We start from the raw sequence: 230686 nt of genomic DNA, 5'->3' as shown, positions 1-230686 counted from the left end.
TGCTGTTCAAAATGGTATTCCAGTACCATGTTTCGCTTCTGCATTAGCTTACTATGATAGCTACAGAACAGAAACTTTACCAGCGAATCTTTTACAGGCTCAACGTGATTATTTTGGTGCGCATACGTATCAACGTGTTGATAAAGAAGGTACATTCCATACAGAATGGTTAGAAGATTAATCTAATGTTAAAAAGGCAGTTCGAAATGATTTTCGAGCTGCTTTTTTGCGTTCATTTTTAAAATTGTAACTTTTTAAAAATTAGGATATAATCATCAAAAAAACTAGGTTGTGAAAATATGGTAATAAAAATACTAGAATCAGAGTTTGCTGAACAGTATCGAGAGGTTCGTTTAGCAGCATTGCAAACGAATCCGGAAAGCTTTAGTGCCAGTTATGAAGAAGAGCGACTTTACCCATTAGAAAGATTTATTAGTAGGCTGGAAAATTTTCATGCTTTCACATTTGGAGCATTGATAGAAGACAAATTAGTTGGCGTAGTTACACTAGTATTAGAGCAGTCTGAAAAAATGAAACATCGTGCCAATATTTACGGGATGTATGTTCTACCAGACTATCGCTCGCACGGAATTGGCAAGGGCCTAATGGAGCAAGCGATTGAAAAAGTGAAGGAAATTGTTTATATCGAACAAATCTATTTAACGGTAGTTGCAACGAATGCCCCTGCAAAAAAACTTTATCAGTCTTTAGGCTTTGAAGTTTTCGGACTCGATAAACGGGCATTAAGAGTTGAGGATACATATTTTGATGAAGAATTGATGGTTTTACACGTAAAGAGGTGCTGTTTCATTTAGCACCTCTTTTTCATGTTTTTGGACTGTTGGATTAATTTGACCGTATGGTTTCTTGAATTCTTTCCATTACCCGCTGTAAAACTAGAATCGATTCAGTTGCTTCAAATTCTCCAATATCTAACGAGTGGTCTGCATTTTGGATAACATCAATATCAAAATTCGTTTCACTTAACTGTTCAATTCGACCTGGATTGAAATGCAGGTCATTGTCACCAATCACTAAAAGTCCCTGATGTTGACTGTTCAAAATGGAGTTGAAAATAGAATCAAACTTTATGAGCGGTGTAAGCAAAATCATCTTTGATGCAAAAAATTCGTCTCTTTTCATGAGGTCATTCGCGATGGGAATGGTCCCGTTAGATTTCCCTAAAAAAATAGTGTCGTTATATTGACCATTTTTCAAAACATCGTCTATTACAGGATTAATATCATCCATCATTATTTTCGTTATTTCTGATTTCTTCATGGTTTGTTGATCGTACGAATAATGGATGTGGACGACATCGATGTTGTTTCTGAGCATTACCCTCGTTGAATAATAAAACAAAGGCCTATCGTAACTATAGCCGCCTCCTCTAAACATAAAGCAAATCTTGTTGCCTCCTTTTTCATAAGGGGTATAACTGATAACACCATTATTAGCCTGTATCTCTTTTTTATTGACTTTCATCCTCTTTCCCCTCCGAGAAAACTATTTGTAATATTCTAACATATTATATTGGAAATTTCATTTCATTATTAAGAACATTTGGTATTGTTTGACTAGTAAAATTGTATTATACTAAACGAAAGTGTTCTTTTTATAGAACGAAAGGAGTGAATACATGGTTAAGAAAATCTATACTCTCTTAGGAAATTTGTTGTTGCTGCTCGTTATCGTCGTTTTACTAATCTCACTCTATTCCTTATTTCAATCAAAAAGAAACCCTGACGTCCTACCATCAGTATTAGGATTTAATGTGTTGACCGTACAATCTGGTAGCATGGAACCGTCAATAAAGCGTGGAGACTTAATCATCGTTCGTCCTTCTGAAAATAGAGAACTAAATGACGTAGTAACGTATCGGAATAAAGCTGGGACATTAGTCACTCATAGGATTGTGAACATCGTGAATGAGAATGAAACAAAACTCTACCAGACAAAAGGGGACGCCAATAATGTCGTCGACAATGATTTAGTATCTATGGATCAATTAATCGGAACAGTAGTTTTAAAGATTCCGAAACTCGGAACAGTGCTCGGTTTTTTTAGAGGTTTTTGGGGAATGACAATTTTAATCTTGATTCCATTTTTTTTCGTGATCATAGGGATCGTCAAGAAAATGATAACAAAAGATCAAGTCCAAGAATGCGCTCAAAACTTTAGGGGGTGATATATAGAACTTTTTTTACTTAAAACGTTCGTTATTGTGGTCTATTTTGAATTCTATTAAGTTGATTTTGGAAAAATACTAGAGATGGGAGAAATGAATATGAACTTTCTTAAGAAACATAAGCTGTTTATTAGTTTACTAGGAGTTATTTTATTAGCAATTGCAAGTATTGGTACTCTCGCGTATTTTAGTAAGAGTTTTACGAGTGACGGAAATGCTGCAGCCGCAGCGAAGTTTAATGTGGAAGCTATAAATGCTAAGGGTGAACTTATTGGAGATGGGCAATTCGACCTTGGAGAAGATTTTTACCCTGGTATGAAAACCCTAGAGGCCTATAGTTTTCAAATTAATAAAAACAAAACTGAGGTACCTGTAGAGTATAGCGTACAGTTAACACCAAGCGGAAAATTGTTTTCGAAAAATACCCCAATTAAGCTGAGTTTACAAAGATCAGTTAATAATGAGTGGGTTAATGTGGATTACTCTACAACATTCCGACCTGAAAGTGATACGGAAAGCTATCGAGTTTTAGTGGATTGGCCACATAGTGACAATGATATAGATTTCCAAGGGAAAAAAGGAAACATTAAGCTAGAGGTTTTAGCTACACAAGTAGACGAAGATGAACCTGCTGGACCTCCTTACATTTCAGGGGCCATTTCATTTAAGGCAACACCAAATGGTTCAACATTTACAACCTCTAATAAGACAGTAAATGTTTATAAAAACGAGCAGGGAAAAAAAGTCATTGAAGTAACAATGGGAGAAGGTTCAGGGACTTTTGAACAAAAAGTAGGAAACTTTAAAATTATTGAGTCTGTTGAAGGTAATACAACATGGTACCGGGTCTATACTGACAAAGAATATTATGCAAGTGAAACTCAAATTTGGCGAGTTGGTGAGGTTGATACCTCTGTTAAGGGAGTTATCAGATTAAATAAAGTTCTTGGACCATACCTATCTATTGAATCACAAGAACTTTATAACTGGTTTACAGGCAAGTAATTTGCAGTTTAACAGCATAGGTACAAGCTAGTGTCTATGCTGTTAAAAAATTTTATTAAATACATATTGTGTTTTTAAGAGGAGGTTGCTAGATGAGATTTGTAAAAACAGGTTTTAAGAGTATTGTCTTTTTAGTGATCGTGTTGTTACTGTTGATGACGGCGAACCAAGATTCTTATGCGCTGTTTTTTACAAAGTATCAGGAACAGCTAGGTGTATCTTCAGCCTCCGCAGAGAATTTAATTAAATACGTTCAAATTATTGAACAAGAGGATAAAAGCTTAGTCATTGAAATCATGAGAGATAGTGAGTATGGATACAGGCCAGATGTTGGGTTCGCGATTGAAGGGGACATTAGTGAATATGTTTTACATATCAATCCTGTAAAAGTAGACCAGAATGGCATCTATCAGATTCCGATTGTCCCAAACATTAACTTTCATCAGTATTGGGAGTTATTGTTTATGAAGATTTCACAGGATAAGAATACTGTATCTGGTTCTGTAGCAGTGAAAAATTTTGACGGAAAAGTGATTGATCAAAAGCCTATTGAGATTAATATTGACTACTTACTTAGCAGAATTGATGAAGACATAAAAAATAGTGAAGCTGAGATAAAGAAAATGATGAATGAGGATGTAGCAAAAATGGAAGTGGCTTCTCTCATCAACAGGATGGCTTCAACTATGAATTGGGAGGAACAAATGAAGGGGATGAATTCTTCCACATCCAACTACACACTATCATCCTATCAGGATAGTATGATTCGTGCCATTGCCCCCAATTTAATGGGACATTTAAAAAAGCTGACAGAGGATAATAATGAACTGGTGAGTTTAAAAAGTAAGAATGCTTCTTTACAAGGGGACATGGAACGACTGGAAGAAGAAAATCAGAAACTAAGAAAAAGACTAGAAGAGCTTGAAAAAACGGAAGCTAATACACCATCTCAGAAGGCAAGTGAGGAAGAACTAAGTCAAACTGAAAATGAACATTAAAAGGCGCATGAGCGTCTTTTTCTGTTTAAATAATGTATCCGCCTCTAGACTGAAGTGAAAACAGTCAATTGATGGTTTATTTAGTTAAGAATTTTCGGTAAATTATAGATGGATGGAATTGAGGTCAGTAAAGATAAAGGGGATACTTATGGTAAATGGCGGATTTAAGATATTTCTAATTATTTGGGTGGGACAATTATTTTCGGTCGTTGGTTCTGGATTAACTTCATTTGCATTGGGTGTGTGGGTATTAAGAGATACTGGTTCGGTTACTTTGTTTTCTCTTATTCTCTTATTTTCTTCCCTACCAGCGATCCTTTTTTCTCCTTTTGCTGGGGTCATTGCTGATCGGTATAACAGACGAACAGTAATGATGGTAAGTGACTCGATTGCTGGGCTCGGTACTTTGACTATGTTCTTTTTATACTTAACTGGAGTGATGGAAATCTGGCATTTATTTATTATTTTGTCCATATCTTCAGTAGCGAGCTCGATGCAATTTCCGGCTTATCAAGCAGCGATAGCTACACTTGTGAAAAAAGAGCATCTAGGTAGAGCAAGTGGGTTGGTTCAAGTGGCAGAATCCATTTCAATTATTGTGGCACCATTACTTGCAGGATTTCTTTTAAGCGCTATTGATTTACAGGGAATTGTCCTTGTTGATTTTGCTACTTTCTTAGTTGCGATGCTGACGTTGTTCTTTGTTAAATTCCCTAATGTTCGAGAGGAAACGGAAGAAAAAACAAAAAAATCGATTTGGAAGGAAGCAGCATTTGGGTGGAGATATATAGTTGAACGTCCCGGACTAAAATGGTTACTAGTTTTCTTTGCTGTCTCAAACTTTCTGCTTGGATTCTTTAACATTCTACTGCAGCCATATATTTTGTCGTTCTCAAATGAAACAGTATTAGGAATGGTTCTTTCTTGTTTTGGGATAGGTTTATTAGCTGGTGGTATCCTCATGGGAATATGGGGAGGTCCAAAGCAGAAAATCAAAGGACTTTTAGGCTTTGGTTTATTATCAGGGCTCGCCCTGACTTTTGGTGGACTTAAGTCAGACCCTATTTTAGTCGCTTTTTCGATAGCAATCATTGGTCTTTTCTTGCCGATCACGAATGGATGTAGTCAGGCCATTTGGCAAAGTAAGGTAGCTCTTGAAATTCAAGGTCGAGTATTTGCTTTAAGAAGGATGATTGCCATGTCATTAAGCCCTGTCGCTTATGTTTTGGCAGGTCCATTGATTGATTACGTTTTTGAACCAGCCATGCAGGAAAATGGAATCTTCGCGGGGACCTTGGGAATTCTTTTTGGCGTAGGAGAAGGAAGAGGAATGGGGTTATTAAATTCTATTGTTGGAATAGGCTGGGCTCTAATGGCAATTATCATCTATTTGAATCCAAGGGTTCGGAACTTAGAGACAGAACTACCGGATTATGATGCAAAATCAATTGTTATTGCTCAGGTGAGCAAATAAAAATAGGACGCTCAATTTGAGCGTCCTATTCTTTAGCAGTTATCTACATCTAAATTCGTTACTGGCCACCAGAAGAAGCCGTCTTGTTCTAATAGTTCATCAGCAGCTTTTGGTCCCATTGTGCCTGATGCATAGTTCGGGAAGCTTTTATCCTTCGTATTCTCCCAAACGGCTGAAATCTTATCAGTGAAGCTCCATGAAAGTGCAACTTCATCCCAGTGAGTGAAGTTTGTTGCATCTCCACGCATGCAATCATACAATAGTTTTTCATATGCTTCTGGGGTATTTAAACCGTCAATTCCTTTGTTTGCATAATTCAATTTGATTGGAGTTGCTTCCATTCCTGTGCCAGCTTTTTTGGCATTCAAATGAAGCGTAATTCCTTCTTCAGGTTGAATATGAATAACAAGTAAATTTGGCTTTAATTGTTGTTCTGTTTGGTAATAAAGATTCATCGGAATATCTTTAAATTGAATGACAATCTTAGTGGATTTCGTTTCCATTCTTTTTCCTGTTCGAATATAGAATGGAACACCTGCCCAGCGGAAGTTATCAATCATAAGCTTTCCAGCAACAAAAGTTTCCGTGTTTGAGTTCGGGTCGACCATAGTTTCTTGGCGGTAAGCTGGTAAGGATTGATTGTTAATTGTTCCTTCACCATACTGACCACGAGCAAAATACTTATGAATTTCTTCTCCTTCAACAGGTCTTAAAGCTCTAAGCACCTTTACCTTTTCAGAGCGAATTTCTTCTGTATTTAAGCGAATTGGTGGTTCCATTGCAAGTAAAGCTACCATTTGAATCATATGGTTTTGAACCATATCTCGTAAGGCGCCGCTTTTCTCGTAGTATCTTCCTCTCTCTTCAACCCCAAGCGTTTCACTTGATGTTACTTGGATGTTGGAGATAAAACGGTTGTTCCATAGCGGTTCAAAAATCGCATTGGCAAATCGAATTACTTCAATATTTTGAACCATTTCTTTTCCAAGATAATGGTCAATACGGTAAACTTCATCTTCAGAAAAAGCAGTTCTAATTTGATTATTTAGTTCTTTTGCAGATTCAAGATCATGACCAAATGGTTTTTCGATCACAAGGCGCTTGAAGCCGGTCACATCAGTAAGTCCATCAGACTTTAAATGGAGGGCAATTGGTCCGAAAAATTCAGGAGCCATCGCTAAATAGAAGATGCGATTTCCGTTTAATTCGTAACTATTGTCCAATTCGTTGGCCATATTTTTTAAAGTCGCATAAGAATCTGAATCAGTGACATCATGGGAATGATAGTAGAAGTGAGAGGCGAATTCTTCGATTCGATCTTCATTTTCACTCGCGGATTTCACAGAATCCTTAATAGACTGTTGAAATTCTTCGTTCGTTAGAGGTCTTCTTGCAACCCCAATAACAGCAAATTTATTTGAGAGCTTATTTTTCTCAAATAATCTATATAGAGAAGGAAATAGCTTGCGTTTCGCAAGATCTCCAGTAGCTCCAAATATCATAATCAGTGCAGTTTGATTATCGTTTTGATTCACGATTCTAGACCTCTTTTCGCATTATGTATTCTCAGAGTACGTATAAATGAATATTTGACGCTGAAAAAAAGTTACCCAGATATGAATTTTATCGGTTTTACTACTAATGCGCAAATAATTTGTTGCGAGCATGCAATTATTTTTTGTCTATCATGTATGTTCTATCCATTTATGCCCAGATCTGCTTAACTCTTTGTGATATAGTATTGATATTATGTATATAAAGAAAGGGGATTTGAAGTGGAAGTTTTTTTTCTTGGGACGGGAGCAGGGATTCCAGCGAAACTTCGGAATGTCACGTCCATTGCCTTAAAATTGCTTGAAGAAAGAGGTTCTGTTTGGCTCTTTGACTGTGGTGAAGCGACCCAACATCAAATTTTACATACATCTTTGAAGCCTAGAAGAGTGGAAAAGATTTTTATAACTCATTTACATGGTGACCATATTTACGGACTACCAGGCTTTTTATCGAGTCGTTCCTTTCAAGGTGGGGAGTCGGATGTAACGATTTATGGCCCAAAAGGGATTCAAACCTTTGTCGAGACGAATCTATCTGTTAGTCAAACTTACTTGAAATATCGTATTCATTTTGTTGAAGTGAGTGAGGGAATCGTTTTTGAGGATGAGCAATTTAGGGTAGAGGCTCGATTGATCGAACACGGTATTGCTTCTTTTGGTTATCGAATTGTTGAAAAGGATCGTCCTGGCGTTTTGCTAGTAGATAAATTGAAGGAAGCTGGGGTTCCGCCTGGTCCTCTTTATAAGAAAATCAAAAATGGCGAGGATGTTACCTTAGAGGATGGAACGGTCATTACGGGAAGTCAGTTTACAGGTCCAGATATCAAGGGTCGAGTGGTGACAATCTTAGGTGATACGCGTTTTTGTGAAGCATCAAAGGAATTAGCTAGGGATGCTGATTTACTGATTCATGAGGCGACGTTTGCAGCAGGTGAAGAAGCGCTAGCTCATGAGTATTATCATTCGACGACGACTCAAGCTGCCACAGTTGCGAAGGATGCCAATGCAAAAATGCTTTGTTTAACCCATATTAGTTCAAGATATGATCGTGATGCTTGGAGAACGCTAGTAGGGGAAGCAAAAGATATTTTCCCAATGACTGAAATTGCAGAGGATTTTAAGGAAATCATCATTCCGTTAGATAAAGAGGCGTAATAGAAAAAAGCTGCCCTCGTGGAGGTCGTATTAGTTCGAGACCTTCAGTGGGGCAGCTTTTTTTATATCGTTTATGTTTGTTCTCCAACTCAAGCTGAATTACGGAAAACATGACGGACAAATCAAGACTGCAGTCTGACAGAATTCCCGCGCTTCAGTAGAATTTTGTCATTGAAATCACTTTTGCAAGCCAGCTTAGGCAGAGTAAAGAAAACGTGACCGACAAAATTTTTCAACTCTCGTTAATTACCATCCACGATCATATTGCTTCGGTGGTTCAATCGTTACGCCCAAATTTTTAGCAGCTGTTCTTGGGAAATAAGGATCACGCAATAACTCACGAGCAATAAAAATCAGATCAGAACGATCATTTTGCAAAATTTCTTCAGCTTGTTTTCCTGTCGTGATAAGGCCAACGGCTCCTGTTGCAATATCTGCACCATGCTTGATTGCCTCTGCAAAAGGAACCTGGTAGCCAGGATATGCATGAATTCGGGCAGGGACGACAGCACCTGAACTTACATCGATTAGGTCAACGCCTTGCTCCTTCATCCAACGAGCGAAGACTACATAGTCTTCAGGGTGCAATCCTTCTGCCTGATAATCAGAAGCGGATACTCTGACAAATAACGGTCCTTCCCAAACTTCTTTCACTGCATTTATGACTTCTCGTAAAAAACGATAGCGGTTTTCTGGAGTTCCACCATATTCATCGTCTCGTTTATTGGAAAGTGGTGATAAAAACTCATTAATTAAGTATCCATGTGCTGCATGAATCTCGATGACATCGTAACCAGACTTCTTAACTCTTACTGCTGCTTCTTTAAAAGCTTCTACTGTTTCAAGAATGTCCGCAATCGTCATTTCCTTTGGTGTTTTCATTTCGTCGTTAAATGGAATCGCGGTAGGTGCGATGATTTCACCATCTAGCATGGCTTTTCGACCTGCATGTGCTAGCTGAATTCCAGTTTTTGCCCCATAGCTCTTAATGAGGCTCGTTAATTGTGACAAGCCTTCAATATGGTCATCACTCCAAATACCGAGATCCTTTGAAGAGATCCTTCCTTGAGGTGTCACAGCGGTTGCTTCTTGTATGATCAAACCAACCTGGCCAATTGCTCGGCTTACATAATGAGTAATGTGGAAATCCTCTACTTTTCCATCCTCATTTTCGCTAGAATACATGCACATAGGGGCCATGACAATCCGATTTTTTAAGGTCAAATCTTTAATCGTATAGCTAGAAAAAAGCTTTGTCTCCATCTGTGAATCCTCCTTCTGACTGAATCTAATTACCTTTAAAATTATATCAGTCTAGAAAAGAATTCTAAAAGTATCTGCTTACTGTAGCTTCAGCTTCTCTTCCTCTAGAGCTTGTGCTAATGCGCCACCCATTCGTTCAGATTGTGCTGTGGCTTCTTTGATACATTGAATAAATGCTTCTTGCACTTGTTTTTCTTTTAAAACCTTTAAACCAGCTTCAGTTGTTCCTCCTGGACTCGTTACTTCTTTCCTTAGTTGCTTTGGAGGTTTTGTTGATTTTGCAACCATTCCAGCTGCGCCAATGAGCGTTTGAACAATAAGCTTTTGTGCCAACTCACCTTCGAGGCCAATTTCAGCAGCGCTTTTTTCCATTGCTTCGATTAGGTAATAAATATAGGCTGGTCCGCTTCCAGATAAACCAGTAACAGCATCTAACTGTTTTTCTTTCACATTTACGGTTAAACCGACTGTATCAAACATTGTCTTGATTAATGCCAACTGTTCATCTGATACTATGGAGTTCGCTGCTAGAGCAGTAGCTGATTGGCCAATGGCAGCAGAAGTATTTGGCATCGCCCTAATAATCGGAATAGACATACCTGCTAGCATTTCAATGCTGTTCATCGATACACCGGCTAACAATGAAACAATCAGCATATCAGCTGATAAATACGGCTTAATTTGTTCCACAGCTGAGGCGACGTCCTTTGGCTTCATTGCTAAAATGACGATTGTAGCACCTGTAAGAATTTGTTCCAAATTATAGCTAGTTTGGACTCCGTATTGATGTTGTAGGCTATTCAATTTTTCTTGATTGCTACGATTGGTGACCCAAATTTGATCACCTATTATTAATTGCTTTTCGATAATGCCAGAAATCAACGCTTCTGCCATAGAACCTGCTCCGATAATCGCTATCTTTTTCATCGTCATCCTCCTTCGAAAAATAAAAAAGACCCTTCATCCTGTAAAGGACGAAAGGTCTTGCTTCCGTGGTACCACCTTTTTTCACCTATTAAAACAGACATAGGTGATCTCAATATCCGTTAACGCAGGCCTGCGGTTAGATTTGGCTAACAGCTCGTAAGGTAGGTTCAATGGTCAAGTGGATGGTGAAGCCTTTCAGCCGGTGAGCCTCACTCTCTATCATCATTTTCCATTTACTAGTCCTAGTCATCGCTTTTTTATGAAATATTAATAGTGATTATGCAAGAGGAACAGCTTGTCTGTCAAGTGCAACAAGACTATTTGTTTTAATTTTCAAACATTAAGTTATGTGAAAATAATGACAATTAAACTGAATAAGAGTAAACTAATTCATATATAAGAATTATTGACAAGTGAACGTACATAAATATTTATAGAAAAATAATGTTGAAGGAGAATGAAAATGACCGATTGGAAGAACGGAATCGCAAAAATCATCCTTCCAACTCCTTTTGCGGTTGGAGATGTGAATGTATATGTTGTTAAAGGGGAGCGCTTAACCTTAGTTGATGTAGGACCGAAAACAGATGAGGCTTGGCAGTCTTTATCCACTCAATTAAATGAACTTGGTTTGAAGCCTTCAGATATTGAACAAGTGATTTTAACCCATCATCATCCGGATCATGCTGGTTTACTAGATTATTTTCCGGCTTCCTTGCCGGTATATGGGCATCCTTTAAATAATAGATGGCTTAATCCGACAGAAGCATTTTTGGAAGAGAATAAGCAGTACTTTATGAAAGCTTTTCGTGAATTTGGTATTCCAGAGTTCTACCTGTCACCTGCAGCGGGAGCTCTTAAGAAGGATTTGAAGTATTCTTGTAGTCGAACTTTGACAGACCTATTAGTGGAAGGTGATTCTCCACTAGGATTATCAGACTGGAAAGTGATTGAGACGCCAGGTCATGCCCAAAGCCATATTGGTTTATATCGGGAAGAGGATGGCTACTACATTGCGGGAGATCATTTAATCGCCCATGTTTCGCCCAATCCAATTTTAGAGCCTCCGCTTCCAGGTGAACTAGATAGACCAAAACCGCTGCTTCAATACAATGCATCCTTGAAAAAGCTGTTAGACATTCCGATGCAACTGGTCTTTTCAGGTCATGGAGAAGAAATATATAATAAAAATGAATTGATTCATAAGAGATTAGCTAGTCAGGATGAAAGAGCGCAAAAGGTCAAGAATTTCTTAGTAGAGGATGCATTGACGATTTTTGAAACATGCCAGCTGCTTTTTCCAAAGGTGTACGAGCGTCAGTTGTCACTCACAATGTCAGAGACAGTTGGACAATTTGACTATTTAATCGATTTAGGGGAAATTAAGAAGTACGATGAAAATGGAGTATTTCGTTATACTGTAGTTTGAGGTGTTGAAATGAATTTGCAAGATAAGAATATATTTATTACGGGGGCTTCAGGGGGGATTGGAGCGGAAGTAGCACGACTTTGTGCGAAAAGAGGTGCGAATCTCTACCTTTTTGCTCGAAGTCTTGATAAGCTTGAGGCATTAAAAGAAGAATTAGAACAGAAATTTTCTGGAGAGGTTCATGTGTTTCGGCTGGATGTTTCGAATACAGATGAAATTCTTCGTGTGTTTAAGGAAGCGTTCGATGAAGCAGGTCGTATTGATGTGCTCGTTAACAATGCTGGTTTCGGTGTGTTCCGGGCAGTCCATGAAGCAACGATTGAAGAGATCAAAGGAATGTTTGATGTCAATGTTGTCGGTTTGATGACTTGTACCTCTGTGGTGCTTCCTAAAATGAAGGCCCAGGGAAGCGGACATATCATCAATGTGGCTTCTCAAGCAGGGAAAATTGCTACCCCGAAATCGAGTATATATTCGGCCACAAAGCATGCGGTTCTTGGGTATACAAATAGCCTGAGAATGGAAGTAGCTGACTCTAATATTTTTGTGACGGCTGTGAATCCAGGTCCGATTGCGACGAACTTTTTTGAAATTGCTGATGAAAAGGGCACATACGTGAAAAGTGTACAGCGAATTATGCTCAAGCCTGATTATGTGGCCGAAAAGATCGTGGGTGTGATGCTAACGAAAAGACGAGAAATTAATCTTCCGCGTTGGATGAATGCCGGTAGTGTCTTCTATGCACTTTTTCCAAATTTGTTTGAGCGACTTGGAAAAAGGGCATTTAATAAGAAATAGCGATTGAATCACCTTCTAGGAGGTGATTTTTTTAATTTCCATAAAATGCCCATTGAAATCGAACGTATATTCGCTTAGAATTAGGATAAAATAGAACAAGTGTTCGAATTTATGTTTTTCTTGTGAGGTGGAAGGGGAATGGTCGATTACAGCATGATGCCCCGAAACAATATCTTATGTGTCGACATGAAGAGTTTCTATGCAAGCTGTACAGCGGTTATAGAAGGCTGGGATCCTCTTGAATGCTATCTTGCAGTAGTTGGTGCGAAGGACCAGAAGGGCAGTGTTGTTCTTGCTTCCTCGCCGAAATTAAAAAAGGAATTTGGAATCAAAACAGGCTCAAGACTTTATGAAATCCCCGATGATCCACGTATCCATGTTGAGGAGCCGAAGATGGGTATGTATATGCGGGTTTCGTTAGAGATTACCCGTGTATTCCATCGCTATGTTCCGAAGGAAGCGATTCATACGTATAGCGTAGACGAGAGTTTTATTCAAGTGGATGGGGCGTTGAAACTTTGGGGAGATGCTAAAACGATTGCAGAGAAAATTAGGATTGATATTGATAGGGAATTTCAGCTTCCCTGTGCCATCGGTATTGGTCCAAACATGCTCCTGGCTAAGCTCTGCCTTGATTTGGATGCCAAGAAAAAAGGAATCGCTGAATGGACATATGAAGATGTTCCCGAGAAACTTTGGCCAGTCTCCCCATTAAGAGAAATGTGGGGAATCGGTAGAAGAGTGGAGAAAACGTTAAACAGCATGGGCATTTTTACAGTCGGACAGTTGGCTCGCTATGACTTAGAACAGCTGGAGAAGAAATTCGGTGTGATGGGGAATCAGCTTTATTATCATGCCTGGGGAGTGGACCTTTCTGAGGTTGGCGCTCCGATCATGGAAGGGCAGGTGAGTTTTGGAAAAAGCCAAATTCTGCTTCGTGATTATAAGGATAAAGAAGATGTAAAGCATGTTGTTCTTGAAATGTGTGAAGAAGTAGCAAGACGTGCACGTCTTCAACGGAAGGCGGGGCGAACGATTAGCTTTGGTCTTGGCTATAGCAAAAATGAATTTGGCGGGGGATTTTATCGTTCCCGATCGATTGAGCAGCCGACCAATGTGACAATGGAGATTTATGAGGTGTGCCTTGAACTTTTAGAGGAGCATTACACTGGAAAAACAGTCAGACAAATTATGATTTCCTTAGGGAATATTGTGGATGACAACGAGTTTCAGTTAAATCTGTTTGACTTAGGAGCTTGGAAAAAACGAGAGCTTGGGTATGTAGTGGATCGGATTCGAGGTAGGTATGGACCAGGTTCATTGCTAAGAGCAATATCTTACACGGATGCCGGAACTGCAAGAGCACGAGCGAAACTAGTCGGCGGTCATAAAATGTAGGGAGGTGACGAGCGTGATTCGTGACCGTGGAAAAATGAAATGGACCTCGATGATGCTCCCAGAGCATGTGAAGCTTTTGCGCGATTGGGCGAAAGAGGATGCCTATGAAAAAATCAAGGAAGTCGATGAACAGTATTTAGAGGTAATGAACGAAACGATTTCGGAAGCAATGGGATTTGGTGAAAGTGTTACGATTACCCACCATCAAAATCACAAATATGAGGTGGTCGTTGGGCATATTCATTATTGGGATGAACTGAACGGAAAGCTCCATGTTCTTGACCGATTTGAGGAAGTACATCGAATTTCCCTTTCTTCGATTGTTGATGTGCGGTTAACCGAGGCGTAGAAGCGTGGAAGAAAAGGTGGATTATGCTACAATAACAGTAGTAGAGGGGGATGACAGATGGAAATTACCATTACAGATATAGCAGCACAAAAAATCGCGGAAAAAAAGGGGCAACAAGAAGGATTCCTTAAGCTGAAATACGATACAGAAGGCTGTGGCTGTGTAGTAAGTGGTGTAACAGCACTATGGCTTGTCGATCGACTTCATGAGGAGGATCGAGCAATCGAAACGAGCATTGGTCCGATTTACGTAGAAAAATCAAAGGAAGTCTTTTTAAACGATAACCTTAAAATTGATTTTTCTCCAAGCACAAACAGCTTCCAGCTAAAGAGCCCAGGCGAGTATTTAAATCCGAGAATGAGTTTTTTGAATAAAATCAATTAAACAGGTCGAGAGAGGCCTGTGTTTGCTTTTTGTATGAATCAGTATTGCTTGATAATATGAGGTTAAGTATTAGCTGAGGGGATGGTTTAATGGCCAATGAGAAAGAGAAATACTCGTATGCTGATTATCAAGGATGGGATGAAGGAGAGCGACTTGAGTTAATTGATGGTGAAATTTTCGTCATGTCACCAGCGCCTTCACGCAAGCATCAACAGGTTCTTAGAGAGTTATCGACAGCTTTTTCAATTTTTTCGAGAGGCAAGGATTGTGAAGCTTTTTTTGCCCCTTTTGATGTGAGACTTTTAACAGACGACAAAGAAGAAGATGACATAACAAACGTTGTACAACCAGATTTAGCGATTGTCTGTGATCCAGAAAAGCTTGATGAGAAAGGCTGCAATGGGGCTCCGGACATGATCATTGAAATCCTGTCACCTTCATCAGTAAGTTGGATCGCTGGAAGAAGTATCAGCTTTACGAGAAAGCAGGAGTAAAAGAGTACTGGATCGTTGATCCGAAAAATGAATCTGTTGAAGTACATCTCTTAACGGGTGAACAATATAAATTTCAGGGAGTTTTTACAAAAGGGGATACGATATCCGTTGATATTTTAGCTGGGTTGAACTTAGATTTAAATCAGATATTTATTTGAAACCTTCTAAAAAACAAAGCAGACATACCATATAGACAGCCATGGTATGTCTGCTTTGTTTTTACATAAATCCATATTCCTCCAAAAATTCATCCACTACCTTCTCGTAATCTTCCTTGTTTTCATTCAACGACTGGGCATGAACACCATTTTCGGCTATAAAGAGTTTTTTCGGTCCCTGCTTTTGTTCATAGAGGGCTTCTGTCATTGTGGGTAAAATAAAATCGTCTTTTTTGCTATGGATGAAAAGAATCGGTTTTTCGATATTTTCAATAACTGAAATGGGAGCGACATCCTTTAGTGAATATCGTTGCCGCATTTTGATAAAGAGGTCTGCAACAGGTAACAACAGTCTTGGAGGTAGTTTCATTTCCGTTTTTAAGCGATAGGCGAGCTGCTCTTTAAAGTCAGAGTATGGACAGTCTGCGATATAAAAATCTGCTCTATCCTCAATCATTCCAGCATAAAGAAGCATCGTTGCAGCACCCATTGATTCCCCGTGAATCCCGAGTTGTAAATCAGATCCGCGGTCAAGCTTTAGCCAGTCCACAATGGTTTTTAAATCAAATTTTTCATAGTAGCCATAGCTTGTTGTTTTGCCACCAGATTCTCCATGTCTTCGATGATCATAGATCAACCCATTAAATCCCCTCTCTAAAAACAGATTCATATACTTAATGGAGTTCATTTTATTCTCGGTCACACCATGGCAAAAAATCATGTATTTATTGGTGTTATGAGGTTCTACAACAAGTGCTTTTAAGTTATAGCCGAAATGGGAGGGAATCAGAATTTCTCGTTTAGGAAGACGATCAAAAACATTCGAATCCAGCCTTCCTGCGGATTTCTCACGATCAAGGATAAAACCATCATCCTTCTTTTTCATATACATAATGCGGTTGGAAAAATAAATACCTACAGTCACAAAGGCCAATAGAAATGACACAATGAAGCGGAACGCTCTCTTCAAGCTGATCCCTCCAAGAAGTAGTTTTTACTTAATTTTACCATTTTAGAAGCAATTGAAACATGAAAACGACTTGAATGTTTCAAATTGATGAAAGGATTTAGAGGAGACTCTGTCTAATTTTAAAGAAGAGGAAAATATTTCTAGGAGAGGTAGCTAAAAAGATGCGGAAAACAATCTTATTTCAAATTGTGGTCGTTTGTTTAGTGTTACTGGGATGTCAAAAAGAAAATGTCACCGCCCGCCAGTCACAAGAAAATAAAGAAATTGAAAATCTGGTGATTCAAGTTCAAGAATTGCAGAACGAGATTAAGGGGTTAAAAGAATCAGACAATGTTGAAGAGGCGACTATAGTAAAAGAGCAAATAATTACGACAGATGAATTTCCAGCACTCTCTCAGGCAGAACTTACGAATCTAGGGTTTACCGGCAAGGTTGATGATATAAAAGAGGATTTAATTAGACATGAAGATATCATTCCATACAAAGGTGTATTAGGTGGCGAAATGCATTTTCTTAACGACGAAATTATTGTGTTGTCACATGAATGGGTATTTGCTCCATTTGATGATGGTCATACAGGTGGATATCTTTTGCTAAACTTCGAAATAGAAGGCGGGAAAGTTACTCAGTGGAAGGTGCTTGATTCGTATTTATATGGGGAAAACGAATAAGATTAAAAGACAGATTGCCTATTCTAACAAGAGAATTATAATAAATATAAAAGAATTCTAAATTATCCCAAGAGTGGAGGAAACCCACATTGTTTTTCATCGGCTTAACACTTTCGCAAACGATATTAATGACAGGAGTCGTCCTTCTTTTCCTCCAATCGTATTTGGTAGGAGGACCGGTTGCTGTACTCGGAGCTTGTGCGTCCTATGTGTTGTTTAGGTTTTATGAAAAAAGAAAAAAAGCTCGTGAGAAGAAAAAGAAAAGTGATTGGATCAGCGATTGCTGTGATCCGCTTGAATGTATCGACATTCCATCTCCTAAACGATTCGATTGTGATTGTACTCCAGATTGCTGGAATTAGGAAAGGGTGGCATAAATGAAAGAGATTTTGATGGTTATTCCTTGTCACCGAATCCCTGAACGTTGCTTACATATTAAAGGGAAGCCAATGCTACTTTGCACGAGATGCTTGGCCATGTTGCTAGGTTATTTATTTGCTCCTGTTGCCGTAATGGCAACACTCGTCGTTCCTTTGTGGGTTCCGTTTGTAATGGCAGTACCTCTACTCGTAGATGGCTTCACCCAATTATGGAAGTGGAGAAAAAGTACGAATACCTTGCGTTTTATAACAGGCTTAACCTTTGGGGTAGGACAAGCATTATTGATATCTACCATTGTGTGGACGTTCGTCCAATGGATTGAAGGTTAAAAAAGCAAAGACCCGGGATTAACCAAGTCTTTGCTCTTTTTCATTGCTTAGAATTTTGTCTCTTTGTTGGATGGGTTGCTTGTTCAAGTTCTTCAGCGGCAATCGTCTGCTTAACATTTTGAGCATTAGAACGGCCTTTTTGACTATATCCTTTTTCTCGCTTTTGACTCATAATTATAGCTCCCTTCAAATAACATCATAAATAGATTGAGTAAAAACTGTAGGGGTTATACAAAAATGAAAGGGTTTTCTTGAATCGTGTCGAATTTTAGATTTTAAGAAGATAAAAGGGGATGAGAGAATGTCAACAGAGGTAGTGATAGTTAGTGCAGTACGTACGCCAATTGGAAGCTTTAATGGAAGTCTTGCAAAGTTTTCTGCACCTGAGCTTGGTGCCATTGCGATAAAAGGAGCTCTTGAAAAAGCGGGCGTAACGCCAGAACAGGTTGATGAAGTAATCCTTGGAAATGTGTTGCAGGCAGGCCTAGGTCAAAATCCTGCACGTCAAGCCGCGCTAAAGGCAGGACTACCTGACTCTGTATCAGCATTGACCATTAATAAAGTATGTGGTTCGGGTTTGAAAGCGGTGCATCTAGCAACACAAGCAATCATCGCAGGAGATGCAGATATTGTTGTAGCAGGCGGTATGGAAAATATGAGCCAAGCACCCTACCTGTTAAGAAATGCGCGCGATGGTTTTCGTATGGGTGATCAAAAGCTAATCGACAGTATGATTTCAGATGGCTTATGGTGTGCTTTTAACGACTACCATATGGGCATTACGGCAGAAAATTTAGCTGCTCAATATGAAATTACGAGAGTAGAACAAGATAAATTTTCAGCTTGGAGCCAGGAAAAAACGGAAGCAGCAATCGACCAAGGAAGATTTCAGGATGAGATTGTTTCTGTTTCTATTCCGCAGCGTAAGGGTGAGCCAATTGTTTTTGACACAGATGAATATCCGAAAAAAGGGACAACTGCTGAAAAACTTGCGACGCTTAGACCAGCTTTTAAAAAGGATGGGACTGTGACAGCAGGGAATGCTTCAGGGATCAATGATGGAGCTGCTGTACTAGTTGTCATGAGTAAAGCAAAGGCAGAAGAGCTGATCATCACTCCGCTTGTGACAATTAGAGGGAATGGAAGCGCAGGAGTAGATCCAAGTATCATGGGCATCGGTCCAGTAAAAGCTGTGAAGAAGGCACTTGAAAAAGCACAAGTATCCCTTGAGGACATCGAGCTTGTTGAAGCAAATGAAGCATTTGCTGCACAAAGTATCGCTGTTGACAGAGAGCTACATTTTAAAAAGGAAATCCTAAATGTGAACGGAGGAGCAATTGCACTTGGACATCCAATTGGTGCGAGTGGAGCACGTATCCTTGTAACATTGATTCATGAAATGGTGAGAAGAGAAGCGAGAACGGGCCTTGCTACGCTTTGTATTGGCGGTGGCCAAGGAGTCGCGACAGTGGTCGAATTATCATAAAATGTTATAATAGATTTCACTAAGATTTAGTGAGGGGTTCACATGAAGAAAAAGAAACAAAATCATTCTCCAAAAAGAAATGAAGAAAAGCCAGTCACACTTGGTGATATGCTAAATGCAGATTTACTGAAGCAGTTAAAGGAGCAAAAACAACAGTTAAAGGCTGTGGAAGAGCAGAAGCAGATTGAGGAAGAAGAACGTAAAAAAGAAGAGCGCCGTCAGCGTGAAAAAAATAAATCCTTTGAAGAGCTATTAAACGAAAGCTCGATGGACTGGAAGAGTTTCAAATGAAAAGAAGGAAGCGAGTGTGCTTCCTTCTTTTTTAACGATGAGCAGGGTATGTATGAGCTTTAGCGATTTCTTGAATAAGTGAGATTTCTGCAGTCGTTAACGGCGTGGAGTTAACAGCCTTTGCATTTGCCTGTATTTGCTCGACAGAACTTGCGCCAACGATTACAGATGCCACGGCTGGATGGGCAAGATTGTAGCGAAGTGCTACCTCTGTTAACGAACGAGAATAATCTACTTTTTCCTGCAAACCTTGAATTATTTCTTTTAGTTCTTCAGAGCTGTGCTCCAAATAACCTTTTGATAATTTTTCAAGCGCTCTGTCACTTAGCAATCCTTTTGCAACACTACCTCGGGTTACAACACTAATGTTGTTGTCATGTAGAAGGGGAAGTGCCTCTTCCTCTGGCTTGCGATCCAAAATACTGTATTGCATCATCACCGAAACGATATTAGATTTTTCGACATATTCACGAATAACATTTGGGCGGATAGAAGAAATACCGTAATAACGGATGAATCCTTCTTCCCGCAATTCTTCAAAGGCCTCAATCGTTTCATCTATATTGTCCTCGATAGTTCCACCATGTAGCTGATACAAATCAATATAATCCGTATCAAGTCTCTTTAGACTTTGTTTTACGGCTTCCTTAATATATGCTTTGGAAGGATCCCAGCTCCAACCGTCTTTTTGCTTATTCCAACGATTGCCCACTTTCGTCGCAATAATCACTTGATCACGAACGGATTTTAAAGCCTGGCCAACGATCTCTTCATTCACACCAAAATCATACAAATCAGCTGTATCAAAGTAATTGATTCCTTCATCTAGGGTTGCCTCAATGATTTTTTGTGCATGATTTTTGTCTGTTCCGAGCGACATGCAGCCAAGACCTAACTCAGTCACTTGTAGATCTGATTTTCCTAATCTTCTTTTCTTCATTTTGTTTCACCTCTAAAGCCTATTTTATAGAAAAAAGAAAAGAAAAAACAATTTAAGAGTTTTCTTGTTTTTGTACGTTTTGAACCCAATCATAAAGTAAATCATAATGCTGATTGTATTCTTTTAATTTCGCACGTATTTCCCAAGCCTTCCCGACTAACACGATTCCTTTTTCATGCACATACATCTTCATACCTTCTCCTCCAATTCAAGTATGCTAAACTATATGTACAATCAAATTAGGAATAGAACTGGAGTGACAAATAAATGAGTAACCTCGCAGAAAAAACGCTTAAAACGGAACCTATTTTTTCAGGAAGAGTCATTAGCCTGCAAGTTGATGAAGTAGAATTACCAAATGGAAAAACGTCTACACGTGAAATCGTCAAGCATCCTGGAGCAGTGGCGATTCTACCAATAACGGATGACAATAAAATCGTCATGGTTGAGCAATATCGCAAGCCGATGGATAGGGTATTGATAGAGATTCCAGCTGGAAAGCTTGAAAAAGGTGAGGAACCTGCACATACTGCAGTAAGAGAGTTGGAAGAAGAAACTGGCTACGAATGTGAATCACTAGAGTGGCTCATTTCTTTCTACACTTCTCCAGGATTTGCCGATGAAATTGTCCATGTGTATGTAGCCAAGGGATTATCGAAGAAAAAGGATGCGGCAAGCTTAGATGAGGATGAATTTGTGAACGTGATAGAAGTAACGCTAGAAGAGGCTTTAGAGTTAGTAAAAGAACAAAAGGTATATGATGCGAAAACCGCTTATGCAATTCAATATCTTAAGCTTCAAGAGGCGTTAAAAAAGTGAACCGATACTTTGTAGATTTGCATATTCATATTGGACGAACAGAAACAGGAAAGCCGGTCAAGATTACTGGCTCGCGCACACTTACTTTTACCAATATTATTGAACATGCAAGAGACCTGAAAGGGTTACATATGGTTGGAATCATCGATTGTCATTCTCCTGAAGTGATCATCGAAATGGAGAGACTATTAAGTGAAGGAAAGTTGATCGAGCTTGAAAAAGGTGGACTTTTTTACGAAGGATTAACAATCATTCCTGGTTCTGAGCTTGAGATTTATGATGAGGGAACGAACGGACCGATTCATGTACTTTGTTATTTCCCAACTTTGAATATAATGAAGGAATTTTCGAATTGGCTCTCTCGGTATTTAAAAAACATTCAGTTAAGCTCACAGCGTGTCTACGTTACAGGACGATCGCTACAGGAAAAAACGAAGGAACTTGGTGGGTTATTTATCCCGGCCCATGTATTCACACCGTTTAAGAGTCTTTACGGAAAAGGAGTTAAGAGCTCTTTAGAAGAAGTATTTCATCCGCATTTAATTGATGGGATTGAAATAGGATTAAGCGCGAATACAGATATGGCCGACAAGTTAGCAGAGCTACATGGATATCCGTTATTAACGAATTCTGATGCGCATTCTCTTGCCAAAATTGCTCGCGAATATCAACTGATTCAAATGCTAGAACCGACTTTTACAAATTTAGAAGAAGCATTACGAGGGGAAAAGAATCAACGGATTCTAGCGAATTACGGACTTGATCCCATGCTCGGAAAATACCATCAAACGGTATGTGCCAAATGTTCTGCCAAAGCTAATTTTGAAATGGAAGAATGCATTGAATGTGGTCATAAGAAATTCATAAAGGGCGTGGCAGAACGGATTCTTGAATTAAAAACGGCGGAAAAAGGTCCTTCAAATAGACCTCCTTATATCCATCAGGTGCCATTGCAATTTATTCCGGGACTTGGACCGAAATTACTAGACAAGCTATTGCAGCATTTTGGAACGGAAATGGCAATTCTTCATGACGTGCCAGAAGAGGCATTAGCAAAAGTGGTTCCAGCAAAAGTTGCCAAGCTTATCATTCGTGCCCGTATAGGTACACTATCAGTTGATGCTGGTGGCGGAGGTATCTACGGGAAAATATCTGAAAAAAGCTAGCTCAAATCGAAGGGGCTAGTCTTTTTGATAGATTTGCGAAAATTAATAGATTCTCATGTCATAGAGAGGAATAGACGAGCATACATTTTAATGTAAGTTGTTCGGAAATAATCTCTAGGAGGCTCGAAGCACATGAAAAAAAGAATGTACCAGGATATCGTCGCAAATCATTTCCGAGAGCACTCGTCCATATATTTGTTTGTGATTGTGTTGTTTTTAATGGGTGTTATTTTTGGAGCAATCGTTGTTAATAGTTTAAGTTTTAATCAGAAGGAAGATTTGTTCTATTATTTGTCACAATTTTTTGGGCAGGTGTCGACCGGAAAAGTTGCTGCCTCTAATGATATACTGCTTCAAAGCTTCTTTCACAACATTAAGTTTATAGGATTAATGTGGATATTGGGGATTTCAATTATTGGTCTACCGGTTATACTCGTATTACTGTTTATAAAGGGAATGGTTGTTGGTTTTACAGTAGGCTTTCTCGTAAATCAAATGCAATGGGACGGTTTCCTCCTTTCATTTGTGTCCATTCTGCCACAAAATCTTATTATCATTCCGATTTTTATCTTCGGCGCTACACTTTCTGTCGCTTTTTCGTTAAAAATGATACGGAAGCAATTTATGAAAAAACTAGGACAGCCCATTTTTCCATTACTAGGGCGCTATGCACTTGCCTTCTTAGGAGCTCTCTTTTTACTCGTTGCAGCAGCAAGTATCGAAGCTTATGTTTCTCCAGCTCTCATGAAGCTAGTAGTGAACGCCGTACAGTGATAGGACGAATTGCACAATATAGAAAAATAGGATATGATACTCAGGCGCGCTAAGTATTTTTTGTATCATTCTAGTATTCTTTTTAAAAGATAATATCATCTAATAATAATTATTATTTTATAATCGTTATTGTTGCTTATTTATAATAATTTTCAATTTGAAATCGAAGAAGCATCTGTTATAATAAGTAAGTGACAGTGGCGAGGAGGACTATCGTAATGGAAACAAGAATTGAGAGAATAAAGAAGCATTTACATTCATCGAGCTATAAATTGACACCGCAGCGTGAAGCTACCGTACGTGTTTTATTAGAACATGAAGAGGATCATTTAAGCGCTGAAGATGTGTACCTCCTTGTGAAAGAGAAGTCGCCTGAAATCGGATTAGCAACAGTTTATAGAACACTAGAGTTGTTAACTGAATTAAAAATAGTAGATAAAATTAACTTTGGAGATGGAGTCTCTCGTTATGATTTGAGACAGGAAGGTGCTGCTCACTTCCACCACCATCTAGTTTGTATAGAATGTGGAGCGGTTGATGAAATTCAAGAGGATTTATTAGAAGATGTAGAAGCGATTGTTGAACGTAGATGGAACTTCAAAATTAAAGACCATCGTTTAACATTTCATGGGATCTGCTATCGTTGCTCCGATAATGACGAAGAGCAAGCGGAAGAAACAACAGAAGAATAGAAGTAAAGCCTTTTTCGATGGGAAAAAGGCTTTTTTGATCCACAGGTATATTTCTTGTCCTACTTGGCATACCTTTACTATAAAGGCTGCTTTTGGAGGAAAGAACAAATGAGATCGTGGTTAAAGTTAGTATTTAATACATTGAAGGTATTTTTACTTTTCACTACATGCACAATTCTCTTTTACTATGGTATCATGTGGGTAAATGAAGAATATCAAAATTATCACCGCTACGATGAGCCGAATGGGACGGCAGTAAAGGTGTCTGCGAGCGGGACTCAAGAGGAGCCAACATGGCTCGATCGGTTAATTTTGTTTTATTTAAACGGGGAGTAATGAAAATGGAGCTTCAACTAAAGGATTTTACACATTTTTTAATCGTAGAAAAAGGACTAGCTCAAAATACAATTATTTCTTATGAACGAGATTTGAAAAGCTACATTGACTTTCTCCTAAAGGTTGAAAAAATCACAAATTTACAAGATGTTCAAAGGCTACAGATTGTTCATTTTTTAGGTCATTTAAAGGAACAGGGAAAATCATCGAAAACCTTGGCACGACATGTAGCGTCTGTCCGTGCATTTCATCAGTTTTTATTTAGAGAAAAGGTTGTAGACCAAGACCCTTCTGTTCACATTGATACACCAAGGCTTGAGCGAACGTTGCCGAAGGTCTTGAACTTAAAAGAAGTAGAACGATTGCTAGATTCTCCAAAAAGTAATGACCACTATGGGTTAAGAGACAAGGCAATGCTTGAGCTTTTGTATGCGACAGGCATTCGTGTTAGTGAACTCATCGGCTTAAATACAGGGGATGCTCATTTATCGATGGGATTTGTTCGTTGTATTGGAAAAGGAAATAAAGAGAGAATTATTCCCCTTGGAAAAACCGCAACAGAATCGATCCAGAAATACTTAGATGAGGGACGTCCTCAATTTGTATCGAAAAAGCATAAAGACGATGCATTGTTTTTGAATCATCATGGAAAAAGACTGACAAGACAAGGGTTTTGGAAAATCCTAAAGCGTCTTACAGCTGAAGCTGGCATACAAAAAGAACTTACGCCGCATACGTTGCGCCATTCTTTTGCAACCCATTTATTAGAAAATGGGGCAGACTTAAGAGCTGTACAAGAAATGCTTGGTCATGCTGATATTTCAACAACGCAAATTTACACACATGTCACGAAAACGAGACTTAAGGATGTCTACAGTCAATTTCATCCTCGTGCTTAATAGTTTAATAGAATAGACACAGAAAAGTTACCGATGTTGGTAGCTTTTTCTTATATTTTTTAGTAAAATACAGATGTCAGACTTCTGACGAATAGAATTTGTTCGATTATTATAAGAAGAAGCAGGAGAAAATAAGATTGGTGTAAAAGTCTTATTTTAGAAAACGCTTTATATTTAATTGGGATTTTTGAGCTAGGAGGAAAATAGATGACTTTTCAATTCAAACGCATTTTTTTAGTTGTAATGGATTCTGTGGGGATTGGTGAAGCTCCAGACGCAGAAAAATTTGGTGATTTAGGCTCAGATACATTAGGTCATATTGCTGAAAAAATGAACGGGCTGAACATGCCGAATATGGGGAAATTAGGCTTAAGCAATATTCGTGAAATTAAAGGAATTGCGAAAGCAGAGAAACCACTAGCATATTTTACAAAAATGCAGGAAGCTTCAAGTGGTAAGGATACAATGACTGGACATTGGGAGATCATGGGGTTGAATATCAGTACTCCATTTCAAGTGTTTCCAGATGGGTTCCCTGATGAACTAATTTCAGAGTTAGAAGCTAGAACTGGACGTAAAATCATTGGGAACAAACCTGCAAGTGGAACAGAAATTCTTGATGAACTTGGAGAAGAACATGTGAAAACAGGGGCACTTATCGTGTATACCTCTGCTGATTCCGTTCTTCAAATTGCAGCACACGAAGACATCGTTCCAATAGAAGAGCAATATAAGATTTGTAAAATCGCTCGTGAATTAACGCTTGATGAGAAATATATGGTGGGCCGCGTTATTGCAAGACCATTTATCGGTGAGCCAGGTGCGTTCAAAAGAACGGCAAACCGTCATGATTACGCACTTAAGCCATTTGATCGAACGGTAATGAACGAAATGAAAGATGCTGGACTAGACGTCATTGCCATCGGGAAAATCTCCGATATTTACGATGGAGAGGGTGTAACCGAATCCTTAAGAACTGTTTCTAATATGGATGGAATGGATAAGCTTGTACAAACTTTTGATATGGACTTCACCGGCTTAAGCTTCTTAAACTTAGTAGACTTTGATGCCCTTTTTGGTCATAGAAGAGATCCAGAAGGTTATGGAAAAGCGCTTGAAGAGTACGATGCAAGACTTCCAGAAGTATTTGCAAAAATGAAGGACGATGATTTGCTCATCATTACAGCTGACCATGGAAATGATCCAGTCCATCCTGGAACAGACCATACTCGTGAATACGTACCTTTATTAGTTTATTCGAAGCAATTGGAAGGCAAGGAATTACCATTACGTGAGACATTCGCTGATATCGGAGCAACTGTCGCTGAGAACTTCTCAGTTAAAATGCCAAACTACGGCAAAAGCTTCCTTGGCGAACTAAAATAAAAAACTCTAAGTAGGCATTTACTTCATTAAAGCGGTGCCTACTAACTTCTATTGATTTGGAGGGGAATAAAATGGATTATGCAAAAATCCAGCAAGCTGCAAATTATTTAAAGGAACAAGCAAAAGTCCAACCGAAAATTGGTCTCATTCTTGGGTCAGGGCTAGGTGTCCTAGCTGAGGAAATTGAAGATGCTGTGCGCACACCTTATGATCAAATCCCTGATTTTCCAGTTTCAACGGTAGAGGGACATGCTGGTCAGTTAGTATTTGGAACAATCCACGGTATACCAGTAGTCGCGATGCAAGGAAGATTCCACTACTATGAAGGCTATAGCTTTGAGCAAGTGACTTTCCCTGTGCGTGTAATGAAAGAACTTGGTGTGGAATCACTTATCGTGACAAATGCTGCTGGTGGAGTGAATAAAGATTTTGAACCAGGTGACTTGATGCTCATTACTGATCATATTAACAATATGGGTTCCAATCCACTAATCGGTAAGAATGATTCAAGATTAGGTGTTCGATTCCCAGATATGTCTGAAGCGTATTCGAAGGAATTAGTTAATAAAGCAAAAACAGTAGCAAATAATATACATATCAAGCTCCAAGAAGGAGTCTATGTTGGAAATACTGGACCAACATACGAAACTCCGGCTGAGATTCGCATGTTTAGAACGCTGGGTGGAGATGCAGTCGGAATGTCAACTGTTCCTGAAGTGATTGTGGCTCGTCATAGTGGACTTCAAGTATTAGGGATTTCCTGTATTTCAAATATGGCTGCTGGTATTTTGGATCAACCGTTAAACCATGAAGAAGTTATTGAAACTACAGAGAGAGTAAAAGAAAACTTCCTTCGTTTTGTAAAAGAAATGGTTAAAGAGATGGGCGCGTAAACATCTATATTAGATAAAGTGGTGAATGATATGAGAATGGTCGACTTAATAGAGAAAAAGAGAGACGGACTTGAGCTTTCTACAGAGGAAATTGGTTTTATTATTAAAGGTTACACAGATGGCACGATCCCTGATTATCAAGTGAGCGCATTAACAATGGCGATTTACTTTAAAGGGATGACGGAAAAAGAAAGAGCTGATTTAACGATGGCTATGGTTGAATCAGGTGAGCAAATTGACCTTTCTGCTATTGAAGGCATTAAAGTTGATAAGCACTCTACTGGTGGTGTAGGTGATACAACAACACTCGTTCTAGGTCCACTTGTTGCAGCCCTTGGTGTCCCTGTTGCAAAAATGTCCGGACGTGGTCTTGGACATACAGGGGGAACAATTGATAAGCTTGAAGCGATTGAAGGCTTCCACGTTGAGATAAGCAAGGAAGAATTTATTGACCTAGTGAACAAAAACAAAATTGCTGTAATTGGTCAAACTGGAAACCTTACACCAGCTGATAAAAAGCTATATGCACTTCGTGACGTAACAGCAACAGTTGATAGTATTCCGTTAATTGCAAGCTCGATTATGAGTAAAAAAATTGCAGCAGGCGCTGACGCAATCGTTTTAGATGTTAAAACAGGTGCAGGCGCATTTATGAAAACAATTGACGATTCGAGAGAACTTGCTAAAGCAATGGTTCGCATTGGGAATAATGTCGGAAGAAAAACAATGGCGATAATCTCTGATATGAGCCAGCCACTTGGATTTGCTATCGGAAATGCGTTAGAAGTAAAGGAAGCAATCGATACCCTAAAAGGTGAAGGTCCAGAGGATTTAACAGAACTTTGCTTAGCATTAGGTAGTCATATGGTTCTTCTAGCGAACAAAGCGGCAACTCTTGAAGAGGCGCGAGCAAAACTTCAGGAAGTTATGAAAAATGGAGCTGCGCTTGAATCGTTTAAAGTCTTCTTAGAATCACAAGGTGGAGACCCAACAGTTGTTGATGATCCGACAAAGCTGCCGCAGGCTAAATTCATCTATGAACTAGCAGCAAAAGAAGATGGATATGTTTCCGATATGGTCGCAGATGAAATCGGAACAGCTGCAATGCTACTTGGCGCTGGTCGAGCTACGAAAGAATCGGAGATTGATTTAGCAGTAGGCTTCATGCTCAATAAGAAAATTGGTGACACGGTTCAAAAAGGAGATTCTCTCGTTACTATTTATAGTAACTCGGAAAATATTGAAGAAGTTAAAAACAAACTTTATGACAATATCACGATTTCTGCTGAAAAAGCTGCTGCACCAACACTGATTTACGAGGAAATTACTGAATAATTTATTCTTAAGAAATAATTAATCCCAAGGAGATAACTCCTTGGGATTTTTTTGTATATTTTTCTCTGTGTTGGTGAAAAATGGATTTATAAAGAATGGAGGGTTATGTCGTGAAAAGATTTCTATCATTATTCATCGTTCTATTAATTGTTACCTCAATGAGTGCACCAGCAGTTTTTGCAGAAGAAAAGAATGGTATTAATCTAGCTGATGAAGCAAAATCAGCCATATTGATCGAAAGAGATACAGGCACAATTCTTTACGATAAAAATAGCAATGAAAAATTACCTCCTGCAAGCATGACAAAAATAATGACCATGCTTTTAATTATGGAGGCAATAGATACTGGAAAGCTAAAAATGGATGAAAAAATCCGCACAAGTGAATATGCGGCATCTATGGGAGGATCTCAGATTTTTCTTGAACCAGGTGAGGAAATGACGACCGAACAAATGCTACGTGGGATTGCCATTGGTTCTGCAAATGATGCTTCCGTTGCTGTTGCAGAACGAGTTGCTGGTTCAGAAGAAGCATTTGTAGAAATGATGAATAACAAGGTGAAGGAGTTAGGACTTAAAAATACACAGTTTCGAAATACGACGGGATTACCTGCAGAAAATCATTTTAGTACCGCACATGATATGGCAATTATCGCAAAAGAATTATTAAAATATGACAAAATCACAAAATTCACTGGAACATATGAATCTTTTTTACGGGAAAATACTGATAAAAAATTTTGGCTCGTGAATACAAACCGTCTCGTGAAATTTTATCCCGGTGTGGACGGATTAAAGACTGGTTATACAGGCGAAGCAAAGTACTGTTTGACAGCTACCGCAGAGAAAAACAATATGCGTGTCATCGCTGTTGTCTTTGGAGCGCCTACTTCTAAATCGAGAAACGCACAGGTAACGAAGATGCTAGATTATGCATTTAGTCAATATGAAACACATCCAATGTATGAACGGAATGTCTCAATAGAAAAAGCAAGAATCAGTAAGGGAGACAAAAAGAATATTGAGGCTGTAACAAGTGAACCGATCTCCATTTTAACGAAAAAAGGAGGAAGTGTAGAAAAGGTGCAGCAAGAAATAGTCCTGAAAAAAGATCTGAAGGCTCCCCTCAAAAAAGGAGATGAGATTGGACAATTAAGGCTCACCCTTGATGGGAAAACGATTGTTGAAAGTCCTTTAGTAGCAAGTGTTGACGTGAAAAATGCAACTTGGTGGGAACTATATAAGCGCTCCTTTGGATTGTTTACAAAATCAGGCGAATAACGGGTAAATTGCTGTTGCTATTCATGTTAGTGTCGAAACGACTCTTATTCCAACTTTTTTTAGCGAATTGTTACTAGTTTTGTCCATAAGAAGGAATTGGAGTATCAAAAATCGAATTGACTCACTATGAAAGACTAAGGAGGGCTATGGATAGTGAGTCTAAACATTGAAATGGAGATCAAACAAGATGTTTTATGCATTCGTCTGAGTGGTGAGTTGGATCATCATGCAGCAGATGATTTGCGTGAAAGAGCAACAAATGCAATTGAGGAGCACAGCATCCGTCACATTGTCCTGAATTTAAAATCTCTTACCTTTATGGATAGTTCGGGTCTCGGTGTGATCCTTGGAAGATATAAACAGATTAAACAGAGACATGGTGAAATGGTTGTTTGCGCTATTTCCCCAAACATTCAGAGGTTATTTGATATGTCTGGCTTGTTTAAAATCATTCGTTTGGAGCCGACAGAACAATTTGCTTTGAAAAGATTGGGGGTTGCGTAATGAAAAATGAGATGCATTTGCAATTTAATGCGTTAAGTCAAAACGAGTCATTTGCAAGGGTTACAGTTGCTGCCTTTATCGCTCAACTAGACCCGACGATGGATGAATTAACAGAAATTAAGACGGTTGTTTCAGAAGCTGTTACCAATGCCATTATTCATGGGTACGATAATAATCCTGAAGGTATTGTGTATATTTCGGTAAAAATTGAGGACGATTTGATTGATATGACGATCAAGGATAACGGACAGGGAATTACTGATATTGAGGAAGCACGTCAACCGTTGTTCACAACGAAACCTGAATTAGAGCGTTCAGGAATGGGATTTACGATTATGGAAAATTTCATGGATGAAATTGAAGTTAACTCGATTATTGGAGAAGGCACAGAAGTTCGATTAAGAAAACACGTAGCGAAAAGCAAATTGCTATGCAATTAAGGGAGTCTTGCCTATGGATGTGGAGGTAAAGTCAGAGAAAAATGAAACCTATTTAAAGGATCGTGAAGTCAAAGAACTCATTAAGAGAAGTCAAAATGGGGATGGCGACGCAAGAGACCTAATTGTGCAGAAAAACATGAGACTTGTGTGGTCCGTTGTTCAGCGTTTTCTTAATCGAGGTTATGAACCAGATGATCTTTTTCAAATTGGCTGCATAGGCTTATTGAAGTCTGTGGATAAATTTGATTTATCCTATGATGTTAAATTTTCCACCTATGCGGTGCCGATGATTATTGGAGAAATTCAAAGGTTCATTCGTGATGACGGAACGGTTAAGGTAAGCCGCTCTCTCAAAGAGCTTAGCAATAAGATTCGAAAAGCGAAGGATGAGCTTTCAAAGAGTCTTGGGCGTATTCCGACAATTAATGAATTATCCGAGTATCTGGATATTTCATCTGAGGATATCATTTTAGCCCAAGATGCAAACCGTACACCTTCTTCCATTCATGAAACCGTGTATGAAAATGACGGGGATCCGATTACGTTATTGGATCAAATTGATGATGGGAATGAAGGCAAGTGGTTTGATAAAATTGCTCTAAAGGAAGCGATTCGTGAGCTGGATGAAAGGGAACGACTTATCGTGTATTTGAGGTACTACAAAGACCAAACCCAATCAGAGGTGGCCGAACGACTGGGAATATCCCAGGTTCAAGTATCTCGATTGGAAAAAAAGATATTGCAGCAAATGAAGGACCGTATGGATGTCTAAATCTATACGGTTCTTTTCTTGTGACAAGTTGGTCGGTTTCTCTAGTTTGTGTGCTTATGAAAGCTCCATGCGGACAGGTTTCAGCGGATTCAGGCAATAGTTGTCTTTATGAAAGCTTCATGCGGACAGATTTCAGCGGATTCAGGCAATAGTTGTCTTTATGAAAGCTTCATGCGGACAGATTTCAGCGGATTCAGGCAATAGTTGTCTTCATGAAAGCTTCATGCGGACAGGTTTCAGCGGATTCTAGCAATAGTTGTCTTTATGAAAGGTTCATGCGTACACTGTTCTCAGGTTTTCCCCAAATAGTGTCTTCATGAAAGCTCCATGCGGACACTGTTCTCAGGTTTTCCCCAAATAGTGTCTTCATGAAAGCTCCATGCGTACACTGTTCTCAGGTTTTCCCCAAATAGTGTCTTCATGAAAGCTCCATGCGGACACTGTTCTCAGGTTTTCCGCAAATAGTGTCTTCATGAACGCTCCATGCGGACACTGTTCTTAGGTTTTCTCCAATTAGTGTCTTCATGAACGCTCCAGCTATTCAAGAACCAAATTTGGTACTTTTTGGTGTTCATGAAGGAAATAGTTGTTACTCATACTAAGTTATACGAGGAAATCAATGTTTGGGGTGTGAAAGTGATGGAAGAAACAATCTATATTCGAATGCGGCACAGTGTCCAAACTCGTCCACAAGAAACAGTCTATTTAAAGGATTTGGCACAAATTATCGCTGATGAGAATATTCTCACCGCTTTGAAAAACCTCCCTATTCATAAGGTTTCTGACGAGGATAACAACATTATTGTGATCGATGTAATGAAGGTTATAGAGCGGATTACACGGGAGCTCCATAGCATTGAAGTACAAACAATTGGTCCCTCACAAACAATTGTTGAAGTGATTTACAAGAAAAAAGGTGTGTCTATTCCATTCTTTATTTTAATTTGGTGTCTCCTCTTTTTAGGTTCAGCGTTAGCTATTATGTATTTTCATGAAGACGTTAGTATGCAGCAAACCCAACAACGCATTTATGCGATCATCACTGGTAAAGTTGAGAAAAAACCATTGCTGTTTCAGGTTCCATACTCTATCGGACTTGGTGTGGGGATGGTGTTGTTTTTCAATCATGTTTTTCGCAAGCGACTTAATGATGAGCCTAGCCCCCTTGAAGTTGAAATGTTTAACTACCAACAAGACTTAGATCGCTATGTAAGCCTAACGGAAAATAAGGAAAGTATGAAACGTATCGATGGTCATTAAAATCGCTTTTGTGATTTTTCTAGGTCTAGCAGGTGGGTTAGCGGTAGGCTCAGGATTTGTTGCTTTCTTAACTGTACTCGGAATTATTCCTCGTTTGACACAATTAACAAAAACGATGAAGATGATCGTTTGGTATCAGTGGGCTGTCGTACTCGGTGCGTTAATAGGCGGCTTCGCAAGTTTAAGAGACCCTGCTCTTTATCTTTCTTCATTTATATTAATCCCGTTAGGAGCTGCGGGAGGAGTTTTTGTGGGGATGATGGCTGCAGCACTAACTGAAGTATTAAATGTTTTCCCGATTTTGGCCAAAAGAATAGGTTTAGAAGAAAAGATTGTGATTTTAATGATGGCGTTTGTTTTTGGAAAAATCTTTGGTTCCTTGTATCAGTGGATCTATTATGTAGCAGATTGAATGTTCAAATCGAAAAGTTAAATAGAGGAGCGAGAAAGGAAACGATCTATGGGTGAACGAAAGCGCATTATTATCATTACTGATGGGGATGAATATGCAAGAAAAGCAGTTGAACACGTAGCGCAGGAAATCGGCGGACGCTGCATTTCTATGTCTCATGGCAACCCAACTGTTTTATCAGGATCAGAAATTGTTGCTCTAATCAAGAAAGCACAACAAGAACCAATCCTCGTCATGTTTGATGATAGTGGCTTAGTAGGAGAAGGCTACGGAGAGAGGGCGCTAGTGCATGTTGCGAAACACCCGGAGATTGAAGTGTTGGGGGTTCTGGCCGTAGCTGCGAAAACAAAGCAGGCTGAGTGGACAAAAATTGATGTAAGTGTAGATCGAAATGGGGAATTGACACCTTACGGAGTGGATAAATATGGGGAACCTGAATTGGATATTGGAAGACTGAATGGAGACACTGTGTATTCTCTCGATCAGTTAGATGTACCAGTAATTGTAGGGATTGGGGATGTTGGAAAAATGTCAGGCAAGGATTCCTTTGAAATTGGTGCCCCCATAACAAAGAAAGCAATTGAAATAATCCTTGAAAGGAGTGGATTTTATGACAAATAAGTCTTCTGTGGAAAAGCTACCTATTCCTTCTGACCCAAGTGAAGTAGAACAATTTATGAAAGATCGGGTTGGTTTAGGTGAAAGCTTTGATCTTGGGATTCGAAAAATTAAAATCCATAAGAAGGATGTTCATATTTATTCGGTGAACGGTCTATGTGACACGAATTTTATTATACAAATCATCAAAGAATTGGTTGAATTGAATGATAATGAAAATTCCCATCAGGATCTTTATGACCTCATCCAAAATCGCCTCCTACATCAGTCCGTTCAGCCTGTAAAATTAATGGATGAACTCGTGGATCAATTGCTTTCAGGCTTGATTGTTATTGTAATGGAAGGGGAAACAGAAGCTTTTGCTGTAGACGTCAGAAGCTACCCAGGGAGACAACCAGATGAACCTGTAACGGAAAAGGTTGTTCGAGGTTCAAGAGATGGATTTGTTGAAAATATTATTTTAAATACAGGATTGACTCGATTAAGAATTAGAGATGAACGATTAAGATTTGAGATTCTAAAAGTTGGAGAACGCTCGAAAACAGACATTGCAATCGGATATGTGAAAGATGTTGCGAATACAGACTTAATTCAAATTATCCGAGAAGAACTGGAAGCGATCAATGTAGATGGGTTAACGATGGCTGACAAAGCTGTTGAAGAATACCTAGTTAAGCAAGGATATAATCCATATCCTTTAGTTCGGTATACGGAAAGAGCGGACGTAGCTGCTACCCACTTATTAGAGGGGCATGTATTGATTTATGTAAGTACATCTCCGAGTGTCATTATCACACCAACTACATACTTTCATCATTTGCAACATGCCGAAGAATATCGACAATCACCAGCGGTCGGAACTTTCATTCGCTGGTGCAGATTTTTGGGTGTATTTGGATCGCTATTTTTGTTACCACTTTGGTTGTTATTTGTATTAGAGCCATCGCTTTTACCGGAGGAATTAAAATTTATCGGTCCCAATGAGAAATCACATATCCCAATTATTTTGCAAATATTTCTATCAGAATTAGGGTTGATGTTCCTACGTTTAGCAGCGATTCACACACCAACCCCATTAGCGACGGCAATGGGGTTGATTGCAGCTGTATTAATCGGGCAAATTGCGATTGATGTGGGAGTATTTGTACCAGAAGTTATCCTTTATGTAGCCGTTTCAGCAATGGGTACATTCTCAACGCCAAGCTATGAATTAGGAATTGCGAATACCCTCGTGAAGCTCGTTTTGCTCATACTCGTATCGATTTTCAAAGTACCTGGACTTGTTATAGGATTCACACTTTATTTATTGTTCTTAGCAAATCTCCGCTCCTTTAACAGCCCATATTTCTGGCCGTTTTTACCGTTTAGTCCAAGGGCATGTTTGGAAATACTATTTCGGAAGTCTGCCCCTGGCTCTAAAATTAGACCAAGCATTGTACAACCCAAAAAACGACAAAAACAATCTTCAAGTAGTTAGTAAAACTTCAATCCCAAGTATGGAAATAGGAATTGAAGTTTCCCCTCGAATATGGTAAAGTAATTTTTATTCAAATTGTTTAAACTAATATAAAAATTTCGTATAACAATAGACAGTCTCTAATAGATTCTGTCTATTTATTTAACCTGAAGTGAGGGGATAGAGAATGTTTTTGCATGGTACCTCCAATGTAAATGATAAAGGCCATTTAGAAATTGGTGGAGTGGATACACTTGAAATCGTTAAGGAGTTTGGTACGCCAGTCTACGTATACGATGTTGCTCTTATTAGAGAAAGAGCTCGAGGTTTTAAAGAAACCTTTGATAAATTAGGGGTGAAAGCACAAGTTGCTTATGCAAGTAAGGCATTCTCAACATTAGCTATGATTCAGCTAGTCGAGCAGGAAGGGTTATCCCTTGATGTAGTATCTGGTGGTGAGTTATACACTGCGCTTGCAGCTGAGTTTCCAGTCGGAAAGATTCATTTTCACGGGAATAATAAAAGTCGAGAAGAATTATCTATGGCACTAGAACATGAAATCGGTTGTATTGTTGTCGATAATTTTCATGAATTAAAAATGCTCGAGGAGCTTTGTAGAGAGAAGGAAGTAAAAGCAAATATCCTCCTTCGTGTTACACCGGGAATCGAAGCACATACTCATGATTATATATTAACTGGGCAGGAAGATTCGAAGTTTGGTTTTGACTTGCAAAATGGACAGGCTGAGTCGGCCGTAAAAATCGGGATGCATTCCGACTTCTTAAACTTACTAGGTATTCATTGTCATATTGGCTCGCAAATATTTGAAACGACCGGTTTTATACTTGCTGCAAGGAAGATTTTTGAAAAATTGAATCACTGGAAAGAAACGTATTCCTATGAAGTAAAGGTTCTGAATCTAGGTGGTGGATTTGGAATTCGTTATACGAATGAAGACGCCCCAATCCCAGCTTCCCAGTATGTTGAAGAAATCATTCTAGAGGTTAAGGAACAGGCAAGAATTTTTGGTATGACTATTCCGGAAATTTGGATTGAACCTGGCCGTTCTTTAGTTGGAGATGCCGGAACGACTCTTTATCAAGTTGGTTCTAGGAAGGAAGTTCCGAACGTCAGAAACTATTTGGCGGTAGACGGGGGAATGAGTGATAATATCCGCCCAGCTTTGTATGAAGCAAAGTATGAAGCGGTATTGGCTAATCGTCCTCTAGATGAAGTAGAAGAAACAGTATCGATCGCAGGGAAATGCTGTGAATCTGGAGACATGTTGATTTGGGATTTACCATTGCCTAAAGCGGGGAAGGAAGACGTACTAGCTGTCTTCTGTACAGGGGCTTACGGGTACTCAATGGCCAATAACTACAATCGAATCCCGAAACCACCAGTTGTGTTCGTAGAAAACGGACAGGTAACGCTCGTTGTGAGAAGAGAAACATATGCTGACCTTGTCCGACATGACCTACCATTAAAAGTGAAAGCACAAAATAAATAAGCTGCCCAATCGGGCAGCTTATTTATTTACTTTGAAAAAAGTGCTTTAATCGCATCAATTAAACTAACGAAAAACTCTTTTAGCTTTTCTAGGAATCCTTGACCTTCTTCACTCTCAAGGAATTTAGAAATTTTATCCTTAGCTTGGTTTAATTGATCACCAACTTGATTCCAGTCGATATCTAAATTCTTAATTTTATTGAACAAATCAATCAAGCTTTGAATTTGCTCTTCGGTTAATGTAATGCCTAGCTCTTTCGCTGCTTGTTCGATAATGGCACGAAGATCGGCATCTGTTTCCGGTTTGTTTTTAGCAATCTCTTCTTTAATCTTAGCAATTAGGGCAGCAGCATTTTCTTGTCCAACAGTCTCACCTAGCTCTGCGGTTTCAACCATTTCTTCATTGGCAGCTTGTTTAACATCCTCAGGAATTGTGGTATCTGCTGAAATTTCATAAGCTTTAATAATTCCCGTTAAAGCTGCTGTTCCAGAAACGGATGTTGGCGCAGTAATATAAATACTCGCATCTTTAACTCCAGCTGTAATTAGAGCATTGATGTACATCTCATCTGTAACCCAGTTAATATTCTTGGTTTCAACTTCAAGTCCTGAACCTTCTTTCCCAACCGTAATAGCGGAAGAAGAAATCGCTTTTGTTCCAATTAAAGATTTGGCGATGTAGTTGCCAAGATATTGATGCTCTTCAGCATTGGAAACCGTAATAATTTGGGCATCCTCAGGTGCTTTCATTTCTGCGAGAAGTAAATTTTTCTGGTCGTCCGTTAAATTTTCTCCTAACGTAATAATCATATCTCCTTCAGCCATGTCAGCGAATGCTTGTACCGGCAAAAGGAATAACATAAATATTAGAGCTATAATAATTAATTTTTTCATCTGAATAGCCTCCTAGCTACAAATAGCTGTTTCTCTTTTTCATAGACGATATCAGGTTATAGAAAGTTTCAATTATTATTATAGACTAGGTGTTAATGAATGAAAACTTTCTTTCCTACAATTTGGAGATTGAAGAAATTCTATAAATCTTGTATGATAATAACGATCGGTGTGCATCTAAAGAACCATTTTCACAAGAACAACATACTATACATAAAGGGGTCAAGAGCTAATAGCATAATAGTGCATGAGTAGTTTAAAAAGAGAAGAAAATGGAAAAAATAGATTCTAAATGTTTATTCCATTAATGAGGGATCTTAAATGTTAATTCGTTATAAAAAGCCGTTTGAAAAAATAGCGATGGGTCTATTATCTTTTATGCCGAATGAAAAGGATTTGAAAAAACTGCAAACGACAATGAAGCAGTATGAAAATTCAGATCAGTGGCATCTTTTCCTATGGAAAGAAGAAGATATTATCGGACTTATTGGCGTTTCCTTAATTGATGAGAACCAAATTGAAATCCAGCATATTTCAGTAAACCCATCCCATCGACAACAAGGGATTGGGAAAAATATGGTCCAAGCATTAAAGGAAGTATTCCCGGGAAAATTAATTAAGGCATCTTCTGAGACAGCAGAATTTATTGATAAATGTAAAATGGAAGGCAGCGAATAGTTTTTATTCACTGCCTTTTTTGCGTTTTAATTGGATTGCCTGATTACGCTCTGCAATTACGTCACTACGGTCTCTTAGTGCATGACGGTGAACAAGCTCCTTGTTGCTAAGATCGCTCACTTCACACCAGTTGAATTTCTTTTTATCAGATGCTTTCTTGCATAGCTCAATTAGTTTCTGATCCTGTATAGGTAAGTTCATACTAGTGTAGGCTCGCTGACTTTGAATAACAGAGAGTCTGTCTTGTAAAAAAATGATAAACTCATTTGCTTCGAAACCGAATTGAACTAACTGAGTTCTTTGTTCCTGAAAAATGTTTAATGCTTTACTTAAGGTACGGTGAGCTCCACTGAAATTTTCTCGTCTGTGATGGTAGCAAGAAACAGCGAGCAAAATAAAGCCAACTAAAATAGAATTTTTATTGTTTTTATCAACTTGTTTCCAATACTCTTCTAGAATTTCATGGCATTCAAAATAATCACGATCCCCATGAAAGTGGATCAAGTATTCGATATATTCTTCTGGATACATTCGCTGCCTCCTAGCCCTCTTTTTCTTTAATTTTACCGTAGATCGCTGTCTTGGTCGACCAAAAGAAAATACCCAGAGAATGTCTGGGTATTTCATAAACGTTATAACTTTTGCTATATTTCTTCGAGTTTTCCCGAATATTGTTCTAGAACCAAGAAGCACCGACGATAATTAAAAGAATGAACAGTACTACGATTAGGGCAAAGCCTGAGCCAAATCCATGACCTGCTGACATTTATATTACCTCCTACTTAATATTCTTTTTTGTACAGTAACATCCTATGTAATCATTTGTCTTCTTGTATAGGCAAATACCCTAATCATTTTAGAGAGAATTTGGTATATCGTGGAAAGAACAATGCAGTAATGAAATTTTTATTGGATATACCATCTGAATCCTCTATACTATTAGTATGTTTGAATGAATTTATGAGAAGTTTTGGTGGAAAATATGATGCACTATAATGTAAAAATTGATGCTTTTGAAGGACCTCTAGATTTACTCCTTCATTTGATCAATCGACTTGAAATTGATATTTATGATATACCTGTTTCGGAAATTACGGAGCAGTATCTTTTCTATATACATACAATGAAAAAGCTTGAGCTTGATGTGGCGAGTGAATTTTTAGTCATGGCCGCAACGTTGTTAGCGATTAAAAGTAAAATGTTACTGCCGAAGCATGAAGAATCATTAGAAGATGATTTTGAGTTTGAAATTGAAGAAGACCCGAGAGACGAGTTGGTCGAAAGGTTAATTGAATATAGAAAGTATAAAGAAGCGGCTTCGGATTTGAAAAGTCTAGAGGGTGAGAGGGGCTTGATGTTTACCAAACCACCAAGCGACCTAGCTGAATATGTTAGTGAAGAAAGCACAGAAAGAAAAGATTTGGATGTGTCACTTTATGATATGCTCGGTGCTTTACAGAAGCTGTTAAGAAGGAAAAAGTTGCAAAGACCTCTGCCTACAAAGATTCAGCGACAAGAAATACCAATCGAGCAGAGAATGGAAGAGATCGTTAATGAGTTGAGATCTCATAAAGGTCGGAGAAGCTTCTTTGACCTATTTCCAGTTCCAGAAAAGGAACATATCGTCATTACATTCCTAGCCGTGTTGGAATTAATGAAACGAAGAGAAATCATTGTTGAGCAAGAAAGCAATTTTACGGAAATATTTGTGATGGGGAAGGAGTAACATTTTTGGAAATTGTTAATTGGAAAGGAATTGTGGAAAGTCTATTGTTTGCAGCAGGTGATGAAGGCTTATCCATTAAACAGATTTCACAAGTTCTTGAAATCGAGGAGGCATATACGCAGGAAATTCTCCTTCAATTGACTGAGGACTATTCGAATGACCTCGATCGTGGGATTACGATTGTTCAGTTTGCGGGAAGTTACCAGCTCGCAACGAAAAAAGAGAACTCCGCCTACTTAAAAAAGCTTGTAGATTCTCCTACAACAACTACATTATCTCAGGCAGCACTTGAAACATTAGCGATTATTTCTTATAAGCAGCCAATAACAAGGGCTGAAATTGAGGAAATTAGAGGTGTCAAAACAGAACGACCAATTCATACATTAGCAGCAAAAGCTCTTATTAAAGAGGTAGGTCGAGCTGAAGGTACCGGAAGAGCCATTTTATACGGAACAACAAAGGAATTTCTTGATTATTTTGGCTTGAGAAGTCTAGATGAGCTTCCTCCTCTTCCAGAGAAGGTTGACGAAGACTATATTCAAGAAGAGGCTGATTTATTCTTTGAAAAGTTCCAAGAAACAATTGATTCTTGATTTTTCTGACACATTAAACTAAGAGTATGTTAGAATGAAAGTGAAAAATGAGGCAAAATTATTCAATCTTTCATTCTAATTAAACTAAAGGAATGGTCATATGTTTATCAAGAATTGTAGCGGGTATGAATTAGAGAAGGAAAAGCCAAATACATCTGAAGACTTTTTTAATCGAAGCGAAGTTACCTTTCAAGAGGATGGGATCGAGAAGACATTTCAGGTCTTATATTTACGTTATTTTGATGAGGTGATGGGAGAATTTACTCCATTTCAGCAAGCTCCTCTATTTCAGATTGGCGAACGTACGGTCTTTTTCAAAGATATTGTAGCCATTGTATGCCTTATTAAAAATCCAGGATTCCGCCACAGAAAGCGGGTCTATTTTAATTCACAAAACGAATTCGCATCCTTTTTTAAAGATCTCGATTATGAAAAAATCAAAACGATATTTGAAGGTTTAGAACAGCAAAATGGATATGAACTCCGTTCGCCTTTGGAGTTTATCCAGCAAACGCAATAATATTCTAATGCTTAATTATGGCTCTTTTCTCAAAGATTGTTGCATGTAGATAAAAATTGATTAAATGACTAGCGATATTGCCTCTTAAAAACAATAAAAGGTAGCGAAAAGTGCCGTACAAAAATGATATGTTGCACTGAACTGCGTAGGAGGTGTAAATGTCGGCTTTAGATTTTTTTCAAAGAAAAAAATTAGGACATTTACGAAAAAAACAACAAGTTTTTTTCGCTAGAAAATAAACAATCAATAAGAAAACAGCGTTAATTATATTCATAGGGGTGTATGAATTGGCTAATACCATGGTTAAATCACAAATTGAGGATGTTAAGAATTTCCTTGAAACGACAGTCCATACTTTTGAGGATTTTCTTAATGATACAACTTTGGCATCGATGCTTGCAGAAGAGCAAGGTGACGAGAGCTATTACAAGACCATTTTATCAAATGTTCGCAAGCTATTAGTCTACTGTGAAGAAGGGTTAGAAGCTTGTGCGATTATCCTTCAATCAGAATCATTCCCTAAAGGGGCAGCAGAGAAAACTCTTTATCGCATTTACCATCAATGTGTAGAGGAATTTTTTCAGCCAAAGAGCGATGCGTGGTTTGAAGATAGCCGTGCAGCTTATACAGGCAAAAATTCAATCAAGTTCCAAGAAACAGTACCATCTAGCGTAAAAGAACTGTTAAAAGGGCTTGAAGGTAGTTTCCAAAATATTCGTGAAGAGCTTGAGTATTATGAAACTGACTATCGAACAAAAATGATTCAATCGAAATAAAACGCGGAAGAGTCCTGCTAATTGCAGGGCTCTTTTTGTGCGTTTTGTTGCATTTGGACAAGGATTTAAGTGGTGTTCAGGATTGACTAAAGTCCTTCCTGCATGAAACATACGTGAAGCCAACTATTGCGAGAATCCAGTGAAAGCTGTCCGCATGAAAGGTTCATGAAGCCACTAAGGAGAGAAATTCATGGGATAGAGTCCGCATGAAAGGTTCATGAAGCCACTAAGGAGAGAAATCCATGGGATAGAGTCCGCATGAAAGGTTCATGAAGCCACTAAGGAGAGAAATCCATGGGATAGAGTCCGCATGAAAGGTTCATGAGGACACTATGTAGAGAAACCCATGGGATAGAGTCCGCATGAAAGGTTCATGAAGACACTATGTAGAGAAATCCATGGGATAGAGTCTGCATGAAAGGTTTATGAAGACACTAAGGAGAGAAATCCATGGAATAGAGTCCGCATGAAAGGTTATGAAGCCACTACGGAAAGAAATCCATGGGATAGAGTCCGCATGAAAGGTTCATGAAGCCAACTATTACGAGAATCCGATGAAAGCTGTCCGCATGACCGAACATGGAATTACCAAATAAACCACCTCGCTCTTTTTTTGCACACTCAAACATCCAATTCATACCATATGTTGAATGACTACTTTCTCAAGCATCCAAAAAGCAGAAAAATCGCAAATGGAATGAGGGTGAAAAATGGGCAAGTTTGAGGACTATGTTCAAGAGGTTATGGGTTGGAATCAAGAGTGGAAGAAGTTTCTCGAATCAGAACAGGTAGACAGAGATGATGATATTTGGAAAAAACTAGATGGACTGACAGAGGTCTTAGAAACGGTGGGGCAACCAGGGAATTTAAATGATCAACAGTTGTGGGGCCTCCAATCAAAGGTAGAAGAGCTTCATCATAATATGGAGGAATATTTTATTAAACGACAAGAAATTGGAACGATCTTTATGAGAGATCCTTTTGTAGAGGTTGGAAAGCATACATTGCCTCCATTGCCATATGCATACAATGCGCTGGAACCCGTTATTTCAGAAGAAATCATGAGGATCCACCATACAAAACATCATCAATCATATGTAGACGGGTTAAATAAGGCGGAGAAAAAATTAGAGGATGCTAGAAAATCCGGTGATTTCTCGCTCGTTAAACATTGGTCGAGGGAGCTTGCTTTTCATGGTTCGGGCCATTACCTTCACACGATCTTTTGGAATAATATGACCCCGAACGGAGGGGGGAAACCTTCTGGCAAGCTAATAAAAGAAATAGAGAAATACTTTGGTAGTTTTGAAGCCTTTAAAAAGCAATTTACGGAGGCAGCGAAAGCTGTAGAAGGCGTTGGCTGGGCCATTTTAGTTTGGTCTCCGCGATCACGTCGTTTAGAAATTCTTCAATCAGAACGCCATATGATCTTAACGCAATGGGATACGATCCCGCTTTTAGTGTTAGACGTCTGGGAGCATGCGTATTATTTGCAATATAAAAATGAGCGTGCGCAATATGTAGATAAATGGTGGAATATTGTTAATTGGAATGATGTGGAACAAAGATTCCTAAAGGCAAAACAATTAACTTGGAAGCCATATTAGTTACTAATAAAGGAAAGTGAGTCAGAGGAATTCTTCTAAACTCACTTTCCTATTTTCGTTGAAATAGCTTCTAGTTTTGAGAAAAGAACCTTGTTTTTGTCATATCATACCTTGTCCCGCATAAACTTGTACAAACAAAACAGGGCGAGGTAATCAGAATGAAAAAACAGTGGAAGCTAATTATTTTTTACATAAGCCTTACTCTTCTTATAACGAATCTTCCACAGAAGGCAAAAGCTTCTGTTTCGGTTTCAGTGAGTGCTCGAAATGCTATCTTAATGGAACAGGGTTCGGGAAGAGTTTTATTCGAAAAAGGTGCCCATGAAAAGAGGAAGATTGCTAGTATTACAAAAATTATGACTGCGATATTAGCTATTGAATCAGGCAAGCTTGACGAAATGGTCACTGTCAGTGATCGGGCGGAAGGAACAGAGGGTTCATCTTTGTATTTAAAACAGGGTGAGAAGATTAAACTAGAGGACTTAGTCTATGGGCTTATGCTTAGATCTGGAAACGATGCAGCTGTAGCTATTGCAGAGCACGTAGGGGGAAGCTTAGAGGGCTTTGTTTTCTTAATGAATCAAAAAGCAGAAGAAATTGGAATGACGAACAGTCATTTTGCGAATCCACACGGGCTGGATGATTCGGATGAGCATTACTCAACAGCTTATGACATGGCACTCTTAACCAGGTATGCAATGGCAAATGATACATACAAAAAAATAGCCGTCACGAAAGAGCATCATGCTCCGAATCCAACTGAAAATTGGGAAAGAGAGTGGAAAAATAAAAACAAGCTTCTAACAAGGCTTTATAAATATAGTACTGGTGGGAAAACGGGTTACACGAAGCTTGCGAAAAGAACACTCGTAAGTACAGCTACAAAAGGGGATATGGATTTAATCGCCGTCACTCTAAATGCTTCAGATGATTGGAATGACCACATTGCGATGTTTGAGTCGGCTTTTAAAAATTACGATATCGCTCAAATTATAAAGCCTGGGAATATCAACAAAATAGAAAACGATTTTTATAAACAAAAGATCTATATTAAAAATGAATATACGTATCCTGTAACTGAAGACGAAAAGGATAAATTCCAAATTGACATTCAACTTGTCAATCCAAAGGAAGAATGGGAAGACAGTAGAAATGCACCAGATGTTGTTGGTAAAGCTATTGTTCGTTTTGAAGATCAACCAATTAAAGAGATTCCGATTTATTATCGACATGAGGAAGAAGAAGATCCCCCGTGGTTTGAGCAAATTAAAGACTTGTTTGCTGCATTAACTGGTGTGAAGACAAATGGTTAATTTAATCTGGGTTTTTATGTTTGTGATCGGAATTGTCTTTGCCATTTTCAATGGCACAATTGGAGCGGTCAACGAAGCTATTTTTACAGGTGCGAAGGAAGCTGTGACTCTATGTATTGGTTTAATCAGTATTCTTGTTTTTTGGCTTGGGATGATGAAAATTGCAGAGGATGCAGGCATGCTGAAAATTTTGGCAAAATTATTTGAGCCGATTGTAAAAAAGTTATTTCCTGAAATCCCAAACGAGCATCCAGCTATGGGGTATGTGCTTTCAAATATGATCGCAAATATGTTTGGGCTCGGAAACGCGGCGACCCCGTTGGGGATTAAAGCGATGGAGGAAATGAAAAAATTGAACAATGGCTCCAATGAGGCGAGTCGTTCTATGATCACGTTTCTGGCCATTAATACGTCCAGCCTTACATTAATACCGACAACGGTGATTGCCATCCGGATGAATTATAATTCGGCTAATCCGACCGATATTGTAGGAACGACTTTACTTGCCACGATGTGCTCGACAATTGGAGCAATCATTATTGACCGTTATTTTCATTATCGAAGAAGTCGAAAAAAGGATGAATGATAAATGGGTATCGTTTCCGTAATATCTATGTGGTTTATACCGGTTTTAATTGGATTAATATTAATATATGGCACGTTCAAGAAAGTTCCAACATACGAAAGCTTTACAGAAGGAGGAAAGGAAGGCATTAAAATTGCCGTGTCCATTATTCCTTTTCTTGTAGGAATGTTAGTTGCCATATCTGTTTTTCGAGCATCGGGAGCCCTTGATTTTTTGATGGGATTCATCCGACCTGTTCTTGAAGCAATTGGCGTACCAGCGGAAATCGCACCTCTAGCTTTTATTCGACCGATTTCAGGTACAGCCGCCCTTGGTTTAACAAGTGATCTAATGGCTACACATGGACCTGATTCCTTTATTGGTCGACTAGCGGCAACAATTCAAGGTAGTACAGATACGACCTTCTATGTATTAACGGTTTATTTTGGAGCAGTAGGAATCAAAAAAATGGGTGATGCCTTAAAAGTCGGCCTCTTAGCAGATTTGGTAGGAATCTCCGCGGCGATTATTGTAGTGACGTTAGTTTTTGGAAAATAGATGAACTGAGAAGATATCCTTAATGCGATATCTTTTTCTTTTGCTTTAAATGCAGGTCAACACTTTGAAAATGACATGACTTATGTCATAATTCAGTAGGAAAGTATTATACTGACAAGAATTTACTGAGGTGACATACATGGAAAGATTGCAAAAAGTGATTGCTCATGCCGGCTTCGCTTCCCGAAGAAAGGCAGAACAGCTCATTATAGATGGACAGGTAAAAGTAAACGGCAAAGTAGTCAAAGAACTAGGGTTAAAGGTTTCACCAACAGATAGAGTAGAAGTAAATGGAATCCCTGTTGAAAAAGAGGAACCAATTTATTTTCTATTTTATAAGCCCCGCGGTGTTATCTCTAGTGTAATGGATGATAAGGGTCGGAAGGTTGTAACGGATTTCTTACCTGAATTAAAGCAACGAGTGTACCCTGTTGGACGCTTGGATTATGATACGTCAGGCTTGATCTTACTAACAAACGACGGGGAATTTGCGAACATTTTAATGCATCCGAAAAATGAGATTCAAAAGGTATACGTAGCAAAAATAAAAGGAATTCCTTCAAGGGAAAAAATGAGAAGTCTAGAACGCGGCGTTCAATTAGAGGATGGAAAAACTGCGCCTGCTAGAGTGAAGGTTATTAGTATTGATAAGAAGAAGCAAACAGCGATTGTTGAATTAGCCATACATGAAGGAAGAAATCGACAAGTTCGTAGAATGTTTGAAGCAATTGGACATCCGGTCATGAAGTTGAAGAGGGAAAGCTATGGTTTTCTAACGTTAAAAGGGCTCAGTGTAGGGGATATGCGAGAATTGACGCCTCATGAAGTGAAGCAACTTCGTGCTTTAGCGACCACGAAACCGAATAAATAGAGAATTTGTGAATCAATTCACGAAATTAAGAAAAATTCATAGAAGTGTCACACATAGTAATAAAGATAACAATGTGTACATGTTGAAAAATGATATAATGGTGGTAACTTACGTTTATTTTTAGGCAAATCGGAGGGAGTTTTTACATATGAAAAAGCAGCGGTTAATCATTCGAACCGTGATCTTGCTAGTATTGGGAGCTGCTGTGATTTATACGTTGTATGCCAATTTTACAAAGGATGATAATCCGGAAATTGAAGTAGGCAAAAAAGCACCTGATTTTGTTCTTACTGACCTGAATGGTGAAAAATACCGCCTCTCAGATTTTGAAGGGAAGGGTGTACTCTTAAATTTCTGGGCAACATGGTGTCCACCATGTGAGCGGGAAATGCCATACTTGGAACAGCAGTATCAGAAATATAATGACGAAGGTATTCAAGTATTAACAATAAATGTTGGAGAAGCTACTGTCACTATAAGAGAGTTTATTGAGCGACATAATTTAACTTTCCCAGTGCTCAATGATAAAAATCAGGAAGTATTAACTGCTTATGGAGTTGAACCTCTTCCGATTACATTTTTAATAGATAAAGACGGAATCATCAAGAAGATTCATAAGGGAGAAATCATTAACGAAGCTGTAATTGCAGATATGGCAAAAGAGATAAAACCATAAGGGTACGAGGAGTTTTTAAAATGAAGGAAGTAAAATGTGAATGCGGACATGTGAACCCTCACGGAACTGTACTTTGTGAGTCTTGTGGTATTACATTAATAGAAGAGAAAGCACAAGGAAAGCTCCATGATATGCGTTATGAGGGAAGTGCCCGCCGTTCGCAAACTTATAATAAAACAATTATAGATAAAATTTGGAACTTTTTCTCTTCTGTAAAGGTTGGAGTTTGGCTGATTGTAGTTACTTTAATTGCATCTGCACTTGGAACTATTTTGCCACAGGAAATGTATATTCCAACGATTATGACTCCAGCTGAATATTATGAGGATCAATATGGCTGGTTCGGAAAACTTTATTACCAACTTGGGTTTCACAATTTGTACAGCTCGTGGTGGTATCTTGTCTTTATCGCTTCAATTGGTGTGTCACTTGTCATTTGTAGTATTGATAGAGTAGTACCACTCTATCGCGCTTTGAAGACACAAAGAGTGACTAGACATGATAGCTTTCTTAAACGTCAACGTTTATTTGGGATTACTCACGCTGAAAATATTGATGAAACCTTTGAAAAGGTAAAGGGAAATTTAAGGGCAAAGCGCTATTCGATTAGGGAAGAAGATGGAAATATCCTTGCGGAAAAAGGAAGATTTTCTCGCTGGGGTCCATACGTCAATCATTGTGGTCTAATCATTTTCTTAATCGGTGGAATGCTTCGCTTTGTTCCTGGAATGTACATAGATGACATAGTATGGATTCGTGAAGGTGAAACGAAGCTTATACCAGAAACAGATGGTCAATACTACCTTGAAAATAAAGGGTTTACTTTAGAAGTGTATGACAAAGACAAAGATAACCAAGCTTTTAGTGAAGCGATTGAAAATGCAGGAATGGTCGCGAAAAATTATCAATCTGACGTCATTCTTTACAAAAAGATTGGTGATAGTGTTGCTGGTGAAGAGGCTAAGTTAGAAAAGGTTAAGGAATATGACATTCGAGTTAATGAACCTCTAAAGTTTGAAGGATTTGCCTTATATCAAACAGAATATAAATTAGACGAGTTATCTTCAATGTCTTTTAATCTTGTTAATAAGAGTGAAAATGAGCCACTTGGCAACCTGAAGATTGACTTAAATGAACCGGAAACGAAATACGATTTAGGAAATGGCTATTCGGTTGAAATTATGAGTTATTTTCCTGATTTTGAATTTAATGATGATGGAGAGCCTAGGACAAAATCAAGGGTCCCAAATAACCCAGCCTTTGTCTTTAAAATGTTAACTCCGGATAAACCGGATGGGGAAATCAGCTTTGTGGCGATTCAACAAACAGTGGAACCTTTTGGGGATAATGAATACCAAATGAAATTTGCTGGGATTGAAACGAAAGATGTATCTGGATTAACGGTCCGTAAAGACCTAACGCTATGGCTCTTTGCTGTGGGTGGCTTTATCTTTATGGTTGGAGTTGCACAAGGTGCGTATTGGAATCATCGTAGAATCTGGATTAGAAGAAAAGATAATGAAATTTGGGTGTCAGGTCATACGAACAAAAACTGGCATGGTTTGAAGAGAGAAATAGGAATGATATTAGACGGTTCTGGAATCCATGAACCAGAGGATCAATTGCAGGATGAGTAAAGTAACACGATAACAAAATCTGTCACTTTCTCACAGTTAGGAGGAAATAGGTTGGCTAATTTGAGTTCGAACCTTTTATTAGTAGCATTTATTCTATACTTAGTTGCCATACCGTTTTTTGGCGGAGCCATTAGACAAAAGAAAGGTCTACAGAAAGAGAAGTCATTCGAAAAGTGGGCGAAAATTGGAATAACAATTACGATACTCGGTTTTCTTTCACAGCTTGGTTTCTTCATAACAAGATGGATTGTAGGGGGACATGCGCCTCTTAGTAACATGTTTGAGTACACTGCATTCTTCGGAATGTGTTTAGTTTTGGCGTTTATTTTGATTTATTTTCTCTATAAAACTTCTGTACTTGGTTTGTTTGTATTGCCAATTGCACTTCTTGTTATTGCCTATGCAAGTATGTTTCCTAGAGAAATATCGCCATTAATACCTGCATTGCAAAGCTATTGGTTGCAAATACACGTTTCTACTGTTGCTTTAGGTGAAGCAATTTTAGCAGTTAGCTTTGGTTCAGGACTTATTTATTTAGTAAAAGCGATTGATCAATCAAAACGAAGCAAGAGTACAACTTGGTTAGAAGTTATTATGTATTCCTTTGTTGCAATTATCGGTTTTGTCGTGATTACTTCAGGGTTTGCAATTTCAGATTATAAGGCAACATATAACTATATCGATAAAAATGATGCGGCAGCCACAATGGAATATTCAATGCCTGCATTATTCGGTCCGCATGAGTGGGAGATCGTTAATAAAGGGGACTTCGAGCCGTTACTAGAAGTACCTGCTATTATTAATGCGAAGAAATTGAATACTGTTATTTGGTCACTTGGAGCAGGTCTTATACTCTATATTTTAATAAGACTTATCATTCGAAAACGAATTGGAGCGCTTCTTCAGCCGCTAACAAAGAATATTAATCTAGATTTAGTCGATGAAATCAGTTACCGCTCCGTATTAATTGGTTTCCCAGTTTTTACATTAGGTGGACTTGTTTTTGCTATGATTTGGGCGCAAATAGCTTGGACTCGCTTCTGGGGTTGGGATCCGAAAGAAGTATGGGCACTTATCACATGGTTGTTCTATGCGGCGTTCCTACATTTACGCTTAGCAAAGGGCTGGCATGGTGAAAAATCAGCTTGGTTGGCCGTACTAGGTTTTGCAATTATCATGTTTAACTTAATCGCTGTAAACTTGGTGTTAGCTGGATTGCATTCCTACGCTGGTTCTTAATCGATATTTGCCGGTTTGAAATGACTTTAAAATATGCCTTCACTTTTGTGAAGGCTTTTTTGGAAAAATTCAAGGGATAAACTACTACAAAGCAATAATCAATCTTAGGGGGATTGTTATATGGAAAAGGAAGTAAGAATTTTAGTTGTTGACGATGAGGAAAGAATTAGACGTTTATTAAAAATGTATTTAGAAAGAGAAGAATACACGATTGATGAGGCAGAAGATGGGAACGAAGCTTTAGCTAAAGCACTCGCATATGATTATGATGTTATTCTTCTTGATTTAATGATGCCAGGTAAAGACGGGATCGAAGTATGTCGTGAACTAAGAGAAAAGAAAGCAACTCCCGTTATTATGCTGACAGCAAAAGGGGAAGAAGTAAACCGCGTCCAAGGCTTTGAAGTTGGTACGGATGACTATATTGTAAAGCCGTTTAGTCCAAGGGAAGTGGTTCTCCGTGTAAAAGCGATGCTAAGAAGATCATCAAATACTTCTTACTTCCAAACGGAAACTACAGCTAAGGATGTTATTGTCTTTCAGCATTTAACTATCGATAATGATGCTCATCGCGTGTTAGCTGATGGGAAAGAAGTTAGCTTAACACCGAAAGAATATGAACTCCTGTATTTCTTAGCAAAAGCTCCGGATAAAGTGTTTGACCGGGAACAACTTTTAAAAGAGGTTTGGCATTATGAATTTTTTGGAGATTTGAGAACAGTCGATACTCATGTTAAACGTCTTCGCGAAAAGCTTAATAAGGTTTCTGAAGATGCAGCGCGCATGATTGTAACAGTATGGGGAGTTGGCTATAAGTTTGAGGTTATCAATGAATGATGTTCTGGCGTAGTGTTGTTGGAAAACTTTGGTTTACCATTCTATTCCTCGTTTCGTTTGTATTATTCATTTTAACAGTGATGTTACTGGAGTACTTTGAAAACGATCGAATAAATGAAGCCGAAAATAATCTAGAAAAAACAGCGACGCGAATTTCTCATTTTCTTGAGGAACAGGAAGAGAGTGTTGGCCTGCAAATAGCTTGGGAACTCCTTGATGATGCTACAGAAGCGATGATCATATATGATCAAAACGAGTATTTTGTTTCACCAACAATGGAAGAATCCTTTGATTTGTCAGTCGATTACTTTATGAATGACCCTGAATTAAACAAGGTGTTTACGGAAGAGAAATCAACAATGAAAATCGCTAGCTTCCCGGTAGAGAATTATGATGAAGATTCTCGATTATTGATTATAGGTGTTCCGATCCATCTTGAGGATAACAAAAACGGTGCTGTGTTTATTATGCAGTCATTACAAGTACTGAAACAAACTTCTGAAGATACGAAAAAGTTCATTCTCTTGGCTGCAGGAGTGGCTATTATACTTACGACTATTTTCGCCTTCTTCTTAGCAACCAGAATCAATGCTCCTTTACGAAAGATGAAGGAAGCAGCTACTGAAATTGCACGTGGAAAGTTTGATACAAAGGTGCCGATTTTAACCCACGATGAGATTGGTGAATTAGCTACTGCATTTAATCAAATGGGTAGACAGTTAAAGTTTAACTTAAATGCTCTAAGTCAGGAAAAAGAACAGCTTTCAAGTATTTTAAGTAGTATGGTTGATGGAGTAATCACTTTTAATCGAGATGGTACAATTCTCATCACCAATCCACCTGCCGAACGATTTTTACAAGATTGGTATTTTGAGCAGGATGGGGGAGCGAAAAGTACGGAAGAAGTGCCTACCAAGGTCATGGAGTTGTTCCAGCTCGCTGTAAACACAGAGCAGGAACAAGTTGGAGAGATTCAAGTCCAAGGCCGATTTTGGGTGATTATTGTCAGTCCTCTTTATAATAACAAGTTTATTCGAGGAGCAGTTGCTGTAGTCAGAGATATGACGGAGGAGCGTCAATTGGACAAGCTCCGTCAGGACTTCATCGCAAATGTTTCTCATGAATTGAGAACGCCTATTTCTATGCTTCAAGGGTATAGTGAAGCAATTGTTGATGGAATTGCAGCAACTGAAGATGAGAAGATCGAAATGGCTAGAGTGATCTATGATGAATCATTAAGAATGGGTCGACTCGTAAATGAGTTATTGGATCTTGCTCGTATGGAAGCTGGTCATATTCAGTTAACGATTGGAGAAATAGAAGTTAAGCCATATCTTGAGCGAATTGTTCGTAAATTCCAAGGTCTAGCAAAAGAAAAAGAAATCCACCTTCAGGGAAACTATGATCATTTAGAATCGTATTTTTATTTTGATGGGGATCGAATTGAACAAGTATTGACGAACTTAATTGATAACGCGATGAGATATACCGAGGATCACGGTACAATTAATGTTACGGCCAATACGGATGAAAAAGGGCTTCATATAGAAGTGTTTAATACGGGGACAGGAATTCCAGAAGAAGATCTGCCGTTTGTATTTGAACGCTTTTATAAAATTGACAAGGCAAGAACGAGAGGAAGCTCTGGAACAGGTCTTGGACTTGCCATTGCTAAAAATATTATCGAGGGACATAAAGGGTATATTACGGTCCAAAGTAAAGCAGGACATGGAACGACATTTTACTTCCTTATTCCTCGAAATATCCAATAACAACAAGAAATCTGCCGACTTATCTTGATTCACAAGGAACATCGAAAAGCGCAGGTGGCTCGCCCAGACCCGACAAGCGCTGGAAGGGCAGGGGATGAAGTCTGAACTTTGACTTCAGTCACTGACCTGAAGCGACTCGAGGGGCTAGCCACCGGAGCTAGACAGAGCGAAAAGCGCAGGTGGCTCGCCCAGACCCGACAAGCGCTGGAAGGGCAGGGGATGAAGTCTGAACTTTGACTTCAGTCACTGACCTGAAGCGACTCGAGGGGCTAGCCACCGGAGCTAGACAAAACGAAAAGCGGAGAGCGCTCGTTCATCGGCGACAAGCTCTAGAAAAGTATTTTCCACAGACAAACAAGTGTGAATAAGCACATGTGATTTTTTCTAAAAAGGATGGAGTTTTTCAAAACTTCTTCCTTTTTTTTATAAAAAATACTATAGTTATTATGTGCGTCAATGTAAAAATATAGAAAAATGTGAAAATGTAACTTTTTAAATACAAAATACGACTAATTGGTTGAACGGGGAGGGAAACCAATGGACTCCGTTTTTGATGAACTCTATGAGAAATATCATCACGACGTCTTTCAATTCATCTTTTATATGGTGAAAAATAGAGAACAAGCAGAAGATCTTGTTCAAGAGGTATATATAAGAGTATTAAAATCATACGAGCGCTTCGAGGGGAAAAGTAGTGAAAAAACGTGGCTATTCTCCATTGCTAGAAATGTAGCCATTGACCATTTCCGAAAACAAAAAGGTTGGAAACAAAAAATAGCCGAAAAGTTTGATTGGACTACTGGTCAGGTGAAGGATGAGAGTCCTATTCCCGAAGAGATTGCTTTACAAAAAGAAGAAGTGGGTAAGATATATCAATGTCTAGACCGTTGTACGGTTGACCAAAGAATGGTTATTGTCATGCGGTATATTCAAGAATTGACTATTGCTGAAACAGCTGAGGCTCTAGGGTGGACCGAAAGCAAAGTGAAAACGACTCAGCATCGTGCATTAAAAGTGCTAAAAAAGGAAATGGAAGAAAGAATGGCAAAGGAGGAGACAGCTAGTGAAAAGATCAGAGTGGAACGATAAGCAACTAGAAGAATTATTAAGCAACATGCCGAAAATACAAGACCACCGCGATCCACGTGATATATATCAAAATATCACGATCAAAATGAGTAAAAAGAAACAACGTAGCTGGGTGGTACCATCTGTTGCGACTGCTGCAGCCATTCTCCTCTTTGTTATTCTTGTTCCGAACGTGATGAATTGGAATGAATCTACGTCTAATTCAATGGAAGAAAGAAGTACCGCATCTGACTCAGCCGAACAGCCTGAAATGGCGAAAATGACTGAGAATAGTGAAGACTCAGCAGGCGGAAAAGAAGAGGCGAAAATTTTTACAGACAAAAAAAATGATGAGAATATGCAAATGACTTCCATCGAAGAGGAAGAAACATACACAGCTTTGTATAAGGAAGACCTAACTGACGGGAATGTATTCACATATGCTATTCCTGATACGCAAGGACAAAATATTGTTCCGATTAGTATAGTTGTTCCTAAAGAGGATGGCAAAGAGTTATTTGAGCAGTATAAAGAAATAATGACAAGCTTAAAAGAAGAAGAGTGGGGACTCAGTGAATTTTATCCACTAAAAGCAGAACTAAGTATAAGTAATGAAAGTGTCTTAAATGTTAGTGTACCTACTGATCATCCGTATATGTATGGAGTTCCTGGTCAAGAAGCTTTTACGGAAACGCTAAGAGAGTTAGCGAAAACTTTAGGATTGAATGAGGTTGACCTATTCACAGAAGAGAAAAAAGGGATTGAATTTGAACTTTATGGAAACTTACCAACTTTAGACCTTTCAAATGACAGCAATCATGCCTATTATTTTCATTATCCAGAGAAGAAACCAAAGCAACTTTATTTAGTTCCATATAGTCAACCATATAAGTCGATTGAAGAAGCTTTTAACGCTATGAAGGAAAATATCTCATTAGGATTGAGTGCTTCCATTCCACAAGATATTAATATAGAAGAAATCAAATCTGCAGGCGAAGATATTCTTAATTTAAAGTTCGATGACGATTCGAAAATAGCTAATGAGCCTTCATTTATTCATACAATCGAAGCGATTCTATTAACGGCAAAAGACTTTGATTTTGAAAAAGTAATCATTCAATATAATAAACTAGATAAAATTGGAAAATTCAATATGAACGAAGAAATAGAGGTTCCTGTGGCTCCTAACAAAATGGAAATATTAAATTAAGATCAGCATTATTGCTGGTCTTTTTCATTTATTAAATTTTGATTTCAATTAGATGTCAAAAGATGTTGAAAAAAGGTTAGGTATAACAGCCCCAAAAAGTAGCTCAAAAGCACGATTTACTTGAAAAAGAGTAACTTTTTGTATAAAAAATCAAATGTAATCCAAATAATAACAAATGTGTCTTTAAAAGACATAAAAAAACAAAGAAACCCTGATAAGACAAGAAATGATAAAGGTTTTGACAGGTTTTTCATTTTACTCCGCCTAATTCGTGGTTCTAACAAAGTACAGGCTGTCATATCGTGTAACAGAAAGCTCAAATTAAGGAGGATTCTTATGAGAGACTTTATAAAACGTTTATTGATTGCGGGTATAATGGCATTGTTTATTAGCCTACTTTTTATAGGAGTAAAATATCCACAAGCTGCTTCGAATGATTTGCAAGCAGCAGCTGACCACTGGATGTGGCCGGCAGACGGTGTAATCACGGATACGTTTGGAACGCGAGGCGGAAAGCATTACGGTATTGATATAGCCGCAGGACTTGGAACACCTATTTATGCAGTTGACGAAGGCGTCGTGACAAGATCGTATCATTCTAGTTCATACGGTAATGTAGTTTTTGTAAAACACCCCAATCGTTTTGAGACTGTATACGCACACTTAAATACAAGGAATGTAAAAGAAGGGCAAACCCTGAAACAGGGAGATATCATAGGTGAGATGGGGAGCACTGGAAGATCAACAGGTGTTCATCTACATTTTGAAGTACATAAAAATGAATGGACTGTAGGCAAGGAAAATGCACTTAACCCTGTAGTTGTCCTAGGGAATGTCGGCAAAGGGGCACGTGTCACAGCAATGAAAGAAGTAACAGATAAAGCTCAGGTTGCGGGTGTTATGGATAATGGTCAGGTAGCAGGTGTTACGGAGACGGTTAAAGAATCAAAAGTAGCAACTGTAGAAACTGAAGTAGAAAAAACTGTAACCGTAGACACGCTTGTAAAATACTTACCTAATAGCGATTACTTACTAGTAATGGGTGAAAGTGAAAAAACGATTATGACTCTGCAAACCGATAATGATTCAGAGACTGAAGATATAACGTATAAGGTAGAAAAAGGCGATACTTTATGGGACATTGCAGAAGAATTTGAAACGTCAGTTGGGCTGATCATGGTTTCAAATCAGTTAGAGGATGACCTCATCATGCCAGACCAAGAATTAGTCATAAAACCTTTATCTACGGATAATTATATTGTTCATGATGGTGATTCTTTATCTACCATAGCGAAACATTTAAATACTACGGTTCAAGATTTGATGGAATTAAATGATCTAAAGTCAGATATTATCCAGCCTCAACAGGTGTTAATCATTAATGTGAATCAATAGAAAAATCGGAGGAATATTTCCTCCGACCCTGTAGGCTTTATAAATGAATTCGATTCAACAACACAATATCATCAAGTTTTTGCAGAAGATCCAGTGATGCATCGTCAAGTGATTTGTCAAAAGAAAGCACCATGATTGCCTCTCCACCAGCACGTTTACGTCCAACCTGCATCGTAGCAATATTGATTGATTGGTCACCTAAAATTTTTCCGACACGACCAATTACACCTGGGCGATCCATGTGTTGAACATAGAGGAGATTGCCTTCAGGAAGAAAATCGATATTGAATCCGTTCATAAAGACGATTCGTGGACCGTAATGATCGATATAAGTCCCTCTAATTGTAAATTGTCTATCTTCAACTTTTGCTGTTACGGTAATGCTGTTTGCATATCCAAAGGCATTGGTAGAAATTTTTTCACCAACTGTAATGGCCCGTTCCTTAGCAGTTAAAAGAGCATTAACTTCATTGACATGGACATCGATCCGGTTTTTGAAAAAGCCTGATAATAATGCCTTAGTTAAGTAAGATGTTTCAAGTTCAGTAACACTTCCTGCGTAATTGATGGAAAGTTCATGAACTCCTTCTTTTACGCATTGTGATAAAATCGCGCCAATTTGTTTAGATAAGTTATGAAATGGACGGATCTTTTCATAAATATCTGTAGAAATCGCTGGGAGATTAATAGAATTAGATACAGGCTTATCCTCGAAATAAGTTCTGACCTCTTTTGCTACTTGTGTTGCCACATTTAATTGAGCTTCTTTTGTAGAAGCTCCTAAGTGTGGAGTTACAATGACGTTATCATATTTAAAAAGAGGATGTTCACCTGGTGGTTCTACTTCAAAAACATCTATCGCTGCGCCACCGATATGACCATTGCCGATGTACGTTGCTAATGCTTGTTCATCAAGTATACCTCCACGCGCACAATTTAAGAAAAAGACACCTTTTTTCGTTTTCTTTATTGCTTCTGCATTTATTAATCCTTTTGTTTCTGCGGTTAAAGGAGTATGAACTGTAATGATATCTGCTTGTTCCAGTATTTGATCGAGGGTACAGCTTTGGACGTTCAGATTCTTTGCTCTTTCCTTTGTGAGAAATGGATCAAATACAAGAACATTCATCCCAAAAACCTTCGCACGTTTGGCAATTTCAGAACCAATTCTTCCTAATCCTACTATTCCTAATGCCTTTCCGTACAACTCTTGACCTACAAATGAATTTCTTTTCCATTCTAAATTTTTTACAGAACCGTGTGCTTGGGGGATGTTTCTCATAAGCGCTGCCATCATGGCAAAAGTATGTTCTGCTGTTGAGATTGTATTTCCGTCTGGAGCGTTTACAACAACGATGCCTCGCTTAGTTGCCGCAGCAACGTCTATATTATCAACGCCAACGCCAGCTCTTGCGATGATTTTGAGTTGAGGCATTTTTTCTAGGAGCTCTTCTGTCACAGTAGTGGCACTTCTGACGAGAATGGCATCAATTTTTTCTAAAGCAACGTCTGGGTCGGTTACTTTTTTCTCAATAAGAACTGCATCTGGGTATTCTAAAAGAGGTTGGAGGCCTTCCGCGTTTATCGCATCGGCTACTAGAACTCGATACATTTGAACATCTCCCAATTAAGAAGTAATTTTCTGATTATTGTACAAAAGGAATATTCTTCTGTCAATTATCTTTACACAAAAATATTCAAAGATTCACTAAAATAACGAACATTTTTTAAATTTTCATTTAAAATATACGATAAATTACTAAATATTAAATTGAATATACCATTGAAACGTTCGCTTTTTAGGGAAGTGGACGTACCAATTTCAATCCTGCAAATAAAATAAAAAAACGTAGGCCATTTTGACCTACGTTTTACGTGCTGTTTATCTATTGTTGAAAATGTTTGTTAATACAGGAACGATTTGTTTCTTACGTGATACAACACCTTTTAGAAGGGCAGTGTTATTTTCAAGCTTTACGTTATAAGCTTCTTCAACAGCGTCTGTTGCACGTCCAAGAGCAAGGGCAGTAGAGTCACTGTTTAAAATATCTGTTACAACAAATACGAATAAATCGAGGTTTTTCTCATCAATTACTTTTTGCAGAGCTCCCTCTAATTCACCTTGTCTAGAAAGAACGTCTTGAATGTCAACAGCGTTTACTTGAGCTACTTCAACTTTGCTGTTCCCCATTTGGAATTCTTTTGCGTCAAGTGAGATAAGTTGTTCGATTGACTTATCACGTAAATCAGCTCCAGCTTTAAGCATTTCTAGTCCATAGCTATCTGCATCCACACCAGCGATTTCTGCAAGCTCACGAGCTGCTTCAACGTCTTCATTTGTGCATGTTGGAGATTTAAATAGTAAAGAGTCAGAAATAATAGCAGAAAGCATTAATCCAGCAATATTCTTTTCAATCTCAATCCCATTTTCCTTATAAATCTTCTTTAGAATAGTTGCCGTACAACCAACTGGTTCAGCACGATAATATAAAGGGTCGCTTGTTTCAAAGTTCGCGATGCGGTGATGGTCGATTACCTCTAATACCTTCACTTGGTCAATATCGTCAGCACTTTGTTGACGTTCGTTATGGTCTACTAAAATAACTTCTTTCGCTTCAGCAGCAACTGCTTGAACTAAGCGGGGAGCTTCGGCATTAAATGTTTTTAAAGCATATTCTGTTTCTCCGTTTAAATCACCTAAACGAATTGGCTCAGCATTCCAACCAAGCTTATTCTTAAGGTCTGCATAGGCAATCGCAGAACAAATTGTGTCTGTGTCAGGATTTTTATGTCCGAATACAAGTACTTTTTCCATTTTCTCACCTTCTAAAAATAATTGAATAACTTACATTCTATGATAAATTTTACTATATTAATTTACCATAAAACCGACCTAGAAAACAAAAAAATATAGGAGCCGAAACGTATTTCTTCACAAAAAAATATTCGTGAGGTATAATTGAAACTGTAATTAAATATTGATCTATCTTCGGGGCAGGGTGTAATTCCCGACCGGCGGTGATGAGAGTCATTCTCTAAGCCCGCGAGCCAGTTATGAGCGGATAATGTGGATTCACAGGATAGTTGTACTATTCAAGTGAAATACTATTATCGCTTTGGCAGGATTTGGTGAAATTCCAAAGCCGACAGTATAGTCTGGATGGGAGAAGATGGAGGTTCTGCAGACGTTCAAAAGAATAGTAATTTGAATGTTTATTAAGCGTGCCTGAATTTATTCTCCCTCAAGTTTACTTGGGGGAGTTTGTCGTCTACAGGATCTTTTCTTGTGCGACAATTTACAGGTTCCTTAAGCTTGCTGAACCTTTCTTCTTTAGGAGAGATGGATCCTAAAAAGGAGAGAGGAAAATGAAAAGTTTCAACGTCAAGGCTTTAGTTTCAATTGGAATGTTAAGCAGCATTGGGTTTGTATTAATGCTCTTAAACTTTCCGCTTCCGCCATTTCCAAAATTCTTAATGGTGGATTTTAGTGACATCCCTGCATTAATTGCAGCGCTAATTTTTGGTCCAGTAGCAGGAATTTTAGTCGAATTGTTTAAGAATATACTGGATTATGTTATTACAAGTAGTGAGACGGGCATCCCAGTAGGACATATCTCGAATTTTATTGCAGGGATTCTGTTTGTTGTACCAACCTACTATATTTATGAGAAGTTGAAAACAAAAAAAGGAATGACGTATGCTTTAGTGGCAGGTACAGTCATCATGGCAATTGTGATGAGTGTATTAAATTACTTTGTATTCCTACCTGCGTACACACTATTTATGGGCTTCCCAGCGATGTCAGGAGATGAAACACGACAAATGATTGTGGCGGGGATCCTTCCTTTTAATATCGTAAAAGGAATCATCATCTCCATCGTATTCATACTCTTATTTAGCCGAATGAGCACATGGATAGGAAAACAAAGAGCATACAGAGTTTAAATAAAATGAAAGCAACGAGATTTTTGTCTCGTTGCTTTCTTAATTGTATAGGAAATTATAGATTTCGCTGTTGTGGATAACTATGTTATAAAATGTATCTACGTTTAGCTCCAGCGCCTAGCCCCTCTTTTGAAAAATAAAATTCAATTTTTCATTGGTCGCTTCATCACCTGTTCTTCCAGCGCTTGTCGGGGCTGAGTAAGGCGCTTGCGCTTTTGTTCTTTAATTTCAAATAAAAAACTCCTCTCAAAAATGAGAGGAGTTTCCTTATGAATAGACTATTCAAATTTTAAAGCGTCACCTTCGAATGGCTCATCAGCAACCTTAATAGAATCAGTTGGGCAGCCTTCGAATGCGTCCATCATATCATCTATTAGAACATCCGGAATTTCAACGATTCCTTCGTTGTCATCAAGTGTTACGAATGCGATACCTTCATCATCATAATCGTAAATATCTGGTGCAGCAGCTCCACAAGCGCCACATGCGATGCATGTTTCTTTGTCAACAATTGTGTACTTTGCCATGTAATTACCTCCCAATGAATTATACATATACATTTCATAAAATTTTCTGAAACGTATCCCTCATACCTTATTGTAAAACTGTATCAACAACATTTCAATAAAAAAGTATATTGAGAATGCTTATCATATGGGGATTTCGCGCACGATGAGATACAGAATTTTTATTTCGTGGTAGAATAAAAGAGAAATACGTCGAAATTTCGTCAATTTATGTGAAAGTCCTTGATATTGACTAATGATACGATTGATAATCGTAAAATAATAGGGTGGTAGAATGTCAACTCCTTTCTTGGAATATGTTGTACTTCATTGTTTACATAAATTAAACGGAGAAAGAACGATTTACTCTATTTATCATCTCCTTAGTGGGAAAAAATCTTCCCAAACGATTCAAGATGCACATCTTTTCCAACTTACAAAATTTTTTAAAACATATAGCTCCATTACAAGAAACCAGTTTGATGAAATTGTGAATTCTTTAGTTGAACAAAGCATGATTTTCGAAACAGGTGAACAATATTATGTCGTGTCAGAATCAGGTTTTGAAGCGCTGAAAACAACCTATCCATTCTTATCTTTTCTTGATGGTTGGCATTTTCAAGAAGGAGATCTGTTTTGGGAGAGGCTTTCCCTCCTTGTCCAGGTTGCATCCCATTTATCTGAACATGAAGTAAAGTATGTACCGATCCAACGTAATCGTCATGTTCAAGCCTGGATTAAGAGCTTTTTGAGACAGTGTAATGTGCCTCGAGCGAAATTAAGCCGATCTCTTTATGAAGAATTAATCGCTTGTTTTACCCACGTGAGTGAAATTGATCCAGCAGTAGTAGTTATTCGACTTACAGGGTTTCAAACAATTGGGTTAACTGAAAAACAAGCAAGTGATACATTAATGCTTGAACCAACCTTATATCATTATCAATTTTACGCGCTTATTCACGATATGATGAACAAAATTCAATCGAATCGAACACGATTTCCACTCTTAGCTATCGTATTAAGTGATTTGCAAACAAACGTGCCACTGACCGAGTCGACTAAAAAGACATATGATTTATTAAACAAAGGGTTTTCCCTTGAGGAAATCGGTAAAATTAGAAATTTAAAAGTAAATACGATTCAAGACCATATCGTTGAACTTGCGCTTCAAATTGATTCATTTGATATTACACCATTTATTGAAGGTGAAAAAATAAAACATATCATAGCTGCAAAGAATAAGACGACTTCTAAACAATTGCGATATATTAAGGAGCTTGTACCGGATACCACTTATTTTGAAATTCGTTTAGTAATGACAAAGTATGGTGATGAACGATGAGGAACAAATTAGAAAAAATGTTAGAAATGTATTTTGGCTTTTCGACCTTTAAGCAAGGACAGAAAGAGGTCATTGATTCCGTATTAAAGGGCAACAATACAGTGGCAGTGTTGCCTACAGGAACGGGGAAGTCGCTATGCTATCAACTTCCTGCTTATGATCTTCCTGGAGTCGTTATTATTGTCTCACCGCTATTATCATTAATGCAGGATCAAGTGGAACAGATTCAAATGCGCGGAGAAAAAAGGGTCGTTGCAATCAATTCCTTTAATACTGGTGAAAATAGAAGAGCTATTTTTAATCAATTGGACCAATACAAATTTATCTTTATCTCTCCAGAAATGCTAGGTATGCCAAGCGTGATTAAGAGACTTCAAAGGCTAGCCATCTCTCTTTTTGTCATCGATGAGGCGCACTGTATTTCTCAATGGGGATATGATTTTCGTCCTGATTACATGAAGTTGGGTAAGGTGCGAGAACAATTAGGAAATCCTCGAACCCTAGCGCTTACTGCAACGGCAACAAAGGAAGTTGTGAACGATATTGTGACCTCATTACAATTGAAAAACTGGGAGGAGTTTTTGTTTTCAGTTGATCGCCCAAATATTGCGATGAAGGTGGAAGAGGTAGCTGATTTAAGAGAAAAAGACCAGCGGTTACATGAGCTTGTTTCCTATTTGAACGGTCCGGGAATTATTTATTTTTCTAGTCGAAAAAAAGCAGAGGCAATTGTCCAATTGCTAAAAGAACATGGGATTTCACGTGTGATGGCTTATCATGGAGGAATGGATCAGGAAAGCCGCATACTGATTCAGCAGCAATTTATTTATGGCCAACTGGATATCGTGTGTGCAACAAGCGCTTTTGGAATGGGGATTAATAAAGAAAATGTTCGTTATGTTATCCATTATCATATGCCATTGCAGCTGGAATCCTATATACAAGAAATTGGCCGTGCGGGCAGAGATGGTAATAAAAGTATTGCAGTGTTGCTCTATTCACCAGGTGATGAGAACCTATCCTATCATCTTGTCGAGAATGAATTGCCAAATGAGATCCAAATCAGCAGAGTATTTGCATGGGTAAAAGAAAAATCGATTGATTCCTTTGGTGAATATGAAGATGAAATTAGAGCGGATGCTGGCTTAAATGACGTACAGTGGCGTATCCTATCAGATTTCTTCGCGAGTGTTGAGACAAGTGTGAATGAATTAGAGTCTATTCTTAATGAATTTCAAGAATTTATTAAGAAACGGATTCAAGTTAAGAGAGAAAAAATCGAACAGCTAAAAAATTGGACCCAGTCCAACCAATGTCGGCGAGAAAAGATCTTGAATTATTTTTCAGAAGATAAGAAAATTGGTATTGAACCTTGTTGTGATATTTGCGGTTTGGAAATGGAATCGTATCAAAAAGAAGAAGAAAAAGAAGCAATAGCAGAGTTTCCGTTTAATTGGCAGGATTATTTATCTACTATTCTATGTAAAGAGTGAGCGAATGAATGATGAAAAATAAATATACAGAAATAGTAAATGAGTTAACTGACCGAGAAATCATGTTTCATCTTGTTGCTACTCAAGTCTTATTAATGGTGATTTCACTTATTTTAGGATTTTTTCTATTTGATGATTTATCATCCTTTTGGGAACTCTTGAAATGGGAGGATTCAAAAATATGGACAGTAGGAGTAGTGTCTGGACTAGTAATTGTCAACGTAGATATGCTCTTGATGAAAATTCTTCCAGCTTCATTCTATGATGATGGAGGACTAAATCATAGGCTTTTTCAAAATAGAGCAGTTTGGCAAATTGCTGCGATTGCTGCACTTGTTGCGATTGGAGAAGAAGTGTTATTTAGAGGAGTTCTACAAACCCATTTTGGCTTAGTTATCACAAGTATTATTTTTGCGCTTATCCATTATCGTTATTTATTCAATCCATTTCTTTTTATCAATATTGTTGTATTAAGCTTTTTTATTGGTTATATATACGAAATCACAGACAATCTTCTTGTCACAATAGTTTTACATTTTATTGTGGATTTCTTGTTAGGTGTAATGATTCGTTTTTCTAGGAAGAGGTCTAATCAAAGAGGAGGGAAAATCAACTATGAATAAAGAAGAACCACTACGCGATCAAGCTCAACGGCTTAGGAAGCGAATATCGAAAAAATCAGAAGTTCAAGAAGAACTGGTTACTACTTCTTCTACTTCTACGTTGCCACCAAGAAGTAGAGTACATCAGCAAGAGCAAAAGAGGAAAAAAACAAGGGTAAAGCTAAAGTATCCAATTATAAGATTACTGGCATTATTTTTTATTCTATTACCGATTGTTAGCTTTAGTATCTATACAATCAACCATAACAAAGAAAAGGCTGCAACGGAGTCAGTTGATAATAATGAACGAGGTAATATTGAATCTGTAAATGTTACAGATGAGGACGAAGGTGCTTCGATTTCGGATTCGACAGTTGTTGAAGAGAATGTAGAAAATGTTAATGAAGAAGTTGTTGCTGAGTCAGTGACAGATCAAGAGGCTGAAATAGTGGAACCAGAAGAAGCGGAGAATCTATCTTCTACTGAGACTACTGTGAATGATAAGAGCACAACACCGCCGGTTACAGCGACTGAAACAAGTACAGATAAAGGATCTATTCAAAGCCATACCGTACAACCTGGCGAGACTTTATATAGAATCGCGATGAAGTACTATGGTTCGCAAACAGGAATTGAGAAAATAAAACAAGCAAACAACATCCAAGGAAATGAAATTCAAGTAGGACAAACAATTAAGATTCCACAATAGTTGAAGAAGCCGCTCTTGCTAAAAGCAGGACGGCTTTTTTGTATTCAACAAACATATATTACTGGACAAGTACATATATTTTGATAGGACCTTGCAAATTGAAACGGTTGGAAGGGGAAGTAGAAAGTGGAGTCTTCAATTTTAATGCTTGATGATAGAACCGATAAAGCGACAAAACAAATGCTTCAGAAGGTTGTGGAGAGAAAAAGGAAGTTCGATGCATTCAAATTTCGGCACTTAACTGTATTATGGCTAACAGTCTTTCTTGGTTTTTCTTATATTTATTTTCTCTATAAAACGATCGCGATTCCATACTCCTACTCGTTTGCTGCGATGTTTTCAGCCTTTGTGGATCAATCTCTAAATTTATACGCATTTGTCGTTATTGGAGGACTATTTGGGTTGATGAACCTTCTAAAACAAAAGAAGGATAAAGCGGAAAAAGAATTCCATGCCCTTCGTTGCGAAATTATTGATAAAAGTAAGGACTTATGGAAGCCAAAAGATGCTTGGAAAAACAGACATCTCGTTTTTGAAATGATGAAAAAGAATTATGATATTAATCTTTACCATGAAAATAAATAAGCACATTTACAATAAAAGAGGCAGAATTTTTGGATCTGCCTCCTTAAACATACTAGAAAATTCTCTTTTTATCTTTTTCTTCTTTAAGTATTTCAACAGCTTCTCTGAACCTCAAGGAGTGTACAATTTCTCGTTCACGTAAAAATCGTAAGGCGTCATTTAGATCCGGATCATCGCTCATATTGATAATCCATTGATAGGTTGCTCTTGCTTTTTCTTCTGCGGCAATATCTTCATATAAGTCAGCAATTGGATCACCTTTTGCTTGAATGTAAGTCGCCGTCCAAGGTGCACCAGCAGCATTGTGGTAAAACAGACCATTATCATGATTCACGTAGTGATCACCTAGTCCAGCAGCTTTCATTTGCTCCGGTGTGGCATCTTTCGTAAGTTTATAGATCATTGTGGCGATCATTTCTAAATGAGCGAATTCTTCTGTTCCAATATCAGTTAGTAATCCAATGACTCTGTCAGGAATAGAATAACGTTGGTTTAAATAGCGTAACGCTGCAGATAACTCCCCGTCAGCTCCACCATATTGTTCGATCAAGAATTTAGCTAACATCGGGTTACATGTACTGACCTTAACAGGATACTGAAGCTTTTTTTCGTATATCCACATGTGTTTCCATCCCTCCTAGTATTGTTACTACACTTGCCATGGCCAAGGAGCGTCAATCCAGTTCCATGGGTCACCTGAATAACTGTGACCGAAATGCATTAATGGCCCGTAAATACTTTCAACAGCATTCCGTAATTTTTTCCTTTCTTTCACATAATGGTTGAATTGTCTGATCGCTTCTGAATCATTAGGATGGTTATCTAAATATAGATTTAGCTCCACAAGGACAAAATCGACTGCTTGTAACTGCTCCATTAACTCATAAAACTCTGGTGGTAATTGTTTTGTCATAAAGGGTTTCCTCCCTTTGCTAACTCACGTGAATTGTAATAGGGGTCATATAGTGGCTTCCAAAGTGTACCGGCTCTTAATGCTTCCATTGGGGTAAATTGAGGAAAATTATTAGGTTGAAATCCTATATATAAATTTGGTGGTGTCGAAAAGCTTTTAACCCTAATTGGTGGACACGGATCAAAAGGACCAACGAAAGGTCGATAGGTCTTATACAGTGTAAACATAGTTGCCCTCCTTTTATTTATATATCATTCAATTTTATGAAAAAATATCTCATGCATGACATAATTATGAAAAATTAAAGGATTTTACCATGGAAATGTGGAATTTTTCACATGAACGCTTATAATATCCCCGAGGTGATAAATATGTTTGTTAAAAACATAATGATTCCAAAACACAAGACACACACCGTTCAAAATGATGATTCATTAAAAACGGCTCTCGAAAAATTAGAGGAGCATCAAATTGATGGCTTGCCAGTTCTAAATGGAACCCAGTATGTAGGCATTGTGACAAGGTACAACTTGTATGAGAACTTTTTTACTTCCAATCAGTCAAGGGAAGAATATTTACAAAACACTAAATGTGCAAACATTGCCACATATCAAGAAAAATTCTTAAAGGGGCAAGAGTTATTTGAACATACTCTACTTGATTTAAAAGACTTTCCTATCCTTGCTGTAGTGGATGATAAAAAAGAATATCTAGGAATCGTCACACGATTTGATGTACTTGAGCAATTTCAATCTGCCTTTGGAGTGAATAAAAAAGGGATACGAATCGCTTTTACTTCGATTGAAACAGAAGGAAGGCTTGCGAGATTTGCTGAAATTGCCCGGCAATTCCATGAGCATATCATTTCATTGGTTACGTTTGATGAAACAGACAAGCTTGTCCGACGAATCGTTGTGAAGATTGAAAAGAAGGATAATGTTGATAAATTCACGAAAAAACTAGAGGATTCAGGTTTTCGTATTTTAGACATTCATGAGGAAGAATGATTTTTCTATTTTTAAAGCTATAAACTAAATCTCTCTCATAGATTTTTATGGGAGGGATTTTTTATGTGGAAAAAGAGTACTCGATTAATACTAGGATTTGGATGTGGCTATCTATTTATTTTATTGTTTCCAATTGATTCACCCTTTGAATTTTCCGAGTTTCTACTAAAATTTGTTGTCGATCCTTTTGCGTTTTTTTCGGCTTCAATCGTATTTATTATTGGTTTTATAACAAATGCACTGATTATAAAAGAAGGAGTAGAAGAAACGTTTTTGTTTTATAATCGAAAAGAATCGAATCTAGTGGAAATTTTGTTGGCACTGCTGCTTCTGGTTAGTTTTTATATTTTATTCCAAACAGGTTTTTGGCAAACGATGGTTTTTTTCAGTTTTTCTATTCTGTATGGTATTATTTCATTAGATTTTAGCCGGTTTAAAATGATCGAAGAGTAGTGGTCTAGGGGAGGATTTATGATCTTTATATTTGTGATAGGAATTGTATTGGCAGTAAGTTTACTTGTGTATATGTATAAATTGGCTTATATGGATAATATCATTTATCAAGAAGTATCATTTGCGGAATTTCCGAAAAGCTTAGGGGAAGTAAAGATTTTCTTTATATCTGATCTTCACTGCAGAATTGTTTCGGACGAGCTTTTAAATAAAGTAAAGGGAAAAGTAGATTTGGTCATAATCGGCGGAGACCTACTTGATAAACGGGTAACAATTGAACAAGTTGAACAAAACATTCAAAAATTAAAAGAAGTAGGTCCGGTCTATTTTGTTTGGGGAAATAACGATTATGAAATTGATCCGCATCTACTCGATGGACTCTTATTAAAATATGGTGTGAAAATTTTAGATAACACAGCTGTCTCTTTTGAGTCAGAGGTTGGAGAACGTTTAATTTTATTGGGTATTGATGACATGTCTACAGAAAGAGATAGGCTGGATCTAGCTCTGCAGGATGGCGGAGAAGATGGGTTCAGAATTTTAGTATGCCATGATCCACGAATCGTGAACAGGTTAACAAAAGAGGAGGGCATTTCCCTCGTCTTAAGTGGACATACTCATGGTGGACAGATTCGTATATTTGGAATCGGCCCATATGAAATAGGGAAGCTCAAAAAGTACCCTCAGACAACCTTGTTGGTGAGTAATGGATATGGGACAACGTCTATTCCTTTAAGGCTAGGTGCTAAACCAGAAACCCATGTAATTACATTAAAATCAAAAGCGTAAAAACCCTAGATAGACGACTCACCATCCCTCTAATTTTACATAAACTAAACCAACAGTTGTCACAGCAGGGGGCAAATACTATGCGCATTGAGCGATTAACTTATAATAAAATCAAAATCTTCCTCACGACCGATGATTTAACGGAACGTGGATTAACAAAAGAAGATATTTGGAAGGATTCATTAAAGTGGCATCAGCTTTTTCATGATATGATTGAAGAAGCAAGTGATGAATTTGGAGTAAGTATTGAGGGCTCGGTTGCTGTGGAAATTTTTTCAATGCATGCTCAGGGAATGATTATGATTGTCACGATGGAAGAAGAAGACGAAGAATCACTCCATGATGGCTTTATTGATATGGAAGTTACCACGAAAAATAGTGAGGATATTCTTTTTGAATTTCAGGAGATTGAGCATGTCATCGGCTTAGCAAAGCAACTCTTATCGATAGATTTTTGTGGCGGCAGTTTATATGCGTTGGAAGATAAATATTTCTTATCATTTCAGGAAGATATACGAAGGGATTCAGCTGACATAATTGCAGTTATGGCTGAATTTGGAAATCCTTCTCTTATGAGTATTCATTGGCTGAAGGAATATGGAAACAAAATTATTCACGAACATGCAGTTGAGACGCTAGTGGAGTATTTTTGAGGGGGAGATCTCATTCTCCCTAACCGTCTCTTTTTTTTGAAAAAAATTATTTCAGTATTAATAAAAATGGTAATAAATAATCATAAATAGTGGTTTTCTTCCTTCTAAAATAGGGAAAATTAATAGTGGTATTTCACTTGTTAATTCCTTAAATTTCAATATTGGTAACGTTTACAAAAAATATAGAAATAGGCTGAAAAATTATCTTTTTCATCTTGCATAAATTATCCAAAGGTGTATACTTGTGACTGAAAGATGACAATTTTGTAAGCGATTTTAGGAGGTCTATTTTAGATGGTAGCCGAGAAAAGTACAGAAAATATAAATCAAGAAGACAAGCTCGATGTGTTAAAATCCACTCAAACGGTCATTCATAATGCACTTGAAAGACTTGGATACCCTGAAGAAGTCTATGAGCTTTTAAAAGAACCTTTGCGATTAATGACAGTCAAAATTCCAGTAAGAATGGATGATGGCTCTGTAAAAATCTTTACTGGCTACCGCGCTCAGCACAATGATGCTGTGGGCCCGACAAAAGGTGGAATTCGTTTTCATCCTAATGTTACTGAAAAAGAAGTAAAAGCACTCTCCATTTGGATGAGTTTGAAATGTGGAATTGTTGATTTACCATATGGTGGAGGAAAAGGCGGAATTGTTTGTGATCCAAGGGATATGTCGTTTCGTGAATTAGAACGATTGAGCCGCGGATATGTTCGTGCGATTAGCCAAATCGTAGGTCCAACAAAGGATATTCCAGCTCCTGATGTATTTACCAATTCTCAAATAATGGCTTGGATGATGGACGAGTATAGTCGAATCGATGAATTTAACTCACCAGGATTCATTACTGGGAAGCCTCTCGTATTAGGTGGTTCTCATGGTCGTGAATCAGCAACAGCAAGAGGAGTAACAATCTGTATTGAAGAAGCAGCAAAGAGAAAAGGCATTGAACTTAAAGGTGCTCGTGTTGTTGTACAAGGATTTGGTAATGCGGGAAGCTTCTTATCAAAATTCATGCATGATGCAGGAGCTAAAGTAGTTGGGATTTCAGATGCTTACGGTGGCTTGTATGATCCAGATGGTTTAGATATTGATTATTTACTTGATCGTCGTGATAGCTTTGGAACTGTGACAAAGTTATTCAATAATACGATTACCAATAAAGAACTATTAGAATTAGATTGTGACATTCTTGTTCCAGCAGCGATTGAAAATCAAATCACAGAAGAAAATGCTCATAATATTAGAGCAAAAATTGTGGTAGAAGCGGCAAATGGGCCAACAACGTTAGACGCTACACAAATTTTAACGGATCGTGGAATTCTTTTAGTACCAGATGTACTTGCTTCGGCAGGTGGAGTAACTGTATCGTATTTTGAATGGGTTCAAAATAATCAAGGTTACTATTGGACTGAAGAAGAAGTAGATGATAAGCTAAGAGCAGTAATGGTGAAATCCTTCGAAAATATTTATAATACTGCCCAAACACGTCGAGTAGATATGCGACTTGCTGCCTATATGGTTGGAGTAAGAAAAATGGCAGAAGCATCAAGATTTAGAGGTTGGATATAAACAAATGTATCCCCTTTGAAAATATATGAGCGAATCTTTTAGGAGGACTTGTCGTTGTGGCGAGTTCTTCTTTCGTTTTATGGAAAAGGAGTGTGTTACAACTATGAAACAGGAAGAAGTCATTATTGTTGGTGGGGGTCCATGTGGCTTAGCTGCGGCTATTGCATTGAAGAATATTGGCAAAAGTGCGTTAGTAATTGAAAAAGGAAATATTGTGAATGCGATTTACAATTATCCGACCCACCAAACATTTTTTAGTACAAGTGAAAAATTAGAAATTGGTAACACTCCTTTTGTAACAGAGGAATACAAGCCCAAAAGAAACCAAGCATTAGTTTATTATCGTGAGGTAGTTAAAAGAGCGGCTATTCGTGTAAATGCCTTTGAGAAGGTCTTATCAGTGGAAAAGCAAGCCTCCGGAGATTTTATTATTAGGACCGATAAAGAGGAATATGCTTGTGCAAATGTCGTTATTGCAACAGGCTATTATGACAATCCAAATTATATGGATGTACCTGGGGAAGACTTGCCAAAGGTGCATCACTATTTCAAAGAAGCACATCCGTTTTTTGATAAGGATGTCGTCGTGGTGGGAGGAAAGAATTCAAGTGTCGATGCGACGATTGAGCTCGTAAAAGCAGGAGCGCGGGTAACGGTTATTTACCGTGGTTCTGAATATTCTCCAAGCATCAAGCCGTGGATTTTACCAGAGTTTGAATCACTTGTTCGTCATGGTATCGTAACAATGGAATTTAATTCGAATATGAAGGAAATAACCCCAGAGCATGTTATTTATGAAAAAGAAGGGGAAGTCGTGCAAATCAAGAATGATTTTGTATTTGCGATGACTGGTTATCATCCTGACCATCACTTTTTGCGAAAAATGGGTGTACAGATTGATGAAGAGACAGGTAGGCCGATTTTTGATCCAGAAACAATGGAAACTAATGTTGAGGGCATCTTTATTGCAGGTGTGATTGCAGCTGGAAATAATGCTAATGAAATTTTCATCGAGAATGGACGTTTTCATGGGGAACAGATCGCAAATGCAATAGTTGCTAAGGAATAAATAAAAACGAAGCTGTCACTTGCAGACAGCTTCGTTTTTTATCTAATAAGCATTGGATTTTCGTAAAGTTGGAAATGCACGCCAAGATGGGGAGAAAAGAGCCCAACTTGACCGACAAACAAGAAATGCACGCCAAGATTAGCAGGAAATTGCTCTGTTTGACAAATAGCAAATCTCTCTTATTAAATCGAAAAGGCATCTTCTATTTTCTTAAACTCATTCGTTGTATCCAACATAATCAAAAGTTTTAAACGAGCTTTCTGGCCATTTAATCCATTGGAAAAAATTACGCCTAACTCTTTTAGCTGCTTCCCTCCACCCTCATATGCATACGTGTCTTGGGCAATTCCATTAAAGCAACGCGATACGAAGACAACAGGAATATTATTTTTAATCAAAGCTTGAATACCTGGAATTGTAGCAGGTGGAAGATTTCCTTGACCAAGTGCTTCGATGACAATGCCATCACATGGTAATTCATTGATAGCAAAAAGAAGAGTTGAGTCCATTCCAGCATGAGCTTTTATAAGAACCACTTTCTTTGAAGCGTCTTGAATAGGGTAATGTTCAGAGCCTGTCGGGCAGTGATGAAATAATACTCCCCTTTTTGTCACAACACCAATAGGTCCATATTGGGGACTCTGGAAGGTTGAAATATTGCTCGTATGTGTTTTCGTGACGTTTTTTGCTGTATGAATTTCATCGTTGAGAACAACAAGAACCCCTTTGTTAATAGCTTCATCACTAGCTGCAACCTTAATCGAAGTAATTAAATTATATAGTCCGTCAGAGCCGATTTCGTTACTAGAGCGCATGGCGCCAGTTACAACAATTGGAATTTTTGTATCCATGGTTAAGTCTAAAAAGTACGCAGTTTCTTCAAGCGTATCGGTACCATGCGTGATGACTACTCCAGCGATCGCATCCGCCTTGCTCTTGGATTCTATCAAATTCTTTAGCTGAAGCATTTCCTTTGGAGTTACATGAGGAGATGGTAAGTTAAAAGGTTCTTCTATAATTAAATCGGCAAAGTCAACTAAGCCTTGAGTTTTATCTGTCATCGGATTTATTTCACTTGGTTTGACTGCACCTGTTGTTTCATCCTCACTCATCGAGATTGTGCCACCTGTATGAATGACGAGTATTTTTTTCTTCATGAAAATAAGCCTCCGTAAATAATTCAACATTTTCTTTATCTTTATTCCATGATACGATTATGTAAAAGATTTGAAAAGAGGACAAATTTCATGCTTGGGATACTATCGGCGGCGATTGCCCCGGGATTAGCATTGTTAAGTTATTTTTATTTGAAGGATGAATATGATTCTGAACCGATTTCAGTTGTGTTTAGAGCCTTTATGATTGGTGCTCTTCTCGTGTTCCCAATTATGTTTATTCAATATGTTCTTGATGTGGAACATATCGTCCACTCGGATTTGATCCATGCCTTCTTTTCAATCAGCTTTCTTGAAGAATTTTTTAAATGGTTTATTTTAATTTATACCGTTTACCAACACGTAGAATTCGATGAACCATATGATGGAATTGTATACGGAGTTGCTGTTTCCTTAGGATTTGCGACCGTTGAGAATATATTTTATTTAATTGCCAATGGTTTAGAATATGCGTTAAGCCGTGCGTTATTGCCTGTATCCAGTCATGCTCTGTTTGGTGTTATAATGGGCTTTTATTTAGGGAAAGGAAAGTTTAGTAAAAGCCATAAATCAAGGTGGATCATCTTTTCTTTAATGTTTCCGTTCCTTTTTCATGGCGTCTATGATTATATACTGATCACCTTTGAAAATTGGTTAATATACATGCTGCCGTTCATGATTTTTCTATGGTGGTTAGCTTTAAGAAAAGTAAAGCATGCCCGGATTCTTACATCTCAACATAATAGAGAATTAAACAAAAGCCTTCCAATGTAAATATTGGAGGCTTTTTTTATTTGTGATTAGCGAATTGTAAACATCTAAAATGAACCCTAATATTTGAGAAATTAAATTATGCGTAAATAGATTTGAATAAAAACCCACTCATTACAAAAAATAGGTTCAATGGAGTACATTGTATAAATCAAACAGTTCATCTCAGGAATCAAATTCAATTGGGGGTGCATTCATTTTGACCAAAAGATTTATTAAAATCTTACTAATAATATCAGTTTGCATAATTTGTGTTCCATTAAGTATGAACGAGAGAACGGTAGATGCTTTTTCAAATCAGGTCATTCAGCATGGTGCAGTAGGTGATGATGTTATTGAATTACAGTCAAGACTGCAATATTTAGGTTTTTATACTGGAAAAATTGATGGTGTGTTTGGTTGGAGAACGTACTGGGCACTAAGAAATTTTCAATATGAGTTTGGATTACCGATCGATGGCTTGGCAGGTACAACAACCAAAAATAAGTTAGCGAAGGCATCGAAATATAATGAGCAGTATGTGAAAGAACAAATCAATAAAGGAAACAAATTTACACATTACGGTGGGATGGATTTAAATAAGCAAAGTGCTCCTAAAAAAACGGGCAGTGGAGGTGCTGCGAATAAAGGTGGAACCAATGGTGGAAATGCTGGTAAAGCAGGAAATACTGGTCAAAGTGGCAATGCGGCGAAAGCACCTGCACAGCAGCAAGCTGCACCTCAAGCACCGGCAAATCCGCCGAAACAACCTACAGCAGCGAATGTACCAAGTGGGTTTTCACAAAACGACATTCAACTTATGGCTAATGCAGTTTATGGGGAGTCTCGAGGTGAACCATATATCGGTCAGGTAGCGGTAGCGGCTGTTATATTAAATCGTGTTGACAGCGCTAGCTTTCCAAATACAGTTTCGGGAGTAATTTTTGAACCTCGTGCATTTACAGCAGTGGCAGATGGACAGATATGGTTAACACCTAATGAACAAGCAAAGGAAGCTGTCTTGGATGCGATAAATGGATACGATCCTACTGGAAATGCTATTTATTATTTTAATCCAGATACGGCTACGAGTGGTTGGATATGGACTAGACCACAGATAAAGCAAATTGGAAAACATATATTCTGTAAATAAAGAGGTGAGGCACAATTGATTAGAGGAATTCTTATTGGAGTGTTGGCTTTAGGTGTAGCAGGCACGGCCTTTTGGGGTTATCAGGAACATAGAGAGAAAAACGCCATTCTTATCAATGCTGAAAACAATTATCAAAGGGCATTTCATGATTTGACCTATCAAATTGATTTGTTGAATGACAAAATTGGCACTACCTTAGCGATGAATTCTCGTACATCTCTTTCCCCAGCTCTTGCGGAAGTATGGAAAATCACATCAGAAGCCCATAGCGACGTGGGGCAACTGCCATTAACTTTACTTCCGTTTAATAAAACAGAGGAATTTTTAGCGAAAATTGGTGATTTTAGTTATCAAGCGGCGATTCGGGATTTAGACAAGGAACCGTTATCTGATAAAGAGTATAATGCTTTAAAAGAATTATATGGACAATCTGCAGATATTCAGAAGGAATTAAGAAATGTTCAACATACGGTTTTAAATAACAATCTAAGATGGATGGATGTAGAGCTTGCTTTAGCAACAGAAGAACAGCCAAACGATAATACGATTATTGATGGTTTCAAAACAGTCGAGAAAACAGTTGATGGATATGGAGAAACTGATTTTGGTCCGACCTTTGTTAATATGAAAAAACAAGATGATGGATACAAATACTTAGAAGGAAAAGATATTACAAAGGAAGAGGCAAAGAAAATCGCGCTAAAATATAGTGGATTCGGAAATAACGCTAATATTCAAGTTACCGAAAATGGAAAGGGCTCAGATGTTGGCTTCTTTAGTGTCTCTGTACAAGATAAGAAGTCAAAGCAAGAAGCGAATATGGATATTACCAAAAAGGGTGGTTATCCAATCTGGTTTATTCTTTCCAGAGAGGTTAAAGATGCGAAAATTAGCTTGAATGATGCAAGCAATAAAGCAGTCAAGTTTCTGAAAGATAATGACTTTGAAAATCTAGATCTATTTGAAAGTAGTCAATATGACAAAATGGGGGTATTTACGTTTGTAACCAATGAAAATGGTGTACGTATTTACCCGGATGCAATTACTGTGAAGGTTGCTCTTGATACTGGAAATATTATTGGATTTACTGCAGAAGAATATTTACGTTCTCATCATACGAGAGAAATTCCAAAACCAAAGATCACTGCTGCAGAAGCTAGGAAAGAAATTAATCCAAACGTCAAAATAATGGATGAAAGCCTAGCAATTATTGTCAATGATCTTAATGAAGAAGTATTGTGCCATGAATTTTATGGAACACTTGGCGATGACACTTATAGAATTTATATTAATGCGGAGACTAAGGTTGAAGAAAAGATTGAAAAACTCCAAAATGCAGAACCTATATATGAAGATGTAGTCTAAAAAAGGAAAAGCACTCGCTTTTCCTTTTTTTTACCTTTCATCCATTTTTATCAAGGTAAACTTTTATACTCTTGCGCATGAATGGATTATCGTGTCATAATGAACAATAATAAGTCAATCATATTTGGTAAACAGAAAGTGTGATTATGATGATGAAAATCGGAGACCCGTTAACCCTTGAATTACAATACAGTGATAGAGTCGAAAAATACAAATGTAAGCTTGTAGAAAGAAAAGGCCAACAATTATATATTGATTATCCAATTAATGTGGAAACGAAAAGAACAGCCTTCTTTTTAGATGGAACACAATTAAAGTGTTCTTTTATAATGCGTGATGGTACCGTTTATTTGTTTGAATCAGAAGTTGTTGGACGAGTTAAACAAAAGATTCCGATGATTATGTTGACATATCCAGGCGATGATCAACTTATTAAAATTCAACGTCGTCAATATGTTCGTGTTGAAACAGCTGTAGATGTAGCTGTACATCCAACCAATTCTGAATTTCATCCATTTGTTACGGTTACTGATGATATAAGTGCTGGTGGTGCAGCCATTATCGTATCGAAACAACAGAAACTAGAATCAGGAACCCTTATTGATTCATGGTTCGTTCTGCCGATGCAAAACGGAGATTTTCATTATTTTAAATTCGAAGCAAAAGTTGTGAGGAACATTCCTCTCGATCAAAATAGATTTAAAACTTCTCTTGAATTTGTGAATGTTGAAGCACTTGAGCGTCAAGTTTTACTTCGATTCTGCTTCGATCGCCAATTGGCGATGAGAAGAAAAGGTATAAAAGATGAATAAGTTTTCTATTTATCTTCCATAATGCTAATAAAGCATTCATAGGAGATAGGTGGAGAGAAAGTGAAAACAATTGAAAGAATTATGATTAAGCTCATCATCATTCAATTGCTTTTCTTAGTTGTAGCGCAAATAGTATTACATAAATGGAATGTCTTCCCAGAATTAAAAGAAATAACCCAATACGAAGGAGTAACCGAAAACAACTTCTCCGAACTATTAGAAGCTTTTAATGGGAACAAGTAAAGCTGGATCGAATGGTCGTTTAAACTACGACAATTTGGTCACAGCTTTTTTTCTTTGTTGTGTTTAATTTGGAAATGGATTTAAACATCATAAATCATGATGTGCAAAGAAAAAATAAAAAAAGGCTATTATTTTTGTAAGAGGAATAAGAGGACATATGTTAAAATAGATTATGAAAATAATGGAGAGATTTGGCGTATCATACTAAACAGAGCATATGACAGCAATCTTTTTTAACAACTAGGAGGACATATGAAGAAAATTTCAATAGCTATAGATGGACCTGCTGCTGCAGGGAAAAGTACAGTTGCAAAAATTGTGGCAAAAAATCTAAATTACATATATGTAGATACAGGTGCAATGTACAGAAGTTTAACTTTTCAAGCAATAAAAAATGGGGTTGATCTTCAAAATGAAGAACAGCTAATGGAACTTCTTGACAAAACAGAAATCACTCTCGAAGCAACAGAAAATGGACAAATTGTTCGTGTAAATGGAAATGAAGTTACATCAGAAATAAGAAATTCTGAAGTTACAAATAATGTTTCTTATGTTGCTAAGCATAAGCTTGTACGAGAAGAAATGGTGAGAAGACAGCAACAGTTTGCAACTCAAGGTGGAGTAGTCATGGATGGAAGAGACATCGGTACTCATGTTATTCCACATGCGGAGGTAAAAGTTTTCCTTCTTGCGAGCGTTGACGAACGAGCACAAAGAAGACATGCGGAGAATATGGAAAAAGGTTTCCCTTCCGATCTTGAAAAATTGAAGGAAGAAATAGCTGCGCGTGATAAGCTCGATTCTGAGAGAGAAGTAGCACCTTTGAAAAAAGCAGAGGGCGCAGTGGAGATTGATACTACCTCAAAATCAATAGAAGAGGTTGTTGAGCTCATTATGAGCTTAGCTAGCGAAAGGATTAGATAAGATGTCATTTTATACATTTGCAAGATCAGTTGTGGCTTTGATTTTAAAACCAATATACCGAATTGAAGCAATCGGGAAAGAAAACATTCCTAAAGAAGGAGGGGTTCTTTTATGTACCAATCATATACATAATTTTGATCCTCCTATCGTGGGGATTATGGCGCCGAGACCAATTTCTTTTATGGCAAAGGAAGAGTTGTTCAACGTTCCTGTTTTAGGGAAGATTCTTCCTCATGTAAATGCCTTTCCGGTAAAGCGCGGGATGAGTGACCGTGAAGCATTACGGACAGGGTTAAAAGTGTTAAAAGAGGGAAAAGTTTTAGGCCTGTTTCCTGAAGGAACACGTAGTAAGACTGGTGAACTTGGCAAAGGATTAGCTGGGGCAGGGTTTTTCGCCTTAAGAACCGATGCAGAAGTTGTGCCGTGTGCAATTATTGGACCATACAAAGCTTTTTCGCGGTTAAAGATCGTTTATGGAAAACCAATTGATATGAAATCACTTCGTGAAAATAAAGCATCTGCCGAGGAAACGACAGAAGTAATTATGGAAGAAATTCGTAAGTTAATCGACCAAAATAAGAAAAACTGATAATTCAACTTTCTTGACAAAATTGTAGTTTTATAAGAAGTTATAAAAAGAATCATCTTCGGTACTGACCTATATTTTCTAAATCATAAATGCGTAAACTTAAGGGAGTAGCGATTGGATTAAGGAGGAGTACATATGTCGGAAGAGATGAATCAAGTAGAGGTTAAAAATTTTGAAATTGGTGATCAAGTCACTGCAACAGTAACCAAGGTTGAAGAAAAACAGGTTATTGTTGATATTCGTGACAGTAAGCTCGATGGAATTATTCCGATCAGTGAGCTTTCAAGCCTTCATGTAGAAAGAGCGAGCGATGTTGTGGAAGAAGGTCAAGAAATCGATTTAGAAGTTTTAAAGATTGAAGAAGAAGCTCTTATTCTTTCAAAAAGAAAAGCAGACGCGAAAAAAGCTTGGAGTGACCTCCAGCAGCAGTTTGAGAGTGGAACTGTTATTGAAGCAGAAATTAAAGATGTCGTTAAAGGCGGTTTAGTGGTAGATCTAGGTGTAAGAGGATTTGTTCCTGCTTCTCTAGTTGAAGCCCATTTTGTTGAAGATTTTTCGGATTACAAAGGGAAAACTTTAACTTTTAAAATCGTTGAATTAGATCAAGATAAAAATAGATTGATTCTTTCTCATCGTGTCGTTATAGAAGAAGAGAAAGGCAAACAAAAATCGGCAGTATTGGATTCCCTTCAAGCGAACCAAGTGTTAGAAGGCAAAGTTCAAAGATTAACTGACTTTGGAGCATTTGTAGATATCGGCGGAATTGATGGATTAGTTCATATATCTCAGCTGTCACATGAACATGTTCAAAAACCTTCGGATGTTGTTCAAGAAGGTCAAGTAGTCAAAGTGAAGGTGCTAAATGTAGACCGAGATAATGAGAGAATTTCATTATCAATCAAGGAAACTCTCCCTGGACCATGGGCAAACCTCTCTGAAAAGGCTCCTAAGGGTGCAGTACTTGATGGAGTAGTGAAGAGACTTGTCTCCTACGGTGCTTTTGTTGAAGTATTCCCAGGAGTAGAAGGCTTGGTTCATATATCTCAAATATCTCATAAGCATATCGGCACTCCGCATGAAGTGCTAAAAGAAGGTCAAGATATTAAAGTAAAGGTTCTTGATGTGAATGAAGGAGAACAAAGACTTTCTCTAAGTATTAAAGAGCTTGAAGAAAAAGAGCCAGAGGTTCTTGATTATGAGCTTCCTGAAGAGGCAAAAGGCTTTCAGCTTGGAGAGATGATCGGAGACCAGCTAAAGAACCTTAAATAATTGTTAGGTGATAATAGTGACAAGAGCAAAACGGAAAGCAGAGCATCTTCAATATGCTTTAAAGACAGGACAGAGTAGACTTACCGGTTTTGATGATATCACATTTGTTCACCAAAGCTTACCCGATTGTTCAGTAGAACAGATTCAATTAAGTACTAAAATTGGCGAACTTGATTTAAGTTCGCCAATTTTTATAAATGCGATGACGGGTGGCGGAGGAGAAGCAACATATCAAATTAACCGAAAACTAGCAATCGTTGCACAAGAAACGAATGTTCCGATTGCGTTAGGCTCTCAAATGTCTGCCTTAAAGGATTCGTCTGAAATACGCACATACAAAGTTGTCCGAGATGAAAACAAAAATGGGATTATTTTTGCGAATTTAGGAAGTGAAGCAACTGTTGACCAAGCTATAGCTGCTACCGATATGCTGGAAGCAAATGCGCTGCAAATCCATCTCAATACGATTCAGGAGCTGACGATGCCTGAGGGTGATCGTAGTTTTGTAGCTGCCCTTATGCGGATAGAAGCGATTGTTAATAGCTTGGGGGTGCCTGTCATTGTCAAAGAGGTAGGTTTTGGCATGAGTATGGAAACGGTACGTAAGCTTCATTCCATTGGCGTTCGTGCGGTAGATGTTGGAGGTTTTGGTGGTACCAATTTTGCCAAAATTGAAAATGCACGAAGAGAAAAGCTGATGTCCTTTTTCAATGATTGGGGAATCCCAACAGCTGTTTCGATTATTGAAGCAAAAGAAGCTTTTCCAGAACTCTCAATTGTCGGCTCTGGAGGAGTTCAAGATAGCCTTGATATTATAAAGGCGCTATCCCTAGGTGCCTGTGCGACAGGCCTAGCAGGCAAGGTTCTCAAGACGTTAGTTGATGATGGGGTAGAAACTCTTATCGAAGAGATTCAGGAAATGAAAGAGGAGTTAAAGCTTATGATGACTGCTCTTGGGGCGAGATCGCTTCAAGAGTTACAAAAGGCACCTGTTATTATTTCCGGCAAGACCCATCATTGGTTAAATGAAAGAGGAATTAATACGAAAAAATTTAGTCAAAGATAATTGAAAACTCTCATGGGCAACAGCCATGAGAGTTTTTTCTATTTTCCATCGTTCAATTTTCTAGCTTCTTCTGGGCTAGACATTTTTGTTGCTCCTGGATAGTGAAGTGCTTGGTCTCGATCTGATTCAACCTGCTTATTCTTTTTTAGTTTTTGTTCCTGACGGTCCCTTCCCATATGAATTGCACCTCCTAAGATTATCATACTTAAACGAGAAAACTTTATTCATCCGAAGGTTAAAGTACATAAGCATGAGCCATAATGGAAATGATAGGAGGTAGCGAAATGGAAGGGATTTTCTTTTATTGGCTATTTTGGATGTTCTGGGTCATGGCAACTTTTTTTATGGAAAAAAATAAACTTCGATTAAAAATCTCAATCGGAATTTTGATGGCGATCACCTTATCTACATTTTCTTTTCCGTTTTTGGGAAATGAATTTTCTTACACTAGCGTATTTTTACTCATTACCTTCTTTATTTGGATAGCTCGCCAAAGCTTTAAAAAAGGGAGTTATATGCTAATTACCTCTTTTATTTTGATGCTTTCCTATTCAGTATTCCAACTGTTTGAGCTGTTTGATCCAGTATGGCTTATTTTTGATCGAACCATAATGCTCTCAATTCTTATGGCTTATCTTTCGATATTGCTTCACGGAAATTTAGAATTGAGGATTCTCTCTTTAGTATCTGGTTGCATACAAGGGGATATTTTGTATTCTTTTATCTTACGAAAATTAACCTTTCCTCATTCAGTAGGGGACTATGCATTTCTTGATGTTGTCTCAATATCTATTGCTCTATTGCTGGTTGCTAGTGGATTTAAAAAGCTCTCCATTTACTTTGAAAGTCACTTCAAACAATTTGAAAGGGAGAAACAAAAACAGTCATGACAGAGTATACTTACCCGATAGTACTTGGAATCATCATTGGTACATTAACAAGATTATATATGCTGAGAACGGATTATCGGCAATATCCTACCTACTTGCATGGAAAAATTATTCATATTGCGCTCGGATTTATTGCAGCAGGTCTCGGAACACTTGCTGTTCCATCGATAATGGAAGAAAACTTTACCGCTGTTACGTTTTTAACAATTGCGGCTTCCCAATTCAGAGAAGTTCGAAACATGGAGCGTAATACATTATCTGAAATGGATTCATCTGAGTTAGTCCCAAGAGGAAGAACATACATCGAGGGAATCGCGATCGCTTTTGAAAGTCGGAATTATTTAGTTATTTTTACCTCCCTTTTAACCACGCTAGCGTATTTGTTATCGAATATTTGGGGAGGAATTATTGTTGGTGCGATCGCTTTTTTTATTTCAAAAGCTTTGATGGCTGGCGGAAAGTTATCAGATATTGTTGATGTTGAATTTATAGAGCCACGATTTGAAGGTGCAGGGTTATATGTGGATAACATTTATATTATGAATATTGGTTTACCCGAGCGAAAAAAAGAGATTCTACGTTATGGTATGGGCTTTATTTTAAAACCGAAAAATTTTGATTCGAGATCGACAATTGCTAATCTCGGTCAACGTCAGGCCATTCTTCATGATGTTTCAACGGCCTTGGGAGTATATAGGGATTCTGGTACTCCAGCATTAGTACCGCTTGCCAAAAGAGATTTGGATGATGGTAGAGTGGGAGTATTTGTTTTACCACAGGAACGAGATGAGAAAAGAGCAATCGAAATTATTGGTAAGGTACCAATTCTCGAAAACGCTGTGCGCCTTCCTACAAAAAGAAAACGGAAAGAGGAGGGGAAATAACGGATATGGATTTACAGAAATTTATCCTCGCTGTTATTACAACGAATCCGAAAAAAGCTCCCGTCGCTTCAACTGTTTTTCACTGTGACAGTAAGGAAGAGATGGATGCAATCACAACAAATCTAGAAGCTATTCTCGATGGAATTGCCCACGCGCTGTCAGATGAGATTTATATCATTGTAAAGCATTAAGATGACAGTCTTCACCAAACAATCCAATCTTTTCATTGCGAGGAAGAAATCACTTTGTTAATATAATTAGGTTAGACCCTTCTAAGCTGGAAGGGTTTATTTAATAACACGAAGCAAATTTGACATTATTAACTAAGGCTCTTTTCGCAGACATTGTTTATTTTCTTACGAAAAAAACTTGTTTATTTTCTTACGAAAAAAACTTGTTTATTTTCTTACGAAAAAAACTTGTTTATTTTCTTACGAAAAACTTGTTTCTTTTCTTACGAAAAACTTGTTTCTTTTGAATCGTAGTATGGAATACAAATTACTTGTATTACCTAAAAAAGCGATAAGGGAGAAGTGAAAAGTGCCGTGCAAAAATGATGTGGCTTCTAAACCACCCAAGGGGTGGCAGCGCCCGGTAGGATGTGTAAATGTCGGCCCTAGATTTTTTTTGAAGAAAAGAATATGGACATTTACGAAAAAAACCACAATCATTGCGAAAACAGCGTTATCTAATGATTAAATTTCGATAAAGTAGAAGGAAAGGGTGATGTTCATGGTGAAACCTGTAGTAGCCATCGTTGGACGTCCAAACGTTGGAAAATCAACGATTTTTAACCGAATTGTAGGAGATAGAATTTCCATTGTAGAAGACATTCCAGGAGTAACAAGAGATCGAATATATAGTGCAGCAGAATGGCTCACACATGATTTTAATATTATTGATACTGGTGGTATTGATATTGGAGATGAACCATTTTTAGAACAAATTCGTGCGCAGGCACAAATTGCGATTGATGAAGCGGATGTTATTATTTTCTTAACGAATGGAAGAGAAGGTGTAACGGCTGCTGATGAAGAGGTTGCAAAAATTTTATATAAAGCGAAGAAGCCAGTTGTCCTAGCTGTAAATAAAATTGATAATCCAGAGATGCGAGATCAAATCTATGATTTTTATTCCCTAGGATTTGGTGAGCCGTTCCCAATTTCAGGTTCACATGGTCTAGGTTTAGGGGATTTGTTAGATGAAGCTGCAAAGCATTTTCCTACAGATCAAGGGGATAATTACGACCCAGATACCATTAAATTTTCACTTATTGGTCGTCCAAATGTCGGTAAATCCTCTTTAGTAAATGCTATACTTGGAGAAGAACGCGTAATTGTTAGTAACATAGCTGGTACAACGCGCGATGCGATTGACTCTATGGTTACAGTCAATGGTCAGAAGTATGTCATTATTGATACTGCTGGTATGCGTAAAAAAGGTAAGGTCTATGAAAGTACAGAAAAATACAGCGTTTTACGTGCTTTAAGAGCAATCGAACGTTCAGATGTCGTCTTAGTTGTACTTGATGGTGAAGAAGGAATCATTGAACAGGACAAGAAAATTGCTGGATATGCACATGAAGCAGGACGAGCAGTAGTGATTGTCGTGAACAAATGGGATGCAGTCGAAAAAGATGAAAAAACGATGAAGGCATTCGAACAAAATATTCGCGAGCATTTCTTATTCTTAGATTATGCGCCAATCGTCTTTTTATCTGCTCTTACAAAAAAACGAATCCATACATTGATTCCAATGATCGATATGGCTAGTGAAAATCATGCACGAAGAGTGGAAACAAGTGTGTTGAACGATGTCATTATGGATGCTGTTGCGATGAATCCGACACCAACCGATAATGGGAAACGTCTAAAAATTTACTATACAACGCAGGTAGCGGTTTCACCTCCAACTTTTGTTGTTTTTGTAAATGATCCGGAATTAATGCATTTCTCTTATCAGAGATTTTTAGAAAATCGTATTCGAGACGCTTTCGGTTTTGAAGGAACACCGATCAAAATCTTTGCTCGTGAACGTAAATAATCTATTGAAGGATGTGATTTTATGGAAAGAAAAGAAAAAATCACAGTCGTCGGTGCAGGGAGCTGGGGTACTGCATTGGCTCTTGTACTAGCTGATAATGGACATGATGTAAGGCTATGGGGACATAATCCTAAACAAATAGAGGAAATAAATCAGCTTCATACGAATAAAAAATACCTACCTGGTGTTGAACTGCCAAACAATATCGTTGGTTACAACACTTTAAAAGATGCTCTAAATGAGGTTGAAACTTGCATTTTAGCTGTACCTACGAAGGCGATCCGTGAGGTTCTAAATGATATGGCTAATGTCCGTCAAGAGCCTCTCACGATTGTTCACGTAAGTAAAGGGATCGAACCAGATACGTTATTAAGAATATCTGAAATGATTGAAGATGAGATGCCAGAGCATTTACTTCAAGATGTAGTGGTATTGTCTGGACCTAGTCATGCTGAAGAGGTCAGCATGCGTCATATCACAACTGTTACGGTATCTTCAAAAAATATTGAAGCGGCTGAAAAAGTACAGGATCTATTCATCAATTCCTATTTTCGTGTGTACACAAATCCTGATATTATCGGGGTGGAAATTGGTGGAGCTTTAAAGAATATCATTGCATTAGCTGCTGGAATTACAGATGGACTTGGCTATGGCGATAACGCGAAAGCGGCGTTAATTACAAGAGGATTAGCTGAGATTGCTCGTCTTGGTACGAAAATGGGCGCTAGTCCGTTAACCTTCTCAGGCCTAACTGGAATCGGTGATTTAATTGTAACGTGTACAAGCGTTCACTCAAGAAACTGGAGAGCAGGAAATCTTTTAGGGAAGGGCCAGAAGCTTGAAGAAGTTCTTGAAAATATGGGCATGGTGGTAGAAGGTGTTAGAACAACAAAGGCAGCTTATCAACTTGCAGAGAAATATCAGGTGAAAATGCCAATCACAACTGCGCTACATAATGTGCTTTTTCAGCACGCTAATCCTAAAGATGAGGTTGATGCCTTGATGACACGTGTGAAGACACACGAAATGGAGGATTTAGCAAACGTTCTTTCTAGTGAACAATAAGCATAGTTGCTTTTCGTGACTCCTAATTGGTGAAAGGTCCTTATTATTTCTAAAATATAGGCTTTCGAGGATGCGATTTCTAATGGAAATGCATACAATGGGAGCGAAGCAAACTGGTGAAATGAACAGGGTGTATGGTGTATTTAGTCAATTTAGGCTAAGGTAAAGAGCAGCCCCCTACTTTACTTTAGTCTTTTTTTTGTGTTGCTAAAACTTGAAAACCCATACAAGGTGCTTTTTTGATATAATACTACCGAAAAAGGAGTTGAGTTTATGTCACCATCCATGCTAAAAATGTGGATTTCTATTTCTGCTATGGGATTCATGGTCATTTCCATTCTCTTGATTTATCTTAGTCGTTACAAAATAAATATTGGTGTATTGAAATTTATGACAGCGTTGATTGCGTATATATTGTTAATTCTAAGCGGAATCATTATTCTTTTTGTAGTCATGAGTGGTCCGACCGCGTAATGCTAAATACATAGAATAGAAGGATTGATACATATGAATAAAAGCGTTCGAATTTTATTAACTTTGGTCATCGCTTCCGCTATTTTAGCAGGCTGTGCGTATCCGCAGGATAGATTAGCCCAAAATCAGACTCCTTATCAAGATCAAATAGAATCTGTTCAGTCTGCTGTTGATCAGTTCCAAAAGGATAAGGGCGGAATCCTTCCGATTAAAACGAAAGAGCAGGACACTCCGATTTATCAAAAGTACTTGATAGATTTCAAGCAAATAGCTCCAACATATATGGCCGAGCCTCCAGGAAATTCGTTTGAATCTGGTGGGATATTTCAATATGTCTTGATTGATGTTGAGACGGATCCAACAGTCAAAATTTTTGATTTAAGAATAGCGGAAACAATTCGTGACCTAAATTTAAGGATCAAAATGGAGAAATATCCTCCTTATAAAGAACGACTCGCTGAAAACGTCTATTCTTTAGATTTTGAAAAGCTAGGCTATAAGGAAGACCCAGTGGTGACTAGTCCATTTACAAATCAAGAACTACCGTTCATTATTACAGGAAATGCTGAGATTTATGTTGATTATCGGAAGGACCTATATCAAATTATGCAAAAATCAGGAGTAAAAATGGAACCTGGTGAGGACCTTCGTAAAATTCTTCATGAAGAATCGATGTTTGTTCCAGCATATTCTTTGCCTTATACTCTTGATCCAGAAACAAATGAAATCGTGTATGGTACAGCAGGCGAAAATTAGAACGTTATTTAGCTAAGTGATAAATAGTCATAACCCTTTTCTTACAGGAATATATTGTAGGAGAAGGGTTTTTATTTTATATTTTTATAAATTTTTTTACATGGAAAAAGAGACTGGATAAATGGATGTAAGCGTAACTTTAGTAAATCGAAAAGACTAGTAGGAAAACAAGTTTATGAAATAAGGAGGGCAAAAATTTTAGAAAACTGTCATACAGATGTAGGACAACGTCATAAGTATATATTGTCTATATATAGCACTAAAATTCGGATAAATATTATCCCACTAACTCATGATTTCAGGAGGGGATCACTTGGAAAAGGTAGATATTTTTAAGGATATTGCCGAAAGGACAGGCGGCGATATATATTTAGGAGTAGTTGGAGCAGTTCGAACTGGGAAGTCCACATTCATTAAAAAATTCATGGAACTAGTCGTTCTTCCGAATATGGATAACGAGGCCGAGAGAGCTCGTACCCAAGATGAACTGCCTCAAAGTGCAGCGGGAAGAACAATTATGACTACAGAACCAAAATTTGTACCAAATCAAGCAGCATCGATTCATGTTAGTGAAGGACTAGATGTCAATATTCGTTTAGTTGATTGTGTGGGCTATACGGTTCCAGGTGCAAAGGGCTATGAGGACGAGAATGGCCCTAGGATGATTAATACACCATGGTATGAGGAACCGATTCCATTTCATGAAGCTGCGGAAATTGGCACGCGCAAGGTCATTCAAGAGCATTCTACAATTGGAGTTGTCATTACAACCGATGGAACTATCGGTGAAATTCCAAGAGCAGACTATATTGAGGCCGAAGAAAGGGTCATTGCCGAACTGAAAGAAGTAGGTAAGCCGTTCATCATGGTCATCAATAGTGTACAGCCTCACCATCCTAATACAGACGCTCTTCGCGGGGAATTGATGGTGAAATATGATATTCCTGTACTCGCTATGAGCATCGAGGGCATGCGTGAGACAGACGTACTTAATGTAATGCGAGAAGCATTATACGAATTCCCAGTCCTAGAAGTGAATGTCAATCTTCCTAGCTGGGTTATGGTTCTAAAAGAAGATCATTGGCTAAGAGAGAGCTATCAGGAAGCTGTTAAGGAAACTGTGAAAGATATTAAGAGACTTCGTGATGTCGACAGGGTTGTACAATTGTTCAGTGACTACGAATTCATCGAAAGAGCTGGATTAGCTGGGATTGAAATGGGTCAAGGGGTAGCGGAAATCGACCTATTTGCTCCAGACGAACTCTATGACGATATTCTAAAAGAAATTGTCGGAGTTGAGATCCGTGGGCGCGACCATTTACTAGAATTAATGCAAGACTTCGCTCATGCAAAACAGGAGTATGATGTCATTTCTGATGCTTTAAAAATGGTAAAACAAACAGGCTATGGAATTGCAGCTCCTTCACTTGCAGATATGAGTTTAGATGAGCCAGAAATCATTCGCCAAGGAGCAAGATTTGGTGTCAGATTAAAGGCGGTTGCACCGTCTATCCACATGATTAAGGTAGATGTAGAGTCAGAGTTTGCACCAATTATCGGTACAGAAAAGCAAAGTGAAGAATTGGTCCGATATTTAATGCAAGACTTTGAGGATGACCCACTATCTATTTGGAATTCTGATATATTTGGTCGTAGCTTAAGCTCCATCGTTCGAGAAGGGATTCAAGCTAAGCTATCTTTAATGCCTGAGAACGCTCGCTACAAGTTAAAAGAGACACTAGAAAGAATCATAAACGAAGGATCCGGCGGCCTAATCGCCATTATTCTATAGATGCTTGGAAGACTCTGTTTCAGAGTCTTTTTTTCTTTTGCGTTTTTAACGGGTTTATCTTCAAAATTCTAAATTCCGACGTTTACACTTACCGGGTGGTTTAATGATACAAATTACTTTTGTATGACAATTTTCGCTATTTTTCTATTTTTTGTGGGATAAATTGTTATTCTTTTAATCAATCTTAAAGTAACAATCTTTGTGAAAAGAGCCTTCACATTAAAGGTTTTTCATGTTAATTTCTTGCTTTTTCTGGTAGAAAAAGTGAATTTGATAGAATGAAACTTGAAGAAAAATAAGACCTATTAAAGGGGAGAAAACACTTGATTTAAGTGGGTTTTTGGATGAATTTATGGCTGGAGAAATTTTTAGTTTAAACATAGTCTAAAAGTATCATTTTTTTCGCTCCATCCTCGACAAAATATGACAAATTCATATCAAAAATGAAAAGATTACCATTATTTCGCTAAATTTTCTTGATAAGCTTAATTGATTGTGATAATCTTTTAACAGAATTACTGATGCGAATGACTTGAATCCTTGAAAATAAAGGGTTTTTAAAGAAAAAATGTTGAAATCTTGATTTTTATCATTTATTATATGGCATGGGTACATTCCCCGTCATTAGTGAATTCATCACATTAGTTGATTAACTTTCGCTTTTTGTCATATAATGCTCCCATTACAGCAGAAAAATGTTGAAATAGGGATAAAAACAAGTCTTAGGCGTATAGAAATCAGTAATTTTGTTTACAAATGATGATAAGAATGCAATTTTCAACTTAATGGATTGAATTTTTTGGGAGGAGGTGAAAGGCATGAACAAGACAGAACTAGTTAATGCAGTTGCGGAAAGCAGTGAACTTTCTAAAAAGGACGCTACTAAAGCAGTTGATGCAGTATTTGATTCCATCTTAAATGCTTTAAAAGATGGTGATAAAGTACAATTAATCGGTTTCGGAAACTTTGAGGTACGTGAGCGTGCAGCTCGTAAAGGTCGTAACCCTCAAACTGGCGAAGAAATTGAAATTTCTGCTAGCAAGGTACCTGCTTTCAAACCAGGTAAGGCGCTTAAAGACGCAGTAAAATAATTACATAAAAGTACTTTAAGCTTATCTTGATAAAAAAGGCACGCATTTATACATGCGTTGCCTTTTTTATTTTTATGGAAAAATCGATATTCTAGAAGGTAGAGTAATTAGCATGTTCAGCCTTAACACTATAAATAAATTCTTCTGTTTTGCTTGAACTAAAATAGTTATGCTAATATGTTATTGTTATACTTATGAGTACAAAATGAAATACATAAAACTAGTGTTAGTTTGTTAAGGCTGAGGAGGATACATAATGACAAAAGTAAATCGTGCCCAAATTGAAGAGGCGGTACGTTTAATATTAGAAGCCGTAGGAGACGACCCAAATCGTGAAGGCGTATTAGATACACCGAAAAGGGTTGCAAAAATGTATGAAGAAGTATTTCAAGGGCTAAACCAGGACCCACGTGAGTACTTTGAAACTATTTTTAGTGAAGATCATGAAGAACTTGTATTAGTAAAGGATATCCCATTCTACTCCATGTGCGAACATCATCTTGTTCCTTTTTACGGAAAAGCGCATGTAGCCTATATTCCACGTAATGGTAGGGTTACGGGATTAAGTAAGCTAGCGCGTGCGGTGGAAGCAGTCGCAAAAAGACCACAGCTTCAAGAAAGAATTACTTCTACGGTTGCAGATGCGATCATGGAAAAGCTTGAGCCGCATGGTGTAATGATCGTCGTAGAGGCAGAGCATATGTGCATGACGATGCGAGGCGTGAAAAAGCCTGGAGCAAAAACGATTACCACGGCTGTACGAGGAACATTTGCTGATGATAGCAATGCTCGTGCAGAAATTCTATCACTAATCAAGCAATAGAGAAGTTTCTGTGTCGACTAAATCTTAGAGAATAGTCGACACTTCTCTATAGGGAATAAAGTGATGTCTAAATATTGATGAGTTGAAAGGTGATCGAATGGAGAACAAACCAACTGGAGATTATGTTGTTATTAAAGCTATTGAAGACGGTGTAAATGTAATCGGTCTTACTCGAGGTACCGATACAAGATTTCATCACTCGGAAAAGCTGGATAAAGGCGAAGTAATGATTGCTCAGTTCACAGAACATACATCAGCGATCAAAGTAAGAGGGCACGCGAAGATTTTGACTTCTCAAGGTGAAATTGAAAGTGAGCCAAAAAAGTAGAGTTGAAAGCAATACACAGAATACTCTATATTTTTACAAACAGAGCAATATTAAATTCATTTATGATATAATTGTCATTGCGTTTACATGAATGAAATAATACAGAAAATTCTTCGATTCCGATAAAATCTGTTTCCATTTAAAAGTTTTATTTAGTAATACATTTATTGTGAAAATCAATCGTATTTATATAAATAGCCTTCAATATAAACTTGGGAATACAAGGGTGATTACATGCAGGACCTTCAAAAAAAATGCGAGTATGTTAGGGAGAAAATTAAAGGAAGGATTAGTCATCCCTTCTTATCCCAAAATATCGAAGCACCCATTATCGACGATGATAAGCTTCTTCTTCTTGTTTCCTTTTTGGACGAAAAGGGAATGTCCTTAGATGAGATTGAGCATTATGCAGTTCCGACGCTGCTATTGCAAATTGCTCTTGATACGCATGAAAAGGTAACGAATGATATGACAGGAGAAACCAATCAAAAGCATCGTCAACTAACTGTGTTAGCAGGAATCTATTATAGTGGTTTATATTACAAGATTCTGGCAGAGCAAGACGATATTGAGGTCATTCGCTTACTAGCTGAGGGCATTGAAACAATTAACGATCAGAAAATAATTGTTTATCAACAGGAAGTAAACGGAATTGAAAGTTTGATGGATAGTCTAAAAAGAATCGAATCTTCTCTCTATCAAAAATTAATTAATCATATACAAGCTCCAGGTTGGAATGATTTAATTGCCAATTATATGTTTATTAAACGTTTGATTTCGGAAAAAGAGTTATTTGCTCAAACAAAACGCTCAGTCGTATTCGAAGCTTTGAAAAAGCTTGTTTTTCCGAAACATGAACACTCCCTTCGAGAACTGTCACATGAGCAAAAGAAATATTTAATTCTTATCTGTGATAAATATATAAATTTTTCAAAAGAGCAATTAATTAAGGCAAAAAGAAACCTCTCAATTCTTAATGAAGCTGTTGATGAAAAGATTGAGGATATTTTACATCAACATCAGCTAGGTGCTAAATCGCTTGTGGAAGAAGGATGAAAATGAGCCAGTCCAAAGAACAACGTGTACATGGAGTTTTTGAAAAAATCTCAGATAACTATGATAAAATGAATTCGGTTATTAGCTTTCAACTGCATAAAAAATGGCGCGATGATACAATGAAACGTATGAATGTTCAAGCAGGGAAAAAGGCGTTAGATGTTTGTTGTGGTACTGCTGATTGGACAATCACACTCGCTGAAAAAATTGGACCAAATGGTGAAGTAATTGGTTTGGACTTTAGTAAGAACATGCTAAAGGTCGGTGAGGAAAAGGTTAAGAATTTAAATCTTAATCAAGTGAAGCTTATCCATGGTAACGCAATGGAACTTCCGTTTGAAGATAATACGTTTGATTATGTGACAATCGGATTTGGTTTAAGAAATGTACCAGATTATCTACAAGTATTAAAAGAGATGAATCGTGTACTTAAACCAGGTGGGATTGGAGTTTGCCTAGAAACTTCACAACCAACGATGTTTGGGTATCGCCAGCTATTCTTTTTCTACTTTCGCTTTATCATGCCGTTGTTTGGAAAGCTTTTTGCAAAGAGCTACAATGAATATGCGTGGCTTCATGAATCAGCAAGAGATTTCCCAGGAATGAAAGAGTTAGCAAGAATGTTTGAAACTGCTGGATTTAAGAAGGTTACTTATAAACCATACAGTGGCGGTGCAGCAGCTGTTCATATCGGCCACAAGGAATAAATGTGCTCTTAAAAAAACTTAAGTCAAAAATTTGACTTAAGTTTTTAATTAGATAAGGGATTTTATTGATATAATTATAAGGATTGAACTTAATAATTAATAGTCAAGGCAGAGCTGGTGAAGTTATTATGAAACTAAAAATGATGTATTCATTTTTAGTGAGGCTAGCTTTAGAATAGAAAGAACAATTTATTAGATGGCAGAGCTGGTGAAGTGAAATGAAACTAAAAATGATGTATTCATTTTTAGTGAGGCTAGCTTTAGAATAGAAAGAAACAATTTATTAGATGGCAGAGCTGGTGAAGTTATTATGAAACTAAAAATGATGTATTCATTTTTGAACTCGGATATCAACATAATAGAAAAAACGTTAGAGGATACTGTGCATGGTGAATCACCGTTGTTACAAGAAGCCTCTTTACATTTACTCCAAGCAGGTGGAAAAAGAATCCGCCCTGTTTTTGTTTTACTTGCTGGGAAATTCGGGCGTTATGACATTCATGTAATTAAAGAAGTTGCTGTTGCACTGGAGTTAATTCATATGGCATCTTTGGTTCATGATGATGTTATCGACGATGCTGATCTGCGCCGCGGAAGACCGACGATAAAGAACAAATGGGATAACCGCTTTGCCATGTATTCAGGAGATTACATTTTTGCCAAGGCTTTGGAGTTAATGACCAAGATTGATGACCCAATTGCACACAAAATTTTAGCGAATACCATCGTCGAGCTATCGATTGGTGAAATTGAACAAATTAAAGATAAATATCGCTTCGAACAAAATTTTAGAGATTATTTATTGCGAATCAAGAGAAAGACAGCATTGTTAATTGCAGCAAGCTGTCAATTAGGTGCAGTTGCGGCTGGAGTCGACGAAAGTCTTCATCGTAAGCTTTACCGTTTTGGATATTTTGTTGGCATGAGCTTTCAGATTACCGATGATATTTTGGATTTTACCGGTACAGAGAAAGAGTTGGGGAAGCCTGCTGGAGGAGATTTACTCCAAGGAAATATCACATTGCCTGTTCTTTTCGCAATGGAAGATGAGAAACTTCGCTCAGAGATCGTTAAAGTTCATGAGGATATGACCCAAGATGAAATCAATTCAATCATTTCCTTAATCAAAAAGTCGAATGCTATTGAAAGATCTATTGAAATTAGCAATCGCTATTTAGATAAAGCCTTAGAGGTTTTAGAGGATATGCCGAATAATCGTGCTAAGAGAACCCTTCAAGATATTGCACTATACATCGGAAAAAGGAAGTACTAAGCACCACCACTCCTAAAGTTTGTTGCTAAATTGCGAAAATAATGATAATATTTTCGTGGACTGGTAATAATATGAAGTCCTAACATACATAAGAATTTTAGGAGTGGAGTTCATGGAAAAGACATTTTTAATGGTAAAACCTGATGGCGTACAACGTAATTTAATTGGTGAAATCGTTTCCCGCTTTGAAAAGAAGGGATTTCAGTTAGTTGGAGCTAAGCTAATGAGCATTCCGCAAGAATTAGCCGAGCAGCATTATGGGGAGCACAAAGAACGCCCTTTCTTTGGAGAACTAGTAGATTTCATTACTTCCGGTCCAGTATTTGCAATGGTATGGGAAGGCGAAGATGTTATTGCTAGCGCTCGTGGAATGATGGGTAAAACCAATCCGAAAGATGCTGCTCCTGGTACAGTTCGTGGAGATTTTGCTGCTACTGTAGGAAAAAATATCATTCATGGTTCAGATTCACCTGAAAGTGCAGAAAGAGAAATTGGCTTATTCTTCAAAGAAGAAGAACTAGTATCTTATTCAAAACTAATTACTGAGTGGGTCTATTAATTAAGAGAATCCGTGCAATCATAATTGCGCGAAAGTTATCAATACTATAAAAGTAAGCGCTTGTATAAAATTGCAAGCGCTTTTTTAAATACTCCGCAAGATTTTTCCTTCGTACCGCTCCAATTTTTGTTATTTTTGTTATACTTATGGGTATGTGATTTAATCTTACGGAACGTAATGCATAGGGAGAATAGATATGGTACAAGACTATGAACAGTTTGTAGTAAATATTAAGAAAAAAACAGGAATTGATCTTGCTCTTTATAAGGAAGCGCAAATGAAGCGGAGATTGACTTCTCTATATGAAAAAAGAGGTTTTCGTTCTTTCCAAGAATATTATCTGGCCGTCAGTGAGGATAAAAAGCTATTAGAGGAATTCCTTGATAGAATGACTATAAATGTATCTGAATTTTATCGTAATGGAAAGAGATGGGAAGTGCTGGAGAAAAAACTACTTCCTAAATTACTCGAAAAGAATGGTCGCCTGAAAATTTGGAGTGCTGCCTGTTCAACTGGGGAAGAGCCTTATACAATTGCGATGATTTTATCGAAATTTATGCCACTTTCCCAAGTGCAAATTTTGGCAACGGATATCGACGAAAATGTCATTACAAGGGCAAAAATAGGTGCTTATCCTGAAAGGTCTCTAAATGAAGTCCCTGAAGATATGAAAAGAAAATACTTTACACAGGATGGGAGCTTTTTCAAAATTTCGGAAGAGATTAAGAAAACCGTTACCTTTAAGAAACAAAACTTGCTAGCAGATCCATTCGGCGGTCCATTTGATTTAATTGTCTGTCGAAATGTATTAATCTATTTTACAGAGGATGCGAAAGATATTCTTTATAAAAAATTCTCAGGAGCTCTAAAACAGGATGGAATCTTTTTTGTTGGGAGTACAGAGCAAATTTTCAATCCAAGCGTTTATGGTTTTGAGACTGAGGATACCTTCTTTTATAAGAAAAATTAGAGCCAAATAAGGCTCTATTTTTCTATTCTTTAAAAAAGCTGTGATAGAATATAGGCAATATTAGTTGTGAAGACGTAAATTTTTAATATTTTCAATCTTATACTATTTTTATTTTTGCACATATGTTATATTGGTACATAATCCTTTAAAGCGTTGAAGGAGGAAAGAGTTTATGAGATATTTAACAGCGGGAGAGTCACATGGCCCCCAATTAACAACAATTATCGAAGGATTACCAGCCGGTATGCCTTTGCTTGCTGAGGATATTAATGAAGAATTAGCAAGACGTCAAAAAGGGTATGGCCGTGGTCGAAGAATGCAAATTGAAAAAGATACGGCTCAAATTGCCAGTGGGATTAGACATGGACTTACCCTTGGTTCTCCAGTAGCCTTAGTCGTTGAGAATAACGACTGGAAGCATTGGACAAAGATCATGGGACAAGAACCTCTCGAGCTTGATGAGGGAGAAGAAGTAAAGCGTAAGATTACTCGTCCACGCCCTGGTCATGCTGATCTAAACGGTGGACTGAAATATGGTCACCGCGATTTGCGAAATGTACTAGAGCGTTCATCAGCACGTGAAACAACTGTGAGAGTTGCTGCTGGTGCAGTTGCGAAGAAACTTTTATCCTTATTAGGAATCGAAGTTGCTTCACATGTTGTAGAAATTGGTGGAGTAAAAAGTGAAGTTCGAAATTATAAATCTATAAGCTCATTAAAAGAGATTACCGAAAATTCTCCTGTTCGCTGTCTTGATCCGAAAGCGGAAGTAGAAATGATGAAAGCCATTGATCAAGCAAAGGAAAATGGCGACTCCATTGGGGGAATTGTTGAAGTTATCGTCGAAGGAATGCCTCCTGGTGTTGGAAGCTATGTTCACTATGATCGCAAGCTAGATGCAAAACTAGCAGCAGCGATTGTCAGTATCAACGCATTTAAAGGCGTTGAATTTGGGATTGGCTTTGAGGCTGCTCATAAGCCAGGTAGTGAAGTCCACGATGAAATTGCTTGGAATGAACAAGATGGATATTATCGTAAATCAAATCGACTAGGTGGATTTGAAGGGGGGATGACGACAGGGATGCCAATTGTCGTTCGTGGTGTGATGAAACCAATCCCAACTTTATACAAACCTCTTCAAAGTGTCGATATTGATACAAAAGAACCTTTTACGGCAAGTATTGAGCGTTCAGATAGCTGTGCTGTACCTGCTGCAGCGGTTGTGGCAGAGCACGCAGTTGCTTGGGAGATTGCTTCTGCAATAGTCGACCAATTTTATGCTGATCGTCTAGATACTTTAATCGATACAGTGGAAAAGCAACGTCAATATGCGAGGGAGTTCTAATGGAAGGATTAACGATACATACATCTTCTAAGGATTACCCAGTTTATGTTGGCACTGGTGTTATTGAAGAGCTCGGGAGTTTTCTTAAGGAAAAATTTCCGTCCTTAACAAATCTATTAATTATTACGGATGAAAATGTAGGAGAGAGATACTTATCAATATTGGTAAGTGTCCTTTCTGATTTTAAGCCGTTATCTTATACGGTTCCAAACGGAGAATTTGCCAAAACGTTCGAAATTTATCAGCAATGTTTGACCTTTGCCTTAGAGAAAAAACTTGATCGGAAATCAATGATTCTTGCATTTGGTGGGGGAGCCGTTGGAGATCTAAGTGGGTTTGTAGCGGCCACTTACATGCGTGGTATTCCTTTTATCCAAATCCCTACAACAATTCTGGCGCATGATAGTGCAGTAGGTGGGAAAGTAGCAATCAATCATCCACTAGGGAAGAATATGATTGGTGCCTTCTATCAGCCTGAAGCGGTCTTCTATGATTTGGATTTTCTTCACTCATTACCAATACATGAGAGAAGATCGGGATTTGCTGAAGTGGTTAAAGAAGCACTCATTTCTGATTTGAATTTTTACCAATGGTTAGAAGAGCATATCTCTAATTTAGAGCAATTAACCGAAGAACAGTTTTCCTATATGTTAGAAAAAGGAATTGCTATTAAAGGTTCTTTCGTTTCAAAAGATGAGAAAGAATCAGGCGTTCGTGCGTTCCTGAATTTAGGGCACACACTTGGCCATGCGATTGAAGGGGAAGCTGGGTACGGAAAAATCACTCATGGGGAAGCAGTCATGATTGGAATGGTGTTCGCTTTAGAACTTAGTTGTGAATTACTTGGTCTTACTTTTAATCTTTCAAAGTTCAAAAATTGGGTGAAAAAGCTCGGCTATGAAATCGCAATTCCAACACATTTGGATCATCAAAGGTTAATATACAGAATGAAACAGGATAAAAAATCGGTTGGCGGACATGTACAATTTGTGCTCCTAAATCAAATTGGCGAACCGGTGTTGAAAGAGATAGATGACCAATATTTATTAGAAAGCTTAAAAATGTATAGAGGAGAGGTGGAATAATTTGCTCAGAGGGGTAAGGGGAGCTATCACAATCGAAGAAAACACAGAATCCGTAATTGTCGAAGCGACAAAACGAATGATGGATGAGCTTATTTCTTTAAATGAACTTGAAGCAGATAAGGTAGCTTCGGTATTCATTTCTGTTACGGAAGAAATAGATGCTGCATTTCCAGCTAAAGCTTTAAGGCTGTTAGATGGATGGACATATGTTCCGGTCATGTGTATGAGAGAAATCCCAGTGGTTGGTTCTCTCGAAAATTGTATCCGTGTGATGGTACATGTAAATACAGATAAGAATCAAGAAGATATCCACCATGTTTATTTAGAAAAAGCAATGGTTTTAAGACCGGATTTAAACGCATAGACAAAAATCAATTTTAAATAGAGTGGGTGATTGTTGTGAGATGGAAAGACGAAATTTTAAATTTAACCCCGTACCAGCCGGGAAAGTCAATTGGAGCAGTCAAACGGCAATACGGATTGGATAAAATTGTGAAACTTGCCTCAAATGAAAATCCATTTGGATGCTCCAAAGAGGCTCTGAAAACAATTCGTGAATTTGATCGGTCGCTCGCTTTATATCCAGATGGATATGCAACAGATCTTCGTGAGGCCCTTGCGAAAAAACTTGATGTGAAGCCTACTGAATTGATTTTTGGAAATGGGTCTGACAATATTATTCAAATTATTTCTCGAGCGCTATTAAGACCGGGATATAATACAGTTATGGCTGTACCAACTTTCTCTCAGTATAAGCACAATGCAGTAATTGAGGGAGCTGAAGTCAGGGAAATACCATTAATTGATGGAGAACATGACTTAGAAGACATGCTTAAGGCAATTGATGATAAAACAAATATCGTTTGGGTATGTAGCCCGAATAACCCAACAGGTACATATATTAAAGAAAGCACATTAGTATCCTTTTTAGAAAGAGTGCCACTAGAAACACTGGTTGTCTTAGACGAGGCTTATTACGAGTATGTGGTCGCTGAGGATTATTATGATGCAATTGAATTAGCGAAACGATTTGAAAATGTAATCGTTTTACGCACATTCTCTAAAATTTATGGATTAGCGAGTCTTCGGATTGGTTACGGTGTTGGACATGAAACAGTAATACGAGCGCTTGAACCGGTCCGTGAACCGTTTAATGCAAATTCTTTTGCACAAGCAGCTGCGATATCAGCATTAGATGATCAAAGATACGTAGAAGCATGTAAGCAAAAAAACCGAGCAGGCATGGCGCAATTTTATCAATTTTGCGATGAGAATAACCTCGCATATATGCCTTCACAAGGGAACTTTATTTTGATTGACTTTAAGGTGAATGGAAATGAGGTATTCCAATATTTACTTGAACGAGGCTACATCGTACGTTCGGGGGTTGCTCTTGGCTTCCCAACATGTGTACGTGTAACTGTTGGTTCTGAAGAAGAAAATAGTGGACTATTAACTGTAATTAAAGAATTCATCTCCTCTAAAGAATTTGCAAGTTAAAATGTAGTAAAAGCAGGTGATCTCTTGAACGGGCATGTTTTTGTGATTGGGCTAGGACTTATCGGGGGTTCACTGGCTCTTTGTATTAAAAAGGAGCATCCAGACGCAACGATTATGGGTTACGATGTGAGCGAAAAACAAAGTCAACTAGGAAAAATGCTAGGGGTCATTGATGAAATCATTGATGAAATTCCAAAAGGTGCTGCTAGAGCGGATTTGATATTAATTGCGACTCCTGTTAAGGAAGTTGAAAGAATCATTGAGTTACTTTGTGATGTACCTTTAAAGGATAATGTCATCATTTCTGATGCAGGGAGCACCAAATTAGAAATCGTAAAAAAAGCAGCTTGTCTAAAAGAAAAGGGAATTACCTTTATTGGTGGTCATCCGATGGCAGGTTCCCACAAAAGTGGGGTTACAGCTGCTAAATCAATTCTTTTTGAAAATGCCTTTTATTTATTAACTCCAGAAAAGGATACTAGAATTGAGGATGTTGAAAAACTCCAAGACTGGTTAATGGGAACAAAGGCAAGATTTTTACAAGTGATGCCAGAGGAGCATGATTACATAACAGGGGTGATTAGTCACTTTCCTCATGTTATTGCTGCTTCACTCGTTCATCAAGCGGAGAAAACGAGCTTGAAGCAAAATCTGATCACGCGACTTGCTGCTGGAGGTTTTCGAGATATTACGAGGATTGCTTCGAGTAGCCCAGAAATGTGGAGAGATATTTCTTTACATAATAAAGCCGTTCTAATTGAATTATTGCAAGAATGGCAGAATGAGATGGATAAGGTCACTCAAATGCTTCAAGAGGAACAAGAGGTAGAGATCTACGAATACTTTTTCCAAGCAAAACGATTTCGGGATGAAATGCCGATAAAAGAAAAGGGAGCGATCCCGGCTTTTTATGATTTATTTGTAGATATCCCTGACTATCCGGGGATCATTTCGGAAATTACAGGCTATTTGGCCAAAGAGAACATCAGTTTAACGAATATTCGCATTCGCGAGGCTCGTGAAGGTATATACGGAGTACTTGATATTAGCTTTCAAACGGAAGAAGACCGTGAAAAAGCGGAACAATGTATAAAATGTTATACGAACTATGAAACGTCAATGGGGTTGTAAAAGGGATGATGATATGAAAACCACACTATTATCGATTAAAAAAGATAAGTTGCAGGGACAAATAACGATTCCTGGAGATAAATCGATTTCCCACCGTTCGATTATGTTTGGAGCAATTGCTCAAGGGAAAACCACAGTTACGAATTTTTTAACTGGTGATGATTGTTTAAGTACGATTGCTTGTTTTCGAAAGCTAGGGGTTAAAATCGAATTAGATGAAGAAAAGGTAGTCGTTTATGGCCAGGGACTTGATGGACTTGTTGAACCGAGAGATATACTAGATGTCGGTAATTCAGGAACAACGATCCGTCTTATGCTTGGAATTCTAGCTGGCCGTCCGTTCTTTTCTACTTTGATTGGCGACGAATCGATTGGAAAAAGACCGATGACAAGGGTAACCAAACCGCTACGAAGCTTAGGGGCTGATATTGACGGAAGAAATGGTGGAGAATATACACCTATTTCCGTTAGAGGCGGAAACCTTGAAGGGATGGAATATGAATTGCCTGTTGCAAGTGCGCAGGTTAAATCTTCTATTTTACTTGCAGGTCTTCAGGCAAATGGAAAGACTAAAGTCATTGAACCATCAAAAACAAGAGATCATACTGAGCGAATGATTAAACATTTTGGTGGAGAAGTAGAAGTTGATGGGCTTTCGATTACAGTTCAAGGCGGCCAAGCTCTAAAAGGAGCTGATATCCACGTACCTGGGGACATTTCTTCAGCAGCTTTTTTCCTGGTTGCAGGTGCGATTGTTCCGAACAGTGAGATCACATTAAAAAATGTGGGGCTTAATCCGACAAGAACAGGAATTCTGGATGTTCTAGAGGAAATGGGTGCTGATTTTGAAATTGTGAATGAGAGAGACAGTTTCGAGCCAGTCGGGGATATAGTGATACGCACTTCTTCCCTAAAAGGAATCACGATCGGAGGAGACACAATCCCAAGACTGATCGATGAAATTCCTGTCATTGCCTTGCTTGCTACACAAGCAGAAGGAAGCACGGTGATAAAAGACGCGGAAGAGCTTAAGGTAAAAGAAACAAATCGTATCGATACGGTTGTGAATGAACTGAAAAAATTAGGAGCGAATATTGAAGCGACTGAAGATGGCATGATCATTCATGGGAAAACTTCATTAACTGGAGGAACGGTAAATAGTCATGGCGATCATCGGATTGGTATGATGCTTGCTATTGCTGCATTGATTTGTAATGAAGAAACAACTCTTGAGAATCAAGAGGCGATTTCTGTTTCATATCCAAACTTTTTTAGTCATTTAAAGAGTTTGCTTCATAATTAGAAAGAGCTGCAGGAGGTCTGCAGCTTTTTCTATTATGTTCCCTGCATATATTTTTTTCACAGAGCATAGCTTGTCATAAGACCGTTGAAGAGGTGGTTTTATGACATATATTATTGAAGACGCAAATGTATTAAGAGAGGACAAGGTAGAACAAATCTCCCTGTTAATTAAGGGTGAAAGATTTCATTCACTAAGATCTACGTTTAAAAGGTTTACACACATGAGGGTAAATGCAAATTCTTTTATCATGACTAAGCCTCACATACTTTTTAGTCCCCAAATCCCAGTAGATGCCTCATTTCCTACGATGAAGCAATTTTATATCGAGGAATTCCTTAACAAAGGGTGCACGATGTTCTTGACCTATGTGGAGGTTGAAAAAGAGAATTTGTTAAAGCCTGCACTCAATAAAATGAAGACAAGGTTATTGAATAGCCCAATTGACTATTGTATTGGGGTGAGAGTTCAACCGAAGCTCTTAACGCCAACTTTTTTAAGAAAATGTCGGCGTGAAAAAATTCCCGCTATTTTTGTAGAAGTTGAGGATGATGGGATGCTCGAGCGGTTACCATGGGGATGGCTAAGGGAGGCCATGTTTCCGTATAATAGTCCACTTATTCCAATTTTTAAGGCCGACAAAGCAAGAATGAAAAACCGAGCAAAATTAAGATGGACAAGCTTACTCTACGAAGAGAAGATTCCATTTATAGAAGATGAATTAGTTCCGAACGGCCCCATTTCTCACCTTCATTTATGTAAAATGGGCATTTATCCTCTTAAATCGGGTATACATCAAGGTGGCGAGGTGAGCTACAACTTTTACGCAAAAGAAGCTATTGAGAATAATATAATGGAAGCGGAGCTTTTTCAAAAATATAATGAGCGGTTAAAGGTAACCGTTCATAAGGGCACTGTAATTAGAGCAGGGCTAGATGTACTGTTTCGTCCAGGATTTGGAGAACATGTTATTATAAACACTCCGAATTTTTTTATAAATGAATAAGTGAAAACGTCAAACGGGTACAATTCGTGATTTTCCTTTATAATGATTACGACTAGCTACTATTAATTAAGGGATTTGGGAAAGGATTAATACATGGATAAGATTAATAAGATCATTGCTCTTTTAGAAAACGGTCAGCATGAAGAGGCGCTTGCTGGATACGAAAAAATCTTAAAGAATGGTACAAATGATGAACGATTACTACTTGGAGAAGAATTGTTCCATTATGGCTTTTTAGAGGAAGCGAAAAAACTTTTTGAAAGACTTCTCGAAGCTTATCCAGAGGAAGGAGAGATTCTTGTCAGCCTTGCAGAAATTCTGGTAGAGCAAGGGCAGGAGGATGAAGCTCTTCAAACCTTAAATAAAATCCATGAGGATGACCCAAGTTATCCTCAAAGCCTTCTTTTACAGGCAGATTTATATCAAATGGAAGGGTTATATGAAGTGAGTGAGCAGAAATTACTCCAAGCAAAGTCTACTCTTCCTGATGAATTTATTATCGATTTTGCCTTGGGTGAACTCTATATGGAACAAGGTAGATTTATTGAAGCGATAAGAGCTTACGACAAGGTCTTGCCATTCGAAGTTGAGATCGCTGGTGTAAATGTACATCAAAGATTAGGAGATGCTTATAGTGCAGGTGGTGCATTTGAAGAAGCATTGACTCATTATGATAAAGCATTAGAGGATAGCTTGGAGATTAATACATTATTCCATTATGCGCTTACCGCTTACCAAGCAGGTATGAACAAAACAGCGATCGAGAAGTTTAGAGAGTTGAAGGAATTAGATCCTGAATACCATTCCTTATACTTATACTTAGCCAAATCGTATGAGCGAGAAGAGGATTTGGAAAATAGCTTCCAAGCGATTCAGGAAGGGCTAAGATACGATGAATATAATAAGGATTTGTCTTTCTATGCTGGCAAAATTGCATTAAAACTAGGCAACGAAGAAGAAGCGGAAAATCAATTTAGACAGGCGCTTGTGCTAGATCCAGAATTCATTGAAGCGGCTCTAACATTAAATAAGCTTCTCTTACATCAAGAACGGTATGAAGACGTATTAGAAATTATTGAGTTATTTAATGAGAATGACATAGAAGAACCTCAACTTATATGGGATGAGGCCGTTGCGTTACAGCATTTGGAAAAATATTCTGAGGCATTAAACAAATATCAACTTGCATATAATTCTTTAAAGAATGATTTAGATTTTCTCACAGATTATGGATACTTTTTAATGGAAGAAGGAAAAAGAGAAGAGGCTATCGAAATATTTAGTATGCTTCTCAAAAAGGATCCGTCTAACGAAGAGTACGAAGAGACATTACAACGACTTTCAGAACAGCTGTACTAAAAAGTTGCACGCAGAGGAGGGAAAAGCGATGAAGACCCCTGTATCTGTCAACGAGAAAAAAGATTTTATTCGCTGGTTCCTTAATCATTACCAATTGAAAAGACGGGAATGCGTATGGATTTTAAACTATTTGATGAGCCACGATCAGCTGATGGAGAAAGTGCATTTCGTTGAACAAGCACAGTATTGTCCTCGTGGACTTGTCATGTCAACCCATTGTGTTGATGAGGTGCCATTTCGATTCTACAAAGAAAATGTAATGACAACCGATGCTGAAAAATCATTTCATGACATTCGTTTGAATAGAGATGAGGAGATTTATATACAACTTAATTTTCACGCATCGAATAAAGCTCATCAATACGCTGCTGTACTAGAAGAGAATCCATTCATGCCAAAGAGTCTTCAAATTAGTGAAAAGGACCGGCTCATTGCAGAGAAATTTCTTTCATCAAGTCTGAAAAATTTCCAGAGAGAGAAATTGCTTCGCCTAATTGATGAGGCGTTAGACAATCAAGACAAAGCCACTTTTGAGAAATTAGCGAAGGAATTGAGTCAACTTCAAAAAGATTAAATACTTTTCAAAGCTTGCTAAATGCAGGCTTTTTATTTTGGCCATTCTATTCAAATTTCGTTTGGAAAGGGTGTATTCCTAGTGATATGATTAAATAGAATTTTATTAGGTGGAGTGATGTTATGAAGTGGGTCGCGAACGATATTGATATGTATTTAGGAGCGAAGGAATATGTGGATACAATAGTCCTTCCTTTATTTCCGATTTCATTTGGAGATGATATAAAACAAACTACCTCGATGACTGAATTTATTTCTCTATTATCGATACAGCTTGAACGCCAATTTAAAGGGCGAATACTTATGCTGCCAGGCTATACATATATAAAAAACAATCCAGATAATGTTTTAATCGATGATATAAAACGTTGGGAAGCTGAATTTCAAAACCAAAGCTTTAATCATGTATTCTATTTGACGTCTGATAGTGATTGGAGAACGAGAGAGGAAAGCTTTGAAGGTTCACTCATTTGGCTACCGTCTTTACCGCTTGAAAGCATGGACGAAAAGTACCGGAATTCAATTTTAGAGGACCAAGTTCAACAATTAATTCATCTATTCGTGAAAAAGTGGCAAAATAATGACTAATTGAGATTTTAGTCACACAGTTGGTAACCTTTAGTAATTTATTATATTGACCTTAGGTATAGATTGATATATCATGGTTATGTCCTAGTTTTATATTGTGTTGAATTATGTCCGTTGGACTACGATTTCATAATAGAGGGGGGAAAGGTATGAGCAAACAGCGTGTAACAAGACGTCAATTCCTAAACTATACACTTACTGGTGTAGGTGGATTTATGGCTGCAGGAATGCTAATGCCAATGGTCCGTTTTGCAGTTGACCCTGTTTTACAGCACAATGCGGCTGGAGATTATGTTGTGACTGATAAGAAAATATCTGAGATCACAGCTGAACCAGTACGCGTAGACTTTACGTTTGAACAAAAAGATGCTTGGTATACTTCGGAAGTAACGAATACGGCGTGGGTATACAAGGATGAAAATGGTGAAGTAATTGCATTATCTCCTATCTGTAAACATTTAGGTTGTACAGTTGACTGGAATAAAGATAAGGCAAATCCAGAACATTTCTATTGTCCATGTCATGGTGGTCTTTATACGAAGGATGGTACAAACGTACCAGGTACACCACCAGCGGCACCACTTGATGTATATCCATTCAAAGAAGTGGATGGTTACTTAGCATTAGGTAAAGCAGAACCGCGAAAGGAGGCGTAATCATTGTTAAACAAAATTTATGATTGGGTAGATGAGCGTTTAGACATTACGCCTTTGTGGCGCGACATTGCTGACCATGAGGTACCTGAACACGTAAACCCTGCGCATCATTTTTCAGCATTTGTTTACTGTTTCGGTGGTCTTACGTTCTTTGTAACTGTTATTCAAATTTTATCCGGTATGTTCTTAACGATGTATTATGTTCCGGATATCAAAAATGCATGGGAATCTATTTATTATTTACAAAATGAAGTTGCTTTCGGACAAATTGTTCGTGGTATGCACCACTGGGGTGCGAGTTTAGTTATCGTTATGATGTTCTTACATACTTTACGTGTTTTCTTTCAAGGGGCATATAAGAAACCACGTGAACTTAACTGGATTGTTGGGGTTTTAATTTTCTTTGTCATGCTTGCACTTGGATTGACAGGATATTTATTACCGTGGGATATGAAAGCGTTATTCGCGACTAAAGTTACGATAACGATTATTGAATCAGTACCGTTTATCGGTGAATATTTGAAAATCCTCCTTGCTGGTCATTCAGACATTATAGGTGCTCAAACAATCACTCGATTCTTTGCGATTCATGTATTCTTCTTACCGGCTGCATTGTTTGCATTGATGGCTGCCCACTTCATGATGATTCGTAAACAGGGTATTTCAGGTCCATTGTAAAATCAAACTCAAACTCAAGATTTGTGAATTCTTAAAAGGAGGGGAATTGCCCAATGCATCGTGGAAAAGGTATGAAGTTTGTTGGGGACTCACGTGTCCCAGCTTCAGGACGTAAACCAAATATTCCGAAAGACTATTCGGAATACCCTGGTAAAACAGAAGCTTTTTGGCCGAACTTTCTTTTAAAGGAATGGCTAATAGGAGCTGTTTTTCTTGTCGGCTTTTTATGTTTAACTGCTGCTCATCCATCTCCGCTTGAAAAAATTGCGGATCCAAGTGATACAGCTTATATTCCATTACCTGACTGGTATTTCTTATTCTTATATCAATTATTGAAATATTCTTATGCATCAGGTCCATATAATATCATTGGGGCTCTTGTAATTCCTGGACTTGCGTTTGGTGCTTTATTATTAGCTCCATTTATTGATAGAGGACCAGAGCGCCGTCCATCCAAGCGTCCATTAGCAACAGGCTTTATGCTTCTTGCATTAGCAGCTATAACGTTTTTAACTTGGGAGTCAGTTGCCCATCACGACTGGGAAGCTGCAAAAGAACAAGGTAAAATTGTTGCTGAAGCAGCAATTGATAAGGAATCTGATGGTTATAAAATATTTGAAACAAATGGCTGTACGAGCTGTCACGGTGGAGATCTCCAAGGTGGCGCTGGTTCACCGGCTCTTGTGGATAATGGATTAACACCAGAAGAAATCTCTGAGATTGCTAAGAACGGTAGAGGTGCAATGCCTGCTGGTATGTTCAAAGGCACAGATGAAGAGCTAAAAGTATTAGCTGATTTCATTTCAAGCATTAAGAGTGAATAAAGATAAAAGCTGACGAGCGATCGTCGGCTTTTTTTATACCGGTTAAATATTGAATTTTATAATATGTGTTAATATTAGAGAAGTTGCGTGTATGACAATAAAGAGGTGATGATATTGAAATGGATCTACTCAATTTTAGGTAATCGCTCGGTACTATTTATGCTACTAATCGTCAATTTCTTAGGGACTGCCTATGGCTATTACTGGTATAAATATCAGTTAGTGGAGACACCACCCAAATTTTTAGCATTTGTTCCGGATAGTCCAACAGCGAGTCTGTTTTTCTTATTTGTATTAGTTGCATTTTTCTTGGGGCGGAATTGGCCCTTATTTGAAGCGCTTGCGATGGTGACCCTAGTGAAATATGGGATATGGGCCGTCGTCATGAATCTATTAGTATTTATCGTCTCAGGTGAAGTAGATGGCGTAGGATTGATGTTGATGATTTCTCATGGAGCAATGGCAGTACAAGGTATACTCTATTCGCCGTTTTATCGATTTAAACTTTGGCATTTAGTGGTCACTGCGATTTGGACCTTACATAATGATGTGATTGATTACGTATTTTTAATGCTTCCGAGATATCATATGCTCGATGCTTATATCCCTCAAATAGGGTACTTTACTTTTTGGCTAAGTATGGCATCCATTGGAGTGGCTTATTATTTTGTTTTGCGGAAAAATCGATTTGAACTTTCGATAAAATAATCTCACTACAATTTGCCTATTAACAATTATGACAAGCTCATCTTTTTGGTCTAACCTTGTCCACCTTTTCATACGATTTAATAGTAATATGAGGGGGGACAAGAATGAAATTCAAAGTAGCACTATTTATAATCATCATTCTAATTCTAGCACCAGTAACGATTCATGCTAATCATCATATTTCCTCAATAGAGAAGCTTGATCAAATATCTGATGAAGCATTGCGAATGGTTAAATCCTCGCGTTACGAGGATGCAAAGAAGCTATTAGAGTATTTTTCGAATGAGTTTTTCACTTACACGATGGAAAATGACGTTTTCTCCATAGATGAAAAGCGTATCGTCACTATTGCTCAAAATGAGGCCATTGAAGCAATGGGAGATGGGACCATGAACCATGATGAACGGATAAACAGGGTGACGAAGTTTCGACTTGCAATTGATGCCATTACATCCTCGAATCAACCTCTTTGGACTCAAATGGAGGGTCCAATGATGACGGTGATTGGTGGGGTGAAAGAAGCTGCCTACCAAGGCGAAAAAGAACAATTTCATGCCCATCTAAATTCGTTTCTTTCTCTCTATGAAGTGATTTATCCAAGTATAAAAATTGACGCTCCTATCCATAGGGTTCAAAACATTGATGCCCGTATTCATTTTATTGATGAATATCGTGCTCAGATTCTGACTGATGAAAAAAGTAGACAGGAAATAGAAGTGTTGGAATCGGACTTGAAATCACTTTTTGATGATATGTCTGAGGATGAGGCGGATCCGTCACTTTGGTGGGTAATTATTACAACTGGAAGTATTATTATTGTTACATTATCCTATGTGGGCTGGAGAAAGTATAAAGGTGAAAAAGAACGGGAAAGAGCAAAGAAGAGAATGTAGGCTGTCCCATGCGAAAAATGATTAAACCTACAAATACTCTTTAATTGACTCCTTTAATAACTATCCTTAGAATAAAAATAACAACATGTAAATGGAGGAATGAAAGATATATGGGATTTATCATCTATTTTGCTCTGATTATAATCATACCAATATGGGCTCAGCTTAAAGTGAAAAGTGCATATGCAAAATATTCACGAGTAGCTTCGTCTTCACATATGAGAGGTGCTGAAGTAGCAAAAAGAATTCTTGACAGTAACGGTTTATATAACGTAGATGTTGTTGAAACAAGAGGACGTTTAACAGACCATTATGATCCTCGTTCAAAGACAGTACGCCTTTCATCTGAAAACTATCATGGACATTCTGTAGCTGCAGCAGCAATCGCAGCCCATGAGGTTGGCCATGCAATTCAAGACCAGCAGGATTATGCTGCATTGCGTGTCCGCCATGCTTTAGTGCCTGTTGCTAATATTGGTTCTAATTTTTCGTGGGTACTGATAATGATAGGGATTTTTGCACAATTATCTGGACTGTTATTACTAGGTATTATTTTCATGGCAGCCGCAGTTGTATTTCAGCTTGTTACACTTCCGGTGGAATTCAATGCTTCCAATCGTGCTATGGATCAAGTAGTTTCTCTTGGAATCATCCGCAATGAGGAAGAAAGAGAAACGAAGAAGGTGCTGAATGCAGCAGCCTTAACATACGTGGCGGCAGCAGCGGTAGCCGTATTAGAATTAGTTCGGTTAGTTTTAATTTATACAGGAATGCAAAGAGACGATTAAAAAGACAGCCATTGGCCATTGGCCATCGGCTGTCTTTTTATATGTCGCTATTTTAGCAATAATTGTGAAAAGAGCCTTATCTTTCTATCGGCTTTTTATTTTCGTCTAATGTAAATCCTTCGCCTAGCACGTCATGCACCACACTTACGGATACAAACGCGTGTGGATCAACGGAAGTGACAAGGTTTTTTAAACGAACAATTTCATTTCTTCCAACTACACAGTAGAGGACGTCTTTTTCTTGCTTCGTAAATGAGCCGTGTCCCTTTAACGCTGTAACTCCTCGATCCATTTCTTTCATAATTTTTTCTGAGATTTGATCATTCATATCAGAAATAATCATCGCCCCTCTAGCAGCATAAGCTCCTTCTTGCATAAAATCGATCACCCTTGCTGCCACAAACACAGCAACAATTGTGTACATCGCTTCACGATAATCTAGATACAGAATAAGTGATAGGGTGATAACGACTGCATCAAACATAAACATTGCTTTCCCCATGCTATATCCTAGATATTTCTGAGCTAACTTCGCGATGATATCGACGCCACCAGTTGTACCACCAGCACGGAAAATAATACCCAATCCAATCCCGATAAAGACACCTGCAAAAAGAGCAGCTAGTGCCAAATCATCTTTAAGAGGAATGCTAAATTGATAGCGTTGGAATATCCATAGAAAAACAGAAACGCTAATAGTACCAATAAGCGTTAACAAAAATACATTTCTCCCAAGCAGTTTCCACCCGATAATAAAGACGGGAATATTCAGGATTAGGTTGGTGTATGATGGATCTAGGCTAAAGAGGAAATAAAGGAGCAGTGTGATCCCAGTAAATCCACCCTCAGCAAGATTGTTTTGCATATTAAAATGAACAATTCCAAACGAAAATATAGCTGAGCCAAGCAAGATTAATAAAATATTCTTTATCTTAAGTCCGAAGAGCATTGATGATGGTCCTCTCTTTCTATTCCTTTACTCTCTAAAACGCTTTAATTATAAGGGAAGTAAATTACGATGGCAAGAAATGGCTAGAGAAATAATATTTGTAATAACGCTATTTTTTATCTAGAATTACTATATTGGACTTAATTTAGTGAAAATGAATCATTAAGGTATGCGTTCGTAAGAAGAATAATTGCATATTCGTTTTCAGTTCTATTTGGTTATAAGTTGAGTGTTTGCTCTAGAATTATTATATTAGGTTTTTTATAGTGAAAAACGAATCAGTAAGACAACTTATTAAAACTAGGCTCCTGTTGTGGATTCGTTTTTCGAATCTATTTGGGTATGAGTTGAGCGTTTGCTCTAGAATTATTATATTGGACTTAATCTAGTGAAAACGAATCATTTTAATAGGCTTTTTAAGAGAGGTGCTACTCATGGAAAAGGACAAGACAGTTAAAGAGCTTCAATCAGAGGTACATGCATATATTAGTCAATTTAAAGAAGGTTACTTCAGTCCACTTGCCATGATGGCAAGATTGACGGAGGAATTAGGTGAATTGGCTCGGGAAGTAAACCATTATTATGGAGAAAAGCCGAAAAAAGCAACCGAGGATGAAAAAACGATTGAAGAAGAGTTGGGAGACGTACTATTTGTTATCACTTGTTTGGCCAATTCATTAGATATTGATTTGGAAGAAGCGCATAATCGAGTTATGAACAAATTTAACACGAGAGATAAAGATCGTTGGACAAGGATTGAAGAGGAGTGAATGAAATGACACAGGTAAAAGTTATAATTGCAGGACCAAGAGGAAGAATGGGAAAAGAAGCAGTACAGCTAGTGCAGAGTACGGAAAACTATGAACTTGTAGCAGCAATCGATTATAAGCATGATGGTAAAGAGTTACACGACATAGAAGGATTTGAAAAGTTACATATTCCCGTTTTTGGAGAAATTGAAAAATGTCTAGCAGAGATTGAGGCGGATGTTTTAATCGATTTAACGACTCCGGAAATGGGCATGCACCATACAAAAACAGCAATGCTTCACGGTGTTCGTCCAGTAGTAGGTACAACAGGCTTTACGCAAGAGAATTTACAAGAACTAGAGCAGCTTTGTCAGGAAAAAGGAATTGGTTGTATTATTGCTCCAAATTTTGCGATTGGAGCTGTTTTAATGATGAAATTTGCTCAGTTAGCGGGCAAATATTTTAATGATGTAGAAATCATTGAGCTGCATCATGACCAAAAGCTTGATGCTCCTTCAGGTACAGCAGTGAAAACAGCACAAATGATCGCTGAAGTAAGAGTACATAAAAAGCAGGGACATCCGAATGAAAAAGAAACAATTGCAGGTGCTAGAGGAGCCGATTTCGATGGCATGCATATTCATTCTGTGCGTCTCCCTGGACTTATCGCCCATCAACAAGTAATGTTTGGTTCAGAAGGTCAAACATTAACGATTCGCCACGATTCATATAATCGCGCTTCATTTATGTCCGGTGTGAAGCTAGCAGTTGATACGGTAATGAACATTGATTCGTTTGTATATGGACTTGAAAATATTATTGACTAAGACTCTTTAACTATCTCTAAATGCTAATGTTGTACTCAGATTTTTTAAATTAGATAAAATCCGAAGTTGAATTGAGGGGATACCGATGAAAATCGCATTAATCGCTCACGACGAGAAAAAGGACGACATGGTTCGTTTTGCAACAGCTTATAAGGAAATACTTAAAGAGCATGAGTTATATGGTACAGGCACAACCGGAACGAGAATTATGGAAGCTACGAAGTTAAACGTGCACAGATTTCAATCTGGCCCACTTGGTGGTGACCAAGAAATTGGTGCGATGATTGCAAAAAATCAAATGGATATCGTGCTATTCTTCCGAGATCCTTTAACTGCACAGCCGCATGAGCCAGATGTTTCAGCATTAATTCGCTTATGTGATGTCTACTTAGTTCCACTAGCAACAAACATGGGGACTGCAGAGGTCATCATAAAAGGGTTGGAACGTGGGGATTTAGCATGGCGAGAAGTCATTGAAAAACGTAATGGAGAACAAAATGGAAACGAATGAATTAGATATATTAGCATTTGGAGCCCATGCCGATGATGTGGAAATTGGCATGGGGGGAACAATTGCAAAATACGCAAGTAAAGGGAAAAAAATAGGGATATGCGACTTGACTAGAGCAGAGCTCTCTTCTAATGGGACTGTGGACATAAGGGCTAAAGAAGCTCAAAATGCTGCTGAAATCATTGGAGTTCAAGTCCGTGAAAACTTACACCTCCCAGATCGTGGGTTATACATAACGGAAGCTTCGATTAAACAAGTTGTGGCGGTTATTCGGAAATATCGTCCCAAGATTATTTTTACGCCTTATTCTGTCGACCGACACCCTGACCATGGAAGCTGTACGAAAATCGTAGAAGAAGCGTTTTTTTCAGCGGGAATTCGAAAATTTGAAGCGGATGGAAAATTTCCTGCGTATCGTCCAAGTCAAATCTTTTACTATATGATTAACGGATTTCATCAGCCAGACTTTGTCGTGGATATCTCAGAATTTATGGATGAAAAAATTGCTTCTTTAAATGCCTATGAAAGTCAGTTTAAAAAAACAGATAATAGTTTTGATACACCATTGGTGAATGGATATATAGATTCTGTTGAGGCAAGAGAGAAGCTTTTTGGAAAAGAAGTTGGCGTCAAATACGCAGAAGGATTTAAGGTGAAAGCACCGATTATTCTTAATAAGGATTTATTAGGAGAAGAAGAATGACGAAAAAATTAAGAATAGGCATTACTTGCTATCCAACTGTTGGCGGATCTGGCGTTGTTGCGACTGAGCTTGGTAAATTGTTAGCCGAAAAAGGGCATGAGATTCACTTTATTTCATCAGGTCTGCCGTTTCGATTAAGAAAAATGTATCATAATATTTACTATCATCAGGTTGAAGTAAATCAGTATTCGGTCTTTCAATACCCTCCCTATGACATTGCATTAGCTAGTAAAATGGCTGAGGTTATTCAGCGAGAGAATCTCGATTTATTGCATGTTCACTATGCCATTCCTCATGCTGTATGTGCGATTTTGGCGAAGCAAATGAGTGGACGGGATGTAAAAATCGTTACAACCCTTCATGGGACAGATATTACCGTTTTAGGATATGACCTAACATTAACGGATGCGATTCGGTTTGGAATTGAAAAGTCGGATACGGTCACGGCTGTATCCCATTCTCTCATTAATCAAACCTATGAATTGATCAACCCTGATAAAACAATTGTCCCAGTATACAATTTTATCGATGAAAGAGTATACAAACGTCAAGAATCGGCCCATTTGAAAGAGGAGTTTGGGATTAAGCCAAATGAGAAGGTCTTGATTCATGTTAGTAATTTTCGTGCAGTTAAAAGGGTTCCTGATGTCGTGAAGGCCTTTAACCAAGTGGCTCAGAAAATTGACGCAAAGCTCTTATTAATTGGAGATGGCCCTGAAATAACGGTAGTTTCAAAGCTTGTAGACAAGCTCAATTTACGTGACAAAGTGCTTTTTTTAGGGAAGCAGGATAATCTTGAGGAACTGTATTCTATTAGTGATCTCATGCTTCTTCTATCTGAAAAAGAGAGCTTTGGCTTAGTAGCGTTAGAAGCGATGGCCTGTGGTGTGCCATGTATCGGAACGAATATCGGTGGGTTGCCTGAAGTTATTATCGATGGCGTAAATGGGTATATTTGTGAATTAGGGAACGTAGACGAAATCTCAAGGAAGGCATTAGATATCTTAACAGATGCTAAGCTTCATAATCATTTTTCAGAACAGTCTCTAAGAGTTGTAAACGAGAAATTCAGAGCGGAAATCATCGTTGAACAATATGAAGCTCTCTATTATGATCTATTTAAAAAAGGTGAATAACATGAAAGAACCTTTCGTAAAGGCATTACCTATTTTAGAAGAAATTGAGAAGGCTGGTTTTGAGGCTTATTTTGTTGGTGGCTCTGTTAGAGATCTTCTTTTAAATCGAGACATTGACGATGTTGATATTGCCACATCTGCCACACCTGACGAAATTAAAGGGATTTTTTCTAAAACCGTAGACGTAGGAATTGATCATGGGACCGTTGTTGTACTCTATCAAGGAGAGGCATACGAAATTACAACATTCAGAAGTGAATCGGAGTACACTGATTTTAGACGGCCGAATGATGTGACATTTATCCGTTCTTTAAAGGAAGACTTAAGGCGTAGAGATTTCACCATGAATGCGATTGCGATGAATAAAGACGGAGAGATTATTGATCCATTCGATGGACGTGAAGCCCTTCAAAATAAGGTAATCCAAACAGTCGGAGATGCTAGTGAAAGATTTCATGAAGACGCATTAAGGATGATGAGAGCGGTTCGTTTTGTAAGTCAGTTGTCATTTTCGATTGATAATAATACTTTTCTAGCATTAAAAGAACATGGGAAGTTATTAAGCTTGATCGCTGTAGAAAGAATCACGACTGAATTTGAAAAGCTTCTTATGGGACAAGATTATCAACAAGCCATTAGGTTATTGATAGAAACGGAAATTTATCAGTTTTTGCCTGGCCTAAGTCGTCACCAAGAAGAATTATATGCTTTTCAACAGATTCACCTTGAGCGAGGTTTTTCGATTGAAGAGCATTGGATAATGTTACTCCATCATCTTAAGCTTCCTTCGGCTGAGGTTGAATCTTTTATGAGAGGCTGGAAGCAGCCTGTTAAAAAAATTCGGAGCGTGCAAAAGGGTCTTTCATGTCTATATAAAAGAATGACTCATGATTGGGTAATTGAAGAACTATATCGAGCTCAAATTGAGCTTGCTGTAAGTACGCAAAAGCTCTTCAATGTGCTAATGAAAAAAGATCTTGCTCATGGATTAAAGCAATTAGAGGAACAATGGGAAGCTTTGCCGATAAAAGAGCGAAGTGAGTTAGCTATAACAGGACAGGATTTAATGGATTGGTATGAGCAAAAGGGTGGACCATGGATTGAAGAGAGCTTAAGAAAAATCGAAATTGCAGTGATTAAAAGAGAGATTCGAAACGGAAAAGAATCGATAAGGAAGTGGCTGTTTGAATGCAATCAACCTTAAGAAAAAAATTGCTTGATGCTTTTACTGAGCATGAGGGTGAATATTTATCAGGTCAATATTTAGCTGACTTGATTGGCTGTTCACGGACGGCAGTGTGGAAGCATATCGAGGACTTGCGTCATGAAGGTTTTGAATTAGAAGCGATTCGACGAAAAGGTTATCGAATTGTAAAGGCTCCCGACCTTGTCACTGCTAATGAAATTCGGTTAGGTTTAAAAACGTCGATCATCGGTCAAGAAATCCACTACCATGAAACAGTAGACTCAACTCAAAAAATAGCCCATCGTCTTGGATTTGAAAATGTTCCTGAGGGTACCGTTGTTGTAGCTGATGAGCAAGTCGGTGGAAGGGGAAGAATGAATCGTCCATGGCACTCTGCGAAGGGGACAGGGGTATGGATGAGTATTATTTTACGTCCGAGTATTCCTCTTCCGAAAGCTCCACAATTGACGCTACTAACGGCTGTAGCTGTTGTGCAAGCCATTGGAGATTGTACGGAGTTAGAACCGCATATTAAATGGCCAAATGATATTTTAATCAATGGAAAGAAAGTAACCGGAATTTTAACGGAATTGCAAGCTGAAGCAGATCAAATTCATTCGGTGATTATTGGCATTGGAATTAATGTCAATCAACAAAAGAGCGACTATCCTCCAGAACTTCAATCGATTGCTACATCCCTTGCGATTGAAAAGGGAGAGTTCGTGAACCGAGCGGAGCTAATTCAGGCTGTATTTACTCGTCTGGAAAAACTATATGCTCTTTATTTGGAAAAAGGTTTTCTACCCATTAAGCTCTTATGGGAAAGCTATGCGATTAGTATCGGCAAAAAGATTACAGCACGGACTCTTTCTGGTAATCTAACAGGAAAAGCGCTAGGAATAACGGATGATGGCGTGCTAATGCTCGAAGATGATCAGGGTACGATCCATCAAATTTATTCAGCTGATATTGAAATAGGATAGGAAAAGTTTTTAAGATTTGTTATAATCTTTTGTGCGGGCAGTATCATTTTTGAACTGCACCTGGAATCACAGTTTTTTTGAAATGAATAGTAGTCTGCCTAGATCCAAATGGACCGGGACAGAGGGATGAAACAATTATATGATGATGCAAAGGGATCCTTCTGTAGTTTTTTAGAAGATCCCTTTTTTATTTTGTTTATCTCCTCTTCCAACTAAAAGGAGGAATTGAAATGAAAAGCACGTCAAATTTTTTAAAAATGAAGAATGAAGGCGAGAAGATTGTTATGCTTACCGCATATGACTATCCTTCCGCAAAGTTAGCAGAACAAGTCGATGTAGATATCATTCTTGTCGGAGATTCATTAGGAATGGTTGTACTAGGCTATGATTCCACCGTTCCTGTTACGATGGAGGACATGATCCATCACGGGAAAGCCGTTAGAAGAGGAGCGAAGAACACGAGTATTGTCGTTGATATGCCGTTTATGAGCTACCATTTGTCAATCAAGGATACTCTTCTTAATGGGGCGAGAATTATGCAAGAAACAGGTGCCAATGCTGTAAAAGTGGAAGGTGCCGATGAAGTGATAGAGCACATAAAAGCGTTAACGAGAGCGGGAATTCCTGTTGTTGCCCATCTAGGACTTACTCCACAATCTGTAGGTGTCCTTGGAGGCTATAAAGTGCAAGGAAAGGATGCTATGGCAGCTAGAAAGCTTATGGAAGACGCGAAGAAGTGTGAAGAAGCCGGTGCTTTTATGCTTGTCCTCGAATGTGTACCGAAGCAGCTAGCTCGAGAGATTTCTCAGGCTTTAAAAATTCCTACTATTGGGATAGGAGCTGGCGTAGAAACTGACGGTCAGGTTCTTGTTTACCATGATGTGTTGATGTATGGAGTAGACCGACTAGCGAAGTTTGTGAAGCCATTTGCGAATATGAATGTGGAAGTGCAAAAGGGACTAGCTGAATATGTCTCTGAAGTGAAAAAAGCGCAGTTTCCTACTGATGCCTATAGTTTCACAATGAAGGAAGAAGAACTACTTGGACTTTATGGGGGAAAATCATGAAGGTCATTACTTCAATAAAAGAGATGCAAGCTCTTGTAAAAGAGATAAAAACAGATAAATCAATTGGATTTGTTCCGACCATGGGCTATCTCCATGAAGGCCATATTCAATTAATGAAAGAAGCACGCCTAGTCAATGACGTTGTAATTGTGAGTATATTTGTAAACCCGCTTCAATTTGGTCCAAATGAAGACTATGATTCCTATCCTCGTGATTTTGAGCGGGATCAAAATATCTGCTCTTCAGAAGGAGTAGATATCATTTTTCATCCATCAGCTGTGGAAATGTATCCAAGTCTATTGTCGGTAAAAGCATTAGTGCAAAGAAGGACAAACGTCCTGTGCGGCGAATCAAGACCGGGGCACTTTGATGGGGTGGTAACCGTTTTAACAAAGCTATTCAACATCGTTCAACCAGAAAGAGTCTATCTTGGGATGAAGGATGCCCAACAAGTCGCTGTTGTCGAAGGATTAATTTCAGACTTCAATTTTCCAATTGACTTAATTCCAGTTGGTACTGTTCGAGAAGAAGATGGCCTAGCGAAGAGCTCAAGAAATATCCGTTTGGCTCCAGAAGAACGAGAAGAGGCACCTGAATTATATCGGAGCTTACTTTTAGCAAAGGAATTACTTGAAGCTGGGGAACGAAGCAAAGAGGCAATCATCGCTGCAATGAAAAAACATATCGAAGAGAAGACAACAGGCATAATCGATTACGTGGAGATTTATTCTTTTCCAGAATTAGAAGAATACGAAAAGCTAGAGGGCAAAATAATCATTGCCTTAGCAGTGAAATTTGCCAATGCACGTCTTATTGATAATCTTGTTCTTACTGTGGAATAAACAGAGCTAGTTAGAGGGGGGAAGTACTTCATGTTTCGCACTATGATGAATGGAAAAATCCACCGTGCTCGTGTCACGGAGGCGAATTTAAATTACGTCGGTAGCATTACGATTGATACAGATATATTAGATGCAGTTGGTATGGTGGCTAATGAGAAGGTTCAAATTGTTAACAATAACAATGGGGCAAGATTTGAAACTTATATAATCCCTGGTAAAAGAGGAAGCGGAGTTATTTGTGTGAATGGTGCTGCAGCCAGATTAGTTCAAGAGGGAGATGTTGTGATAATTATTTCTTATGCCATCGTCCCAGAAGAAAAAATCGCCACACACAAACCAAAAGTCGCAATCATGGACCAAGACAACAACATCGTAGAAATGCTCCACGCCGAACCAGAGAGTACAATTTTATAAAAATCCATAAGTAAATCACGCACCTACTCGGAAAAGTTCGAGTAGGTGTTTTTGTTGATTTTCCATGTAGGTATGTCGATTCATTAGTCGGAGAATCTCCGGTTATTTTATATAGTGAAGGCTTAAGGTACAGATATAAGAGGAGAAATTCCGTCTAAATGCTCAAAATAGGACAAAATTTAACGATTTGGAGCAAATAGACGGAAATACTACCTGTATATTGAGGAAAATCGGGGGATTTCCAAAGAAAGACGGAAATTTTCCGCTTATTTTCAGTCATCTGGAAAGATATGTTGGGATATACCTGCATACACTTATTCTTTATAGATTCTGATTCGTTTTGTACGTTTATCCGTGTTTATGATAAAGTGTTGTTAGAAATATATAGAAGAACTCCTTCAAAGCAATTTGATGGACGCTTGAGGTGCATAAGAAGTGAGTAACAGATTTGTTGTTGTAGATTTAGAAACGACCGGGAACGCTCCGAAAAAAGGCGATAAGCTTATCCAATTCGCTGCAGTCGTAGTAGAGGATGGCGAAATCGTCGAGCAATTTTCCTCGTTAGTCAATCCGGGGAGAGAAATTCCCCTTTTTATAGAAGAATTAACAGGGTTAACTGACGAAATGGTTCGTGATGCACCGGCCTTTGAAGAAATCGCTCCAAAGGTACTGACCTTGCTAGACGATGCTTATTTCGTCGCCCATAATGTGTTATTTGATTTATCCTTTCTTCAAGAAGAATTAGTGAACGCTGGCTACGAAGGATTTCTAGGTCCAGTATTAGATACAGTTGAGATGTCTCGATTCTTATTTCCAACTTACGATAGCTACAAACTAAATGAGTTAGCTATTAGAGAGGGGCTCAATCATGAACGTCCTCATCAGGCAGATAGCGATGCTTACGTTACGGCTGAACTTTTAATTATCTTGCTTAAGCGCTTATGGAATTTGCCGCAAGTAACGCTTGAACAACTACATAAGCTATCAGGGGGGCTAAAAAGTGACGTTGCACTTCTCCTAGACGACATGTTATTAGAAAAGGAACGGACAATTGAAGAATTGCCTCACTCGTTGGAAAGGCATCGGGGTATTGTTTTGAAAGGCTTTGAAAATAAAAAGGAACAAACGACCCCGTCTTCGATTCCATATCCTCACCAAGACGAAGAGAAGGAAGCGATGCTTCTAAAAGCTTTTCATGAGTATGAGAAAAGAAGCGGTCAATTTAAAATGATGGATTCAGTTTTTCGTTCCTTTTCGGATCAAAAACACGCCTTAATAGAAGCTGGTACAGGGGTTGGTAAATCAATTGGGTATTTACTGCCGGCTGCTTTTTTTGGAAATGAAAGAAAAGAGCCGATTGTGATAAGTACGCATACGACACAGCTTCAAGAACAACTGTTGAACAAGGATATTCCTTATTTAGAAAAAATGCTTCCGTTCGAAATTAGTATAGTTCTTTTAAAAGGGAGAAGCCATTATATTAGCTTAGCGAAGTTCGAACAGACATTAAAGGAAGAGGATGACAATTACGATACATGCTTGACCAAAATGCAGGTTCTCACTTGGTTGTTAGAAACAGAAACTGGTGACCGGGATGAAATAAACCTTTCCAGTGGTGGTTTGATATATTGGAACAAAATTAAAAATGATGATGCAGCTTATTTTCAACATAAATCATGGATGAACTATGATTTCTATTTACGTGCTCGAAAAGCAGCACAAAATGCAGACTTCATTATTACGAATCACTCCTTTTTGCTAACTGATTTAGTATCTGAGCAGTCGATCCTTCCTCGTTACGACTATTGTGTATTAGATGAGGGGCATCATTTTGAAAAAGCAGCTGGAAAGTATTTCGGTTCATCATTAGATTATCTGGATATTCGAATTCTTTTGAGCCAGTTTGGTTTATACGAGCAAAAACAATATCATTACCAATTTGAACAGCTTATAAAGGAAAAAGCTTCGGCACTAAAGTTGGAAAGTAGGCATTCCTTTGAGGTCAATCAACTCCTCGGTGAAATCACTTATGAAATGGATGAATTTTTTCGGACTGTAGCACTCCTTGCGACAAAAAAAGTGAAAAATTCCAGCGCGATGAGCCGTATTACCTATCGTCTAAAAGAGGAAGAGAAATCTAAGGAATGGTCAGCACTTAAAGCATGTGGGGAACGTTTTTACTTTCTTATCAAGGATTTAGTGGACTATCTAAACGAGAGGTTGAGTGCTTTTACAAAGATAGACATTGTTCTATCTAATGAACAAAAGCTTCTATTGCAGGAAGTATCCGCTTTTCGAAATGATCTAGAAGGACTAAGGGAAAACCTTAAGAAACTTATTCTAAAACCTTCGGAAGAAAATGTTGCTTGGATTGATGTGGACGTACGTGCTCCACAAAATTCAACAACGATCTATGCACAGCCGATTACGATAGCCGAACAATTGAAGGGGGAGTTCTTTAATAAAAAGAAAAGTGTTGTGATTACTTCGGCTACACTATCAGTCAAAAATTCCTTCGATTACATGTTGAGGGAGCTGGGGCTGAATGAGGAAAATTGTAATCTGGAGCAAATTGAATCGCCGTTCCACTATAAAGAACAAGTACAGCTTGTGATTCCGAATGACTTACCAGAGATCAATTCTGTATCGGTCGACGAATATGTTGCGGCAATTACTGAACATATTATTTCAATTGCAGAAGCGACGAAGGGGAGAATGCTCATTCTCTTTACTTCCTATGACATGTTAAGACGGACCTATCATTTGATGAAGGAGAGCGGCTTGCTTGAAGACTATGTACTAATGGGTCAAGGAATTACAGGTGGTAGTCGAACACGACTTACAAGAAATTTTCAGCGTTTCGATAAAGCGATTCTCCTTGGAACGAGTAGTTTTTGGGAGGGTATTGATATCCCAGGTGAGGATTTGTCATGCTTAATCATTGTCAGATTGCCATTTTCTCCACCGTATGAGCCATTAACAGAGGCGAAATGTAATTTAATTCAGAAGAATGGCGGTAATCCTTTTTCTGAATACTCATTGCCTGAAGCCATCATTCGTTTTAAGCAGGGATTTGGTCGTTTGATTCGTTCTACTCAGGACCGTGGGTTTGTCGTTGTTTTTGATAAGCGTCTCTATACAACTTCGTATGGAAAAGCTTTTTTACAGTCAATCCCTGAAGTTCCTGTGAACAAGCTTGATATTAATGAGACACTTGATTTGATTGAAAAGTGGATGTAAAAAGTGCCGCGCTAAATACACGCGCGGCAAAAGTGTGTGTGTGGACTAAAAGTTATTTTATTTTTGGAAATGGGTAATGATTTTTCACTGGAAACTGTTATAATGTTTCTAAGAAAAAGGCTTTGATATCAGCCGTTACTTGAGAATAGTTTTACCTGTAAATCAGCAACTATGAATTACAAATATTGTTGTAAAAGGTGAACGGAAAGACGAACGGTTTATTTCAAAGGAATTTTTACGATATACAGTACATTGGAGTTTAAAATATGAAAAAATGGATTTGGATTGCAAGTATAGTTTTATTAATTTGTTTGGGGATAGGTATCAATATTTACATAAACGCTTTAGAACCATTAAATAGTGCTCAAAAAACTGCCGAAGAAATCGCATTAAAAGAAACTGTAATTGAAACTGTTACTGATTTTTCTATTTATAATGGTTCAAGCAGTTATTATGTTGTAAAGGGAACCAACAAGGCTGGAGATCCATTGATTGCCTGGATTCCTGAGAAAAAAGATAAGAATAAAATTATTGTTCGCAATGAAAAGTATGGGATTAGCAAAGAAGAGGCTGTACAAAAGCTTTATGAAAACAAAAATCCTGACGAAATTATAACAGTCAAATTAGGGATGGAGAACAATATTCCGCTGTGGGAAATCTATTACCGTTCAAACGATGATCAAATCAATTATTACTACATTGATTTTAAGACCGGAGAATGGTTAAAAGATATACAAAACTTATGATGTAAAACCTGGGAGGAAAAGTAAAAATGGATATTCAGTTAGCCGCTAGAGTCAAATCATTAACACCATCGGCGACATTGGCCATTACTGCCAAAGCGAAGCAATTAAAAGCAGAGGGACACGATGTTATCGGTTTAGGAGCAGGGGAACCAGACTTTAATACTCCACAGCATATTATCGATGCTGCAGCCGTTTCGATGAATGAAGGACATACAAAATATACAGCTTCAGCTGGACTTGTAAAATTGCTTAACGAAATCGCAAAAAAATTCCAGGTTGATCAAGGCCTTGAGTATAAACAAAATGAAATTCTTGTTACGAACGGTGCTAAGCATGCTCTATATACATTGTTTCAAGTTATCCTTGATAAAGGGGATGAAGTGATTATTCCGACTCCTTATTGGGTTAGCTATCCTGAACAGGTAAAATTAGCGGAAGGTACTCCGGTTTTTGTAGAGGGATCAGAATCAAACGATTTCAAAATGACTCCGGAACAGCTTTCTCAAGCGATCACAGATAAAACAAAAGCTGTCATTATCAATTCTCCGAGCAACCCAACGGGGATGATATATTCTGCAGAGGAGTTACTTGCTCTTGGTCAAATTTGTTTAGAGAAAAATATATTGATTATATCGGATGAAATATATGAAAAGTTGATTTATGGCGAAAACGAGCATGTTTCCATTGCCCAGCTTTCTCCACAATTAAAAGAGCAAACGATCATTATAAATGGAGTTTCTAAGTCACATTCGATGACTGGATGGAGAATTGGATACGCAGCTGGGAATTCCGTCATCATTAAAGCGATGACGAATCTTGCTAGCCATAGTACATCAAACCCAACAACTACTGCACAGTATGGTGCGATTGCTGCGTACGAGGGTCCGCAGGATGCTGTTCAAGAAATGAAGGAAGCTTTTGAGCATCGATTAAATGTAATTTATGATAAATTAGTCGCGATTCCAGGTATTTCTTGCATTAAGCCACAAGGTGCTTTTTATCTTTACCCGAATGTAAAGGAAGCGGCGGCTTTAACTGGATATGGCAGTGTTGATGATTTTGTGGCTGGTTTATTGGAAGAGGCGATGGTAGCGGTTGTTCCTGGATCTGGATTTGGAACTCCGGAAAATATTCGTTTATCCTATGCAACTTCTCTAGATGTTTTAGAAGAAGCTATAGCAAGAATCCATCAATTTGTAGAAAGTAAACTGAGTTAAGTACGTTTGGCGGATCGACCGTAATGGGTCCATCCGCTTTTATGTTGATTGTCCTAATTTTGAAAGGTATAATAAAGTGATGCAAGAAGACTCATATTGACTTGAATTTTTCGTCCTATTAATGGACGCATGAACTTGATTACATACACAGCAAGTGTTTTAGTTTTTGGAGGGAAAATAACAGTGAACAAAACAACGATTTCACAAGTACACAAATACGTGGATCAAGAAGTAAAAATTGGTGCATGGATTGCCAATAAACGCTCAAGTGGTAAAATTGCATTTTTGCAATTACGTGACGGTACTGGATTTATCCAAGGCGTTATCGTGAAGGAAGATGTAGCAGAGGAATTATTCCAAACAGCTAAGTCTATTACACAAGAATCATCTGTATACGTTTCAGGAGTTGTTCAAAAGGATGAACGCTCTCCGTTAGGCTACGAGCTTCTTGTAAAAGGGATTGAGGTTCTACATCAATCGGTTGATTACCCAATCACACCAAAAGAACACGGAACAGAATTTTTAATGGATAACCGTCATTTATGGTTGCGTTCTCGCCGTCAGCATGCGGTTATGAAAATTAGAAATGAAATTATCCGTGCGACTTATGAATTCTTTAATGAGCAAGGCTTCGCGAAGGTTGACCCGCCAATTTTAACAGGAAGTGCTCCTGAGGGAACAACAGAATTGTTTGCTACGAAATACTTCGATGAAGATGCGTTTCTTTCTCAAAGTGGTCAGCTATACATGGAAGCATCCGCAATGGCACTTGGAAAAGTTTTCTCATTCGGACCAACTTTCCGCGCAGAAAAATCAAAAACGCGTCGCCATTTAATTGAATTCTGGATGATTGAGCCGGAAATGGCATTTGTTGAATTTGAAGAGAATCTAGAAGTACAAGAGCAATATGTTTCTTATATCGTTCAGTCGGTATTAAAGAACTGCACAATTGAATTAAAGACTTTAGGTAGAGATACAAGCAAGCTTGAAAATATCAAAGCACCTTTCCCGCGCATTAGTTATGATGATGCTATTAAGTTTTTAAATGAAAAAGGCTTTGATGACATTAAGTGGGGAGATGACTTCGGTGCTCCACACGAAACAGCTATTGCTGAACATTATGACAAGCCTGTGTTTATCACAAAGTACCCAACTAGTCTTAAGCCTTTCTACATGCAACCCGATGCTGAAAGAGAAGATGTTGTTCTTTGTGCAGACCTAATTGCACCAGAAGGCTACGGTGAAATTATTGGAGGCTCAGAGCGTATTCATAACTACGATTTGTTGAAACAACGAATTGAAGAGCATAAGCTTCCGCTTGAGTCTTACCAATGGTATTTAGATTTACGCAAATATGGCTCAGTTCCTCACTCAGGATTTGGTCTTGGACTTGAGAGAACAGTTGCGTGGATTAGTGGAGTAGAGCATGTTCGTGAATCAATTCCATTCCCACGTTTATTAAATCGCCTATATCCATAATCAATTTTGGAAAAAGTTCGCTTTGTAGCGGACTTTTTCTTGCTTCATTAAGTACCTAATTTCTCCATACACAAAAGGGAGAAACTTCGTGATATAATGAACGGGAGGTGTCTCCATATGAATAAAAATTTGATGAAATGGGTCCAAGAAGGAAATATCACAATTCCTCGGGCTTTGTTGACATATTATAAAGAATTAAACATCAATGAGGAAGAATTGGTGTTGCTTTTACACGTCTTTTCATTTCTTGAAACAGGAAATGACTTTCCTACTCCACCAGAAATATCCACGAGAATGACTATTTCTGTAAGCCAATGCTCTGAGCTTCTGCGTAAGCTTATTCAAAAGGGTTTCATTACAATTGAAGATGGTCAATCTACTGATGGTATCCGCTATGAAAAATATTCCATTGAACCACTTTGGGAAAAATTAGTACAAGCATTTTTAATGGGGCAAAATCAGCAGCAAAAAGAACAGAATCAGCAAACTGAAATGAACTTGTATACGATCTTTGAACAGGAATTCGGAAGACCATTATCTCCTTTTGAATGTGAAACTCTTGCATTATGGATTGATGATGATCGACATGAGCCATTAATTATTAAGGCTGCTCTAAGAGAAGCGGTTATTTCAGGTAAATTAAACTTTCGTTATATTGATCGGATTTTATTTGAGTGGAAGAAAAATGGGATTAAGACGATTGAGCAAGCGAAGAGCTATGGAAACAAATTTAGACAACATCAAACTCAGCAGCCGAGAGTTAATAGTGAAGAGAAAACTCCTCGGAAAGATGCAGTACCTTTTTATAACTGGTTAGAACAGTAGATTATTATAGAAAAATAAGTGAGTGAAGCTAATGTTAAATAAGACACAAATTCGTTATTGTTTAGATACAATTGGGGAAATGTATCCAGACGCACATTGTGAGCTTGATCATTCCAATCCTTTTGAGTTGGTTATTGCTGTAGCTTTATCTGCACAATGTACTGACGTGTTAGTTAATAAGGTGACTAAATCCTTATTCCAAAAATATAAAACTCCAGAAGATTATTTGAGTGTTCCAATAGAAGAATTACAAAATGATATTCGTTCAATTGGTCTTTATCGCAATAAGGCAAAAAACATCCAGAAGCTCAGTCAATTGCTCTTAGACGAGTATAATGGGGAAGTACCAAGAGATCGGGATGAGTTAACCAATTTACCTGGGGTAGGGCGAAAGACCGCAAATGTGGTCGTTTCAGTTGCTTTTGGAGTACCAGCAATTGCGGTGGATACCCATGTAGAACGAGTTAGCAAAAGACTAGGTATTTGCAAATGGAAGGATTCAGTTTTAGAAGTTGAAAAAACATTAATGAAAAAAATTCCTGAGGATGAATGGTCCGTTACCCATCATCGTTTGATTTTCTTTGGGCGCTATCACTGTAAAGCACAAAATCCTCAATGTGAACAATGTCCACTTCTGGATCTTTGTCGTGAAGGCAAGAAAAGGATGGCGAAGAAGAAATGAGTGAAAGTATCAAACCTTGGGAAACTCCTGAAGAGAGCATTGCTGCTCTTTTAGAGCAGTGGACCTCACTAAATCAGGAACTTCATGTTCTCTTTGAAAGAAGGGCCCAAAAGGAAGCAAAGCCTGTCATGGAAAAAGGAATCAACCTTTTTATTGAGTTTCTGCATTGGTCCAATGAACGACCTGTTGAAGCAACTACAAAGATTGATTTTGCAGGACTGAAGACTAAGCCAGTCAACATAGGGGAGAGGCTTAATTTTATCATAGCGAGGCCGACATTATTCCAATCCTATATGCAGCTAGCTGAGCTTTTCATAGAACAAGAAAAGGGATTCAAGAAGGCTTTAGCGATTAAAAAGTTAAAAAAATAGAAGCGTCTAAGCATTTAAGCTTAGACGCTTCTTTTCGTTTGTTAAGGTCGATTTCCACCGTTTCCGTTACCATTACTGTTACCATTGTTCCAACCTGGCAATCCAGCATTATTGCCGTCTCCTGTGTCATCATCGCCGGATTGTCCATCGTCTTCATTGCCATCTTCGTCATCTTCTCCACCCAAACCAGGAATGTCAGGGATTCCATCGTCTTCTCCATCTCCCTGGCCATCGTCCATAAAGAATGGATCAGGAACTTGAATTGTGGTCGTTGCAGGATCACTCTTCAGATCTTCACGAACTGCGATGACTTTAAAGGTGTAATTTCCACCATTTTCGGCTTTCATACGAATTGTTTTTTCAGGGACAACGGTTAGCAATTCTTCTGCGGCATTATCTCTAGCAGCATATACCTCGAATTCAATACCTTCAGCATTTTCAGCTGTATAATCCCAAGTTAAGACAATTTCATTACTTAAAGCATCGTAGTTAGCTTTTAGGCCAACAGGTGCTTCGAGCTTTTTGTATTTCTCAGAAACATCGGTAGGGGCGTGACCCTTAACCGCATATTCGGAAAGCACTAAATCTTTCGGTGTGAACTCACTTGCTAACTTAGCAGGCATTGTACCTTTTTCGATGTTCACTTTTTCTACGGTATTTGGAACCTTGAAATCGGCAGTTTCTTTATCTTTAGAAACATGCTCCATAATGTTCTTAAATAACTTTTGCGCTATTTTTTGATTGTCTCCAACAAGGAAGTTCTTGTTTTTATCATCGTAGCCAGTCCAGACAGCAGCTGTATAGTTTGTTGTGTACCCGACAAACCATGCATCCGGTACAGCTCCTTTTGGAATATCGTATCGTTCTTTATCATCAGCTGAGTAGTTTGTCGTACCTGTTTTTCCGGCTAACGGAAGACCTGAAACATTCGCTCTTGTTCCAGTACCACTTCGTACAACATCTTTTAGCATATCTGTAATCATAAACGCTGTATAATCCTGCATGACAACCTTAGATTCTGGTTTCATATCGAGCTCTGTTCCGTCTCTTAGTTCAATCTTGATAACAGAGTAGGGCTCAGTATAAAATCCATTGTTACCAAAGGCGCTATAAGCTCCGGCCATTTCGAGGGAGGAAACTCCTTTATCACCACCACCGAAACCACCAATCGAATAGGATTCATGAATTTCTTTTAAAGGAATCCCTAGACTAATCGCAAATTCTTTTGCTTTATCTGCACCAACAGCTTGAAACGCCTGAAGGGCAGGAATATTTCTAGAATCAGCTAAAGCCGCGCGAATCGTCATAATCCCTTTATGTTTATTATCCCAGTTATTAATTTTATCTCCAGTTGAATACGTATACGGTTTATCCTCTAATGTATAATACGTACCCCATTTTAAATATTCGATAGCAGGACCGTAGTCAATAATTGGCTTAATCGTAGAGCCTGGTTGTCTCTTTGCATCTGTTGCATAGTTAAATCCAAAGTCGACAGTTTGGTTTCTTCCGCCACCAAGTGCACGAATTTGCCCAGTTGTTGTATCTAAAAGGGTGATTCCTGCTTGGAATTTGTCATCTGGATATGCAATTGTTTCATTGCCATTAAGAATATCCTCTACATATTGTTGTGCATCAGGCTCAATCGTTGTGTAGATTTTTAATCCATCTGAAAATGGATCTAAATCTGGATATTTTTTCTCTATTTCTTTGATAACATGACCTACAAACGCGTCATAAGGAATGTCTCCATTCTTTTGACGTTCTTCTTCTGGAACTAATGTAGAAGTGACGTCAACTGCCTTTGCCTCTTCCATTTGTTCTTTCGAAATAAATCCATGTTGATGCATTAATGTTAAAACAATATTGCGACGTTTTTCAGCCTTATCAGGATTCCTAAATGGATTATAGTTGTAAGGACTTTGCGGTAATCCTGCAAGCAATGCTGTTTCAGCTAAACTAAGTTCATCCAATTCTTTGCCATAAAAAACTTTAGCAGCTGTGGCAATACCATGACCACCAGTATCCATCGTAACTTTATTGACATACATTTCAAAAATTTGTTGCTTTGTATACTTGCGTTCAAGTTGAAATGCAAGCCATGCTTCCTGTGCTTTACGAGAGAGTGTTTTCTCAGGTGTTAAAAATGAGTTTTTTACAACCTGTTGGGTAAGGGTACTTGCACCCTCAGCACCGAACCCGTTCGTAATGTTAGCAATAACAGCTCCACCTAAACGGATTAAGTCGATTCCGTTGTGCTTATAAAAACGTACATCTTCTGTTGCTAAAATGGCTTCTTCAACCTGTTTTGGGATATCTTCATAATTCACATAATCACGTTTAACCGAACCAATTTCCGTAAATAATTCGCCATTGACGTCGTAAAGCTCTGAAGAAATCGGATCTTTTAATAATTTTTCATCAAGTTTTGGAGCGTCCTTGACCATAAAGGCAAAGGTGGCAGCACCTGCTAGTAGCCCTATAATCCCTAAGGCAACAAGGAATAAAAAGACACGTTTAATTGAGATTTTCGCTTTTTTCTTTTTTCCTTTTTGCTGATTTGCAAGCTTCTTGCGGCGCTCCTCCCTAGTTTGATATTTTTCTGCCATATATGTTCATCCTTCCTTTTACAGCTAACCTACTACGATAAATTGTAAAGCTTATCTACTATCTTAATATAGTCAATTCTTGGTCGAAATCCAAGTAAAATCCTATGTCCATATTCCTGAACTTCGGAAATGGTAATGGATTTTCGACCTCCTTCCTCCATTCTGTACCAGAGCGAAAGAAGATGCTTTCCTTCTAAAAAGTAGACTTCCTCTATGCTCGAGAAACGAAGAATAACAAAAGCAATTCCATTTTGATTGAGTACTTGCTTAATATGCTCAATTTGATGCTTATGAAAATTGTTTAACGGAAATGAAGTTTTGAAGCGCGTTTCTTTTGCTTCAAAATCAATATATTTGCCTTTATAGACTCCATTATAATCGGTGGTTGATGCTTGTTTAAAGTAAGCCTCCTTAATAACAGCGGCACTTCTTTTCGGATAGTCAACGTTAACGATTTGGACTGGGGTCGGTTTTTTATGAATAACAGCAATCTCACTTTGTAAATAAAACTTGTTCGTTTCGTTTAAATCCTCTTCCAAAGTCATGCCTCGATTGCTATAGGTGAAATCTTTTGCTTTTGCATTTTTTGTTTTTTCTACTGTAGTAGCAGGTTTGAATTTTTTTCCGTTTGGATAATGGAATTCCAAGTGACAACACCTCAAAGACATCTAATTGCTCATCTCGTTTTGAACTCACTGTGCAAGTATTGAGCATTCTTATCATACCAAATGTCCATTATCTTTGGTTGAATAAAAAGCACTAATTGACGAACTCTATATTAGAATGCACGTGAAGAGGGTGGTCCTAATTTACGATCCAAATCTTTCTAACACACTAACGGCATCCGAAAAAAAGATAGTACATGATATTGCCGAAGTTGTAAAGCGTAACAATATCGATAATGTATCGAGGACAGCAGCATATCTCCGTTATTACAATGCTCATTCCGATATCCAGTGGTCTTTTCTTGCTCATATGGTTTCTCGTAATGCAGGTTGGAATATGTGCGACCTCCATGGAAAATGGTTTCCGCTGATCTTGGATAAAAAGAAAAGAGCCATTTTATTTAATATATATGAAAGAGCAAATTGGCTCATTTTTCATGATGCATATCCTCAGCTCCTCCTCTACCATTATTCGACGAAAAATGGTGTTCCAATGTTTCATCTTCTTCCATATTTTCATGTTTCGCAATTTATGGTAAAGGAGTGGGGGAGATTTTGGAAAAAAGGGGATAGAGAAAGATTATTGAATGCCTTAATCATTAATGAACAGAATTTGATCCAAATGCCAGTCATTGAACAGCCTCGATATAAAAAGAACGTCTTCCATACATTATTATTTGATTTTCAGGATTGGTTTCATTATAGCTGTGTGTTATTACCGACGATGAACGGCTATTTATATGGCTCAAGTGTCCATGGATTTCGCTCTGTGGATCGAAGAATTGAATTAGGGAAAAACTTAGCAGCCACTCTTTTTAGTAAAAATTACTATTCATACTTTTATGAGTTTGCAACGCATACAAGCCATTCAGGGTCTAGATTTGATTATGAGCAATATTTGCATCCAAAGCCTAAAAGAACAACCCCGTATTTAAGAGTAACTTTTCCGATTATTGACCATCATATCCAAGAATATGAGGATTGGTCCAAGACAAAAAGGATTAAACGAAAATGGTTTTCTCCAAAAAAGAAACCTCTGGATGCTGCTGAAATATCAACATGGTACAAAAATAAGCAAACAAGGTTACATCGGGCTATTTTTCTGAAACATCATTTAAATGTGATGATTGGTGAGTTTGGCATAACTAAAAGAAGAGAAGAAAAGTAAAAGAAGAGAGCATAGGAATTTTCCAGATGCTCTCTTCTCCATTTAGAAACTCTTATGTTGAAGGACGATCTGGCCCTTCTAGCTTTTTATCTCCATAACCAGCTTTCGTTTCTTCTAGTTTTTTCGGTTGGGCATTTTTTTGTTTGTCTCTTTTTTTCAAGATCCACACCTCCGATTATAGTTTGTTCAATAGAGTGATTTTCATTCGTGTCGAATTATCTCTAAAGCAATAAAAAATAGTACTTTCTTTGCCGAATAACAACTAGTTTTGTCAACAGTGGAGGATGTCTTGTACAAAGATAGAATATAGTGCATATACTGAGAATTATTTAATCTATAGGTTCGTCCATAAAGGATAGGAGGGATTAATGATGGAGGAAAAGAATCACATCCAAAAAGAGGAGCTACTTGAAAAATTATCAGAGATTTATGATCAATTAGAGGAATTAGAAAAAGCGTTAGATAATAATTTAACGGAGCATCGAAATAAATTAATGACCGATCAATTTACGAGATTGAATCGCCTAGATGGTCGAATTTCCAAACTTGAACGAATATATCAAAACATCACGTTTGATAAAAAAAGGGTTGGGAATCTCCATCATAACGGAAGCATGAAGCTTGAACTTGGATTCTAAACAAAATACAATGACTATAGAGTAGCTATTAATGAGCTACTTTATTTTTTTACAAACTTTTTTCTAATAGAGATATGAGAAAAAAGATCGGAGGATCCTGGTGGAACAAAACATGACTTTGCTAACTTTAACAAAAAAACTATTGGATTATATGGAGTTCATTTCCAAAAAATATGATGAAGTAAAAATCAGCGGAGTAAGAGGCGACTTTTTTACAGAAGTGAAGCCTTTTGCAGATGAAGTGAAAGAGATTAATGACAAGTGGGCTGAGCTTGCAGCAGCTTGGATTGAAATAAATCGACCCAAGAATTTACACGTCAAACAGATTGAATCCTCAACAGAACAAATTGAGATGTTGTCTGTTCAAGCGTTTTATCCAGAAACGAGCAAAACAAGATTCATTAATTATGTCCAGTCGGTCCGTTTCGTTTTAACATCACTAATCGTGCAACTTGAAAATGAATAAGAACAGGAATTCCCAAAGACAAAACAAAAGGCTGAGTCAAAAAGTCGATTCCAAACAACCCTTTGATACAGCCTCTTAGAAAAAATTAGTGGGAATGATTTTCTTGCTCAACTGCGGGTAAGTGCGCTCCTTGAGATTCAAGCTCACGAACTAGTTTTTTGTATTCGCCCGAAGTAATTTCATTCGAGATATACACTTTTTTAGCAAAGTCTAATAGCTCATTAACATCTTCTGTTTGATACTGCTTACGGATTGAAAACTTTTCTTTTAGCTCGTGAACATACATAAGAATTTCCTCCCCTTATTTGATCAAACTTTTTTTGGATGTGTATGAAATCATCCGTGCTCTCTTACGTAAAATCTTATCATAAAACTATTTCTTTTATTAATTTTCGTAAAATTGAAACTTCCGACAGTCTTTTACACAATTAGACATGCCCTTATGTTTAGGGAGCGCGGGAGTTGTTAAAACGAAAGGTTTCATCAGGTCTTATTAAATGGTTTATATTCACACCCTAGGCGAAAGATTCATAAATTATGGAGAGAGACGTAAATGTTCATACGCTAAAAGGAGGGGATGTAGGCTTGTTTGGACGAAAAAATAAAAACTATCAGCATTATTCATACCAACCCCTTTATTCGTCATATCCCTATCAAATGCATCAAACAGAAGGAAATCAGTCAACAAGAACGCAAGCGTATTACCATCCGTACTATCCTCAGGCATCGCCGATGTACCAAGGAGGCCCAGTGCCATACGGCAACCAACAATCGATGATGGGGGAAGGAGGAAACTACGGTCATCATAAACAAACGTATCCGATTGAAGCGATTCTGCAAAACCCTCTACAACCTAAGAAAACACAAGGGGCAGTTGGGCAAGGGAATCCATATATGACAAATAATTATCCCTATATGCATCCTTATCCAAAACCAGGTTACGGGAATCGGCCACCAGCAGGAATGAATTCGATTTTGAATTCCTTTAAGACTCAAGATGGCACATTCGATTTCAATAAAATGATTGATACTGCAGGTCATATGATGAACGCATTTAGTCAAGTTTCGGGATTAGTGAAGGGGATAGGCGGAATATTTAAGGTGTAAGCAAAAACGACCACGCGGGTGGTCGTTTTCTTATTCCTCAATTAGAATTTTCTTACCCATAGGTTTCGAAACGCGGATTTTTAGCAATCCATTTTGATATGAGGCTTTAACCTTCCGTTCGTCTATTTGATGTCCTAAATAGATATTTCTGCTTAATTGCTGCATCGATTGACTTTTTTTATAAACCTTATTTACGTCGTTCTCTTCTTCGATGATTTCCAAATGCTTGACCGTAATATTAATCGAACGCTCAAGTACATCGATATGGATCTGTTCTTTCTTCACACCAGGAAGTTCAGCTGTGATGATGTGTTCTTTATCGAACTCTTGAACCTGGACTGAAAAAGTAGAAAAGGGCATTTGAAAGAATTCATCCATACTTTGTAAGAAACCTTTGACTGGAGGCTTGTGAAAAAATCCATTCATAAGACCTCTAAAATCGCTAAAAGGATCATCATGCTTTCTTGGGTCTCTTGGAAGATTTGAAGACATGCGAATCACCCCTTTATAAAAATTCATCAATACAGTCTATTCAGCTATTGTCATGCTGTTAAAAACTTTTGAACTAAACACTTAAAATGCACTTTTTCTAAAAACAACAATATTTCAGTGGTCTTGAGCGTGCCATGAAGACAACTATTGCAAGAATCTGGAGAAACCTGTCCACATGAAGCGTTCACAAGAAGACCACTTATCTCGAAAAACTGAAACAAGCTAAACCACCGAGGTTCAGCTTGTTTTCCTAAATTAATTCATCTAATAGCTCACTCGGATCAAAAAGCATGCTACCTTTAGAATCCACTTTGATCTTTCCGTCTTTTTTCAACTTTGTTAACGTTCTACTTACGGTTTCGCGAGTGGTGCCAATCATATTGGCCAAGTCCTTATTGGTGAACTCCCCTTTAAGTTTAACCGTTTCGTCCTCTAATTCTTGTCCGTGAGTTTTCCCTAATCGAACTAAGAGTTTAATAATTTGTTCATACGTATTGTTCAAGATTTGAGATTCAAGTCGTTCTTGAAGGTCTACAATTTTTTCTCCTAGAACTTTAAAAACTTTAATGCTAAGCTCTGGATTTTCAATTAATACATGCTCGAACTTGGAAATAGGGACGACAACTAATGTTGCATCCTCGATAATTTCTGAGAAAGCAGGATAGCCACCTTTTCTAAAAAAGCCAACGTGGGGGAACATTTCTCCCTTTTTCAAAAAGTTTACGATCTGTTCCTTTCCAGAAATATCACTTTTATAGATTTTGATTTTTCCATTATAGATAAAATAGACATTTTCTAGTGGTTCATCCTGCATGAACACATGATTGCCTTTCTTATATTCACGTGAAATAGAGATATTAACGATCTCTGTTAATTCTTTATCTGTTAAGTCGCGGAAAAGGGTAAATTTTGCGAGTACGTCCTTTATTTCTGATTGTTTCATATGGCACCTCTTTAATCTTATCTTCTACATTAATTGTATCAAATAGAGCGCATTCATTCTATTTGATACATAGATTGTCATAGAAGCTTCATAATTAAGTTGTTAATGCGAAAAAACGTCAGAAAATAATTTCCAATAAAAATTTGTTCAAAATTCTTTTTCTGCGAACGTTTATTCGATAGAATGGAGGTAATATGAGTCTACCCGAGGTGAAACCATGAAGGTTCGAAAAAGCCTACAGGAATTTTTAAAAGAACTAAAGCTAGAAAACAAGTTTAATGAAAATATTGTTCATTGGCATACGATTGAAGAAAAGGAAGCAAGAACTGTTGAGCTTCCATTACAAATAAATGAAAACTTAAGGTTGGCACTACAAAAGCGTGGGGTGAACGAACTTTATACGCACCAAAAATCCGCGTTTGAAGCTGTTCAGGAGAAAAAGAATATTGTCGCTGTTACACCGACAGCATCTGGGAAAACACTTTGCTACAATCTGCCGGTTCTACAGGCAATTACAGAGGATACACAAACGAGGGCTCTTTACATTTTTCCAACAAAAGCACTTGCACAGGATCAAAAAAGTGAAATCAATGAACTTATTCAAGAAGCAGAATTGATGATTAATAGTTATACATATGATGGAGATACACAGGCATCGATTCGCGAAAAGGTTCGTAAGGCTGGTCATATTGTCATAACAAATCCAGACATGCTTCATTCTGCGATTCTTCCCCATCATACAAAATGGGTATCTTTATTTGAAAATCTGAAATATGTAGTGATCGATGAGCTTCATATTTATCGAGGTGTATTTGGTAGTCATGTTGCCAATGTCATTCGTAGATTGCTAAGAATCTGTCGCTTTTACGGAAGTGATCCGATTTTTATTTGTACGTCAGCGACCATTGCGAATCCATTAGAGCTTGCGGAAAATTTAACAGGCAAAAAAATGGAACACATTGATAATAACGGAGCACCAAGTGGAAGAAAGCATTTTCTATTCTATAACCCACCAATCGTCAATAAGCCATTAAATATTCGTAGAAGTGCAACCCTTGAGGTTAGGAAATTAGCGGGTGAATTGTTAAAGAATCGAATTCAGACGATCGTATTTGCTAGAAGTCGCGTCCGAGTTGAAATTCTCTTAACCTATCTACAAGAGTTAGTGAAAAATCAACTTGGTCCAAAGGCAATAAGAGGGTATCGAGGCGGATATTTACCGACAGAAAGAAGAGCGATTGAAAAGGGTCTTCGAAATGGGGATATCTATGGGGTTGTTAGCACGAATGCATTAGAATTAGGTGTCGACATTGGACAACTTCAAGTATGTATTATGACGGGATATCCAGGCTCAATTGCAAGTTCTTGGCAGCAGGCCGGACGAGCAGGAAGAAGGCATAGCGAGGCACTTGTCATTATGGTCGCAAGCTCAAGTCCTCTTGACCAATATATTATTGAACATCCGGACTATTTTTTCACGAGAAGTCCAGAAACTGCCAGAATCAATCCGGATAACTTGATTATTTTAATCGATCACATCAAGTGTGCTGCATATGAGCTTCCGTTTAAAAAAGGCGAGCAATTCGGTGCTTTTGAAACAGAGGAAGTATTAGAGTATTTGGTGGAGGAAAGAGTCCTTTATCAAAACGGTGATAAGTGGTATTGGATGAATGATTCATTCCCAGCTCATAACATTAGCTTAAGATCTGCATCTCAGGAGAATATTGTTATTATTGATCAATCCAATGTGGCCAAAGTAAAGGTGATTGGTGAAATGGACCGATTTTCTGCGATGACTCTATTGCATGAAGAAGCGATCTATTTACATCAAGGCACCCAATTTCAGGTTGAAAAACTAGATTGGGAGGAAAAGAAGGCGTTTGTTCGAGAAGTAGATGTTGACTACTTTACGGATGCCAATCTTGCGGTAGAGCTAAAAGTGCTAGAAATAGATAAAAACCGTACGATTGACCATATGGAAGTTGGCTATGGCGATGTCAGTATATTAGCCAAGGCTACGCTCTTTAAGAAGATCAAATTTGATACACATGAGAATATTGGTTCAGGGCCTATCAGTCTCCCAGAAGAAGAACTTCATACGAGTTCTGCATGGATATCAGTTCAAGGGGAATTGAATGAACTGACAGAAGCGCGAATGGAACAAGGTTTAATCGGTGCAGCTCATGCTTTACGATTTATTGCACCCATTTTTGTCATGAGTGACCCACAGGATATTCATGTAGTACCTCAAGTAAAAGCTGTTCACAATGAAAAGCCTACGATCTTCTTCTATGATCGCTACCCAGGTGGAATTGGCTTAAGTGAGAAGATTTATGATGGGATGGAAACAGTTATAAAGGAAGCACGCGCGATGATTCAGCGTTGTCAATGTGAGAGTGGATGTCCTTCATGTACTGGTACAGATACGACAAGTGAATACGCAAAACAAGATGCTTTAAAAATATTGAATAAATTTTTGTAGCCTTAACAATTAGGAAGTGAAGCAAAATGTCCTTTCGGAAAAAATTGAATCGCTTAAAGCCACATTTATCCACTGAACAAGAAGTGAAGGTAGAAGATACAAAGAATCTTAACGAAATTCCTTTCCTTGAACAGTGGGAAGCAGAAGGTGTAAGCCCATATTATTATGATAACCACTATTGCTTTGTGAGGGAAAAAGTATTTCCTATCGATCATCAGTATGGGAATTATACTTTTGCGCAGTTTTATCATGCGGTTCAGGCTTGGAATAACAGTACCTTTCAACATCCATTATCATCAAAAGGATTTACGGAAGGACAGTTATTTTTCTTTGATACAGAAACTACAGGCTTAGGTGGAGGGGTAGGAAATACGATTTTTCTACTTGGGTATGCTTCATTTCAAAAAGACAAAGTTGTATTAAGGCAACATTTTCTTCCTAATCCGAGCGGAGAAGTTCCCCTCTATCAAAGCTTTTTAGAAAATATCGATTACACAACTCTTGTGACTTACAACGGAAAAGCCTTTGACTGGCCACAGGTGAAGACAAGGCACATCTTAGTTCGAGAGCATGTGCCGAAGTTGCCTTCGTTTGGTCATTTTGATTTGTTTCACGCAGCAAGGCGGCTATGGAAGCATAAGCTAGAACGACTTAAGCTGTCGATTGTGGAAAAAGAGGTTTTGGGTGTCGAGCGAGTAGAGGATGTCCCAGGCTTTTTAGCGCCGATGATCTATTTTGATTTTGTGGAAAGCGGAAAACCGGATGGGATGATCGGAATCTTGAAGCATAACGAAATGGATATTTTGTCTTTGATTACGTTGTATACACATTTAACTTTCCAGTTGTTAAATATTGATGCGAAAAGAACGACTACGGAAGGGTATGAGGTAGGACGTTGGTATGCGGCGCTTGGAGATACTCATGCAGCTACAGAGACACTATCAATGGCAGCTAATGGGGATGAGAAGGATTCATTAAAAGCTAAGCTCGCTCTCTCCTATGAATGGAAAAAGCAAAAAGAATGGGAGAAAGCACTTCTTCTTTGGGAAGAATTAGCTGAAGTTAGTAACAAAAATATCGCAATAGAATCTTGTATCGAGCTTGCTAAATATCTTGAACATCGAGAGAAAAATTTCGATGAAGCAAAGGCTTATTGTGAGAAGGCTATGACCATTTTACAAGAGAAAATGAAAATATGGAGAACAGAGAAACAACCACAATTGGAGGAGCTTGAAAAAAGGCAGGAACGCTTAAAAAGAAAATCAAAAAAATCATGAAAAAACCACTAATTTCCTAGTTGTCTATTCGTATGAACACAGGTAAAATATTGATTTGTATGGAATTATAATTAAGGAGCGCGTGGTTTCATTGCAAAAGGCAATTTTATTTCTATTTTTTCTTGTCATTTGTTTAACTGCAATCGTTTTTATGAATTTAAAAACGAATCTATATTCATTTTTATAAGTTGTTTTCGTCTAGTAAGTTCTTTCGCTTAAAAATAGGTATTTTGATTAGTACAAGATCTACTCCTTTATCATAGGCTGTTAATGTAAGTAATATCACTATGAAAGGAGCAGATTTATGAATCGTCATTGTTGCAAACCAAATGTTTCTAATGTTTTACCTGCTGTTGTTCATCCAACTAAACAATGTGTGAATAATACTTTTACAAACAATGTGGTGCCTCACATTCACCCAACACATACAACAACGGTAAATCACGTTAACTTCCAGCATCAGCACTTCTTCCCGCAAACAAATTCTTCTGAGACTGTAGTAACAAACCAAAACTTTGTAGCTGCACCAACAGCTGCTGCACCTGCTTTCGGTGGAGGAGGTTTCCCTACTGCAGGAGGCTTTGGTGGTGGCGCAGCTCCAGGTGCTTTCGGAGGCTTCGGTGGAGGAGCAGCACCAGGAGGCTTTGGTGGCGGTGTTGCTCCAGGAGCTTTTGGCGGAGGAATGCCATTCGGCCGCAGACCATTTGGAAGATAGTTGTTAACAGCAAGGGCTCATAAAAGCCCTTGCTTTTACATAAGTATTAAGGAGATTGTTGCTTTGTCAAAGGTTGCTATTGTATCTGGCTATAAACCGCATGAATTAGGAATATTTAAGCAAAATGAACCCGGTGTGCACTATATTAAGGCTGCGATAAAAAAGCAGCTTTTGTCATTAGTGGATGATGGCCTAGAATGGGTCATCATCAGTGGACAATTAGGGACCGAGCTTTGGGCGGCTGAGGTCGTATTTGATTTGCAGGAAAATGGCTATGAGTATTTGCAACTTGCTGTTATTACGCCTTTCTTGAATCAAGAAGAGAACTGGAAAGATGAGAAGAAAGAATTGTACGAGTCCGTTTTAATGCAGGCTGATTATGTGGATTCAATAACGAAGAAGCCCTATGAGAATCCGATGCAGTTCCGCTTGAAAAATCAATTTTTAGTAGAAAAAAGTGATGCGCTTATTCTTTTATACGATTCCGAACGAGATGGAAGTCCAAAGTTTATGTATGAAACAGCGAAAAACTATCAGCAAAACCATGATTACGAAATCTATTTAATTGATTTCTATGATCTGCAAGCAATTGTGGAAGAAGAGCAAATGAACAGCACGGAATATTAGCTGTTAGAAAGAAAAATTGACAAAGTTGCATATTTTTGAAAAAATAATGATAACGATTGGCGTTTAGAGGTGATTAGAATGAATTCAGATAAAATTAGATTAACTGCTAAAGATATTTTGGAAAAAGAGTTTAAAACAGCGGTACGCGGATATAAGCCTGAAGATGTAGATAAGTTTCTTGATGTCATCATTAAGGATTATGAAACAATGCAGGCTGAAATTGAAGAACTACAGCAAGAAAACGCAAGATTAAAGAGACTTGCTGATGAATCTTCAAAACGTCCAGCTCCAGCACCACAATCAGCTGGTACTACGAATTTTGATATTCTTAAACGATTATCAAATTTAGAGAAGCATGTTTTTGGAAGCAAGCTATACGAATAAAAATCATTAACTTTTATTACCATTGCTATTCCGAACATGAATACCTATAATAGAAATTGTCCGTTTGTTAATAACGTTCGGGTAATCGCTGCAATGCAAATTGTAGAGGAAAGTCCATGCTCGCACAAGCTGCGATGCTTGTAGTGTTCGTGCCTAGCGAAGTCATAAGCTAGGGCAGCTCTGTCTAGAGCTGACGGCAGGGAAAATGCCTAAGTCTTTTTAAGATATGGCATGAATACTTTGAAAGTGCCACAGTGACGTAGCCTGTTCAGAAATGAACAGGGTGGAACGAGGTAAACCCCACGAGCGAGAAACCCAAATTATGGTAGGGGCACTTTCTCCATTGGAACTGAACAAGGAGAAGGACAGATTGTTTCAATCTGTAGATAGATGATTACCACCGGAGTACAAGACGCAAGTCGTTTGCAGTACGATGGTACAAAACATGGCTTACAGAACGTTATTAATGGAATATGATAAAAAAGTTCAGCTCTCCATTTGGGGAGCTTTTCTTATAAGAGATTCGCTTCGTTGTTAACATAAACGACATAATAACACATTATATAAGACCTTTCCTTATGGTTAAATAAAGAGTAGCTGAAGTTTACCGATGGAGGTTTTTTTGTGTTTGATGTCGATATAGAACTTAGGGTAAAAGATGCTCAAAAAGAGCGAAAATTAGCCGCAAAGGTATTAGAGAATATCAATGAAGGTGTTATAATAACAGATGCACAAGGTTGCATATTATCTGTAAATCCAGCATTTGAAATTGTAACAGGATATCGAGCGGATGAAGTATACGGTCAAAATCCCAAGATATTGCAGTCGGGAATACATAGCAGTGAGTTTTACAAGGAAATGTGGTCACAGGTTTGCTCAAGTGGGAATTGGCAAGGGGAAATCTGGAACCGGAAAAAGAATGGAGAAGTGTATCCCGAATGGATAAATATTAATTCTGTGAAGGATGAGTCAGGGAACATAACGCATTTTATCGCGGTCTTTTCGGATATTACTGATCGAAAGCATACGGAAGAGAAATTACGTTTACTCGCCCACTATGATACGTTGACTGGGGTAGCGAACCGTTATTCATTAAATAAGCGCTTGGGAAGCTTAATTGATACAGCTTCTAAATATAATCAGCAGTTGGCTGTTCTTTTTCTAGACTTAGATCGATTTAAGCATATAAACGATACTCTAGGACACAATTATGGTGATTTACTCTTAAAAGAAGTTTCCCTTCGTTTAAAGAGCTTGATCAAGAACAAGGATATGATTGCAAGACTTGGGGGCGATGAATTTGTCATCGTCCTATCAAACATCAAGCATCCAAAAGAAGCGATTCATTTGGCTGAATCAATTATTCAAGCATTGAAGGGTTCATTTATTTTAAAACAACATGAGGTTTTTGTGTCAACGAGTATTGGAATTAGCTTGTTTCCCCTAGATGGAGATGCGATCGAGATATTGTTGCGCAATGCCGATAAGGCAATGTATAAAGCAAAATCTACGGGTAAAAATCATTATGAGCTGTATCATACAGATATGCATCAGGATGAATCGAAACAAATGCTTATGGAGATTCAATTACGAAAAGCATTGGAACGTAAGGAATTTCATCTCACGTACCAGCCAATAGTGGATGCCAGTACGGGAATGATTTCGGGGATGGAGGCACTACTACGTTGGAATAATGATGAACTCGGGAACGTCTTACCTGAGCGATTTATTCCTCTTGCTGAGGAAACAGGTCTAATCATCCCTATTAGTGAATGGGTCATCAGCCAAGCTTGTGTAGATGTTAAGAACATTCACTTAAATGGCTATGCGAATATGCAGGTGAGCATTAATATTTCTGCCCTTCATTTTAATCAGGAAAGCTTTGTAAAATCAGTGGAAGCTATACTTTTCACGACAAATGTCAATCCTAGAGCTGTAGAGTTTGAGTTAACAGAAAGCATGATTATGCCAAATGCGATAGAAACAATACATAAGCTTGTAAAATTGAAAAAGCTAGGACTTAAACTGTCAGTAGATGACTTTGGCACTGGGTATTCTTCGTTAAGTTATTTAAATCGATTTCCGTTGGATACGTTAAAAATTGATAAAAGCTTTATCAGTAAAATTGGGCGATATCAAGATGACACAAGTATTGAAGAAGCCATCATCACGATTGCTCATCGATTACATTTGAAAGTAATCGCTGAAGGGGTAGAAAGTAAAAAGCAGTTAAACTTTTTAAAAAGAGAAAAATGTGACCTTATTCAAGGGTACTATATAACCAGACCAATACCATTGGAAGAGTTAATCGATTTTCTTGGAATTTGGGATAAAGAATTAATAAATTAAGGGTGAAGAAATGTCTAAATATCAATTAATAGCTACTTCAGCAATGGGATTAGAAGCGATTGTAGCAAAGGAAGTAAAAGATTTAGGGTATGAGTGTGAAGTGGAGAATGGAAGAATCAATTTCCGCGGTGACGAATTAGCGATTGTTCGAAGTAATCTTTGGCTTAGAACAGCTGATCGAATCAAGCTTAAGGTGGGAGAGTTTAAGGCAACTACCTTTGATGAGTTATTTGAGAAAACGAAAGCTTTGCCGTGGGAGCAATTTTTACCTGAAAATGCTGAATTCCCTGTATCGGGAAAATCAGTAAAATCAAAGCTTTTTAGTGTTTCCGACTGTCAGGCGATTGTAAAAAAGGCGATCGTTGAAAGATTAAGAAATCAATATAAGAAAACAGGCTGGTTTGAAGAAAATGGACCACTTTTTAAAATTGAAGTGTCCATTCTAAAAGACGTGGCTCTTTTAACGATTGACTGTAGTGGAGCAGGGTTACATAGACGTGGATACCGAGCAGGTCAAGGGGAAGCGCCAATTAAAGAAACATTGGCAGCGGCACTCGTGCAATTAACCAATTGGACACCTGATCGACCATTTGTTGATCCTTTTTGCGGTTCGGGTACTATTCCAATTGAAGCGGCATTAATTGGGCAAAATATTGCTCCAGGCTTTAATCGTGAGTTTGTGTCAGAAGCTTGGGAATGGATTTCCGATAAAATTTGGGATGAGGGACGAATGGAAGCTGAGGATTTGGCGAAGTATGATCAACCGTTGGATATAACAGGTTCGGATGTCGATCATAGAATGGTCAAAATCGCGAGTGAGAATGCGTTCGAAGCAGGTTTGGGAGACTTAGTATCTTTCAAACAAATGCAAGTAAAAGATTTCACGACGACAAAGGAATATGGTGTCATTGTCGGTAATCCACCTTATGGAGAGCGTCTCGGCGATAAAGATGAAGTAGAAAAAATGTATCGTGATATGGGACAAGCATTTGCTCCATATGATACTTGGTCTGTCTATATGTTGACTTCAAATGAAAATTTTGAAGCCTGCTATGGAAAACCAGCGACGAAGAAACGAAAGCTCTTTAATGGTTTTATTCGAACGGATTACTATCAATATTGGGGAAAGAGACCACCGCGTAAATAGGTATAAATTTACTTGAAATCGAATAGAATACTATTGTCATTAATATGTTACTGGAGGCATGACAATGAGATATTCTACAATTGACTTTAATTCAATTGAACGGGCCATTACATATTCGCTCGAGGCTCTTCAACATGAAAGTGAAGATCTGACAAATGATCTAGCGTTGGAAAAGCTCACGAGTGCGCAAGAAGAATTGAAGAGAGCTTTGTCATATTCTATGTCCCGTATTAATGGTTAATTTCTTTCAATGACTTTTTAAAAACAAACATATATAATCAAGAGGCTGACTCTTTAAGATTTAGAGCCAGTCTTTTTCTTTTATTTTGATATGTGGAGGATTTTCATGCAGACAAGGTTACCATTTTCGGTTTCAAAAACAGAAACCTTTATAGATAAATTGGGTGAATGGATCGGAGACGTATTTTATGATATTTTGCCTGAGGCAGGATTTGAACTCCGAGATGAACAAATTTACATGGCTTTTCAATTAGAAAAAGCTTTTAAAGAAAAGAAAGTCATTTTTGCTGAAGCGGGAGTTGGAACAGGGAAAACGATCGTTTATCTTTTATATGCGATCTGCTACGCAAGATATATGAATAGGCCAGCCATTATTGCCTGTGCCGATGAAACCTTGATTGAACAGCTAGTGAAAAAAGAAGGGGATATTGCCCGTCTTGAAAAAGCACTGAATTTGGACATCGATGTTCGCTTGGCGAAATCAAGAGATCAATATCTTTGTTTAAAAAAATTGGATAAGGCTGTACATGATGGTGAACCTTTTAGTGAAGTTTACGATGATCTGCCAGATTTTGTACATCGTGATTCCTCCATGCAATCTTTCACTCATTATGGAGACCGCAGAGATTATCCCGGGTTGACGAACGAGGAATGGAATCAGGTTGGTTGGGATCCATTACAGGATTGCTTTACTTGTGAGATGAGACATCGTTGTGGACAAACATTACACCGAGATTATTATCGAAATGCTGCTGATTTGATTATTTGTTCCCATGATTTTTATATGGAGCATGTTTGGACGAAGGATTCAAGAAAACGAGAAGGGCAGCTACCATTATTACCGGAAAGCTCTTGCGTTGTCTTTGATGAAGGACATCTTCTAGAATTTGCGAGTCAGAAGGCATTAACTTATAGATTATCAGAGTTAACATTAGAAACACTCCTCACGAGATTAATGGAAAATAATGTGCGTGAAAAAACGCTTCATATTATTGACGAAACGATCATGGAGAATGAACGTTTCTTTGAAATGATCGAAAGGGTGGCGGAGAAAGCATCAGACTCTGAGAAACAGATGTTAACCAAAACTCCAGAAATAATGAAGCAAGGAAAAAAACTTCAGCAGCTTCTTTTTTCTTTAGAAGAAGAACTTGTTTTTGAAAGTGAAATGTATGTTATAAACGAATACGATTTAAAAATTGTTGAAGAATATTTAGAGCAAATTACACATTCATTATCTCTTTTCTTAAAAGAGTTAAAAGGCATTATTTGGTTTGAAGAAACAAATGAGGAAAGAACGCTCGTTATTATGCCGAGAATGGTCGAAGATATTATGCGAGAAGAAGTATTTTCTCAAAAGAAGCCATTTGTCTTTTCTTCTGCGACACTGTCTGAAAACCAATCATTCCAATATATCGCGAAAAGCTTGGGGATTGACGACTTTCTATCATTTTCTGTTGAATCACCGTTTGATTATGATGAAAATATGGTCATTCAAATGCCTGTTTTTGGTCAAGGGGCTATCAAGCAAAAGCTGGAGTATACATTAGATGCATTAAAGGGTACAAACGGTAGAGGACTTGTTTTATTTACAAACGAGGAAGACATGAAGCAATTCAAGCAGTATTCCTCGGGACAAACAAGCTTCCCGATTTATTTTGAGGGCGATGCTGAAATCAGCACACTAGTTTCGAAGTTTCAAAATGAGGAAGAATCTGTTCTCTGCTCTACTCATTTATGGGAAGGTCTTGATATCCCAGGAAGCTCTTTAGAAAATGTGATCATTTTTGATTTACCGTTCCCGCCACATGACCCTGTCTTTACAGCGAAGCGAGAAGGTACAAATCATCCGTTTGACGAAGTAGATATGCCTTATATGATTCTTCGTTTAAGACAAGGAATTGGCCGTTTAATTCGAACACATGAGGATAAAGGAACTGTTCATATTTTATTAGAAGATAACTTGGATACGAATGTATTGGATAAGATTAAAAAAGTGTTACCGACGGAACCTAAAGAGACAGCCATATAGGCTGTCTCTTTTCTTATAATCTCCCCAATGCTCTCAAGCCATCTTCGGTCATTTTGTCAGGGGACCATGCAGGCTCCCAGACGAGTTGGACCTCCGCTCGGTAGATTTCTTCCATTTCTTCGACACAGTATTTCACACCACTCACAATACTATCATGTAAGGGGCAGCCAGGAGTTGTAAGGGTCATCGTAATCTTCGCAACCCTTTCCTCCACGAGTGATAAATCATAAATTAAACCTAAGTCGACGACATTTAAGTTAAGCTCAGGATCGAGTACTCTTTTTAAATTGTTGCGAATTTTGTCTAGTAATTCACTTTGATTTTGTACGTCCATGAAGATCTACCTCCTATTTTTTCATCACTGCAAGAATAGCCATTCCAAATACAATTGAAGCAATCGTTACGGTAATCTGACCGATGTAAAAGAGAAGACCCACTTTCCACACAAGTCCAAACGCGACAATTCCAATTCCAAGAATAAACCCAATAAATAGAGGGAGGGCCAATTTTTCATTAATCATATCTTTCATCGTAGGAACGTCAGCTTTACCAATAATTTTTGAATATTTGTGCGTCCACCATAAAAATGGAACAATCTTATATAGATATCCGATAATACTTAAGGCAATCCATAGCATCAAGCAAGCGACCATCAAAGGACCAACCAAGCTTGAAAAATGATTCGTCATCACAGCGATAAATGCAAGGAGATGAATAATTTCTCCAAAAAGGATTGCAAGTAGAGCGAAGCTAAATGGTCGATCAAGCTTTTTCTTAATTCTCTTTTTTATAATGGTCACAATATGCCAAAGAAAGCAGCTAAATCCGATTAAGAGTAAAAGGAAGCCAACTTTTTGCAAGTTTCCTTGGTTCAAGAAAAATGAAGCTATAATAAAGACTAAGCCAGCAACATAAGAGCCATATACATACTTAGCGACCTTCATTTCATAACCGTGAGAAAGGGAAAACATAGGTGCCATTTTATAAGAAAATCCGAAGATTAATAACGTGAACCATCCGGCTGTCCCTAATAATAAATGACTTTTAAAGATGATAGGATAAAATTCACCGGCAAAACCTGTTTTCATGCTGATAACCAAGGTGATCCCAAGTAGTATCGTGAGAAACAAACAGATTAAAGCTGTTCCGACAAAAAGCGTTAATATATTCGGCTTTGTTTGTTTTCTTAGAGTCATGCCCATTTGGAATAAAAACATCAAAATACCAAGAAGCATGAGTAGACCTGGAATTAGGGCCAAGTGTGGAGCTACATACAACGTAATCGCAAATGATGTAACTCCTAAGCCCGTGACGGCAAATTGGATAAAGCCAAACTTTTCATTCCAGATAGCTGTCAAGAAAGCGACAGGAACCAACTGATACATCGCTCCCATTGCAATCATGAGCGCCCAACCAAGAATAAATAAATGGGCAGCAGACCAAATTGCAGGAATGCGGAATTGTCCATTTATCAGTGCTTCTCCATGGAAAAGAAATAAAAGTTGAGAAACGATGATTGCTAGAATACTAAACAAGATAAAAGAAAAAGGTAGCTTGATATTCGTTTCACTACCCATTGTTTGTGGTGTCATGAACATCACGTTCCTTACTTTGTAATTTCGATTGTAAAACTACCATCCTCATTTGGCTCCGTGGTGTGCTTATAGCCTAATTCGTCGAGTTGCTCATATAGAAACATCGGTCTACGGTCATTGATGATTTTCAAGCTATGCCCTTTTTCAAGCCTTTCTAATGCTTGTAATGTTCTCATCATTGGATTTGGTGGTTCCAGCCCTCGATTATCAAGAATCATTTTGCATCACCTTTTTTTGTGAAGGTTACCTTCCAATGTTTCTTTTCGATCTCTTCAACTTCATGTTCAAAACCTTTTGCTTTTAATACGGTAAAAAGTGGAGCTGGTTTAAAAGGAGCATGAAGAATAAATACATCTCCAGCACCCAAATTCTTTATTGCTTCCATAATCTTTTGAAAAGGTTCGATTTTGTTTTTTAAATCCTCGCGTACATCTAATTCAACAATTCTTTTATCCATATAGGTCACTCCTTTTATTTTTCTATAATTCAATGATAATCATTTTCAATGAATGGAATCGTGATATGAATCACAAACGAAAGAAAAAGATTTTTAGGGAGAGTGTGATAGGTGTCACTATCTGCGCGCTCACTAGCCCATATACTTGGAGTGTAGTTTCCCAAACTAGAAAAATAGGAGTGAGTATTTATGATGAGAGAATTTACTTCACAGGTCATTGCACCAAACTTTCCACCGAGAGAAAAACATCCGATTATTTTTAAGACTTTTGATGAACTTCAGTCAGGAGAATTTATGCAACTGATTAATGACCATGATCCAAAGCCGTTGTGGTATCAATTTACGATGGAACGTCCAGATCAGTTTAGCTGGGAATACCTTGAGGAAGGTCCAGAAGTCTGGAAGGTTGCGATTGGTAAAAAATAATTCAGTGTTCAGGCAAAAAACGTTATTTAATAGAATAACGTTTTTTGCTTTACTAATTTTTCCTCCTTTTCCCGATAACTTTTCTGAAAAATATGATAAAATGGAAAGGAATTGTAGATTAGGAGGATCCATATGAGTGAAAACATTAAGCAAATAGAGCAGGATTTTTTAGAATATGTTAAAAAAATGTGCGCTTATACTGAAGCACTTTCGTTAGTTTATTGGGATTTGCGTACAGGTGCACCGAAGAAAAGTGTTGAGCAGCGTTCCCAAGTCATTGGTGTTTTATCTTCTGAGGTATTTCAAATGTCGACATCTGAAGAAATGGCTACATATATCGAAAGTCTATCAAGTGATGAAGCTAGCGGTGTGATTTCAGAAATCACAAGAAAAACAGTAGAAGAATGCAAAAAGGAATTCGATCGCAATAAGAAAATTCCAGCCAAAGAGTATAAAGAATATGTCATTCTTCAATCAAAGGCAGAAAGTGTATGGGAAGAAGCCAAGGAAAATTCTGATTTTGAATTGTTTAGACCTTACTTAGAGCAGCTTGTGGAAACGAATAAGCGTTTCATTCAATATTGGGGCTTCGAAGGAGATAAATATAATACTCTTCTAGATATGTATGAACCTGGCATTACAGTTGAAATTTTGGATAATGTTTTTGGGGATTTGCGTGAAAAAATTGTTCCACTTGTGAAGGCTATTTCCGAATCAAATGCTAAGCCGGAGACAAGCTTCCTATTTGAAAATTTCCCGAAAGAGCAACAGAAGGGCTTAAGCTTAGAAATTCTTAAACAAATGGGTTATGATTTCCAAGCGGGTCGCTTAGATGAGACGGTGCATCCTTTTGCTATCGGGCTTAACCCTGGCGATGTACGCGTGACAACTAAATACGATGAGAAGGATTTCCGAGTTGCTGTGTTCGGTACAATTCATGAAGGAGGACATGCCCTTTATGAACAAAATATTTCGAAGGATTTAATTGGAACCCCATTATGCACAGGTACATCAATGGGAATCCACGAGTCTCAATCGCTGTTCTATGAGAACTTTGTAGGACGTAACTACTCGTTCTGGAAACAAAATTATGAGCTTTTAAAATCATATTCTACAGGTCAATTTAATGATGTTACAGCAGAAGACTACTACCGTGCCATCAACGAATCAAAGCCTTCATTGATTCGTATTGAAGCGGATGAATTAACGTATCCATTGCATATCATTATTCGTTATGAAATTGAAAAAGGCTTATTTAATGATGAAATAGAAGTGAAGGATCTTCCACAAATTTGGAATGATAAATACGAGCAATATTTAGGTGTTCGACCTGATTCAGATGCGAATGGAGTTCTTCAAGATGTCCATTGGTCAGGTGGTTCTTTCGGATACTTCCCATCCTATGCACTGGGTTATATGTATGCAGCACAATTCAAGAATACGATGCTGAAGGACCTGCCAAATTACGACCAATTGTTAGAAGAAGGGGACCTTCAACCAATCAGAGAATGGTTAACGGAAAGGATTCATCAATTTGGTTCCATGAAAAAGCCGCTTGAGATTTTACATGATGTTACTGGAGAAGGATTAAATGCACAGTATTTAGTCGATTACCTGTATGATAAATATAATAAGGTATATAGCCTAAACTAGAATGGTGATATAAAAAGAAAGCTGGCCACATATAGTGGCGCAGCTTTCTTATATATATTGCATTACCAGAGCTTGAAGCCTTTTGACCCTGGAGGTGCATTTTGAATTAAGTCGATAAATGGGATTGTGTAAGCAAATAGAATTAATAATACTGTAATTCCAAGCCATAACTTCCAGTTTTCGAAAACCATTGGAGCTTTTTCTTCAGGGTGAAGTGCTTCTCCAACTGGGAATTCTTGTTCACCTTTAGGTGCGAAGAATGCTAGATTGATAAAGATATAAAGCATTAAAATAATCGCAATAAATAGGATAGAACCACCAACTGCTTGCGCGATTTGGTAAGGAATCCATTCTGCTGCTTGGGCAGAACCACCGTAATCTGAAAAAGCTGAACGGCGTGGTGCACCAAGAAGTCCTGCAGCATGCATCGCACCTGACATAAATGTCATTCCGATTGCCCATAGGGAACCTTGGATTAATGCAAGCTTGTTCATTTTCTTTGTTAATTTACGACCAGTTAAATGCGGTACTAGCCAGAATGCAGCACCAAAGAACGTAAGAACAACAGCAGTCGCCACAGTTAAGTGGAAGTGACCAGTTACCCAAATCGTATTATGAATGACCTGGTTCATTTGGTGAGATGCGTTGACGATACCACCTGCACCTGCTGGGATGAAGGCAACCATACCAATAAATGGAACTGTGAAGCGAGCATCACCCCATGGAAGCTTCTTCAACCAACCAAATAATCCTTTTGCACCCTTTGAACGACCAAAAGTTTCAAACGAAGCAAATAAAGAGAATGCAGTCATTAAAGATGGAATAACGACAGCAAATGTTAATACAACCTGAAGGAATTTCCATGCAGCATCAATTCCTGGCTCTAATAATTGATGGTGGAATCCAACTGGGATTGAGAACAATAAGAATAAGATAAATGACATTCTTGCCAATGAATCTGAGAAAATCTTTCCGCCAATGATTTTTGGAATGATTGCGTACCATACCATATAGGCTGGCAATAACCAGAAATATACTAATGGGTGACCGAAGTACCAGAATAACGTACGGCTTACAGCAACGTTTACAGTGTCGACCCAACCTAAAGACCAAGGTAATAATTGAATTAATACAGTTGCTGCAACCCCAATCGTAGCAACAATCCACATTAAAGTATTAACAAGAGCCATGAATGTTAATAAAGGACTCTGTTGTCCTGGATTCGCTCTTCTCCACTCTGCGTATTTCATGATAATCGCAGCACCGACAGTCCAACTTCCGACAACAACCAGTGTTAAACCTAGATAAAAGATAAAATGTGCTTGTAATGGAGCATAAAATGTATAAAGAACGGATGCTTTGTTTAATAGAATCATAACTGCCGCAGCAATCGTACCAATTGTCATGATCCAAAAACCAATCCAACCTACAGTCCTTTGCTTGCCTGTAAAAGTACCTGCGGTTTTACTTACAACTGAAAGTTGAAAGCCCATAATAAAAAATGTAGTTAATACAAGTCCTAAGACAACACCGTGAACAGTTAAGATTTGATAATAGCCAATTCCAGCAGGCAATTGAAATTTACCTGAGCGAACTAATACTTGTAAGAGACCAGCAAGACCACCCACTAAAAGGGCGATAAAAGCCACATATAAATGAGCCATCGCTAGCTTGCCATCACGAGAATCTACTTTAGATTTCAAAGGAGATTTTATCATTGTTATTCCACCACCTTAATTTTCGACATCATCATGTGGTGACCTGCTCCACAATATTCATTACATAAAATTAAGTATTCACCTGTTTTATCAAAAGTTGTAATATGTTCACTAATATAACCAGGTTCTACCATCATATTAATATTTGTTCCAGCTACTTCAAAGCCGTGAATAACGTCTTTAGACGTTGCGATAACTTTTACCTTAGCACCAAGAGGGACCTCAACGTCTCCAGGTGTATAGGCAAAGGCTTGGGCAACAAATACTAATTCATAATCCCAATCTTTTCCTTCCACCTTCTTTAAACCAGGCTCATTAAATGGGGCAGTTGAATCTACCTTTTCTGGATCAATTACAGTTAAACAACTTGGCGGTTGATTTCCAGCATAGAAAGCACTTACTCCTACAACGGATAGGAAAACGATAAGTGTTGTTATTCCAAAAATCAGCCAAATTTTTTCATACTTATGCACATGCATGGCTTATATCCCCTTTCTAAAAACGATCTAAATATAAGAAGTAAACGCCGACCCAAAGAACAATGATGAAAAAGCCGATGAAGAAAACTGAAGCTAACGTTCCCTTTAAAGAAGAGCTATCTTCGATTTCAGTTTTTGTGTTACTCTTCAATTCCGCTTTTGCCATAACACTCACTCCTTTCGGAAAAATAGAGAATGTAATAATTACATTTTCATCATACTAGACAATTTTACAGAATCCATATGGTTCTAAGGAATTCACAAATTGTTCAATATCTGATAAATACTATGTTAGTAGTGGAAACTTATTTTTACAGTGATTTATGTCACAAAATCATTTGATTAAATGTGAACTTTTTGTGAAAAAAATAAAGACCCATAGAAGGCTATTGTTTCATTAGCGTTCCATAGGTCCTGTTAAGAATTTTTTATATCGTCGTCCGTTAAAATACATCTTCTGCAAATACTATAGCCGGCTCGTTTCGGTTTCTGTTTATCAAAATAGTTTAGTAGTTCTTGTGTGATGGCAAATCTACCAAGCCAATATTCACTGTGTTTAGTGTTGTTTGATGCATCGTAGGCGATATCATGCTCTTCTTTAATTCTTTGAACTAAACTTATTAGAGTAGTATAACTATCTTTCAATAAATGTTCACCTCTACATTCTTATGTAGAGCCATTCTAGCATGTATCTCCATTCCTCAATATGATATATATCACTGAAAATTTATTATACATTGAAAAGTTTTCAATCCATTCACATAAAAAATGAATTATTTCAGTCACATCTTCGTAGATATTTCAATATAATGGAATATTAATCAAATTTCTTTTCGTACTTAGTAAAGCAGAATTAATGAAAAATTTGATAAAGAGAGTGGATTCATTAATGGAAAAATATTATTGTGATCATTGCAGAATTCTATATGATGCAGCTGACGTTTGTGCAGCCTGTGGCGGTAATGTATCGAATAAAATTTGGATTGAAGTACAGACCCAATCGAATGCAAATGAAATAACACCAGATTCATAGGTGTTATTTTTTTGTTTTTTCAAAACATACAATCAAATTTCTTTTCTATTGTACAAGAATTTGTTATCTTGAGTTTAATTACATATTAACTTCAAAGGGTGATTACATGTATTTACCGTCATTTCGTTTAGAAAACAAGAAAGCTGTTGTCACTGGTGCTGGAAGAGGAATTGGACGAGCCTTAGCGATTGGCTTAGCAGAAGCAGGCGCAGATGTCTCCTTATTATCTCGTACACAAGAAGATTTAGAGGACACAGCAAAGTACGTTCGAGAATTAGGAAGAGAAGCACTGGTCATTCCAACGGATGTAACGAAAAGGGAAGACATTCAGAAGAGCGTCCAAACGATAGTAGAAAAGTGGGGGAAAATCGACATTCTTATCAACAACGCAGGGATGAATATTCGTTCAAAAGCGTTAGAGGTTACGGAGGAAGAATGGAATAAGATTATGGACACGAATTTGAAGTCGGCTTTTATGATGTCTCAAGAAGTTGGGAAAATCATGAAAGAGACAGAAACAAACGGGAAGATTATTTCTGTTTCGTCAGTGGCAGGCACAGTTGCATTACGAACTGGAGTTGTTTATGCGGCAACAAAGGCGGCTATGATTCAAATGACGAAGGTTCTGGCGATGGAGTGGGGGCCATATAACATTAATGTGAATTCAATTGGGCCTTGGTACTTTAAAACCCCGTTAACAGAAAAGCTCTTAGCTGATCCAGAATACTTGAGTGATATATTATCGGTTACGCCACTAAATCGAGTCGGCGAATTACCGGAGCTTGTCGGTCCAGCTGTCTTTTTAGCGTCAGAAGCTGGCAGCTACGTAACAGGTCAAACACTTTTTGTAGACGGTGGCATGACGATAAAAGGTTTTTAATAGTAAGGCACAAGAAAAAGCAGGGGTTTCCCTGCTTTTTCGTTTAACTCATTTCAACACCTAAAATAATCTCTAAAACGCCGACATTTGCAATATTTATAGGAAGGCGAAAGGCCCGATTAAATCCAACTACTTTGGTTTGCCCGACTAGTACGGTCGGGGGAGTAATATCCATTTCAAATCCTTGTTGGAAGATAAAAGTCGATAAGTTCCCGGCAATCATATTTCCTAATTCACCGGCAAACGATTCAAGCATTTCTCCCTCAAGGAACATACCAAACATGCCTTCACCAATTTTTCCAAATACAGCCTCTTCAGCATCGATAATGACTCTTCCTCTTACATCGCCAGTCATTCCAATGAGCACACCAATCGAATGCTGAGTAAATGATTGAGTAAACAAAGATGGTTTGTCCACAGTTACTTCAAAAGGGAGAACTCCTTTAACTGATTCGATCGTCCCATTTAAAATGTCAGTTACACTTTTAGTTAAAGTCACTAATCATTCCTCCGTTGTTTGATTAACCATAATATTACCATAATTTTATGGCGATGGAAGCTATAAAATGGTTAAAAATTCGTTTGATCTTAACAATGTAAAAAGAAATGGGTAAATGGTCATGAATAAATGGAAAAGTTTGATTGGTGCATGTCTTCGAAAATCGATTTATAATAAAGGAGCACAACAAACCTTCAAAACAATTGCTTCCTTCATATTCTGAAGGAAGTTTTTTTATTACAGTATAATTTTAGGTGCATTGGAAAAATTAACCTTATCCTAAAATGCGAAGGAGAGACCCTTCATGCCTACAATTATCTCCATCTCAGAAGTACATCCCCCTCATAAAATTGGCCAGCAGGAAGTGCTGGAGTTTTCCAGGAATCTTTTTTCATCTAGCTTTAAGGATATTGAACGATTATTAAAGGTTTTTCAAAGTGCTCAAATCGAAGAGCGGTATTTCGTTAAAGGACTCGATTGGTTTGAAACCGACAAATCATTTGTAGAGAAAAATGACACTTACATTCGCAATGCTGTGGAGTTAGGGAGTGAAGCGATTAAAGATTGTTTGAGAAGCGAACAATTTTTAAAGAAAGATATCCCTTACGAAGAGATTGAAGCGATTTTTACGATTTCAAGCACTGGTATTGCTACACCAAGTATTGATGCAAGAATAATGAATGTTCTCCCGCTATCTCCGCATCTAAAAAGAATTCCAATTTGGGGATTAGGTTGTGCTGGTGGTGCGTCTGGATTATCAAGAGCATTTGACTATTGCCTAGCTCACCCGAATGCAAAGGTATTAATTTTGGCGATCGAATTTTGCAGCTTAACCTTTCAACGGAATGATCACTCAAAAAGCAATTTAATAGGTTCTTCTTTATTTGCCGATGGAGTGTCCTGTGCTTTGATGGTGGGGGATGAGGTAGAAAGTGGGGAATGGCAAAAGCTTCCTTCCGTTCCATCACTACTAGAGACGCAATCAACTACGTTACAAAATTCGCTTGATGTGATGGGGTGGACAGTGAAGAACGATGGTTTGTTTGTTGTGTTCTCCAAGGATATTCCAACGATTATTGAACAAGAATTAAAGCCTGCTGTGATGAAATTTCTTGAGAATCAAAGGCTGGAAATGTCTAATATTCAGCATTTTATTGCCCATCCAGGTGGAAAAAAGGTGTTAGATGCCTACTTGAAATCCTTAAATTTATCAGAAAACAAGACGCAAATTTCCGCGGATGTCTTAAGAAGCTTTGGTAATATGTCTTCAGTAACCATTCTCTATGTATTAAAAAGGTTCATGGAAATAGGGACTCGCGGAGATTTGGGATTGGCAACAGCGTTAGGTCCAGGATTTAGCTCAGAATTACTTCTATTAAGGTGGATATAATGTTTACATGGTTGATTGTTTTCATCATACTGCAGCGACTAGTTGAATTATTTATTGCGAGGAAAAATGAAGCTTGGATGAAGGGCCAAGGTGGGATTGAAGTTGGACAATCACACTATCAGTACATGGTTATCTTACATATTTGTTTTTTTATTTCCCTTCTATTAGAGGTGTTCATATTTAACAGAACTAGTTCATCTGCTTGGCCTATATTATTAATTGGATTTATCATTACTCAAGTAGGAAGAGTATGGGTGATTTTATCGTTAGGAAAGTATTGGAACACGAAAATCATTGTTCTTCCACAAGGGAATGTGGTTAAAAAGGGCCCATATCGATTTTTAAAGCATCCGAATTATGTGATTGTTTGCTTAGAATTACTTATAATTCCACTCATGTTTGAAGCGTATTTAACAGCTGTTCTATTTACTTTATTAAATATCGTTATTCTCTCCATACGAATCCCTGCGGAAGAAAAGGCTCTTTTAGAATTAACGAAATATGGCGAAGTTTTTTCTAAGCAGAAAAGATTTCTTCCGTCCTTTTCAAAAAGAGTTTGAACATTTTGTTACATCCTATTGAAAATGATTATCATTCATGCTATATTATTGAATATGAATATTATTCTCAATTAGCTTGTATCGGAATTTAAAAAATGCAAAGGGTGTGTTACATATGGTATCGATTTTTATTATCTCAACCATTGCAGTTTATACATTTGTTATGAAATACGTACTTAATCACGTAGGAAAACCATCAACTGTTGAATCAAAATAAATCAGACATAAACCAGATCGTACATGATCTGGTTATTTTTTTTATGCTCTTTTCTTAATTTTTGTTGCTTTTGCGACTTAATCATATATATAAGGCAAGTTTCTAATAGCAATACTTCATTTTTTGAAAAGGGGTTACACACAAAATAAAAAGTACAATCCTAGATCTACGTTAAAATCGGTTTTAAGATTTTAACAGTATTCTCGAAGAAGATAGACTTTTTTGTGGAATTTCATGAAAAATCAGTTAAAATAAATATGTTTAATACGAACTGACAAGGGGTTAACAAAATGATTGATACGGCTTCACAGTATGACATTAAAGCATTGAGAACGAAAATAGCAGAGCTCTACAGTTTGTTTATCGGTAATGGGGATACCGAAACAGCTGATAAAGCCAAACAGTTATTTACAAAACTACAAAATCAAGAATATGGGATTGCCTTTTGTGGACATTTCTCTGCTGGGAAATCGAGCATGATTAATAAAATCATTGGAGAGAACTTACTTCCATCTAGTCCAATTCCTACAAGTGCCAATCTTGTCAAAATTAAGACGGGAGAGGAGTATGCAAAGGTTATTTTTAAAGAGGGGAACCCACGACTTTATCCAGCTCCTTATAACTATGAGAAGGTGAAGTCGTACTGCAAGGATGGAGATTCAATCCAAACGATCGAAATTAGCCATCAATCTGATAAATTGCCACCTAACGTCTGTATTATGGACACGCCCGGAATTGATTCTACAGATGATGCCCATCGTATTGCGACAGAATCGGCTCTCCACTTAGCAGATTTAGTCTTTTATGTGATGGATTATAATCATGTACAGTCTGAAGTAAATTTCCTTTTTACAAAGGAGTTAACGGAGGCTGGAAAAGAAGTGTACTTAGTTATTAATCAAATAGATAAACATAGAGATGAAGAATTAAGCTTCCAGGATTTCAAGACGAGTGTTAAGGAATCTTTTGCTGCTTGGGGAGTACAACCAGCAGAAATCTTTTATACTTCCTTAAAAGCGGAGGAACACGTACATAATAAATTTTCAAAGCTAAAACAGTTCATTCATGGGAAATTAGATGAGCGAGATGCACTTTTACCTATATCGGTAGCGCATTCATTTAAGAAGCTTACAGAGGAGCACGAGCGTTATCTAAAAGAAAAGGATAAAGAAAGCCTTGAAAAATGTGAAGAGAAACTCTCAGAGATTCCTGTAGAATCTCAAGAACTCTTACCAGCCAAAGTAGAAGATATTGAAAAAGAGATAACGAAGATTTCTACTCTAAAGAAAACGAAGGAAAAGGACTTTGAAAATGGGTTTGAGGATATCTTAAAAAGCGCGTATTTAATGCCTTTTGAGACGAGGGAATTGGCCGAAAGATTTCTAGAGTCTGCTCAAAGTAATTTTAAAGTCGGTCTTTTGTTTTCGAAGCAAAAAACAGAGCAAGAGAAACAAGAGAGATTAGAACGATTTTTGTCCGATTTTCAAGAAAAAGTCAATTCACAGCTTACTTGGCATATTAAAGAATTTCTAAACAAAATTTTAAAAATAGCGGAAATTCAGGAGCCATCTATTTTAAGCAAAGTCCAAAGTTTAGCGATTTTAATAACTAAAGAAATGCTTAAAAGTGTATTGAAGTCAGGGGCACAACTGTCCGGTGACTATGTCCTGAATTATACCTCGGATGTAGCTGAAGTAGCTAAGAAAGCAGCAAGGAAAGAGATTACACCGATTAAGGAAGGTATTCTTCAAATTGTACATGAAAACTCAGAGGAAGATCGGGAACGGTTGGAAAAAGAGAAACATCAATTAGACACCCTTCTTCATGCTTGGGAATGGAAACAAGAAATCTTAGAATCTCAAACGGGTAACTTGATTCGGATGGAACAGGTGCTCACAGGTCATTTTGAACCATCATTGCATGAAGATGCATTAGAAGAGCTTGTGTCCGAACAAGACGATATAGAAATCGTGCACGAGTCTGACTTAGAGAAAGAGACAATTGAAAAGGAAGTTCCGAGTTTCAGAATGACAGAAGATGTTTCAAAAAAGACAGTAGGCAATAGTCAGGATAAAGCGGCTTCTGTCGTCAAAAAATTGCAATTTTCAGCTGGGAAACTGCATCAGATTCCTGGTTTTAAGAAAATCTCAACTCTTTTAAGTGAAAAGGCTGAACGATTAGAAAAACGAGGTTTTACGGTTGCTCTATTTGGTGCTTTTAGTGCTGGGAAATCATCGTTTGCAAATAGTTTAATCGGAGAAAAATTGTTACCAGTTTCACCCAATCCAACAACTGCGGCGATCAATAAGATTATGCCTGTTGATTCTGAGAATAAACATGGTCTAGTCAACGTACAGCTTAAGACAGCAGGGGTTTTATTAGCGGATGTAAAACGTTCCCTCTCTGTCTTTGACGTACATGCGAGTAATTTTGATGAGGCTCTCAACCAAATCAAAACAGTCATTGATAAGTTATCTAATTTTGATGCTCATGAAAAAACACATATCTCTTTTTTGAATGCTTTTTACAAAGGGTTTAACGCTTATCGGAACCAATTGGGAGAAATTATTCAAACAGACTTAGTTGAATTTAGAGATTTTGTCGCTAATGAGGAGAAGTCTTGTTTGGTGGAACTGATTGAAGTCTACTATGATTGTGAATTGACTCGAAAAGGCATTACTCTAGTGGATACTCCTGGAGCAGATTCGATCAATGCTCGTCATACAGGAGTTGCCTTTGATTATATTAAAAATTCAGATGCGATTCTATTTGTCACTTATTACAATCATGCTTTTTCAAAGGCAGATCGCGAATTCCTCATTCAACTAGGACGAGTAAAAGACACATTTGAAATGGATAAAATGTTCTTTGTCGTTAATGCTGTCGATTTAGCGAATAATGAAACGGAAAAACAAGAAGTACTTGGGTATGTCCACGATCAGCTTGTCCAATATGGAATTAGGAAGCCGAGTCTTTTCCCAATTTCGAGCATGTTGGCTATTAAGGAAAAGCTTGAAGGAGTGACAGAATTTCAATCTGGCATTTCACAGTTTGAGAAAAGCTTTTATTCCTTTATCACCCATGATTTAATCGATATTTCAATTAACGCTGCAATGCTTGAATGGGAAAGAGCGATCGAGCAATTAAGAAGCTTTATTCATTCTGCGAATGAGGATATTGAGCAAAAGCATGCAAAAGTACAACAATTAAAGACGGAACGAGTTGAGATTAAGAAGTTGATTCAAGAACAGAGCTCAGGTATCCTTCTTCAGCGATTAAATCAAGAGATTGAAGAATTAACTTATTATATAAAACAAAGAGTGTTTTTACGCTTTAACGACTTTTTCAAGGAAGCTTTCAATCCTTCTGTTTTACGGGATGATGGAAGAAATCTTAAGAAGGTTTTAGAGCATTCATTAGATGAGTTTCTTCATGATTTTGGTTTTGATTTTGCTCAAGAATTTCGCGCAACTTCATTACGAATCGAAGTATTTATTGGGAAGCTATTCCATGAATTACATCATTCGCTTACGAAATCTCTTTCTAAAGTAAATCATGAGCTTTCCTTTAGTGAGGGACAGCTTGGGAAGATGGATGAATTAAGTTTTGCAAATGAATTGGCCAATTTGGATAAGAATACATTTAAAAAGGTATTATCCCTTTTTAAGAATCCAAAATCCTTTTTTGAAAAAAATGAAAAGCGTCTTATGCAGGAGGCTCTTAATGAAACCTTGCAGTTTCCGACTGAAGCGTATATGAACGCTGAAAGAGATAAACTGTTATCCCATTACGAGAGGGAATTAAACAAACATTTCGATGCACTTCTAAATCTCTTACTAGAGGAAGCGGAAGAGTATTATCAAGGACTGTTTGCAACGCTAAGCAATGAAATTCCAGTAGAACAGCTAGTGGAATTGGAAAAAGAACTTGTGAATGACGAATTGGCTAAAGGATTTGAACAATGAAAGAATGGATACAGTATTGCGAGGCAAAATGGAATATTCAAATCTTGTTTGCATGCGAAGCCGGAAGCCGTGCATGGGGTACGGACTCCTCTATGTCGGATAAGGATTTACGTTTTATTTTTAGACATAGGGAGATTCGTTCCTATCTTTCATTGGAAAAATCAGTTGAAGCAATAGATTTGAATGAGCCTATTGATGCTCATGGATGGGATATTTTCAAAGCTTTTCGGCTTGCGGAAAAATCAAACCCAAGCTTGTATGAGTGGGCTTTTTCTCCCATTATCTATGAAGATAGAAATGGTTTTTCAACAAAACTACAAGAAATGATCGTCGAGAATTATTCCCCATTTTCGGTTACGATGCACTATTTAAGTTTGATAAATAGAAATTTGAAAGAGGTTAGAGGAAAAGAAAATATTGGGGCAAAACAACAAAAGCAGCTCATACAAATTGTTAGAGCCATCCTCATAATTCAAGACATAATCAAAAATGGCACGATAAAAAGTAGTCCGTACTTCTATTTTTCAAAGGAGCCTGATGGTATTTGGGACCGTTACTATTATTTATTAGTTGAAGCAAAAAAATGGGAAACGCTTCTTCCTGGTCAAATATATAACGAAATCTCCTTTAATCTTGAAATAGAGAAGGCAAGACTGGAAACATTATGTCAGGGGCTAAACAGGGGAGTAGATTATAAGGTGAAGCTAGATAAATGGCTATGGGAATTATTGGACTTATAAGAATAAAATTATAGTAGGAGCAAGAGCTTCCTTCAATTGGATGATCAAAATATAAGGCATACCCACGAATATTAGGTGGGTATGCTTTTTTATGCTATGAAATTGTTTTTATAATTTGGTGAAGTTGTCCAATAACCATTTGTTAATGATTTCATAGATTAGATAGTAAGCAACCTGTTTTCTTGTTTCTGATTTTTGAGTGGAGGACAGGAGGATTAAAGGAGGGGAATCCAATGGCAAAGAAGCTTAGTTCCGCAAAGTTTAAAATTGAGTTTCAAGAAGCAGTTGAGTTAGATGAAAATGCAACTTTTGAAGAAGCAAGAGAAGTTTTCCAAGATGGGTTAGGGGAAATGAAAATAAAAGTCGTGTTCGAAGACGGTGAAGAATTGGAAATTGAGTATGGTGAACAGAATGCATCTGTGTTAGTTGAAGATGAAGATAACGAAGATGAAGATAATGAAGACGAAGATGATGATGAAGATGAGGATGAAGATGAGGATGAAGGTCCAGAAGACGGAGGCGAAGATGCCGAAACTTTAGATGAAGAAGATGAAGATGAAGATGAAGATGAAGATGAAGATGAAGATGAAGAAGAAGAAGACGAAGATGATGATGAAGATGAAGATGAAGATGAAGAAGAAGACGAAGACGATGATGCAGAAGCTTTAGATGCAGAAGAAAATAATGACGATGAGAATGAAGTAGATGCAGAAGAAGATAATGAAGATGAAACTGAAGACGAAGAAGATTTTGAAGTAGAAGCGGGAGAAACTGAAACTCAAATCGAAACTTCAGCAGTAACAGAAGCCGAAACCGATGCTACATCGGAAACTCTAAACGAAACTGAAGTCGATTCCGAAACTGAAACTCAGGCTGAAAGTGAGACAGCACCAGATGAACTTGATGAGAGAAGCAAGCTTAGAAGTGAATTAGTGATAAAATTGTTTTCTCAACCAATGAATCTTAATAGCAATGAATAAGAAAAAGGCTGATCGAAACCAAGATCAGCCTTTTAATATTGTTTCACCTATCATTTCTTTTTCCAATCTCAATATTTCTCCTTCTTCGCCTGCTTTTTTGTTCTCTTCTGCGCTCTTTTCTTCGTTCGTTTCTACGAGTCCGTCGTAAAGACCTCGAATTCTCTTGAGATGCTTTCCATGTTAACATTTCATTTCTTGTTTCAATGGTTGTAGGTTGAGTGTCAAATGGCCTAAATTGAAAATAATTTGTGGTCCTTTCGGTTGAACGATTATTTAACAAGGCTGAATAGTCAACTTTCTCTGAAGAAGTTGGGGACTCCTGAGCATCTTGCCAAAATGTTAAAATATCTGTTCCTACTCTTTCCCATTGATATAATGATAGCGCTAATTCCCTACCACGCTCTCCCATCTTCTTCATATCCATACGATTTGATAATAAAAGAGACAACTTCTCAGCAAATTGTGAAGGATCTTCAGGTTGGTCAACAATATAACCATTAACCCCTGGAATCATTACCTCCGGATTCCCACCACGTGCAGTTGTAACGATCGGTAGCCCGGCTGCCATGGCTTCATAATGAACACGTGCGAGTGGCTCTTGCCAAATGGATGTGCACACAAAAATATCTGCTACCGCAAACCAATTCTGGATTTCACTTGGTGCCACAAAACCTGTTGTAACAACAGGAACCGGAAGCTTTTTAGCTAATGCACGAATATAAGCAACGTAGTCCGTGACATTATTTTGGCTAAACCAGTTACTTCCGACAACAACTAAAGCTAAATCCTTGTGTTTTTTTGTGAGCTCTGGAATGGCGCGTAAGAGTCGGTCTACCCCTTTATTGCTCGATAGTCTGCCTGCGAATAGGATGACGGTTTTATTTTCAAGGTTGTGTTTTCGTCTAAGTGTTTGGCGGATTTTTTGCATGTTCGGATCATTTCCTGGTAAAAACTGATTGCAGTCAACACCAGAATAGATTGTCCTTACCTTCGATTCTGCCTGTGGATATAATGCTTTAATTTGTCCGCCAATATAATTGCTGACAGTGGAGATAAGCGCAACCTCGTTTATGACGGCAGTACCTTCCTCAGCACTGATTTTATCAGGCGTAAACATATCATTGTGCATACTGAGTGTGATTTTCGAATTTGGAGCGACTTGTCGAATTGGTATGACGAGTCGAGGGCGATTAAAAATATGAATGAGATCAAAGTCGTTGGATTGTAAAAATTGAATTACACCTTCCATATATAGTTCGAAAATCTTACCATCTACTCGAACATAGTTGATATCGTCGACCGTTTCCTTTGTGGGAAGTGAAGGGTCTGTGATTCCGAGAACGGTGATTTCATGCTCTTGTCTTAGATAAGGAAGACAGCCAGATAGATAGGTTTGGATCGCACCACCTCGGATCGGAGGAACAGGAAGCTTTTCGGTACAGATCATTAATATTCTCATGAGGATTTCATTCCCTTCCATTGACTCTGCAATTCGTGTAGTACGGGCCATTTCGTTTTATCAGTTTCAACAATAGTATGAATGAGAGTCGCTGTTTGCTCATTAAGAAATAGCTCCGGTTCAAAGACGACTTCCTTAATGTTTTTATAAAATTCGTTCGGCAGGGAGAAATCAATCATGAGAAGCTCATAAACTTCAGGGGTTATTGGATTTGCAGCATGATAAGCATTGATCATTTCCTTAACCCATGTAATGTCCCAGTATTTTAAATCTGCCATGGTGCCCGAAATAAGCTTTCTTAAATCTCGAATCGGTAGATCATAAGCGACCCCGTCTAAATCTATAATCCACATACCATTTTTACCCATTTGACCATTAGACCAGCCGTAATCTTGATGCACTAAGCCCCAATAATCATTTCCCTGTTCAACTAGGTTAGAATATTGAGAGCCTTCTAATCTGCGATAACTTTCGATTGCTTGGCTCTCAAATTGGTCAACCACTGCTAGTAGAGCTTTGCTTGCAGGAGTATCTCTATAGGCATTTCCAATCTGGCGAAACCACTCCATTTTTTCTACCATTTTTTCATAACTTTTTGGCCAATTGTATAGTCTAGAGGCTACTTCTGCGTGGGCCGGAGGAATATAACCTCTACTTAACCGATGGAATTCTCCAAGTGCATAGCAAAGCTGTTTGGCTCCTGCTAAGTCTTTGGTGACAGGTTGCAATGGTTCAATCCAATCTGCAATAAACCATAGTTTTCCACCTGCTTCAACGTAGTTCATACCTGATTTGCTTTTGTGAATGGATGGTACACGTGCGTGTTGCACCTCTGTTAAATATTCTTGTGCCCCTAAGCTAAATAAGCTCCTAGTTGGTCTCCGATGAAGAAGTTTAAGACTTTTTGCCCCCTTATTCGTGGCGATTTTCCAAATTGCTCCGCCTTTATCAGGCTTAGTTGTCACAATTTCCATGCTTTTAACAGATAAATCATAATGCTTTAGAACTTCTTGAGCGTAAGCAAGAATATATTCAGGGACAAAAAATTCATGGGTATGCTCATTAATTTCCCATGGGACAATCATTGCATTAGCCATAAGATTCCTCCTAAATAACCGACTGTAAAACATTTTATACGAAACTAAAATTCTAGATCGACATTTGTTAATAGACTATGTTAGAAAAAAACACTTGTATAGGACAGGTCCACTAAGAAAAAGATTTTCGTTTACTAGAAAAAATGCTTGTACTAAACGAATCTCTCAAACTCTTCCTTAGAAAAAACATATGATTAAGTAACGAGCCATTAGGAAGGGATGTCATATGAAAATACGAAAGGCCATAATACCAGCGGCAGGTTTGGGAACGAGATTTTTACCGGCAACGAAAGCATTACCAAAGGAAATGCTCCCTATTGTAGATAAACCAACAATTCAATACATTGTTGAGGAGGCAGCGGCATCGGGAGTCGAAGATATTATTATCATAAGTGGTCGTAGTAAACGCTCGATTGAGGATCATTTCGATCAATCATATGAGCTAGAAGAAGCCCTATATAAAAAGGGTAAGTTAGAGATGTTGGATGAAGTAAAACAAATATCTCGATTGGCAAATATTCACTATATAAGACAAAAGGAGCCTAAAGGATTAGGACACGCAATCTATTGTGCTCGGAGTTTTATAGGAAATGAACCTTTTGCTGTTTTATTAGGTGATGACATTGTTAAGTCGGAAACTCCATGCTTAGAACAATTAATTAAAGTGTTTCAGCGATACCATTCGTCGATTGTAGGGGTACAGCAAGTGGCTGCGAAGGAAGTATCGAAATACGGAATTATTAAATTAAAGGGCGCTGAGGTCGACGAGCATGTATTAAATGTTGAGGGATTAGTAGAAAAACCAAAGCAAACGGAGGCGCCATCACGTTATGCGATAATGGGCAGGTATATTTTACGACCAGAGATCTTTGATATTTTAAAAGAATTAACTCCAGATAGAGATGGAGAAATACAGTTAACGGAAGCCTTGAATCTGCTCAATCGCAAACAAGCTGTCTATGCCTATGAATTTCAAGGAGAAAGGTATGATATCGGGTCAAAGGAAGGATTTATCCGTGCAACCATAGACTTTGCATTAGAGCGAGAAGAACTGCGTGACGAAGTGATTCAATATATGGAAGAAAGGCTAAAAGAAATATGAAAGACTGAAAATGATAGGTAATCACCGTTACTCAACCTTCAATAAACCATATACTAAAATCAAAAAAGGTGAATATATGAACATCGCGGTTATTGGTGCAGGTTATGTAGGTGTTACGACAAGTATTGCATTCGCCGAACAGGGCCATCATGTTTTTGTTGTGGATTTGGACAAGGAAAAACTAGAGAAATTAAACCATTCTATTCTTCCATTTTATGAAGATGGAATGGAGGAATTATTAATGAAACTTGTAGAACAACAACATTTAATTTTTACTGACAGTATTCAAGCAGCGGTTAGGCAAAGCGAACTTATCTTTATTGCTGTTGGTACTCCACCATTGCCAAGTGGAGCAGCGAATTTGGAACAAATTGAACAAGTATCAAAAGCAGTAGGCTCAGCACTACAAGAATACCGGACAATCGTCATTAAAAGCACGGTTCCAATTGGGACGGGTGAAAAAGTAGAATTCATAATTAAAGAAGAGCTCGATTTGCGTAAAAAGGATATTGAATTTGATGTTGTAGCCAATCCGGAGTTTCTTCGGGAAGGGAATGCTCTTCATGATGCGCTCTATCCTGATCGTATAGTTGTAGGTTGCGAAAACATGCGAGCCAGAAAAATGATGGAGAAACTCTACCAAAATAGTATTGCTCCTATCCTTTTTACAAATAGAAAAGAGGCGGAGCTGGTTAAGTATGCCTCTAATGCATTCCTGGCTACTAAAATATCATTTATCAATGAATTAGCAAGAGTAAGCGAACAGCTAGGAATTAATATATCCGTTGTTTCAAAAGGGATGGGCATGGATAGACGGATTGGAGCGGATTTTCTACGTGCAGGGATAGGATATGGAGGTTCTTGTTTTCCAAAGGATACAAGAGCTTTATTAGCTATGTCCTCGGAAGTGGGCATGCCTTTAAAAATATTGGAAGCAGTAGTGGAAATCAACGAAACTCAAGTTGACTGGTTTATGGAAAAAATAGTTAAATCCATTGGTTCGCTTGAAGGTAAGCATATTGGATTATTAGGCTTAACTTTTAAACCGAACACTGATGATATTAGAGAGGCCACATCGTTAAAGCTTATACAAGAGCTTCTTCTCCATAAAGCAACTGTTTCTGCATACGACCCTAAAAGTACAGATATAGTAACGAAAATATACCCGCAAGTTCGATTCGCTACTTGTCCCTTAGATGCAATAAATAATGTGGATGCTTCAATTCTGGTCACGGAATGGGACGAAATTATTCAAATGGATTGGAAGGAAGCAAGAAAACGAGTTCGCCAATCATACCTTTTTGATGGTAGAAATGTTTTAGATCCCAAGAAGATGGTTGAATATGGATTCTGCTATGAAGGAGTAGGAATAGGGAATTTAGGAAAGGAGAATCTGCATGGTTGAATGGACCTTACCTAAGCTCGTTTTAGTAACAGGCTGTGCTGGATTCATCGGTTTTCATTTATGTAAACGACTCTTAGAAGAAGGTTCTGTGGTGGTCGGGATTGACCAAATGAATGATTATTATGAGCCCCAATTAAAATGGGATCGATTAAGTTCTTTAAAACAAGGGACTAACTTTACATTTGTGAAGGGTTCGATTGAAAATAAGGAGCTATTGGAAAGTCTCTTTCAGCAATATCCTTTTGAGGTTGTCGTGCATTTGGCTGCACAGGCGGGAGTACGTTATAGTTTAACGAATCCGGACAAGTATATTCAGGCTAATATAGTTGGATTTGCAAATATACTGGAGTGCTGTCGGAACCATCATATTCCCCATTTGTTATACGCGTCTTCAAGTTCTGTCTATGGAAATCATACGCATGCCCCATTTTCTGAAAGTGCTCGAGTGGATGAACCAATTAGTCTATATGCAGCGACGAAAAGAGCAAATGAACTAATGGCCTACACTTACAGCCATTTATATCAATTACCGGCAACTGGTATGCGTTTTTTTACGGTCTATGGACCTTGGGGAAGACCTGATATGGCATTATTTTCTTTTACACAGGCGATCTTAAATTTTGAACCAATCAAGGTTTATAACTTTGGAAAAATGAAAAGAGATTTTACTTATATCGACGATTGTGTAGAGTCGATGATTAGGTTAATCATGAGAGGACCGAATCGGGAGGGGAGCATCCCCTATAAAATTTATAATATCGGGAACCAACATCCCATATCTTTGTCGGAATTTATCGAGGTCTTAGAAAAAAATATTGGGAAAAATGCGATTAAAGAATATGTCCCATTGCAACCGGGGGATGTTTTGGAGACGTATGCCCTACTTCAAGAACTAATTAGAGATACAGGGTATAAGCCGTTGGTTACGATTGAAGAAGGAATAAAAAAATTCATAGATTGGTATCGAGACTATTATAATTAGTTCATTGGAAAAGAGCTTTCCGTCATTGTGGAAGGTTCTTTTTTTAGGTTCCCTAATAGAATGATTGATCTTCGCAGGTACAAGCTGTAATTATTTCAAAGGATCTGTGAATTCTGTCCTAGTTCCAATTCCTAAGTACATTTTAATACCCTTTACATATTATGGTGGGGAAAATAAGTGTTTTGAGGAGGTAGGGGTATGCATTTTTATAGAAAACCGAATTATTTTGTAAATCCGAATTTCCGCGTAAGTCCATATCAACCAGTTCCTTCTTTTTATCCAGTTAATCCAGGTTACTATGAAGAGCCACCGGCGCGACAAGTTAATTTAGGAACTCGTTGGGAAGTGGAAGAAGGTGGTTGGCGAGGCGTTTGGACTAGAAGGGGCAATAGCAATACCTTTGATGGTAGATGGACGCGACAAGGGTCAAACCCAATTACTGCTGTGCTGACTGTTCAAGTCATAGGTGATTTTGTGAGTATTTCTCGGAGAAACAGTAGTGACGGAAACAACTGTCAATATGTAGGTAGGGTAGTTGGAAATCGAGTAACTGGACAGAGTGTATGTACTCGTGGTGGAGGTGCCTGGAGTGCGACGATTCAAAGAGGTGCACAAGTACCGGATCTAGGAAGAACATGGGAAGTGCAGGAAGGTGCTTGGCGAGGTGTATGGACACGCAGAGGGAACAGCAATACCTTTGATGCTCGATGGACGAGGCAAGGGTCAAACCCGATCACAGCCGTAATGACAATGGAACAGACCGGAAATAATGTCCGTATTTTACGCAGAAACAGTAGTGACGGAAATAACTGTGAATATAATGGTCGAATTGATGGAAGAAATGCAAGTGGTAGCTTCACATGTACTCAAGGTGGAGGACAATGGAGTGCCACGATTCGTAACTAAAGAATAAAAGCAAGAGTTCGTGCATGCCTCGATTGTATAGCTATACAAAGCTTACAATCGGGGTGATTTTTTGCGAATATTTGGTACATTTGAATGGTATTTAGTATAATTAATAGCAAATGAAAAAATGGGGGAAGGGAAGATAATGAAGACAATTATTTCGAAGGATAAGCTATACGCTCACCTTAACGACGAAAGCCTGAGGATTGTTGATTGTCGATTCCAATTAGGGAATCCACAGTTTGGTGAATCTCAATACATAGAGAGTCATATTCCTGGAGCGGTGTATTTTGATTTGGAAAAGGATTTATCGGATGAAGTGACAAAGCATGGTGGAAGACATCCTTTGCCGAAAATTGAGGATTTTCAAAGAAAGCTTGAAGAAGTGGGTATTTCCACTCAAACAAAAGTTGTAGCCTACGATGGTGGAGAGGGTTCATTTGCTGCTCGACTTTGGTGGCTCTTAAAATATGTTGGCCATGAAGAAGTCTATATTTTAGATGGTGGCATTAAGGAGTGGCAGGCATCTGCGCTGCCAGTTAGCACTGAAGTGCCTACATATTCACAGTCAGAGTACCGAATTGAACTTCAAGATGACATGCTGGCAACTGTTGAGAATGTCAGACAAGCCGTAAAGGATCGTACCGTAACCCTAATTGATTCTCGTGCAAGTAATCGTTACTTAGGGGTAGAGGAGCCAATTGATAAAATAGGAGGTCATATTCCAACTGCCATCAACAAAGATTGGGTAGAAGGATTTCAAGATGGTCATTTCAAAACTCCTTCCGAACAAGCTGAACGTTTTCAGGAGTTTTCAAAAGATGAACCAATCATCGTTTATTGTGGGTCAGGTGTAACGGCAACTCCTAATTATATTGCGCTAAAGGAAGCGGGATATACGAACATTAAGCTGTATGCAGGAAGTTACAGTGATTGGATTTCCTATGATGAGCATGAGGTAGAAATCGGGAGAAATTGATTTACATAATCTTAAAGAACTATAGCTTGAAACTTAGTGGAAACCCTAGTAAAATGTTGTAATAATTAACATGTGGATAATGGAGAAATACACCTTCTTTCGAACAAATGTTGGAAGGAGGTTTTTTCATGATTCCGAAATTATGGATTTCGGAATAGTGGATCACTTTTTATTGGTGCATCTACGTTTAGCTCCAGCGCCTAGCCCCTCGAGGTCGCTTCAGACCAGATGATGAAGTTAAAGAACAAACTTCATCATCTGGTCTTCCAGCGCTTGTCGGGGCTATTCAAGGCGCTTGCGCTTTTGTAATATGTCTACAGCTAGAAGAAAAGAGGTTATGGAAATGTCGAATGATCAAAGAAAAAAATTATTTATGTTAATGATAAATATGTTCATTGCGATTGGGAGTTTTGGGATCGTTATTCCGATTTTACCCAAATATTTGGAGTCAATTGGTCAAGGAGGAACAGCAGCGGGTCTAATGATCGCTATTTTTGCAGGAGCACAGCTTGTTTTCTCTCCAATTGCTGGTAGATGGGCTGATCAATATGGCCGCAAGAAAATGATTATTTATGGACTAGTTGGACTTACCTTGTCAATGTTCATTTTCTATGGTTTTGATTCAATTTGGTGGTTATATTTTTCTCGTGTTATCGGAGGAATTGGTGCAGCATTACTAGTACCAGCAATCTTTGCGTATGTAGCTGATATTACGACGATTGCTCAGCGTGCGAAAGGAAATAGCTTAATATCTGCAGCAATGTCCCTAGGAATAGTAATAGGACCTGGCATTGGTGGATTTCTAGCAGATTTTGGTTTGAAAATGCCGTTTCTAATTTCAGCGCTTGTCTCTTTAGTGGCCGTTATTTTCTCTGTCATTGTTTTAAAGGAAAGTCAGGTTGCAGTACCTGAGAACAGCCATGTTCAAACAGAAGAAGAATCGATGGTTCATCAAATCATTCGTTCTGTAAGAATGCCTTACTTTATTCCACTCATCATTACATTAGTTATGAGTTTTGGTTTAATGGCATATGAGTCTGTACTTGGTCTATTTGTAGATGATTTATATGGTGCATCACCCCAAGAAATTGCCATCATGGTAACTTCAACAGGGATTATTAGTGTTATTGTTCAGCTTTTTATTGTGGATCGAATTGTGAACCGCTTTGGGGAGGGCTCTGTTTTAATCCTATTCATTGGAGTTGCAGCAGGTGGATTCCTTCTATCAATTTTTGCACCAAGTTATTCTGTGTTCTTCATTATTACTTTACTTATTTTCTTAGCAACATCTATTCTCCGTCCTGTATTGAATACACTAATTTCAAAAATGGCCGGAAACGAACAAGGATTTGCAATGGGAATGAATAATGCATATATGAGTATTGGGAATGTATTAGGGCCAACACTTGCAGGTGTATTATATGATGTGAAAATTGCTTATCCGTTTATGCTAGGATTCCTGCTTTTAATATTGACCTTCATTACAGCCATCATTTGGCAACGTCGTTTACAGCGAAAAACGAAGGTTGTAGACCTTCAGAACGGTTAAATCATGTTATAATAGGGATTATGTTAAATACAGGAGGGACGCACGTGGAATCCAATAGAAAATCGCTTATGCTTGTTGATGGAATGGCACTTCTTTTCCGTGCATTTTTTGCAACAGCTGTTACAGGACAATTTATGATCAATTCAAAGGGTGTCCCGACAAATGGTGTTCAAGGATTTTTAAAGCATATGCTAACGGCATTCTCTTCCTTCAATCCAAGTCATGTAGTAGTATGCTGGGATATGGGCAGTAAAACTTTTCGTACAGAAATGTTTCAGGACTATAAAGGGAATCGTGGCGAAGCGCCTGTAGAACTGATTCCTCAGTTTGATCTTGTAAAAGATGTTGTTGAAGCCTTTGATATTCCGAACATCGGATTAGCGGGTTATGAGGCAGATGACTGCATCGGTACGATTGCCAAAAACCTCGATGAAGATGTTGATATTTATATTTTAACAGGGGATAGAGATATCCTTCAGTTACTTGATGAACGAATCAAGGTAGTTCTTTTACAAAAAGGGTTTGGGAATTATTTAGTTCATACAAAGGATACTTTTTTTGAAGAGAAGGGTATCAAGCCACATCAAATGATTGACGTTAAGGCTCTTATGGGAGACCCAAGTGATAACTATCCGGGTGTGAGAGGAATTGGAGAAAAAACAGCGTTAAAGTTGATTCAACAATTCGAGCATGTGGATGGAGTTATTGCCAATTTGGATCAATTAACAAAAGGGCAAAAAACGAAAATCGAAGAAGATTTGGAGATGCTTCACTTAAGCCGAAAGTTGGCTGAAATTCATTGCGAGGTACCGATTGAGTATTCGCTTGAGGAAGCGATTCTAAACATTAACCGTGATAAAGTACTCGATAAATTTGCAGAGGTTGAATTTAAGGGACTTACGCGTTTTTTACAGTTGAATGAAGAAAATGTAGGCTAAAAAAAAGATACTCGTCAATTAGGCGAGTATCTTTTTTAGGTTAATGTGGCGCGCTTTAGGCTGGTTGCTTAACTACATTAGTTATTTAAAACTTTCCGTAATGTTTCGATATTTTTCTTCATAATCGTAAAGTAATCTTGCTTATTTTTAATATCTTCATCGGTAACAGATTCTAAATTATGCAATGTTTGTGGTTCTGCACCGAGCTCTTTTTGAATGATTTCTGCCACCTTTGAAGTTACATTTTGGTCAAAAATCACGTATTTAATTTTATGTTCTTTGGATTCCTCGACAGCTTCCTTTAGCTGACTTTGAGAAGGTTCCTGTGTTGGAGAAAGTCCGGAAATTGATAGCTGTTCAATACCGTAACGGTCTGCCCAATAGCCGTAAGCAGCATGTGAAACTAAGATTTCTTTAGTTGATGCTTGATTTACAGTGTCCGCAAATTCTTGATCCAATGCTTCTAAATTCTTTTTCAAATCTTCAAAGTTAGATTCAAAAAACTTTTTTTATCCGATGCTAATTCCACTAATGCATTTTTAATATTTTCCGCAAGTTGAATAGAGCGGATTGGATCAAGCCAAACATGAGGGTCATATTCACCGTGATTGTGTCCATCTTCATCCTCAGCGTGTTCGTGATCGTGTACTTCTTCGCTCTCAGCAGAATCATAGTCATGAACTTCTTCACCCTCGATGTGTTCGTGATCATGCTCTTCTTCATCTTCGCATGTTCATGTTCATGTGTGCTTTTCAGCAATTCTATTCCATCCGCAGCCCTAATTATTTTTACATCTTCATCTTTCAACGTTTCAACGGCTTTATCCGCAAAGCCCTCCACACCGGCACCTGTGTAAATAAACAGATCTGCACCTGCGATATCTACCATCGTTTTTGTAGTAGGTTCAAATGAATGGGCATCCACATTTGGAGGATAGACACTTTTGACTTTTACTTTATCCCCACCTATTAAACTAGTGAAATTTTCAAGTGGAAATATAGTCGTATACACAGTTATTTGCTCATTCTTGTTCACGTCTGTTTCTTTTTCTCCTGAAGCATTATTGGAACAGCCACCCAGAAACGCAGCAACAGTGAGCATTACTACATAATAGATAACCTTTAATTTCATTTAAAAAAACAACTCCCTTTAAAAATATATCATTACTAAAGCTTAAGAGTGTATCTAAATAGTAATGGTTACGATTTGTGCTTTATAGTAATGTTTACGACTTGTAAATAAAAATTTTCGTAATCATTACGATTTGGAGCGGGGAAGCAAAATAAATTGCCATTACTTCCTCTGTTGTTTCGTCTTAAAAAGAGGCGTCAAATATGACGTTAGTTGAATTTTTGGTCATAAAATTTCGGTTTCCTAATAGACTTAAATATAAATAATAATCATTACGATTTATTATGATTTTTAACAAGATGTTAGAAGAGGAGATAGGTGTAATGAAAAAAATACCCGTGTATATGATTAGTGGATTTTTGGGAAGTGGAAAAACGACAGTCCTCTTAAATATGTTAAAAGAATTCAAAAGGAACAATCTCCGTCCAGGGATTATTTTGAATGAATTAGGAGAAATCAACGTGGAAAGCCATTTGTTTGAAAATCAGCACATACGAGAGTTATTAAATGGATGTATTTGTTGTTCGATTCAGGACGATTTAAAAGCCACATTAAATGAATTTATAGAAGAGATGACGAAGAATACCATTGATGTTTTATTAATTGAAGGAACTGGCGTTGCAAATCCATTAGAAATAAAAGAAGCACTTTTAGGAACAGAATACACGGAATATTTTGAACTGCACTCGATGATTAGCCTTATAGATGCTAGCCAATTTCTAGAATATCAAAGTATTTTTTCAAGTTCGGCAGAGGTGCGTAAACTGTTGAAAGAGCAAATCTCAAGTGCCTCCGTTGTGTTACTAAATAAAGTTGACCTTGTTAAAGAGCAATCTTTAGCCAAGATGGAGGGGAAAATAAAAGAACAGATCGAAACGGATGTACCGATATATAAAACAAAATTCGGAGTTATCCCAGAAAAGGAGTTATTTTTAAAACGTTACAGGGTAAATCATGACGATAGAAGTGATGAACATCATCACCATGCTCATCATCATCATTCTACTATCAACGCTTTACGGATCGACAAATTGCCTGCAATAAAAAAGAGAGAACTTGAATCATGGTTAATAGGGTTACCGAAAACGGTCCTAAGAGGAAAAGGAATTATTCAACTAGAGAGTGGTGGCTTTTATAATTTTCAATTTTCCTCTGGTACATTGTTGTTCGAGAAAATAAGAGACTCTTCAACAATCCAACCAACGATGATATTAATCGGGGACCAGTTAAATAAGGATGAAATTTTAGAAAATTATAATCGTACATTTAAAACTAAAAGTATATAAATTGTTTAAGTGGGCGGCGGCAAAATGTTCGTCTGCCCTTCTTTTTTTATGATTGTACACTTAAATTGAAACTTATCGCATATATATTGAAGATGAGTTGAAGTAAGAGATAAAGGAATGATTTTTCAATGCGCCATATACACTCATATTTAATCGATTTTACAAGTTTAATAGCCATCAGTGTTGTCCTCTATTTTATATTGTTTACTCAATTGGCTGGTGAAAAACTGTCCTTTCACATTTCGGATTCTTTTCTGCAATTAAATACCATTTTCTTAAGTATTCTTATTGAAGCTATTCCATTTGTTTTAATTGGGGTACTTATCGCTGGGTTCATTCAAATATTCGTGACAGAGGATCATATTCGCCGTTTGATTCCCAAAAACCGATTTTTGGCTGTCGTGATGAGTTGTGTGGTTGGTGCTTTGTTTCCTGCTTGTGAGTGTGGAATTGTCCCGATTGTAAGAAGATTAGTGGAAAAGGGAGTCCCACTACATGCTGGAGTGGGATTCCTCCTAACGGGCCCGCTCATTAATCCGATTGTCATATTCTCTACTTACATGGCGTTTGGAAATGATAGTAAAATGGCTGCTTTAAGGATGGGAATTGGTTTTGTAGCAGCTGTAGTTATAGCTCTAAGCATCAGTATTCTATTTAGGTCAAAACAATTGAAACATACGATTTCGGACTTTACTTCGTCAGATCCTACAATGAAAAGGAATGAGTCATTTACTGTCAAAATCGAAGGTATGATGAAACATTCCATCGATGAATTTTTTGATATGGGAAAATACTTGATTATTGGGGCATTTATCGCAGCTGCAGTTCAAACGCATATCTCAGCAAACTCTCTTTTTGTCTTTGGTGATGGGGTCGTTGGTTCATCGGTTGTTATGATGGGACTAGCCTATATCTTGTCCTTATGTTCGGAAGCGGATGCCTTTATTGGAGCATCTTTTAGCAATTTAGTTCCCTCAGCCTCCATCTTAGCATTCTTAGTATTTGGCCCGATGATTGATTTGAAAAATACAATTATGTTATTGAGTATGTTTAAAGCTAGGTTTGTATTGATTTTATTGGTACTCATTACGGTTTTTGTATTTATTTGTACTACCTTATTGAGTTTCTTTTAGGAGGATGAAAGAAATGGTAGGCGCCCGGTTTCAGCATTTCTTAAAAGCTATTCTATTGATGGCCTTTGATTTGTTTTTTATTAAGCTTCATACCACTGGTGATATTTCCAAATATATTAATCCTAAATATGAAAATATGAGTTTCGTTGCCATTTGGATTTTTACATTACTATTTTTAATTCAACTGTTTCGGATATGGGAAAATAATCGTAATGAACATGCCTATTGTCCTCCAGGATGCAATCATGATCATGGTGATTCGGCATCGGTGCCTAGAAAATTAGTTAACTACTCGATCATTCTTTTTCCACTGGTAACAGGATTTGCATTATCACCAAGCGTATTGGATGCTTCTATTGCTGCTAATAAAGGAACTGTCCTTCCTCAGTCTAATAGTAACTCATACGAAGAAGAATTAATGGAGTATGAGTTTGGCTATGATGAAGAAGTAATAGATAATGATAATTTTCTATCAGACAAAGAATATGATGATAAAATGAAAAAATTAGAGCAGTCAGAGTTGATTGAGATGAAGGAAGACATATTCGCCTCATACTATGAAGCTATAAGTGACTCTCCTGTAAATTTTCAAGGGAAAAAAATAAAAGTTCAAGGATTTGTTTATAAGGAAAAGGGGATGCGGGGAAATCAGTTAGTACTTTCCAGATTTCTCATTACGCATTGTATTGCAGATGCAAGCATCATCGGTTTGATGGCAGAATTAGAGAAAGCAAATGAATATCCAGAAGATACGTGGCTTGAAATGGAAGGAACGCTGGATGTAATGATCTACAACGGAGTTGAAATACCAGTAATTAAAGCGGTGAATTGGAAAGTGATTGAAGAACCTACTAGTCCCTATATTTATCCGGTATTGACTAAAATACTGTAGATTCAGTGCGGTTCGAGATGTTGTTTCACACAGAGAACTTTAAACTTGAGACATGAAGCGTTCATGAAGACACTACTGTGAGAAAGTCTCGGAACAATGTCCGCATGAAGCGTTCATGAAGCCACTAATGTAAGAAGACCTCGAAACAATGTCCGCATGAAGCGTTCATGAAGCCACTAATGTGAGAAGACCTCGAAACAATGTCCGCATGAAGCGTTCATGAAGCCACTAATGTGAGAAGACCTCGAAACAATGTCCGCATGAGCCGTTCATAAAGACACTAATTTCGGAAACCTGCAAAACAATGTCCTCATGGAACGGCCATGTAGATAATATTTTAGAAAGCTGTTGTAAAACTACTTCTTAAATCCTTTTAAATCTTTGTATTCCCTTTCTTTGCTCGCGCCTCTAATTCACTTTTGGGGTTTTCCGTTAACTCGGCATCTTGGCCGTATCCTTGAGGATTGACTCCCGGTGCTTTCTTTCCTCGATTACGCTGGTTATGTTTAGCCATTCAAACACCTCCCTTGTCATGCTTAAAGTATTTGCATACGGACGGAATGTCATGCAATACCTTTGCATAGTTTGTTGCCTTGTAAATCAAACTAAAGCTTAGAGCCTAAAAAAAGAGGTGTAGCTATGAATAAAGGGGTATACATTGCTTTACTGAGTATTGGACTCGCTCAAGGATTGAAAATTCCGATTCACTACATGAAGGAACTGGAATGGAGACCAGAGTTATTTTTTCAAACGGGTGGCATGCCGAGTTCTCATTCAGCTGGAGTGTCATCTTTGACAACCTATATTGCTCTACAGAGAGGAGTACCTACCATTGATTTTGCTCTTTCCCTCGTTTATGGCTTAATTGTGATGTATGATGCGCAAGGAATTAGACGCCAAACAGGAGAGCTCACATTAAAGGTAAATGATTTAGGTGATTTAATCGACAAAATTCACCATGACGAAAAAGTGAAGTTTGAGCAAAAATCCCCGAAAAAGCTCAAAGAAATGCTTGGCCATAAGCCTGAAGAGGTTTTAGGTGGAGCAATGCTTGGAGTGTTGACTGGCACTTTAGGGCATTTATTATCAAAAAAAGATAGAAAATGGTCGAAATTTAGGCTAAAATTTTAGAAGGAATAAGAAGTTCAGGCGGGAGAGGGACTTTGTTGTGGGATTAGAAGAATATTTACAGCTACTAGAAGGAAAGGGTTTTCAGTTCGGAGAAGATGCAATTGGTTTTATTTATTTCGGTAAGCAATATACGGATGCATCGGATGAGCTTGCGCGTACAGCTTTGGAATTAACATTGAAGGCACAAAAAAGATTTGATGGGAGTTTTTATGTCTCTTTACTAGAAATGTTTAAATCCAATCAAATTACGTCTAGGTCAGAAGCGCTAAAATTTATTAAAGAAAAAAATATTTTAGCTATTTAAGGCTATACATACAGGAACAAATTTTAGGGCACACTCCGTTTCGAGTGTGCCTTTCTTTATAGTCCAAGAGAATTCTTTTTTTGACGAACAAATAACTTTGTATCTGGAAGTTCGGCAAAAATCATTCCAGCTAAAATTAATAAGCAACCGATAATGGCGCTAACCGATAGTCGGTCATGAGCCCATATGAAACCAGCAATAGCTGCAAAAACCGGTTCTGTTGCAAAGATTAATGCAACCCTTGTAGGAGTCGTGAACTTTTGAAAATTCGTTTGAGCAAAGAAAGCCAGAGCTGTTGCAAAAACAGCCGTGATGATAAGAGCAACTAGAACATCGTGGCTAAATAGTATCTTCGGTTGAAAGGCAAGAGTCCAATCTTCGAAGAAAAAGGAGTAGATCATCGAATAAATAGCGACTGTTCCAATTTGAATAACTGTTAATAAGAGGGAAGGGTAACTGCTACTATATTTACCTGTGTAAACAATTTGCATAGCAAATCCGATCGCACAAATAAAAACCAATGCATCTCCTTTATTAAGTTCTGTAACATCTGTCATTGTTAGGAAGTAAAGTCCGATTGTAGCGACTAAAACGCCGATAACGGCTTTTTTCTTTGGCTGCTGTTTTAATAATAAAAACGTTAAAATTGGCACAAATACAACACTTAATCCTGTGATAAAACCAGCTTTTGAAGAACTTGTATATAACAATCCGGCGGTTTGTGTTGCATAACCTAGAAATAACCAGCCTCCTATTATGACGCCAGAGAGTATTATTTTTCGATTCAAGTGCTTCAATTGTTCTCTTTCAAAAAGAAATAACCATCCACCTAATAGCAGGGCTGCTAATAAGAACCGTACGCTAATAAACGTGATGGGTGGAAGGAAGTCAATGGCGTTTTGCACAATAACAAAGGTAGTGCCCCAGACAAACGCCACAAGTAATAAAGATATATCAGCGAATAATGTTTTTTTAGACAAAGCTTCTACCTCTTTTCTGTATTTTTCCGAATAGCAGTTCTTGCGAGATTGTCTGCTGTTTTATTCTCAGAGCTTGGAATCCACTTCATGAAAAATAAATCAAATTTATTCATCAATCGAAGTGCTTCCTCGAGAAAAGGAGCATACACTTTATTTTTAACAAACTCTTTTTCCACTGCGCGATTTACTAACTCTGAATCGGTTCGAAATGAGACAACTTTATATTCTTTTTCATGACAAATCTTTAAGGCTTCAATAAACGCAACAAATTCCGCTTCATGGTTGCTCATGATTCCAAGGGGGAGGGCATAATTCTCAAGTTCCCCGTTGCCTTTTATAAAAATCCCAGCACCACTTGGCCCTGGATTTCCTGCACTTGCTCCATCTATGTATACTTCAATCAAGATGAAATCCTCCCAGAATAAACTAATCATAGTGTATCATGAATGTTAAATAATCTGCCATTTGTGAAGATTGTTTTTTCTTCTAGATGAATAAAAAAGGATACCGAAAACGGTATCCTTAAGGCTTTGCTGGAAAGCGTTTGGCAATATATCCAAACGGGGTATCTAATAAAGCTATGATAAATTTTAACAAATACGTCGTAATAAATATTTGAACCCACTCATTGAATGGATAGACGCCTAAGAAAGCGATACTTGTAAATACAATTGTATCTAACAATTGGCTTAACATCGTACTTCCGTTATTACGAATCCAAAATTGCCCATCTGTAGGGAATTTGTTTCTTAAATAGGAAAAGATATAAACATCAGCAAATTGACTTACAAGATATGCAACTAAACTTCCGAGCGCAATTCTTGGTAAGATCCCGAATATAGCACTTAGATGTTCTTGGGCAAAATCGATTTCATGTGGTTTAAATAACAGAACCATTTGCATAATAATAGTCATTGTAAGTAATGTAAAGAAACCGAGCCAAACTGCTTTTTTTGCGTCATCTTTCCCATACTTTTCGTTTAAAATATCAGTAACAAGAAAAGCAGACCCATACATGGCATTCCCGAGTGTGGCCGTTAAGCCAAAGATTTCTATTGTTTTGACAACCTGAAGATTGGCTAAAACAGTAGAGAAACCGATCCAAACGAACAAACCAGTTTTTCCGAAGAGTCGGTAACAGACCAGTAGTAGAATAAAATTCACGATTACGAAGACAAGGCCGAACCATTCATTAAACATATATTATCCTCCTGTAGTTTTGATAATGCGGGAGTTTACGAACCGCATAGGCTTATTAAATTGTCCTTGACCATTATAACGATATTTATGCACAGTGAAAATAGGAAATGTTTATTCTATAGTAGAAACGGGTTGAAAATATGAAATATCAAATCGAGATGCAGTATAAAATAACTGGAAATCGCAAAGTATTGTTTAAATCAGATTGGCTTGATGCAGAAATGGCTCTTTTAACAGGAGAACAATTAGAAAAATCGGGAAGGGCGACAGATTTATCTTTTATCGATGAAATGAATAGCTCTTGGTCGCTGAAGGAGCTTCGAAAGCTGTCTGCAGAAATTGAAGAAGAGCCACATGATATTGAGGTCTATTTTGATGGAGGATTTAATAAAGATACGAATGAAGCTGGATTGGGTGCCATTATCTATTATAAACAGGGGAAAAAGAACTTCCGTTTAAGAGGCAATGAGCTCATAGAACAAATGGATACGAATAATGAAGCAGAATATGCTGCTCTTTACTATGCATTGAATTTGCTTGAGGAACTCGGCGTACATCATCTGCCTGTTGAAATTAAAGGAGATTCACAAGTCGTCCTAAAGCAATTAGAAGGGGAATGGCCTTGTTTTGAAGAAAATTTAAATCGTTGGCTCGACAGAATAGAAGAGAAAATGAAGGAATTAGGAATTGAACCACGTTATGAGGCGTTACCTCGAAAGGAAAATAAAGAGGCGGACCGATTGGCTACTCAGGCTCTTGAAGGAACCATCATTAATAGCACAATCGAGATTAATTAAAAGGGAGTAGATCACTTGAATCGAAAGCAAGTATTGTTGGAAGTTGAAGAAATTTTGAACAGCTATTGCAAGGGTTGTTTTTTACATAAATACCATAAGAAAGAAATTGGAAGGACGTATGCCCATAAATTTTGCATTTCACAATGTACGGTTGGGCAAAAAATTAAAATGATTGGTGATAAGTTAACTTAAAAGCAACGATTTAAAAGGCTGGCGAAAATTCGCCAGCCTTGAATGATAATATAAGATTATTATAGCTTTACAACGTTAGAAGCTTGTGGTCCACGGTTGCCTTCGACGATTTCGAAAGAAACTTCTTGACCTTCTTCTAATGATTTAAAACCGTCACCTTGGATTGCAGTGAAATGTACGAATACATCGTCTCCGCCTTCAACTTCGATAAATCCAAAACCTTTTTCATTGTTGAACCATTTTACTTTACCATTTTGCATATTAAACGTTGCCTCCTAAGCCATTCAAGACACTAAAGATGTGTCGAAGATAGATTACCATCAAACGGAATATATTAATCTAAATGTTTCCAAATGCGGAAATATATTCTGAATAATGATGTTATTAATATACAGGATCAAATAGGCATTCGTCAAGCAATGTAAGGGCTTTTATGATAAAACGACAAAAAATTCAAAATAGTCATTGTTTAAATTTGGAAAATATACTATTCTGATGTTATAGGGGTTTGTTTGAAAGTTCAGAAAGTAGGTGGAAACATGAGAAAAGGGTTTGGTACGATCATTAATAAAAATTCATCTATGACAATTTCGGAAATTGATGCGATATTAGAGTCGATGAAAGAGTACAAAGAGCCAATACATCAATTAAAAGATCCACATCCATTCAGCCGCCTAATGATAAAGGAAATTACGAAAGAAATTGATGTAGCGACAATTCATATGAAAGAACTATTTCATGATGTTGGGAATGGTGGCGAGCTATCTCTAGAAATTCTCCATGAAAATATTTTTCCAACTATTAAACAAGCCGCTAAAATACCTCACTTATATCATTTATTCTATGAATTAAATGAAAAGGATGAATATACGTATAGACACACAATTTGTGTAGGAATTATTGCAACAATGATTGGAAAGTGGTTGAACCTGCCACCTAAAGATTTGAATGATTTAACGTTAGGGGCTACCCTGCATGATATTGGGAAAGCGAAAATATCTACCGAAATATTACATAAACCTGGAAAGCTTACAAAAGAAGAATACGATGAAATGAAGCTTCATACCATTTATGGTTATGAATTACTGAAAAACATTGACTCGATTAACGAAAATGTGGCACTTATTGCGTTACAGCACCATGAGAGAGAAGATGGAAAGGGCTATCCACTGGGCCTAGCAGGTCACCAGATTAGTTATTTATCAAAAATCGTTGCTGTTGCTGATGTTTTTCATGCCATGTCATCAGAAAGAGTATACCATCGGGCATCTCCATTTTATGCGGTTATGAAACAAATGCAAAATGATGCTTTCGGCAAGCTCGACCCTAATATTGTCTTAACTTTCATGAATAAGATTATGAATAGTTTAGTAGGAAAAAGAGTGTTGCTCACGGATCAAAGTGTAGGGACCATTCTTATGATTGACCCATACGATCCGATTCGATGTCTAATTCAAACGGATGAGAGATTAATTGATTTAAGATATAGTCAAAGTATACAAATTGAAAAAGTGCTTGAAGAAGTATAAAAGTCGTTTTTTTATAAGAATATTAAAGCAAAGGCGCGCATTCTGTGCCTTTGCTTTAACTTTTCTGTCAAAAATTTCTCGCCTTTTTTTTTCCTAATGAGGTACAATAAAAACGAGAGTCGACTTAATCAAGTACGTTAGATGCATAAAAAACGAACAAAACTATGAATACAAGAGCTATGATTTTTTTAGAGTTAAACTCTCAAAAGGCGGTTCGATTTTTTATTTGAAATGAGCAATTGATTAAAGTAATTGAATTTGTAAAATTGGAAGTGAGCAATTCTATGAAACTCATTATTGCCGAAAAGCCTGACCAAGGTTTGACGCTAGCATCCGTTTATAAAATGAAACGTAAACAAGGTTATATCGAAGTTCTACCAAATGAAGTATTCCCCAACGGAGCGTATGTCACCTGGGCAATCGGACATATCACTCAACTAATCCCCCCCGAAAAATATGACACGAACTGGAAGAAATGGTCCCTTCAAACCTTACCCATGATTCCCACTCAATTCCAATACGAAGTTTCAAAGGACAAATGGAAGCAGTATGCGGTGATTCAACAGCTTCTTTCTGATCCACAAGTGACTGAAGTTATTCATGCAGGCGATGCGGGGCGAGAAGGTGAATTGATCGTTCGGAATATCCTTCGTTTAACAAAGTGTGATAAACCGATGAAACGTCTTTGGATTTCATCTTTGACGAAGAAGGCCATCCACGAAGGGTTTCTAAGTTTACTGACTGAAAATGATACAAGAAACCTTTATTATGAAGCCTATACGCGAGCATGTGCTGATTGGGTTGTCGGCATGAATGCTTCAAGACTTTATAGCCTTTTACTACAGCAAAAAGGATTTTCAGATGTCTTTTCAGTTGGACGAGTACAGACTCCGACTCTTGCTCTTATTGTGAAGAGAGAACATGAAATCGATTCATTTGTTTCAGATCCATTTTGGGAAGTCAAAGCAAAGTTTCAAATCGATAAGAAGAAGTATGAAGGTAAATGGGAAAAAGACGGAGAAACAAGAATCGATTCTAAGGAAATGGCAGAAAAAATTGCTGCTTTCTGTGAGGGAAAAGAAGCTGTCGTTGCCGATGTGCAAGCTGAAAAAAAGGAATACTTGCCGCCATTTCTCTATAATTTATCTTCTTTGCAGGCAGATGCGAATCGCCGTTTTAAATTTTCTCCAAAGAAAACACTGGATATTGTGCAACAGTTATATCAAAAGGGAATCGTTTCCTATCCTCGTTCTGATTCAAGGCATGTGACACAAGGTGAAGCTGAAATGTTCCCAGAAATCTTAGGGAAGCTTGAAAAGCTACCTGAGTACGATGGGCTGTTTCCACTTCCAGTTTCATCAATTATGGATAATACGAGATACGTGAACGATAAAAAAGTTACGGATCACTATGCGATTATTCCAACTGAGCAGGTTCCTTCGATGGCCAGCTTGAGCCCTGATGAGCAAAAGATGTACGATTTAATTGCACGAAGCCTGATTGCTGCTCACTATGGTAAATCCATAACCGAATATACAACTGTGAAAACGTTGGTGGATGAAAGAGCTACCTTTCAATCAAAGGGAAAAGTACAGGTCGAAGAAGGCTGGAGGAAGGTTATTCCACAATATGAAAAGGATAAAGACTCAAGTCTTCCGATCTTGCAAACTGGAGAAACAGGTAAAGTAGCAAAGGTAGAAGTGAAGGAAAGTAAGACACAACCTCCTAAACGTTTTACAGAAGGCCAATTAATCACGATCATGAAAACAGCTGGTAAGCATATTGAAGATAAAGAGCTTGAAAAGGTTCTGATGAAAACAGAAGGATTGGGAACAGAAGCGACACGTGCAGGAATTATTACGATGCTAAAAGATAGAAAATATATTGATATTCGTAAAAATCTCGTCTATGCCACAGCAAAAGCGAAAATACTCATTCAGGCGATCGGAGACGAGATCTTAGCTTCTCCGGAGATGACTGCTAAATGGGAGCAGCGTCTAAAGGAAATCTCAGAAGGACAAGCAGCCCCGAAGCAATTTATGGAAAATACGAATAAAATGATTACGCATCTAATTTCTACAACAACTGAAGCTTCTGCAAAATGGGAGTTTGCTGAAGACATGAAAGAAGGCTTTGTTCCAGGAAAACAGCCTGGACAAAAGCGGCAACCGACGAGCTTAGGCACTTGTAAAAAATGCTCAGGTACTGTAATCGATAAAGGAAGCTTTTATGGATGTTCGAGTTATCAAACGACCAAGTGTGATTTTACGATTTCGAAAAAGATCCTTGGGAAATCGATCACACAAAAGCAGGTCAAGATTCTTTTATCAGAAGGAAGTACTGAGCTCATTCAAGGATTTAAAGGCAAAGAGAAAGAGTTTGATGCGAAACTCACTTGGAACGATACGGAGAAAAAAGTAAAGTTTATTTTTTAACAATAGAAGAACGACTTCTCCGTACTTCCTTATTTCTTGTATCCCTTTTCATTGTATTGTAAACTTTGATTATGAGTAAAAAAACTTTTGTGTTAGTGCAAAATTATTGGAGGGTGCTGGATGCCAACACCAAGTATGGAAGATTACATCGAAAAAATCTATACGTTAATTGAGGAGAAGGGCTATGCCCGAGTTTCAGATATAGCAGAAGCGTTATCCGTTCACCCCTCATCGGTTACAAAGATGGTTCAAAAGCTTGATAAAGACGACTATTTAGTATACGAAAAATATAGAGGATTTAGTTTAACAGCCGAGGGTAAAAAGATTGGGCAGCGTCTCGTCTATCGACATGCTCTGTTAGAAGTCTTATTAACAACGATCGGAGTCAAAAAAGAAAATATTTATAATGATGTTGAAGGAATTGAACATCATTTGAGTTGGAATGCGATTGACCGAATTAGTGACCTCATACAATTTTTTGATGAAGATTCAAGTCGAATTGAAGCATTAAGAGACATCCAACGGAAAAATGAAGAACATTTTGAGGATGGAGAAAACCGACTCGAATTATTGAAGAAGATTCGTAGAAAAACAGAAGAGCTATTTTAACGCAAAAAAGCACCCATGTGCTTTTTTTTTGCGTCTAATTTAGTAAAAAGAAGGAAGTCCATCAAATTCTTCATGATTAAATAATGGTTGGCCCTCATCGGACTCAATCAGATTTACGCCGCTTATTTGCTCGTTTTGTGCCTCTAATAGAGCTTTACGATAGGAAATAAACCTTCCCTGAGAAGTCCGGAAACTAATGATGTCCCCGCTGTGATTGCGATGTACTGAAATAATTTCATCTTTATCCATTATATCAATCTCCTTAATACAAGATAATGTTTAGTATTTCATGATATTCTCAATCTTAAACAAAGGATATAACCTTTGTATAAAGAAATATAATAGTGGGGCTTTTATAAGAAGACGATTTTCGCAAAATGTTGGTTATGAATATTAATGGTTCCACTAAAAAAACATAAAATTGTAAGGTGAGTGATGCTTTTGACAAGCTTTGAGTGGTCTAAAGAAGCAGAGAAACTGTGGAATAAAAGGGCAAATTTTTGGAATTCAAAAAGTCAAGAAATGTGGGATTCCGGCAGTAGAAAGGATATTCTCCCGTTCTTCCAACAGTATGTGGAAAAACAGGCAGTTATTTGTGATTTAGGCTGTGGGGATGGTTATGGATCCTATAAATTAAGGCAGGCTGACTACGATGTTACAGGTGTTGATGTTTCAGAAGAAATGATTCAAAAAGCCAATTCATTATTTAGTAGCCCAACTTCAAAATTTTTGAAAGGAGATATAAGAGAATTAGGTTTTGAAGAAAATCAATTTGATGCCGTTTTAGCGATCAATTCGCTTGAATGGACCGAGAGTCCTCTGAACGTTATTCAAGAAATGAAGAGAATTGTAAAACCGAATGGAAGATCATGTGTTGCTATTTTGGGACCTACAGCTGGCCCACGAGAAAATAGCTTCCGACGTTTATATGGGGAAGACGTTGTTTGTAATACGATGATGCCATGGGAATTTGTCCGTTTGGCAGAAGAAAATGGTTGGAGAAAACTTGATGAGTTTTGGGTATACAAGAAGGATTCTGAGACCGTTCCTAAGGGCTCGTTATCAGTTCAAATGAAAGAAGCGTTGTCTTTTATAAGTGTCTTTATGCTAGAAAATATTAAATAGGGAGGAAGATTGTTGTGAGTCGTTATTCGTTGGATGAGTTTGTGAAGCAAACAGAGCAAAAAGAAAAAGGTGAAGGTCTTTTTGAGTTGGAGACTCCGAGATTACTTGAAATCAATTTGAATGGCCAAATATGGGCGAAATCAGGCGCGATGGTATCCTACCGCGGAAATATTAAGTATGAACGAGAAGGGATTTTGGAGCATGGGCTCGGAAAAATGTTTAAGAAGGCGTTGACAGGCGAGGGAACTTCCCTTATGAAAGCAACGGGAAATGGCAAGCTCTATGTAGCTGATCAAGGGAAAAAGATCAGTATTTTGAATCTCCAAGGAGAATCAATTTTTGTGAATGGCAATGATTTGCTGGCATTTGAACCATCCATAAATTGGGATATAAAATTAATGCGAAAGATTGCGGGAATGATGTCAGGTGGACTATTTAATGTACGTCTTGAAGGTCATGGGATGATTGCCATTACATCTCATTATGAACCATTAACATTGCTAGTGACTCCTGATAATCCTGTTTTCACGGATCCGAATGCAACAGTCGCATGGTCAGGGACATTATCTCCAGAATTCGTCACGGACATCTCTTTTAAAACCTTTTTGGGAAGAGGGAGTGGCGAGTCGATCCAAATGAAGTTTGCAGGAAACGGTTTTGTCGTTGTTCAACCGTATGAAGAGGTATATTACACACAGCAACAATCTTAACTTTGAAGCCACAAATAGAATGCAGTATTCTACGATTGAAAGGTAGTGTTTATTAAGGTTTTAGCATGTTTCATTTAGAAGGAGAAGTGTCCTTTTTTGTTGAAACTATTGTGCTAATGAAAACAGGTTTATGGAAGATGTGATTTTTATTTCCTCAAGAATAAAATTTATTCGATTTATTAGAAATATTGAGGGGGAGTAAAAATGGAATTCTATTGGATGGGATTTATTTTTTTGTTGTTAATTATTGTTTCTTTTGTATTACTTATATTGGGTTTGTGGAAAAAATCTTGGAAATTTTTAATTTTCAGTGGAATTTCACTTATACTTCCATCACTCTATTTTAGTGGTGCAGAGAATTGGTTTAGACTGTTGGTTCTTTTTCCTATAATTCCTTTTGCACTCACATATTATATCAAAAAAAGAGTTTAGTCCTGTTATAAATTCATTTGATATTCATCGAAGGGAAGATTAGTACAACAAGAATCTTTATCTTCCAGTTTATGTTAAAATGGAATTATTAACTTTAACCTTGGAGGCGGAATATGAGACGATGTCGATTTCAATTTGAACCACCGACAGAGCATTATGATAAAAGAATTGAATCAATTGATGAACAAATTTGTGATTTAATTAAACAACGGAAAGAAGTTTCAAGCAATGATCCCGGTTTTCCATCTGAGCAGCTAATTTCATCTTGGAGTGAAAAATATAATTTTTATGAGGATTTTTTAAACAGCGTATTTGCACATTTCTTTAACGAAGATAGGTATAAACCTGTTGTAGAGCCAATAGGATTTCTTAAAAATATTCCAATATTAAAGTCATTTGAAAATGATGATGTTTTTTATTCGGTAACATTTGTACGTCAGTTTGAAAATGCCAGTGTCGTTCATTTCAATATTGATAGAGAAGATTCTGATGATGAAGTGCCTAGAAGGTTTCGAGAACCTTTACTTTTTGACCTTGTTATAGAAGGTAAAGAGGTTGATTATGAATGCCGAAACGAAGGGGGTGGTGGCTCTGGAGGACATGAATCTTATACATTCATCGTATCACCAGCATTACCAGATGATCTTTCTGAAATAAAATTGATTTTTAAAGAATCTAAACCGCCATTCAAAAAACCAACGGGTTTTGAATTTGTCATTTAAAAGGACAACCAATTAACTTAATAACCTCTCCTGCCAAAAATGAGTGGAATAAATATCAATTGGAGTGAATCGTTTTTTAACCTTTCTTTATTTAAACATGAAGAAACAAAAAACACCGTTAATATCGGTGTTTTTTGTGTGAGATTTAACTTTCTATTAGTCTAACTAATTCTATTTTTGTACTTCAAAACAGAAACAGTTAGGTAATTCCTGCTCTTTTATTTGTGATTGTAATGGTAGTGACATTTTCAATGATGTTTGACCTGGAAATAGGAGCTTTCCTCATATAAAAGAGATCTGCTTTTTTCACTCCCACTCGTAAGGAGTTTCTTGGTATACATAATAGTTGAGCCAGTTAGAGAATAATAGATGAGCGTGGGAACGCCAGCGATTAAGCGGTTGTCTATTTGGATCGTTATTCGGGAAATAATGTTCTGGAAGATGAATATCCAATCCACGATGACGGTCACGACTATATTCCTCACTTAAGGTAGAAGCATCGTATTCTAAGTGGCCGGTAATCATAATTTGTTTCCCGTTGTTAGCACTCATGATAAATGCTCCTGCTTCCTCTGAATAGGAGAGTAGTTTAATCTCTTCATGTTCATTTATTTTTCTTTGATCCACATCAGTATAACGAGAATGAGGAGCATAGAATTCATCATCGAATCCTCTTAGTAATTTTTCCGAACGATCCTGAACAATATGAGAAAAGACTCCTGAACATTTTCGAGGCAATTCAAATTTTCCAATGCCGAAGTGATGATAAAGTGCTGCCTGGGCTCCCCAACAGATATGTAAAGTAGAAGTAACATTATCAGTAGACCAGTTCATAATTTCGGTTAGCTCTTCCCAATAGTCGACTTCTTCAAAAGCAAGCATTTCAACTGGTGCACCTGTGACGATCATACCATCAAATTTTCGATGTTTGATGTTCGAAAATGTCGTATAGAATTGATCCAGATGGAGTTGACTGGTTGTTTTTGATTGATGAGTAGCCATTTGTAAAAATGAAATATTCACCTGCAACGGCGTGTTTCCTAATAATCGCAGCACTTGCGCCTCTGTTCTTTCTTTTTCCGGCATCAAATTTAAAATGATGATATTTAATGGGCGAATGTCCTGCGTATTCGCTCGTGATTCATCCATTATAAAAATATTCTCTTCTTCTAATATTTCTCGAGCAGGAAGGAGCTTTGGAATTTTGATAGGCAAGTGTTTCATCCCCTCGTTTGAATTTTCAATATTTTTAATTATATAGTATCGTGAAAAGAGGTATCAATCTTTTTGCAAAATTAATTATTAATTTACGATTCTCAAATGTTACAATAGATTTGCTAAAGTCGGCTCTTTATATAGAGCAAGTTGGATAAGTATGGGGGTTATGAGAATGAAAGTGAACGTGAAGGTTAATTCTGATATTGAAATTGCCCAAAATGCAAAAATGATACCGATTATTAAAATTGCAGAGCAATTAGGTTTATCAGAGGATGACATCGAGCTTTATGGTAAGTACAAGGCAAAGCTATCGTCTGAAACGATTAACAAGCTTCAAACAAAGCAGAGTGGAAAAATCATTCTCGTAACAGCGATTAATCCAACCCCTGCTGGAGAAGGAAAATCAACGGTAACGGTCGGACTTGGAGATGCGTTACATAAATTACATAAAAAGGTGATGATTGCTCTACGGGAGCCCTCATTAGGACCTACGATGGGGATTAAAGGCGGAGCTACTGGTGGTGGATATGCTCAGGTTCTTCCGATGGAAGATATCAATCTACATTTCACTGGAGATTTTCATGCCATCACAACCGCAAACAATGCATTAGCAGCATTAATTGATAACCACTTACAGCAAGGTAATGAATTGAAAATTGATCAACGCAGAATTGTTTGGAAAAGAGCTGTGGATTTAAATGATCGTGCACTTAGAAAGGTCATTGTTGGATTAGGTGGTCCCTTACAAGGTGTCCCTCGTGAGGATGGCTTTGATATTACTGTAGCTTCAGAAATTATGGCTGTACTATGTTTAGCATCTAATCTTCACGATTTTAAACGAAGACTTGCGAATATGGTTATTGCCTACAATTATAATAAACAGCCGGTAACTGTAGGAGATTTAGGTGTAGAAGGAGCGCTTACTCTTTTATTAAAAGATGCGATTAATCCGAATCTAGTTCAAACGATTGAGCACACTCCTACTCTTGTTCACGGTGGACCGTTTGCTAATATTGCCCACGGTTGTAATAGTGTAATTGCAACGACAACAGCATCTAAATTAGCTGACTATGTTGTTACAGAAGCTGGCTTTGGTGCTGATTTAGGAGCGGAAAAGTTTCTAAATATTAAAGCAAGAGTCGCAGGATTTAAACCAGAAGCGGTTGTTATCGTGGCAACTATTCGTGCATTAAAAATGCATGGTGGAATTTCAAAGAATGACCTAGGAAAAGAAAATATTGAGGCTTTAGTGAACGGTTTTGATAATTTACGTAAGCATGCCGAAACAATTAATAGTTTTGGGCTTCCATTTGTGGTGGCGATTAATAAATTTGTTTCTGATACTGAACAAGAAGTCAAAACTCTCCTCGAACTTTGTGAAAAGCATCAATTCCCAGTTGAATTAACAGAGGTATGGGAGAAAGGTGGAGAAGGTGGTCTCGCACTTGCGAAAAGAGTGCTTCAAGAGATCGATAAGAATGAAGCGAATTTTTCACCTTTGTATCCTTTGTCCGATTCAATTGAGGAAAAGATTACAACGATTGTCCAAACAGTGTACGGTGGTAAGAACGTTGAATTTTCTACAAAGGCTAAAAAGCAAATTGCTGATTTTGAAGCTTTCGGATGGGGGAATTTACCTATTTGTATTGCAAAAACGCAATATTCTTTATCCGATGATCCAGGGAAGCTAGGAAGACCTACTGATTTTACTGTAACGGTCAGGGAACTTAAGCCTTCCATTGGCGCAGGATTTATCGTCGCTTTAACAGGAGACGTGATGACAATGCCTGGTTTACCGAAAGCGCCTGCTGCTTTAAAAATGGATGTAGATGAAAATGGGAAAGCAATCGGTTTATTCTAGTTTTTAGTGGTGCGGTGAGGGGGAACCTTACCGCCAATTTTTTTGCGAGGTGTAATTACATTTATGTTTGATCCAACTGCTTTTGAAAATATGAAAGTTGTTATGGAAGGTGCTCTTTATGACCGGGATATAGGTGGAGAAATAGCCATTACTGACCGAAATGATTTAATGAATTTAGCAAAACTATCAAGAGTTTATGAGGTTACCTTTACGGAATCGGCAAATTCAGCCGTACAGTGTACCCTTATTCTTCAGGCGAACCTAGAGAACCTTGCTGCTGAACTACTCCCATCCAATCAAGAAGGTCAGTCCGCGGGTGCTCATCTTACGATTCTTTTTAAAATGCGACATGAAAATCGTCAGGAACTCCATGAGGAAATTGAAGAAGAACTGACTCGGATATGGGGAAGTGACCGTTCGATCAAACAAAAGGTGAGTTTCAACCCGATGGAAAAATCGAACGAGATAATGAAAGAAATCACAATTGAATTTAATCGTTTGATTTTAGAAGATCAAATTGATGATTTATTCATGATGGTGGATTATATTCTTGATTCGGTGAAAAAATTGAAGCAATTTAATTGAAAAATATCAGGAAAACCCTAAAATTCCTTTTGTGAAGTTTAGGGTTTATTTTATATTATTGCAGTTATTTAATAAGTTTTGTATTCAATATTCATTTTGCGGTATTCATTTGGGGCCATATAATCAAAGGCATAGTTAATGATTAATTTGTTTTGTTCCTTCCATTCTAATCGATAAGCACCCTTTGAGATGGGTTTGTAGCCATCATCAGTTCTAATGACAGCTAATTCAGTCATGAATAATCCTGAACTAGATAATTGATAAAGAGTCCCATATCCAGTTTCTACAACCAAAAAATGCTCATTCTTATCAGGTGATGAAAAAATAGTATAAACTGCATTACTGTCGAATAACCACCAAGAAAATAGGTTAGAAAGTATAATAAATAAGCATAACGCACCTATACAAATATCAAAAATCTTATCTTTACTTAAGTAGAGACCTGAAACAGTTGCTACTATGGTTAAGAGAATAAATAGAATTCTAAGACTAACTCCCTGAGGAGGAGTCCCTAACTGAACGTATACTCCCCATGATTTCAAAAAGTATAATAACATTATTAATATTGTGCTAGTTATAAGTACACCGATGGCGATTATATTTGCTTTTTCTATTTCCATAGAAGCTGACATTAAAAAGATTCCCCCTTTTACTTTTTTCAAAAAGATTTCTCTATAAATCTTTATAATCGAATAACCAAACTGTTTGTTGCTCACCACTCAAATCCACAAAATAGAATTTATATTTTTCGGAACTACTTGTGTCAAAAACAATCTCAACTTGTATATTTTGACCTGGTTCTAGTGTGTTTTCTAAAGTTTTGTCTATTTTTATTATCGGTTGCAATTCGTTTTCAGCATTGGCTAATTTCATAGTTTTATTAGCGGAGATGGATAAGTTTTCGTTCCCGCGGTTTTCTAATCTGATTGTAACTCCGACTAGTACCTCTTCAGTTTGTTCAGTCTGTATTTCGGATGTTGGTACTTCACGCACAGCAACCACTTCTGTAACGAGGTCGCCTGTACCTTTAACTGATTTCCCAATACTTAAAGCAGCTAGTGTTTTAGGTCCTGTCTTAGTCTCACTGTTAGAATTGGTATTGGAATCATTAGAGGGGCTTACTGTTTGAGTGTCTTCTTGTTGGTCTTGTGTTTTTGTTTCAACTTTTTCTTGTGGAACAATATGTTCATTTTCTAAAGCGTTATCACTTGATATGTTGGGAGCTATAACTTGATAGGTAAAAACACTACTCACAATCATAAAAAGTATACTTAATGAGAAAATGAAAACTTTTGGAATTATAGAATCTAGCTTCCTAGCATGACTTGTTTGGATACGTCTAATTATTATTTTCTTATGAACTTCTGAAAAATGATTTCCTTTTAAAAATATTTTGTCCATTGCTTCCTTAAGGTTTTTTAGTTCCGGAGTGTCACCATTCATCGAGATTTCCTCCTTGAGTAAATATTTTTTCTAATTTACCTCTACCTCTATTAAGTCTAACTCGTACAGCAGCCTCACTAATTCTTAACATATTGCTTATCTCTTTAATTGTGAAACTATTGTAATAAAATAGGATGATAACCTCGCGATATTTCACCGGTAAAGCAAGTACACATTGACATATTAAGTATTCACGTTCGCGGATTATAGCTAGATTTTCGGCAGACTCTGTAGCAGGGAATGATTTTTGGTGGGGACTACCTAGAAAAACTATTTTTTTATAAAATGCACTTTTTAAAAAATCCTTACAAGTATTAGTCAAAATCGTATAAATCCATGTTTTTTGAGAAGAATCGCCACGAAATTGTGCTCTTTTTTGAAAGCATTTGACAAAAGTTTCCTGAACTGCATCTTCTGCTAAATTCCATTCTTTTAAATATAGATATGCAATTCTAGTTAGCTCTTCTCCGTATAGATTCATTATCTGATTCAACCATTCGTGATCGTCCAAATAGGTATCATCAAGTTCTCTTTTTAGTGACATTTTAATTCCCCTTATTATTTGCTAGTGTTTTGACGATACAGCCTAACGAAATGTTACAAAATTTTCCGAATATATACTAGGTTTTTTCAGTATTTTTAAACAACAACTAAATATTAGCTGTGATTGTAGACGTCCTTCTTTAGTAAAAAGAGGGTAAATCGATGTTGAATAGATGCTTCAATAAGAGGGGATTATTAGGAGAAAATACATGTAAATCTAAAATTGAGGTTTTTTATGAAAAAAATACTTTTCACTTTAATTGCTTGTCTGACTCTTTTCTCCTCTCCCACCATTATGGCCGAAACTGTAACTAAAAATGATGTGCGATTACGTGATGAAGTAATACTAGATTTACTTTCGCCAGCCATCTATAAAGCAATAGATAACCATTTCGGTAAGCCGAAGCAGTATTATTGCTCAAAGATTCTCCAAATCAACGAGAAGAGAGAGCACGAAACATATACTTACTATGAGGTGACCGTGCAGCTAACAACATTTGAGGGTGCTCACGTTTTCCCATTTGATTTAGTTACTATCACTTTTAGTAATAAATATACTGTGGATTGGCATGCTGTCCATGTTAAAAGCAGAAGGTTAGAGAAAAATGAAATAACTGAATGCAGAGAGCCTAAATAAAAAGATATTTTATTAGAATGAATTTATAAAATACTGTCGTATATTATCCTGCAGGCGTTTTTTTGCGAATGTATTCTCTGAAGGTATGTTTTTTAGTTTGTAAGTACTGTTATCAATTTATGTTTTGTACCAATCAACCGATTCGTTTACGAATTGACAGCACTCTATAGTTTATTACTCAGTAATTTGACTACTATTAAACATTTAATGTGTGCTTTTTATTTTTCATAAAAATTGGATGAATTTTCTAGTATTACATTGTAATGCGATGTATTATGGTGTTACGATGTAAACAGGATTTATTTTTGAAAGCGAGGTGTAGTCATGGACAAGGAGATAATGAAAGGAAGTATTGATATTCTCCTTTTATCACTGGTAGATAAAAGGGATATGTATGGTTATGAAATTGTAAAGACCTTAAAAGAAAATAGTAATGAGCTATATAACATGAGTGAAGGAACGTTATATCCCGCCTTGAAGCGGCTAGAAAATAAAGCATGGCTCGAATCATATTGGGGGAATTCAGAGAGTGGTGGAAGAAGGAAATACTATAGGAGTACACAAGATGGAAAGAAAGAATTAGATAAGAAATTAAAAGAATGGAATCAAATTAACAATTTAATTAAAGTATGTTCGGAGGGAGTCGCTTGGATAAAAAAATCGAAACCTATATTGATAAAATAGTGAAACAATTAAATTGTGACGAACAAGAAAAAAGAGAAATAACTGATGAAATGAGAGATCATCTTCAATTATTGAAAAATGAATATATAGATCAAGGACTTACTAAGCAAGAGGCGACACAAAAGGCATTGGAAAGTTTCGGGGAACAAAAACAATTAGCAAGAGGTTTACAAGAGTCATTGTTTCCATTCTATAAGGTATTTAAGATTGTGACATGGATTTTATTTGGTCTATATTCATTTATCATTCTATTTAAGTTGCTATTTCAGAGAGTCATTATCCGAATTTTGGATTACGCTCGTTTAGGTGATTTAGAATATAATCGTTACTTTTTTATTCCGTCAGATTCCAATGGATTTTTTGATTTACAAGTTTGGCAATTAAATTCTAACATCATACCTTTTCAAAATACAATGAACTACATAAATGGCACGAACACTCCCTACCTAAGTAATATCATTGATAATACATTGGGGAACATTTTGATTTTCTTACCACTTGGGATCCTACTGCCCATTTTATTTAGAAAATATCGCTCCCTTTCAAAAGTATTTATTGGTTCTACAATAATAAGTTTTTCAATTGAGATTCTACAATTTATATCACAACTTGGTCAGTTTGATATTGATGACATAATATTAAATGTCATAGGAAGCACCGTTGGCTATTTATTTATAAAAACTATAATTAGTTCCAGAGGTTTATTGAAAGGAAGCAAATTCCGAAAAATAACAAATTGATTTGAATAGTTAATACTTGTCAGCACGCATTTAAACATGCATTTAAACCAGGAACAGGACAATTAGAGAGTGTTATGGATTAATTAATGTTAAAGTGAATTCCACTATTCTTTCAGATTGGGATGAACAAAGAAACAATAGTGTTTTCAATTAGTGGCTGCTTCGTCAGCTTCTTTTTTTAGAGAACTAATAGTGGAAAAGTATCTAAAGTAATGGGGGGTGTATTGATAATTAAGATCACAAGGGCTGTCATTTTTTCTTCGTTGAACTATCAATAACGTTAGAGGAAGACCTTATTTTTGAAAATATAACAGCCCCCTGAAATTTAGTTGTTATGGACGTTTTCTTTCAAAGTTTGAGCTTGATGAAATAAGACTTTGGGTTTCAGCATCAAATTCAGCAGTAAGCATTTTCTTCCCATCCTCACTAACTGTTACAAATACATATACTTGTCTTTTTGGATGATAACCCACGCCACTAGATCTTGTCCAACCGTACTTATCGGCTTTTGACAGTACTTTGTTAATGTCTTTAAAGTTGGTTATTTCACGAATATTTAATTTAGCATTTTCAAATTCAACATACAGTTTTTTGTCAAGTGAATCATAGAATGCATCAGGATCTTTGAAATTTTTTGCCGAATTATCAGGATACTTTCTCCAAGGCTCTTCACCATCTTTAGCTTCTGCAAATATAAACTGAGCATTTAAAGTGAATATTGATACTAATAGAAAGAAAATGAGAGTTTTTTTCTTCATTAAGTCACCCCCTCCTTTTTAATTATTATTTCCTATGATCTCTTTTGTATGTAGGGAGATGATTAGTCTTATTTAGCTAACAGAGTGAGTTTACCTATGAAGGATTATCTATTCAATTTTATTGAAGTTCTAAACCGGATGTGCAGATTAGTGTAAAAAAAGTGAAAAGGGAGTGATTTGTTAAGCTATTTTGAGAGCTTATTACAAGTTTTGTGATTCCTATAGTCCAATTCCAATAGATGAACAAAGGAGTCGGTGCTGCGACTCTTTTGCATTTTCAATGTATAGACAGTTTAGTTTAAGATTTTTATTAGATTGGAAGAGTAGTAATAATTGTTCTATTAGAGTATAAAATCAGATAAATATTACTTAACAAATTTTGAAAGGAAGGAGGAAAAAGGTACAATGAGCGTTCTTTTTAGAGTCGAGTTGTATGTAAAGGACATTGAGGAATCTTTAAAATTTTATCAAGATATTGTCGGGTTAGAGATGTATGGTAGAACATGAACGGTGTGGACGTTTTAATTATGAGTGTTTTTCATTGCTAATTACTTCTGATTCAATTTTAGGAGAGACTCATTTTTTTAATAGCAAGGCAAAAAGTGGTATTAAGGGAAATGGTTTTGAATTAATTATTGTAGTAGATAAAGTTAGAAGAAGTTGTACCAAAGATGTCTTGATAACAACTACCCAATAGAGGTTGTTGTGGAAATATATCCATGGGATATGCGTGGATTTAAGATTATTGACCCAGATGGATATTTGTTAAGGATTACATCTAAATGATATTTGTTAAAGTAACGATGTCTCTTCTTTAAGAAGCAGTTTTGTTTGTTGGAGTTATTATAATGAAGTAGGATTTTTGAACATTAAATTAGTTATATACGTCTTATTTGGATAAGAGTTACAGTTTGTTGGAAATACCGATTGGTTATTGTGGATAATACAAATAGAAGATGCGAAATCTAACTGTAAAAAAATTATGGAGTGAGCATCTTGAAGAAAATGATTATTCTCTTTACCTCATTATTAATATTTTCCCCAGATAACTTGGTTAATGCTAAGTCCACAGAGCCAAAGGAAATAAAACCGTATGCAGAAGACTGGTATGTTACACCAGAAGATATTATTAGAGATATTATTTTCCCAGTTATTGATAAAAGGGTAATAAAAGAGTATGGAGGAAAAGAAGCGTCTGGTTTTGGCTGGCAGCAACAAAGGATTGTTAATATCGTTTATAACAACAATCATTCTTATGATATTTCCTTAAGAATTCAAGTTCCTGATAGTAAAAATAATCCATTTGAATATACAGAAGACTTGGTTAAAGTAAGAGTCTCTCCCTCTTGTGATAGTCCTAAAATTGGATGTAGTCACGGCTATAAGGTAGAAGTATTAGATTATCAACATCAATAACGGGAAAAGGATGTTTATCTTCAAAATGGGATTGGACTTCTCTACAATGAAAAAGTCATTATTTCCAAAATTACGCTGGTGCTCCCTCCAAATAAAGGGTAAAATAAATTTAGTATCTATTTTTAAGAGTAGGTACTAAATTTATCTAAGGGGCGAAAGTATGAAAAAAATTGCCTGGGTAACGGATAGTACGGCTAGCTTGGATCAAGAATTAATGAATCATCCGGATTTATATACTGTTCCGATGTCCATTATTATGGATGAAGAGGAGTACAAAGATAAAATTGATTTGACACCTGAAGAATTATTTGAACGATTAAAGTCATTAAAGAACCCACCTAAAACCTCACAACCTTCAGTCGGAGAGTTTAAGAACTTGTATGAAAAGCTACAAGGGGAATATGAGGAAGTTATCTCCATTTTAGTATCCTCCAATTTAAGTGGCACGGTCTCCTCGAGCGAGCAAGCATCTCAGTTAGTTGACATCCCTGTTACGACGATTGACTCGAAAATTTTATCCTACCCATTATCTATACAGATTAAAAAGGGAATGGAGTGGTTAGCAGAGGGAAAAAGTGTAAACGTTATCAAAGAGAGAATCGAAAGAATAAGAGAAACATATGAAACCTATGTGCTTGTAGGGAGCCTGGAACAGCTTCATCGTAGTGGAAGAATGTCTGGAATGAAGTTTTTTCTTGGAAGTATGCTGAATATAAAACCGATTATCTCAGTTTCAAATGGGGTTTTATCGATTAAAGATAAAGCAAGAAGTGAAAAGAAAGCAAAAGAAAAGATTTATAGTTATTTGAAGTCTTCATACGAAAAGTACAAATTTGAAGAGGTATATATTTTGTATGGCTTACAAGATACGGAAGCATTAGTATGGAAAGCTGAATTAGAAAGTAATTTTCCGAGTCTTCGTTTTAGCTGCTATCCCCTTGGTGCAACGATTGGGGTTCATGCTGGGGAGGATACGATCGGGATTAGCTGGTATAATGAATTAGACTAAAGCGCTCAATAGCGCTTTTTGTTTTGTGTTAAAATAATAGGCGACAAACTTAATATGAATGGATTGGTTTCTAATGAAAATATTATCGATCGAAAATCTTTCGAAGACATATGGTGAAAAACAACTATTTCAGGATATATCATTTACAATTGCCGAGAAGGAACGTGTCGGATTAATCGGCATCAATGGGACAGGTAAATCGTCTTTATTAAAAATAGTTGCTGGTGTCGATGTACCAGACTCCGGTGAAATTGTTATGCCAAAAGATTATAAAATTGCTTACTCCTCTCAAGCGCCCGATCTTGATGATAATCTAACTGTATTGGATCAAGTCTTTGAAGGGGATGCCCCTGTCCTGCATGTTGTCAAAGAGTACGAGAAAGCATTAATGGAATTTGAGATGAACCCTAACCAACAAAGTAGTCAGGACCATTTATTTGAATTACAAAGAAGAATGGATGCTGTTGATGGTTGGGATGTTGGGACGAATGCAAAAACCATTTTGACCAAGCTAGGCATTACAGATTTTAATAAAAAGATTGCTGAGCTTTCTGGTGGGCAAAAGAAGCGTGTATCCCTTGCTCAAGTACTGATTCGAGAAGCGGATTTACTCATATTAGACGAGCCGACGAACCATCTTGATTATGAATCTGTCAAATGGTTAGAGGAGTATTTAAGTCGCTATAAAGGTGCGCTTTTGCTTGTGACACATGATCGCTACTTTTTAGACCGTGTGGCTAATCGTATGTTTGAACTTGAAGGAGGCAATCTTTATAACTATAAAGGTAACTATGCTGCCTTTTTAGAAGCAAAAGCGATTCGCGAAGAAAATGAAGCAGCAACCCTTGATAAGCAAAGAAATTTATTCCGTCGTGAGCTTGAGTGGATTAGAAGAGGGGCTAAAGCACGGACAACGAAACAAAAGGCGAGAATTGATCGGTTTGAAAGCTTAGATCAACAAGTGTCATCAGCTAAACAATCGGAGAAGCTCGACATTTCTTTATCGGGCAGCCGCTTAGGAAAACAAGTTTTTGAATTAAAAAACGCTTATAAATCATATGGTTCAAAGCCTATTCTTAAAGATTTTAGTCTTCTTGTAAAACCTGGCGACCGCATAGGCATTGTCGGTAGTAATGGAACTGGAAAATCAACATTGCTGAACACGTTAGCGGGAAGATTGCCTCTAGATTCTGGTGAATTTATTATGGGGCAAACGGTCAAAGTGGCTTACTACACCCAAGAAAACGATGATATGGATGAAAATAAGCGTATGATAGAGTACTTAAAAGAAACTGCCCAGGTGGTTTCTACCTCTGATGGCAAAACGATATCTGCATCGCAAATGTTAGAGAGATTCTTATTCCCGACGTTTACTCATGGTACTCCGATTCGTAAGCTATCTGGTGGAGAAAAACGTAGACTGTATTTGCTAAAGATTCTTATGACAGAGCCTAATGTGTTACTCTTAGACGAACCAACCAATGATCTCGACACTCAAACATTAACGGTACTAGAGGATTATCTAGAAGAGTTCCCAGGTGTTGTTATAACCGTTTCCCATGACCGCTACTTTTTAGATAAAGTTGCTGACCAGCTTCTTATTTTAAAGGGAGACGGAGAGATTGACTCTTTTTATGGGAATTATACAGAAATGCTCGAAAGTCGTTCAGTAAACTTAGAAGAAAAGCAATCGAATCAACCAGTCAAAGTTGTTGAACAGGAAAAAACTAAAAAGAAAAGAATGTCCTATAAAGAAAAAATGGAATGGGAAACAATTGATGAAGATATTGCCAACACTGAGGAGCGACTCAAAGCTATTTCAGAAGAAATGGCGAAAACGGGGAGCGATTTTGAAAAAGCCCAAGCCCTTATGAATGAAGAAAACACTTTGAATGAAAAGCTTGAATACTTAATTGAACGATGGAGCGTTTTGTCAGAGTTAGTGGAAAACCAATGAACAGGTAAATCGAACTGTAGAATGAGCACAATTCATGAGTGTGCGTTAATATTATGTTACGATTGAATCAACAGTTTAAAGTAAAAAGGGTGAAAATATGAAGATTAAATCAATTGAACCTACTCCAAGTCCAAATTCAATGAAAATCAATTTGGATGAAGAGCTTTCGATGGGTAAAAGCAATAATTATAAGAAAGAGACAATGGGGGGTGCTCCAAAAGTTGTCCAAGATATTTTAAATATTGATGGTATTAAAGGCGTCTATCACGTTGCTGATTTTTTAGCCGTTGAGAGAAATGCCAAATACGATTGGAAAGACCTCCTTCCTCAAGTTCGCAAAGCTTTTGGTGAAGAGGGAGAGGCAGGAGCCCTACAAAATTCTGCTGATGAACATTATGGGGAAATCAAGGTACAAGTCCAAATGTTTAAAGGGATTCCACTTCAAGTTAAATTAACAGATGGAACGGAAGAAAGACGATTCGGTATGCCAGAAATGTACACGAGTCTAGTTTCTGAGCTTCAGGATGATCAAAACTACATCCTGCAAAGAAAATGGAAGGACCTAGGCGTGCGTTACGGTGAATTTGATGAGATTGGCAAGGAAGTGGTTGAGGAATTAACTGCAGCGTATCCGCAAGAGCGGCTAAATGAGTTAATTGCTCAAGCGAAGAGCGCTGATCCCGTTGTACAAGCACAGCCACGCAAACGGATAAAAGTTACGCTAGAGGATTTTAATGAGCCAGATTGGCAAAAACGCTATCAGCTTTTAGAACAAATGGAAGATCCAACTTTAAGTGATCTGCCATTATTAGATAAGGCATTAGCAGATGAAAAGGCGTCGATTCGAAGGCTCGCAACGGTTTATTTAGGTATGATCGAGGACAAAGGAGTTCTTCCATATCTTTATAAAGCGTTACAGGACAAATCGGTGACAGTGAGAAGAACAGCTGGTGACTGCTTATCTGATCTAGGCTTTGAAGAAGCAGCTGCAGAAATGATGAAAGCTCTTCAAGACAAAAGTAAGCTTGTACGTTGGAGAGCTGCGATGTTCTTATATGAAGTAGGCGATGAAAAAGCACTTCCTTCTTTAAAGGCAGCAGAAGATGACCCAGAATTTGAGGTTAGCTTGCAAATCAAGCTCGCAATTGAAAGAATTGAACAAGGTGAAGAAGCAAAAGGTTCTGTTTGGAAGCAGATGACGGAAATGAGAAATAAAGAAAGCTGACATAATTATGTCAGCTTTACTTTTTTGTTGCAAACTGTATGGGTTCGTCATCTACAGTAATTTGCTTGAAAATGTATCCTTGGGATCTTAAGCTTTCAATAATGATCGGTAATGCCTTTGTGGTAACTGCCTTATCGTGAAACAGAATAACTGATGATTTCTGTCGGTCTTTAAATTTCGCAACTTGTTTTAGCACAGATTGGACAATTTTATCACTAGAGTTAACATTCCAGTCATTGCTGTCCACATTCCAATCCCACATTACATATTGAGCTTTATCAAGCTCGATCTTTTGCGCTGCTGTTAAATGAGGGAAACTCCCAAATGGTACCCGAACTATTTGAACATGCTCTCCGGTTATTTCTTCAGCTGTTTTTCCGCATGTCGCCATTTCATTTCGAGGAGATGTAGTTGTTTTATAGAACTCGGAAACCTTGTGAGTTACGCCGTGACATCCGATCGTGTGTCCTGCTGCTGCAACTGCTTTTGAGATTTCCGGATTCTTTTTAACATTGTTATTTAACATGAAAAATGTTGACTTGATTTGATATTGTTCCAATATTTGAAGGATGGTAGGCGTGTATTCAGTTGGCCCATCATCAAAGGTAAAATAGATAAGTTTAGATGGATCGGTTATTAAAAATTGTTCATCGATACCTTTCACTACTATGTCAGTAGATTTAGCGATATGATTCTTAATATTGCTGTTGCTTGTCCCAATTGTTTTGGCTTCCGCTGTAGATTCAAAGACAAAATAGTCTGCTAGAATAGTAGAGGAAGAAAAAATAATCAGGGATAAACTTACTAGTGTGACGAATAAGATCAGTCTGCTTCTTGTTTGCATTTGAGACAAACGTCCTCTCCTACTATAATATGTATCTATTATAATAGGACAATAGTTGACAATTTTATAGGGTAATTCGACATATTTTGAATAAAAAAATATTCTGAATTTTCTTATAATGAAGGTTGAAAATGGAAAAAAGTGCAGGCAAATTGCATCTTATTTCATAAATATAGTATGCTAATATTGCAGTTAAAGTAAGGGAGGCAAACGATAATGTCGATGGCATATGAAGAATATATGAAGCAAATGGTTAAGCCGATGCGTCAAGAACTCGTTCAAGCAGGTTTTAAAGAGCTAGTAACTCCTGAAGAAGTGGAATCATTCATGGAGAGTGCAACAGGGACTACTTTAGTAGTAGTAAATTCAGTTTGTGGCTGTGCAGCTGGTTTAGCACGTCCAGCTGTGTCTCAAGCACTACTTAGAACAGAAAAAAGTCCTGACCAATTGGTAACCGTTTTTGCAGGTCAAGAAAAAGAAGCAACTGCTAAGATGCGTGAATACTTCGAAGGATTTGAGCCTTCTTCTCCATCTATGGCTCTGTTAAAAGGGAAAGAGGTTGTTCATTTTATCCCACGTGATGATATTGAGAGCTATCCAATGGAAGCAATCATGGAAAACCTGCTTGCAGCTTTTGAAAATCATTGTTAATTACGTACTAGGAGGATGTCGTTTAGGCATCCTCTTCTTTTACACACGAAGAAAAATATTTAGGGTGATTTGATGTTTGTAACAACTGCTGGACGTACAAATGAAGAAATGATCAAGAAAGCAAAGGAAGTAGCTTTAGAATTAAAGATTTCATATATTGCGAGAAATAAAAAGACAGTAAAGGCTTTGCAGAATTTATATAAAGAAGATTGTATTGTTGTGGGGAAGGAACGATTAGAGTTGTTTTCCCTTGGTGAAAATGAACCATTTTTCTTTCATCCTAGCTCAAGTATGTTTCGTATTAAACGTTTGATGGAGAACGGCCACGATCCTTATATTGAGGCTTGTAATTTAAAGCAGGGGAAACATATATTGGACTGCACACTCGGTCTTGCCTCTGATAGCATTGTAGCAAGCTATATTGTCGGAAGTGAAGGACGAGTGGTTGGGATCGAAGGGAGTCCTTATTTAGCCTATCTGGTAGAAAAAGGGTTGAAAACTTGGGATTCAGGGATTGAAGAAATGAATGGGGCTTTAAGGAATATTGAAGTGGTACAGCAGATTTCCTTGGATTATTTAAAGACACTACCAGATAAAAGTTTTGATTGTGTTTATTTTGATCCGATGTTTGAAGAAGGTATTTTAGAATCGGATGGAATAAAAGGTCTACGCCAAATGGCAGTCTATCAAGATATTACAAACGAAATGATTCTTCACGCGAAAAGGGTTGCGAGAGAACGTGTCGTATTAAAAGATCATTTTCGCAGTCAAAGATTTGAAAGATTCGATTTTAAGGTTACCCGAAGAAAATCGGCTAAGTTTCACTTTGGAGTTCTACAGATACAGTCAATCCGTTCATAAGACGGACTACTGTATCTGTATATTAGTCTGCGAATGCCAAATAAACAAAATAGAGAAGCATAAGTATGCTACCAATTACAATGACCGTTGCCCAATCCACGATATCGCACTCCTTCCATTTTTAATATCATTTCCGATTTGCATGAATTCTAATCTGTAAGACTCTTTCTTAAATTTACTCGCCTTTTGTGAAAAAATATACTCTGGTGTTCAAGGCTCTCGAATAGCCAAGATTATTTTATTCGTAGCTAGTCCGAAAGATTTTGAAACCTTTTGCTCTTTTTGTCGTAATGAACGTGTATAATATTCTTATAGTTTTATAGGAAGATTTTCCACCTTCACCTTTTGCTTTGATACTTCATTTGATGCGGAAAATACTTGAAATATGTGTAGTTTTTCAAAGGATTTTCTTAGGACAAGAAAGAATTATTTAAACAGACTATGAAATTTATTAGTGAAGGAGGAGAGAGTTATGCCCAAATGGTTACGTAAATCGTTGGTTGTCTTGGTCACTGTATTAACCTTTGGAATTGTTACTCCTTCCCAACTCCATGATTTTGTTAATGACAAGGATCCAAAAAGGGATGCAGTTGAATCGAAATCACAAGATTCAGCGGCCAAAGTACAACAAATTGATTTCTTTGATGTCTATAGCAATGACGAGGACCCGTTAAAAAATCTTCTAAAGGATGCAGAGCATCTATCGTATACGAAATTTGGAAGTCGGATTGGCCCTGTTATTGAAGATGAATTTAGAGAGATTATTCTCCCAAACATTGAAAAAGTTATTGAAACGGTTGCGAGTCAATATGAAGAAGATAGCTTACGACAGCTATACATTTCAGAAGCTCCAACTGGTGGAGACTCCGAGAGAATTTTTCATATCGCCAATAGAGAAAATAACGAGGATGTTATACGATTTCATGTTCGACGAGATCATCCACCGCAAGATGGATATTGGTTTAATTTTCATTACCATACCTTTGCTGATGACTTTCAAGAGCATCATGAGATAGGTTCTATTTATTGGGCGAAAAACACGCCACCAAAATGGATGAGCTAACGTCTTAATTGAAATTCCAAGCATTTTGTGAAAAAATATTCTGTGTGTAAGTATATCGACACCAATACATACAGCAATATTTTTTGAGATTTTTTTCATAGCTTGTGAAACTTTTGAACAGGTTAATCGTAAAAGTAAACATCGGTGTAAATGTTAATGAGTCATTGTGTAATCTAAAAATTAAGTGGAGGTAATAATCATGGCAATTAGTTTATCAAAAGGGCAAAAAGTAGACTTAACAAAAACGAATCCTGGACTTACAAAGGTTGTAGTTGGATTAGGTTGGGATACGAATAAATATGATGGTGGAAATGACTTTGACCTAGACACTTCTGTGTTTTTACTTGGAGAGAATGGAAAAGTTACTTCAGAAAATGATTTTGTATTCTACAACAACACGACAGGTGGAAATGGTTCAGTAGTACATACAGGTGATAATCGTACTGGTGCTGGTGATGGAGACGATGAACAAATTAATGTTTCTTTATCTACTGTACCTGCACAAGTTCAACGTGTAACATTTACGATTACGATTCATGATGCTGAGGTGAGAAGCCAAAATTTCGGTCAAGTATCAAATGCATATGTTAGAGTCCTGAACGGGGATACTAACGAAGAATTAATTCGTTATGACTTAGGTGAGGATTTTTCTATTGAAACGGCCCTTGTGGTGGGTGAATTATACCGTCATAATGGCGAATGGAAGTTTAGTGCAATCGGCAGCGGCTACCAAGGTGGATTAGGTGCATTGGCTACTGATTTCGGTTTACAGGTTGGTTAATTAAACAGTGGACTCGGTGTTAAAACCGAGTCTTGCTAACGATAGAATATACAGAGAGTTCAGGAGGAACAACTTTAAATGTCAATTTTACAAGGAATTTTAGATACGTATGCCCAGTTTTTTGATTGGCAAATGTGGGTCGACCATGTTTTTACTAACCCTGTTGCTTGGGGATTAATCGGAACGCTAATCATCATGGAAGGCTTACTATCTGCTGATAATGCCCTCGTTTTAGCTGTAATGGTTAAACATCTACCAGAGGAACAGCGGAAGAAAGCTTTATTTTACGGACTACTTGGAGCATATATTTTCCGCTTTATTGCTATTGGTGTTGGTGTCTACTTAATCGAATTTTGGTGGGTAAAGATTCTAGGTGCTGGCTACCTAGCTTGGTTAGCTATTAAATACTTCATCGATAAAAAGAATGAAAGTAAAGAAGCGGAAGAAGAGGAAGTTGAAGGTATTAATAAAAATGGCCTACTCATACGTCTTTTCGGAAACTTCTGGGGAACAGTAGCTGCTGTTGAATTAATGGATATCGCATTCTCAATTGATAGTGTACTTGCAGCATTTGGAATAAGCAATGAAATTTGGGTATTATTATTGGGTGGAATGCTTGGAGTACTTATGATGCGTGGAGTTGCAGGAGTATTCTTAAAGCTTATCGACCGCGTTCCTGAACTTGAAACGACAGCGTATGTGTTGATTTTGATTATTGCTGTGAAGATGCTTCTAGGTGTATTCCATGTTCACATCGATCATATCTACTTCTTTATCGTGCTATTAATTGCTTTTGCCATAACATTTATTGTTCACTTCCGAAACAAGAAAAAAGCTTCTGAAGTGCAAAACTAAACATACAACCAAGATTGAATCATATTGAATGTAAAGGGAACAGACAATTGTCCGCTCCCTTTCTTTATATAAAGAATTGGTAAATTTTGAAAGAGGAGAAAGAGCAATGCGATTATTTTCAAATTTATATGATCGTGAAATCGAACAATATTTTTATAAAAGTCCTACATCATTTAATAAGTACTCTCCTCGTGAAATCCTTGCTTACGGTCTAGGTGGGACCCTCTATATGCCTGCAACGAGAGAAAATATCCATGAGGATATTCTTACTAAAAAACATGCTGGCTTAACATCATTAGTAATCTGTCTAGAAGATGCAATCGGTGATAATGAAGTAGAGAAGGCTGAGCAAATGTTAGTAAAAGAGTTAACTTCTTTATACGAAGGATTTGATAAGGGATATATCGACATAGATGAACTTCCACTAATTTTTATTCGGATCCGTAATTTGGAGCAACTCTGCCGTCTCGTTGATTTACTTGGAGAGCGACTTAAACTTATTACGGGAATCGTCATCCCAAAATTCCGTCGTTCAAACGGAGAATCCATTTTACAAAAGCTAGCAAGTTTGCAATTTTCTAATACACCACTCTATGCCATGCCCATCTTAGAGTCAAAAGAAATCATTTATAAAGAAACAAGAGATAAAGAATTGTTTGATATCAAGAGTTTGCTAGATCAATACAAAGATATTGTGTTGAATGTACGAATCGGAGCGACTGATTTCTCTGGCATTTTTGGGATACGACGTAATTCGGATACAACGGTATATGACATTGCTGTGATAAGAGACTGTATCGCTGATATCATTAATATGTTTGTGCGATTTGATAGTCCATACGTGGTTTCTGGTCCTGTGTGGGAGTATTTTTCTTCAGCTAAAAGAGTGCTTAAGCCACAAATTCGAGAAACTCCGTTTATAGAGAAATATGGCACTGAGGGGGCGAAAATCCGACAAGAAATTATCGGTAGCCATATGGATGGTTTTATCAGAGAAATATTAATGGATATTGCTAATGGTATTGTTGGAAAAACGATTATTCATCCGACCCATATTCAGGCAGTACAAGCCTTAAATGCTGTTTCATATGAAGAATATATGGATGCATTTCATATCATTTCAGAAGGAAACGGTGAAATAGGGGTACTGAAAAGCTCGTTCGCTAATAAAATGAACGAACTGAAGCCGCATTTGTATTGGGCTCATAAGATTATGCTGAAATCAGAAACTTACGGGGTGCTTCACAATGATTACACGTACATTGACTTACTCAAACAACATAGCTACGTATAAAATACTCTATGATCTGAAAGTTGAAGTAAAAGTTCAAGATAACATCTATGGTATTCCTTTAGATGATCTATTTTTAATGGCTGCAAGAATAAATAAGAAAAGATCCTTTCTATTTGTGAGTAAGGTACTTGGAAAACATATTCCGATTCATCCAGCAAAAGGAATCCTTGTCGGAGCGTTACTAGCTGCTAGATATGTAGAGGAACGGACTAAAAAAGAACTAGAGATTACGTCTACGCTCATTTCACAATTTATGAAGAACGAAATGAACGATTTGACGATTTCCTCATTTATTGATGATAGTAACCCAATAGTTATAGGGTTTGCAGAAACAGCGACAGCACTTGGACATGCTTTTTTCGAAGCTTTCAATGATGCTGATTATTTTCATACGACGAGAGAATGGTTGGATGGGGTTGAGCCAGCGATTACCTTTGAAGAGGAGCACTCTCACGCAACATCACATCGTGCCTATATTAATCAAGAATTGTTAGATAGCAACAGAGAAATCATTTTAGTAGACGATGAATTAACAACAGGGAAAACTGCCTTAAATATCATTCGTTCGATTCAAGCGAAATTTCCAAGGAATACTTATACGGTGGTGTCCATATTAGACTGGCGTTCGGATGAGCAAATTGCTCAATTCAAATCCTTGGAAGCAGAATTAGGAATTGAAATCCATTCTGTTAGTTTGGTAAAAGGTACGGTTTCTGTAGAAGGACATGCAAATTTGAATGGGAATGAACAAGAAAGTCTTTCTACAACAGGTGATATCGTGCAAAACGTGAGTTATCACGAAATCTCGAATCCTTCTCCAACGAATTTTAAGGATGAACGCAAAGCTACCTATACTTCGTTTACTGGAAGATTTGGATTAACTGCTCATGAAAACAGGGATGCTTCCGAATGGATTGTGAAAACAGGAAAACAACTGGCCGAGTTACGGACAGGGAGAACACTGGTCCTAGGTACAGGTGAATATATGTATCTGCCAATGAAAATTGCTTCCTATATGGGAGAGGGTGTCTTCTATCACTCTACGACAAGAAGTCCGATATACCCAATGCTCAAGGAAAATTATGGAGCTACAAATCGTTATTCTTTTCCTGATCCAATGAAGCATACGATTCGAAACTATGTATACAATATTTCACCTAGAGAGTACGATGATCTTTTTTTATTTTTTGAGAGAAAAGTAGAGTCGGAGCAGCTTGATGCATTACTCGAAGAATTAAAAAGAGCACAGATATCCAATATTAACGTCATTTATTTTCATGAGGGAAGTGAGTAGTAAGATGGAGCCAGTTTCCGCAACTTATACAAAAATAGGCTCTTATGCAGAGGAAGATGTGAAATTTCTATTAAAGGATCTAAGTGCACTGTCACTAGAAGGGGAGACGGAGTCAAGAGAGAAACGAATCCAGTCTGGTGAGCATTATAGCGAATCCTTGCCGGTCGAGTACTATCCACCTCAGGAATACCTCGAGCTTTTTCATCGTGCTTTAGATGATTATAAGACGAAGGTGGCGCTGCATGTGGTGGTTGTGGCCGAACAAATTTTCAAGGATAAAGGTGAGACTACCATTCTTGTGTCGTTAGCGAGAGCGGGGACACCGATCGGGATTTTAATAAAAAATTATCTTAAGCTTAAGTATGGCATAACTCTTCCCCATTATAGTATTTCGATTATTAGAGGAATAGGATTGGATACTAATGCTGTGCAATATATTCTGCGATCACACCCAAACGGACGTATTCAATTTGTAGATGGATGGACCGGTAAAGGTGCGATATCGCTCACCCTTTCAGAATCCTGTGAACAGTTAAAGAATATGCACGGAATCGAACTCGATGATAGGTTAGCGGTTGTGGCCGATCCTGGTCATTGTACAACTTTGTTTGGGACACGTGATGATTTCTTAATTCCGAGTGCTTGTTTAAATTCGACCGTTTCTGGTTTAGTTAGTCGTACGGTCTTAAATCAAGCCTATATTGGCCCGAATGATTTTCATGGTGCGAAATACTATAAAGAACTCGAAGAAGTCGACTTATCTCATCACTATATCGAGGTTATTACTAATGAGTTTTCTAAGATTGAGGATAAGGTGAGTGAACAGCTTCAAAAAAAGAGTACAGAGGATGTACACGTATCTTTTTCTGGTTATCAAACGGTGAAACGGATCATGGAGGAGTTTCATCTCTCGGATGTGAATTTGGTCAAACCAGGCGTTGGAGAAACAACAAGAGTGCTTCTTCGTCGGGTTCCGTGGAAGATACTCGTAAAAGATATGGAAAGTCCCTATGTGCAACATATATTAATGCTTTGTAGAGAAAGAAATGTAGAAATAGAATTGTATCCTCACATGGATTACTCATGCTGCGGATTGATCAAAAATGTGAGGTAAAAATCATGATATTTGTATCCGATCTCGATCGAACGCTTATTTATTCAAAGCGGGCATTAGCTGAACATCCGGTCGAAGAGGAAATAGAGCTTGTTTCTGTAGAGAAGGATTTAGAAAAAGACTTATCATTCATGACGAATAAATCTTTAGAATATCTCCGTGAACTTTCTTCAAAGCTATTATTTGTACCTGTTACGACAAGATCTATTCATCAATTCCAACGAGTATCCTTCCATGATGGTATCTCCCATAAATATGCGGTTACATCAAACGGTGCTAATATTTTTTGTCATGGTCAGCTGCTTACGGAATGGAATAAATGCGTTACAAAAGAGATGAAGGAATCCTCCGTCCCTTTAGTCGAGGTAATTACCTTATTGAAAGAGCGATTTAACCTCAAAGATAACCTTCGGATCATGGATGATCTCTTTATCTATTATTTTTGTGAAGAAAGGGTCACTCGACTATTTTTAGAGGAACTTACGGTGTTCCTTACTGAAATAGGTTGGAGAGTTTCTTATCAAGGGAGAAAACTATATGTTGTACCTGCAACTGTTTCGAAAGGAAAAGCTGTAAAATTCATTCAAGAGAGAGAAGATGGAGAACCATTAATTGGTGCTGGTGATTCTCTCCTTGATGATGAATTTCTGAGGTTTTGTGATTCTTCTTTTATTCTTGGGCATGGGGAACTTGCTGCCTTACATCCAAGACCGGAAGATTATCATGTGATTCAGCAATTAGGGATTAAGGGTGGAGAGGAACTTCTTAAAACCATATTAGATATGGTTGATGGGAATTAACTTTTCACTCAATCTTTTTTCCATTTTGTGAGGGCATTATAAATACCAATACAAAAAGCGCTGAAACCAGTAAAAATGAACAATGATAATAGAAAAGAATGGTGTAAAGGAAATAACATATACGAAAAAATAAGTGATAAGAGCATTAAATCCATATATATAAATATCGTTGAATACATAATATCTTCAACAAGAGAAAGCTCTTTCTCAAGATCCTGTGATCCTCGAAAACGATATAGACTACGCATTTCATTCACCTTTCTGCTCAGGAAGACGCAAATATTTCGAAGCTTTTACACCATATGCGTGGACGAGAAAAAAGGTGAAATGGGGGAAAAGCTTCTTCTGACCAGAAGGCTTTCTTCGTTTTAGAGTCGAAAATTGAAACTTTTTCTACTGTTCTCACGTAAAAGAAATTATCATTCTTAGAAAAACAAACTAGACGTATGATATGATGGTAATAAGTTTACATATTTGGAAAGCTTATCGCTTGGCTTAAGTACATAGTAAAAAAAGAAAGCCTCGTAAAAGGGAAGGGATTTTCATGAACCCATCTTATCATCAGTTGAAGTCACATATTTTACCCGTATCAATGGAAACGTGGTATAGCATGCTAAATAAGCCTGTCAAGGAACGACCACAATATCAAATTGAGGACGGGACCATACATATTGGCCAGGTAATCGCTCGTTTTCTGGGAATGCCGATAGATGAGGATGAATACTATAATCAATTATTCGACTTCATTTATGGAGAAAAGAAAATATTAGGTCTACTGAGTGAAGAGACACTTGATAAAAGGATCGATAATCATCATTTTCAAGCGATTCAAAGGGTTTTGAATCTAAGTCAAGAACAAAACCTATCCATTAATCGTTTTGTCGCCTTTTTGGACGGTGAACAGCTCCTGATAAAATCAGAGTTTCCAGCCATTCATCGTAAGCTTCGAGAAGCAATGATTGATACACTCAAACTATTTTCAGAGAAGGAACCATCAGGACTAAAAAATCATGAATTAAGACGAGTACTCGTTGACATTGTGAAATGGTCCTATAATCATCTTCAGCCAGAATTAGAGAAGGTTGAAGTAGATATAGCTATGCCAAAGTATCTTTGGTACGGAAATTACAAGAAGAGTCACTATTATTTCATTTACTATTTAATGAAATTAGGCTGTGATCTTATTGTATATAGCCCTGACGGAGTTGATCTGTTCACAGAATTTGCTCCGAATGAAGAGTTATCTTTTATACATATTTACCCTGAAAAGAAACCGGCAGAGCCTTTCCCAGTGGAAAAGAGAAGTCGAAAGGCAACGGTTGCCTATAGAGCATCAAAAGAAATTGAAACCATTTTGAATCATGAGGGCTCTGGTCTTTATAAGCCGTGGCAATTGCGAGACTATACTCCGTCATCGATAACCTTAAAAACAACCTATGATGAATTATTTCTGATCACTAAAGAAATTGCTATGATACGACCTGATTTCGAGGTGAAAAATGGGAACGTCAAAATTCCGACGGTGTTTGCTAAGGTGCAAGGTGTAAGTAAAAACCGAAAAGAATATTGGGACCGCCTTCACTCCATTTCAGAAAGTGAAGATAGCCTTCTTATTAAGCAATTTCCTTTTTCAAGCTCTGTACATAACGATTTTCGCTTTCATTATCGAGATGCTCTAGGAAATGATGGGCAGCTCGTACCGGAAAAAATGCTCAACAGTAATTATTGGCGCTATAATCATCTTCCGAATGGCTTGCAAATGGGGATTGCCACTGCAATTAGAAATATTTGTGCAAGACCAGCGTTAAAGCCTGTTTATAATGAATCAATAGATGATCTCAAAATATATTTGTTTACCATGGGGATGCATATTCCACAAACGATCATAAAGCTCTTGCAAAGATTTGATTACTCACAAGTTGTTCCTAAGCTTATTCTATACAACAATGAATTAAATGGGACGATGACAAGAACGGATGCATCGTTATTACTATTATTAAATCAATTTGGAATTGATATCATTCTTTACAATCCTCCAGGTCATAATGACATCGAGAACTTTGTTGAAGACCATCTTTATGACACGCATTGGTTGGAGGATCTCGTGTTTGAAATGGATTATCGAGAACCATCGATTGTGAAAAAGTTTTTCAAAAATTTAAGAGGTGATTGAGACTATGAATCAAGTTCAAAATACGCAGGTGGACTTGCTAACAAAGACAAATGAAGACAAATTGTCAGAAACAAGGGTTTCAGAGATCAAGCTTGCTCTTCGAAATGAGCCTGAAATTCAACAGCTTGCTCGCTCAATTGACGAAAAGGACCAAATCCAAGTATTAGAATTCGGAAAAGAGCCAGCGGTTCAAATCTCAAGATTTTCTGACCAGATTTTAGGGAATATGCGTGCTACCAAAGTTGAGGATTCCGGCGAGTTATTAAAACAACTCGGAAGAATTATGGATAAGTTTGATAAAAAGGACTTTGAGAAAACCTCAGGCGGCCTATTTGGAAAGCTATTCAAAAAAGGTGAAAAAGTCATTGATAAGCTTTTTGGGAAGTATCAAACCATGGGTGGAGAGATAGACAAGGTTTACGTAGAAATTTCTAAGTACCAAAGTGAAATGGTCGATTCTACTCATATGCTTGAGCAAATGTATGAGCAAAACTATCAATATTATCTTACTTTAGAGAAATATGTTGTGGCAGGTGAGATGAAGGTTGAGGAATTGAAAAATCAACTTCCGCTTCTTGAATCCCGTGCGACAACTGGCGATCAAATGGCATCAATGCAGTTTGATACATTAAGAAATGCAGTCGAGCTACTTGAACAAAGAGTGTATGATTTGGAAATGGCCAAAATGGTAGCGTTGCAAACCGCACCACAAATTAGACTTCTTCAAAGAGGAAACACAAAGTTAATTGGAAAAATCAATTCTGCTTTTGTGACAACCATTCCTATTTTTAAAAATGGCCTAATTCAAGCGGTAGCAGCAAAAAGACAAAAGCTTGTGGCGGATTCAATGAGCGAACTAGATCGCCGCACGAATGAAATGCTTCTACGCAATGTACAAAACATTTCTCAGCAAAGTGTGGATATTGCCAGACTTGCTGGTGGCCCAAGCATTAAGATTGAAACAATCGAAGAATCTTGGAATGTCATTATGAAGGGCATGCAGGAAACAAAATCGATTGAAGAAGAAAATAAGCGTATTAGAGCTGAAGGTACAAGAAAGCTCGAGCAGCTACAAGAAAACTTTAAGCAAATGAAGCTGCAAGGGTAAAAAAATAGTAATAACAATAATTTGATGAGGTGAGAGACATGGCAATTAGCTTACAAAAAGGGCAACGCGTAGATTTAACAAAAGGAAATCCAGGACTTTCAAAAATTATGGTAGGACTAGGCTGGGACCCAGTAGAAAACCGTGGAAGCGGTGGCCTTTTTGGTTCTTTATTTGGTGGAGGCGGAGGTTCGAATGTGGACTGTGACGCTTCTGTTATTATGCTTGGTGCAGGAGATAAACTTAAGAATAATCGTGACGTCATATATTTTGGTAACTTAAAGAGCAGTGACGGTAGTGTGCAGCATTCTGGAGATAATCTTACAGGACATGGGGATGGCGATGACGAACAAGTTCATATTGACTTGAGTCGAATTCCGTCCGATATTCAAAAGCTTGTCTTTGTTGTAAACATTTATGATGCAGTAAAAAGAAGACAGCATTTCGGAATGATTCGCAATGCCTTCATTCGTGTGGTAAACCCTACGAATGGTCAAGAATTAATTAAGTATAATCTTACCGATGATTATAATGGCAGAACGAGCTTAATTGTTGGTGAAATTTATCGTCATGGGGCTGATTGGAAGTTTGGAGCAGTTGGTACTGGTACAAACGCAGCAGGCTTAAGTGAGGTTGTTAGAACTTACTCTTAAGAGACAATTCTAACCAAATCTATCATTAAGAGGTGAGAGAATGAGTAGTATTAACTTATCAAAAGGACAGCGTATTGACTTAACGAAAACGAATCCAGGTCTTACTCGAGTTATTATTGGCTTAGGGTGGGATACGAACCACTATGATGGTGGGCAAGATTTTGATCTAGACGCTTGTGCCTTCTTAACAGATGGAAATGGAAAAGCTACCCAGGATTTAGATTTTATCTTTTATAATAATTTGGTGCATCCTTCTGGTGCTGTTGAACATACAGGTGATAACCGCACCGGTGAAGGTGATGGGGACGATGAACAAATCAGAATTGATTTTAGTAAAGTACCAGCCAATATTGAGCGCATAGCGATTACGGTTACGATTCACGATGCCGATAGACGAAATCAAAATTTCGGTCAGGTTTCAAACGCGTTTGCACGTGTGGTGAATGAGGATACGAATCAAGAGATTTTACGCTTTGACCTTGGTGAAGATTTCTCTGTTGAAACAGCGGTCGTGATTTGTGAACTGTATAAGCATAATGGTGATTGGAAATTTAATGCTGTAGGGAGCGGATTCTCAGGCGGACTTGCAGCGCTTGTCCGTAACTTTGGATTACAAGTTTAAAGAATAGAAAGATACCATGGCTGCCGGTCTCGGCAGTCTTCTTTATTCCCCCGCATAAATTAAAGGTGAAGTACATCTACAGTCAGATGAGCCAAATCTAGGAATTGGATAGATCCCTCCTTCTTTTTTCCTTAATTTCTCAGCGAGCTGGCACTCTCCAATACTATTTTCATATGTTATAATTTTTATAATATTGCCGTATGCTCTCAAATAATCAAAATGCCATTTGAGTGGCTTTTCTACTTTCTTATGACGGTTAATTCGAGCATTAATATTCCTCTTTACACTTCCTACATAAATATAGATGCCTTTTTCGAAAGGAAAGACGCCAAGTCTCCCAATTTCTATATTGCTTTCACATGGTACTTCTAATTAGATGGCATAAAGTGTGTGTGAAGGATCAATAAATTCAACCATGAACAAACCTCCTATGAACTTGAAAGGGGAGAATGAGATGCGTAAAAAGGCTCTTATTCTATCAATTTGTCTACTCACACTTACTCTGTTAGGAAGCTCAAATGCCTCCGAAGATGGAATCCTTTTAAGAGACTATCCAAAGGCTTCATTATTAAAGGAGAGCCTATATTTAAACGAAAATGACTCCATTAACGAGATTATTATTTTACCAGAGAAAAAATTTGATGAGGAAAAGGCTGCTCAAATGATCTCGCATATCCAGAAGCTACCTCATACTCTATTAAAAAAAATACAGCAGAATGATATATATTTAAAGCTATTTGTCGGAAAGCTAACAGATAACCCAACAGCAGCCCACTTAAAGGGTATCATTCCAAGAGGCTACAAGAGTGATAAGAAATGGGATGAAGTACCTGGCATTGGCGGTGGAAATGTCGTTCTCGTCAAGGTTGGACATAGTGAAAAAGGAATGGGGCACGGCTCTGTTAACTTAGAGCTGCACGAGCTAGCACACTCGATTGATAGAATTGTTTTTGATAAGCTTCGATTCGATCCTCTCTTTCTTAAAATATGGTCAACAGAAAAATATTCTTTATTTCAGAACAAGACTTATTTCATCACATTGCCTGAGGAATACTTTGCTGAAGCCTTTGCGATGTATTACATTGATGATGAAAATCGACAACTCTTGAAAAAACGGGCACCAAAAACATATGAATATATAAAAAATCTTAAGTAAATGGTAAAATGGAAACCGTGTATAAATTGATAGATGTAAGGGTGTGGATTGGATGAAACAATATTTAGATCTTTGTAAGCATGTATTGGAAAATGGTGTAAAAAAAGAGGATCGTACGGGTACAGGAACAATTAGTACTTTTGGATACCAAATGAGATTCGATTTAGCTGAAGGATTCCCTGTTGTGACTACGAAAAAGCTTCATCTTCGTTCAATCATACATGAGCTTCTTTGGTTTTTAACTGGGGACACAAATATTAAATATCTTCAAGACAACGGTGTTCGTATTTGGAACGAATGGGCTGATGAAGAAGGGAATTTAGGTCCTGTTTATGGACATCAATGGAGATCTTGGACAAGCTCAGATGGAAGTACGATTGACCAAATCAGTAATCTTATTCAACAGATCAAAACGAATCCTGATTCTCGAAGACTGCTTGTTAATGCATGGAATGTTGGAGATGTTGAGAAAATGGCTCTACCTCCATGTCATTGTTTATTTCAATTTCATGTAGCTGATGGCAAACTATCCTGCCAGCTGTATCAGCGCTCTGCTGATATTTTCTTAGGAGTTCCATTCAATATTGCATCCTATGCTTTATTAACGCTAATGGTTGCGCAAGTATGTGATTTAGAGCCTGGGGAGTTCGTTCATACATTAGGCGATGCACATATCTATAACAATCATATCGAACAGGTAGAGCTACAATTATCAAGAGAACCATACCCTCTACCAAAAATGAAAATCAATCCGGACGTAAAGGATATTTTTGAGTTCAAATACGAAGATTTTGAGTTAGTAGATTATGTAGCACACCCGCATATTAAAGGGGTTGTAAGCGTATGATCTCCTTCATATTAGCGATGGATGAGAATCGTGTCATTGGTAAGGATAATCAGCTCCCTTGGCATTTGCCAGAGGACTTAAAGTATTTTAGACGTGTAACGATGGGAAATCCAATTGTTATGGGAAGAAAAACTTTTGATTCGATTGGCAAACCACTTCCTGGAAGAGAGAATATTATTATTACGAGAAATCATGCTTATACATGTGATGGCTGTACGGTTTTTCATCACATAGATGATTTTCTTTCTGCTTGCAGGGAACATCCTGAAAAAGAATACTTCGTGATAGGCGGAGCAGAAATTTTCAATGTCCTTACACCAAATGTGTACCGCTTATATATCACACAAATTCATCATCAGTTTGAAGGCGATACTTTCTTTACTACGCTGGATATGAACGATTGGGAGTTAGTTTCCCGTGAACAAGGCATAAAAGATGAAAAGAATCCGTACGATTATGAATTTCTAAAATATGATCGAAAATAATTTACTAATCCTCTCTTGTCGACCAAGAGAGGTTTTTTTTTGTATATTTCCGCTCTTTTATCATTAATTAGTAGAAAAATTAAAATTTTATAATATCTCCCTTAATAAATTCAAAAGAACGTGATATAATTATCAAATTAAAATTAACAGATATTTTATAAAATTTAGACGGTTAAAAAGTGAGGGAATGATATGGAACAGGAAGTATTAAAAAGAAAATGGGTGCAAGTGGAGGATATCATTATTGCACACCAGCAGCTTAAGGATATCGTTGCCCATACACCGTTACAAAAGAATGAGCGGTTATCGGAAAAATATGCATGTAATGTCTATTTAAAGCGTGAGGATTTACAATATGTGCGCTCTTTCAAGCTGAGAGGGGCGTTTTATAAAGTTAAATCATTAAGTGAAGAACAGTTGAAGAATGGGGTTGTCTGCGCGAGTGCGGGGAACCATGCACAAGGCGTAGCTTATGCTTGTAGGCACCTTGGTGTTCATGGGAAGATTTTTATGCCAACAACAACTCCAAAGCAAAAGGTGAGTCAAGTTGAGTTATTCGGTAGAGAGTACGTGGACATCGTATTAGTTGGTGATACTTTTGACGATGCTTACCATGAGTCGGTTATTTGTGCGGAGAAGGAGGAGCGTGCCTTTATTCATCCATTTGATGACGAAATGGTGATTGCTGGACAAGGGACCGTGGCCGTAGAAATATTGAATGATTGTGAAGAAACGATTGATTTTGTGTTTGGTAGTGTCGGTGGTGGGGGCTTAATGTCAGGCCTTAGTACGTATATTAAAAGTATTTCTCCTTCGACCAAAATGATTGGTGTAGAGCCATTAGGGGCTCCATCAATGAAAGCTTCTATTCATGAACAGAAGGTTGTTACCCTTGATAAAATTGATAAATTTGTTGATGGAGCAGCCGTCATGAGCGTTGGAAATAAGACCTTTGATATTTGCAAAGATCTGCTTGACGATTGTCTTCTTGTACCAGAAGGTAAGGTATGTACAAGTATTCTAGAACTATATAATGAACACGCCATTGTAGCCGAACCAGCCGGGGCAATGCCTATTGCGGCACTTGACCTGTATCGTGAGGAAATCAAAGGGAAGAAAGTTGTCTGTATCGTCAGCGGAGGAAATAATGATATTGGAAGAATGCAAGAAATAAAGGAACGTTCTCTTCTATACGAAGGTCTACTTTATTATTTTATCGTCAACTTCCCACAGAGAGCAGGAGCGTTGAGGGAATTTCTTGATGAAGTGCTTGGGCCGACGGATGATATTACAACGTTTGAATATACGAAGAAGAATAACAAGGAAAATGGTCCAGCTCTTGTAGGTATCGAGCTACAAAGAAAAGAGCATTATGACGACCTCATCAACCGATTAAGTAAAAAGGGATTTTCTTATAAAGAAGTGAATAAAGATCGAGACCTCTTTAATCTACTTATCTAAAAGTGATGTAAATGAATTATGTCACAGCACAGGTATTTTTGCTGAAAATGTGAAATTCTTATGAACATTCGTGTATAATTCACATTAGGAGATGTAAAAATACTATAATCATATTAGAAAGTATAAGTTAGAAAAAGGGGCTGTTCTCAAATGTTATCAAACATCGGAGTACCTGGTTTAATATTAATTTTAGTTTTAGCATTAATCATATTTGGACCAAAAAAATTACCTGAAATCGGTAGAGCGTTTGGTCAAACATTACGCGAATTTAAGAAATCAACTCGTGAATTAACAAGTGATGTTGTGGAAGAGTTTGAAGAAGAAAAGAAAGAAATTCAAAAACTAACGAATATCACAAAATAAGTGTGAGATTTTTATCTTGCACTTTTTTTCTGCGAGTTTTGAGGTAAATATGTTATACTTTCCTCTAGCGACCAGTGTTTTCATAAAGGTTTGTTTGTAAAAGGACCATTGTGGAAACAGGCATTTATTAAAATTACGAAATTAAGTTGGCAGGGGACTTGTATGGAAGATAAAGAATTAAATTTAGTTGACCATTTAGATGAATTAAGAAAGCGGCTTATTCTTTCGGTTGCAGCTTTTCTAATCTTTTTTATCGTGGGATTTATCTATGTAACGGATATCTATACTTGGTTTGTACGCGATTTAGATGTGAAGCTTGTAGTACTTGGTCCTAGTGATATCATCTGGATTTACTTTATGATCGCAACGATTATCGCAATCACGGGTACAATTCCTATTTTGGCGTTACAAATTTGGTTATTCGTGAAGCCAGCATTAAGACCAATTGAGAGAAGAATTTCACTCTCTTACATCCCAGCTTTGTTCATTCTTTTTATTGTGGGTTTAGCGTTCGGCTATTTTGTTATTTTTCCAACAATCATGAATTTCTTAGTGGAATTAAGTGCAGATATGGTCGTGACGAACTTTACTGCTGATAAATATTTCAGATTTATTATGCATACGACATTGCCATTTGGATTTTTATTCGAGCTACCTGTAGTAGCCATGTTTTTAACTTCTCTTGGCATCATTAACCCTTATGTCTTACAAAAGATGCGAAAATATGCGTACTTTGTTTTGGTGGTCATTGCAGTTGTCATTTCACCACCAGATATTATGTCAGATACGTTAGTAACAATCCCATTACTTCTTCTTTATGAAATCAGTATCAACTTGTCAAAATTTGTGTACAAGCGAAAGCTGAAGAAAGAACAAGAGTGGGAAGCAGAAGCTGTAGAATAATATGAAAGTGAAAGACCGGGTGAATACACTCGGTTTTTCTTTTTTGAAAAATAGTACTATAAATTAGTATGTAAGCTATATTTCTCTTTACTTATACTTTTAAAAGCACGATAATGTTCTTAATAAAGTTAATAAATGGACGTTATTTTGTAGCTTTTAAGAAGGGGTAATGAGAATGGTAGGTGAACGGATTAAACAATTAAGAACCAAAAAAGGGTACTCGATATCAGAATTAGCGAAAATTGCTGGTGTTTCTAAATCATATTTGAGCTATATTGAACGAAATGTTCAAAGAAATCCATCATTACAATTTTTAACCAAAATTGCGGAAACGCTAGAAACAAGTATGGAGTATTTGTTGGAAGAAGAAATACAATTAGATGAAGAGTGGATTTCACTGATAAAAAAGGCTATAAATGATGGAGTCAGTAAGGAGGATTTTCAAAAATATCTAGACTTTGTCAAATTTAAAAAGTGGGAAGAGGATCAACACGATCCAAGTATTCGCCTATGAGAATCGGTCCTGCTTTGTTCGTTTACTTAGCGATTTTGAATTTTTTTGATGGGGGTATGACATTTATAGGAATTTACTTTGATATGATTGAAGAGTTTAATCCACTAATGGCGGTAGTAATCTCCAAAAATCCATGGTCATTTCTCCTTATGAAGTGCTTTTTATCTGTTTTTCTGCTTCTGGTATTCTATTTTATAAAAGGTCAGACGATCTCAAACTTCTTAAAAACTCTTATGTTATGCTCTGTGATTTTGTATACCTCTGTATCAATACTTCATGTAACGTGGTTATTCTTAAATTAAGAATCCGATACCAAATTCTAGGTACCGGACCAATGAAAATGGCTATTAGTTTTGCAGTAATAGCTCTGAAATATACTTAGTTGTGATCATTCCTTGCCCGGCTGAAAGGGATATACTGCAATAAGCTGCAGGAGTACATACATCACCGATGGCAAAGATGAATGGGATATTTGTTTGACCTAGTTTATTAACAACGATGTTTTCTTGGTTGTCGAGTTGAACAATATCTTTGACAAGAGTACTATTCGGTACATTTCCGATTCGGATAAGAATTCCGTCTACTTCGATGCTTCTTATCGTCCCATCATGCTTCACTTCAATACGTTCAACCCTTGTCTCCCCGTAAATCGCGGTCACAGTGGCGTCTGTAAGAATTTCGACATTTTTATGATTTAATACTTCGTCTTTGTATGTATTTCTTGCCCGAAAATGAGTGGAGCGATGAATTAAGACAACCTTGGCTCCAGCATTTGCTAAAAGCATAGCCCCTTCAAAAGCTCGATCTCCGCCACCGACTATGGCAACTTGTTTATTCGTGAATTTATCTTTATGACGGGTCGCAGAGTATACTTCTCCTCTTTCTATCATTTCCTTTTCGCCAGGGATGTCAAGTGTGCGATGCTTAGCACCTGTAGCAATGATTAGATATTGATAGCTTGCTTCGAGTCTGTTTCCGTCCTTAAAATAGTGTATTGTCTTGTTAGTAGAATCGATCTCAGTTACGACGCTATTACTACTAATATTACATTTTAGGGTATGTATTTGTTCGATTAAGCTTTTTTGCAGCTCTTTTCCGTTTTCAATTATTTTACCAGGATAATCAATAATTTGATTAAAGATTTGCTCCAATTGTCCTCCCGGTGTGTGATTGGATTCCAACAGTAGATGATTTAATTTAAGACGATTACTCCAGATGGCTGCTGATATTCCAGCCATTCCACCGCCAACTATGATAACATCATATTTTTCCATCTTTAATAATGCCTCATTTCCACTTCTAGTCGTATCATTATACCCGAATATTTCTAAAGTTTAAAGTTCTTGTAATTGGGGAAAGCAAATGTCAGAAGAATAGAAAATGATGAAGACGTAGCACTATGTGTTCAAGAAAAAGTCACTATTCACAGATAATAGTTAACATTATGAACAAAATATCGTGTATAATAGTGCGATAGGCAACCAAGGATTAGGAAGTGATGGTTTGAATAAAATTAAAATTGTAACAGACTCAACAGTGGATCTAAATAATGAATTAATTGAAAATTACGGGATTGAGGTTGTTCCTTTGTCCTTGTATATAGATGGACAAGTGTATACTGATGGACAAGATATTACTCCAGAAGAATTCGTCCAGAAAATGAAAGAATCAGGAGAACTACCGAAAAGCTCTCAGCCACCTACAGGCGTCTTTTTAGAAGTGTATGATCGCTTGTTTGATCAAGGGTATGATGTCATTTCCATTCATATGACAGGTGGGATGAGTGGTACTGTTCAATCAGCCCAAACTGCAGCTAGTATGGCAAAAGGGAAAGTAACAGTAGTGGATTCACGCTTTATTACTAGAGGATTAGCCTTCCAAGTGATCGAGGCTGCAAAATTTGCTCAAAGTGGTCATTCTCTTGATGAGATTCTCGATGCTGTTCAAAAAGTTCGTGATAATACAAGATTATATGTCTATGTAGATACTCTTGATAATCTAATAAAGGGTGGAAGAATAGGAAAGGCGCAAGGTTTTATCGGGTCTCTTCTAAATATTAAACCGATAGCAGCACTCGAGGATGGGGTTCTTGCACCTGTCACAAAGGTAAGAAGTCATTTAAAGGCTGCGAAGTTCCTAGCAACAGAATTTGCTAAGGATGTCGAAGGAAAGACGGTTAAGGCTGTTGCAATTGCTCATGCTGAAGGGTTGGAGCTTGCAGAAAAGGTTAAAAAGGCAGTTTTTGAACTAACTGGATATGATAAAATCGATATTGTATATACAACTCCGATAGTCAGTACGCATACTGGACCCGGTGCAATTGGGTTTATGTATTATTTCGAATAAGAACTGAAAAACCTGAACATAGCTGTTCAGGTTTTTTTAGCTTCAGGATAGCTATACAAGCTTTGTGAACGGTTACATAAATTACTAAAAATGATGAAATTTGAGCCTGCAAAGAAGGATTCTACCTAATTATGTCGAAAAGAAGAATAACAATAAATATCTAGGGGATGAGTATGTTTAAATTCTTCAGAAGTATTTCACTAAATACGAAAGTTATGATCTTAACCTTATGTATCTCCTCGTGCATTGTTTTATTTACTGGTGGGATCGCTTTATCACTGCAAATGAAAGAGATGAAAGAGCAATTGACTGCTCACCTAGTGGGGGTAACATCCCTTTGGAGTTCGACGATTCAAACTGAAGATGTGGAAAAAGTGATCGAAACAAAGGATAATCAAAACCCACATTATCAAAATATATCAGATCAGTTGTCTCTAATAAATGAAAAAAACTCGAACGTACAACATGGTTACATTCTTAACATAGACATCAATGATGGCGGAGTGACGCCTCTTGTCACATCCAAGTCCTGTGAGGAGCTTGGTATGCGTGTGTTTTCAAGCTTTGATGTACCAGATGTTTTCAAGGAAGTTGCCGAAAAAACGATTGAAACAAAGCAGATCACTCACACTGATGTATATAAAGCTGAAGGAACAAGTTGGATCTCAGCATTTTCACCAGTCCTTAATCAGGATGGCGAGGTCATCGCTCTTTTAGTCATTAGCACGAAAGCAACGAGCATTGACTCCTTTCAAAAAGAGATCGTACTTTCACTATGTGCCATCTTTTTAATTATTACTATATTGGTTTACTTCATTTTCAAGAAATTATTAACTAGGTTGTTAGATCCAGTTAACGAAATTATCAGTGGGATTAATGAAGTTAGCAACGGGAATTTTCAAGTAAAGCTTCAGGTCGTTGATGAAACTGATTTGGGGAAATTGATGACTCGTTTTAACTACATGACCGAACAGCTTTCTCTTTTATTTGAACGATTAACGATAACTTCTAGGCATTTAGGAGACGGTGGTCATCATTTCCGTCAAAGCACGAAATTCGAGGATGCTATCGATGAAATGGAGAATATCATTCAAAAGACGAAAATACTAAAGGAACTACAGAGAGCTGAGAAAATGAATGCAATCGGCCAGTTGGCAGCATCTGTTGCGCATGAAATTCGTAATCCAATGACAGTCGTGAAAGGATTCTTACAAATCTTTAAAACGAAAAAAGAGCTTTCAGATGAAGAGCAGGCATATGTAAAGCTGATGATTGATGAAATGAATCGAGCTGAAACGATTATCAACGATTATCTATCTTTGGCAAAGCCAGATATGGAAAGCATGGAAAGAGTTGACGGAGTGTCTCTTGCGAATAAGGCGATGGATCTGATGAATTCTTTTGCAATGATGTCAAAAAACATACAATTAGAAACCAAAATTGAAGAGCAGGTTTTTGTTAATGGAAATAGAAGTGAGCTTAATCAAGTTCTTATTAATATTTTGAAGAATGGGATTGAGGCTATGAAGGACGGAGGGACTCTAAGTTTAAGAGTCTATCAAGATGGCTCATTTGGTGTATTTGAAATCAAGGATAGTGGAATCGGAATGTCTCAAGGTGAACTCGAAAGACTCGGAACAGCTTTCTATTCGCTGAAGGAAAAGGGAACTGGGATGGGACTGATGGTTTGCTATCAAATTATTGAGAGAATGAAGGGTAAAATTGACGTTGTCAGTGAGAAAGGGAAAGGTACGACCTTTACGATTAGTGTCCCGTTAGATGAGTCTCAGGAATAATAGGTTCTGTCATTTTCTAATTGTACAGACTTTTCCCTTTCTTCTTTCCACCTTGTCTGCTAAAATTGACCATGAATCAAGCAGGAATTGCAGGTGGGAAAATGAAAATTCGTTTCAGTATATTAGCAATTATCGTACTCGTTTTAATGACAGCTTGTGGGAACGAAGGAATTGAAGACCCTTTAAACTATGAACTTGAGGATTTCACTTTTACGGATCAAAATGGTCAGGAGTTTGGAAAAGAGGATTTAAAAGGGAAAGTATGGATGGCAGATTTTATCTTTACGAACTGTGATACGGTTTGTCCGCCGATGACCTTTAATATGACAAAACTCCAAAAGATGGCTAAAGAAGAAGGCATAGAAAATGTTGAATTTGTATCATTTTCTGTTGACCCGGAGATTGATACACCGGAAGTCATGAAGGAATATGCCGGGAAATTTGAATTAGATCAAAGTAATTTTCACTTTTTGACCGGCTATAAACAGTCATTTATTGAAACTTTTGCG

The 230686-nt window shown here is 37.5% G+C and carries 251 protein-coding genes, 1 other RNA gene, 3 pseudogenes, 1 riboswitch and 1 other annotated feature (2 of these 257 only partly in view); of the genes and pseudogenes, 204 read left to right on the top strand and 51 right to left on the bottom strand.

The window, feature by feature from the left end:
• Window positions 1-181, top strand: partial view of an NADP-dependent phosphogluconate dehydrogenase gene (gnd, locus tag FA727_RS09875; protein WP_136830721.1) — the 3' portion only. The gene continues 1232 nt to the left of window position 1, outside the view; only the last 181 of its 1413 coding nucleotides appear in the window; its start codon lies off the left edge, out of view; its stop codon occupies window positions 179-181.
• A gap of 118 nt (window positions 182-299) precedes the next feature.
• A complete protein-coding gene (locus FA727_RS09870) occupies window positions 300-815 on the top strand; it encodes a GNAT family N-acetyltransferase (protein ID WP_136830720.1) in 516 nt (171 codons plus the stop codon).
• Window positions 816-846: 31 nt separating this feature from the next.
• Here FA727_RS09870 and FA727_RS09865 read toward each other — a convergent pair whose 3' ends face one another.
• Window positions 847-1485 carry an alpha/beta hydrolase gene (locus FA727_RS09865; protein WP_136830719.1) on the bottom strand — a complete coding sequence of 213 codons (639 nt, stop codon included), beginning with the start codon at window positions 1483-1485 and terminating at the stop codon, window positions 847-849.
• 154 nt (window positions 1486-1639) lie between these two features.
• On the opposite strand from FA727_RS09865, the gene FA727_RS09860 reads away from it, so the two are divergent.
• The 4 genes from FA727_RS09860 (at window position 1640) to FA727_RS09845 (ending at window position 5665) form a co-directional block, all read left to right on the top strand.
• Window positions 1640-2188: a signal peptidase I gene (locus FA727_RS09860; RefSeq protein ID WP_136830718.1), complete on the top strand. Its 549-nt coding sequence runs from the start codon at window positions 1640-1642 to the stop codon at window positions 2186-2188.
• A 99-nt stretch (window positions 2189-2287) separates the two neighbouring features.
• Window positions 2288-3193 carry a hypothetical protein gene (locus FA727_RS09855; RefSeq protein WP_136830717.1) on the top strand — a complete coding sequence of 302 codons (906 nt, stop codon included), beginning with the start codon at window positions 2288-2290 and terminating at the stop codon, window positions 3191-3193.
• Window positions 3194-3285: 92 nt separating this feature from the next.
• Complete coding sequence (locus FA727_RS09850; protein ID WP_136830716.1) at window positions 3286-4191, top strand: hypothetical protein; 906 nt, start codon at window positions 3286-3288, stop codon at window positions 4189-4191.
• A 148-nt stretch (window positions 4192-4339) separates the two neighbouring features.
• On the top strand, window positions 4340-5665 hold the full coding sequence (locus FA727_RS09845; RefSeq protein WP_158318829.1) for an MFS transporter: 1326 nt from the start codon (window positions 4340-4342) through the stop codon (window positions 5663-5665).
• Between the two features lie 32 nt (window positions 5666-5697).
• On the opposite strand, the gene zwf is transcribed toward FA727_RS09845, so the two are convergent.
• Entirely contained in the window at window positions 5698-7167 is a 1470-nt protein-coding gene (gene zwf / locus FA727_RS09840) for a glucose-6-phosphate dehydrogenase (RefSeq protein WP_220096738.1), read from the bottom strand.
• A 273-nt stretch (window positions 7168-7440) separates the two neighbouring features.
• Between zwf and rnz the strand changes: the two genes are divergently transcribed.
• Window positions 7441-8373, top strand: a complete 933-nt coding sequence (gene rnz / locus FA727_RS09835) for a ribonuclease Z (protein ID WP_136830713.1) — start codon at window positions 7441-7443, stop codon at window positions 8371-8373.
• A 246-nt stretch (window positions 8374-8619) separates the two neighbouring features.
• Here rnz and namA read toward each other — a convergent pair whose 3' ends face one another.
• On the bottom strand, window positions 8620-9636 hold the full coding sequence (gene namA / locus FA727_RS09830; protein ID WP_136830712.1) for an NADPH dehydrogenase NamA: 1017 nt from the start codon (window positions 9634-9636) through the stop codon (window positions 8620-8622).
• A 78-nt stretch (window positions 9637-9714) separates the two neighbouring features.
• Window positions 9715-10563 (bottom strand): pyrroline-5-carboxylate reductase, encoded by an 849-nt coding sequence (gene proC, locus FA727_RS09825; RefSeq protein ID WP_136830711.1) that lies wholly within the window; start codon window positions 10561-10563, stop codon window positions 9715-9717.
• Between the two features lie 40 nt (window positions 10564-10603).
• Window positions 10604-10822, bottom strand: a binding site (T-box leader).
• Between the two features lie 204 nt (window positions 10823-11026).
• Between proC and FA727_RS09820 the strand changes: the two genes are divergently transcribed.
• The 7 genes from FA727_RS09820 to FA727_RS24935 all read left to right on the top strand — a co-directional run bounded on the left by FA727_RS09820 (window position 11027) and on the right by FA727_RS24935 (window position 15573).
• On the top strand, window positions 11027-11992 hold the full coding sequence (locus tag FA727_RS09820) for an MBL fold metallo-hydrolase (RefSeq protein WP_136830710.1): 966 nt from the start codon (window positions 11027-11029) through the stop codon (window positions 11990-11992).
• A 9-nt stretch (window positions 11993-12001) separates the two neighbouring features.
• Entirely contained in the window at window positions 12002-12790 is a 789-nt protein-coding gene (locus FA727_RS09815; protein WP_136830709.1) for an SDR family NAD(P)-dependent oxidoreductase, read from the top strand.
• A gap of 138 nt (window positions 12791-12928) precedes the next feature.
• Window positions 12929-14188, top strand: coding sequence for a Y-family DNA polymerase (locus FA727_RS09810; RefSeq protein ID WP_136830708.1), 1260 nt, complete (start codon window positions 12929-12931; stop codon window positions 14186-14188).
• A 13-nt stretch (window positions 14189-14201) separates the two neighbouring features.
• On the top strand, window positions 14202-14537 hold the full coding sequence (locus tag FA727_RS09805; protein ID WP_136830707.1) for a YolD-like family protein: 336 nt from the start codon (window positions 14202-14204) through the stop codon (window positions 14535-14537).
• A 57-nt stretch (window positions 14538-14594) separates the two neighbouring features.
• Window positions 14595-14921 (top strand): iron-sulfur cluster biosynthesis family protein, encoded by a 327-nt coding sequence (locus FA727_RS09800; RefSeq protein ID WP_136830706.1) that lies wholly within the window; start codon window positions 14595-14597, stop codon window positions 14919-14921.
• An 89-nt stretch (window positions 14922-15010) separates the two neighbouring features.
• Window positions 15011-15415, top strand: a complete 405-nt coding sequence (locus tag FA727_RS24940; RefSeq protein ID WP_281280879.1) for a Uma2 family endonuclease — start codon at window positions 15011-15013, stop codon at window positions 15413-15415.
• The gene (locus tag FA727_RS24935) at window positions 15370-15573 is read left to right on the top strand and encodes a Uma2 family endonuclease (protein ID WP_281280878.1); all 204 of its coding nucleotides are present in this window, start codon (window positions 15370-15372) and stop codon (window positions 15571-15573) included. The genes FA727_RS24940 and FA727_RS24935 overlap by 46 nt, the downstream gene beginning before the upstream one ends.
• A gap of 61 nt (window positions 15574-15634) precedes the next feature.
• Here FA727_RS24935 and FA727_RS09790 read toward each other — a convergent pair whose 3' ends face one another.
• Entirely contained in the window at window positions 15635-16543 is a 909-nt protein-coding gene (locus FA727_RS09790) for an alpha/beta hydrolase (RefSeq protein WP_136830705.1), read from the bottom strand.
• Window positions 16544-16704: 161 nt separating this feature from the next.
• Here FA727_RS09790 and FA727_RS09785 point away from each other — a divergent pair, with 161 nt between their 5' ends.
• The 3 genes from FA727_RS09785 (at window position 16705) to FA727_RS09775 (ending at window position 17924) form a co-directional block, all read left to right on the top strand.
• A complete protein-coding gene (locus FA727_RS09785) occupies window positions 16705-17214 on the top strand; it encodes a hypothetical protein (protein ID WP_136830704.1) in 510 nt (169 codons plus the stop codon).
• 89 nt (window positions 17215-17303) lie between these two features.
• The gene (locus FA727_RS09780) at window positions 17304-17576 is read left to right on the top strand and encodes a hypothetical protein (protein ID WP_136830703.1); all 273 of its coding nucleotides are present in this window, start codon (window positions 17304-17306) and stop codon (window positions 17574-17576) included.
• A 15-nt stretch (window positions 17577-17591) separates the two neighbouring features.
• Entirely contained in the window at window positions 17592-17924 is a 333-nt protein-coding gene (locus FA727_RS09775; RefSeq protein WP_136830702.1) for a DUF2085 domain-containing protein, read from the top strand.
• Window positions 17925-17964: 40 nt separating this feature from the next.
• Here FA727_RS09775 and FA727_RS24930 read toward each other — a convergent pair whose 3' ends face one another.
• Complete coding sequence (locus tag FA727_RS24930; RefSeq protein WP_281280877.1) at window positions 17965-18096, bottom strand: hypothetical protein; 132 nt, start codon at window positions 18094-18096, stop codon at window positions 17965-17967.
• A 129-nt stretch (window positions 18097-18225) separates the two neighbouring features.
• Between FA727_RS24930 and FA727_RS09770 the strand changes: the two genes are divergently transcribed.
• Complete coding sequence (locus FA727_RS09770; protein ID WP_136830701.1) at window positions 18226-19410, top strand: acetyl-CoA C-acetyltransferase; 1185 nt, start codon at window positions 18226-18228, stop codon at window positions 19408-19410.
• Window positions 19411-19452: 42 nt separating this feature from the next.
• The gene (locus FA727_RS09765; protein WP_136830700.1) at window positions 19453-19701 is read left to right on the top strand and encodes a YqkE family protein; all 249 of its coding nucleotides are present in this window, start codon (window positions 19453-19455) and stop codon (window positions 19699-19701) included.
• Window positions 19702-19732: 31 nt separating this feature from the next.
• Here FA727_RS09765 and FA727_RS09760 read toward each other — a convergent pair whose 3' ends face one another.
• Together FA727_RS09760 and mciZ are read right to left on the bottom strand one after the other, a co-directional pair.
• Window positions 19733-20641, bottom strand: coding sequence for an aldo/keto reductase (locus FA727_RS09760; protein WP_136830699.1), 909 nt, complete (start codon window positions 20639-20641; stop codon window positions 19733-19735).
• A 52-nt stretch (window positions 20642-20693) separates the two neighbouring features.
• A complete protein-coding gene (gene mciZ, locus FA727_RS09755; protein ID WP_136830698.1) occupies window positions 20694-20834 on the bottom strand; it encodes a Z-ring formation inhibitor MciZ in 141 nt (46 codons plus the stop codon).
• 74 nt (window positions 20835-20908) lie between these two features.
• Here mciZ and FA727_RS09750 point away from each other — a divergent pair, with 74 nt between their 5' ends.
• The 18 genes from FA727_RS09750 to lysA all read left to right on the top strand — a co-directional run bounded on the left by FA727_RS09750 (window position 20909) and on the right by lysA (window position 37193).
• Window positions 20909-21460: an NUDIX hydrolase gene (locus FA727_RS09750; RefSeq protein WP_136830697.1), complete on the top strand. Its 552-nt coding sequence runs from the start codon at window positions 20909-20911 to the stop codon at window positions 21458-21460.
• Window positions 21457-22626 carry an endonuclease Q family protein gene (locus FA727_RS09745; RefSeq protein ID WP_136830696.1) on the top strand — a complete coding sequence of 390 codons (1170 nt, stop codon included), beginning with the start codon at window positions 21457-21459 and terminating at the stop codon, window positions 22624-22626. Before FA727_RS09750 ends, FA727_RS09745 begins: the two co-directional genes overlap by 4 nt.
• A 132-nt stretch (window positions 22627-22758) precedes the next feature.
• Window positions 22759-23400, top strand: coding sequence for a stage II sporulation protein M (spoIIM, locus tag FA727_RS09740; RefSeq protein ID WP_136830695.1), 642 nt, complete (start codon window positions 22759-22761; stop codon window positions 23398-23400).
• A gap of 218 nt (window positions 23401-23618) precedes the next feature.
• Window positions 23619-24092 carry a ferric iron uptake transcriptional regulator gene (gene fur, locus FA727_RS09735; protein ID WP_136830694.1) on the top strand — a complete coding sequence of 158 codons (474 nt, stop codon included), beginning with the start codon at window positions 23619-23621 and terminating at the stop codon, window positions 24090-24092.
• 108 nt (window positions 24093-24200) lie between these two features.
• Entirely contained in the window at window positions 24201-24428 is a 228-nt protein-coding gene (locus FA727_RS09730; protein WP_126406755.1) for a YqzK family protein, read from the top strand.
• A 5-nt stretch (window positions 24429-24433) separates the two neighbouring features.
• Window positions 24434-25327: a site-specific tyrosine recombinase XerD gene (gene xerD, locus FA727_RS09725; RefSeq protein WP_136830693.1), complete on the top strand. Its 894-nt coding sequence runs from the start codon at window positions 24434-24436 to the stop codon at window positions 25325-25327.
• Window positions 25328-25534: 207 nt separating this feature from the next.
• Window positions 25535-26713, top strand: coding sequence for a phosphopentomutase (deoB, locus tag FA727_RS09720; RefSeq protein ID WP_136830692.1), 1179 nt, complete (start codon window positions 25535-25537; stop codon window positions 26711-26713).
• A 71-nt stretch (window positions 26714-26784) separates the two neighbouring features.
• On the top strand, window positions 26785-27606 hold the full coding sequence (locus FA727_RS09715) for a purine-nucleoside phosphorylase (RefSeq protein ID WP_136830691.1): 822 nt from the start codon (window positions 26785-26787) through the stop codon (window positions 27604-27606).
• Window positions 27607-27636: 30 nt separating this feature from the next.
• Window positions 27637-28941 (top strand): pyrimidine-nucleoside phosphorylase, encoded by a 1305-nt coding sequence (locus FA727_RS09710; RefSeq protein WP_136830690.1) that lies wholly within the window; start codon window positions 27637-27639, stop codon window positions 28939-28941.
• Window positions 28942-29099: 158 nt separating this feature from the next.
• The gene (locus FA727_RS09705) at window positions 29100-30221 is read left to right on the top strand and encodes a D-alanyl-D-alanine carboxypeptidase family protein (RefSeq protein WP_438646626.1); all 1122 of its coding nucleotides are present in this window, start codon (window positions 29100-29102) and stop codon (window positions 30219-30221) included.
• A 153-nt stretch (window positions 30222-30374) separates the two neighbouring features.
• On the top strand, window positions 30375-30725 hold the full coding sequence (gene spoIIAA, locus FA727_RS09700; RefSeq protein WP_136830688.1) for an anti-sigma F factor antagonist: 351 nt from the start codon (window positions 30375-30377) through the stop codon (window positions 30723-30725).
• Entirely contained in the window at window positions 30725-31165 is a 441-nt protein-coding gene (spoIIAB, locus tag FA727_RS09695; protein WP_136830687.1) for an anti-sigma F factor, read from the top strand. Before spoIIAA ends, spoIIAB begins: the two co-directional genes overlap by 1 nt.
• Before the next feature lie 13 nt (window positions 31166-31178).
• The gene (sigF, locus tag FA727_RS09690; protein ID WP_136830686.1) at window positions 31179-31937 is read left to right on the top strand and encodes an RNA polymerase sporulation sigma factor SigF; all 759 of its coding nucleotides are present in this window, start codon (window positions 31179-31181) and stop codon (window positions 31935-31937) included.
• A 639-nt stretch (window positions 31938-32576) separates the two neighbouring features.
• Window positions 32577-33197 (top strand): stage V sporulation protein AA, encoded by a 621-nt coding sequence (locus FA727_RS09685; protein ID WP_136830685.1) that lies wholly within the window; start codon window positions 32577-32579, stop codon window positions 33195-33197.
• Window positions 33187-33609: a stage V sporulation protein AB gene (locus tag FA727_RS09680; protein ID WP_136830684.1), complete on the top strand. Its 423-nt coding sequence runs from the start codon at window positions 33187-33189 to the stop codon at window positions 33607-33609. Before FA727_RS09685 ends, FA727_RS09680 begins: the two co-directional genes overlap by 11 nt.
• 48 nt (window positions 33610-33657) lie before the next feature.
• A complete protein-coding gene (spoVAEA, locus tag FA727_RS09675; protein WP_136830683.1) occupies window positions 33658-34230 on the top strand; it encodes a stage V sporulation protein SpoVABEA in 573 nt (190 codons plus the stop codon).
• Complete coding sequence (locus FA727_RS09670; RefSeq protein WP_136830682.1) at window positions 34220-35704, top strand: spore germination protein; 1485 nt, start codon at window positions 34220-34222, stop codon at window positions 35702-35704. The genes spoVAEA and FA727_RS09670 overlap by 11 nt, the downstream gene beginning before the upstream one ends.
• 166 nt (window positions 35705-35870) lie before the next feature.
• Window positions 35871-37193, top strand: coding sequence for a diaminopimelate decarboxylase (gene lysA, locus FA727_RS09665; RefSeq protein ID WP_136830681.1), 1323 nt, complete (start codon window positions 35871-35873; stop codon window positions 37191-37193).
• A gap of 26 nt (window positions 37194-37219) precedes the next feature.
• Here lysA and FA727_RS09660 read toward each other — a convergent pair whose 3' ends face one another.
• Window positions 37220-38086: a DUF1002 domain-containing protein gene (locus FA727_RS09660; protein ID WP_170209252.1), complete on the bottom strand. Its 867-nt coding sequence runs from the start codon at window positions 38084-38086 to the stop codon at window positions 37220-37222.
• Between the two features lie 321 nt (window positions 38087-38407).
• Between FA727_RS09660 and FA727_RS09655 the strand changes: the two genes are divergently transcribed.
• Window positions 38408-38764 carry a GNAT family N-acetyltransferase gene (locus FA727_RS09655; RefSeq protein WP_136830679.1) on the top strand — a complete coding sequence of 119 codons (357 nt, stop codon included), beginning with the start codon at window positions 38408-38410 and terminating at the stop codon, window positions 38762-38764.
• A 3-nt stretch (window positions 38765-38767) separates the two neighbouring features.
• Here FA727_RS09655 and FA727_RS09650 read toward each other — a convergent pair whose 3' ends face one another.
• Together FA727_RS09650 and FA727_RS09645 are read right to left on the bottom strand one after the other, a co-directional pair.
• Window positions 38768-39295 (bottom strand): DUF309 domain-containing protein, encoded by a 528-nt coding sequence (locus tag FA727_RS09650; RefSeq protein WP_136830678.1) that lies wholly within the window; start codon window positions 39293-39295, stop codon window positions 38768-38770.
• A 145-nt stretch (window positions 39296-39440) separates the two neighbouring features.
• Window positions 39441-39530: a YjcZ family sporulation protein gene (locus FA727_RS09645; protein ID WP_126409049.1), complete on the bottom strand. Its 90-nt coding sequence runs from the start codon at window positions 39528-39530 to the stop codon at window positions 39441-39443.
• 219 nt (window positions 39531-39749) lie between these two features.
• Here FA727_RS09645 and FA727_RS09640 point away from each other — a divergent pair, with 219 nt between their 5' ends.
• From FA727_RS09640 to FA727_RS25440, 17 genes are all read left to right on the top strand, one after another.
• A complete protein-coding gene (locus tag FA727_RS09640; protein ID WP_281280876.1) occupies window positions 39750-40490 on the top strand; it encodes a segregation/condensation protein A in 741 nt (246 codons plus the stop codon).
• Window positions 40491-40495: 5 nt separating this feature from the next.
• Window positions 40496-41083, top strand: a complete 588-nt coding sequence (gene scpB, locus FA727_RS09635) for an SMC-Scp complex subunit ScpB (RefSeq protein ID WP_136830676.1) — start codon at window positions 40496-40498, stop codon at window positions 41081-41083.
• A 100-nt stretch (window positions 41084-41183) separates the two neighbouring features.
• Window positions 41184-41603 (top strand): hypothetical protein, encoded by a 420-nt coding sequence (locus FA727_RS09630; RefSeq protein ID WP_136830675.1) that lies wholly within the window; start codon window positions 41184-41186, stop codon window positions 41601-41603.
• 287 nt (window positions 41604-41890) lie between these two features.
• Window positions 41891-42379 (top strand): YpuI family protein, encoded by a 489-nt coding sequence (locus tag FA727_RS09625; protein ID WP_136830674.1) that lies wholly within the window; start codon window positions 41891-41893, stop codon window positions 42377-42379.
• A gap of 710 nt (window positions 42380-43089) precedes the next feature.
• Entirely contained in the window at window positions 43090-43986 is an 897-nt protein-coding gene (locus FA727_RS09620; protein WP_136830673.1) for a superoxide dismutase, read from the top strand.
• Window positions 43987-44144: 158 nt separating this feature from the next.
• On the top strand, window positions 44145-45299 hold the full coding sequence (locus tag FA727_RS09615) for a D-alanyl-D-alanine carboxypeptidase family protein (RefSeq protein WP_136830672.1): 1155 nt from the start codon (window positions 44145-44147) through the stop codon (window positions 45297-45299).
• Window positions 45292-45885 (top strand): nucleoside recognition domain-containing protein, encoded by a 594-nt coding sequence (locus FA727_RS09610; protein ID WP_136830671.1) that lies wholly within the window; start codon window positions 45292-45294, stop codon window positions 45883-45885. The genes FA727_RS09615 and FA727_RS09610 overlap by 8 nt, the downstream gene beginning before the upstream one ends.
• A 3-nt stretch (window positions 45886-45888) precedes the next feature.
• Window positions 45889-46422 carry a spore maturation protein gene (locus FA727_RS09605; RefSeq protein WP_136830670.1) on the top strand — a complete coding sequence of 178 codons (534 nt, stop codon included), beginning with the start codon at window positions 45889-45891 and terminating at the stop codon, window positions 46420-46422.
• A gap of 139 nt (window positions 46423-46561) precedes the next feature.
• Window positions 46562-47293 (top strand): pseudouridine synthase, encoded by a 732-nt coding sequence (locus FA727_RS09600; protein WP_136830669.1) that lies wholly within the window; start codon window positions 46562-46564, stop codon window positions 47291-47293.
• 148 nt (window positions 47294-47441) lie between these two features.
• Entirely contained in the window at window positions 47442-47969 is a 528-nt protein-coding gene (gene resA, locus FA727_RS09595) for a thiol-disulfide oxidoreductase ResA (RefSeq protein WP_136830668.1), read from the top strand.
• Window positions 47970-47989: 20 nt separating this feature from the next.
• Window positions 47990-49606, top strand: a complete 1617-nt coding sequence (gene resB, locus FA727_RS09590) for a cytochrome c biogenesis protein ResB (RefSeq protein WP_136830667.1) — start codon at window positions 47990-47992, stop codon at window positions 49604-49606.
• Window positions 49607-49657: 51 nt separating this feature from the next.
• Window positions 49658-50845: a c-type cytochrome biogenesis protein CcsB gene (gene ccsB / locus FA727_RS09585; RefSeq protein WP_136830666.1), complete on the top strand. Its 1188-nt coding sequence runs from the start codon at window positions 49658-49660 to the stop codon at window positions 50843-50845.
• A 120-nt stretch (window positions 50846-50965) separates the two neighbouring features.
• Window positions 50966-51682: a response regulator transcription factor gene (locus FA727_RS09580; RefSeq protein ID WP_136830665.1), complete on the top strand. Its 717-nt coding sequence runs from the start codon at window positions 50966-50968 to the stop codon at window positions 51680-51682.
• Complete coding sequence (locus tag FA727_RS09575) at window positions 51679-53454, top strand: ATP-binding protein (RefSeq protein ID WP_136830664.1); 1776 nt, start codon at window positions 51679-51681, stop codon at window positions 53452-53454. The genes FA727_RS09580 and FA727_RS09575 overlap by 4 nt, the downstream gene beginning before the upstream one ends.
• Before the next feature lie 537 nt (window positions 53455-53991).
• The gene (gene sigX, locus FA727_RS09570; RefSeq protein WP_136830663.1) at window positions 53992-54543 is read left to right on the top strand and encodes an RNA polymerase sigma factor SigX; all 552 of its coding nucleotides are present in this window, start codon (window positions 53992-53994) and stop codon (window positions 54541-54543) included.
• The gene (locus FA727_RS09565) at window positions 54518-55732 is read left to right on the top strand and encodes an RsiX family anti-sigma factor (protein ID WP_136830662.1); all 1215 of its coding nucleotides are present in this window, start codon (window positions 54518-54520) and stop codon (window positions 55730-55732) included. Before sigX ends, FA727_RS09565 begins: the two co-directional genes overlap by 26 nt.
• 336 nt (window positions 55733-56068) lie before the next feature.
• Window positions 56069-57127 carry a peptidoglycan DD-metalloendopeptidase family protein gene (locus FA727_RS25440; protein ID WP_136830661.1) on the top strand — a complete coding sequence of 353 codons (1059 nt, stop codon included), beginning with the start codon at window positions 56069-56071 and terminating at the stop codon, window positions 57125-57127.
• Between the two features lie 37 nt (window positions 57128-57164).
• On the opposite strand, the gene serA is transcribed toward FA727_RS25440, so the two are convergent.
• Together serA and FA727_RS09550 are read right to left on the bottom strand one after the other, a co-directional pair.
• Entirely contained in the window at window positions 57165-58739 is a 1575-nt protein-coding gene (gene serA, locus FA727_RS09555) for a phosphoglycerate dehydrogenase (RefSeq protein WP_136830660.1), read from the bottom strand.
• Window positions 58740-59009: 270 nt separating this feature from the next.
• Entirely contained in the window at window positions 59010-59942 is a 933-nt protein-coding gene (locus FA727_RS09550; protein ID WP_136830659.1) for a manganese-dependent inorganic pyrophosphatase, read from the bottom strand.
• Window positions 59943-60108: 166 nt separating this feature from the next.
• Window positions 60109-60303: riboswitch (FMN riboswitch) on the top strand.
• Between the two features lie 190 nt (window positions 60304-60493).
• On the opposite strand from FA727_RS09550, the gene FA727_RS09545 reads away from it, so the two are divergent.
• On the top strand, window positions 60494-61072 hold the full coding sequence (locus FA727_RS09545) for an ECF transporter S component (RefSeq protein WP_136830658.1): 579 nt from the start codon (window positions 60494-60496) through the stop codon (window positions 61070-61072).
• 278 nt (window positions 61073-61350) lie between these two features.
• Here FA727_RS09545 and FA727_RS09540 read toward each other — a convergent pair whose 3' ends face one another.
• Window positions 61351-61599 (bottom strand): ferredoxin, encoded by a 249-nt coding sequence (locus FA727_RS09540; RefSeq protein WP_136830657.1) that lies wholly within the window; start codon window positions 61597-61599, stop codon window positions 61351-61353.
• Window positions 61600-61888: 289 nt separating this feature from the next.
• On the opposite strand from FA727_RS09540, the gene FA727_RS09535 reads away from it, so the two are divergent.
• The 5 genes from FA727_RS09535 to FA727_RS09515 all read left to right on the top strand — a co-directional run bounded on the left by FA727_RS09535 (window position 61889) and on the right by FA727_RS09515 (window position 66309).
• A complete protein-coding gene (locus FA727_RS09535) occupies window positions 61889-62920 on the top strand; it encodes a YpbB family protein (RefSeq protein ID WP_158318828.1) in 1032 nt (343 codons plus the stop codon).
• Window positions 62917-64413 carry a RecQ family ATP-dependent DNA helicase gene (locus FA727_RS09530; protein ID WP_136830655.1) on the top strand — a complete coding sequence of 499 codons (1497 nt, stop codon included), beginning with the start codon at window positions 62917-62919 and terminating at the stop codon, window positions 64411-64413. Before FA727_RS09535 ends, FA727_RS09530 begins: the two co-directional genes overlap by 4 nt.
• A gap of 11 nt (window positions 64414-64424) precedes the next feature.
• A complete protein-coding gene (locus FA727_RS09525; protein ID WP_136831058.1) occupies window positions 64425-65036 on the top strand; it encodes a CPBP family intramembrane glutamic endopeptidase in 612 nt (203 codons plus the stop codon).
• Window positions 65029-65724 (top strand): LysM peptidoglycan-binding domain-containing protein, encoded by a 696-nt coding sequence (locus FA727_RS09520; RefSeq protein WP_136830654.1) that lies wholly within the window; start codon window positions 65029-65031, stop codon window positions 65722-65724. Before FA727_RS09525 ends, FA727_RS09520 begins: the two co-directional genes overlap by 8 nt.
• Window positions 65725-65850: 126 nt before the next feature.
• On the top strand, window positions 65851-66309 hold the full coding sequence (locus tag FA727_RS09515; RefSeq protein WP_136830653.1) for a YpbF family protein: 459 nt from the start codon (window positions 65851-65853) through the stop codon (window positions 66307-66309).
• A 52-nt stretch (window positions 66310-66361) separates the two neighbouring features.
• Here FA727_RS09515 and FA727_RS09510 read toward each other — a convergent pair whose 3' ends face one another.
• From FA727_RS09510 to FA727_RS09500, 3 genes are read right to left on the bottom strand one after another with little or no spacing between them, the layout of a single operon-like run.
• On the bottom strand, window positions 66362-66931 hold the full coding sequence (locus FA727_RS09510; protein WP_136830652.1) for a manganese catalase family protein: 570 nt from the start codon (window positions 66929-66931) through the stop codon (window positions 66362-66364).
• 27 nt (window positions 66932-66958) lie between these two features.
• Window positions 66959-67222, bottom strand: coding sequence for a spore coat protein CotJB (locus tag FA727_RS09505; protein WP_136830651.1), 264 nt, complete (start codon window positions 67220-67222; stop codon window positions 66959-66961).
• Entirely contained in the window at window positions 67219-67449 is a 231-nt protein-coding gene (locus FA727_RS09500) for a spore coat associated protein CotJA (protein WP_136830650.1), read from the bottom strand. Before FA727_RS09500 ends, FA727_RS09505 begins: the two co-directional genes overlap by 4 nt.
• Window positions 67450-67593: 144 nt before the next feature.
• Between FA727_RS09500 and FA727_RS09495 the strand changes: the two genes are divergently transcribed.
• The 6 genes from FA727_RS09495 to FA727_RS09470 all read left to right on the top strand — a co-directional run bounded on the left by FA727_RS09495 (window position 67594) and on the right by FA727_RS09470 (window position 72765).
• Window positions 67594-68229 (top strand): CBS domain-containing protein, encoded by a 636-nt coding sequence (locus FA727_RS09495; protein ID WP_136830649.1) that lies wholly within the window; start codon window positions 67594-67596, stop codon window positions 68227-68229.
• Window positions 68230-68292: 63 nt separating this feature from the next.
• Complete coding sequence (locus tag FA727_RS09490; RefSeq protein ID WP_136830648.1) at window positions 68293-68682, top strand: hypothetical protein; 390 nt, start codon at window positions 68293-68295, stop codon at window positions 68680-68682.
• Window positions 68683-68700: 18 nt separating this feature from the next.
• The gene (locus FA727_RS09485) at window positions 68701-69471 is read left to right on the top strand and encodes a metallophosphoesterase (protein ID WP_136830647.1); all 771 of its coding nucleotides are present in this window, start codon (window positions 68701-68703) and stop codon (window positions 69469-69471) included.
• Between the two features lie 80 nt (window positions 69472-69551).
• The gene (locus FA727_RS09480; protein WP_136830646.1) at window positions 69552-70124 is read left to right on the top strand and encodes a genetic competence negative regulator; all 573 of its coding nucleotides are present in this window, start codon (window positions 69552-69554) and stop codon (window positions 70122-70124) included.
• A gap of 294 nt (window positions 70125-70418) precedes the next feature.
• Complete coding sequence (locus tag FA727_RS09475; RefSeq protein WP_136830645.1) at window positions 70419-71696, top strand: Glu/Leu/Phe/Val family dehydrogenase; 1278 nt, start codon at window positions 70419-70421, stop codon at window positions 71694-71696.
• Between the two features lie 103 nt (window positions 71697-71799).
• Window positions 71800-72765, top strand: a complete 966-nt coding sequence (locus FA727_RS09470; RefSeq protein WP_136830644.1) for a YpdA family putative bacillithiol disulfide reductase — start codon at window positions 71800-71802, stop codon at window positions 72763-72765.
• A gap of 182 nt (window positions 72766-72947) precedes the next feature.
• Here the strand turns inward: FA727_RS09470 and FA727_RS09465 are convergent, their stop codons facing one another.
• Window positions 72948-73922: an asparaginase gene (locus FA727_RS09465; protein ID WP_136830643.1), complete on the bottom strand. Its 975-nt coding sequence runs from the start codon at window positions 73920-73922 to the stop codon at window positions 72948-72950.
• Between the two features lie 90 nt (window positions 73923-74012).
• Here FA727_RS09465 and prsW point away from each other — a divergent pair, with 90 nt between their 5' ends.
• The 9 genes from prsW to fni all read left to right on the top strand — a co-directional run bounded on the left by prsW (window position 74013) and on the right by fni (window position 82090).
• Window positions 74013-74693: a glutamic-type intramembrane protease PrsW gene (prsW, locus tag FA727_RS09460; RefSeq protein WP_136830642.1), complete on the top strand. Its 681-nt coding sequence runs from the start codon at window positions 74013-74015 to the stop codon at window positions 74691-74693.
• Between the two features lie 262 nt (window positions 74694-74955).
• Window positions 74956-75822, top strand: a complete 867-nt coding sequence (sleB, locus tag FA727_RS09455; protein ID WP_194138528.1) for a spore cortex-lytic enzyme — start codon at window positions 74956-74958, stop codon at window positions 75820-75822.
• 15 nt (window positions 75823-75837) lie between these two features.
• Window positions 75838-77187 (top strand): germination protein YpeB, encoded by a 1350-nt coding sequence (gene ypeB, locus FA727_RS09450; protein WP_136830640.1) that lies wholly within the window; start codon window positions 75838-75840, stop codon window positions 77185-77187.
• Window positions 77188-77336: 149 nt separating this feature from the next.
• Window positions 77337-77999, top strand: coding sequence for a flagellar brake protein (locus FA727_RS09445; RefSeq protein WP_136830639.1), 663 nt, complete (start codon window positions 77337-77339; stop codon window positions 77997-77999).
• 60 nt (window positions 78000-78059) lie between these two features.
• Window positions 78060-78242 carry a YpfB family protein gene (locus FA727_RS09440; RefSeq protein WP_136830638.1) on the top strand — a complete coding sequence of 61 codons (183 nt, stop codon included), beginning with the start codon at window positions 78060-78062 and terminating at the stop codon, window positions 78240-78242.
• A 252-nt stretch (window positions 78243-78494) separates the two neighbouring features.
• Window positions 78495-79166, top strand: coding sequence for a (d)CMP kinase (gene cmk / locus FA727_RS09435; protein WP_136830637.1), 672 nt, complete (start codon window positions 78495-78497; stop codon window positions 79164-79166).
• A gap of 1 nt (window position 79167) precedes the next feature.
• Window positions 79168-79755, top strand: a complete 588-nt coding sequence (locus FA727_RS09430) for a lysophospholipid acyltransferase family protein (RefSeq protein ID WP_136830636.1) — start codon at window positions 79168-79170, stop codon at window positions 79753-79755.
• Between the two features lie 135 nt (window positions 79756-79890).
• The gene (gene rpsA, locus FA727_RS09425; protein ID WP_136830635.1) at window positions 79891-81024 is read left to right on the top strand and encodes a 30S ribosomal protein S1; all 1134 of its coding nucleotides are present in this window, start codon (window positions 79891-79893) and stop codon (window positions 81022-81024) included.
• 16 nt (window positions 81025-81040) lie between these two features.
• A complete protein-coding gene (gene fni / locus FA727_RS09420) occupies window positions 81041-82090 on the top strand; it encodes a type 2 isopentenyl-diphosphate Delta-isomerase (protein WP_136830634.1) in 1050 nt (349 codons plus the stop codon).
• Between the two features lie 38 nt (window positions 82091-82128).
• On the opposite strand, the gene FA727_RS09415 is transcribed toward fni, so the two are convergent.
• Window positions 82129-82266 (bottom strand): YpzI family protein, encoded by a 138-nt coding sequence (locus FA727_RS09415; protein WP_126409095.1) that lies wholly within the window; start codon window positions 82264-82266, stop codon window positions 82129-82131.
• 108 nt (window positions 82267-82374) lie between these two features.
• On the opposite strand from FA727_RS09415, the gene FA727_RS09410 reads away from it, so the two are divergent.
• From FA727_RS09410 to FA727_RS09255, 32 genes are all read left to right on the top strand, one after another.
• Window positions 82375-82980 carry a YphA family membrane protein gene (locus FA727_RS09410; protein WP_136830633.1) on the top strand — a complete coding sequence of 202 codons (606 nt, stop codon included), beginning with the start codon at window positions 82375-82377 and terminating at the stop codon, window positions 82978-82980.
• Entirely contained in the window at window positions 82977-83864 is an 888-nt protein-coding gene (locus tag FA727_RS09405) for a YIEGIA family protein (RefSeq protein ID WP_136830632.1), read from the top strand. The genes FA727_RS09410 and FA727_RS09405 overlap by 4 nt, the downstream gene beginning before the upstream one ends.
• 5 nt (window positions 83865-83869) lie before the next feature.
• Window positions 83870-84055, top strand: coding sequence for a capping complex subunit for YIEGIA (locus FA727_RS09400; protein WP_126409098.1), 186 nt, complete (start codon window positions 83870-83872; stop codon window positions 84053-84055).
• A 541-nt stretch (window positions 84056-84596) separates the two neighbouring features.
• Window positions 84597-85907 carry a ribosome biogenesis GTPase Der gene (der, locus tag FA727_RS09395; RefSeq protein ID WP_136830631.1) on the top strand — a complete coding sequence of 437 codons (1311 nt, stop codon included), beginning with the start codon at window positions 84597-84599 and terminating at the stop codon, window positions 85905-85907.
• Window positions 85908-85928: 21 nt separating this feature from the next.
• Window positions 85929-86972, top strand: a complete 1044-nt coding sequence (locus tag FA727_RS09390; protein ID WP_136830630.1) for an NAD(P)H-dependent glycerol-3-phosphate dehydrogenase — start codon at window positions 85929-85931, stop codon at window positions 86970-86972.
• Between the two features lie 273 nt (window positions 86973-87245).
• A complete protein-coding gene (locus FA727_RS09385) occupies window positions 87246-87446 on the top strand; it encodes a DUF2768 domain-containing protein (protein ID WP_136830629.1) in 201 nt (66 codons plus the stop codon).
• A gap of 33 nt (window positions 87447-87479) precedes the next feature.
• Window positions 87480-88202, top strand: coding sequence for a YphF family lipoprotein (locus FA727_RS09380; protein ID WP_136830628.1), 723 nt, complete (start codon window positions 87480-87482; stop codon window positions 88200-88202).
• A 313-nt stretch (window positions 88203-88515) separates the two neighbouring features.
• On the top strand, window positions 88516-89994 hold the full coding sequence (gene spoIVA / locus FA727_RS09375; RefSeq protein ID WP_136830627.1) for a stage IV sporulation protein A: 1479 nt from the start codon (window positions 88516-88518) through the stop codon (window positions 89992-89994).
• Between the two features lie 818 nt (window positions 89995-90812).
• The gene (locus tag FA727_RS09370) at window positions 90813-91085 is read left to right on the top strand and encodes an HU family DNA-binding protein (protein WP_019154307.1); all 273 of its coding nucleotides are present in this window, start codon (window positions 90813-90815) and stop codon (window positions 91083-91085) included.
• A 256-nt stretch (window positions 91086-91341) separates the two neighbouring features.
• Window positions 91342-91908, top strand: a complete 567-nt coding sequence (gene folE / locus FA727_RS09365) for a GTP cyclohydrolase I FolE (RefSeq protein WP_126409104.1) — start codon at window positions 91342-91344, stop codon at window positions 91906-91908.
• Between the two features lie 97 nt (window positions 91909-92005).
• Window positions 92006-92236: a trp RNA-binding attenuation protein MtrB gene (mtrB, locus tag FA727_RS09360; RefSeq protein ID WP_136830626.1), complete on the top strand. Its 231-nt coding sequence runs from the start codon at window positions 92006-92008 to the stop codon at window positions 92234-92236.
• Between the two features lie 234 nt (window positions 92237-92470).
• Window positions 92471-93292 carry a heptaprenyl diphosphate synthase component 1 gene (locus FA727_RS09355; RefSeq protein ID WP_136830625.1) on the top strand — a complete coding sequence of 274 codons (822 nt, stop codon included), beginning with the start codon at window positions 92471-92473 and terminating at the stop codon, window positions 93290-93292.
• A 2-nt stretch (window positions 93293-93294) separates the two neighbouring features.
• On the top strand, window positions 93295-93999 hold the full coding sequence (locus FA727_RS09350) for a demethylmenaquinone methyltransferase (RefSeq protein ID WP_136830624.1): 705 nt from the start codon (window positions 93295-93297) through the stop codon (window positions 93997-93999).
• Window positions 94000-94309: 310 nt separating this feature from the next.
• Complete coding sequence (gene hepT / locus FA727_RS09345) at window positions 94310-95272, top strand: heptaprenyl diphosphate synthase component II (RefSeq protein ID WP_136830623.1); 963 nt, start codon at window positions 94310-94312, stop codon at window positions 95270-95272.
• A 112-nt stretch (window positions 95273-95384) separates the two neighbouring features.
• The gene (gene ndk / locus FA727_RS09340; RefSeq protein ID WP_136830622.1) at window positions 95385-95831 is read left to right on the top strand and encodes a nucleoside-diphosphate kinase; all 447 of its coding nucleotides are present in this window, start codon (window positions 95385-95387) and stop codon (window positions 95829-95831) included.
• A gap of 196 nt (window positions 95832-96027) precedes the next feature.
• Window positions 96028-96801, top strand: coding sequence for a CheR family methyltransferase (locus FA727_RS09335; protein ID WP_136830621.1), 774 nt, complete (start codon window positions 96028-96030; stop codon window positions 96799-96801).
• A gap of 172 nt (window positions 96802-96973) precedes the next feature.
• Complete coding sequence (aroC, locus tag FA727_RS09330; protein ID WP_136830620.1) at window positions 96974-98146, top strand: chorismate synthase; 1173 nt, start codon at window positions 96974-96976, stop codon at window positions 98144-98146.
• On the top strand, window positions 98146-99231 hold the full coding sequence (gene aroB / locus FA727_RS09325; protein ID WP_136830619.1) for a 3-dehydroquinate synthase: 1086 nt from the start codon (window positions 98146-98148) through the stop codon (window positions 99229-99231). The genes aroC and aroB overlap by 1 nt, the downstream gene beginning before the upstream one ends.
• Window position 99232: 1 nt before the next feature.
• Window positions 99233-99595, top strand: a complete 363-nt coding sequence (aroH, locus tag FA727_RS09320) for a chorismate mutase (protein ID WP_136830618.1) — start codon at window positions 99233-99235, stop codon at window positions 99593-99595.
• Between the two features lie 35 nt (window positions 99596-99630).
• Window positions 99631-100731: a histidinol-phosphate transaminase gene (gene hisC, locus FA727_RS09315; protein WP_136830617.1), complete on the top strand. Its 1101-nt coding sequence runs from the start codon at window positions 99631-99633 to the stop codon at window positions 100729-100731.
• A 24-nt stretch (window positions 100732-100755) separates the two neighbouring features.
• Window positions 100756-101862, top strand: a complete 1107-nt coding sequence (locus tag FA727_RS09310; protein ID WP_136830616.1) for a prephenate dehydrogenase — start codon at window positions 100756-100758, stop codon at window positions 101860-101862.
• A gap of 13 nt (window positions 101863-101875) precedes the next feature.
• Window positions 101876-103165 carry a 3-phosphoshikimate 1-carboxyvinyltransferase gene (aroA, locus tag FA727_RS09305; RefSeq protein WP_136830615.1) on the top strand — a complete coding sequence of 430 codons (1290 nt, stop codon included), beginning with the start codon at window positions 101876-101878 and terminating at the stop codon, window positions 103163-103165.
• Window positions 103166-103265: 100 nt separating this feature from the next.
• Window positions 103266-104168 carry a hypothetical protein gene (locus FA727_RS09300; protein ID WP_136830614.1) on the top strand — a complete coding sequence of 301 codons (903 nt, stop codon included), beginning with the start codon at window positions 103266-103268 and terminating at the stop codon, window positions 104166-104168.
• Window positions 104169-104261: 93 nt separating this feature from the next.
• Window positions 104262-105527 (top strand): tetratricopeptide repeat protein, encoded by a 1266-nt coding sequence (locus tag FA727_RS09295; protein WP_136830613.1) that lies wholly within the window; start codon window positions 104262-104264, stop codon window positions 105525-105527.
• A gap of 28 nt (window positions 105528-105555) precedes the next feature.
• Window positions 105556-106101 (top strand): ReoY family proteolytic degradation factor, encoded by a 546-nt coding sequence (locus FA727_RS09290; protein ID WP_126409119.1) that lies wholly within the window; start codon window positions 105556-105558, stop codon window positions 106099-106101.
• A 122-nt stretch (window positions 106102-106223) separates the two neighbouring features.
• On the top strand, window positions 106224-106688 hold the full coding sequence (locus tag FA727_RS09285; RefSeq protein WP_136830612.1) for a YpiF family protein: 465 nt from the start codon (window positions 106224-106226) through the stop codon (window positions 106686-106688).
• 149 nt (window positions 106689-106837) lie between these two features.
• Window positions 106838-107344 carry a Rieske (2Fe-2S) protein gene (locus tag FA727_RS09280; RefSeq protein WP_136830611.1) on the top strand — a complete coding sequence of 169 codons (507 nt, stop codon included), beginning with the start codon at window positions 106838-106840 and terminating at the stop codon, window positions 107342-107344.
• Window positions 107345-107347: 3 nt separating this feature from the next.
• Window positions 107348-108022 (top strand): menaquinol-cytochrome c reductase cytochrome b subunit, encoded by a 675-nt coding sequence (gene qcrB, locus FA727_RS09275; RefSeq protein ID WP_136830610.1) that lies wholly within the window; start codon window positions 107348-107350, stop codon window positions 108020-108022.
• Between the two features lie 53 nt (window positions 108023-108075).
• Window positions 108076-108846, top strand: a complete 771-nt coding sequence (locus FA727_RS09270; RefSeq protein WP_136830609.1) for a menaquinol-cytochrome c reductase cytochrome b/c subunit — start codon at window positions 108076-108078, stop codon at window positions 108844-108846.
• Between the two features lie 114 nt (window positions 108847-108960).
• On the top strand, window positions 108961-109554 hold the full coding sequence (lhaT, locus tag FA727_RS09265; protein ID WP_136830608.1) for a lipoprotein heptaprenylglyceryl N-acetyltransferase LhaT: 594 nt from the start codon (window positions 108961-108963) through the stop codon (window positions 109552-109554).
• 104 nt (window positions 109555-109658) lie between these two features.
• Window positions 109659-110447 (top strand): sporulation protein YpjB, encoded by a 789-nt coding sequence (gene ypjB, locus FA727_RS09260; RefSeq protein ID WP_136830607.1) that lies wholly within the window; start codon window positions 109659-109661, stop codon window positions 110445-110447.
• A gap of 110 nt (window positions 110448-110557) precedes the next feature.
• On the top strand, window positions 110558-111235 hold the full coding sequence (locus FA727_RS09255) for a zinc metallopeptidase (RefSeq protein ID WP_136830606.1): 678 nt from the start codon (window positions 110558-110560) through the stop codon (window positions 111233-111235).
• A 76-nt stretch (window positions 111236-111311) separates the two neighbouring features.
• Here FA727_RS09255 and FA727_RS09250 read toward each other — a convergent pair whose 3' ends face one another.
• A complete protein-coding gene (locus FA727_RS09250) occupies window positions 111312-112184 on the bottom strand; it encodes a YitT family protein (protein ID WP_136830605.1) in 873 nt (290 codons plus the stop codon).
• Window positions 112185-112618: 434 nt separating this feature from the next.
• Here FA727_RS09250 and FA727_RS09245 point away from each other — a divergent pair, with 434 nt between their 5' ends.
• From FA727_RS09245 to FA727_RS09165, 17 genes are all read left to right on the top strand, one after another.
• Window positions 112619-112954 (top strand): nucleotide pyrophosphohydrolase, encoded by a 336-nt coding sequence (locus tag FA727_RS09245; RefSeq protein ID WP_136830604.1) that lies wholly within the window; start codon window positions 112619-112621, stop codon window positions 112952-112954.
• A gap of 5 nt (window positions 112955-112959) precedes the next feature.
• Window positions 112960-113760 carry a 4-hydroxy-tetrahydrodipicolinate reductase gene (gene dapB / locus FA727_RS09240; RefSeq protein ID WP_136830603.1) on the top strand — a complete coding sequence of 267 codons (801 nt, stop codon included), beginning with the start codon at window positions 112960-112962 and terminating at the stop codon, window positions 113758-113760.
• A gap of 85 nt (window positions 113761-113845) precedes the next feature.
• Window positions 113846-114271, top strand: a complete 426-nt coding sequence (mgsA, locus tag FA727_RS09235; protein ID WP_136830602.1) for a methylglyoxal synthase — start codon at window positions 113846-113848, stop codon at window positions 114269-114271.
• Entirely contained in the window at window positions 114258-114974 is a 717-nt protein-coding gene (bshB1, locus tag FA727_RS09230; RefSeq protein WP_136830601.1) for a bacillithiol biosynthesis deacetylase BshB1, read from the top strand. The genes mgsA and bshB1 overlap by 14 nt, the downstream gene beginning before the upstream one ends.
• Window positions 114971-116110: an N-acetyl-alpha-D-glucosaminyl L-malate synthase BshA gene (gene bshA, locus FA727_RS09225; protein WP_136830600.1), complete on the top strand. Its 1140-nt coding sequence runs from the start codon at window positions 114971-114973 to the stop codon at window positions 116108-116110. The genes bshB1 and bshA overlap by 4 nt, the downstream gene beginning before the upstream one ends.
• Before the next feature lies 1 nt (window position 116111).
• Window positions 116112-117314 (top strand): CCA tRNA nucleotidyltransferase, encoded by a 1203-nt coding sequence (locus FA727_RS09220; RefSeq protein WP_136830599.1) that lies wholly within the window; start codon window positions 116112-116114, stop codon window positions 117312-117314.
• Window positions 117299-118279: a biotin--[acetyl-CoA-carboxylase] ligase gene (locus FA727_RS09215; RefSeq protein ID WP_136830598.1), complete on the top strand. Its 981-nt coding sequence runs from the start codon at window positions 117299-117301 to the stop codon at window positions 118277-118279. The genes FA727_RS09220 and FA727_RS09215 overlap by 16 nt, the downstream gene beginning before the upstream one ends.
• Window positions 118280-118509: 230 nt before the next feature.
• Window positions 118510-119346, top strand: coding sequence for a 3-methyl-2-oxobutanoate hydroxymethyltransferase (gene panB / locus FA727_RS09210; RefSeq protein WP_136830597.1), 837 nt, complete (start codon window positions 118510-118512; stop codon window positions 119344-119346).
• Window positions 119343-120188, top strand: a complete 846-nt coding sequence (gene panC, locus FA727_RS09205) for a pantoate--beta-alanine ligase (RefSeq protein WP_136830596.1) — start codon at window positions 119343-119345, stop codon at window positions 120186-120188. Before panB ends, panC begins: the two co-directional genes overlap by 4 nt.
• Before the next feature lie 30 nt (window positions 120189-120218).
• Entirely contained in the window at window positions 120219-120602 is a 384-nt protein-coding gene (panD, locus tag FA727_RS09200) for an aspartate 1-decarboxylase (protein ID WP_136830595.1), read from the top strand.
• A 435-nt stretch (window positions 120603-121037) separates the two neighbouring features.
• Complete coding sequence (gene dinG, locus FA727_RS09195) at window positions 121038-123842, top strand: ATP-dependent DNA helicase DinG (protein ID WP_136830594.1); 2805 nt, start codon at window positions 121038-121040, stop codon at window positions 123840-123842.
• Between the two features lie 266 nt (window positions 123843-124108).
• Entirely contained in the window at window positions 124109-124588 is a 480-nt protein-coding gene (locus FA727_RS09190) for a cell wall elongation regulator TseB-like domain-containing protein (protein WP_136830593.1), read from the top strand.
• A 26-nt stretch (window positions 124589-124614) separates the two neighbouring features.
• A complete protein-coding gene (locus tag FA727_RS09185; protein ID WP_136830592.1) occupies window positions 124615-125805 on the top strand; it encodes a pyridoxal phosphate-dependent aminotransferase in 1191 nt (396 codons plus the stop codon).
• Between the two features lie 183 nt (window positions 125806-125988).
• Window positions 125989-127284, top strand: coding sequence for an asparagine--tRNA ligase (gene asnS / locus FA727_RS09180; RefSeq protein WP_246041767.1), 1296 nt, complete (start codon window positions 125989-125991; stop codon window positions 127282-127284).
• A gap of 117 nt (window positions 127285-127401) precedes the next feature.
• Window positions 127402-128109 (top strand): DnaD domain-containing protein, encoded by a 708-nt coding sequence (locus FA727_RS09175; protein ID WP_136830590.1) that lies wholly within the window; start codon window positions 127402-127404, stop codon window positions 128107-128109.
• A 31-nt stretch (window positions 128110-128140) separates the two neighbouring features.
• The gene (nth, locus tag FA727_RS09170) at window positions 128141-128791 is read left to right on the top strand and encodes an endonuclease III (RefSeq protein WP_136830589.1); all 651 of its coding nucleotides are present in this window, start codon (window positions 128141-128143) and stop codon (window positions 128789-128791) included.
• Complete coding sequence (locus FA727_RS09165; protein ID WP_136830588.1) at window positions 128788-129162, top strand: YpoC family protein; 375 nt, start codon at window positions 128788-128790, stop codon at window positions 129160-129162. The genes nth and FA727_RS09165 overlap by 4 nt, the downstream gene beginning before the upstream one ends.
• A gap of 41 nt (window positions 129163-129203) precedes the next feature.
• Here FA727_RS09165 and FA727_RS09160 read toward each other — a convergent pair whose 3' ends face one another.
• The gene (locus FA727_RS09160; RefSeq protein ID WP_136830587.1) at window positions 129204-131771 is read right to left on the bottom strand and encodes a transglycosylase domain-containing protein; all 2568 of its coding nucleotides are present in this window, start codon (window positions 131769-131771) and stop codon (window positions 129204-129206) included.
• 32 nt (window positions 131772-131803) lie between these two features.
• Window positions 131804-132418, bottom strand: a complete 615-nt coding sequence (gene recU, locus FA727_RS09155) for a Holliday junction resolvase RecU (protein ID WP_136830586.1) — start codon at window positions 132416-132418, stop codon at window positions 131804-131806.
• A gap of 136 nt (window positions 132419-132554) precedes the next feature.
• Here recU and FA727_RS09150 point away from each other — a divergent pair, with 136 nt between their 5' ends.
• From FA727_RS09150 to FA727_RS09140, 3 genes are all read left to right on the top strand, one after another.
• On the top strand, window positions 132555-133604 hold the full coding sequence (locus FA727_RS09150; protein ID WP_136830585.1) for a DUF2515 domain-containing protein: 1050 nt from the start codon (window positions 132555-132557) through the stop codon (window positions 133602-133604).
• A 371-nt stretch (window positions 133605-133975) separates the two neighbouring features.
• A complete protein-coding gene (locus FA727_RS09145; RefSeq protein ID WP_136830584.1) occupies window positions 133976-134242 on the top strand; it encodes a hypothetical protein in 267 nt (88 codons plus the stop codon).
• A gap of 100 nt (window positions 134243-134342) precedes the next feature.
• Entirely contained in the window at window positions 134343-134708 is a 366-nt protein-coding gene (locus tag FA727_RS09140; RefSeq protein ID WP_246041766.1) for a YppE family protein, read from the top strand.
• Window positions 134709-134793: 85 nt separating this feature from the next.
• Here FA727_RS09140 and yppF read toward each other — a convergent pair whose 3' ends face one another.
• Window positions 134794-134994, bottom strand: coding sequence for a YppF family protein (gene yppF / locus FA727_RS09135; RefSeq protein WP_136830583.1), 201 nt, complete (start codon window positions 134992-134994; stop codon window positions 134794-134796).
• Between the two features lie 251 nt (window positions 134995-135245).
• On the opposite strand from yppF, the gene FA727_RS09130 reads away from it, so the two are divergent.
• Window positions 135246-135815 carry a YppG family protein gene (locus FA727_RS09130; RefSeq protein WP_136830582.1) on the top strand — a complete coding sequence of 190 codons (570 nt, stop codon included), beginning with the start codon at window positions 135246-135248 and terminating at the stop codon, window positions 135813-135815.
• Window positions 135816-135845: 30 nt separating this feature from the next.
• Here the strand turns inward: FA727_RS09130 and FA727_RS09125 are convergent, their stop codons facing one another.
• Window positions 135846-136307, bottom strand: a complete 462-nt coding sequence (locus FA727_RS09125) for an Hsp20 family protein (protein WP_136830581.1) — start codon at window positions 136305-136307, stop codon at window positions 135846-135848.
• A 250-nt stretch (window positions 136308-136557) separates the two neighbouring features.
• Window positions 136558-137250, bottom strand: a complete 693-nt coding sequence (locus FA727_RS09120) for a Crp/Fnr family transcriptional regulator (protein ID WP_136830580.1) — start codon at window positions 137248-137250, stop codon at window positions 136558-136560.
• A 217-nt stretch (window positions 137251-137467) separates the two neighbouring features.
• Here FA727_RS09120 and FA727_RS09115 point away from each other — a divergent pair, with 217 nt between their 5' ends.
• The 10 genes from FA727_RS09115 to FA727_RS09075 all read left to right on the top strand — a co-directional run bounded on the left by FA727_RS09115 (window position 137468) and on the right by FA727_RS09075 (window position 148503).
• The gene (locus FA727_RS09115; RefSeq protein ID WP_136830579.1) at window positions 137468-139732 is read left to right on the top strand and encodes a DEAD/DEAH box helicase; all 2265 of its coding nucleotides are present in this window, start codon (window positions 137468-137470) and stop codon (window positions 139730-139732) included.
• Between the two features lie 26 nt (window positions 139733-139758).
• A complete protein-coding gene (locus FA727_RS09110; RefSeq protein ID WP_136830578.1) occupies window positions 139759-141009 on the top strand; it encodes a ribonuclease H-like domain-containing protein in 1251 nt (416 codons plus the stop codon).
• A 304-nt stretch (window positions 141010-141313) separates the two neighbouring features.
• Window positions 141314-141724, top strand: a complete 411-nt coding sequence (locus FA727_RS09105) for a CotD family spore coat protein (RefSeq protein ID WP_136830577.1) — start codon at window positions 141314-141316, stop codon at window positions 141722-141724.
• A 63-nt stretch (window positions 141725-141787) separates the two neighbouring features.
• Window positions 141788-142351, top strand: coding sequence for an SLOG family protein (locus tag FA727_RS09100; RefSeq protein ID WP_136830576.1), 564 nt, complete (start codon window positions 141788-141790; stop codon window positions 142349-142351).
• Between the two features lie 78 nt (window positions 142352-142429).
• Window positions 142430-142735: a cell division regulator GpsB gene (gene gpsB, locus FA727_RS09095; protein WP_136830575.1), complete on the top strand. Its 306-nt coding sequence runs from the start codon at window positions 142430-142432 to the stop codon at window positions 142733-142735.
• Between the two features lie 73 nt (window positions 142736-142808).
• An RNA gene (gene rnpB, locus FA727_RS09090) (RNase P RNA component class B) lies at window positions 142809-143193 on the top strand.
• A gap of 166 nt (window positions 143194-143359) precedes the next feature.
• The gene (locus tag FA727_RS09085) at window positions 143360-145084 is read left to right on the top strand and encodes a putative bifunctional diguanylate cyclase/phosphodiesterase (protein WP_246041764.1); all 1725 of its coding nucleotides are present in this window, start codon (window positions 143360-143362) and stop codon (window positions 145082-145084) included.
• A gap of 10 nt (window positions 145085-145094) precedes the next feature.
• Window positions 145095-146231: a THUMP domain-containing class I SAM-dependent RNA methyltransferase gene (locus FA727_RS09080; protein ID WP_136830574.1), complete on the top strand. Its 1137-nt coding sequence runs from the start codon at window positions 145095-145097 to the stop codon at window positions 146229-146231.
• Between the two features lie 64 nt (window positions 146232-146295).
• Window positions 146296-146472, top strand: coding sequence for a hypothetical protein (locus tag FA727_RS24390; protein WP_170209251.1), 177 nt, complete (start codon window positions 146296-146298; stop codon window positions 146470-146472).
• A gap of 105 nt (window positions 146473-146577) precedes the next feature.
• Window positions 146578-148503 (top strand): ATP-dependent DNA helicase, encoded by a 1926-nt coding sequence (locus FA727_RS09075; protein ID WP_136830573.1) that lies wholly within the window; start codon window positions 146578-146580, stop codon window positions 148501-148503.
• Between the two features lie 13 nt (window positions 148504-148516).
• On the opposite strand, the gene FA727_RS09070 is transcribed toward FA727_RS09075, so the two are convergent.
• Genes FA727_RS09070 through FA727_RS09055 form a run of 4 tightly spaced genes read right to left on the bottom strand, consistent with a single transcriptional unit; the run spans window position 148517 to window position 150555 of the window.
• On the bottom strand, window positions 148517-148837 hold the full coding sequence (locus FA727_RS09070; protein ID WP_136830572.1) for a metal-sulfur cluster assembly factor: 321 nt from the start codon (window positions 148835-148837) through the stop codon (window positions 148517-148519).
• Between the two features lie 13 nt (window positions 148838-148850).
• Complete coding sequence (locus tag FA727_RS09065; protein ID WP_136830571.1) at window positions 148851-150095, bottom strand: hypothetical protein; 1245 nt, start codon at window positions 150093-150095, stop codon at window positions 148851-148853.
• A 14-nt stretch (window positions 150096-150109) separates the two neighbouring features.
• A complete protein-coding gene (locus tag FA727_RS09060) occupies window positions 150110-150316 on the bottom strand; it encodes a DUF2249 domain-containing protein (protein ID WP_136830570.1) in 207 nt (68 codons plus the stop codon).
• Window positions 150313-150555, bottom strand: a complete 243-nt coding sequence (locus FA727_RS09055) for a DUF2249 domain-containing protein (protein ID WP_136830569.1) — start codon at window positions 150553-150555, stop codon at window positions 150313-150315. The genes FA727_RS09060 and FA727_RS09055 overlap by 4 nt, the downstream gene beginning before the upstream one ends.
• A gap of 192 nt (window positions 150556-150747) precedes the next feature.
• On the opposite strand from FA727_RS09055, the gene FA727_RS09050 reads away from it, so the two are divergent.
• Complete coding sequence (locus tag FA727_RS09050) at window positions 150748-150981, top strand: DUF2249 domain-containing protein (protein ID WP_136831055.1); 234 nt, start codon at window positions 150748-150750, stop codon at window positions 150979-150981.
• A 132-nt stretch (window positions 150982-151113) separates the two neighbouring features.
• Window positions 151114-152634, top strand: a complete 1521-nt coding sequence (locus FA727_RS09045) for a carboxypeptidase M32 (RefSeq protein WP_136830568.1) — start codon at window positions 151114-151116, stop codon at window positions 152632-152634.
• Between the two features lie 62 nt (window positions 152635-152696).
• On the opposite strand, the gene FA727_RS09040 is transcribed toward FA727_RS09045, so the two are convergent.
• The 4 genes from FA727_RS09040 to FA727_RS09025 form a co-directional block, all read right to left on the bottom strand.
• Window positions 152697-154352 carry a b(o/a)3-type cytochrome-c oxidase subunit 1 gene (locus tag FA727_RS09040; RefSeq protein WP_136830567.1) on the bottom strand — a complete coding sequence of 552 codons (1656 nt, stop codon included), beginning with the start codon at window positions 154350-154352 and terminating at the stop codon, window positions 152697-152699.
• 2 nt (window positions 154353-154354) lie between these two features.
• The gene (locus tag FA727_RS09035) at window positions 154355-154831 is read right to left on the bottom strand and encodes a cytochrome c oxidase subunit II (RefSeq protein WP_136830566.1); all 477 of its coding nucleotides are present in this window, start codon (window positions 154829-154831) and stop codon (window positions 154355-154357) included.
• 16 nt (window positions 154832-154847) lie between these two features.
• Window positions 154848-154997: a cytochrome c oxidase subunit 2A gene (locus FA727_RS09030; RefSeq protein ID WP_136830565.1), complete on the bottom strand. Its 150-nt coding sequence runs from the start codon at window positions 154995-154997 to the stop codon at window positions 154848-154850.
• A gap of 251 nt (window positions 154998-155248) precedes the next feature.
• Entirely contained in the window at window positions 155249-155476 is a 228-nt protein-coding gene (locus FA727_RS09025; RefSeq protein WP_136830564.1) for a hypothetical protein, read from the bottom strand.
• A 211-nt stretch (window positions 155477-155687) separates the two neighbouring features.
• Here FA727_RS09025 and FA727_RS24020 point away from each other — a divergent pair, with 211 nt between their 5' ends.
• Window positions 155688-155864 carry a hypothetical protein gene (locus FA727_RS24020; RefSeq protein ID WP_158318827.1) on the top strand — a complete coding sequence of 59 codons (177 nt, stop codon included), beginning with the start codon at window positions 155688-155690 and terminating at the stop codon, window positions 155862-155864.
• Window positions 155865-155970: 106 nt separating this feature from the next.
• The gene (locus tag FA727_RS09020; RefSeq protein ID WP_136830563.1) at window positions 155971-156744 is read left to right on the top strand and encodes an SDR family NAD(P)-dependent oxidoreductase; all 774 of its coding nucleotides are present in this window, start codon (window positions 155971-155973) and stop codon (window positions 156742-156744) included.
• A 43-nt stretch (window positions 156745-156787) separates the two neighbouring features.
• On the opposite strand, the gene FA727_RS09015 is transcribed toward FA727_RS09020, so the two are convergent.
• Entirely contained in the window at window positions 156788-157243 is a 456-nt protein-coding gene (locus tag FA727_RS09015; RefSeq protein ID WP_136830562.1) for a chemotaxis protein CheX, read from the bottom strand.
• Window positions 157244-157547: 304 nt separating this feature from the next.
• Here FA727_RS09015 and FA727_RS09010 point away from each other — a divergent pair, with 304 nt between their 5' ends.
• The 5 genes from FA727_RS09010 (at window position 157548) to FA727_RS24015 (ending at window position 165095) form a co-directional block, all read left to right on the top strand.
• A complete protein-coding gene (locus FA727_RS09010; RefSeq protein ID WP_136830561.1) occupies window positions 157548-158633 on the top strand; it encodes a type III polyketide synthase in 1086 nt (361 codons plus the stop codon).
• The gene (locus FA727_RS09005; protein ID WP_136830560.1) at window positions 158633-159193 is read left to right on the top strand and encodes an isoprenylcysteine carboxyl methyltransferase family protein; all 561 of its coding nucleotides are present in this window, start codon (window positions 158633-158635) and stop codon (window positions 159191-159193) included. The genes FA727_RS09010 and FA727_RS09005 overlap by 1 nt, the downstream gene beginning before the upstream one ends.
• A 507-nt stretch (window positions 159194-159700) precedes the next feature.
• Entirely contained in the window at window positions 159701-163375 is a 3675-nt protein-coding gene (locus tag FA727_RS09000) for a dynamin family protein (protein WP_136830559.1), read from the top strand.
• Window positions 163372-164115: a nucleotidyltransferase domain-containing protein gene (locus tag FA727_RS08995; RefSeq protein ID WP_136830558.1), complete on the top strand. Its 744-nt coding sequence runs from the start codon at window positions 163372-163374 to the stop codon at window positions 164113-164115. Before FA727_RS09000 ends, FA727_RS08995 begins: the two co-directional genes overlap by 4 nt.
• Window positions 164116-164348: 233 nt before the next feature.
• Window positions 164349-165095, top strand: a complete 747-nt coding sequence (locus FA727_RS24015; protein WP_158318826.1) for a hypothetical protein — start codon at window positions 164349-164351, stop codon at window positions 165093-165095.
• Window positions 165096-165138: 43 nt separating this feature from the next.
• Here FA727_RS24015 and FA727_RS08985 read toward each other — a convergent pair whose 3' ends face one another.
• Window positions 165139-166554 carry a glycosyltransferase family 4 protein gene (locus FA727_RS08985; protein ID WP_136830557.1) on the bottom strand — a complete coding sequence of 472 codons (1416 nt, stop codon included), beginning with the start codon at window positions 166552-166554 and terminating at the stop codon, window positions 165139-165141.
• Window positions 166551-167651, bottom strand: a complete 1101-nt coding sequence (locus FA727_RS08980; RefSeq protein ID WP_136830556.1) for a CotS family spore coat protein — start codon at window positions 167649-167651, stop codon at window positions 166551-166553. Before FA727_RS08980 ends, FA727_RS08985 begins: the two co-directional genes overlap by 4 nt.
• 226 nt (window positions 167652-167877) lie before the next feature.
• Between FA727_RS08980 and galU the strand changes: the two genes are divergently transcribed.
• The 7 genes from galU (at window position 167878) to FA727_RS08945 (ending at window position 175512) form a co-directional block, all read left to right on the top strand.
• Window positions 167878-168753 carry a UTP--glucose-1-phosphate uridylyltransferase GalU gene (gene galU, locus FA727_RS08975; RefSeq protein ID WP_136830555.1) on the top strand — a complete coding sequence of 292 codons (876 nt, stop codon included), beginning with the start codon at window positions 167878-167880 and terminating at the stop codon, window positions 168751-168753.
• Window positions 168754-168829: 76 nt separating this feature from the next.
• Complete coding sequence (locus FA727_RS08970) at window positions 168830-170158, top strand: UDP-glucose dehydrogenase family protein (protein ID WP_136830554.1); 1329 nt, start codon at window positions 168830-168832, stop codon at window positions 170156-170158.
• Complete coding sequence (locus tag FA727_RS08965; RefSeq protein ID WP_136830553.1) at window positions 170151-171140, top strand: NAD-dependent epimerase; 990 nt, start codon at window positions 170151-170153, stop codon at window positions 171138-171140. Before FA727_RS08970 ends, FA727_RS08965 begins: the two co-directional genes overlap by 8 nt.
• A 198-nt stretch (window positions 171141-171338) precedes the next feature.
• Entirely contained in the window at window positions 171339-172046 is a 708-nt protein-coding gene (locus FA727_RS08960) for a hypothetical protein (RefSeq protein ID WP_136830552.1), read from the top strand.
• Between the two features lie 145 nt (window positions 172047-172191).
• Window positions 172192-173025 (top strand): sulfurtransferase, encoded by an 834-nt coding sequence (locus FA727_RS08955; protein WP_136830551.1) that lies wholly within the window; start codon window positions 172192-172194, stop codon window positions 173023-173025.
• A 343-nt stretch (window positions 173026-173368) separates the two neighbouring features.
• A complete protein-coding gene (locus tag FA727_RS08950) occupies window positions 173369-174574 on the top strand; it encodes an MFS transporter (protein ID WP_136830550.1) in 1206 nt (401 codons plus the stop codon).
• A 68-nt stretch (window positions 174575-174642) separates the two neighbouring features.
• The gene (locus FA727_RS08945) at window positions 174643-175512 is read left to right on the top strand and encodes a 5'-3' exonuclease (protein ID WP_246041810.1); all 870 of its coding nucleotides are present in this window, start codon (window positions 174643-174645) and stop codon (window positions 175510-175512) included.
• 77 nt (window positions 175513-175589) lie between these two features.
• On the opposite strand, the pseudogene FA727_RS25435 reads toward FA727_RS08945, so the two are convergent.
• Window positions 175590-176643: pseudogene (locus tag FA727_RS25435) on the bottom strand (metal ABC transporter solute-binding protein, Zn/Mn family).
• A 323-nt stretch (window positions 176644-176966) separates the two neighbouring features.
• Between FA727_RS25435 and FA727_RS08935 the strand changes: the two are divergent.
• The 3 genes from FA727_RS08935 (at window position 176967) to FA727_RS08925 (ending at window position 179954) form a co-directional block, all read left to right on the top strand.
• Entirely contained in the window at window positions 176967-177929 is a 963-nt protein-coding gene (locus tag FA727_RS08935; RefSeq protein WP_158318825.1) for a CobW family GTP-binding protein, read from the top strand.
• Window positions 177930-178057: 128 nt separating this feature from the next.
• A complete protein-coding gene (locus tag FA727_RS08930; RefSeq protein ID WP_136830547.1) occupies window positions 178058-179062 on the top strand; it encodes a permease in 1005 nt (334 codons plus the stop codon).
• A 4-nt stretch (window positions 179063-179066) separates the two neighbouring features.
• Window positions 179067-179954, top strand: coding sequence for a TIGR03943 family putative permease subunit (locus FA727_RS08925; RefSeq protein ID WP_246041762.1), 888 nt, complete (start codon window positions 179067-179069; stop codon window positions 179952-179954).
• Between the two features lie 373 nt (window positions 179955-180327).
• On the opposite strand, the gene sspL is transcribed toward FA727_RS08925, so the two are convergent.
• Window positions 180328-180468 carry a small, acid-soluble spore protein L gene (gene sspL, locus FA727_RS08920; RefSeq protein WP_136830545.1) on the bottom strand — a complete coding sequence of 47 codons (141 nt, stop codon included), beginning with the start codon at window positions 180466-180468 and terminating at the stop codon, window positions 180328-180330.
• 125 nt (window positions 180469-180593) lie between these two features.
• On the opposite strand from sspL, the gene FA727_RS08915 reads away from it, so the two are divergent.
• Together FA727_RS08915 and FA727_RS08910 are read left to right on the top strand one after the other, a co-directional pair.
• Window positions 180594-181085, top strand: a complete 492-nt coding sequence (locus FA727_RS08915) for a divergent PAP2 family protein (RefSeq protein WP_136830544.1) — start codon at window positions 180594-180596, stop codon at window positions 181083-181085.
• A 37-nt stretch (window positions 181086-181122) separates the two neighbouring features.
• Complete coding sequence (locus tag FA727_RS08910) at window positions 181123-181389, top strand: DUF6123 family protein (protein WP_136830543.1); 267 nt, start codon at window positions 181123-181125, stop codon at window positions 181387-181389.
• A gap of 56 nt (window positions 181390-181445) precedes the next feature.
• On the opposite strand, the gene FA727_RS08905 is transcribed toward FA727_RS08910, so the two are convergent.
• The 3 genes from FA727_RS08905 to FA727_RS08895 form a co-directional block, all read right to left on the bottom strand.
• Window positions 181446-182369, bottom strand: coding sequence for a DMT family transporter (locus FA727_RS08905; protein WP_136830542.1), 924 nt, complete (start codon window positions 182367-182369; stop codon window positions 181446-181448).
• Between the two features lie 5 nt (window positions 182370-182374).
• Window positions 182375-182773, bottom strand: a complete 399-nt coding sequence (locus FA727_RS08900) for a reverse transcriptase-like protein (RefSeq protein ID WP_136830541.1) — start codon at window positions 182771-182773, stop codon at window positions 182375-182377.
• A 118-nt stretch (window positions 182774-182891) separates the two neighbouring features.
• Window positions 182892-183569: a queuosine precursor transporter gene (locus FA727_RS08895; RefSeq protein WP_136830540.1), complete on the bottom strand. Its 678-nt coding sequence runs from the start codon at window positions 183567-183569 to the stop codon at window positions 182892-182894.
• A 140-nt stretch (window positions 183570-183709) separates the two neighbouring features.
• On the opposite strand from FA727_RS08895, the gene FA727_RS08890 reads away from it, so the two are divergent.
• Both FA727_RS08890 and FA727_RS08885 read left to right on the top strand, forming a co-directional pair.
• Complete coding sequence (locus FA727_RS08890) at window positions 183710-184366, top strand: ribonuclease H family protein (RefSeq protein WP_136830539.1); 657 nt, start codon at window positions 183710-183712, stop codon at window positions 184364-184366.
• Between the two features lie 15 nt (window positions 184367-184381).
• On the top strand, window positions 184382-184558 hold the full coding sequence (locus FA727_RS08885) for a zinc-finger domain-containing protein (RefSeq protein WP_136830538.1): 177 nt from the start codon (window positions 184382-184384) through the stop codon (window positions 184556-184558).
• A 59-nt stretch (window positions 184559-184617) separates the two neighbouring features.
• On the opposite strand, the gene cspD is transcribed toward FA727_RS08885, so the two are convergent.
• Complete coding sequence (gene cspD / locus FA727_RS08880) at window positions 184618-184818, bottom strand: cold-shock protein CspD (protein WP_019155915.1); 201 nt, start codon at window positions 184816-184818, stop codon at window positions 184618-184620.
• A gap of 252 nt (window positions 184819-185070) precedes the next feature.
• Here cspD and FA727_RS08875 point away from each other — a divergent pair, with 252 nt between their 5' ends.
• From FA727_RS08875 to mntR, 3 genes and pseudogenes are all read left to right on the top strand, one after another.
• A complete protein-coding gene (locus FA727_RS08875) occupies window positions 185071-186087 on the top strand; it encodes an HD-GYP domain-containing protein (RefSeq protein ID WP_246041760.1) in 1017 nt (338 codons plus the stop codon).
• 284 nt (window positions 186088-186371) lie between these two features.
• Window positions 186372-188522 (top strand): DNA topoisomerase III, encoded by a 2151-nt coding sequence (locus FA727_RS08870; protein ID WP_136830537.1) that lies wholly within the window; start codon window positions 186372-186374, stop codon window positions 188520-188522.
• Window positions 188523-188642: 120 nt separating this feature from the next.
• A pseudogene (gene mntR, locus FA727_RS08865) lies at window positions 188643-189059 on the top strand (transcriptional regulator MntR); the annotation flags it as partial.
• A gap of 111 nt (window positions 189060-189170) precedes the next feature.
• Here the strand turns inward: mntR and FA727_RS08860 are convergent.
• The gene (locus tag FA727_RS08860) at window positions 189171-189380 is read right to left on the bottom strand and encodes a DUF3892 domain-containing protein (protein ID WP_136830535.1); all 210 of its coding nucleotides are present in this window, start codon (window positions 189378-189380) and stop codon (window positions 189171-189173) included.
• A gap of 192 nt (window positions 189381-189572) precedes the next feature.
• On the opposite strand from FA727_RS08860, the gene FA727_RS08855 reads away from it, so the two are divergent.
• The 4 genes from FA727_RS08855 to FA727_RS08840 all read left to right on the top strand — a co-directional run bounded on the left by FA727_RS08855 (window position 189573) and on the right by FA727_RS08840 (window position 192120).
• Entirely contained in the window at window positions 189573-190256 is a 684-nt protein-coding gene (locus tag FA727_RS08855; RefSeq protein ID WP_136830534.1) for a class I SAM-dependent methyltransferase, read from the top strand.
• Between the two features lie 14 nt (window positions 190257-190270).
• Window positions 190271-190966: an AIM24 family protein gene (locus tag FA727_RS08850; protein ID WP_136830533.1), complete on the top strand. Its 696-nt coding sequence runs from the start codon at window positions 190271-190273 to the stop codon at window positions 190964-190966.
• A gap of 204 nt (window positions 190967-191170) precedes the next feature.
• Window positions 191171-191398: a hypothetical protein gene (locus FA727_RS08845; RefSeq protein WP_136830532.1), complete on the top strand. Its 228-nt coding sequence runs from the start codon at window positions 191171-191173 to the stop codon at window positions 191396-191398.
• Window positions 191399-191511: 113 nt separating this feature from the next.
• Entirely contained in the window at window positions 191512-192120 is a 609-nt protein-coding gene (locus tag FA727_RS08840; RefSeq protein ID WP_136830531.1) for a hypothetical protein, read from the top strand.
• Between the two features lie 306 nt (window positions 192121-192426).
• Here FA727_RS08840 and metA read toward each other — a convergent pair whose 3' ends face one another.
• Window positions 192427-193335: a homoserine O-acetyltransferase MetA gene (gene metA, locus FA727_RS08835; protein WP_136830530.1), complete on the bottom strand. Its 909-nt coding sequence runs from the start codon at window positions 193333-193335 to the stop codon at window positions 192427-192429.
• 175 nt (window positions 193336-193510) lie between these two features.
• Here metA and FA727_RS08830 point away from each other — a divergent pair, with 175 nt between their 5' ends.
• A complete protein-coding gene (locus FA727_RS08830; RefSeq protein ID WP_136830529.1) occupies window positions 193511-195199 on the top strand; it encodes a formate--tetrahydrofolate ligase in 1689 nt (562 codons plus the stop codon).
• Between the two features lie 63 nt (window positions 195200-195262).
• Window positions 195263-195784, top strand: a complete 522-nt coding sequence (locus FA727_RS08825; protein ID WP_136830528.1) for a hypothetical protein — start codon at window positions 195263-195265, stop codon at window positions 195782-195784.
• Window positions 195785-195852: 68 nt separating this feature from the next.
• Here the strand turns inward: FA727_RS08825 and FA727_RS08820 are convergent, their stop codons facing one another.
• Genes FA727_RS08820 through FA727_RS08810 form a run of 3 tightly spaced genes read right to left on the bottom strand, consistent with a single transcriptional unit; the run spans window position 195853 to window position 197771 of the window.
• Complete coding sequence (locus tag FA727_RS08820; RefSeq protein ID WP_136830527.1) at window positions 195853-196446, bottom strand: hypothetical protein; 594 nt, start codon at window positions 196444-196446, stop codon at window positions 195853-195855.
• 10 nt (window positions 196447-196456) lie between these two features.
• Window positions 196457-197227 (bottom strand): DUF4352 domain-containing protein, encoded by a 771-nt coding sequence (locus FA727_RS08815; RefSeq protein ID WP_136830526.1) that lies wholly within the window; start codon window positions 197225-197227, stop codon window positions 196457-196459.
• On the bottom strand, window positions 197217-197771 hold the full coding sequence (locus FA727_RS08810) for a sigma-70 family RNA polymerase sigma factor (protein ID WP_136830525.1): 555 nt from the start codon (window positions 197769-197771) through the stop codon (window positions 197217-197219). The genes FA727_RS08815 and FA727_RS08810 overlap by 11 nt, the downstream gene beginning before the upstream one ends.
• Window positions 197772-198005: 234 nt before the next feature.
• On the opposite strand from FA727_RS08810, the gene FA727_RS08805 reads away from it, so the two are divergent.
• The 3 genes from FA727_RS08805 to FA727_RS08795 all read left to right on the top strand — a co-directional run bounded on the left by FA727_RS08805 (window position 198006) and on the right by FA727_RS08795 (window position 199831).
• Complete coding sequence (locus tag FA727_RS08805) at window positions 198006-198407, top strand: DUF3888 domain-containing protein (protein WP_136830524.1); 402 nt, start codon at window positions 198006-198008, stop codon at window positions 198405-198407.
• Window positions 198408-198731: 324 nt separating this feature from the next.
• Window positions 198732-199091, top strand: a complete 360-nt coding sequence (locus FA727_RS08800) for a PadR family transcriptional regulator (protein WP_136830523.1) — start codon at window positions 198732-198734, stop codon at window positions 199089-199091.
• The gene (locus FA727_RS08795; RefSeq protein WP_136830522.1) at window positions 199055-199831 is read left to right on the top strand and encodes a VanZ family protein; all 777 of its coding nucleotides are present in this window, start codon (window positions 199055-199057) and stop codon (window positions 199829-199831) included. Before FA727_RS08800 ends, FA727_RS08795 begins: the two co-directional genes overlap by 37 nt.
• Window positions 199832-200163: 332 nt before the next feature.
• Here FA727_RS08795 and FA727_RS08790 read toward each other — a convergent pair whose 3' ends face one another.
• Window positions 200164-200589: a hypothetical protein gene (locus tag FA727_RS08790; RefSeq protein WP_136830521.1), complete on the bottom strand. Its 426-nt coding sequence runs from the start codon at window positions 200587-200589 to the stop codon at window positions 200164-200166.
• 405 nt (window positions 200590-200994) lie between these two features.
• Here FA727_RS08790 and FA727_RS25030 point away from each other — a divergent pair, with 405 nt between their 5' ends.
• From FA727_RS25030 to FA727_RS08765, 6 genes are all read left to right on the top strand, one after another.
• Complete coding sequence (locus FA727_RS25030; protein WP_306461658.1) at window positions 200995-201096, top strand: VOC family protein; 102 nt, start codon at window positions 200995-200997, stop codon at window positions 201094-201096.
• Window positions 201083-201286 carry a hypothetical protein gene (locus FA727_RS25025; RefSeq protein ID WP_306461657.1) on the top strand — a complete coding sequence of 68 codons (204 nt, stop codon included), beginning with the start codon at window positions 201083-201085 and terminating at the stop codon, window positions 201284-201286. The genes FA727_RS25030 and FA727_RS25025 overlap by 14 nt, the downstream gene beginning before the upstream one ends.
• Before the next feature lie 308 nt (window positions 201287-201594).
• On the top strand, window positions 201595-202005 hold the full coding sequence (locus FA727_RS08780) for a hypothetical protein (protein ID WP_136831053.1): 411 nt from the start codon (window positions 201595-201597) through the stop codon (window positions 202003-202005).
• A 160-nt stretch (window positions 202006-202165) separates the two neighbouring features.
• The gene (locus FA727_RS08775) at window positions 202166-203014 is read left to right on the top strand and encodes a DegV family protein (RefSeq protein WP_136830520.1); all 849 of its coding nucleotides are present in this window, start codon (window positions 202166-202168) and stop codon (window positions 203012-203014) included.
• A gap of 73 nt (window positions 203015-203087) precedes the next feature.
• Window positions 203088-204971 (top strand): ABC-F family ATP-binding cassette domain-containing protein, encoded by a 1884-nt coding sequence (locus FA727_RS08770; protein ID WP_136830519.1) that lies wholly within the window; start codon window positions 203088-203090, stop codon window positions 204969-204971.
• Window positions 204972-205068: 97 nt separating this feature from the next.
• Window positions 205069-206196 (top strand): conserved virulence factor C family protein, encoded by a 1128-nt coding sequence (locus FA727_RS08765; protein ID WP_136830518.1) that lies wholly within the window; start codon window positions 205069-205071, stop codon window positions 206194-206196.
• Window positions 206197-206212: 16 nt separating this feature from the next.
• Here the strand turns inward: FA727_RS08765 and FA727_RS08760 are convergent, their stop codons facing one another.
• Window positions 206213-207040, bottom strand: coding sequence for a polysaccharide deacetylase family protein (locus FA727_RS08760; RefSeq protein WP_246041807.1), 828 nt, complete (start codon window positions 207038-207040; stop codon window positions 206213-206215).
• Between the two features lie 216 nt (window positions 207041-207256).
• On the opposite strand from FA727_RS08760, the gene FA727_RS08755 reads away from it, so the two are divergent.
• The 13 genes from FA727_RS08755 to FA727_RS08695 all read left to right on the top strand — a co-directional run bounded on the left by FA727_RS08755 (window position 207257) and on the right by FA727_RS08695 (window position 220306).
• Complete coding sequence (locus FA727_RS08755) at window positions 207257-207691, top strand: BrxA/BrxB family bacilliredoxin (protein WP_136830516.1); 435 nt, start codon at window positions 207257-207259, stop codon at window positions 207689-207691.
• A 72-nt stretch (window positions 207692-207763) separates the two neighbouring features.
• Complete coding sequence (locus FA727_RS08750) at window positions 207764-208552, top strand: class I SAM-dependent methyltransferase (RefSeq protein ID WP_136830515.1); 789 nt, start codon at window positions 207764-207766, stop codon at window positions 208550-208552.
• A gap of 472 nt (window positions 208553-209024) precedes the next feature.
• On the top strand, window positions 209025-209615 hold the full coding sequence (locus FA727_RS08745; RefSeq protein WP_136830514.1) for a YpjP family protein: 591 nt from the start codon (window positions 209025-209027) through the stop codon (window positions 209613-209615).
• Between the two features lie 199 nt (window positions 209616-209814).
• Window positions 209815-210396 carry a TerD family protein gene (locus FA727_RS08740; protein ID WP_136830513.1) on the top strand — a complete coding sequence of 194 codons (582 nt, stop codon included), beginning with the start codon at window positions 209815-209817 and terminating at the stop codon, window positions 210394-210396.
• A gap of 78 nt (window positions 210397-210474) precedes the next feature.
• Window positions 210475-211251, top strand: coding sequence for a TerC family protein (locus tag FA727_RS08735; protein WP_136830512.1), 777 nt, complete (start codon window positions 210475-210477; stop codon window positions 211249-211251).
• Between the two features lie 106 nt (window positions 211252-211357).
• Entirely contained in the window at window positions 211358-212545 is a 1188-nt protein-coding gene (locus FA727_RS08730; RefSeq protein WP_136830511.1) for an HpcH/HpaI aldolase/citrate lyase family protein, read from the top strand.
• Complete coding sequence (locus FA727_RS08725) at window positions 212499-213839, top strand: phosphoribosyltransferase family protein (RefSeq protein WP_194138508.1); 1341 nt, start codon at window positions 212499-212501, stop codon at window positions 213837-213839. Before FA727_RS08730 ends, FA727_RS08725 begins: the two co-directional genes overlap by 47 nt.
• A 4-nt stretch (window positions 213840-213843) precedes the next feature.
• Window positions 213844-214953 carry a cysteine protease StiP family protein gene (locus FA727_RS08720; protein ID WP_136831051.1) on the top strand — a complete coding sequence of 370 codons (1110 nt, stop codon included), beginning with the start codon at window positions 213844-213846 and terminating at the stop codon, window positions 214951-214953.
• 5 nt (window positions 214954-214958) lie between these two features.
• Window positions 214959-215753: an HAD family hydrolase gene (locus tag FA727_RS08715; RefSeq protein WP_158318824.1), complete on the top strand. Its 795-nt coding sequence runs from the start codon at window positions 214959-214961 to the stop codon at window positions 215751-215753.
• A 544-nt stretch (window positions 215754-216297) separates the two neighbouring features.
• Window positions 216298-217926 (top strand): YceG family protein, encoded by a 1629-nt coding sequence (locus FA727_RS08710; protein WP_136830509.1) that lies wholly within the window; start codon window positions 216298-216300, stop codon window positions 217924-217926.
• A gap of 4 nt (window positions 217927-217930) precedes the next feature.
• Entirely contained in the window at window positions 217931-219034 is a 1104-nt protein-coding gene (locus FA727_RS08705; protein ID WP_136830508.1) for a toxic anion resistance protein, read from the top strand.
• Between the two features lie 38 nt (window positions 219035-219072).
• Entirely contained in the window at window positions 219073-219684 is a 612-nt protein-coding gene (locus tag FA727_RS08700) for a TerD family protein (protein ID WP_136830507.1), read from the top strand.
• Window positions 219685-219724: 40 nt separating this feature from the next.
• A complete protein-coding gene (locus tag FA727_RS08695) occupies window positions 219725-220306 on the top strand; it encodes a TerD family protein (RefSeq protein ID WP_136830506.1) in 582 nt (193 codons plus the stop codon).
• Between the two features lie 42 nt (window positions 220307-220348).
• Here FA727_RS08695 and FA727_RS24745 read toward each other — a convergent pair.
• Window positions 220349-220663, bottom strand: a pseudogene (locus tag FA727_RS24745) (GIY-YIG nuclease family protein); the annotation flags it as partial.
• Window positions 220664-220760: 97 nt separating this feature from the next.
• Here FA727_RS24745 and FA727_RS08685 point away from each other — a divergent pair.
• From FA727_RS08685 to FA727_RS25080, 8 genes are all read left to right on the top strand, one after another.
• Complete coding sequence (locus FA727_RS08685) at window positions 220761-221462, top strand: anthrax toxin lethal factor-related metalloendopeptidase (RefSeq protein WP_136830505.1); 702 nt, start codon at window positions 220761-220763, stop codon at window positions 221460-221462.
• 52 nt (window positions 221463-221514) lie between these two features.
• A complete protein-coding gene (locus FA727_RS08680) occupies window positions 221515-222309 on the top strand; it encodes a thymidylate synthase (protein ID WP_136830504.1) in 795 nt (264 codons plus the stop codon).
• Window positions 222306-222794: a dihydrofolate reductase gene (locus FA727_RS08675; RefSeq protein ID WP_136830503.1), complete on the top strand. Its 489-nt coding sequence runs from the start codon at window positions 222306-222308 to the stop codon at window positions 222792-222794. The genes FA727_RS08680 and FA727_RS08675 overlap by 4 nt, the downstream gene beginning before the upstream one ends.
• 192 nt (window positions 222795-222986) lie before the next feature.
• Window positions 222987-224255, top strand: coding sequence for a threonine ammonia-lyase IlvA (gene ilvA / locus FA727_RS08670; RefSeq protein WP_136830502.1), 1269 nt, complete (start codon window positions 222987-222989; stop codon window positions 224253-224255).
• A 150-nt stretch (window positions 224256-224405) separates the two neighbouring features.
• Complete coding sequence (locus tag FA727_RS08665; RefSeq protein WP_126408991.1) at window positions 224406-224618, top strand: twin-arginine translocase TatA/TatE family subunit; 213 nt, start codon at window positions 224406-224408, stop codon at window positions 224616-224618.
• A 162-nt stretch (window positions 224619-224780) separates the two neighbouring features.
• Complete coding sequence (tatC, locus tag FA727_RS08660; protein ID WP_136830501.1) at window positions 224781-225521, top strand: twin-arginine translocase subunit TatC; 741 nt, start codon at window positions 224781-224783, stop codon at window positions 225519-225521.
• Between the two features lie 175 nt (window positions 225522-225696).
• Window positions 225697-226035, top strand: a complete 339-nt coding sequence (locus FA727_RS08655) for a helix-turn-helix domain-containing protein (RefSeq protein ID WP_136830500.1) — start codon at window positions 225697-225699, stop codon at window positions 226033-226035.
• The gene (locus tag FA727_RS25080; RefSeq protein ID WP_368732003.1) at window positions 226032-226337 is read left to right on the top strand and encodes a DUF5658 family protein; all 306 of its coding nucleotides are present in this window, start codon (window positions 226032-226034) and stop codon (window positions 226335-226337) included. The genes FA727_RS08655 and FA727_RS25080 overlap by 4 nt, the downstream gene beginning before the upstream one ends.
• Before the next feature lie 45 nt (window positions 226338-226382).
• On the opposite strand, the gene FA727_RS08650 is transcribed toward FA727_RS25080, so the two are convergent.
• The gene (locus FA727_RS08650) at window positions 226383-227309 is read right to left on the bottom strand and encodes an NAD(P)/FAD-dependent oxidoreductase (protein ID WP_136830499.1); all 927 of its coding nucleotides are present in this window, start codon (window positions 227307-227309) and stop codon (window positions 226383-226385) included.
• Between the two features lie 229 nt (window positions 227310-227538).
• Here FA727_RS08650 and FA727_RS08645 point away from each other — a divergent pair, with 229 nt between their 5' ends.
• From FA727_RS08645 to FA727_RS08635, 3 genes are all read left to right on the top strand, one after another.
• Window positions 227539-228381, top strand: a complete 843-nt coding sequence (locus tag FA727_RS08645) for a DegV family protein (RefSeq protein WP_136830498.1) — start codon at window positions 227539-227541, stop codon at window positions 228379-228381.
• Between the two features lie 284 nt (window positions 228382-228665).
• Complete coding sequence (locus tag FA727_RS08640) at window positions 228666-230177, top strand: sensor histidine kinase (protein ID WP_246041758.1); 1512 nt, start codon at window positions 228666-228668, stop codon at window positions 230175-230177.
• A gap of 71 nt (window positions 230178-230248) precedes the next feature.
• Window positions 230249-230686: the 5' portion of an SCO family protein gene (locus FA727_RS08635; RefSeq protein ID WP_281280872.1), read on the top strand. The gene runs 168 nt beyond the window's last position; the window shows 438 of its 606 coding nt (coding positions 1-438); it begins with the start codon at window positions 230249-230251; its stop codon lies beyond the right edge, outside the window.

The sequence above is a fragment of the Robertmurraya kyonggiensis genome (assembly GCF_005116465.1).
GTDB classification, from domain to species: domain Bacteria; phylum Bacillota; class Bacilli; order Bacillales; family Cytobacillaceae; genus Robertmurraya; species Robertmurraya kyonggiensis.
The sequence above is the reverse complement of the archived record's forward strand: the minus strand, read 5'-3'. Positions and strand labels throughout refer to the sequence as shown.

Excerpts from the sequence above, each read along its gene's own strand:
- FA727_RS09105 (WP_136830577.1), top strand. The coding sequence starts at position 141,314 with ATGAATCGTCATTGTTGCAAACCAAATGTTTCTAATGTTTTACCTGCT.
- FA727_RS08735 (WP_136830512.1), top strand. The coding sequence starts at position 210,475 with ATGTCAATTTTACAAGGAATTTTAGATACGTATGCCCAGTTTTTTGAT.
- FA727_RS09860 (WP_136830718.1), top strand. The coding sequence starts at position 1,640 with ATGGTTAAGAAAATCTATACTCTCTTAGGAAATTTGTTGTTGCTGCTC.
- FA727_RS09060 (WP_136830570.1), bottom strand. The coding sequence starts at position 150,316 with ATGATTCTTGATAATCGAGGGCTGGAACCACCAAATCCAATGATGAGA.
- FA727_RS09045 (WP_136830568.1), top strand. The coding sequence starts at position 151,114 with ATGAGTGAAAACATTAAGCAAATAGAGCAGGATTTTTTAGAATATGTT.
- lysA (WP_136830681.1), top strand. The coding sequence starts at position 35,871 with ATGTTTTTGCATGGTACCTCCAATGTAAATGATAAAGGCCATTTAGAA.
- FA727_RS09510 (WP_136830652.1), bottom strand. The coding sequence starts at position 66,931 with ATGTGGATATACGAAAAAAAGCTTCAGTATCCTGTTAAGGTCAGTACA.
- FA727_RS24390 (WP_170209251.1), top strand. The coding sequence starts at position 146,296 with ATGAGATATTCTACAATTGACTTTAATTCAATTGAACGGGCCATTACA.
- FA727_RS09080 (WP_136830574.1), top strand. The coding sequence starts at position 145,095 with ATGTCTAAATATCAATTAATAGCTACTTCAGCAATGGGATTAGAAGCG.
- FA727_RS09540 (WP_136830657.1), bottom strand. The coding sequence starts at position 61,599 with ATGGCAAAGTACACAATTGTTGACAAAGAAACATGCATCGCATGTGGC.
- mciZ (WP_136830698.1), bottom strand. The coding sequence starts at position 20,834 with ATGAAGATGTATGTGCATGAAAAAGGAATCGTGTTAGTCGGGAAGGCT.
- tatC (WP_136830501.1), top strand. The coding sequence starts at position 224,781 with ATGGAAGATAAAGAATTAAATTTAGTTGACCATTTAGATGAATTAAGA.
- FA727_RS09495 (WP_136830649.1), top strand. The coding sequence starts at position 67,594 with ATGTTTGTTAAAAACATAATGATTCCAAAACACAAGACACACACCGTT.
- FA727_RS09660 (WP_170209252.1), bottom strand. The coding sequence starts at position 38,086 with ATGAAAAAATTAATTATTATAGCTCTAATATTTATGTTATTCCTTTTG.
- FA727_RS08890 (WP_136830539.1), top strand. The coding sequence starts at position 183,710 with ATGAAATATCAAATCGAGATGCAGTATAAAATAACTGGAAATCGCAAA.
- FA727_RS09600 (WP_136830669.1), top strand. The coding sequence starts at position 46,562 with ATGGAAAGATTGCAAAAAGTGATTGCTCATGCCGGCTTCGCTTCCCGA.
- FA727_RS25025 (WP_306461657.1), top strand. The coding sequence starts at position 201,083 with ATGGTAGAACATGAACGGTGTGGACGTTTTAATTATGAGTGTTTTTCA.
- FA727_RS09110 (WP_136830578.1), top strand. The coding sequence starts at position 139,759 with ATGTCCTTTCGGAAAAAATTGAATCGCTTAAAGCCACATTTATCCACT.
- FA727_RS09115 (WP_136830579.1), top strand. The coding sequence starts at position 137,468 with ATGAAGGTTCGAAAAAGCCTACAGGAATTTTTAAAAGAACTAAAGCTA.
- FA727_RS09680 (WP_136830684.1), top strand. The coding sequence starts at position 33,187 with ATGGTCATTAAAATCGCTTTTGTGATTTTTCTAGGTCTAGCAGGTGGG.
- bshA (WP_136830600.1), top strand. The coding sequence starts at position 114,971 with ATGACGAAAAAATTAAGAATAGGCATTACTTGCTATCCAACTGTTGGC.
- sigX (WP_136830663.1), top strand. The coding sequence starts at position 53,992 with ATGGACTCCGTTTTTGATGAACTCTATGAGAAATATCATCACGACGTC.
- FA727_RS08825 (WP_136830528.1), top strand. The coding sequence starts at position 195,263 with ATGTTTGATCCAACTGCTTTTGAAAATATGAAAGTTGTTATGGAAGGT.
- FA727_RS09380 (WP_136830628.1), top strand. The coding sequence starts at position 87,480 with ATGAATAAAAGCGTTCGAATTTTATTAACTTTGGTCATCGCTTCCGCT.
- spoIIM (WP_136830695.1), top strand. The coding sequence starts at position 22,759 with ATGAAAAAAAGAATGTACCAGGATATCGTCGCAAATCATTTCCGAGAG.
- FA727_RS09530 (WP_136830655.1), top strand. The coding sequence starts at position 62,917 with ATGAGGAACAAATTAGAAAAAATGTTAGAAATGTATTTTGGCTTTTCG.
- bshB1 (WP_136830601.1), top strand. The coding sequence starts at position 114,258 with ATGGAAACGAATGAATTAGATATATTAGCATTTGGAGCCCATGCCGAT.
- FA727_RS08915 (WP_136830544.1), top strand. The coding sequence starts at position 180,594 with ATGAATAAAGGGGTATACATTGCTTTACTGAGTATTGGACTCGCTCAA.
- FA727_RS09125 (WP_136830581.1), bottom strand. The coding sequence starts at position 136,307 with ATGTCTTCAAATCTTCCAAGAGACCCAAGAAAGCATGATGATCCTTTT.
- galU (WP_136830555.1), top strand. The coding sequence starts at position 167,878 with ATGAAAATACGAAAGGCCATAATACCAGCGGCAGGTTTGGGAACGAGA.
- FA727_RS08650 (WP_136830499.1), bottom strand. The coding sequence starts at position 227,309 with ATGGAAAAATATGATGTTATCATAGTTGGCGGTGGAATGGCTGGAATA.
- FA727_RS09280 (WP_136830611.1), top strand. The coding sequence starts at position 106,838 with ATGAGCAAACAGCGTGTAACAAGACGTCAATTCCTAAACTATACACTT.
- FA727_RS09770 (WP_136830701.1), top strand. The coding sequence starts at position 18,226 with ATGTCAACAGAGGTAGTGATAGTTAGTGCAGTACGTACGCCAATTGGA.
- FA727_RS08945 (WP_246041810.1), top strand. The coding sequence starts at position 174,643 with ATGCTTGTTGATGGAATGGCACTTCTTTTCCGTGCATTTTTTGCAACA.
- FA727_RS09525 (WP_136831058.1), top strand. The coding sequence starts at position 64,425 with ATGAAAAATAAATATACAGAAATAGTAAATGAGTTAACTGACCGAGAA.
- FA727_RS08985 (WP_136830557.1), bottom strand. The coding sequence starts at position 166,554 with ATGAGAATATTAATGATCTGTACCGAAAAGCTTCCTGTTCCTCCGATC.
- FA727_RS09400 (WP_126409098.1), top strand. The coding sequence starts at position 83,870 with ATGGATTTACAGAAATTTATCCTCGCTGTTATTACAACGAATCCGAAA.
- FA727_RS08950 (WP_136830550.1), top strand. The coding sequence starts at position 173,369 with ATGTCGAATGATCAAAGAAAAAAATTATTTATGTTAATGATAAATATG.
- FA727_RS08860 (WP_136830535.1), bottom strand. The coding sequence starts at position 189,380 with ATGGATAAAGATGAAATTATTTCAGTACATCGCAATCACAGCGGGGAC.
- FA727_RS09655 (WP_136830679.1), top strand. The coding sequence starts at position 38,408 with ATGTTAATTCGTTATAAAAAGCCGTTTGAAAAAATAGCGATGGGTCTA.
- FA727_RS09710 (WP_136830690.1), top strand. The coding sequence starts at position 27,637 with ATGAGAATGGTCGACTTAATAGAGAAAAAGAGAGACGGACTTGAGCTT.
- FA727_RS09845 (WP_158318829.1), top strand. The coding sequence starts at position 4,340 with ATGGTAAATGGCGGATTTAAGATATTTCTAATTATTTGGGTGGGACAA.
- FA727_RS09705 (WP_438646626.1), top strand. The coding sequence starts at position 29,100 with ATGAGTGCACCAGCAGTTTTTGCAGAAGAAAAGAATGGTATTAATCTA.
- xerD (WP_136830693.1), top strand. The coding sequence starts at position 24,434 with ATGGAGCTTCAACTAAAGGATTTTACACATTTTTTAATCGTAGAAAAA.
- FA727_RS08685 (WP_136830505.1), top strand. The coding sequence starts at position 220,761 with ATGCGTAAAAAGGCTCTTATTCTATCAATTTGTCTACTCACACTTACT.
- FA727_RS09760 (WP_136830699.1), bottom strand. The coding sequence starts at position 20,641 with ATGAAGAAAAGAAGATTAGGAAAATCAGATCTACAAGTGACTGAGTTA.
- FA727_RS08710 (WP_136830509.1), top strand. The coding sequence starts at position 216,298 with ATGAACCCATCTTATCATCAGTTGAAGTCACATATTTTACCCGTATCA.
- FA727_RS09405 (WP_136830632.1), top strand. The coding sequence starts at position 82,977 with ATGACAGAGTATACTTACCCGATAGTACTTGGAATCATCATTGGTACA.
- FA727_RS08790 (WP_136830521.1), bottom strand. The coding sequence starts at position 200,589 with ATGAAGAAAAAAACTCTCATTTTCTTTCTATTAGTATCAATATTCACT.
- FA727_RS08995 (WP_136830558.1), top strand. The coding sequence starts at position 163,372 with ATGAAAGAATGGATACAGTATTGCGAGGCAAAATGGAATATTCAAATC.
- FA727_RS08730 (WP_136830511.1), top strand. The coding sequence starts at position 211,358 with ATGCGATTATTTTCAAATTTATATGATCGTGAAATCGAACAATATTTT.
- FA727_RS08715 (WP_158318824.1), top strand. The coding sequence starts at position 214,959 with ATGATATTTGTATCCGATCTCGATCGAACGCTTATTTATTCAAAGCGG.
- FA727_RS09505 (WP_136830651.1), bottom strand. The coding sequence starts at position 67,222 with ATGACAAAACAATTACCACCAGAGTTTTATGAGTTAATGGAGCAGTTA.
- folE (WP_126409104.1), top strand. The coding sequence starts at position 91,342 with ATGACAAAAGTAAATCGTGCCCAAATTGAAGAGGCGGTACGTTTAATA.
- FA727_RS09575 (WP_136830664.1), top strand. The coding sequence starts at position 51,679 with ATGATGTTCTGGCGTAGTGTTGTTGGAAAACTTTGGTTTACCATTCTA.
- FA727_RS08955 (WP_136830551.1), top strand. The coding sequence starts at position 172,192 with ATGAAGACAATTATTTCGAAGGATAAGCTATACGCTCACCTTAACGAC.
- FA727_RS09065 (WP_136830571.1), bottom strand. The coding sequence starts at position 150,095 with ATGACACCACAAACAATGGGTAGTGAAACGAATATCAAGCTACCTTTT.
- FA727_RS08805 (WP_136830524.1), top strand. The coding sequence starts at position 198,006 with ATGAAAAAAATACTTTTCACTTTAATTGCTTGTCTGACTCTTTTCTCC.
- FA727_RS08845 (WP_136830532.1), top strand. The coding sequence starts at position 191,171 with ATGGAATTCTATTGGATGGGATTTATTTTTTTGTTGTTAATTATTGTT.
- FA727_RS09640 (WP_281280876.1), top strand. The coding sequence starts at position 39,750 with ATGCACTATAATGTAAAAATTGATGCTTTTGAAGGACCTCTAGATTTA.
- FA727_RS08930 (WP_136830547.1), top strand. The coding sequence starts at position 178,058 with ATGCGCCATATACACTCATATTTAATCGATTTTACAAGTTTAATAGCC.
- FA727_RS09145 (WP_136830584.1), top strand. The coding sequence starts at position 133,976 with ATGGAGGAAAAGAATCACATCCAAAAAGAGGAGCTACTTGAAAAATTA.
- FA727_RS08750 (WP_136830515.1), top strand. The coding sequence starts at position 207,764 with ATGTTTGTAACAACTGCTGGACGTACAAATGAAGAAATGATCAAGAAA.
- FA727_RS09545 (WP_136830658.1), top strand. The coding sequence starts at position 60,494 with ATGAAAAGTTTCAACGTCAAGGCTTTAGTTTCAATTGGAATGTTAAGC.
- FA727_RS09855 (WP_136830717.1), top strand. The coding sequence starts at position 2,288 with ATGAACTTTCTTAAGAAACATAAGCTGTTTATTAGTTTACTAGGAGTT.
- FA727_RS08870 (WP_136830537.1), top strand. The coding sequence starts at position 186,372 with ATGAAACTCATTATTGCCGAAAAGCCTGACCAAGGTTTGACGCTAGCA.
- FA727_RS09285 (WP_136830612.1), top strand. The coding sequence starts at position 106,224 with ATGAAGTGGGTCGCGAACGATATTGATATGTATTTAGGAGCGAAGGAA.
- FA727_RS09075 (WP_136830573.1), top strand. The coding sequence starts at position 146,578 with ATGCAGACAAGGTTACCATTTTCGGTTTCAAAAACAGAAACCTTTATA.
- FA727_RS09485 (WP_136830647.1), top strand. The coding sequence starts at position 68,701 with ATGATCTTTATATTTGTGATAGGAATTGTATTGGCAGTAAGTTTACTT.
- FA727_RS25440 (WP_136830661.1), top strand. The coding sequence starts at position 56,069 with ATGAGAGACTTTATAAAACGTTTATTGATTGCGGGTATAATGGCATTG.
- FA727_RS09630 (WP_136830675.1), top strand. The coding sequence starts at position 41,184 with ATGTTTATCAAGAATTGTAGCGGGTATGAATTAGAGAAGGAAAAGCCA.
- FA727_RS08705 (WP_136830508.1), top strand. The coding sequence starts at position 217,931 with ATGAATCAAGTTCAAAATACGCAGGTGGACTTGCTAACAAAGACAAAT.
- FA727_RS09550 (WP_136830659.1), bottom strand. The coding sequence starts at position 59,942 with ATGGAAAAAGTACTTGTATTCGGACATAAAAATCCTGACACAGACACA.
- FA727_RS09520 (WP_136830654.1), top strand. The coding sequence starts at position 65,029 with ATGAATAAAGAAGAACCACTACGCGATCAAGCTCAACGGCTTAGGAAG.
- yppF (WP_136830583.1), bottom strand. The coding sequence starts at position 134,994 with ATGTATGTTCACGAGCTAAAAGAAAAGTTTTCAATCCGTAAGCAGTAT.
- sleB (WP_194138528.1), top strand. The coding sequence starts at position 74,956 with ATGAACGAGAGAACGGTAGATGCTTTTTCAAATCAGGTCATTCAGCAT.
- proC (WP_136830711.1), bottom strand. The coding sequence starts at position 10,563 with ATGAAAAAGATAGCGATTATCGGAGCAGGTTCTATGGCAGAAGCGTTG.
- FA727_RS09040 (WP_136830567.1), bottom strand. The coding sequence starts at position 154,352 with ATGATAAAATCTCCTTTGAAATCTAAAGTAGATTCTCGTGATGGCAAG.
- FA727_RS08725 (WP_194138508.1), top strand. The coding sequence starts at position 212,499 with ATGATTACACGTACATTGACTTACTCAAACAACATAGCTACGTATAAA.
- aroB (WP_136830619.1), top strand. The coding sequence starts at position 98,146 with ATGGAAGGATTAACGATACATACATCTTCTAAGGATTACCCAGTTTAT.
- cmk (WP_136830637.1), top strand. The coding sequence starts at position 78,495 with ATGAAGAAAATTTCAATAGCTATAGATGGACCTGCTGCTGCAGGGAAA.
- FA727_RS09190 (WP_136830593.1), top strand. The coding sequence starts at position 124,109 with ATGAAAAAATGGATTTGGATTGCAAGTATAGTTTTATTAATTTGTTTG.
- FA727_RS25080 (WP_368732003.1), top strand. The coding sequence starts at position 226,032 with ATGAGAATCGGTCCTGCTTTGTTCGTTTACTTAGCGATTTTGAATTTT.
- FA727_RS09765 (WP_136830700.1), top strand. The coding sequence starts at position 19,453 with ATGAAGAAAAAGAAACAAAATCATTCTCCAAAAAGAAATGAAGAAAAG.
- FA727_RS08640 (WP_246041758.1), top strand. The coding sequence starts at position 228,666 with ATGAAAGAGATGAAAGAGCAATTGACTGCTCACCTAGTGGGGGTAACA.
- serA (WP_136830660.1), bottom strand. The coding sequence starts at position 58,739 with ATGTATCGAGTTCTAGTAGCCGATGCGATAAACGCGGAAGGCCTCCAA.
- FA727_RS24015 (WP_158318826.1), top strand. The coding sequence starts at position 164,349 with ATGGCAAAGAAGCTTAGTTCCGCAAAGTTTAAAATTGAGTTTCAAGAA.
- aroA (WP_136830615.1), top strand. The coding sequence starts at position 101,876 with ATGAAAACCACACTATTATCGATTAAAAAAGATAAGTTGCAGGGACAA.
- FA727_RS09215 (WP_136830598.1), top strand. The coding sequence starts at position 117,299 with ATGCAATCAACCTTAAGAAAAAAATTGCTTGATGCTTTTACTGAGCAT.
- FA727_RS09335 (WP_136830621.1), top strand. The coding sequence starts at position 96,028 with ATGGTACAAGACTATGAACAGTTTGTAGTAAATATTAAGAAAAAAACA.
- panC (WP_136830596.1), top strand. The coding sequence starts at position 119,343 with ATGAAGGTCATTACTTCAATAAAAGAGATGCAAGCTCTTGTAAAAGAG.
- FA727_RS09055 (WP_136830569.1), bottom strand. The coding sequence starts at position 150,555 with ATGGATAAAAGAATTGTTGAATTAGATGTACGCGAGGATTTAAAAAAC.
- FA727_RS09785 (WP_136830704.1), top strand. The coding sequence starts at position 16,705 with ATGCGGAAAACAATCTTATTTCAAATTGTGGTCGTTTGTTTAGTGTTA.
- panD (WP_136830595.1), top strand. The coding sequence starts at position 120,219 with ATGTTTCGCACTATGATGAATGGAAAAATCCACCGTGCTCGTGTCACG.
- namA (WP_136830712.1), bottom strand. The coding sequence starts at position 9,636 with ATGGAGACAAAGCTTTTTTCTAGCTATACGATTAAAGATTTGACCTTA.
- hepT (WP_136830623.1), top strand. The coding sequence starts at position 94,310 with ATGAAACTAAAAATGATGTATTCATTTTTGAACTCGGATATCAACATA.
- FA727_RS09500 (WP_136830650.1), bottom strand. The coding sequence starts at position 67,449 with ATGTTTACACTGTATAAGACCTATCGACCTTTCGTTGGTCCTTTTGAT.
- FA727_RS09035 (WP_136830566.1), bottom strand. The coding sequence starts at position 154,831 with ATGCATGTGCATAAGTATGAAAAAATTTGGCTGATTTTTGGAATAACA.
- FA727_RS09295 (WP_136830613.1), top strand. The coding sequence starts at position 104,262 with ATGGATAAGATTAATAAGATCATTGCTCTTTTAGAAAACGGTCAGCAT.
- FA727_RS09685 (WP_136830685.1), top strand. The coding sequence starts at position 32,577 with ATGGAAGAAACAATCTATATTCGAATGCGGCACAGTGTCCAAACTCGT.
- sspL (WP_136830545.1), bottom strand. The coding sequence starts at position 180,468 with ATGGCTAAACATAACCAGCGTAATCGAGGAAAGAAAGCACCGGGAGTC.
- nth (WP_136830589.1), top strand. The coding sequence starts at position 128,141 with ATGTTAAATAAGACACAAATTCGTTATTGTTTAGATACAATTGGGGAA.
- FA727_RS09870 (WP_136830720.1), top strand. The coding sequence starts at position 300 with ATGGTAATAAAAATACTAGAATCAGAGTTTGCTGAACAGTATCGAGAG.
- FA727_RS09445 (WP_136830639.1), top strand. The coding sequence starts at position 77,337 with ATGATGAAAATCGGAGACCCGTTAACCCTTGAATTACAATACAGTGAT.
- FA727_RS09150 (WP_136830585.1), top strand. The coding sequence starts at position 132,555 with ATGCACGTGAAGAGGGTGGTCCTAATTTACGATCCAAATCTTTCTAAC.
- FA727_RS09255 (WP_136830606.1), top strand. The coding sequence starts at position 110,558 with ATGGGATTTATCATCTATTTTGCTCTGATTATAATCATACCAATATGG.
- FA727_RS24940 (WP_281280879.1), top strand. The coding sequence starts at position 15,011 with ATGGCCAATGAGAAAGAGAAATACTCGTATGCTGATTATCAAGGATGG.
- FA727_RS09220 (WP_136830599.1), top strand. The coding sequence starts at position 116,112 with ATGAAAGAACCTTTCGTAAAGGCATTACCTATTTTAGAAGAAATTGAG.
- FA727_RS09270 (WP_136830609.1), top strand. The coding sequence starts at position 108,076 with ATGCATCGTGGAAAAGGTATGAAGTTTGTTGGGGACTCACGTGTCCCA.
- FA727_RS09645 (WP_126409049.1), bottom strand. The coding sequence starts at position 39,530 with ATGTCAGCAGGTCATGGATTTGGCTCAGGCTTTGCCCTAATCGTAGTA.
- FA727_RS08960 (WP_136830552.1), top strand. The coding sequence starts at position 171,339 with ATGCATTTTTATAGAAAACCGAATTATTTTGTAAATCCGAATTTCCGC.
- mtrB (WP_136830626.1), top strand. The coding sequence starts at position 92,006 with ATGGAGAACAAACCAACTGGAGATTATGTTGTTATTAAAGCTATTGAA.
- FA727_RS09470 (WP_136830644.1), top strand. The coding sequence starts at position 71,800 with ATGAAACAGGAAGAAGTCATTATTGTTGGTGGGGGTCCATGTGGCTTA.
- FA727_RS09070 (WP_136830572.1), bottom strand. The coding sequence starts at position 148,837 with ATGGACGTACAAAATCAAAGTGAATTACTAGACAAAATTCGCAACAAT.
- FA727_RS09390 (WP_136830630.1), top strand. The coding sequence starts at position 85,929 with ATGGAAAGAAAAGAAAAAATCACAGTCGTCGGTGCAGGGAGCTGGGGT.
- panB (WP_136830597.1), top strand. The coding sequence starts at position 118,510 with ATGAAAAGCACGTCAAATTTTTTAAAAATGAAGAATGAAGGCGAGAAG.
- FA727_RS08840 (WP_136830531.1), top strand. The coding sequence starts at position 191,512 with ATGAGACGATGTCGATTTCAATTTGAACCACCGACAGAGCATTATGAT.
- FA727_RS08935 (WP_158318825.1), top strand. The coding sequence starts at position 176,967 with ATGAAAAAAATACCCGTGTATATGATTAGTGGATTTTTGGGAAGTGGA.
- mgsA (WP_136830602.1), top strand. The coding sequence starts at position 113,846 with ATGAAAATCGCATTAATCGCTCACGACGAGAAAAAGGACGACATGGTT.
- FA727_RS09250 (WP_136830605.1), bottom strand. The coding sequence starts at position 112,184 with ATGCTCTTCGGACTTAAGATAAAGAATATTTTATTAATCTTGCTTGGC.
- FA727_RS08775 (WP_136830520.1), top strand. The coding sequence starts at position 202,166 with ATGAAAAAAATTGCCTGGGTAACGGATAGTACGGCTAGCTTGGATCAA.
- FA727_RS09650 (WP_136830678.1), bottom strand. The coding sequence starts at position 39,295 with ATGTATCCAGAAGAATATATCGAATACTTGATCCACTTTCATGGGGAT.
- ypjB (WP_136830607.1), top strand. The coding sequence starts at position 109,659 with ATGAAATTCAAAGTAGCACTATTTATAATCATCATTCTAATTCTAGCA.
- FA727_RS09130 (WP_136830582.1), top strand. The coding sequence starts at position 135,246 with ATGGAGAGAGACGTAAATGTTCATACGCTAAAAGGAGGGGATGTAGGC.
- FA727_RS09160 (WP_136830587.1), bottom strand. The coding sequence starts at position 131,771 with ATGGCAGAAAAATATCAAACTAGGGAGGAGCGCCGCAAGAAGCTTGCA.
- FA727_RS09430 (WP_136830636.1), top strand. The coding sequence starts at position 79,168 with ATGTCATTTTATACATTTGCAAGATCAGTTGTGGCTTTGATTTTAAAA.
- FA727_RS09290 (WP_126409119.1), top strand. The coding sequence starts at position 105,556 with ATGAAGACCCCTGTATCTGTCAACGAGAAAAAAGATTTTATTCGCTGG.
- dapB (WP_136830603.1), top strand. The coding sequence starts at position 112,960 with ATGACACAGGTAAAAGTTATAATTGCAGGACCAAGAGGAAGAATGGGA.
- FA727_RS08965 (WP_136830553.1), top strand. The coding sequence starts at position 170,151 with ATGGTTGAATGGACCTTACCTAAGCTCGTTTTAGTAACAGGCTGTGCT.
- FA727_RS09865 (WP_136830719.1), bottom strand. The coding sequence starts at position 1,485 with ATGAAAGTCAATAAAAAAGAGATACAGGCTAATAATGGTGTTATCAGT.
- FA727_RS08765 (WP_136830518.1), top strand. The coding sequence starts at position 205,069 with ATGAAGATTAAATCAATTGAACCTACTCCAAGTCCAAATTCAATGAAA.
- resA (WP_136830668.1), top strand. The coding sequence starts at position 47,442 with ATGAAAAAGCAGCGGTTAATCATTCGAACCGTGATCTTGCTAGTATTG.
- resB (WP_136830667.1), top strand. The coding sequence starts at position 47,990 with ATGAAGGAAGTAAAATGTGAATGCGGACATGTGAACCCTCACGGAACT.
- spoVAEA (WP_136830683.1), top strand. The coding sequence starts at position 33,658 with ATGGGTGAACGAAAGCGCATTATTATCATTACTGATGGGGATGAATAT.
- FA727_RS09165 (WP_136830588.1), top strand. The coding sequence starts at position 128,788 with ATGAGTGAAAGTATCAAACCTTGGGAAACTCCTGAAGAGAGCATTGCT.
- FA727_RS09245 (WP_136830604.1), top strand. The coding sequence starts at position 112,619 with ATGGAAAAGGACAAGACAGTTAAAGAGCTTCAATCAGAGGTACATGCA.
- FA727_RS09370 (WP_019154307.1), top strand. The coding sequence starts at position 90,813 with ATGAACAAGACAGAACTAGTTAATGCAGTTGCGGAAAGCAGTGAACTT.
- FA727_RS09385 (WP_136830629.1), top strand. The coding sequence starts at position 87,246 with ATGTCACCATCCATGCTAAAAATGTGGATTTCTATTTCTGCTATGGGA.
- spoIIAB (WP_136830687.1), top strand. The coding sequence starts at position 30,725 with ATGAAAAATGAGATGCATTTGCAATTTAATGCGTTAAGTCAAAACGAG.
- aroC (WP_136830620.1), top strand. The coding sequence starts at position 96,974 with ATGAGATATTTAACAGCGGGAGAGTCACATGGCCCCCAATTAACAACA.
- fur (WP_136830694.1), top strand. The coding sequence starts at position 23,619 with ATGGAAACAAGAATTGAGAGAATAAAGAAGCATTTACATTCATCGAGC.
- FA727_RS09185 (WP_136830592.1), top strand. The coding sequence starts at position 124,615 with ATGGATATTCAGTTAGCCGCTAGAGTCAAATCATTAACACCATCGGCG.
- der (WP_136830631.1), top strand. The coding sequence starts at position 84,597 with ATGGTGAAACCTGTAGTAGCCATCGTTGGACGTCCAAACGTTGGAAAA.
- FA727_RS09620 (WP_136830673.1), top strand. The coding sequence starts at position 43,090 with ATGGGCAAGTTTGAGGACTATGTTCAAGAGGTTATGGGTTGGAATCAA.
- FA727_RS24020 (WP_158318827.1), top strand. The coding sequence starts at position 155,688 with ATGAAAAATTTGATAAAGAGAGTGGATTCATTAATGGAAAAATATTAT.
- FA727_RS09670 (WP_136830682.1), top strand. The coding sequence starts at position 34,220 with ATGACAAATAAGTCTTCTGTGGAAAAGCTACCTATTCCTTCTGACCCA.
- FA727_RS09750 (WP_136830697.1), top strand. The coding sequence starts at position 20,909 with ATGAGTAACCTCGCAGAAAAAACGCTTAAAACGGAACCTATTTTTTCA.
- FA727_RS09480 (WP_136830646.1), top strand. The coding sequence starts at position 69,552 with ATGCGCATTGAGCGATTAACTTATAATAAAATCAAAATCTTCCTCACG.
- FA727_RS08695 (WP_136830506.1), top strand. The coding sequence starts at position 219,725 with ATGAGTAGTATTAACTTATCAAAAGGACAGCGTATTGACTTAACGAAA.
- FA727_RS09020 (WP_136830563.1), top strand. The coding sequence starts at position 155,971 with ATGTATTTACCGTCATTTCGTTTAGAAAACAAGAAAGCTGTTGTCACT.
- FA727_RS08680 (WP_136830504.1), top strand. The coding sequence starts at position 221,515 with ATGAAACAATATTTAGATCTTTGTAAGCATGTATTGGAAAATGGTGTA.
- gpsB (WP_136830575.1), top strand. The coding sequence starts at position 142,430 with ATGAATTCAGATAAAATTAGATTAACTGCTAAAGATATTTTGGAAAAA.
- FA727_RS09005 (WP_136830560.1), top strand. The coding sequence starts at position 158,633 with ATGTTTACATGGTTGATTGTTTTCATCATACTGCAGCGACTAGTTGAA.
- FA727_RS09355 (WP_136830625.1), top strand. The coding sequence starts at position 92,471 with ATGCAGGACCTTCAAAAAAAATGCGAGTATGTTAGGGAGAAAATTAAA.
- FA727_RS09730 (WP_126406755.1), top strand. The coding sequence starts at position 24,201 with ATGAGATCGTGGTTAAAGTTAGTATTTAATACATTGAAGGTATTTTTA.
- ilvA (WP_136830502.1), top strand. The coding sequence starts at position 222,987 with ATGGAACAGGAAGTATTAAAAAGAAAATGGGTGCAAGTGGAGGATATC.
- FA727_RS08675 (WP_136830503.1), top strand. The coding sequence starts at position 222,306 with ATGATCTCCTTCATATTAGCGATGGATGAGAATCGTGTCATTGGTAAG.
- FA727_RS09465 (WP_136830643.1), bottom strand. The coding sequence starts at position 73,922 with ATGAAGAAAAAAATACTCGTCATTCATACAGGTGGCACAATCTCGATG.
- FA727_RS08810 (WP_136830525.1), bottom strand. The coding sequence starts at position 197,771 with ATGTCACTAAAAAGAGAACTTGATGATACCTATTTGGACGATCACGAA.
- FA727_RS25030 (WP_306461658.1), top strand. The coding sequence starts at position 200,995 with ATGAGCGTTCTTTTTAGAGTCGAGTTGTATGTAAAGGACATTGAGGAA.
- FA727_RS09300 (WP_136830614.1), top strand. The coding sequence starts at position 103,266 with ATGACATATATTATTGAAGACGCAAATGTATTAAGAGAGGACAAGGTA.
- FA727_RS09615 (WP_136830672.1), top strand. The coding sequence starts at position 44,145 with ATGAAAAAACAGTGGAAGCTAATTATTTTTTACATAAGCCTTACTCTT.
- FA727_RS08815 (WP_136830526.1), bottom strand. The coding sequence starts at position 197,227 with ATGAATGGTGACACTCCGGAACTAAAAAACCTTAAGGAAGCAATGGAC.
- FA727_RS08925 (WP_246041762.1), top strand. The coding sequence starts at position 179,067 with ATGAAAGAAATGGTAGGCGCCCGGTTTCAGCATTTCTTAAAAGCTATT.
- sigF (WP_136830686.1), top strand. The coding sequence starts at position 31,179 with ATGGATGTGGAGGTAAAGTCAGAGAAAAATGAAACCTATTTAAAGGAT.
- FA727_RS09050 (WP_136831055.1), top strand. The coding sequence starts at position 150,748 with ATGAGAGAATTTACTTCACAGGTCATTGCACCAAACTTTCCACCGAGA.
- zwf (WP_220096738.1), bottom strand. The coding sequence starts at position 7,167 with ATGATATTTGGAGCTACTGGAGATCTTGCGAAACGCAAGCTATTTCCT.
- FA727_RS09030 (WP_136830565.1), bottom strand. The coding sequence starts at position 154,997 with ATGGCAAAAGCGGAATTGAAGAGTAACACAAAAACTGAAATCGAAGAT.
- FA727_RS08800 (WP_136830523.1), top strand. The coding sequence starts at position 198,732 with ATGGACAAGGAGATAATGAAAGGAAGTATTGATATTCTCCTTTTATCA.
- FA727_RS08780 (WP_136831053.1), top strand. The coding sequence starts at position 201,595 with ATGATTATTCTCTTTACCTCATTATTAATATTTTCCCCAGATAACTTG.
- rpsA (WP_136830635.1), top strand. The coding sequence starts at position 79,891 with ATGTCGGAAGAGATGAATCAAGTAGAGGTTAAAAATTTTGAAATTGGT.
- cspD (WP_019155915.1), bottom strand. The coding sequence starts at position 184,818 with ATGCAAAATGGTAAAGTAAAATGGTTCAACAATGAAAAAGGTTTTGGA.
- FA727_RS08655 (WP_136830500.1), top strand. The coding sequence starts at position 225,697 with ATGGTAGGTGAACGGATTAAACAATTAAGAACCAAAAAAGGGTACTCG.
- FA727_RS09610 (WP_136830671.1), top strand. The coding sequence starts at position 45,292 with ATGGTTAATTTAATCTGGGTTTTTATGTTTGTGATCGGAATTGTCTTT.
- FA727_RS08700 (WP_136830507.1), top strand. The coding sequence starts at position 219,073 with ATGGCAATTAGCTTACAAAAAGGGCAACGCGTAGATTTAACAAAAGGA.
- FA727_RS09605 (WP_136830670.1), top strand. The coding sequence starts at position 45,889 with ATGGGTATCGTTTCCGTAATATCTATGTGGTTTATACCGGTTTTAATT.
- FA727_RS08665 (WP_126408991.1), top strand. The coding sequence starts at position 224,406 with ATGTTATCAAACATCGGAGTACCTGGTTTAATATTAATTTTAGTTTTA.
- ndk (WP_136830622.1), top strand. The coding sequence starts at position 95,385 with ATGGAAAAGACATTTTTAATGGTAAAACCTGATGGCGTACAACGTAAT.
- FA727_RS09580 (WP_136830665.1), top strand. The coding sequence starts at position 50,966 with ATGGAAAAGGAAGTAAGAATTTTAGTTGTTGACGATGAGGAAAGAATT.
- FA727_RS09490 (WP_136830648.1), top strand. The coding sequence starts at position 68,293 with ATGTGGAAAAAGAGTACTCGATTAATACTAGGATTTGGATGTGGCTAT.
- FA727_RS08830 (WP_136830529.1), top strand. The coding sequence starts at position 193,511 with ATGAAAGTGAACGTGAAGGTTAATTCTGATATTGAAATTGCCCAAAAT.
- FA727_RS09415 (WP_126409095.1), bottom strand. The coding sequence starts at position 82,266 with ATGGGAAGGGACCGTCAGGAACAAAAACTAAAAAAGAATAAGCAGGTT.
- FA727_RS09820 (WP_136830710.1), top strand. The coding sequence starts at position 11,027 with ATGACCGATTGGAAGAACGGAATCGCAAAAATCATCCTTCCAACTCCT.
- FA727_RS09175 (WP_136830590.1), top strand. The coding sequence starts at position 127,402 with ATGAATAAAAATTTGATGAAATGGGTCCAAGAAGGAAATATCACAATT.
- deoB (WP_136830692.1), top strand. The coding sequence starts at position 25,535 with ATGACTTTTCAATTCAAACGCATTTTTTTAGTTGTAATGGATTCTGTG.
- FA727_RS08755 (WP_136830516.1), top strand. The coding sequence starts at position 207,257 with ATGTCGATGGCATATGAAGAATATATGAAGCAAATGGTTAAGCCGATG.
- FA727_RS08895 (WP_136830540.1), bottom strand. The coding sequence starts at position 183,569 with ATGTTTAATGAATGGTTCGGCCTTGTCTTCGTAATCGTGAATTTTATT.
- FA727_RS09010 (WP_136830561.1), top strand. The coding sequence starts at position 157,548 with ATGCCTACAATTATCTCCATCTCAGAAGTACATCCCCCTCATAAAATT.
- FA727_RS09410 (WP_136830633.1), top strand. The coding sequence starts at position 82,375 with ATGGAAGGGATTTTCTTTTATTGGCTATTTTGGATGTTCTGGGTCATG.
- FA727_RS09350 (WP_136830624.1), top strand. The coding sequence starts at position 93,295 with ATGAGCCAGTCCAAAGAACAACGTGTACATGGAGTTTTTGAAAAAATC.
- FA727_RS08970 (WP_136830554.1), top strand. The coding sequence starts at position 168,830 with ATGAACATCGCGGTTATTGGTGCAGGTTATGTAGGTGTTACGACAAGT.
- FA727_RS08770 (WP_136830519.1), top strand. The coding sequence starts at position 203,088 with ATGAAAATATTATCGATCGAAAATCTTTCGAAGACATATGGTGAAAAA.
- FA727_RS08760 (WP_246041807.1), bottom strand. The coding sequence starts at position 207,040 with ATGCAAACAAGAAGCAGACTGATCTTATTCGTCACACTAGTAAGTTTA.
- FA727_RS09120 (WP_136830580.1), bottom strand. The coding sequence starts at position 137,250 with ATGAAACAATCAGAAATAAAGGACGTACTCGCAAAATTTACCCTTTTC.
- FA727_RS09000 (WP_136830559.1), top strand. The coding sequence starts at position 159,701 with ATGATTGATACGGCTTCACAGTATGACATTAAAGCATTGAGAACGAAA.
- FA727_RS09815 (WP_136830709.1), top strand. The coding sequence starts at position 12,002 with ATGAATTTGCAAGATAAGAATATATTTATTACGGGGGCTTCAGGGGGG.
- FA727_RS08720 (WP_136831051.1), top strand. The coding sequence starts at position 213,844 with ATGGAGCCAGTTTCCGCAACTTATACAAAAATAGGCTCTTATGCAGAG.
- FA727_RS24930 (WP_281280877.1), bottom strand. The coding sequence starts at position 18,096 with ATGAGTCAAAAGCGAGAAAAAGGATATAGTCAAAAAGGCCGTTCTAAT.
- FA727_RS09810 (WP_136830708.1), top strand. The coding sequence starts at position 12,929 with ATGGTCGATTACAGCATGATGCCCCGAAACAATATCTTATGTGTCGAC.
- FA727_RS08740 (WP_136830513.1), top strand. The coding sequence starts at position 209,815 with ATGGCAATTAGTTTATCAAAAGGGCAAAAAGTAGACTTAACAAAAACG.
- FA727_RS08980 (WP_136830556.1), bottom strand. The coding sequence starts at position 167,651 with ATGGCTAATGCAATGATTGTCCCATGGGAAATTAATGAGCATACCCAT.
- FA727_RS09850 (WP_136830716.1), top strand. The coding sequence starts at position 3,286 with ATGAGATTTGTAAAAACAGGTTTTAAGAGTATTGTCTTTTTAGTGATC.
- prsW (WP_136830642.1), top strand. The coding sequence starts at position 74,013 with ATGCTTGGGATACTATCGGCGGCGATTGCCCCGGGATTAGCATTGTTA.
- FA727_RS08745 (WP_136830514.1), top strand. The coding sequence starts at position 209,025 with ATGCCCAAATGGTTACGTAAATCGTTGGTTGTCTTGGTCACTGTATTA.
- FA727_RS09475 (WP_136830645.1), top strand. The coding sequence starts at position 70,419 with ATGGTAGCCGAGAAAAGTACAGAAAATATAAATCAAGAAGACAAGCTC.
- FA727_RS09775 (WP_136830702.1), top strand. The coding sequence starts at position 17,592 with ATGAAAGAGATTTTGATGGTTATTCCTTGTCACCGAATCCCTGAACGT.
- FA727_RS09715 (WP_136830691.1), top strand. The coding sequence starts at position 26,785 with ATGGATTATGCAAAAATCCAGCAAGCTGCAAATTATTTAAAGGAACAA.
- FA727_RS09800 (WP_136830706.1), top strand. The coding sequence starts at position 14,595 with ATGGAAATTACCATTACAGATATAGCAGCACAAAAAATCGCGGAAAAA.